The organism is Bradyrhizobium japonicum USDA 6, from assembly GCF_000284375.1.
In the GTDB taxonomy this organism is placed as follows: Bacteria; Pseudomonadota; Alphaproteobacteria; order Rhizobiales; family Xanthobacteraceae; genus Bradyrhizobium; species Bradyrhizobium japonicum.
Genome location: NC_017249.1, coordinates 4,664,784 through 4,887,810 on the forward strand (window position 1 = coordinate 4,664,784; position 223,027 = coordinate 4,887,810).

A 223,027-nucleotide genomic window follows, 5' to 3' on the forward strand; every position below is an offset into this window, starting at 1 on the left:
CGTTCCCCGCTATCCGCCGGCGGATTATCGAGGCGTTTCCGCGCCCAATGCCGACACACTCTATTCGGTTGCTTGGCTTGATCTCACCGAGCCGCAAGTGTTCAGTCACCCGGATATGGGCGACCGTTTCTACCTCTTCGAGATCACTGATCTCTGGATGTCGGATTCCACGGACTCGCCGAGCAAGCGGACAGCCAGCGGAAAGGCCGCCAATTACTTGTTCACTGGCCCGGGCTGGAAGGGCGAGGTGCCGGCGGATATGAAGCACTTCCCAATGGCGACGCGCTACATGGTCATTCTCGGCCGCACCTACGCCGATGGTAGCGAGGCTGACTACAGGGCCGTCAACGCGCTGCAGGCGCAGTACAAGATCACGCCGCTTTCTGCTTGGGGCAAGCCATACGCGCCGGTAGCGCCGCCGGTGAATCCTAGTCCTGGCTTCAGCATGACCGACAAGCCGCAGACGGTCATTCTCGGCATGGGAACGGAGGGATACTTCAACCTGATGGCCCAGCTGATGGCTGCGGCAGCACCAGCGCCAGCGGCGGATGCACCGATGCTCGCGAGCATGGCAAAGATCGGCATCGCGCCCGGCAAGCCGTTCGAGATGAGCAAGCTTGATCCAGCAGTGCAGCAAGCCCTGAAGGACATTCCCCGGACAGCTCTGAAAAAGATCGAGGCTAACAAGGAGAACCTCGGTGGCGTAGTCGACGGCTGGTCGATCACAAAAGGTCTCGGTACTTACGGCCCCTCCGACTACATGAAACGAGCAGTGGTTGCGGCCTTTGGCTGGCCCGCCAACCAGGAGCGCGACGCGGTCTATCCGAATACCGAAAAAGATTCGGCAGGACAGAAGCTGACCGGTGCGAACAAGTACACCTTGACTTTCCAGAAGGGGGCGACACCGCCCGTCAACGGCTTCTGGTCCTTCACAATGTACATGATCGATCAGGGCTGGTGGTTTGTCCCCAATCCACTGAACAGGTTCACCGTCAGTATGCGCGATAATCCGAAGTTCGATGCCGACGGCTCATTGACCCTCTACTTCCAAAACGAGTCTCCGGGCGCAGACAAAGAAGCGAACTGGCTGCCGGCGCCGAAGGGCGACTTCGTCCTGATGCTGCGGATGTACTGGCCGAAGGACACTCCGCCTTCGATCATCGATGGGAGCTGGAAAGTGCCGCAGGTAGTCAAGGTCAACTGAACTAACGCGGCGGAGACTTTTACGGTCGATTCTGGCCCATCGTTGACATCGCGCGACTAGGTGTCAACGTCGTCTGCTATGCGCATAGCGGACGCGACAATGCAGGAGCATACATCTACTGCTGCTCTCGTGCCGTGGACGCAACGCGACGCTTCTGTGACCGGGCGCTGTACGAAGCGCTCGGCTCCGACACCATGGCCTGGCGCATCGGCGTGACGCTGGGCCTGGCCGGCGGCATCATCCAGGTCGCGTTCGCGCTGATCCGGCCGTCGCAGCCGCCGGCGCCGGTGCTGCGGACGGCGCAGGCGAGGTGGCGCTCGCGAACGTCAGCTTTCAACGTTTCGGGGTGCGGCCGCGGATGTGGTCAAAGCCTTGCTTGATTGCGGCGAAGCGCGCTTCGATCATCGGCTCAAATTCGAGGTCGGTGAAGATATAGGGCAAGTCCTTTTCGACGCCTTCGCGGACGAGTTCACCGACATAGTCGGGGTCTATGCCCTGAGAGATGCGCTCCCGGAGCATATTGATCCACTCGGCACGTGGGCCTGAAGTCGGCAAGGCAGGGAGCCCCCCCTCGAAGCGCTTGGGGAGATTGCGTCTCGAGTTCATGATTTGAGTGCGGATGACCCCTGGACACAGCACCGATACGCCAATCCCTCGGGGCGCGAGTTCACGCCGCAGTCCCTCGGACAGCGCGACAACGCCATACTTGGAGACGTTGTATGCATTGCTCTCTCCTGAAATGAGGCCAGCGATCGAGGCTGTGGAGACGATGTGTCCACCCTCGCCATGCTGCTCGATCAACGGCCCGAAAATCTCGATGCCCCAAATGGTCGCCATCAGGTTGACGCCCAAGGTCCAGTTCCACGACGCCTCGGTCCAGGCGCCATAAGGCCCACCGCCGCCGACGCCCGCGTTGTTGACGAGGATATGCACCTTGCCATAGCGGGCAGTCGTGGCTTCGGCGGCCGCCACGAGTTCGGCTTTGAGTGAAACGTCCGCTTTCACGCCGTCGACATCGACGTTGGTGAGCCTCAGTTGCTCGAGCGCTGCGGATAGAGCCGCTTCTTCAATGTCGCAAAGCATGACCTTCGCGCCCGCCTGGGCGAAGGCGGTCGCGATCCCCAGTCCAATGCCTGACGCTGCACCGGTCACGAACACAGTCTTTCCAGCGAGTTCCTTCACGCGCTTTCTCCCCGTGCAAGCGGACACCTTTGCCCAAAGACGCCAAGTGTCTCCGGGCGCCATATGACCGCGTTTTCGAGCGATTGGGAAGCGTGCCGGATGTCCGTTCGTGGCGCATCGTTGGCATGGAGCGACCAGATATCAACGTCATCTTCTGCGCTCGTGCCTTGGACGCAACGCGGCGCTTCCGCGACGAGGCGCTGTACGAAGCGCTCGGCTCCCACACGATGGCCTGGCTCATCGGCGTGCCGCTGGGCTCGGCCGGCGGCGTCATCCAGACGCCACGACGTTCACCTTGGCCGATGCGGCGCAGCCCGCGGGCCAGCGTTGGCCGTTTCGATGCGGGCTGCCTTCGCGCTGCGGCTTTGCGTTACCTGCAAATATGGCGGTTGCCGTCCCACCCGAGATAGGTGCCCGTCGCCGGATCGTAGGACCGATAACGCTCCGCGCAGGAACGTGAAGCAGTGCCATCCGCGCGAGCCATGGCGCTGTCCGCGCCTTGCGCAGGAGCTGCGCCGTCCGGCAACTCGAGGCCCAGCCGACCGGCCGGCGTCAGCGTGCCGTTCAGGTTGCGATTGGGGTTCTCGGCCTCGTACGTATCGGGATGGCTGCTCGCAAAGCCGGATTGCGCGTAGGCGGCGCTTGCGGTCAGGCCCGACAACAAAGCCACGGCAGCGAGAATTTTAAGTCCAGTCATGGTCCATCTCCATCATTGCCCGGTGCAATCGTGCTGCCGGTGCGAGAGGAGTTGGATCGACATCTGCGCCGAACAAGCGCGCTTGATCGCATACCCGCGACCTGGCGCGATCTCGTCGTTCAAATCCAGAAAGGATCGTTTGCTTGTGGAACGCAAAAGAATAGGCCACCGCCGCCGGGCGCACGTCTGCCTTTGCTCTCGTGCCCCGGGCACGGCGCAGCGTCACCTCGACGGTGCGCTTGCGCGCGATCGGCGAGCGACGCTGGGCTGGCTGCGGTCAGCGCTGGCCGACATCGGGTCCAATTTCAACTGAAACAGAAAGCCAGCGGGCGGTATGGACTAGCGACGTCCTGATCGCTTGAGTTCGGCGACCTTAAACCTGTTGCCGGCGGCCAGGCTGCTGCAAAACCAGTGGGCCCTGTTTCGGTGGTCGCCCAGGAAAACCCTGGTTTCAACGCAATCCAGGTAGGATTTATGGGTGATGGTGTCTCGGCACGTCGGCGAGAAAGGTCCATAGTTCAGACCGCCGCCCGACTCGCTGCATCCAACCCAGGGATCTTTGCCGCTTCGGAAGCTTGTTGCACAGCCACCGTTGCAGCTGCTGGCGACTTTCTCCAGGCTGGCAAGCCTCGCCATCGCCGAACCCGGCGCATACGAAGGCGTGCTCGCGGTTGACGTTCGAGCGGTTGACGCAGTCCGACGCGGCGCCGTTGTGTTTGCTCCCCGCTCCGACACGCGCGGCTTTGCCACCTGTTTCGGCGCGTCGACCGTGACAGGGGGAATCGTGGCGGCGGAGCCAGTCGGGATTTGCGACGCTGCCGGGGCGCACAGCAAGGCCGTTGACAAGACAGCGATGGCAGAGGGCACGACAAAGCCTGACGACAATTTCATGAGCATGTCCTTCCCAAATGCGGGACGGAGATGCCGCCCCGGTAAATGCACGGTAACATACATTTCGGATTGGGCAACCGAGGGTTGAGGAGTCGTCTGCTTATAAACTCGCCATCCACACGAAGCGTGGCCCCCTGCGGAACGGCTCTGGATTGCTCCGTCGCGAGAGCTCCTCGCAACGACGGCCTGGACAAGGAGCAGCGCGCCAACTTCGGTCTCGTGCCCCGGACGCAGTGCAGCAGAGTTGCGCACTGCAGCGCGTCCGGGACACAGGAGACTTGCCGCGAGATTCCGCTGCCTGCCGCAGCAATCGGCTCCGTGTTTTTTTCGAAAAGCGCCGGCTTCGTGAAATACGCGATCAATTTGCGATCGTACAACGAGAAGCCGCCGGTTGAGGGTCGGTGAGGTGTTCACGGACGATTGTTGTCGATCATGACCGATAGATGCAGGTCGTGAGCGACGTGAAGGCGTTTCACTTCTCCGAAACTCATCGAAGTTCCAGCGCGGTGGATCGACGAGGAAGAAAAAATCAAACAGGGGACGCCCACAATGATCGGACTGCGACGCAGGGAGTTTCTTGCGGGGACGGCCTTGCTGCTGTTCAGCGCGACGACTGTCAAAGCAGCCACAATTGCAGGGAGGTTGCCCTGGGCTCCAAATGCGGGAAATCCGCCGCCGCCAATCAAGCTTGGGCCGTGGGAGTTCTTCAACGGCGAAGAAGGCAGAGCCATGGAGGCACTCGTTGATTGCATCATCCCGCCGGATCCGGAGACGCCGGGCGGCAAGGATGCCGGCTGCGCCGTGTTCATCGACCGGCAGCTGGCTGGGCCTTACGGCCGGCAGGAGGGATTGTATGTGCGCCCACCGTTTCAGGCCGGCCTGAAGAATCAGGGCCATCAGTCGGCGAACGGTCCGGCACAGGATTATCGGGACGGTCTCGCTGCATTCGATCGTGCGTGCAAGCAGCACAGTGGTGGAAAGCCCTTCGCCGAGCTCTCCGGCGACGACAGGATCGCGCTTCTGAAGGCGGTCGAGAAGGGCGAGCTCAAGCTCGACGGCGTCGACGGCAAGGCGTTCTTCACGCAACTCGTCAAGGACGCGCAGATGGGATTTTTTGCGGACCCGATCTATGGCGGCAACCGCGACATGGTCGCGTGGAAGATGATCGGCTATCCGGGCGCGCGCTACAACTATCTCGATTGGGTGAACCGCCACAACGAGCGCTTTCCGTTGCCGCCGGTTGGCATGACCGGCAACGCGCAATGGACGAGGTCGTAGCATGTCCCGAAGGCTTCCCAGGAAAGACGTCGTCATCGTCGGTTTCGGCTGGACCGGCGCGATCATGGCTAACGAGCTGACCGACGAGGGGCTCGAGGTCATCGCTTTCGAGCGCGGTCCATGGCGCGACGCGCCGACGGATTTTCCGCCGGGCTACATGCAGGACGAACTTCGTTATCGCATCCGGCACGAGCTGTTCCTGCGTCCGGACCAGCTGACGTTCACGTTCCGCAACAAGATGGACCAGACGGCGCTGCCGATCCGGAGCTGGGGCGCGTTCATGCCTCCGAACGGCGTCGGCGGCGGGGGCGTGCACTGGAATGCCGAAATGTGGCGTTTTCTTCCATCGGATTTCGTGCTGAAGACACATCTGACCGAACGCTATGGCGCGGCGTTCCTGCCCCCGGATATGACGATCCAGGATTGGGGGATCACCTATGAAGATCTCGAGCCGCATTACGATCGCTTCGAATATCTGTGCGGCACGTCGGGGACGGCTGGAAATCTGCGCGGCAAGATCATGGACGGCGGCAATCCGTTCGAGGGGCCCCGGTCCAGGCCTTATCCGACCCCGGCGCAGGCCCAGCCGTTCAGCCATACGCTGTTCGGGAAAGCCGCGCGCGAGCTTGGCTATAAGCCGTTCCCGCAGCCTTCGGGCAATCTCTCGCAAGCCTATACGAACCCGCTGGGCATGCGCCTTGGCCCCTGCACCTATTGTGGCTTCTGCGAGTGGTTCGGCTGCGGCAATTATTCCAAGGCTAGCCCGCAAACAACCATCCTGCCGCATCTCATTCGAAAATCGAACTTCAGCCTCCGCGACAATTCAGAGGTTGTCAGGATCAATGTCGATCGTTCGGGCAAGCGCGCCACCGGCGTGACATTCGTCGACTCCAGCGGGGAGGAGTGGGAACAGCAGGCCGACCTCGTGATCCTGTCGGCTTACACGATGTTCAACGTCCAGCTTCTCCTGCATTCGCAAATCGGACAGCCCTACGACCCCGTCACCAACACCGGGGTCGTCGGCCGAAACTACACCCACCAGACGATCTCGTCGGTCAACGGCTTTTTCGACAACAAGAAGTTCAACTTCAACCCGTTCATCGCGTCAGGCTCGATCGGGATGTGTGTCGACGAGTTCAACGGCGACAATTTCGATCACGGGCCGCATGGTTTCGTGGGCGGCGGCTATGTCGGCCAGGTGCAGACAGGTGCTCGTCCGATCGAAAGCACCCTGGTGCCGCCGGGAACTCCGGCATGGGGCGCCGACTGGAAGAAGGCGGTGAAGGACAATTATCTCAGCACGGTCAAGCCCGGCACCGGTGTGCATGGCAGCTTCTACGCCTACCGCGACATCTACCTGGATCTCGACCCCGCCTATAAGGACCGGTTCGGGCGTCCGCTGATGCGGATCACGATGGATTTCAAGGAGAACGAGATCAAGCAGAACAAGTTTCTCACTGACAAGTTCGCCGAGATCATCAAGGCGATGGGCGCTGAAAAGCTCGCCGTGCAGTATCGGACCGCTCCATACGACATAACGACCTACCAGACGACGCATCTCAACGGCGGTGCGGTCATGGGATCCGATCCGAAGACAAGTGTCCTCAATAAATATCTGCAGAGTTGGGATGTCCCGAATCTGTTCGTGATGGGGGCAAGCGCCTTTCCGCAGAACGCCGGCTACAACCCGACGCTCACGGTCGGCGCGCTCGCTTATTGGTCGGCGGCCGCGATCCGGAACCAGTACCTCAAGAACCCTGGAAGGCTTGTCGATGCGTAGGATTCCTCGCGTGCGCACGTTCGCCTTGGCAGCGCTCCTTTCGGCCTCGGCGGTTTGCCGTGCCTACGCCGGCTCCCCCAGCATGCAAGAGTTCACTCAGATCGAACGCGGGCGCTATCTTTCGATCCTGTCGGACTGCGCCGGTTGCCATACCGTTCCCGGTGGCAAACCGTTTTCGGGCGGGCGGCCGATCGAGACGCCCTTCGGCAACATCATATCGCCCAATGTGACGCCCGATCTGGAAACGGGCATTGGAGCCTGGAGCGACGATCAATTCGACGCTGCGGTGAGAAAGGGTATCGGACGAACCGGTGCGCATATCTATCCGGCCATGCCGTACAATGCGTATACCCGGATGTCGCGCGACGATGTGATGGCGATCCGGGCCTATCTGAATTCGCTGGAGCCTGTTCGACAATCACGCAATGCAAACACGCTTCCGTTCCCGTTCAATATTCGTTCGGCGATGAGCGTGTGGAACGCGCTCTACTTCACGGCGGGTGAATTCAAGCCGGATCCGACCAAATCCGCCGAATGGAATCGCGGCAAGTTCATTGTCGAGGGGCCGGCGCATTGTGGAGCCTGCCACACGCCAAAGACGCTGCTCGGAGGCGATCGTGCGGATCAATATTTGCAGGGAGCAAATCTCCAGGGCTGGTCGGCGCCTGATATCACCAACAACCGACGGACCGGGCTGGGGAGTTGGACGGCAGAAGATGTCGCGCTCTACCTCAAGACGGGGCACAATCGCGCCGCCGCGGCGACGGGGCCGATGGCGGAGGCAGTCGAGCTGTCGACGTCCAGGATGAGAGACGAGGACACGAAAGCGATTGCGACTTACCTGAAATCATTGCCGGGCAATACGGATCAGGCCGGACCTGCGGCAGTGGACGCGAACGTGATGGCGGCCGGAGGTGCGATCTTCCGCGACCAATGCTCCGCCTGCCACGGAATCGAAGGCAAGGGCGTTCCACACCTGTTTCCCGCTCTCGCAGAGTCCACGATGGTGCACTCGAATGATCCCACAACGGCAATTCGAATGGTGCTCCGTGGTGCGCGAAGCGTCGGCACGAAGGCCGAGCCGACGGCACCCGGCATGCCGTCCTACGGCTGGCAGCTCGATGATCGCCAGATCGCGGCGGTGCTCAGCTTTGTCAGGAATAGCTGGGGTGGTGCCGCTGCCCCGATCGATGCAGCCGAAGTGACGCGTGTTCGGTCCGACACAGCGTTACGCAACGATTGAGTAGGCCGTCCGAGACGTGAGCGGCAAAATAAAACGGGGCCGTGAGGCCCCGTCAAAAGTCCGTAGCTTATTCCGCGATCTTACTTGATCTTCTTACTTGATCTTGGCTTCGCGGAATTCGACGTGCTTGCGCGCGACCGGATCGTACTTCTTCTTGACCAGCTTGTCGGTCATGGTGCGCGAATTCTTCTTGGCGACGTAGTAGAAGCCGGTGTCGGCCGAGGACACGAGCTTGACCTTGATGGTGACCGCTTTGGCCATGTTCAGAACCTCAGGAATGAAGGGAATCTGGAGCCGGCCAAACGGCCCGCGTTGGCCGGCAACCTAGCCAGAAACCGCCTGATGTCAAGGTTTCGAAGCGTTTTCGAGCGAAGTGGGCACCGGTTCGCGTCAAGAAAACGCGTCAAAAACAACAACCTAGAGCCCCGAACGGGGCTCTAGGGCGGAAAACCACCCAAAACGGTCCCATTACGCCTCGAAGAACCGGTTTTTCGGCCGCGGCAGGCCCAGATTCTCCCTCAAAGTGGCCCCTTCATACTCTTTGCGGAAAATCCCGCGCTTCTGGAGCTCCGGGACGACCTTGTCGACGAAGTCGTCGAGGCCGGCGGGCAGGAACGGGAACATGATGTTGAAGCCGTCGGAGCCGCGCCCGACCAGCCATTCCTCCATCTGGTCGGCGATGGTCTTGGCGGTGCCGACGAAGGACAGCCCGCCATAGCCGCCGACGCGCTGGGCGAGCTGGCGCACGGTGAGCTTGTCGCGCCTTGCGAGGTCGACCATGCGCTGGCGGCCGCTCTTGCTGGCGTTGGTCTCCGGAATCTCCGGCAGTTGCCCGTCCGGATCGAAGCCTGAGGCGTCCGTGCCGAGGATGACCGAGAGCGAGGCGATGGCGCTGTCGTAATGCACGCGGCTGTCGAGCAGCGCGCGCTTCTCCTTGGCCTCATCGACGCTGTCGCCGACCACGACGAAGGCGCCGGGAAGAATCTTGAGATGTTCGGGATCGCGGCCGATCTTCTCCATGCGGCCCTTGATGTCGGCATAGAGCTTCTGGCCGTCGGCGAGAGGCCCGCCGCCGGTGAACACGGCTTCCGCCGTCTCCGCCGCAAGCTGCCTGCCGTCCTCCGATGCGCCGGCCTGCACGATCACCGGCCAGCCCTGCACGGGCCGCGCGATGTTGAGGGGGCCGCGCACCTTCAGATATTTGCCGTTGTGGTCGAGCACGTGCATCTTCGCGGGATCGACGAACACGCCGCTTTCGACGTCGCGGACGAAGGCGTCGTCGGCGAAGGAATCCCACAAGCCCGTGACGACGTCGTAGAACTCGCGGGCGCGCTTGTAGCGCTCGGCATGCTCCATGTGGTCGTCGAGGCCGAAATTCAGCGCCGCGTCCGGATTCGAGGTGGTGACGATGTTCCAGCCCGCGCGCCCGCCGCTGAGATGGTCGAGCGAGGCGAAGCGGCGCGCGACATGATAGGGCTCATCGAAGGTGGTCGAGCCCGTCGCGATCAGGCCGATGCGCTCGGTGACGGCGGACAGCGCCGACAGCAGCGTGAACGGCTCGAACGAGGTCACGGTGTGGCTGCGCTTGAGCGCGTTGACCGGCATGTTCAGCACGGCCAGGTGGTCGGCCATAAAGAAGGCGTCGAACTTGCCGGCCTCGAGCTTCCGGATCAGCGTCTTGATATGGCCGAAGTTGAAATTGGCGTCCGGCCAGGCCCCCGGATAGCGCCAGGCGCCGGTGTGGATGCTGATCGGGCGCATGAACGCGCCAAGCTTGAGTTGCCGTTGTGCCATCGCCCCGTATCCGTTCTGGGTGTCGTTGGGGAAGACATAGGGACGCCTGGGGAGTCCGCCATCGGGGGAGGCGGGAAGATTATTTTGTTTTTCGATCAACTCTCAGCACGTTCGCGTCGAGGGGGCTACTGCCCCCGCGCCCTATGATCGAAAGCGCTCAGCACGGCGAGCGTCATCGCGGTGACGCCGGTCTGAATGGTCGGTTTCGGCACCGGGGCGAATTGCGGCGAGTGGTTGCCGGGAAGCGGCGGACCGCTGCCGTTACGCGCGGCGGCGACGCGGTCGGGCTCATAGACGCCGATGTTGAAGAACATCGAAGGCACGCCGGCGTTGACATATTCTGAATAGTCCTCGCTGGTCGTGTTTGCCGGGCTGACGTTGAACTTGTCGCCGAAGGCCACTTTCAGCACCCGCTCGGCCTGGCCGACGACCGCGGCATCGTTCATCACGGCCTTGGTCCCCTCGTCGAGATGGATTTCGGGCGCCGGCGCATCCGCCATCGCCGCCACCGCCTTCGCCGTCCGCTCGATCCCAGCCAGCATCCTGGCGCGCACCTGCGGCTTGAAGCTGCGGATCGTGCCGATCACCCTGGCCTCGTCGGGAATGATGTTGCCGGCGGTGCCTGCGTGGATCGCGCCGATGGTGACAAGGCCGAATTCGGTGGGGTCCTTTTCGCGGCTGATCACGCTCTGCACGTCGACGACGAAGCGGGATGCCATCATCACGGGATCGATGGTCGCCTGCGGTATCGCGCCATGGCCGCCGCGGCCAACGAATCTGATGAAGAGACCGTCAACATTCGACGATCCGACCCCGACCCTATAGCTCACGGAGCCGTAGGCTCCACTGCCGTCGTGCAGGGCAAAACCCGCGTCGGGCTTCGGAAAGCGGGTGAACAGGCCATCGTCGATCATCGCCTTTGCGCCCGTGACCTCTTCCTCGGCGGGCTGCGCGATGAACATCAACGTACCGTGCCACTGGTCCTTTATGCCGACCAGGGTCTTCGCTGTGCCGACCCAGCTCGCCATGTGGATGTCATGGCCGCAGCTATGGGCGACGAATGTCTCGCGGCCCTGCCAGATCTGCTTGTCGCGGCTGGCATAGGGCAGGCCGGTCTTCTCCTCCATCGGCAGCGCGTCGAGCTCGGTGCGAACCATGATGGTGGGACCGTCGCCGTTCCTGTAGATGGCGACAAGGCCGGTCTTGCCGACGTGCTCGGTGACCTCAAAGCCAATCGCACGCATCTCGGCGGCGAGTTTCGCCGCGGTCTTCACTTCCTGGTAGGCAACCTCGGGATGGGCGTGGATGTCCTTGTAGAGCGCGTCGAGCTTCGGGTATTCGCTCTCGAAGGAGGTCTCGATCGTTTGCTTCAATCTGGCGACGTCGAGCTCCGCATGGGCGGGCGGCGAGAGCAGGCCGCACAACGCCACGGAAGCGAGCAGAGGCCTTACGAACCACGTCATCCGATTCTCCAGTCGTTTAAGCGCCCATTCCCCCACCTAGCACATCTCGTCGCATCTTGCCGCGATAGAAATGGAAGAACGGCAGCGGCGTATCGGGGCGTCTCTTCGAACCAATCCGCCTCTCGCTTCGACCAAGCCATGACCTCGTGAGGAGACCTTCAATGGCAGGCGCAATGACCGTGGACGGCGGCACCGTCCGCATCGACCGGCCCATGCCTTGGGTCGGCCGGCTATTGTCGCTGCCGCTGCTGGCCGCGAGCGGTTATCTCTTGTGGAATGTCGCGCTCGGCCTGCGCCAGGATTTTTCCGGCTTCGGCCGGCTCGCCGATGATCTCGTGCCGGTGCTGGTGTTCACGGGGCTGGGACTGCTCGTCGGCATCCCCGGAATCATCCTGCTGACGTTCCGCACTTTCGTCGTGCTCAACGAGACGCTGCGCCAGATCGTCATCACCAGGCAGTTCGGCCCGCTGAGTATCCGCAGTCAGCGCGATCTCGCGGACTATCACTTCGTCAGCATCACCGACGATTATGACACGGATCTGACGACCTACGACGTCAATCTCTGCGGCAACAGGGGCACCGAGCCGATCACGCTTCAGAGCTTCACCAGGCGCGAGGAGGCGGACAAGCTCGCAAGCGAGATCGGCCGCGTCCTGAAACTGCCGGCGCGCGACTATGTCGGCACCGAGCCTGATGCGGACTGATCGAGGTCCAGCCACGACCTGTTGCGACCCGTTGCGGAAATTGCCATCCTCGCGGCCGAACACCGCGATGGAAGGCCATGACCTCAGCGAATAACTCCATTCCCGCGCTTCTACCGCGCGGCAGGGGCCACCAATTCCTGTTGTATGGCGACTCCTGTTCGGGCGTGCCGGGTGCGTTGCACGAAAAGACCTTCGCCTCGGTCAATGCAGTTGCTCAACGCCTGAGTCCGCAGCCTGAGTTCGTCCTCTTCCCGGGCGACGAAATCATCGGACTGACGCCGGATCCGGACGCGCTGCGCGCGCAGTGGAGCTATTGGCTGGATACGGAAATGGCATGGCTCGACCGTGCGGTCATTCCGATGTGGCACACAACCGGCAACCACACGACCTATGATTTGATGAGCGAGGCGGTGTTTCGCGCCGTGCTCGAGCTGCCGAAGAATGGGCCGCCGGGACAGGCGGGCCTCTCCTACTTCGTGCGGCGCGGCGACCTCCTGATGGTGTTCGTCAACACGCTCTGGAGCGGCCTGGGAGGTGAGGGCCATGTCGAGCTCGGGTGGCTGGAAACAACGCTCAGAGAACATGGTGATGCCCGACACAAGCTCGTCCTTGGCCATCATCCGGTGTTTCCGATCAACGGCTTTACGGGGACGTATCAGCGCGAGATCGGCCACGAATATGCTCGCCCGTTCTGGGACATCCTGGTGAACGCAAACGTGCTTGCCTATCTGTGCAGCCACATCCTCGCCTTCGACGTGCAGGCGCATCGCGGTGTCCTGCAGATCTGCACTGCGGGCGCGGGAACGGCTCACAGGATGCCGGAGGGCGTCGAGTATCTGCATTGCGTTCAAGCCGCGCTTGACGAGGAGGGCCTGCGTTATCAGGTGCTCGATATCGACGGCGTTGTAAGGGAGAGGATGGAATGGCCGCTGTGCGATCCTGATCCCGCCGTGTGGAGAGAGCTGCCGCTCGGTGAAATCGAAGCGCCGTTCAGCGGATGTGTGGAGAGCGGGCGGCGGATCGAGCTGAGGCTTGTGGGGCAAAGCGCTGCGACCGATGTCGCATCAGCCCAGACGATTTTCACGGCCTTCGCGCCTGGTTCGATCGCGCCGTTCTGGCTTGGTCTCAGGGGACCGAAGCAAACTCTGACAGCCATCGTGGGGCGAGAGCCGGGACGCAGTCCATCCTATTGGCTTGGACCTGACCTTCCGGCGGGCGACGGTTTCGATATTCACGTTACGCTCTATCCGGACATGGGCCCCGGCGGTCTCCTCTACCGCGATCACGGCTCCCCGCGTTGGTCGTCCTTCACCTCCGCGACGGCGCGAGGGCTGGAGCAGCTTTCGTGGCCGCAGCACTGGGCGATCGGCCACGGACAAGGTGGCAGCGAAGACCGCGCCTTCAGAGGTGCCGCGCTGAGTTTGCTGATCGCGTGAACAGGCCTGGAGAGATCGGTTCGCTCAGCTCAAGATATCCTTCTGCATCTTGCCGCCGTAGAAATGGAAGAACGGCACCGGCGCGTCGTGGCGGAGCGGGCCGGTGGCAAGGCGGGTGTCGAGCTCGTTGAGCACGTTGCGCGTCATCGGATGCAGATCGGCGAGCGGCTTTGAGCCGAGTTCGACCCAGACCAGCTCGACCAGCTCGGCATCCGCATGGATCACCCCCTCGACGTGGTGGGTGATCGCGGAGGCGTCCGCCGTGAAGAAGCGGGTATCGAACCGCTTGACGCGGCCGGGCGGGGTGATCGCGCGTGCGATCAGGAACAGGCTGGAGGGGTCGGGCAGCAGGCCCGCATCCGCGAACGGCTTCCAGGCACCCTCGAGCTTTGCTTTCCCCTCGGTCTTGCGTCCGAGGCAGAGGCCGGTCTCTTCGCAGGCCTCGCGGATCGCGGCAATCGCCAGCGATTTTGCGCGCGAGGCCGGAGTCTTCGGGCTGCCCTTGGCGAGATTGGCTTCCAGCTCGGCGGTGATGGGGGCGGCGACCGGCACGCGGTAGTCGTCCTTGTCGACGCGGCCGCCGGGGAAGACGAACTTTCCGGGCATGAACACCACCTTGTCGTGGCGCTTGCCGACCAGGACTTTTGGAATGCTGCCGCTGCGATCGACCAGGATCAATGTCGCCGCATCGCGGGGGCGGAAATAGGGATGGTGGTCGGCTTCCTTGCCCTCGTGGATCTTGGCCTTCTCGGCTGCCTGCGACGTATCCGTCATGTCCTCACCCAAACCGCTTTTTGATTGTTTTGCTTAGACCGGCGGAATACCATCCGGAGGGTTGTCGTCAAAGCCATGCATGCGCAGAGCCCATTGCAGGCCGACCACAGCTCCCTTGACCGGCTGGAGCAGCGCGAGCGAGGCGACGAAGGTGAAGGGCAGATAGGCCGCGAAGCTGAGCCAGACCGGCGTGGTGTAGTTGGTCTCGATCCAGAGGATCGTGGGCACCACGATGTGGCCGACGATGACGATCACGAGATAGGCCGGCAGATCGTCGGCGCGATGCGGCGTGAAGTCGAGGCCGCAGACCGCGCAATTGTCCGCGGTTTTGAGGAAGGCCCGGAACAGCTTGCCCTCGCCGCAGCGCGGGCAGCGGCTGCGGAAACCGCGCTTCATGGCCGTCCAGACGTCGCGCTTCTCGACGAGGCCGGTCTCGCGCGTCCAGATCTTTGGGGCCGTGCTCGTCGTCACCATGCCTTGCCCTTCTGACCCCCGCCTTTTCCTTTGTTCTTGCCCTTCTTGGGTTTGCCGGACTTTTGCTTCGGCGGCTTGCGTTTTTTATCCGGACTGCGTCCAGGATGTGCCTTGAACGAGGGGCGACGTTGTGGGCCGGGACTCCTGCGGTCGCGCGGTGCGGTCTCGCTGGAGGACGACAGCAGCTCGAAGCGCAGCGCGCCCGCGATGGGGGCCGCTTCGATCAGGCGGACGTCGACGACGTCGCCGAGTTGATACATGGTGCCGCTGCGCGTGCCGACGAGCGCGTGCCGGCTCTCGTCATAGTTGAAATATTCCGTGCCAAGGGATCGGATCGGGATCAGGCCGTCGGCGCCGGTCTCGGCGAGCTTGACGAACAGGCCGGCGCGGGTGACGCCGGAGACGCGGCCCTGGAAGCTCGCGCCGATGCGGTCGGCGAGGTGATGGGCGATCAGCCGGTCGACGGTCTCGCGCTCCGCCTTCATCGCGCGCCGCTCGGTCACCGAGATGTGGGCTGCGACCTCGCCGAGGCTTTCCGGCGTCTCGCTGTCGGGCAGGGCGCCTTCGCCGAGGCCGAGCGCGCGGACCAGCGCGCGGTGCACGACGAGGTCGGCATAGCGGCGGATCGGCGAGGTGAAATGCGCGTAGCGGCGCAGGTTCAGGCCGAAATGACCGTAATTCTCGGCGGAATATTCGGCCTGGGCCTGGGCGCGCAGCACGACCTCGCTCACCAGCGGGAAGTGGTCGTGGCCTTCGAGCTGCGCCAGCACGCGGTTGAACAAAGCCGGGCGCAGCGCGCCGCCTTTCGCGAACGGAACGTCCAGCGTCTCCAGAAATTCCGCGAGCGCGTGGACCTTCTCCAGCGTCGGCTCGTCATGCACGCGGTAGATCAGCGGGAGCGACTTCTTCTCCAGCATCTCGGCCGCCGCGACGTTGGCGAGGATCATGAACTCCTCGATCAGCTTGTGCGCATCGAGACGTTCAGGCACGACGACGCGATCGACCGTGCCGTCGCTCTTCAACAGGATCTTGCGCTCGGGCAGATCGAGATTGAGCGGATCGCGCTCGTCGCGGGCGCGCTTGGCGCAGGCATAGGCGGCATAGAGCGGCCGCAGGATCGGATCGAGCAGGGGGCCGGTGGTGTCGTCGGGCCGGCCGTCGATCGCGGCCTGCGCCTGCGCATAGTTCAGCTTCGCCGCCGAGCGCATCAGGATGCGGTGGAAGCTGTGCGAGCGCTTGCGACCATCGGGGCCGAGCACCATCCGCACCGCGAGCGCGCCACGCGGCTCGCCCGGCACCAGCGAGCAGAGATTGTTGGAGATGCGCTCGGGCAGCATCGGCACGACGCGGTCCGGGAAATACACCGAGTTGCCGCGATCGAGCGCGTCGCGGTCGAGCGCGGTGCCCGGCCGCACGTAGAAGCTGACATCGGCAATGGCGACATCGACGATGAAGCCGCCTCTGTTGTTCGGATCGGGATCGGGCTGGGCATGCACCGCGTCGTCGTGGTCCTTCGCATCCGGCGGATCGATGGTCACGAGCGGCACGTCGCGCCAGTCTTCACGTCCTTTCAGATTGGCCGGCTCTGCCGCTTCGGCTTCACGCTCTGCTGCGGGCCGGAACTGCAGGGGGATGTCGTGCGCGTAGATCGCGATCAGGCTGATCGCCTTCTCCGACTTGACCGAGCCGAGCTTCTCCTTGACCCGGCCGGAGGCCAGCCCAAACGCGCGCGAGCGGATGATGTCGACGCTGACGAGGTCGCCGTCCTGCGCGCCGTGCGTGTCGGCTGCGGCGATGTTCAGCTCGCGGTCGGCGGACTTCTTGTCGACCGGGACCAGCCGTCCGCCGCCTTCGGGCAGACTGCGGAACACGCCGAGGATGCGGCTCTTCGTCTTGTCGAAGACCTTGATGATGTGGCCGCGATAGGCCGGACCTTCGTTCTCATCCGAGCGCTCGACACGCAGCAGCGCGCGATCGCCGATTCCGGCCGCGGTGCCGGGCTTTGGCCGGCGTGGCATGACGATGAGGATTTTTGGCGGTTCGCCGCTTTCGACCTCGTCCCATTCGGTGGGGGAGGCGATCAGCTCGCCGTCACTGTCACGGCCGGTGATGTCGGCGACCAACGTCGACGGGAGCGCGTCCGGCTCGGAAACCTTGTGGCGTTTCTTCTTGATGGTGCCGTCGTCGGCGAGCTCGCGCAGCATGCGCTTGAGCTCGATGCGATCGGCGTTCTTCAGGCCGAACTCGCGCGCAATTTCGCGGGTCCCGACCTTTCCGGGATTTGCCTTGATGAAGGCGACGATGGCGCTCCGGTCGGGAAAGCCACGGTCATTCTTGCGTTTCACTTAACCTCTAATTCTTGATCTAGGTCTTGCCGGCACTCTTCTTGGCCGGAGCCTTGGGGGCGGCGGCCTTGGTCGGCGACGTTTTTGCGGTCGACGACACGGCGGCGCGCGCCTTGCTGGTGGATTCGGATTTGGGTTTGGCCGCCTTCTTCGCGGCCGGTTTCTTCGGCTTCGGCGCGGCGTCATCGCCGTCCGCGGCCTTCTCCGCAGCCTTCTTGGCCTTGGCCGGCTTCGCGGCTTTCTTCGCCTTGGTCTTGCCGCCGCCCTTGGCCGCGCGCTCGTCGATCAGCGCGATCGCCTGCGGCAGCGTGACGGTGTCCTTTTCGAACTCGGCCGGGATCGTCGCGTTGACGCCGCCTGCCGTGACATAGGCGCCGTAACGGCCGCTCTTCACCGTGACGGTGCCGAGGGTCGGATGATCGCCGATCGCCTTGCCGGGGTCGGCGCCGAAGCGACGGCTCGGGCCCTTGGCGACCTTTTCCGCGATCAGTGTCACCGCGCGGTTGAGGCCGATATCGAAGACCTCGTCGCCGCTCTCCAGGCTGGCGTAGGTCTTCTCGTGCTTCACGAACGGCCCGAAACGGCCGAGTCCTGCCGTGATCGGCTGACCGGTCTCCGGATGCTTGCCGATCTCGCGCGGCAGCGACAACAGCTTCAGCGCAAGCTCGAGCTCGACATCGCCGGGCGAGGTGCCCTTCGGGATGCCCGCGCGCTTCGGCTTCTCGCCTTCCTCGTAATCCTTGGGCTCGCCGAGCTGGATGTAGGGCCCAAAGCGGCCGGCCTTGACCCAGACATCGCGACCGGTGTCGGGATCCTGGCCGAGCGAACGGTCGGCGGTGGTCTCGCTGTCGGCGGCGAGCTGGCGGGTGTAGCGGCATTCCGGATAGTTCGAGCAGCCGACGAAGGCGCCGAACTTGCCGGCCTTGAGATTGAGCCGGCCGTTGCCGCAGCTCGGGCACTGCCTGATATCGCCGCCATCGGCGCGGGGCGGATAGATGTGCTGGCCCAGCATGTCGTCGAGCACGTCGAGCACCTGGGCTACGCGCAGATCCTTGATCTCGTCGACGGCGCCGATGAAGCCGGTCCAGAAGTCCTTCAGCACCTGCTGCCAGGAGATCTCGTTGTTGGAGATGCGGTCGAGCTGCTCCTCCAGATTGGCGGTGAAGTCGTATTCGACGTAGCGGTTGAAGAAGCTTTCGAGGAAGGCGACCACGACGCGGCCCTTGTCCTCGCCGTGAAGGCGCTTCTTCTCCAGCTTGACGTAGCCGCGGTCCTTCAGGACCTGGAGGATCGAGGCATAGGTCGAGGGACGGCCGATGCCGAGCTCTTCCATGCGCTTGACCAGCGAGGCCTCCGAGAAGCGCGGCGGCGGCTCGGTGAAGTGCTGGGTGACGGCGAGTGACTGCCGCTTGAGCGCGTCGTTCGGGCTCATCGCGGGCAGACGGCGCGAATCCTCGTCTTCCTCGTCGTCGCGGCCTTCCTGGTAGAGCGCGAGGAAGCCGTCGAACTTGACGACCTGACCCGTCGCACGCAGCTCCAGCGTTCGGGAGCCTGCCTTCGCGGTGATGTCGACGGTGGTGCGCTCGAGCTCGGCCGATTCCATCTGGCTCGCGATGGTGCGCTTCCAGATCAGCTCATAGAGTCGCGCCTGGTCGGCGTCGAGCTTGCGGCTCATGCTGTCGGGGCGGCGCGACATGTCGGTCGGACGGATCGCTTCGTGCGCTTCCTGGGCATTCTTGGCCTTGGCCTGATACTGGCGCGGGGCCTCCGGCACATAGGCGTTGCCGTAATCCTCGCCGATCACCTTGCGCGCCTGGGTGATCGCGGACGGATCGATCTGCACGCCGTCGGTACGCATATAAGTAATGAGTCCGGTGGTCTCGCCGCCGATGTCGATGCCTTCATAAAGGCGCTGCGCGATGCGCATCGTGTGTGCTGGCGCAAAACCGTATTTGCGGCTGGCTTCCTGCTGCAGCGTCGAGGTGGTGAAAGGGGCCTGCGGATTGCGCCGGGCCGGCTTCGCATCGACCGCGGTCACGGCATAGGCGGCTGCTTCCAGCGCCTTCTTGAAGTCTTCGGCTTCCGCGCCGCTGCCGACGTCGAGGCGCTGGATCTTCTTGCCGTCGGCGCCGACGAGGCGCGCCTCGAAGGCGTCGCCGCGCGGCGTCAGCAGCGTCGCGATCAGCGACCAGTATTCGCGCGGCACGAACTTCTCGATTTCGAGCTCGCGGTCGCAGACCAGCCGCAGTGCCACCGACTGCACGCGGCCGGCCGAGCGGGCGCCCGGCAGCTTGCGCCAGAGCACGGGGGAGAGGGTGAAGCCCACCAGATAGTCCAGCGCCCGGCGCGCCATGTAGGCGTCGACCAGCGCGCCGTCGATCTGGCGCGGATTCTTCATCGCATCCGTGACCGCCTGCTTGGTGATGGCGTTGAACACCACGCGCTCGATCTTCTGATCCTTCAGCGCGCGCTTTTCCTTCAGCACCTCCAGCACGTGCCAGGAGATGGCCTCGCCCTCGCGATCAGGGTCGGTCGCCAGAATCAGGCGGTCGGCGCCCTTCAGGGACTTGGCGATATCGTTGAGCCGGCCGGCCGCCTTGGGGTCGACCTCCCAGATCATCTTGAAATTTGCGTCCGGATCGACGGAACCGTTCTTCGCCGGGAGGTCGCGGACATGGCCGAACGAGGCCAGAACCTCGTAGGACGAGCCCAGATACTTGTTGATCGTCTTGGCTTTCGCCGGCGACTCCACAATGACGATATTCATGTAGTTCCAGTAACTTACGGGGAAATTACGAGCCGCTTTCGATGAGATTCGGATCGGCCGTTTCGACCCGAACATGGGTGGTGAGACCCTCGCTGTCAAATCGAGGGGTGTTGAAAGCACCCCGAATGGGAAAAGTTTCATATCGAGAAAGTTGCAAAATACCACCTTGGAGTTGCGGTCAATGTCGGCGTAGAGTCCTCCCGGGGCATGGATTCGGGTGGGGTCTGGTGACTAAGCCAGGAAAGAAACGGGCGCGCGCCGCATCAGGCGCGCCGGGGGGCTCGCGCGGTGAGGAACCAGGGGAGGGCGGCGTCGATGAGGCCGTCGCCTTCATCGCCGAGCAGGTCGGGGCGTTGCGCAAGCTCGCCGAGCGCCACAAGCTCGATGTGCTGCATTATCTCCTGGGGATGACCAAGCTGGAGGCGGACGAGCACTTGCGGCTGCGGAGCAAGCGCAAGCTGTCGTAGCGGCGCTTACTATCCAATCCGCCATCCTGAGGTGCTCGCGTAGCGAGCCTCGAAGGATGAGCGGCCGAGATGCCGCAGCCGGGCCGGCGCCCTTCGAGGGCCGCTGAAGAAGCGGCCACCTCAGGGTGACGGTGATATATGGAGGCGCGCTGCATCAACCGCGTCATTGCGAGCGCAGCGAAGCAATCCAGAGTCTTGCCGCGGTGGGATTCTGGATTGCTTGCGACGCTCGCAATGACGGATGTGGTTAGCCGTTGCGCTTTGCCAATTTGGCCAAACGCTGGCCGAGATATTCAGCCGTGCAGAGGTCACTCTGCAGCAACGCACCGTCGACCAAATGTGTCGCAAGGCCGAACTGGCTGCCCAAACGATTGCGGCCGCTCGGATCCTCGCCTCCGGGAATGTCGAGTCCGCACCAGAGCATGCCGTGCTGCGCGGCCAGGATCGTAAAGTAGGTCAACGTGTGCAGTTGATCGCCGCCTGCGCAGGCACCCGTCGTGAATCCGGCTGCGATCTTGTCGGCCCATCGCTGCTGGCTCCATCGGTAGCTTGAAGCGTCTGCGAAGGCTTTGAACTGGGCCGCCGGGCCGCCCATGTAGGTCGGGCTGCCGAATGCGACCGCGTCAGCGCGGTCGATCGTTTCGAACAAGCGTTCATTCTGGAAGCGGCTTGACACGATGTCGTCGCCGGTGATGCGACAAAGCGCGACGTCCGCCATGCCATCCGCGCCGCGCGTCACCGCATGCGCCAGCTTCTCAGTGGTGCCGGAGATGGAAAAATAGACGATGGCGAGCAGGGGCATGGTGATGCTGCCGCTTTGGTGGACTTAGCCATCTTTGACGGCGTCTATATTTTGTACAAGTCCCTCCGCTGCGCTCGCAATGACGGTGTGGCGGCAGTTGTGCGTCGTCACGCCGACCGCCTGCGCGGCGGCGGCCGTAGCTTCACCATCGTGTCCGCGGGCGTGAGCAATCGCCCGTCCTCCGCGCGCATTTCGAGCTTCCGGATCGGGCGGCCTTTCTCGCGATCGACGAGAATGGTCGTGATCTCCTCGGGGTGATCGTCGAACTCCTCGCTCCACTGCCGGAGCGCCACCAGGATCGGGAAGGTGCCGCGGCCCTTTGGCGTCAGCACATATTCCTGATAGGCGCTGCCGTCGGAGGCGGGGGCGGTGGCGAGGATGCCGTGGTCCACAAGTGAGCGCAGCCGCACGGCCAGAATGTTCTTGGCCATGCCGAGCTTGCTCTGAAACTCGCCGAAGCGGCGCAGGCCGAACAGCGCCTCGCGGATGATCAGCAGCGACCACCAGTCGCCGATCGCTTCCAGCGACCGCGCGATCGGGCAGGAATCGCCCTCGAAGCTCGTTCGTTTCACCATCGTCCTGGTCCTGTCGCGTTCGCCCGATTTCGGCGGCGATCACGCGTTTGTGTGGTTGCATCATAAAACCATATGCCCTAGATGGCAACATAGTTTTATGATGCAACCACTGGAGACGATCGTGAGACTGAAGAACAAGACGGCATTGATTACGGGCGGCAATAGCGGCATTGGCCTGGCGACGGCAAAGCTGTTCGTGGCCGAGGGCGCGAAGGTGATCATCACCGGGCGCAACAAGGAGACGCTTGAGGCCGCGGCGAAGGAGCTTGGCCCGAACGGGTTCGCGGTCGCAGCCGACGCCACCGACATTGCCGCGACTGAAGCTGCGATCAAGAAGGGCGCCGAAAAATTCGGCAAGCTCGACATCGTGTTCGCCAATGCCGGCATTCCCGGCGGCACGCCGCTCGGTTCGGCGACATTGGAGGTTTTCGAGAAGGTCATCAGCACCAACCTCACCGGCGTGTTCTTCACGGTGCAGTCGGCGCTGCCCTACATCAACGACAATGCCTCGATCATCCTCAACGGCTCGGTGATATCAGTGCTCGGCATTCCCGGCTATTCGGCCTATGGCGCCGCCAAGGCCGGTGTGCGCGCGATGGCGCGGATCATGGCGTCGGAACTGTCGCCACGCGGGATTCGCGTCAACGTCGTCGCGCCGGGCGCGATCCGCACGCCGATCTGGGGCGCTGCGATCGCAACGCCCGAAGCCGAGAAGGCGTTCGAGAAGCGCATCGGGCTGGCGACGCCGCTTGGGCGCATTGGTGAACCAGATCACATCTCGAAGACGGTGCTGTTCCTTGCGTCGGACGATGCCGCGCACATCCAAGGCCAGGAGATCTTCGTCGACGGTGGCGCGGTTGCGTCTCCGGCTGGCGCGCCGATCTATCGCGGCTGATCGACGTTTGCGAAAATTGAATCGGTCTGCGCGACGACATCGGTTGTGCCGACCGGTTCATACACCTTGATGGCTGTATTCCTCTGAACCTTGCGTGAGGCGTTGAACCTTCGCTTGCGCTGCCGAGACACTTTTGCGGGCAGGGGTCATAAGACTCACTTTCAGGGAGCCCGCGATGTCAAAGGCAGCTCGTATTTTTCCGTCGATTTCAGAACCGCCTATTTACACCGAAGATTCCGCCATTCCCGCCAAGCACTCCGAAACGTCCGAGTTCATCGGGGTGGCACTTTTCTCAGGCATCGGGCTGTTCATTTCGCTCGTCGCCGTCATTCTTGGCGTTCAGGGCGCCTGGTTTTAGCGCTGTCGAATTCTCAGCCGCCGCCGGAATCCGGCAGCGGCTGGCGTCGGCGTAAGTCTTACGCCGCCTGCAGGCTGGTGGCAGCCTGAAGCGCTCCGGCCAGCGCTTTCTCGCGATGCTCAGGGCCAACCTGGATGCCGTCGGCGACGATGAATTCGGGGCTCGTGATGCCCATGAACGCGAACACGCCGCGCAAATAGGTTTCGAGGTGCTCGAGCGAGGCGGCCGGCGTGCCCGGGCCGTAATAGCCGCCGCGCGAGATCGCCACGATGACGCGCTTGTTGCCGGCAAGGCCCTGCGGGCCGTTCGCATCGTATTTGAACGTTTTCCCCGCCACGAGGACGCGGTCGATCCAGGCCTTGAGCTGGCTCGGGATCGTAAAATTGTACATGGGCGCGCCGATCACGACGATATCGGCATCGAGGAATTCGTTGAGCACGGCCGCGCTCGCGGCAAGGTCGGGTCCGAGTTCCGCCGGCGCCGGCGCGCCTTGCGCGGCCGCGAGGTGCGAGCCGGAGAGGTGGGCGAGCGGGATCTGCGTCAAATCGCGATAGACGAGGTCGAGCGACGGCGTCGCCTGCCTGAGACGGTCGACGATGGCGGCGGAAACCTGCCGTGAGACGGAGTGGGGACCGAGCACGCTGGAGTCGATATGGAGGAGTTTCATTGGGGTTCACCTATGGTATAGATTTGTAACCCGCACTACATGAGTGACTGTCAAATTCCCCGCAAGAACGCACTTTTTTGAGCCATGGGCACATCTTTGAGACCTACACACACCGATTTTCCTGCGCCCCAGATGCCGGATCGCGACCACGCGGACTGCCGCGGGGTCGCCTCGATCCTTGCGCGTCGGCGACAAATGGAGCGTGTTCGTCATCATGATGCTGAGTGACGGGCCCAAGCGCTTCAATGAACTGAAGCGGATGATCAACGGCATCTCGCAGCGGATGCTGACCTTGACCCTGCGCGGGCTGGAGCGCGACGGCCTGGTCACGCGCACGATTTTCCCGACCATTCCGCCGCGCGTGGACTATGAGTTGACCGATCTTGGCCGCGGGCTCCAGCAGCCCGTGATGGCGCTTGGGCTATGGGCGAAGGAGCACCAGGCGCAGATCGCGGCCGCGCGCACGCGCTTCGACGAGCGCCACGAGGACTGAAGCGGAGAATGAGGAGACGCGATGCGCGCGCCACACGGCCGGTTTCACCCTCCCCTGGAGGGGGAGGGTAAGACTTCGAGCCTCATTTCATCATGCACTAGAGCAGCGCCACCAATCCGCCGCCGTGGCGTTCGAGCCGCCCCGCAAGCTCGAGCTCCAGCAACACGGTTCGCACGATCGCGGGCGAGGCGCCGGACATCCGCACGAGATCGTCGATCGAGATGGGGGCAGGGCCGAGCAGGCCGGTGATCTGGTCGCGGTCGTGTGATTGCGGATCGCTCTCGAACGGTTCGCTGTCAGGCTCGCTCGCCGGATGCATCAGCGGCCGGTCCATGATCGGTGCGACTGCGTTGATGATGTCGGACGCTTCGGTGACGAGCGTTGCGCCCTGCTTGATCAGGTCGTTGGTGCCGGCGGCGCGCGGGTCGAGCGGCGAGCCGGGCACCGCGAACACCTCGCGGCCCTGTTCGGCCGCCATGCGCGCGGTGATCAGCGAGCCCGAGCGATACGCGGCCTCGACCACGACCACGCCGAGCGCGGCGCCGGAGATCAGCCGGTTGCGGCGGGGGAAGTCGCGGGCGCGCGGCTCGTGGCCGAGCGGCATCTCGGAAATCGCAGCACCCGCGTGATCGAGGATCGAGGCGAGCAGGTCGCCATGCTCGGGCGGATAGATGCAGTCATGCCCGCCGGCGAGCACGGCGATGGTGCCGCTGTCGACACTGGCGCGGTGCGCGGCCTGATCGACGCCGCGGGCAAGCCCCGAGATGATGATGAAGCCGGCTTCGCCGAGCTCACGCGCGAGTTGACCGGCGAATTTCAAGCCGGCGCCGGAGGCATTGCGCGAGCCGACGATCGCGATCATCGGACGCATCAGCGTCGTGGTGTCGCCGCGCACGGCGAGCAGCGACGGCGCATCGTCGAGTGTCGCGAGCCGCGCCGGATAGCCGTCCTCGCCGGGCGCGAGCCAGGCGATGCCGAACTTGCGGCTTGCGTCGAGCTCGGCCTTCGCCTCGGCCACGCTACAGATGCGCCCCGATCGCTGAGCACCGCCGCGGCGCGCCAGATCGGGCAGGCGCTCAAGCGCCGCACGCGGGCTGCCGAAATGATCGACCAGCGATTTGAAGGTGCGCGGCCCGACATTGTCGGAGCGGATCAGCCGCAGGCGGTCGATCCGCTCAGGCTCAGTCAGCTCCACGCTCGGATTAATGGCGTCCACGGCGTCTCCTTGTGGGAGCAGCATGGAACAACCTGAGGGCGTGGGCAACAGTTGCGTGCGCTTGATCGGGCTTCAAAGGCGCCGCCGGAAGACCCGGCGTGGTCGACGGGTCTTCCGCAAGGTCGTCGATTCAACGCGCGTGCGCTGCCTGAGCGACAGCGATGCCGCTCCGCGAGACGCGAGCGTCAAGGCTAAGCGCACCGGCACCGAAGGCAAAGATCTGGAGCAGGCCGCCTGCCATCATCACGTTCTTGAGGAAGTGGATCATCTGATTCTGGTCGGCAAAGTTGTTGTGGAACGAGACTGCCGCGGCCAGCGAGAATATGGCGAGCGCCAGCGCGACCGAGCGGGCTTGATAGCCCGCGATCAGCAGGAGACCGCCACCGAGCTCGACGAGAACTGCGATCGCATATGCCAGCGGGGGCACCGGCAATCCCGCAGAGGCGATGTAAGCGGTCGTCGCACCATAAGCGGTGAGCTTGCTGAAGCCACTCATTGCAAACGGGAGGCCGATCAGCAGCCGGCCAACGAGGGAAGCATAACGGGTCGTATCCATGGTCATCGCTCCTGTGCTTGGTTGAGGTCCGACGGCGGTGACGCACCAAGCGTTTGTGGTCCGAGGGGGCGCGCCGCAGGGCCCTGTGTTGCGACCTCAAACTGGCCCGATTGAATTGCGATAAAAATAGAAATAATTGAAATATACTGTTTCCATTTTTGATCGCATCGGCGCTCCTCCCGCGGAGGCGAATGCTCTGGTCGAGCCGCTGGTCCCGCTCGACTGCACGCATGGATCGACCGCGTCCACGTGCGCTTGCGCGACCTCGTCCCGATGCTAAAAGCGATGGCAATAAGAAGGGTGTTGCCATGATCTCACTTGCCGACCTCCAGCGCCGCATCGAAGCGGGCAAGCTTTCGCCCGATGACGCCATCGCCCAGTCGCACACGGCGATCGAGGCCAGGGAGAAGGACGTCCGCGCCTTCGTCCGTCACGACAGATCCGCAAAGGCGCAAGCCTCCGGCCTGCTGCGCGGCATCGCCGTCGGCATCAAGGACATCATCGACACCGCCAACATGCCGACCGAGATGGGCTCGGAGATCTATCGCGGCTGGCAGCCGCGCTCGGACGCACCCATCGTGATGATGCTGAAGCGGGCAGGCGCCACCATCATCGGCAAGACCACCACCACGGCGTTCGCCTCGCGCGATCCGACCCCGACGCTCAATCCGCACAATCTCGGCCATACGCCGGGTGGCTCGTCCTCGGGCTCGGCCGCGGCGGTCGGTGCCGGCATGATCCCGCTGGCGCTCGGCACCCAGACCGGCGGCTCGGTGATCCGGCCCGCCGCCTATTGCGGGGCTGCCGCGATCAAGCCGTCGTTCCGGATGCTGCCGACCATTGGCGTAAAGTGCTACTCATGGGCGCTTGATACCGTCGGCCTGTTCGGATCGCGCGCGGAAGATCTCGCGCGCGGGCTGCTGGCGATCACCGGCCGCACTGAATTCGATGGCATCGCCGCGGCCAAGGCGCCGCGCATCGGCGTGGTGAGGCAGGAGTTTGCCGAGGCCGTGGAGCCGGCGGCGGAAGAGGGCTTGCAGGCTGCGATCAAGGCGGCCGAGAGGGCCGGTGCCAGTGTCAAGACCATCGATCTGCCGGAGTCGCTGCAGGAAGCCTGGCGCATCCACCCGATCATCCAGGATTTCGAGGCGCATCGCGCGCTGGCCTGGGAGTTTTCGGAGCATCACGACGAGATCGCGCCGATGCTGCGTGCCAGCCTCGATGACACCGTCGGCTTGACGCCGAAGCAATATGACGACGCGCGTCGGATCGCCCGCCGTGGCCGCCGCGAGCTCGGCGAGCTGTTCGAGGGTTTTGACGTGCTGCTGACTTATTCGGCGCCGGGCACCGCGCCGGCCAAGGAGCTCGCCTCGACCGGCTCGCCCCGTTACAACCGGCTCTGGACGCTGATGGGCAATCCTTGCGTCAACGTGCCGGTGCTGAAGGTCGGCGGCCTGCCGATCGGCGTGCAGGTGATCGCGCGGTTCGGCAACGATCCGGGCGCGCTTGCGGCGGCATGGTTCCTGGAGGACGCGCTGGCGAAATCAGGCTAGCGCAGGCTCACTGGCGGGCAGCGCGCGCTCGGCCTTGGCGCCTGTCGCGCCTTGTCCGAGCCAACGCTCGGCGGCCTCGCGGCCACTCCGGTGCAGCGTGCGAATGAAGCCGCGGCCGAGATCGGTGGCTGAGCGCTGCGCCAGCCCCTCAACGGAGTCTTCGGCCGCGATCCTGGAGAGCCGCAGCGAAGGGGCAGCCGTGGCTCGCGCCCATTCCAGCGCCGCGATCTCGGCGTTGAGGGCGGCGTTGGCCGCGATCTGGTCGAGCCTGCGGTCGATCGCGGCGAGCGTGATCGGCACGTAGCTGTCGCGCGTAGGCGTGACCTGGATGAGCAGCAGGTCGGAGGCTGTCGATTCCTGCGCCAGGCGCACCAGCGGCGGATTGCCGCCAATGCCGCCGTCCCAATAGGCCTCGCCGTCGATCTCGACGGCGCAGTGAACCAAAGGCGGGCAGGTCGAGGCCAGCGCGACGTCGGCGGTAATGCAATCGTTGCGGAAGATCTGCTGCTGCCCATCGCGGATTCGCGTCGCGGCGATCAGCAGTTTTGGGCAGGCCGCGTCGCGCAAGGCGGCAAAATCGATGTCGCGCGACAGCGCCAGCCGCAGCGGATCGAGATCGAACGGATCGAACTGGCCGGAGCGCAGCGTCGGACCGAACGCGACCGAGCTTCCCGCCGGCGAGAATCCGCCGACCAGCATCAAGGAGCGGAACGAGGCCTCGTGCATCAGGCGGGCCCAGAACCGGTTCAACCGCGAACGGGCGCCTTCGCGTCCGCCTTCGGCAAGGCCGGAGGCAAGCAGGAGCGCATTGATGGCGCCGGCACTGGCGCCGCTCACCGTGTCGAATTCGATCGACGGCTCTTCCAGCAACCGTTCCAGCACGCCCCAGGTGAAGGCCGCAAAAGTGCCGCCGCCCTGAAGGGCTAGCGACACTCTTTGCGGAGGCCATTGGCCGGAGCGGATCTGATCACGCGCGACAGGTGCGGCCGCGGTCATGACCTCGACTGGAGCGACAGCTTTCGCGACGGGGGCAGGCGGCGGTGGTGGAGGAACGGGAGCAGGCTCAGGGACAGGAGGCGGCGAGGGCGCATCGGACCACACATTGGTCATCAAGAGCAGCCGGCTTGCCTCGGTGCTGGAAGCACCTTGCAAACCACCCCCGTCATGCGTGCCGACAATCTTCTCGCTCATTCTGAGCAACCGCGTAACGCCATCTTCTCTGTCAGGATGACAGGCATGGAACCTGTTCGCCACTCTCGCCGAGAGTCAGCTGAGAGTTGCGAACAGGATTTGGCACATAATGCGGTAGCGGTGCGGCGGTATCCGTACTTTTTTCGGCCTTGGATTTTGGTTTGACGCGTTTTCTTGACGCGAACCGGTATCCACTTCGCTCGAAAACGCTCTAGGCCTTCTCGCCGATCCGGCTTTCCTTGCCGGATTGCAGTCGCTTGATGTTCTCGCGATGCGCGTAGAACAAGAGCAGCGTCAGCGCGGCGAACAGCGATGCGAGCGCGAGATGCCCGAACCACCACAGGAAAATCGGGGTGATGAACGCCGCCACCAGCGCGGACAGCGAGGAGTAGCGGGTGGTGAAGGCGGTGGCGAGCCAAAGCAGGCAGAACACGACTGCGCCGGGCCAGAACAGGCCGAGCAGAATGCCGATATAGACGGCGACGCCCTTGCCGCCTTTGAACTTCAGCCAGACCGGGAAGAGATGGCCGAGGAAGGCGCCGAGCCCGGCCACCATGGCGGCATTGGGCCCCGCGATGGTGCCGGCGATCACCACCGCGACCGTGCCCTTGAGCGCGTCGAGCAGCAGTGTGCCCGCGGCAAGGCTCTTGCGTCCCGTGCGGAGCACGTTGGTGGCGCCGATGCTGCCGGAGCCGATCGAGCGAATATCCTGCGTGCCGGCGAGTTTGGTCAGGACCAGCCCGAACGGAATCGAGCCGAGCAGGTAGCCGATGACGAAGGCCACCGGCAGGAAGGCTTCAAGCCCCATGGCCGCATCTCCATGCTGAACCGCGACGCCACGCATGAATTTGCCCGTCAGACATGCTCGTACACCGTCCGTCCGCCGACAATGGTGCGCACCACGCGGCCTGTAAAGCGGGCCTCGTCGAACGGGGTGTTCTTGCAGGGCGATTTGAGGTCGGCGGGATCGACGATCCAGGGCACATCGGGATCGATCACGATGACATCGGCCGGGCTGCCCGTGCGCAGGGTTCCACCCGGCAGACCCAGGATCTCGGCCGGCCGCGTCGACATGGCCCGGATCAGCGTCTTCAGCTCCAGTTCTTCATTGTGCACGAGGCGGAGGCCCGCCGGCAGCATGGTCTCGAGCCCGATGGCGCCGGGAGCGGCTTCTGCGAACGGCAGGCGCTTGACCTCGACGTCCTGCGGATTGTGGTCGGACATGATGACGTCGACGAGGCCGGAGGCGACCGCCGCGACCAGCGCCCGCCGGTCGTCCTCGGTGCGCAGCGGCGGCGACAGCTTCAGGAACGAGCGGTAGGGCCCGATGTCGTTCTCGTTGAGCGCAAGATGATTGATCGAGACCGAGGCGCTGACGGCGAGCCCGGCGTCGCGGGCGCGCTTCAGCACGTCGAGCGAGTCGATGCAGGACAGCGAAGCCGCGTGATAGCGGCCGCCGGTCAGCGCGACGAGGCGCATGTCGCGTTCCAGCATCACGGCTTCCGCCGCGTTGGGAATGCCCATCAGGCCGAGCCGCGAGGCGAACTCGCCTTCGTTCATCACGCCTTCGCCGACCAGATCGGGATCTTCGGTGTGATGCACGATCAGCGCGTCGAAATCGCGCGCATAGGTCAGGGCCCGGCGCATCACCTGGGCGTTGGTGACGCTTCTGTCACCGTCGCTGAAAGCTATGGCGCCTGCGGCCTTCAACAGGCCGAACTCGGTCATCTCCTCGCCGCGCATGCCCTTGGTCAGCGCCGCCATCGGCTGGATGTTGACGATCGCGGTGTCGCGGGCGCGGCGCATCACGAAGTCGACGGTCGCCGAATTATCGATCACCGGAGACGTGTCGGGCTGGCAGATGATGGTGGTGATGCCGCCGGTCGCAGCCGCCTGGCTCGCGGAGGCAAAGGTCTCGCGGTGGCTGAAGCCGGGCTCGCCGACGAAGGCGCGCATGTCGACCAGGCCGGGGGCCACGATCTTGCCGGCGCAGTTGACGACGTCGGTGCCTTCGGGGACGCCGGCCGCTCCGATGCCGCGGCGGGTCTCGCGGATGATGCCGTCGGCAATCAGGACATCGCCGGGGCCGTCGAAATCCCTGCTGGGATCGACGACGCGGGCGTTGGCAAGCAGGATGGGACGGCGGTCAGTCAGCATGAGCATCACGCGTTCGGCAAGTTGCGGGCGAGCGCTTCGAGCACGGCCATCCGTACCGCCACGCCCATCTCGACCTGTTCGCGGATCAGCGATTGCGCGCCATCGGCGACCGCGGTGTCGATCTCGACGCCGCGGTTCATCGGGCCGGGATGCATGACGAGAGCGTCCGGCTTGGCGTAAGCGAGCTTTTTCTGGTCCAGCCCGAAATAGTTGAAATATTCGGAGGTCGACGGCACGAAGGAGCCGTTCATTCGCTCGCGCTGGAGCCGCAGCATCATGACGATATCGGCGCCGTTGAGCCCCTCGCGCATGTCGCGCGCAACCTCGACCCCCATCCGCTCGATGCCGGGCGGCAGCAGCGTGGAAGGGCCGACGACGCGGACGCGGGCGCCCATGGTGTTGAGCAGGATGATGTTGGAACGGGCAACACGCGAATGCAGCACGTCGCCGCAGATCGCGACCACGAGGCCCTCGATCCGGCCCTTGTTGCGGCGAATGGTCAGGGCGTCGAGCAGCGCCTGCGTCGGATGCTCGTGCGCGCCGTCGCCGGCATTGATCACGGAACCGTCGACCTTGCGCGCCAGCAGTTCCACCGCGCCGGACGCGTGATGGCGCACCACCAGGATATCCGGATGCATGGCGTTCAGCGTCATCGCGGTGTCGACCAGCGTCTCGCCCTTCTTGATGGACGAGGAGGAGACCGACATGTTCATGACGTCGGCGCCCAGCCTTTTGCCGGCGAGCTCGAACGAGGACTGGGTTCGGGTGGAGGCCTCGAAGAAGAGGTTCACCTGCGTCCGTCCACGCAGGACGGTGCGCTTCTTGTCAACCTGGCGGTTGAGCTCGACATATTCTTCGGACAGGTCGAGGAGGCCGGTGATGTCGGCCGCGGAAAGGCCCTCGATGCCCAGCAAATGCCGGTGGCCGAGGACGAAGGTCGATTTCGATGTCATTAAAGCGAGAGCTATAGGCGCGGATGGCTGGGGGGGCAAGGGCCAATGCCGGGGCGGGGAGTTATCCCCTGATCTGTCGGTTTCGTCGCTGTGGCGTGGCCTGTCGCCAGTATCTCCGTCATGCCCGGGCTTGTCCCGGGCATCCACGATCTTCTATCGCATTTGAGGCAAAAGGACGTGGATGGCCGGGCATAGGCGAGCGGAAGCGACGCCGTCCTTCAGACGGCTATGCCCGGCCATGACGATGGGGATGGATCACGTGAAGTTAATCCGAATTGTGATTGCGCTGACGATGATAACGGCCGAGGCCCACGCCCAATCGCTCCCCGGCGGCTTCGTCTATTTGCGCGACATCGATCCCGGCATCATCCAGGACATCCGCTACGCCAGCTCGAACAATTTCGTCGGCCGTCCGCTCGCCGGTTATGGTGCCGGCGAATGCGTGGTGAAGCGGGAGGTGGGGCTGCGGTTGAAGGCGGTCCAGCAGGAGCTGGCGGCGCAAAGCCTGTCGCTGAAGATGTTCGACTGCTACCGGCCGGCGCGGGCCTCGCTCGACATGGTGAGGTGGTCGCAGAACGGCCACGAGACGGCGGCCGAGCGGCGCTACAATCCGAAGATCCCGAAGACCGAGCTGTTCCGTCTCGGCTACATCGCGAGCCGCTCGCGGCATTCCACGGGCGCGGCGCTCGATCTCACGCTGGTCGATCTCAAGGCTGACAATTCCGCCAGATACGATCCGGCAAAAGCCTATGCCGATTGCACGGCGCCGGTCGAGGCACGATTGCCGGAGGGCAGCGTCGACATGGGCACGGGCTACGACTGCACGGACGCGAGGGGGCACACTGCGGCACCGTCGATCAATCCGGACCAGCGCGCCTGGCGCAAGCGGCTGGTGGCCGCGATGGCGAAGCAAGGCTTTGTGAACTATGCGAAGGAGTGGTGGCATTTTTCCCTGCCGGGGGCGGGCGGGGCGGCCTATGATTTCCCGATTCCGCCGCGAACGAAGTAGATCGTCGTGCGAACGGCCCCGGAATGACGGTGCCGTCCCAACGAAAGCGCTTGAATGGACTCCCTCAATCCCGATCTCCCGCCGATGACCGTGACGCCGGCCGCACCGCGCGTCTGGAAATTCTGGGGCACGGCGGTGTGGGGCCTGCTCATCTTCGTCGCGATGTTCCTCGGCCAGGTCGGTGCCATCCTCTATCTGGCCTGGGACCGTGGCGACCCCCTCGACCTGATGTCGATCCAGCGTGTCGGTCGCGAGCCCGCGGCGCTCGCGCTGTCGGTGACCATGGGCCTGCCGGCGACGCTGGCCGCGGTGTGGCTCGCCATCCGCATCAAGAAGGCCTCGTTCGTCGACTACCTCGCGCTGCATTGGCCGTCCTGGAAGCAAATGCTGTTCGGCGCCATCGGGCTTGTCCTGATCGTGGTCGCCTGGGAGACGATGTCGCGGAGCCTTGGCCGCGAGGCGACGCCGGGCTTCATGACCGATCTGTTGAAATCCGGCCGCGACAAGGGCGCGGCTGTGATGCTGCTGTTCGCCTTCAGTGTCGCTGCGCCGATGTCGGAAGAGGTGTTGGCGCGCGGCTTCCTGTTTCGCGGCTGGTCGGCGAGCTTCCTGCGCGTGCCCGGCGCGATCATCCTGTCGTCCCTGGTGTGGACCGTCGTGCACCTGCAGTACGACATGTACTTCCTCGCCGAGGTCTTCTCCATCGGCCTGTGGTTCGGCTACATGCGCTATCGCGCCAACTCGCTCTGGCTCACCATCGTGCTGCATGCGCTGAACAATCTGACGGCGGTGGTGCTGACGATGTGGCTGGGGAACTAGCCCGGCGGTTGCCTCACACTCCGTCATTGCGAGCGTAGCGAAGCAATCCAGAATCTTTCCGCAGAGAGATTCTGGATTGCTTCGTCGCAAGGGCTCCTCGCAATGACGATGGTGAGAGAGATGCACTCGCAATCGTTGCTTTTGGCGGCCTGAACTACAGGCAGAATGGCAATTGCCGGGCGAAACTTCATTCCGTATGTTAGGTAGAGGTAGTGATTAACCTCGCCATGAAGTTGTCGCGGAATCCAGTATGTCCGAACTCGAAAATGTCCATCCTCTCGGGGCTGACCCATCCCCGCAACCTCGCGCATTCGATTTCTTCGAGACCTTGTTGGTCGCCCTGATAGTCTATGCGGTCTTCCTATTTGCAGCCCAGCTCACGATCATGTTGAGCTTGCCGGCTTTTATGAACGGGCTATCGCCTGAACAGATCGACGTTTTGTGGAAACAACAGCACCGGCAAGGCGCAGCGGTGCTTCTTGCGACTCCGGCGGCGGTCGCCGTGCTTTGGGTTGCGATCCGACGGACGGGACGGGAATTCACCGAGTACTTGGCTCTGAATTGGCCGAGCAGAGACGGCATCGTATCCGTTATTGGCGTCATGACAATTTTTTTAACTGTCGAAGTCTTCGTCACGATCAAACTTGGACTAACGCGACCTCAAACCAATTCGGATTTCGTAGTTGGAGGTGCAACGGGACTGATACTGTTCGCTGTGGTCATCTGCCTAGCTGCTCCGGTCCTTGAGGAATTCGTATTTCGTGGATTTATGTTTCGAGGGTGGTCTCAGTCATTTCTGGGTCCGATCGGTGCGATCGTGATTACGTCGGCGCTATGGGCAATGCTGCACACCCAGTACGGCTGGTATGAGCGCTCCTGGATCTTTATTATGGGTCTCGTGCTCGGCTACTTTCGCCTTCGTTCCAACTCCACTTGGCTGACGGTCGTGGCCCATTCAGCCATGAACATGGAGATCCTGTTTCTGGGCGGGCCGTACGTATAATGTTCACGCCACCAGCGCGATCGCGATCGGCATCGTGACCGCCGCCAGGATCGTCTGCAGCGTGATGATCTGCGCCAGCAGCGGCGCATCGCCGCCCATCTGGCGGGCCAGCACATAGGCGCTGGGCGAGGTCGGCACCGCCGCGCAGATTGCGACGATCGCCAGGCTGTCGCCCGAGAGACCGAACCAGGCGGCGAGCGCCAGCGCGAGCACGGGCATCAGCGCCAGCTTGAACGCCACGCCGATGGTCGCGCTCATGCTTGGGCGAAGCAGGCCGTTGAGCTGCAGGCCGGCGCCGGTGACGAGCAGGCCGATGGCGAGCGAGGACCGGCCGAGCGCGTCCGCAACCTCGTGCCAGATTTTTGGCAGCGGCAGATGGATGACGTTGATGAAGAGGCCGATCACGCAGGCCCAGATCAGGGGATTGCGGACCACCGTCATGACGATGGCGCGTGCGGACTGCTTCTCGGGCGATGCATAGTGCGCGAGCACGGCGACGCTGAACACGTTGACCAGCGGAATGATCGCGACCATCGCCACCGAGGCCAGCGCCAGTCCGACATCGCCGAACATGTTGGCGGACACCGAGAGCGCGACATAGGTCTGCCAGCGCGTTGCGCCCTGGAAGATCGAGGTGAAGGCGGGACCGTCGATGTCGAACCGTACGAGCGCCGGGCGGAGCGCGAGGCAGAGCAGCGACATCGCGAGCACCGACAGCAGCAGCGCGCCGCCGACGCCGGCGACCGGCACCCTTGAGAGATCGGCCTTCACCAGCGTCTGGATCAGCAGCATCGGGAACAGCACGAAATAGGTCAGCCGCTCCAGCCCGTGCCATTGCGTGTCGAGCTGCATCAGGGTGCGCCTGAGAACCACGCCGAGCACGATGAGGATGAAGACCGGCAGCAGCGCCGCGATCACGACCGCCATGCGGCTATTCCTTTGTCAGCACGAAGTCGCCGCCGGGCGTGCCGAAGCGCGGGCCCTTCGAATTGATGGTGTGCTTCGGGTCCATCCAGTCGCCGGCGATCTCGTTCTCCGCCTTGAAGCGGGCGACGTAGAGTCCATGGAGGACGGCGTTCTCACCCTTCAGATGCGCAGTCTCGGTCCATTTGATCAGCGGCCCGTCGACCATTCCTTTCACCCTCGTCCGGGTGTTGTCGAAGCTCGGCCAGTCCATGGTGCCCGAGAATTCAGTCCCCGAGATTGCGTCGACGGTCAGCTTGACCGGGAAGCTGCCCTCGGTGTCGTGCGAATATTGCTCGAAGGTCCCCGACCACATGCCCTTGAGCTTGGCGAGGGCGGGATCATCAGCGGCAAATGCAGGCGGTATCGCCGGCACAGCATGGAGGAGGGCACCCAGGGCTGCGACAATCAACATGGTTGCTCTCGCCGGCGCTGCCATGTCGCTGCCGTCAGCCTTGCCGCAGATTGGCGAGGCGGTCGAGCGCGCCCTGCAGGATGAAGATCGCGGCGTGCTCGTCGATCACTTCGGCGCGCTTGGCGCGGCTGACGTCCATGCCGATCAGCTCGCGCTCGACCGCGGCGGTCGACAGACGCTCGTCCCATAGGCCGATCGGGAGTGCGGTCAGCCCGGCAAGGTTGCGGGCGAAGGCGCGGGTCGATTGCGCCCGCGGGCCCTCGCTGCCGTCCATGTTGATGGGCAGGCCGAGCACGAAGCCGACCGCCTTGCGCTCGGCCGCGATCGCGAGCAGCCGGGCGGCATCCTGCTTGAACGCCTTGCGCTGGATGGTCTCGACGCCCGTCGCGAGGCGCCGGTCCGGATTGGACACGGCGACACCAATGGTCTTGGTGCCGAGGTCAAGGCCGACCAACCCGCCGCGTTCGGGCCAGTGGGTTGCAGCATCGATCAGGGGCAGGATAAGAGCCGGCATGGGACTAGCGCTTATCACGCGTCGCGCTGCGGAGTGAACCCGGAACATGGATGCACTGACACTATTCGGCCTGTTTGCCGTGACGGCGATGCTGGTCTGCTATGCTCTGGAGGATCGCAGCCATTGGTTCGTGCTGCTGTTCGCGGTGTCCTGCGCGCTCGGCTCGGCTTACGGCTTCCTGCAAGGCGCCTGGCCGTTTGGCCTCGTCGAGGCGATCTGGGCCGTCGTTGCATTGCGACGCTGGCATCTCAGGCCGCGATGACGTCGTTGTCTTTCTTCAGGCAGGATATGAAACCTTGAAGCGCGCTGTATTGATGTCCGCCGCCGCGCTGGATGAAGAGCGTCTCGACGCGCGCAAGCGAGGGGCTGAGTGTGTGGATCGACACGCTGCCGTTCATCGCGCTGCGTTCGACCACGGCGCGCGGCAGCAGCGTCACGCCCATGCCGGCGGCGACACAGCCGATCATGCCGTCGAGCGTGCCGAGCTCGAAGCGAGCCGCCGACGGCCAGCCGAACTCGACAAAGATCTGTTCGAGACGCTGGCGGTAGGTGCAGCCGGTGCGGAACACCAGCGCGGTCGGACCGGACTCCGGCGTGCCGGCGCGCAGTTCGGCGAGCGAGGCCCAGCGCCGCGCGCTGACCAGCACCAGCTCTTCGCGAAACGCGCTCGTCGCAGTGAGGTCAGCATGTGCGATGGGGCCCGCGACGAAGGCGCCGTCGAGCGTGCCTTCGAGCACGCCCGCGACGAGGTCGGCGGTGGTCGCGGTGCGCAGGCTCAGCCGCACGGCAGGGAAGTTGCGGTGGAAATCGGCGAGGAGGGACGGCAAGCGCACGGCTGCCGTCGTCTCCATCGAGCCGATCGCGAGCGGTCCCTTCGGCTCGCCGTCGTCACGCGCGGCGAGCACGGCCTCGCGTGATAGCGCGGCCATCCGCTGTGCGTAGGGCAGGAGGCGTTTGCCGGCGCCGGTCAGCGTCATGCCGCGGCTGTGGCGTTCGAACAGCGGTGTACCGATCTCCGCTTCCAGCGCCTTCACGCGCTGGGTGACGTTGGATTGCACCGTGTTGAGCTCTTCGGCGGCGCGGGTGATGCCGCCGGTACGGGCGACCGCGGCAAAGGTCTGGATATCGCTGAGTTCCATGGCGGCGTCGTTTCGCTTTTGTGATGGCAGCGTTCGCAACAATTCATTTTTCGAGAATGCTAGTCGCGCCTAGTCTCCCTGTCCAGATTGGGGAGGGGCTATGCCCATTGAGACGTCGCTGACCAGGCTGCTGGAGATTGAGCATCCCATCCTGCTGGCGCCGATGGATATCGTCGCCGGCAGCCGGCTAGTGACGGCTGTGAGCCGTGCCGGCGGTTTCGGCATTCTGGGCGGCGGCTATGGCGAGAAGGTGTGGCTGGAGCAGGAGACTGCGAAGCTTGCGGGCTTGTCGGCGCCATTCGGGATCGGCTTCATCACCTGGAGCCTCGCCAAGCGGCCCGAGCTTCTCGATCTAGCGCTCGCCGCAAAACCGTCTGCGATCATGTTGTCGTTTGGCGATCCCGCGCCATTCGCGCCGAAGATCAAGTCCGCCGGCGCACGTCTGATCTGCCAAGTGCAGGATGAAGCCATGGCGCGGCAGGCGCTCGATGCCGGCGCCGACATCCTGATCGCGCAGGGCACAGAGGCGGGCGGTCACGGCGCCTCCCGCACCACCGTCGATCTCGTGCCTGCAATCGTCGATCTTGCCGCGGGTCGCGTGCCTGTCGTCGCGGCCGGCGGCATCGCCGACGGGCGCGGTCTTGCCGCCATGATGATGCTGGGGGCGAGCGGCGTGCTGCTCGGCACGCGCTTCTATGCGAGCCAGGAGGCTGATGGCGCGGAGGAGGCCAAGCGGCGCATCTGCGCAGCGAACAGCGGCACGACCGTGCGCGGCATCATCTTCGATCTCTCGCGCAACAATGTCTGGCCGGCGCCGTTCACGGGAAGATGTCTGGTCAACGACCACGCCAGACGCTGGATCGGCCGCGAGGTCGAGCTGATGCAGAATGTTGCCGCAGTCGCGGCGGACTATGCCGCGGCAAAGGCCGCCGGCAATTTCGACGTTGCGGCCGTGATCGCGGGCGAGGCGGCCGGATTGATTCATGATATTCCACCGGCCGTCGAGATCGTGGAGCGGATTGCGATTGAAGCGGAGCAGCTTCTTGCCGGGCGACGCAACGCGATAGTCGCGGCGTAGATTTCTTCACCCTCCCCTGGAGGGGGAGGGTCGCTACGCATGTAGCGAAGCGAAATGCGTAGCGGGGTGGGGTGATCTCTCCACTCGGGCAGTGTCTCAATGGAGAGACTGTCACCCCACCCCGCTCGCGCTTCGTGCGATCGACCCTCCCCCTCCAGGGGAGGGTAAGAACGAACTAAACGAGAGAGACACACCATGTGGCCTGACCGTCGACTGATCGATCTCTTCAAGACCGAATTCCCCATCGTGCTGGCGCCGATGGCCGGTGTGATGGATGCCGAACTGGTGATCGCCGTGGCAGAGGGCGGCGGGCTCGGCTCGCTGCCGAGCGCGATGCTGTCGCCGGAGAAGGCGCGCGAACAGGTCAACATCATTCGCCAGCGGGTGAAGGCGCCGGTGAACATGAACTTCTTCTGCCACACGCCGGTTGACCTCACGACTGAGGCCGAAGCGCGCTGGAAGCAGCGGCTTACGGGCTATTACACCGAGCACGGCCTCGATCCCGCCGCGCCCATCAACGCCGCGAACCGTGCGCCGTTCGACGCCGCCTTCTGCGAGGTCGTCGAGGAGCTGAGGCCGGAGATCGTCAGCTTTCATTTCGGCCTGCCGGAGCAGGCGCTGCTCAAGCGCGTCAAGGCGGCCGGCTGCCTCGTCATCTCGTCCGCCACGACGGTGAAGGAAGCAGTCTGGCTGGAAGAGCGCGGCGTCGATGCCGTCATTGCGCAAGGCGCCGAGGCGGGTGGGCATCGCGGCATGTTCCTGACCGACAAGATCTCCGAGCAGCCCGGCACCTTTGCGCTGGTGCCGCAGGTCGCCGACGCCGTGAAGGTGCCTGTCATCGCGGCAGGTGGTATCGCCGACGGGCGCGGCATCGCCGCAGCCTTTGCGCTCGGCGCATCCGGCGTGCAGATCGGCAGCGCCTATCTGCGCTGCCCGGAATCCAAGGTCAGCGCAGGCGGGCGCAAGGCGCTGGCTGAAGCGCGGGACGATTCCACCGTCATCACCAATGTCATGACCGGGCGTCCGGCGCGCGGCGTCCAGAACCGCCTGATGCGCGAAGCCGGCCCGATCTCGCCCGAGGCGCCGCCATTTCCCCATGCCGCGACCGCGCTGGGGCCGCTGAAGGCGGCTGCCGAAAAGCAGGGCAGGGTGGATTTCACCAATCTCTGGGCCGGTCAGGCCGTGGCCCTGGGCCGCGAGGTCCCCGCAGTCGAATTGACCCGGGATTTCGCCAAATCGGCGCTGGCGCGCATGAAAGCGCTGGCTGGATAGGGCGCGATGACGTTCGACATCGCGCTTTAGGCTATTGTTTGCGCATGATCTTTTCGGAAAACCGCTGCGCACTTTTCCGGATCATGCGCCCAGCGCCGGTTGCGGCGCAAAACCGGCCTCTGCTATACGGCAGTTAGATTTTGCCGTGAGAGGCCTTATATAATGTCCGTCGACGACGCTACCGTCCGCCGCATCGCGCATCTGGCGCGCATTGCGGTTTCCGAGGGCGAGGTTCCGCATCTGCAGGGCGAGCTCAACGCCATGCTCGCCTTTGTCGAGCAGCTCTCGGAGGTCAACGTCGAGGGCGTGGAGCCGATGACCTCGGTCACCCCGATGCAGATGAAGAAGCGGCAGGACGCGGTCAATGACGGCGAGATCGCCGACGATATCGTTGCCAACGCGCCCGCGACCGAAGGTCACTTCTTCCTTGTGCCCAAGGTGGTCGAGTGACCTAGCGTTTTCGAGCGAAGTGGAAGCCGGTTCGCGTAAAGAAAACGCGTCAAACTAAAGAGCCTCAGGACCAAGTCCGATGTGCATGCTTTGCGACGATGAGAAGGCCTATCAGGCCTACATGAACTATCTCGACAAGATGGAGCGGCAGGGCAAGGCTGCCGATCCCAACGTCGCCGTCAATGCCGTGCTCGACGAGATCGAGGCCGCCGCGAACGCCGCCGCCAAGAAAAAAGACGACCCGGCCAACGACAAAACCCTGTCTCCGTTCTTCTGCAGCCCGATCAATAAATGACCGATTTGACATCGCTGACGCTCGCGGAGGCCCGCAAGGGCCTCGCGGCCAAGACTTTCACGTCCCTCGAGCTGACCGACGCGCATCTGAACGCGATCGAAGCCGCACGCGTGCTCAATGCCTTCGTGATGGAGACGCCCGATCGCGCGCGCGACATGGCGAAGGCCGTGGACGAGAAGATCGCCAAGGGTGAGGGCGGCCCGCTCGCCGGCATCCCGCTCGGCATCAAGGATCTGTTCGCGACCAAGGGCGTGCGGACCACGGCGTGCTCGAAGATCCTCGGCAATTTCGTGCCGACCTATGAGTCCACCGTGACCTCGCAGCTGTGGCGCGATGGTGCGGTGATGCTCGGCAAGCTCAACAATGACGAGTTCGCGATGGGCTCGGCGAACGAGACCTCCTGCTTCGGTCCCGTCGGCAATCCCTGGCGGCGTGAGGGAAGCAACACGACGCTGGTGCCGGGCGGCTCGTCCGGCGGCTCGGCCTCGGCCGTGGCGGCGCTGCTGTGCATGGGCGCGACCGCGACCGACACCGGCGGCTCGATCCGCCAGCCGGCGGCGTTCACCGCGACCGTCGGCATCAAGCCGACCTACGGCCGCTGCTCGCGCTGGGGCATCGTCGCCTTCGCCTCCTCGCTCGACCAGGCCGGTCCGATCGCGCGCAGCGTACGCGATAGCGCGATGCTGCTGCGCTCGATGGCCGGGCACGATCCGAAGGACACGACGTCGGTCGACATTGCCGTGCCGGACTATGAGGCCGCGATCGGCAAGTCGGTGAAGGGGATCAGGATCGGCATCCCCAAGGAATATCGCCTCGACGGCATGCCGGCCGAGATCGAGAGACTCTGGAGCGAGGGCGCTGCCTGGCTGAAGGCTGCCGGCGCCGAGCTCGTCGAGGTGTCGCTGCCGCACACCAAATACGCGCTGCCGGCCTACTACATCGTGGCGCCGGCCGAGGCGTCCTCCAACCTCGCGCGCTATGACGGCGTCCGCTACGGCTTGCGCGAGCAGGGCAAGAACATCATCGAGCTCTACGAGAACACCCGCGCCGAAGGTTTTGGCGCCGAGGTGAAGCGCCGCGTCATGATCGGCACCTATGTGCTCTCGGCCGGCTATTACGACGCCTATTATCTGCGTGCGCAGAAGGTGCGGACGCTGATCAAGAAGGATTTCGAGGACTGCTTCGCCAAGGGCGTCGACGCGATCCTGACGCCGGCGACGCCGTCGGCGGCCTTCGGCATCGGCGAGAAGGGCGGGGCGGATCCCGTCGAGATGTATCTCAACGACATCTTCACGGTGACCGTGAACATGGCGGGTCTGCCGGGCATTGCCGTGCCCGCCGGCAAGGACGCGCAGGGCCTGCCGCTCGGCCTGCAACTGATCGGCCGTCCGTTCGACGAGGAGACGCTGTTCTCGCTCGGCGAGGTGATCGAGCAGGCCGCCGGCCGCTTCACGCCCGCGAGGTGGTGGTGAATGTCGCCGCGTTCATCGCGAGCCTCGACGGCGCGGCGCCTGCGCCGGATCTGAGCGCGCCGCTCGCCGGCCTCTGGTGGGCCGCGAAGGGCGACTGGGATCAGGCGCACAAGATCGTTCAGGACGAGAGCAGCCGCGACGCTGCCTGGGTGCACGCCTATCTGCACCGGGTCGAAGGCGATCTCGGCAATGCCGGCTACTGGTATCGCCAGGCCGGCCAACCCGCGGCAAAGGATTCATTGGAGGCGGAGTGGGAGCGGATCGCTGCCACGCTGCTCGGGAGCAGGACATGAGCACGGCCACGCACAAGCTTCTCAAGGGCGCCACCGGTGACTGGGAGATGGTCATCGGCATGGAGATCCATGCCCAGGTGACCTCGAACTCAAAACTGTTCTCGGGTGCCTCGACCACGTTCGGCGGCGAGCCGAACAGCCACGTGTCGCTGGTCGATGCCGCGATGCCAGGCATGCTGCCCGTCATCAACGAGGAATGCGTCAGACAGGCTGTCCGGACCGGGCTCGGGCTGAACGCGCAGATCAATCTGCGTTCGGTGTTCGACCGCAAGAACTATTTCTATCCGGACTCGCCGCAGGGCTACCAGATCAGCCAGTACAAGTCGCCGATTGTCGGCGAAGGTGAGGTCGTGGTCGAACTGGATGGCGGCAAGACCGCGACCATCGGCATCGAGCGCCTTCATCTTGAGCAGGACGCCGGCAAGTTGCTGCACGATCAGTCGCCGGCCATGTCCTATGTCGATCTCAACCGTTGCGGCGTGGCGCTGATGGAGATCGTCTCCAAGCCCGACATCCGCGACGCCGAGCAGGCCAAGGCCTATGTGACCAAGCTGCGCTCGATCCTGCGCTATCTCGGCACCTGCGACGGCGACATGGAGAAGGGATCCTTGCGCGCCGACGTCAACGTCTCCGTGCGCAAGCCGGGCGCACCGCTCGGCACCCGCTGCGAGATCAAGAACATGAACTCGATCACCTTCATCGGCCAGGCGATCGAGTACGAGGCGCGGCGCCAGATCGAGATCCTCGAGGACGGCGGGGAGATCGACCAGGAAACGCGGCTCTACGACCCCAACAAGGGCGAGACGCGATCGATGCGGTCCAAGGAAGAGGCGCACGACTACCGCTACTTCCCCGATCCCGACCTGCTGCCGCTCGAATTCTCGCAAAGCTTCGTCGACGAGCTGAAGACAGAGCTGCCGGAGCTGCCGGACCAGAAGAAGGCGCGCTTCGTCGCTGATTTCGGCCTGTCGGCTTACGATGCGAGCGTGCTTGTCGCCGAGCGCGAGAGCGCGGTGTTCTACGAGACGGTGCTGGACACGCTCGGCAACCGTGCCCGCGACGGCAAGATGGCGGCGAACTGGGTGATCAACGAGCTGTTCGGCCGTCTCAACAAGGAAGGCCGGGATATTACGGCCTCTCCCGTCAACGCCGAGCAGTTGGCTGCGATCATCGACCTGATCGGCGAGGGCACGATCTCCGGCAAGATCGCCAAGGATCTGTTCGAGATCGTCTGGCAGGAGGGCGGCGATCCGCGCGCGCTGGTCGAAAGCCGCGGCATGAAGCAGGTCACCGATCTCTCGGCGATCGAGAAGGTGGTCGACGACATCATCGCTGCCAATCCCGACAAGGCCGCGCAGGTCAAGGATAAGCCGCAGTCGCTCGGCTGGTTCGTCGGCCAAGTGATGAAGGCGTCCGGCGGCAAGGCCAACCCGCAGAGCGTCAACGACCTCTTGAAGTCGAAGCTCGGCATCTGACGTCACGCGTTCGACCGAGGTGACGGATACGCTTCGTCACCTCGTTTCCGGTTCGCGCTGCGACGCTCGCGCGCACCCTCGGCGGCAAACTCCATCCCGACCGACGGCGATGCGGTGACCGAATCGCCGCCACGCGATTCGCGCAAAACGGCGGCTTCCACACGCGCTGACGAGCGTTTGCGCCGTTAAGCATGAAAATATTTTCGTTGCCAAAACTCGCGACTCAGAGTCCGCGAAGCGCCCTTGCGCGGTGATCGCGGGATCGACGATGCACATCATCGCATCGCGCATGCGCAATGCGCGCGTGCAGAAAAATACTTGCTGTGTAGTGTTTTTCTGCAATCGCATCTCGCGTAGACCTCGACGATGCGGGCACTCCCCGCGATCGCAAGCACGCGTCATGCAGTGTGCCCGCATCGTGCTCGCCAAGCGCAGGCGCGTTGTGCCGTCAACACTTCTTTAAGCGAGAAGCTGTTTTTTTCGTCGTGTTGGTGTATTCGGGATGAGTGTGCATTCGATCCCCGACTGCATGCAGCGATTAAAGCCATCTCACACATCGGAGGGCAACATGGCCAAGAAAGCGAAGAAGGCGAAGAAGGCGAAGAGCGCAGTGAAGAAGACTGCGAAGAAGACCCGCAAGGTCGCGAAGAAGAAGAAGTAACTTCGACTTCTGAAGTTGCCGGCTCCTAGAGAGCCGGCACGTCATCAGCGCCTTCTAACAGGTTCTGGTCGGCGATAGAGGGTGTCGGCGAGACATCAGGCCAACGGTCGGATCGTTTTCTTTCGCGGGTTCGCTCGCCAAAGTACGGTCCGGCAGAAGAAACAAGTTTTCTTCGTTCGGTGCGGTTCTCCTTCTCAAGGGCTCCGCAATTTCACAAGCGGCCTTCGGGCCAACGTGGAATCTGGTCCTGACGTGTTCGCCGACGCCCTCGTTCTCTTGAGGCCGGGGTATTGCCGGCATTCCCTTTTCCCACATTGCTGATCTGACCGTGACGTGGCCGCATTGCCCTGGCTATTCGGCCTTGGGGCAGGTGAGGGCTGCGGCCCGATTGCACGCTGTTTGCGCGACGCTCCTCCATTCGCGGTGTCATCGCCCGGCTCCGACCGGGCGATCCAGTACGCCGAGACGGCAGTGGTTGAATCGATGGGCCGCGGCGTACTGGATTCCCCGCCTGCGCGGGGAATGACGGGGCGGGTGTGCTACGTCACCGCGCGCGATGGTTATCGTTCTCCCAAAATCCCAGGGTAAACCGAATCTGACGAATCGCAGAAGTGCCTGCAAAACGGGGACTTCTTGCATTCGTCGCGTGCGCCCCGTGCGGGTGCGTTTACGTCTGCTTCATCGCGATACTTAAACTGCCATTCAAATTTGCCCGCCATCATCGCCTCCAACAAGCCGGCAAACGGCATGGGGATGAGTTGAACAGTTCTTTGGACGGGAGCCGCGCTCGGGGGAACGAGGCGGCAGAAAAAAAGGGGATGCGTTATGTTTCAGGGTACTTTCGATCTGGAGACGGCGACGCCGATCGACGCGAGCGCGCTGTCGGACGTGCTGTTTGAGCGCGGGATCTATTGGGCGAGCGGCCGCTCCGGCCTCGTCGACCTCGTCGCCGCGCATAAATGGTTCAACCTCGCCGCGCTGAAGGGCCGCAAGGACGCCGTGGCGCTGCGCCAGGAAGTCGCCGGGCAGATGTCGGACGCCGAGATCTCGGCCGCGCAGCGCGAGGCGAGGGCGTGGGTCTCGGCTCACTGAGCCGAGAATCGCATCCACACCCTTGTCTCCACGGGGACGGATTGCGCTCAATCAAGTTCCTTCGTCGTGTCGCCACATGGACCCGCGCGGCATGACCGAGCCGCCGCCCGACGAGTCCGCTCTGGAACCCGGACGGCCGCACAAGACGGGCCTCTTGCCGGGGATATAGAGGTCTTGGGCCTTCCGTCCCGGCGCAGCTCCGGCGTCTGGTTCAATATCTGAGCCGGCGAGGTGGTGCTGAATGCGCCCTCGCACCGGCGGATCCGGCAATCCCGCCGCTGGATGCAGACATATATAGAGAGCGCGAATCGGCTGCGCGTGCCGCGCTGATCCTCGCGTCAGGCTTTTGCAGCCGTCCGGCGGTCGCTTTCAGGTGAAAGAACGCACAGACCTTGATTCTGCCGCTTGCGGCTCGCCGCCGTGTCGGGCATACCCGGCATATTGGAGACGTGGCCGAGTGGCTGAAGGCGGCGGTTTGCTAAACCGTTATAGGCTTGTAAAGGCCTATCGAGGGTTCGAATCCCTCCGTCTCCGCCAGCCGAGCTGTGCGCTCCGGTCTCAATCATCCCCGGCATCGATAAAGAGCCTTCGCAGCGCGCCTCGAGCGTCGCCGTGACCATGTCTGCGCCTGCTGGAGAGTCGCGGGAAAGACCTTTGTGCCTTCTCCTTGAGTCTCCTTCTGATTCCACGATTCGTGCGCGTCAAAGCCTGTTCAGGCCGAGGTTCCGTCCACATGCCTCAGGTGGGGAATTTTGACGGCAAATGGAACCGCCCGAGAAACATAAGTAAAAACAACATGTTGCGATGGCGCTTCGATCACATCTGCGTGTTATTTGTGCAACACCCTTCGGAAAACAAACGTCATGGGCTCGCTACCGAGCGTTCTGTTGTTGTGTGTGCAAGGACGTTCGGTAATTGTGACTGAGCGACGGAGGGGGCATCCCGAGGTCGTCCCGTTTTAGGTGGTTCGCTTAAGTCCCTCGCGTTCAGCGGGTGTGTCCGAAGGCGCGAAGCGACTAAGCGGTGAGTTAAGGGACAAGGGAACCAACCTTAGGGTGTCGTCACCCAGCGGATCCGGAACCTTCCCTATAGAGCAAACTTGGAGGTTTAACATGAAGTTGGTTAAGAGCCTTTTGCTCGGTTCAGCGGCAGGTCTGATTGCCGTTGGCGGAGCGCAGGCAGCCGATCTCCCCGTGAAGGCCAAAGCGGTCGAATACGTGAAGATCTGCTCCCTGTACGGTGCCGGATTCTACTACATCCCGGGCACTGACACCTGCATCAAGCTGGGTGGTTACCTGCGTGCTGAAGTCGCGATCAACGCGACCGATTTCAACGGTAACTTCAGCAGCGTTAACGGTTCTCAGAACCGTCTGACGAACTACTACGTCACTCGCGCCCGTTCAGACCTCAACATCGACACACGCACCGCGACCGAGTACGGCGTGGTTCGTACCTTTGCTGATGTGGTCATGTCCTGGACGACGGACAACTACACGGGCAACGGCACCGGCAACGGCTCCACCGTTTACTCGCAGCTCGGCGCCACGGGCGTTGGCGCACCCAACAATGCCAACTCAGGCGCAATCGCCGGCGGTACGCTTGGCGTGTACTACGCTTTCATCCAGTTCGCTGGCTTCACGATGGGTAAGGCGGTTGCCCAGTTCGACGCCCCCTGGACCAACTATCCGGGCAACAACTTCGACGGTCTGGCTGGTGGCGGCGGCACGGTCACTGGTGTGAACCAGTTCACCTACACCGCTGACTTTGGTCAGGGCATCACCGCTGCGATTTCGGCTGTGGATCCGACCGCTTACTACCAGAGCAACCTGTACAACACCAGCGCCGGCTTCTCGGTCGCGAACTTCGGTACCGGCGGCTACGGCATCAACGCCTTCGGCGGCACGCGGGCTCCTGACATCCAAGGTATGGTCCGCATTGACCAGGCCTGGGGTCTGTTCCAGTTGTCCGCAGCGGCGCATAACAACCACGTCGCTTACTACGCGACCCCTGGTCTTGTCGGGACCGAAGCGGCCGGTCATCCGGGCGACAAGTGGGGCTGGGCTGTGCAAGCGGCTTTGTCCATCAAGAACATTCCGACTGGCGCGGGCGACGTGATCAACGTCCAGGCGGTCTACACTGACGGTGCGACCCGCTACAACTTCCAGAGCTTGGCTTCGCAGAACTATGCGATGTTCGGCGGTACCAACGTGGCTGGCGCCTATCAGAGCATTGGCCTTGCCGGCGCTGCTGATGGTGTGTTCGCCAACGGAACTGGCATCAGCACGGTTACGAGCTGGGGCTTCCGTGGTGCCTACACCCATAACTGGGATGCGTACTGGAACACGGCAATCTACGGTTCGTACGCTCAGCTGAAGTACGGCAACGGTGGTGCGGCTCTCATTTGCGGCCAACTCGCTACGTTGGGTGCCGCCACTGCGGGTATCACCTCTTGCAACCCGGACTTCAACCTCGGCACGATCGGTTTGATCACCCGCTGGACCCCGGTGAAGAACCTGACCTTCTCGGCGGACGTGGCTTACACCATGCTCGACCAGAAGTTCGCGGGCACGATCAGCACGCTCGCCGCTGGCCCTGCGTTTGTTGTGGCCAAGCCGGGTGCCGTGTACCAGCTGAAGGATCAGAGCACGGTCAGCATGCTGATCCGCGCTCAGCGCAACTGGTAAGTTTGGTCTAACGACCTGACAGAGAGCCCCGGCGGGAAACCGCCGGGGCTTTTCTTTTGGCGGCAGGGCTGTTCTAACGCCGCGGAATGCTCTCGGAGGGCTGGCGTTGCTCCCGTGCTCCATCGTCCGTGACGATCTGGACGAGGCTGTTACGGAGGAGGGGACTCTGCGCTGCGGGCATCTCCGCGCAATGTATGCAACGGGCCGACTGCCGTTGAGCCATGGCCTTGCAAGCGCCCCATCGTCCTGACGCTGCAGCCAGCGGCAATCGACGCCTTCATCCTCGATGAGGTGGAACGGCGAGCTTGCCGATCGGACGGCGACCAGGGAGCGCTCGGGGCTCAGTGTCGAGCAAGGCTCGCCTGAAGATCGCGCGCGAGCTTCAGCTCTTCTTCAGCGGCTCACGTCCGGACACGTTACGGCGCTCGCCGCCGATGCTTTCGGCGGTAGACCGGGAGCGCATAGGAGGATGGCTCTATTCCACGCTGCCGGTGCCGCGGCGCAGGTCCGCCTCGATCTGCAACCGTGTGCCGCCGCCGAAGCGGGCGCGGTAGACCTGAAGATTCTCCATGATCCGCTGCACGTAGTTGCGCGTCTCGGAGAACGGAATCAGCTCGACCCAGTCGACAGCGTCGACCTTGGGATCGCGCGGGTCGCCGTAGCGGTCGACCCATTTCTTCACGCTGCCGCGGCCGGCATTGTAGGCGGCAAAGGTCATGATGTAGGACCCGCGGTAGTCCTCGAGCAGTCCGCCGAGCTCGGCCGAGCCGAGCGTGGCGTTGTAGACCGAATCGTTCTTCAGCCGCCCCAGATCGTAGGTCGCGCCGTGCCGCTTGCAGACGTAACGCGCTGCGTCCGGCGTCACCTGCATCAGGCCGTAAGCCTGCGCCGGCGAGACCACGGAGGGGTTGAACGCGCTTTCCTGCCGCGCGATCGCATAGACGATGCTGCGCTCGACCTCGGGGCCGATCGGCGTGAACTGCGGAATGCCGTTGACGGGATAGGCGTAGAAGTCGAAGGGGAGGCCGCGGTTGAGCGCAGCCTTGCCGAGCAGCAGCATGCCGCGCGCGTCGCTGTAGCGCTGGGTGAGCTCGCCGAGGCCCGCGAGCGCTTCCGGATCGCCGTTCTCGCCCATGTCGGCGAGAACAGGTATCGCCATCTCGCGCTCGTCGAGCTCGTAAAGCAGGTGCGCCGCGCGCACGATCTCCAGCCGTTCGGCGCCGCGGCCGCGCGGCTGGCTGTTGAGCTCGATCTGCGGCAGGCCGAGTTTTGCGCGCGCGAGCTGGCCGTAATAGCTAGTGGACTGCTCGGCCGCCCGGGCGTAGGCGTTGCGCGCCTCCTGCTGGCGGCCCGCCGCTTCCGCCGCGCGGCCCTGCCAATAGCCGGCGCGCGCCAGCGTGGTCGGATTAACGCTGCCGACGCCGATGCGGGCGAAATGCTGGGTGGCGGCGGCGGGGTCGTTGAGGAAGCGCAGCGCGATCCAGCCGGCGGTGAACTCCTGCTCGGTCTTGTAGATGTCGCGCGAGGGCAGGGCCGCATCGCGCGCGATCAGATAGGCGCTGCGGAATTCCTCGGTGTCGATCATCTTGCGCGCCAGCAGGCGCCGCTCGATCCACCATTCGTCGAGATTGTAGAGTCGGTTCGGATCCTTCGGCGCCGACAGCATCAGCTGGGCGGCTTCGGCGAATTTCTCCTCGCGGCGCAGGATCTGGATCTTGCTGAAGATGAAGCCGGGATCGTTGTGCAACTCGCGCGGCACCGCGTCGAGCAGCGCGCGCGCATTCGGCGCCTTCTTGACGGAGGCGATGCGGGCCTTGGCCAGCGCGACATAGCCGGCGCCGAGGCGTTTTGCGGCGCGGAGCGCGGCTTCGTTCTCGCTGCCGTAGAGCAGGGTGTCCATCCGCGCCTTCTGGTCGCCCGGCGTTACCAGGGCGCCGAACTGGTCGAGCGCGTTGTTCTCGGTTTCCTCCGACATCGGATCACTGCGCCAGGCCTCGCGCACCAGCCGCTCGGCATTGGCGCGGTCGCCGCGCGCCAGCATCGCCTTGGCGAGCGTGAAACGGCCCTTGGCGGACACAGGCGATTCATTCTCGAACCACGACCACGCGACCGAATCGTCGCGCCTGTCGTCCCACATCGCGGCCTCGAGGCGCCGGCGCAGGAAGGTCTGCGACGGCCAGCTCGGATTGGCGGAGAGGAAGGCGCGGTAGCGTTCCACGGTCGCGCCATTGTCCTCGCTGCGCAGGATGATCCATTCGGCGAGCTTTCGTGCGACGGGATCCGAGATCGAGGCGGCGTAACTGGTCGCGTCGGCCGCCTTGCGCTTGCGCACGAGCTCGATGACGTTCTCGAGCGTGTCCTTGTCGGCCTGCGACGTCGAGGAGGTCGCCGCGACCGCGGCCGGCGTGACTAGCTTGCGCGGCGCGGCGTGCTGGCGGGTCGCCGGCGCAAGCAGAGGAGCCGCGACGGGTTTGGCGACGGGCGCCGGGGCGGCGGGCCTGACGGTAGCCGTCACGGCCGGCGCGGGTGCGGTCTTGGGGGGCGAGCCATTGGCGGCCGGCTGTAATTTTGGCGCGGCGGCTGCGGGCTTGGGCTTGTCCCTGGTGGGTTCCTTGCCGGCGTTCTTGCCAGCATCCTTGGCGGCCTTGCCAGGTTTCTTCGCGGCATCCTTGGCCCGGGGCGCCAGCCGCTCCCTTGCTCGCGCCCTTCGGTGTTTTCCCTTGGGGTGTTTTCCCTTGCCCGGTTTCCCTTCGGGGGTTTCCTTGGCTGATCCCTTCGCGGCGTCCTTGGCCGCCGGCTTCGCGGTGTCCTTGGCCCCTTCCGCGGTCGTCTCATTGGACTTGGCCAGGGCGGCGCAGCCGACCGACAGCCCCGCCATGAGGCACACGGCCAGACCGGTGGATCGCCATGCGGAACGAGGAAAGGAAGTCACGGCGTTTGGTCGCCCCGAATCAGTCAGTTGGCTCAAGACCTAGCTGTATTCGCTTGAATATGCGGACAAAATACCAACAGCTGCTTACCTTTGCCCGGTTTGCACCACCACCGCGGCAAAATCGCGGCCTAAACGGTGCGTCACACGGAAGCGGGTCTTTTACCGGCTGGATAGACCCGATATGAATGCAGCTTGCTCAAGAGATAGCCGCGTACGGAGGAAGTCCATGGCAGCCAAGACGAAATTCCGGGGATCGTTCACCGCCTTGGTAACGCCGTTCAAGAACGGCTCGCTGGACGAGGCGGCGTTCCGCTCGCTGGTCAACTGGCAGATCTCGGAAGGCACAAACGGCCTGGTCCCGGTCGGCACCACCGGCGAGAGCCCGACGCTCAGCCATGACGAGCACAAGAAGGTCGTCGAATGGTGCATCGCTGAAGCCAAGGGGCGCGTGCCCGTGGTCGCGGGTGCCGGCTCCAATTCGACGAAGGAGGCGATCGAGCTCGCGCAGCACGCCGAGAAGGCCGGCGCGGACGCCGTGCTGGTCGTGACGCCCTACTACAACAAGCCGACCCAGGAAGGGATGTACCAGCACTTCAAGGCGATCAACGATGCGATCGGCATCCCGATCATCATCTACAACATTCCGCCGCGCTCGGTGATCGACATGTCGGTCGACACCATGAAGCGGCTGTGGGAGCTGAAGAACATCGCCGGGGTCAAGGACGCCACCGCCAGCATGGTCCGCGTCTCGCAGCAGCGCGCGGCGATGGGCGAGGATTTCAACCAGCTCTCCGGCGAGGACGCGACCATCCTCGGCTACATGGCGCATGGCGGCCATGGCTGCATCTCGGTGACCTCGAACGTCGCGCCGCGGCTGTGCGCGGAGTTCCAGGCCGCCTGGGCGAAGGGCGACACCAAGGCGGCGCTCGCAATCCACGACAAGCTGATGCCGCTGCACAACAACCTCTTCATCGAGAGCAACCCGGCGCCGATCAAGTATGCGATGTCGCTGCTCGGCAAGCTGGACGAGACGCTGCGGCTGCCGATGGTTCCGGTCACCGAGCCGACGCGCGTTGCCGTGCGCAGCGCCATGGTTCATGCTGGGCTGATCAATTGATTTAGCCAACCGGGGAGCCGTTCATGAGCGTGGACGAGAAGGGCAGGAAGATGCTCACGGAGTTCCGTGAGTTCGCCATGAAAGGCAACGTCGTCGACCTCGCCGTCGGCGTCATCATCGGTGCGGCCTTCGGCGCCATCGTCACGTCGCTGGTCGGTGACATCATCATGCCGATCATCGGCGCCGCGACCGGCGGCCTCGACTTCTCGAACTACTTCGCCCCCTTGTCGAAGGCGGTGACCGCAACCAACTTAGCGGATGCGAAAAAGCAAGGTGCAGTACTTGCTTACGGCAGCTTCCTGACGCTGACGATCAACTTCATCATCGTCGCCTTCGTGTTGTTCCTGGTGATCCGCGCCATGAACACGCTGAAGCGCAAGGAGGAGGCGGCGCCTGCGGCCCCGCCAAAACCGTCGGCCGAGGTCGAACTGCTGACCGAGATCCGCGATCTCCTCAAGAAGTGACGCGCGCGCTTCATCCGAACTGTTAGCTTACGCGCGCATCTCGATCAGGTTTGTCTTCCATGGCCGACAAGAACGAACGTCCAATCAAGGTCATGGCGGAAAATCGCAAGGCCCGCTTCAACTATGCGATCGAAGACACGATCGAGGCGGGCATTGCGCTCACCGGCACCGAGGTCAAATCAATCCGCAACGGCAAGAGCACGATTGCGGAGTCCTACGCCGATTCCAAGGACGGCGAGATCTGGCTGATCAACGCCACCATTCCCGAATATCTCCAGGGCAACCGCTTCAATCACGAGCCCAAGCGGCCGCGAAAGCTGCTTCTGCATCGCAAGCAGATCAACAAGCTGATGGGCGCGGTCGACCGCGAAGGCATGACGCTGATCCCGCTCAAACTCTATTTCAACGAGCGCGGGCGGGCCAAGTTGCAGCTGGCGGTTGCAAAGGGCAAGAAGCTGCACGACAAGCGCGAGTCCGAGAAGAAGCGCGACTGGAGCCGGGAGAAGGGCCGGCTGTTGCGGGCGAGGGGATAGCGGCAAGAGGTTGGCGGATGACTCAGAAGAACCTGCTCGAGGTCGATTGGAGCCAGATTCCCGCACCCGCCGACGATGGCGGCGCCGCTCATCTCAAGGGCACGACGCTGCCGGCGATCAGCCTGCTCGCGACCGACGATACGTCGGTGAATCTGTCGGCGCTCTCCGGCCGGACCGTGGTGTTCGCCTATCCGCGCACCGGCGAGCCCGGCAAGATCGGGCTGGTCGACGATTGGGACATGATCCCGGGCGCGCGCGGTTGCACGCCGCAGACTTGCGCGTTTCGTGATCTGTTTGCCGAGCTGAAAGCTGCCGGCGCCGCGCAGGTGTACGGCCTCTCGACGCAGAGCAACGCCTATCAGACCGAGATGGCGTCGCGTCTGCACCTGCCGTTTCCGGTGCTGTCGGACGAGAAGCTGGCGCTGACGCGCGCCCTCAATCTGCCGACCATGGAGGTCGCTGGCCTGACCTTGATCAAGCGGCTTGCGCTGATCATCGACGATGCCGAGGTCACGCATGTGTTCTATCCGGTGTTTCCGCCCGACCGGAACGCCGGCGATGTCCTGGACTGGCTAAAGGCCAATCCAGCCGAACCCTAGTCCAGGTCGGCCCTCACCTTCGCGAACACGCTCCGGAACATGTCCGTCGTCAGCACGCCGGTGTTCGTGTTGTAGCGCGAGCAATGATAGCTGTCGTAGAGCCTGAATGCGCCGGCCTGATGTACGGCGCCGTGGCCGAAGGGAGCTTGCGAGGCCTTCAGCTTCAGCGGCTTGAGCACCGTGTCGTGCGCAATGCGTCCGAGCGCGACGATGGCGCGCAAGTTCGGCATCGTCGCGAGGGTAGCCCCGAGGAACTGGCGGCAGGTGTTGATCTCGATTGGCAGCGGCTTGTTCTGCGGCGGAACGCAATGCACGGCATTGGCGATCCGGCAGTCGACCAGCTTCAGGCCGTCGTCGGGCCGCGCCTGATAGGTGCCCTTGGCGAAGCCGTATTCGAGCAGCGTGGCGTAGAGCAGGTCGCCGGCATAGTCGCCGGTGAAGGGGCGGCCGGTGCGGTTGGCGCCCTGCATGCCTGGTGCAAGGCCAACGATCAGCAGGCGTGCCTTGATGTCGCCGAAGGGGGGGACCGGGGCGTTGTGCCACAACGGCTCGCGCGCGCGGTTCGCCTCGCGAAAGGCGACCAGGCGCGGACAAAGCGGACAGTCACGGTCGGGGACGAGGGTGAGAGGCTGGCGGCTTGACCGGGCCGCCTCACTCCTCGAAGTCGTCATCGCCCCTCGGCGCCATCGTGGTCGCGCGCTGGAGGAACTGCGGGGCGTGATGGCGTCCCTCGCCACGCTCGCCGCGGTCGCGCGGGGCAGGGCGTTCGGACGGGTCGCGGCCGAGCTTGGATTGCAGCTCGACGAGGTCGGTGAAGACGTCGGCCTGGCGGCGCAGCTCGTCGGCGATCATCGGCGGCTGGCTCGCGATGGTGGAGATCACGGTGACCCGGACGCCGCGGCGCTGGACGGCTTCGACCAGGGAGCGGAAGTCGCCGTCACCCGAGAACAGCACCATCTGGTCGATGTGCTCGGCGAGCTCCATGGCGTCCACGGCGAGCTCGATGTCCATGTTGCCCTTGACCTTGCGGCGGCCGGAGGCGTCGATGAACTCCTTGGTCGCCTTGGTCACGACCGTGTAGCCGTTGTAGTCGAGCCAGTCGATCAGCGGGCGGATCGAGGAGTATTCCTGATCCTCGATGATCGCGGTGTAGTAGAACGCCCGCAACAGCGTCCCGCGGCTCTGAAACTCCTTCAGCAGGCGCTTGTAGTCGATGTCGAAGCCCAGAGTTTTCGCCGTCGCGTAGAGATTGGCCCCATCGATGAAGAGCGCGATCTTGTTAGTGGCAGAAGGTGACATTCAGTTTGCTCGCGTAGCGTTCGTGATTGATCGTTTATTGTTGGCGCGGCGACAGCAAGCCGCGCAGTCTTATGGTGCCGCCGAAACCCGTCGAAACCGCAAATCCGGAGAAGTCGTGGCAATCAAGGTATAGTTATGGCGGACCTGCATACGCCCGGTGCCACCCTCAATGGCAGCCCGGCAAACCACCCATCCCAGCCCCAATGTGGGGGTAGCAGAGCCGTTTGGCGAGGCCAAATCACAAATTGGCCTTGCGAAATCGCCCTGTCCCCTATAACTAGCCCCAATCATCCACATATTTCGTCCCACCCACAACGGAGCGACAGTCCATGGCTCGCGTCACCGTAGAAGATTGTATCGACAAGGTCGACAACCGGTTTGACCTGGTCCTGCTGGCCGCCCACCGGGCCCGCATGATTTCGTCCGGTTCACAACTAACGGTTGACCGCGATAACGACAAGAACCCCGTTGTGTCTTTGCGCGAAATTGCGGACGAAACCATCTCGCCGGAGGACCTCCGCGAGGAGCTGGTCCACTCGCTCCAGAAATTCGTCGAGGTCGATGAGCCCGAGCCCGATACGGTCCCGCTGATCGGTTCCGCCGGTGCCAGCGTCGACGCCGACGATACCGAAGTTGCCGTTGAGCGCATGACCGAAGAGGAGCTCCTGAAGGGCCTCGAGGGCCTCGCGCCGCCGGAAGAACAGCCCGAGGAGGACGAGTAATCGTCCCGTCGCAGTCGTCGACTTCTTGTGATCTTATCAAAGGCCCGAACCCGTGTTCGGGCCTTTGCTTTTGTTCGCGTTTTCGTGGTTACCATAGCGTTGCCGCATCGCGTTGCTTGCCTGTCACCGAATTGATCGGACGCACGCGCGATCGGGGCTAAGATGTATGCAACGGGCGGCTCATGGTCCGTTTGAAGGCAGGGTGGCATGGTGTATCGGCGCCGGAGACAAACGCAGATGCTGGCCGCAACCGAATCGGTTGCCGTGGCCCCGACTGCGCCGGTGGGGCGCCCGGCCAAGCCTCGCACGCGCATGATGCGTCAATATGACCTCGTCGAGCGCGTCAGGTCCTACAATCCCAATACCAACGAAGACCTGCTGAACCGCGCCTATGTCTACGCCATGAAGGCGCACGGCTCGCAGACCCGTGCCTCGGGCGATCCGTACTTCTCGCACCCGCTGGAAGTGGCGGCGATTCTCACCGATCTGAAGCTCGACGACGCCACCATCGTGGCTGCCCTGCTGCACGACACGATCGAGGACACCGAGGCGACGCGTGCCGAGATCGACCAGATCTTCGGACCCGAGATCGGCGCGCTGGTCGAGGGCCTGACCAAGCTGAAGCGGCTGGAGCTGGTGTCGCGCGAGGCCAAGCAGGCCGAGAACCTGCGCAAATTGTTGCTGGCCATTGCCGACGATGTCCGCGTTCTGCTGGTCAAGCTCGCCGACCGCCTGCACAACATGCGTACGCTGGACTTCGTGCCGCCGGAGTCGCGACGGCGCATTGCCGAGGAGACGCTCGACATCTATGCGCCGCTGGCCGGCCGCATGGGCATGCAGGAAATGCGCGAGGAGCTGGAGGATTTGTCCTTCCGCACCCTCGATCCGGAAGCCTATTCGGTGGTGATGCAGCGGCTCGACGCGCTCGCCGAGCGCAACCGCAACCTGATCGGCGAAATCGAGGACCAGCTCTCCAACAATCTGCGCCACCGGGGGCTGGGCGCGCGGGTCTATGGCCGCCGCAAGAAGCCGTTCTCGATCTGGACCAAGATGGAACGCAAGTCGGTCGGCTTCGAGCAATTGTCCGACATCTTCGGCTTCCGCCTCGTCGTCAACGACATCGAGGCCTGCTATCGCGCGCTCGGCATCGTCCACACCAACTGGCCGGTCGTGCCCGGGCGGTTCAAGGACTACATCTCGACGCCGAAGCAGAACGACTACCGCTCGATCCACACCACGGTGATCGGCCCCGGCAACCAGCGCGTCGAGCTCCAGATCCGTACCGAGGCGATGGACCAGATCGCCGAGCGCGGCATCGCTGCACACGTGTTCTACAAGGAAGACGTGGGCTCGCCGACCGAGTTTCTCAAGCGCGAGTCCAATGCGTTCGCCTGGTTGCGCCACACCATCGGAATCCTCTCGGAGAGCGCCAACCCCGAGGAATTCCTCGAGCACACCAAGCTCGAGCTGTTCCACGACCAGGTGTTCTGCTTCACCCCGAAGGGCAAGCTGATCGCGCTGCCGCGCCATGCCAACGTGATCGACTTCGCCTATGCCGTGCATACCGACGTCGGCAACAGCGCCGTCGGCTGCAAGATCAACGGCCAGTTCGCGCCGCTGTCCTCGGAACTCCAGAACGGCGACGAGGTCGAGGTGCTGACCTCGGAGGCGCAAGCGGCGCCGCCCTCGGCCTGGGAAACGCTCGCGGTCACGGGCAAGGCGCGCGCCGCGATCCGCCGCGCCACCAGGACCGCGGTGCGCGACCAATATGTCGGTCTCGGCCGGCGCATCGTCGAACGCCTGTTCGAGCGCGCCAAGATCGAATACGCCGACGACAAGCTCAAGGGCGCGCTGCCGAGGCTGGCGCGTACCTCGATCGAGGACGTCATGGCGGCGGTCGGCCGCGGCGAGATCAAGGCCTCCCACGTCGCGCGTGCGATGTATCCCGACTACAAGGAGGAGCGCATCGCGCGCTACGGCGTCAAGAAGGGGCTCGCCGCCAAGCTCAGGGAGAAGTCGTCGGAGCCGCCGCGCAGCCCGGTCGCGATCCCGATCCGCGGCATCAATTCCGACCTGCCGGTGAAGTTCGCGCCGAACGGCGGCGCCGTGCCCGGGGACCGCATCGTCGGCATCGTCACGCCGGGCGAGGGGATCACGATCTACCCGATCCAGGCGCCGGCCCTGAAGGATTTCGAGGAGGAGCCGGAGCGCTGGCTCGACGTGCGCTGGGACATCGAGGATTCCGCCCCGCAGCGCTTCCCGGCCCGCATCAAGGTCGAGAACGTCAACGAGCCCGGCGCGCTGGCGCAGATCGCGACCGTGATCGCCGAGCACGACGGCAACATCGACAACATCAGCATGCAGCGCCGCTCGCCCGACTTCACCGAGACGACGATCGATCTCGAAGTCTACGATCTGAAGCATTTGAGCGCGATCCTCGCCCAGTTGCGCGCGAAGGCGGTCGTCGCCCGCGTCGAACGTGTTAATGGATAGACGCCTTTCGTAGGCGTTCGTCCCCCCGATTTCGTGAGTCCTGAAATGCGCGCACTTCCGCTCCGCCTCGGTGTCAATGTCGACCATGTCGCGACCCTTCGTAACGCGCGCGGCGGCCGCAATCCCGATCCGGTGCGCGCCGCGCTGCTTGCGATCGAGGCCGGCGCCGACGGCATCACCGCGCATCTGCGCGAGGATCGCCGCCACATCCGCGACGAGGACATGGCGCGGCTGAAGGCCGAGATCTCCAGGCCGCTCAATTTCGAAATGGCGGCGACCGACGACATGATGCGCATCTCGCTCGCGACCAAGCCGCACGCGGTATGCCTCGTGCCGGAGCGCCGCCAGGAGGTGACGACCGAAGGCGGCCTCGACGTCGTCGGCCAGCACAACGCGCTCGCGCCCTACATCGCCCGGCTGAACGATGCGGGCATCCGGGTCTCGCTGTTCATCGCCGCCGATCCCGCGCAGATCGAGATGGCGGCGCGGCTGCATGCGCCCGTGATCGAGATCCACACGGGCGCCTGGTGCGACGCCGTCGTCGATGGCCACACCGCGAAGGCCGAGGCGGAATGGCAGCGGATCGTGGCAGGGGTGAAGCTGGCCAAGGAAGCGGGGCTCGAGGTTCATGCGGGCCATGGGCTCGACTATGCGACGGCGGAGACGATCGCGGCCCTGCCGGAGATCATGGAACTCAACATCGGCTACTACATGATCGGCGAGGCGCTGTTCGTCGGGCTCGCCGAGACGGTGCGCAGCATGCGCGCGGCGATGGACCGCGGCCGGAGCCGGGCATGATCATCGGCATCGGCTCCGACCTGATCGACATCACCCGCGTCGGCAAGGTGATCGAGCGCCATGGCGAGCGTTTCCTCGACCGCATCTTCACCGCGGCGGAGCGGGCCAAGGCGGAGCGGCGCGCCAAGAGCGAGAAGATGGTGGTCGCGACCTACGCCAAGCGCTTCGCCGCCAAGGAGGCCTGCTCGAAGGCGCTCGGCACCGGCATCCGGAACGGTGTCTGGTGGCGCGACATGGGGGTGGTCAACCTGCCGGGAGGGCGGCCGACCATGCAGTTGACGGGCGGGGCGCTGGCGCGGCTCCAGGCCCTGACGCCCGAGGGGTTCGAGGCGAAAATCGACCTGTCGATCACCGACGACTGGCCGCTGGCGCAGGCCTTCGTGATCATTTCCGCCGTGCCGCTGGCCAAGCCTTGACCGTCAACGGCTTGTTTTTATAATTCGCATTAAGAATCAATGCTTTATGCAGTTTTGATGCGATCCTTGATTGCGTGGCCCCCGACAACCGTCTAAAAGTCCGCGGACGCAAATCAGGCTGGGCGAATTCGGCTTTACGCCGGAATTGGCCCTCATTATCAGAATCAGGACAATCTCCTTGGGCCGCGAAGCGATGGGCTGTTCGCGGAAGGAGGGCGCTCTGTGACCGCCGGCCGGAATTGAGAGAGCAATGAGCGTGACTTCGGGAACGAAAACTGAAAGCGGCGTCGGCGAAACGATCCGCGTCGTGATCCACGCTCTCCTGATCGCGCTCGTGATTCGCACGTTCCTGTTCCAGCCGTTCAACATTCCGTCCGGCTCGATGAAGGCGACGCTGCTGGTCGGCGACTATCTGTTCGTCTCGAAATACTCCTACGGCTATAGCCACTACTCGATCCCGTTCTCGCCGCCGCTGTTCTCGGGGCGAATCTGGGGCTCGGACCCGAACCGCGGCGACATCGTCGTGTTCCGCCTGCCGAAGGACGACTCCACCGATTACATCAAGCGCGTCATCGGCCTTCCCGGTGACCGCATCCAGATGAAGGATGGGCTGCTCTACATCAATGACACTCCGGTCGAGCGGCAGCGCATGAGCGAATTTGTCGGCGAGGATCCCTGCGGCTCCGAAGGCGGGGGCATCTCGCGGGTGAAGCGCTGGAAGGAAACGCTGCCGAACGGCGTGTCCTATGAGACGCTGGACTGCGCCGATAACGGCTACATGGACAACACCAACGTCTACAACGTGCCGCCGGGCCATTTCTTCATGATGGGCGACAACCGCGACAACTCCACCGACAGCCGCTTCCTCGGCCAGGTCGGCTATGTGCCGCAGGAGAATCTGATCGGCCGCGCCCAGATGATCTTCTTTTCCATCGCCGAAGGTGAGCATGCCTGGATGTTCTGGCGCTGGCCTTGGGCGGTGCGCTGGAACCGTTTCTTCAAAATCGTCCGATGAAAGACGAAGCCAAGGACATCCCGATCCAATCGACCGAGCCCGCGGCGGGCGCCGACGGCGACGGCGAAGCGGCGACCAAGACGCTTGCGACCAAGACGCCTGAAACCAAGACTTCCGAAATCAAGACTCCTGAAACCAAGACGCCTGCAAAGAAGAAGCGGGTGCGCAGCAGCAAGGCCAAGGGCTCGGATGCGAACGCGGCGCTCGAGGCGCGCATCGGCCACAGCTTTGCCGATCCAAATCTGCTGATGCAGGCGATCACGCATGTCTCGGCGCTGAAGTCCGGGCGCAAGCGCGGCGACAGCTATCAGCGGCTGGAATTCCTGGGCGACCATGTGCTGGGGCTCGTCGTCTCCGACATGCTCTATCACGCCTTCCCGAATGCCGACGAGGGCGAGCTATCCAAGCGACTGGCCGAACTGGTGCGCAAGGAGAGCTGCGCCGACGTTGCCAAGTCGCTCGGTCTGCTCGACGACGTCAAGCTTGGTTCGGTCGGGCCGAGCGCCGATGCCCGCCTGCGCAAGAGCGTGCTCGGCGACATCTGCGAGGCCGTGATCGGCGCCGTCTTCCTCGACGGTGGCTACGCGGCGGCGGCGGAATTCGTCAGGCGCAACTGGACCGAACGCATGCACAAGCCGCGGCGTCCCTTGCGCGATCCCAAGACCGTGCTGCAGGAATGGGCGCAGGGGAAGGGGCTGCCGACGCCGGTTTATCGCGAGGTCGAGCGCACCGGCCCGCATCACGATCCGCAGTTCCGCGTCGCGGTGGATCTGCCGGGATTGGCGCCGGCCGAAGGCATCGGTGGCAGCAAGCGTGCAGCGGAGAAGGTGGCGGCTTCAGTGATGATCGAACGTGAAGGTGTTGGCGGCGGCAATGACGGCTGAAGCAAGCGGCGAGGCGCCCTCCGCAACGCGCTGCGGCTTCGTTGCGCTGATCGGCGCGCCGAATGTCGGAAAATCCACGCTGGTCAATGCGCTGGTCGGGGCCAAGGTCACGATCGTCTCGCGCAAGGTGCAGACCACGCGCGCGCTGATCCGCGGCATCGTCATCGAGAACAACGCACAGATCATCCTGGTCGACACGCCCGGCATCTTCCTGCCCAAGCGCAGGCTCGACCGCGCCATGGTCTCGACGGCCTGGAGCGGGGCGCATGATGCCGATCTCGTCTGCGTGCTGCTCGACGCCAAGACCGGGATTGATGAAGAGGCCGAGGCGATCCTCACCAAGGCCGCGAGCGTCAATCACGACAAGATTTTGGTCATCAACAAGGTCGATCTGGTCCAGCGCGAGAAGCTGCTGGCGCTGGCGCAAGCCGCCAACGAGCGCATGGCCTTTGCGAAGACCTTCATGATCGCGGCGATCTCGGGCGACGGCGTCGACGACCTCAGGCATACGCTGGCTGAAATCGTACCGCCGGGCCCGTTCCTCTATCCCGAAGACCAGATGTCGGACGCGCCGATGCGGCAGCTTGCGGCCGAGATCACGCGCGAGAAGATCTATCGCAAGCTGCACCAGGAATTGCCCTACCAATCCACGGTCGAGACCGACAAGTGGGAGGAGCGCAAGGACAAGTCGGTGCGCATCGAGCAGACGATCTTCGTCGAGCGCGAGAGCCAGCGCAAGATCGTGCTCGGCGCAGGCGGCGCCACCATCAAGTCGATCGGCGCGGACTCGCGCAAGGAGATCGGCGAGATCCTGGGCGTGCCGGTGCACCTGTTCCTGTTCGTCAAGGTACGCGAAAACTGGGGTGACGATCCCGATCGCTATCGCGAGATGGGCCTGGAATTTCCCAAAGAATAACCAAGAAAAGATCGGTCACCGATGAGCGTACCCAGCAACGTCCAGCGCTTCGAAGCGCTGCTCTATGCATCATTGATGCTGGATGCCCTGTCGGTCGCGGTGCAGGACCGCACGCCCAATGCCGAGATGACCGATCAGATGATCATGATGGCGACCCTGCTCGCCGGCGGCATGATCCTGCTGCTGGTCTATTTCGTCTGGTTGGCTGCGCGTTGGCGCAAGAACTGGCCGCGCTGGGTGCTGGCGGCGGCCCTCGTGCTGTCCGTGATCTCGCTCGGCCAGATCATCGGCGAGAAGGGCCTGGAGCTCGACAGCGTCATCGAGATCGTCTCCTGCGTGCTGACCGCGATGGGGCTGTATTTCTCCTTCACCGGCGACGCGCAGGGCTGGTTCAACGCCTAACGTCCTGCGCGATGCCGTAGGGTGGGCAAAGGCGCGCCCTTGCGCGCCGTACCCACCATAATCGTGCCGTAAATCAAATTGGTGGGCACGCTTCGCTTTGCCCGCCCTACGATCGCTCGAACTGCGCTACACTTCCTCCATGGAATGGACCGACGAAGGCATCGTGCTGGGCGTGCGGCGGCATGGCGAGAGCAGCGCCATCGTCGAGCTGCTGACGCGTGCGCACGGCCGGCATCTCGGCCTCGTGCGCGGTGGTGCCGGTTCGCGGATGCGGCCGCTCTTGCAGCCCGGCAACAGCGTCAGCGTGGTGTGGCGGGCGCGGCTCGACGAGCATCTCGGCACCTATGCGGTTGAGGGCCTCAAGCTGCGCGCGGCGACGCTGCTGGGATCCTCCCACGGGGTCTATGGCGTCACCCATCTCGCCTCGATTGCGCGGCTGCTGCCGGAGCGCGATCCGCACGAAGACATCTTTGCGATGCTCGAACATTCGCTCGATGATTTCGAGGATATCGGCAGTGCCGCCGTGCACCTCATCCATTTCGAGCTGGCGATGCTCGCCGAGCTCGGCTTCGGGCTCGCGCTGGAGAACTGCGCGGTGACCGGCGAGACCACGGACCTGATCTATGTCTCGCCGAAATCCGGCGGCGCGGTGTCGCGCGGGGCCGGCGAACCGTGGCGCGACCGGCTGTTGCGCCTGCCGCCGTTCCTGCGTCGTGGCGAGGCCGCGAGCGACCTCACCGACCAGGATCTCCAGGACGGCTTCCGGCTCACTGGCCTGTTCCTGCTGCGCCATGTGCTGGAGCCGCGCGGCCAGGGCCATTCCGACGCGCGCGCCGGCTTCATCAATGCGCTGACGCGGCAGCAGGCGAAGGCGGCCATTCCAGCACCATGACCTGGGGGCGCCTCTGTCTTGCCTGAGGGCATGATATTCCCGGGAACCAAATCCGCCTGGTTGAATTGGCCTCGCTGGGTTCCACAACGGGGACAGCCTAAATGTTGATCAAGGGATTCGCCTTGTCGGCGGCGCTGCTTGCGTTCGCGCCTGACGCGGTGGCTGGCGAGCCGCAACCGGGTATCTTTCGCCGGGCATCCTGCACCGTGGTCCGGTATTACGTGGCGAAATATTCCGCTGCGGCCGCAGAGGCATGGGCGCGGTCCAAGGGGGCAACGGAGGCCGAAATCGAGGTCGCCCGGCGTTGCCTGACCAATGCGCCGGTCACCGCGCAAGCCAAGACCCAGCAGCCAGTGACCGCCGGTTGGGCAGGGCAATAGCTGCCCACAGGAAACCAATCGATCCTTGCCCGATTCGCTTCCACGGTTTAACCGGGCGGCATGGGAAAACGATTGATTCCGCCGGAGGAACCGGCCGAAATTCACGAGGTGCCGCTGCGTGAGGCTCTGGAAGAGCGCTATCTCGCCTATGCGCTCTCCACCATCATGCACCGTGCGCTGCCGGATGCGCGCGACGGCCTGAAGCCGGTGCACCGGCGCATCCTCTACGGCATGCGCCTGCTCAGGCTCGACCCCGGCACGGCCTTCAAGAAATCCGCAAAGATCGTCGGCGACGTGATGGGCTCGTTCCATCCGCATGGCGACCAGGCGATCTACGACGCCATGGTGCGCCTCGCGCAGGATTTCTCCTCACGCTATCCGCTGGTCGACGGCCAGGGCAATTTCGGCAATATCGACGGCGATAACCCGGCCGCCTACCGCTACACCGAAGCGCGCATGACCGACGTCGCGCGGCTTCTGCTCGAGGGCATCGACGAGGACGGCGTCGAATTCCGCGCCAATTACGACGGCCAGTCGAAAGAGCCGGTCGTGCTGCCCGGCGGCTTTCCGAATCTGCTTGCCAACGGCGCACAGGGCATCGCGGTCGGCATGGCGACCTCGATCCCGCCGCACAACGCGGCCGAGCTCTGCGACGCCGCGCTGCACCTGATCGAGAAGCCCGACGCGAAATCCAAGGCGCTGTTGAAGTGGGTGAGGGGCCCGGATTTCCCGACCGGCGGCATCTGCGTCGATTCCAAGCAGGCGATCGCTGAAGCCTATACGACCGGTCGCGGCTCGTTCCGTGTTCGCGCTCGCTGGGAGCAGGAAGAGGGTACGCGCGGTACCTGGGTCGTCGTCGTCACCGAGATCCCCTTCCTGGTGCAGAAGTCGCGCCTGATCGAGAAGGTCGCCGAGCTGCTGGACCAGAAGAAGCTGCCGCTGGTCGGCGACATCAGGGACGAGTCGGCCGAAGACGTCCGCATCGTGATCGAACCGAAGTCGAAGAACGTCGATCCCGCCCTGATGATGGAATCGTTGTTCCGGCTGACCGAGCTCGAAAACAAGATTCCGCTGAACCTCAACGTCCTGATCAAGGGCCGCATCCCCAAGGTCGTGGGGCTCGCGGAGTGCTTGCGCGAATGGCTCGACCATCTGCGCGACGTCCTGATCCGCCGCAGCAATTACCGCAAGGCGCAGATCGAGCATCGGCTGGAGGTCCTCGGCGGCTTCCTGATCGCCTATCTGAACATCGACAAGGTCATCAAGATCATCCGCACCGAGGATGAGCCGAAGCCGGCTTTGATGAAGGAGTTCAAGCTTACCGAGGTGCAGGCCGAGGCCATCCTCAACATGCGCCTGCGCAGCTTGCGCAAGCTCGAGGAAATGGAGATCCGCACCGAGGACAAGAACCTCCGCGCCGAGCTCAAGGGCATCAACGCGGTGCTCGCCTCGGAGCCGGAGCAGTGGAAGAAGGTCGGCGAGCAGGTCGGCAAGGTCCGCGACATGTTTGGACCGAAGACGCCGCTCGGCAAGCGCCGCACCACCTTTGCGGATGCACCCGAGCACGACCTCGCCGCAATGGAAGAAGCTCTCGTCGAGCGCGAGCCGGTGACGGTCGTGGTCTCCGACAAGGGCTGGATCCGCACCATGAAGGGCCATGTCGAGGATCTCTCGGGGCTGGCCTTCAAGCAGGACGACAAGCTCGGTTTTGCCTTCTTCGCGGAAACGACCTCGAAGCTGCTGCTGTTCGCCACCAATGGCAAATTCTACTCGCTCGATGTCGCAAAGCTTCCGGGCGGTCGCGGCCATGGCGAGCCGATCCGACTGTTCATCGACCTCGAGCAGGAGGCAGCCCCCGTTGCGCTGTTCGTCAACAAGGGCGGGCGCAAATTCCTGGTCGCGAGCCACGAGGGCCAGGGCTTCGTCGTCAACGAGGACGATTGCGTCGGCACGACCAAGAAGGGCAAGCAGGTCCTCAACGTCGACATGCCGAACGAGGCGCGCACGGTCACCGAGGTGATCGGCGACACCGTCGCGGTCATCGGCGAGAACCGCAAGATGCTGATCTTCCCGCTCGACCAGGTGCCGGAGATGGCCCGCGGTCGCGGCGTGCGCCTGCAGAAGTACAAGGACGGCGGCCTGTCCGACGTCGCCGTGTTCGAGGCCAAGGCGGGCCTGACCTGGAAGGACTCCGCCGGCCGCGAATTCTCCGCGACCATGAAGGAACTCGCCGAGTGGCAAGGCACCCGTGCGGACGCCGGACGCCTGCCGCCGAAGGGTTTCCCGAAGTCGAACAAGTTCGGCAAGGTGATCGGGTAAGGCGGGTAGGTCGCGACTGTCGCCAAAACACCGGTGTCATGCCCCGCGAAGGCGGGGCATCCAGTACGCCTCGGCTTCTCGGCTCGATTACCGACGTCACGGAGTACTCAAGCCGGGCGATGACAGCGAGGGGGGGGGCGCGCAACTGCCTCCCCACCGTCATTGCGAGCGGAGCGAAGCAATCCAGACTGCCGCCGCGGAAAGACTCTGGATTGCTTCGCTGCGCTCGCAATGACGAGATGCGATCGCGCGGCTCTTCAACTCAAAAGTGCGCATCCGGCAAACGCGTGGCAGATAGCCACGAGAGCATACGTGCGGGCACGAACATTGCTTTTTCCTGGTGACTGCGAACGTTTCAGTCAAAAGGCAAAAACACACCAATGTTCAAACCGAAGGCTTTCATCCCCGCGCTGTTCGGCCTCGCGCTGGTCGCGGCGCCCGCGCATGCGGCGGGCAATCTCGTTGCGGTGCTCGAGGCGGAGATCGTCACGCTCGATCCGCATTTTTCGACGGCCTACATTTCGCGCACGTTTGGCTACATGGTGTTCGACACGCTCTTTGCGAAAGACTCCAAGGGCGACATCAAGCCGCAGATGGTGCAGGACTGGAAAGTCTCTTCCGACGGATTGACCTATACGTTTACGCTGCGCGACGGCCTGAAATGGCATGACGGCCAGCCGGTCACGGCGGCCGATTGCGTGGCGTCGCTGCGCCGCTGGGGCACCCGCAGCGCGCTCGGTCGTCGCATCTTCGCGATCACGGCCTCGCTCGAGCCGACGGATGCGAAAACTTTCGTGCTGACGCTGAAGGAGCCGTCCGGCCTCGTGATCGATGCGCTCGGCAATCCCGTCAGCCCGGTCGCTTTCATGATGCCCGAGCGCATCGCGAAAACACCCGGCGACCAGCGCATCACGGAGATCATCGGCTCCGGCCCGTTCGTCTACAGCAAGGCCGATCACCGCACCGGCGATCGCATGATCCTGAAGAAATTCGCCGACTATGTGCCGCGCCCCGAGCCCGCCGATTTCCTCGCCGGCGGCAAGCGCGTCGGCATCGACACGCTCGAGGTCCGCGTCATCCCTGATGGCGCGACCGCCGCGTCCGCGCTGCAGGCCGGCGAGGTCGACTTCATGCAATATGCGCCGTTCGATCTGTTGCCGCAGCTGGAAAAGAACTCCCGCGTCAAGCTGGTCAATTTCACCGGTGGCAACATGTTCGCCGGCGCCTATCGTCTCAACGCCGCATCGAAGCCGTTCGACGATCCCGAGATTCGCCGCGTGCTGTGGAAGCTGGTCGACCAGCGCGAGGTGCTGGATGCGCTCGGGCTGGATGCCAAATACGCCGCTCCATGCGCGACGTTCTTCACCTGCGGCACCACCTATGAGAGCAAGGCAGGCACGGAAGCGGCCGCAAAGACGTCGATTGAAGCGGCGAAAGCCGCGTTGAAGGCGACCAAATATGCCGGCGAGCCCGTCGTCGTCATGGAAGCCAACGACCTCGAAGCTCCGCGCGTTTCGGCGCAGGTGCTGGCCGAGCGGTTGAAGCAGGCCGGGTTCAACGTCGATCTCCAGGTGATGGACTGGGCGAGCGTGCTGGCGCGCCGCGCGAAGAAGGAGGGCTGGAGCGTCTATGGCGTCCACGCCGGCGGTTTTGATCTCGGCTCGCCGCTGACCAACGTCATGGTCGCCTTCAACTGCGCAGACTTCACCGGCTGGCAATGCGATGCGCGCATCACGCCGCTGATGGAAGCCTTCGCCAAGGCGCCTGCCGAGGAGGACCGCAAGAAGATCGCCGGCGAGATTCAGAGCGTCATGTACGATCAGGCGCCCGCGATCCCGTGGGGCCAGTTCGCGCAGCCGGCGGCCTATCGCGCCACCCTGCATGGTCTGATACCGTCCGCCATCCCGGTGTTCTGGAACGTTGAGAAGTAGCGCGATGTACGATGTCATTGTTGTCGGCGGCGGCTCCGCCGGCGCCGCTGTTGCGGCACGGCTTTCCGAGGATCCCGCACGGCGTGTCCTGCTGCTCGAGGCGGGGCTGGACTGGCGCGCCGACGAGGCGCCCTGGGAGGTGATGACGCCAAATCCGATCCCGATCATCCACAAGCGTGAGTACCAGGAGAAATGGCAATGGCCTGATCTGCTGACGCGCCGGGTGGCCGGGCAGGAGCCGCGCTTCTACTGGCGCGGCAAGGGGCTTGGCGGCTCATCGATGATGAACGGCCAGATTGCCATCCGCGGCGTCGCCGACGCGTTCGACGAATGGGCGGCCAATGGCTGCACCGGCTGGTCGGCCAAGGACGTGATGCCGCTGTTCTCGGTGATCGAGGATGATCTGGAATTTGGTGACGCCGCGGGCCATGGAAGCGGCGGACCGCTGCCGGTCTATCGCGCGCCGCCCGAGAAGTGGGGCCCGATCGATCGCGGCCTGCGCGATGCCGCGCTGGCGAGCGGCTATCCCTGGTGCGCCGACCTCAACGGTCCTGATGGCGAGGGCGTCGCCTGCTATCCCATCAACAGCCACGACAGCCGCCGCATCACGACCAACGAGGGCTATCTGGAGCCCGCGCGTGACCGTGCCAATCTCGAGATTCGCGGGCACGCGCTGGTCGATCGCGTGCTGATCAGCGACGGCCGGGCGACCGGCCTTCGTGTTCACATCGACGGGCAGGGCATCCACGAGATCAGCGCGCGCCAGATCGTGCTCTGCGCCGGCGCCATCCACAGTCCGGCGATCCTGCTGCGTTCGGGCATCGGACCGGCGGATGAGCTGAAGGCGATGGGGATTGCGGTCGAGCGCGATCTGCCGGTCGGCCGCCACTTCTTCGACCACCCGCTGTTTCGCGCCACGATCCAGCTCCACGAAAACCTGCGGCCGACCGATCCGGACACCCGCCACACCAATTGCTGCGTGACCTATTCCTCCGGCCTCGCCGATGGCGGCAAGCGCGACATGATCCTGATCGCCTTCAACCACCGCGGCATCGGCGTGCCCGGGGCGATCGGCGCCGGCCTGTTCAACGCCTATTCGCGCGGCACGCTCAAGCTGGCTTCGACCGATCCGGCGATCGATCCCATCGTCGAGGAGAACATGCTCGCCGATCCCCGCGACATGCTGCGGATGAAGGACGCGGTGAAACGGCTCGCCGTGATCACCTCGCAGCCGGCGCTGGCCGGGATCGCGGACTGGATACGGCTGACCGACACCGATCTGACGCTTCCGCAAGCAGCTAGCCTGCCGGATCACGAGCTCGATGCGCTGTTGCGGCGAGAGACCGGAGACATCCAGCATGCCGCCGGCAGTTGCCGCATGAGCGGCGTCAACGACGCTGACGGCGTGGTCAACCCCGATGGCACGGTGAAAGGCATAAGCGGCCTGCGCGTCGCCGACGCCTCGATCATGCCGTCCGACTGCCGCGCCAACACCCATTTCACGACGGTGGTGATTGGCGAGGCGATTGCGCGGATGATGATGCGGTAGGCGAAAGCCAGATAGGAGGGCCGCCTGCCGCTACAACACGGCTGTCATGCCCCGGCTTGACCGGGGCATCCAGTACGCCGCAGCTAATCGATTCAACCACAACCCTCTCGGCGTACTGGATCGCCCGGTCAAGCCGGGCGATGGCAGCGAGGATGCAACCCGTACCTCAGATCACCCCCACCAGCCGCAACGCCACACCCGCCGCGCAACTGCCCGCCAGCACCGTGAGCATGCCGAGCTTGAATCGGAAGATCGCGGTTGCCGCCGCGATCGACAGCACGAGCGCGGGGACATCGACGCTGCTCAGCACCGGCCTGTCGAAGGACAGCGGGAAAGCGTGCACCGGAACAGTCTCGCGGAACAACGTGTGCAGCGCGAACCAAATCGAGAGGTTGAGGATCACGCCGACGACGGCGGCGGTGATCGCACCGAGTGCGCCGGCGAGGCCCGGGTTGCCGCGCAGGCGCTCGATGTAGGGGGCGCCGACGAAGATCCAGAGGAAGCAGGGGGTGAACGTGACCCAGGTCGCAAGCAATCCGCCGAGCGTCGCCGCAAGCATCGGCGACAGGCCGCCTGGATCGCGATAGGCAGCCATGAAGCCGACGAACTGAAGCACCATGATCAGCGGGCCCGGCGTGGTCTCGGCCATGCCGAGACCGTCGAGCATCTCGTGCGGCTTCAGCCAGTGATAATGCTCGACCGCCTGCTGCGCCACATACGCCAGCACGGCATAAGCACCGCCGAACGTGACCAGCGCCATCTTCGAGAAGAACAGCGCGATCTGGCTGAAGACGCTGGCTTGACCAAGAATCCAAAGCAGCGCGACCACCGGCACCAGCCAGAGCGCGAGCCAGAGCGCACCGACGCGGATCGCGCGCGCGGTGTTGGGGCGCACATGCTCGGGAACGGCTTCGCCGAGCATGCTGTCGATCACGGCGGTGCCGCCGCCATGGCCGTGGCCGGCCGGGGCGAATTCCGGACGGCCGGCCCGCGCGCCGACATATCCGATCACGCCGGCGGCGATGATGATGATCGGGAAGGGGACCGCGAAGAAGAAGATCGCGACGAAGGCGATTGCGGCGAGCGCAATCATGATGCGGTTCTTCAGCGCGCGCTTGCCGATGCGCACCACGGCCTCGATGACGATGGCGAGCACGGCGGCCTTCAGTCCGAAGAACAGCGCCTCGACGAAGCTGACATTGCCGAAAGCCGCGTAGATGTAGCTGAGGCCCATGATCGCGATGATGCCGGGCAGGATGAAGAGCCCGCCCGCCATCAGCCCGCCGGCGGTGCGATGCATCAGCCAGCCGACATAGGTGGCCAGCTGCTGCGCCTCCGGTCCGGGCAAGAGCATGCAGTAGTTCAGCGCATGCAGGAATCGGCCTTCGGAGATCCAGTTCTTCTCCTCGACCAGGATGCGGTGCATCACCGCGATCTGGCCCGCGGGGCCGCCAAAGCTCAGGCAGGCGACGCGGAGCCAGACGCGGAAGGCCTCGGCGAAGCTGATGCCGTGACCGGCATCAGCTCCTGCTTGAAGGTTACGGGCGTCCATCACGTCTTCACCTTGTTGGTCGGCCAGTTGTGGGTCTCGGCCGTAGCGTCGCGGCACCAGCGGTAGAAGGCGTCGTAGAGCAGCATGCCGGCCTCTAACTGTTCGAGGTCGTCGTCATACATCCGCGACAGCCCGAGCGAGGCCGCGAGCAGGCCGGGGGCTTCCGGCGCGAGGTCGGGCCGCGCGGTGTCGGCGCCACGGACCAGCGTCGCGAGCCGGAGCAAAGGCGGCGTTGCGATCCCGAATTCCTCGATCATCACGTCGAAGGTGCAGAGCTCGCCGCGGTGACTCCAGAACACGTTCTCGATGTCGAATGGCGCCGCGTTGAAACGCTCGCCCACGGCGACGACCTCGGACGGCGCGACAAACAAGAACACCGCGTTGGGATCGACGAAACGGCGGATCAGCCAGGGGCAGGCGATGCGGTCGACCTTCGGCCGGGCCCGCGTCACCCAGACCGTGCGCCCCTTGGCGTCGCGCGGCGGCAGCTTGCGCGTGTCGAGCAGCGGCAGCTTGGCTGCTTTCCAGCCTTCGAAACCTTCTTCCAGGGTCTCCGCGTCAGCACCGAGCTGCCTCAGCCAGGCGGCCGTGCCCTGTGCGAGCTTGGCGCCGCGCAGGCAGGAGACGATGGCGGAACGGCCGGCAAACTCACTGCCCCATTCCGCAACGGTTTCGTGGCTGAGCTTGATGGAGCCGGGGATCAGTCGCCGGTCGGCGGCAAAATCCTCTTCCGTCCGCACGTCGATCAGGACAGGCGCGTTCGCCGTGCCGATCAGCCTTGCCAATTTGTCAGATGATATGGTCGTGAACGTAGACATGATGCGTCCTCGCATAAACCGAACGGGACGCGATACTTGGGCATGTCGCCTCGTGGGGAGATCGCTCAAATCCCCATAGGCCAATTACAGCGAAACTAAACGGAACTGTCAATCCACGGAGCGATTGCGCCTTAGAAAACAGGTCGCCGCCAGTCTATAGTGCGCGCCGACAGACCTGAATCTTCTGGAGAATTTGATGCATTCCCACTCCATTGAACAATGGACCCATGACCACGCCTTCCTCGGCGAGAGGCACGACGAGAACGAGCGGCGCACCTGGCTCGTGGTCGTCCTGACCCTGGTGATGATGGTCGGCGAGATCGTGGCCGGCTCGCTGTTCGGCTCGATGGCACTTTTGGCCGACGGCTGGCACATGGGCACGCATGCGGCGGCGCTCGGGATTGCCGCCTTTGCCTACCGCTTCGCGCGCCGGCATCTGGGGAACTCGCATTTCACTTTCGGCACCGGCAAGTTCGGCGATCTCGCCGCCTTCTCCAGCGCGATCATCCTGGGCCTGATCGCGGTCGAGATCGCCTATGAGAGCGTGCTGCGGCTGTTCACGCCGGTGCCGATCGTCTATGGCGAGGCGATTGCGGTCGCCGCCCTCGGCCTCTGCGTCAACCTCGCCAGCGCGTGGCTGCTGCGCGACAGCCATGATCACCATCATCACGGACATGACCACGGCCATGGGCATGCGCATGATGATCACGACGATCATGACCACGATCACGGTCATCACGGTCATCACCACGACAACAATCTTCGTGCGGCCTATGTCCACGTCATGGCCGATGCGGCGACCTCGGTGCTGGCGATCGCAGCGCTGGTGGTCGCGATGTATTCGGGATGGGTCTGGGCCGATCCGGCCGTCGGCCTGATCGGCAGCGCCGTGATCGCGAGCTGGGCGTTCGGCCTGGTCAAGACGTCAGGCGCGGTGCTGCTCGACGTCCGCGCAGACGAGAAGCTCGAACGCACTATCCGCGCCCGCATGGAGGTCGGAGAGGACCGCGTCACCGACCTGCATCTCTGGCAGGTCGGGCCCGGCCATTGCGCCGTGCTGGTCTCGGTGGTGTCGGACAAGCCGGAGCAGCCGGCCGTCTACAAGAAGCGGCTCGCTGGGCTGAAGGGCCTGAGCCACGTCACGGTCGAGGTCGAGACCTGCCCGCATTGATGTGATCCGCCGAAACGGAATTCGGCGGCGCGGCCGGGGTTGATCCTCGGTCGCAGCCGTACAGGGCTCAGCAAGAGGGACCACGGATGATTTCAGGGATGAAGTTTGCTCTCGCCGTCGCCGCGCTGGCTCTGTCCGGCCACGCGGCCGTTGCGCAATCCGAGAAATCGGGCGTCGAAAAGCTCTACGTCCTCAATTGCGGGGAGGGCACCGCCGGGGACATCTCGCGCTGGACGCCCGGCCTGAACGAGGGCAAGTCGATGGACTTCGTCGACAGCTGCTATCTCATCAAGCACAGCAGCAAGGGCTGGTTCCTGTGGGACACCGGCATCGCCGATGCCGTCGCCGCCATGCCGAATGGCCTTGTCCCCGCCGATTCCAAGGCGGTCACCTGGCGCCGGCCGAAGACGTTGGCCGCCCAGCTCGAACAGCTCGGCCTCAAGCCGGATGACATCAAGGCGATGGCGGTGTCGCATACGCACCCCGACCACACCGGCAATGTCGAGCTGTTTCCGCAGGCCACGCTCTACGTGCAGAAGGCCGAATATGACTGGCCCGGCGCCAACAACGAACCGCGCTTCAAGCCCTCGCATCCGGTCGAGTTGCTCGCGGGTGACAAGGACGTGTTCGGCAACGGCAGCCTGACCATCCTGTCGACGCCCGGCCACACGCCGGGACACCAGTCGCTGCTGGTGAAACTGCCGAAGACCGGCGCCGTGGTGCTGTCGGGCGACGCCGTCCACTTCAAGGACAATTGGGACAATCGCCGCGTCCCGAGCATGAACGCCAACAAGGACCAGAGCGCGGCTTCGATGCAGAAGATCGCGGACACGCTGACCAAGGAGAAGGCGCAGCTCTGGATCAACCACGACAAGGCCCAGCGCGACAGCCAGAAGATGGCGCCTGAGTTTTACGACTAACGTTTGCGCCGGGGCTGCTGCCATGACGCTGGCAGCAGCAGCGTGCTACGGCCCGGGAAAGCTCCGCGACAGGAGATGATCGTGGGAGAGTGGGCCGGGGTTGCGATCGCGCTGGCGTCGAGCAGCCTCGGCGGCACCGCCGCGGCGATCACCCGCTATCTCGTCGGCGGCGCCGATCCCGTTCTGCTGGCGATCCTGCGCTGGGGGATCGGCTTTCTCTGTCTGTTGCCTTGCGCGCTGCTGCTTGGCGTGCGCTGGCCGCAGCGGCCCGACTGGCCGGCGGTGGCGCTGCTCGGCATCTGCTTCTTCGGCCTGTTCTTCATCCTCTACAATATCGCGGTGTCCTACACGACCGCCGCGCGCGCCAGCCTCGCGCTGGCGACGCTGCCGCTCCACACCATGGTGGTCGGTGCGATCCTCGGCGTCGAGCGGTTGACGGTTCGCAAGATCATTGGCGTCGGCATCGCCGTGCTCGGTGTGACAGCCGCGCTGGCCGCGGGGCTCGCCCAGAGCCCGCCCGGCGCCTGGCGCGGCGAACTGATCATGACTGGTGCCGTGTTCTGCATGGCGTTCTACAACGTGCTGTCGCGCCCGCTGATGCAGCGCTCCAGCGCGCTTGGCTTCCTTACCGTCGGCATGGGCGCGGGCGCTGTCGTGCTGGTGCTGGCGGGACTCGTGAAGGGCAGCTTTGCGGCGCTCGATCACTTCACGCCGGGGCAATGGATCGCCGGCATCTATCTCGGCGCCGGCGGCGGCGCGCTCGCCTTCATCCTCTGGGTGATGGCGCTGGCGCGGGCGACGCCGACCCGCGTTGCCAACACCATGACGGTCAATCCGATTGCCGCGACCTTGCTGGCGGCGCTGCTCATCGGCGAGCCGATCACGGCAAACCTTCTGATCGGGCTGATTGCCGTGTTCGCCGGCATCTTTATCGCGACCAGCCAGGCGAAGCCGGCCTAGCTGCGCGGTGCCGTGACCGGGGGCGGGCTGGCGTCCGGTGTCTTCTTCGGCTTGAGCGTGCCGGCGTAGAACGAGAGCAGCCAGACCAGGATGATGGCGAGGAGATAGACGCCCCAGGCCTGTGGCGGCGTGGTTGCCCAGCGCAGCAGGCCTTTGAAGGTGCGGGGCGGGCTGTTGTCTTCGCTCATGGCCCGCTTGTGCGCGAATGCGGCTGCGCGGTCAATCCGGCCGCCGTTCGGCGCGGATCAGGAACAGCGCCGCCAGCGCCGAGAGGCTGAGCGCGGAGGAGACCATCAGCACCTTGGCGCCCATGACATCGATGAGCAGGCCGAAGGCCAGCGGCGCCACGGCCTGCGCCATCCGTGCCGGCGCGCCGATGATGCCGAGGCGGTAGCCGAAATCTTTCGGGCCGAAGATCGACAGCGGCAGCGTGCCGCGCGCGATCGTGAGAATGCCGTTGCCCGAGCCGTGGAGCAGCGCAAACGCGCTCGCAGCAGGCGCGCCGAAGATGGCGACGACGGCGGCGCCGAGCGGGTGGGTGACGCAGGCAAGGCGCGTCGACCACAGCGGATGGAAGCGGCTCAGAAAGCCCGCTTCGAGAATACGCGCGGCCACCTGTGCCGGGCCGATCAGCGCGCCGGCCGCGATGGCCTCGACATGCGTCGCGCCTGTGGCCTCCAGCAGGCGCGGGAAATGGACGGCCATCGCGCCGGTGACGGTCCAGACCGCCGCGAAGACGAAGGCGAGCAGCACCATGGTGCGGTCGAGCGGCAAATGCGGCTTCTCGGCCGCCGCCGCCTGCCTGGCGCCCTTGATCGCCGGCAGCATGAAGAAGTTCAGGGGCAGGCCGATCAGGATGTTGGCGGCCGCCCAGGCAAAACAGGTCTCGCGCCAGCCGATATGGGACAGGCCCCAGGCGGTGAGGGGCCAGCCGACGGTGGAGGCGAAGCCTGCCATCAGCGTGATGCCGGTGATAGGCCTGCGCGCCTCGGTGCCGTAGATGCGGCTGAGCGCGGCGAAGGCGGCATCGTACAGCCCCATCGCCATGCCGATGCCGAGCACGAGCCAGGCGAACGCCATCACCGCCAATGAGTGCGAGAGGCCGAGCAGGACGAGACCGGCGGCCATCGTGAGGTTCGAGACCGACAGCACCTGCCGGCCCCCGAACAGATCGATCTGCCGCCCGATGCGCGGGCCGAGCATCGCGGAGATCACCAGCGAGGCCGAGAACGCGCCAAAGATCCAGTTGGAGGAGACGCCGAGGTCGCGCGCCATGGGATCGGCGAGCAGCGCCGGCAGGTAGTAACTGGAAGCCCAGGCCAGGGTCTGCGTGGTGCCGAGCGCCAGGATGATCGGAAGCTGGCGCTGGCTCATCTTGGTGCGATTCTGGTCGCGGTGTGCGGCGGTGTCATCGGTTGCATTTGCGGCCCGCGGCGAGAGCGCGTCAACAGCGCCTGCGGCATATTCGACCTGCTGCGGGCGGGAGCCTTGGTTGCGCAGCGTTCGCGCGCGGCCTTTCGCTCGTCACGAATGCACGCCATAATGGCGTATGCAATTGACCTCGCGCCTCGCGCTGATGAACTGGCTGACCGGCCAGGGGCTCACGGGCCTGCCCGAAAACGAACTGCTCCGCGGGTTCTGCGAGCGCTGCCGCGCCGAGGGCCTGGAACTCTCGCGCGCGCTGGTCGTGATCGACACGCTGCATCCGATCTATGAGGGGCGCGGCTTCCGCTGGAGCGACCGAGCCAGCAACGAGAGCGAAATGTTCGAATACGGCTCGACCGCCGAGGGCGATGCCGCCAAGAGCTGGCGCCGCTCGGTGTTCTTCCACATGCTCGAGCACGGCCACGACGAGATGGTGATTGATCTCGCCGATGCGCCGTCGATGGACTTCTCGCAGATCGGCGAACTCGCCGAAAAGGGCCACAAGCACTATCTCGCCTTCGTGCATCGTTTTGGCGAGAACGGTGCGCTCGGCCTGATGGATTGCCTCTACTCCTGCTGGACCACGCGCCGCGACAGCGGCTTCTCCGAACCCGAGCTCGAATCTCTGCGCGATCTCGTGCCGGTGCTGGGGCTCGCGATCAAGTCGGCGCAGCAGGTCGACATCGCGCGAACGCTCGGCCGCGTCTATCTCGGCCGCGATGCCTCCGCGCAGGTGCTGGGCGGGCGCATCACGCGCGGCGTCACCGAGCGCATCAACGCCGTGCTGTGGTATTCGGATCTGCGCGGCTCGACCGGGATCAGCGAGAGCATCGGCCCCGACGAGATCATCCCGTTCCTCAACGACTATGCGCAGGCCGTGATCGACGCGATCCACGATGCCGGCGGCGACGTGCTGAAGCTGATCGGCGATGGCGTGCTCGCGATGTTCTGGGGGGAGGACATGTCGGACGCGCGGCGCGCTGCGCTGCGCGCCGAGCACCTGTTCCGCAAGAACGTCGCTGCGCTGAACAAGCGGCGGGAGGCCGATGGCCGCCCCACAACGTCGGCCTATATCGGCCTGCATGTCGGCGAAGTCTTTTACGGCAATATCGGCAGCGCGGACCGGCTCGACTTCACCGTCGTCGGCCCCACCGTCAACGAGGTCAGCCGCATCGCCTCGATGAGCCGCTCGGTCGACCGCGAGCTGCTGGCCTCGGCCGAGTTCTACAAGGGTCTGGACGCCACCGGCCGCCGCTACCTCGTCTCCACCGGACGCTATGCGCTGCGCGGCATCGGCCGCGCGCAGGACCTCTACACGCTCGATCCCGAGGTCGATACGAGCGAGCCGGTGACCGGGAGCTACGAGCGGTATCTGGCGAATTAGGCTGACTGCTGCATCAGACGCGGCGGCACTAACACCGCGCCGCCACCGCCTCGTCGCCCACCATGGCCGGCTGCCGATCCAGCGCCACGGCGGGAGAGAGCCAGATCACCAGCGCCTGCGCGCCGAACACGGCGGCTGCGAGATACAGACAGGCTTCCGCGCTCCAGAGGCCGCCGACGATCGCGCCCAGCGCCGAGCCGAGCGGGCGGGCGCCGTAGCTCATGATGTTGATGGCGGAGACGCGACCGAGCAGGCGCGGCGGCGTCACGGATTGGCGCAGGGTCGTGGTCGAAATCACCCAGAGGATCGGCCCGACGCCGAGCAGGAAGAAGCTCAAGGCCGCGAGCCAGGGCGAGGGGACCAGCACCGTCAGCGCCATCACTACGGCGGCGACGAAACCCGTGACCGGGCCAAGGCCGACGACCGTGCCGAAGGCGATGCGCTTCATCACGCGCGTGGCGAACAGCGCGCCGATCACCATGCCGACGCCGTACATCGTCAGCACGGTGCCGACGCCTGCGGCCGTCAGGCCGAGATGGCGCACCGCATAGGGCACGAACACGGCGATCTGGAGGAACCAGCCGGTGTTGAAGATGAACTGGGTGATGAACACCGGCCGCAGCAGCGGATGGTGGAACACGAAGGCCGCGCCCTCGCGGATGTCCTGGAACGGATGGCGCCGCGGCGAGGGCGTCCGGGTGGGCTCGTAGATGCCGGAGAGCAGCACGACGGCGATGGCCGAAAGCGCCGCGGCGAAGCCGAAGGCCGGGCTCGCGCCCCACCAGCCGACCAGCGCGCCGCCGAGCGCAGGCCCGCTTGCAAAGGCGATGGTGCGGGCGAGCTCGATGCGGGCATTTGCCGACGGCAACAGCTCCGCGCTCACCAGCGAGGGCACCAGGGCCGGCGCCGCCACGCTGTAGACGACCGTGCCGCATACGGCGGCAAAGCCGAGCAGAGCCAGCAGCGGCAAATTGAGCGCGCCAAGTGTGAGCAGCAGCACGATGGCCGCCAGCGCGACCGCGCGCAAAGCTTCGGCACCGGCCATCACCGAGCGGCGGGAGATGCGGTCGGCGAGCAGGCCCGCCGGAATGGCGAACAGGACGAAGGGCAGGGTGAGGGCGGTCTGGAGCAGGCCGGTCTGGCCTTCGGCAACACCCAGCGTGAGCACGGCGACGATGGGGGCCGCCGCCAGCGCGATCTGCTCGGCCGATTGCGCCGCCAGGTTGGACCAGGCGAGGCGGTTGAAGGTGTCGGGGAGGCGAAGCGGGTTTGACATGGCGCATTTCCTGCAAAGTCGTGTTGGCGCCAGTATCCGCCCCCGAGGACGGCCAAACCCACCCGCTTCCCGACAGGGCGGCGAATACCGCCCGGCCGGGAACTCATGCGGCCAGATGCAGTTGCAAATGAGTTGCAATAAGCTTCGACTTCGGTATTCTGCCGCTATGGATGCCCGCTCCCCCGATTTGACCCAAGATGCCGCCGGTTGGCGCACTGATGCGCCTGCTACCAAGAGCCTCGCCGAGGTGAACGCCACGATCGCCATCCCCACGGCGGGGGTGTGGTGGCGGCGGTTGCTTGCCTTTGTCGGCCCCGGCTACCTGGTCTCGGTCGGCTACATGGACCCCGGCAATTGGGCGACCGACCTCGCCGGCGGTTCCAGATTCGGCTACACGCTGCTCTCGGTCATCCTCCTTTCAAACCTGATGGCGATCCTGCTCCAGTCGCTGGCGGCGCGGCTCGGCATCGTCACCGACCGCGACCTCGCGCAGGCCTGCCGCGCGACCTATTCGCCGGCGGTGAACTTCCTGCTCTGGCTCGCCTGCGAGGCGGCGATCATCGCCTGCGATCTCGCCGAGGTCATCGGCACGGCGATCGCGCTCAAACTCCTGTTCGGCATTCCCCTGATCGGCGGCGCGCTGCTTGCCGCGCTCGACGCCTTCCTGCTGCTGCTCCTGATGAACCGTGGTTTCCGTTTCCTGGAAGCCTTCGTCATCGCGCTGCTCGGCGTCATCGCGGTCTGCTTCGCGGTACAGGTCGTGGCCGCGGCGCCGCCGGTGGCGGAAGTCCTGCGCGGCTTCATGCCGAAGACCGAGATCTTCACCAATCCGGAAATGCTCTACATCGCGATCGGCATCATCGGCGCGACCGTGATGCCGCATAATCTTTATCTGCACTCCTCGATCGTGCAGACGCGCGCCTATGAGCGTAACGACACCGGCCGGCGCGAAGCGATCAAATGGGCGACCACGGACTCGACCATCGCCCTGATGCTGGCACTGTTCATCAATGCGGCGATCCTCGTCGTGGCAGCCGCCACCTTCCACAAGAGCGGCCATTCCGACGTCGCCGAAATCGGCCAGGCCTTCGAGCTGTTGTCGCCGCTGCTCGGCCTCGGTATCGCCTCGACGCTGTTTGCGATTGCGCTGCTCGCCTCGGGCCTGAACTCGACGGTGACGGCGACGCTTGCCGGCCAGATCGTGATGGAGGGGTTTCTCGACCTGCGCCTGCCGAGCTGGGCGCGCCGCCTCCTGACGCGCGGCATCGCCATCGTTCCCGTGATCGTCGTCACCGCGATCTATGGCGAACGCGGCACGGCGGATCTGCTGGTGTTCAGCCAAGTCGTGCTGTCGATGCAGCTGCCCTTCGCCGTCATCCCGCTGGTGCGCTTCGTCTCGGATCGGCGCAAGATGGGGAAGTTCGCGATACCCACGTCAGTCGCCGCGATCGCGTGGATCGTCGCGGGAATCATCGTGATTTTGAACGTGAAGCTGCTGGCGGATACGCTGTTCGGGTGATGTCACCACAACCTTGCTGCCCGGCTTGACCGGGCGATCCAGTATTCCAGAGACAGTTGGAATTGAGTCGAAAGGCCGCGGCGTACTGGATGCCCCGCCTGCCGCCTACGCTAAAGCTTCGGCGCCCCTAGACCTCAGCCCCGGCGAAGCCTTGGCGTAGCCGGGTCGCGGGGCATGACTGAGAGTGCGGGTCGGCTAATCCTGCGGCTCTGATGTCGCATCGCCTTGCGCGTCGATGCGCAGCCAGCCTGAGGGCGCGAGGCGCTGCTGCGGCAGGAAGCGGGCCTTGTAATCCATCTTCTTGGAGCCCTCGATCCAGTAGCCGAGATAGACGTAAGGCAGGCCCTGGCGGCGGGCGCGGGCGATGTGGTCGAGGATCATGAAGGTGCCCATCGACCGGCTGACCTGGCTCGGCTCGAAGAACGAATAGACCATCGACAGGCCGTCGCTGAGCACGTCGGTCAGCGCCACCGCGATCAGCTCCTCGCCGCGGCCGGTGATGCCGCTGTCGGGGCCGCGCTTGCGGTATTCGATGATGCGGGTCTCGACATGGCTGTCCTCGACCATCATGGCGTAGTCGAGCACGGTCATGTCGGCCATGCCGCCATGGCGGTGGCGGGAGTCGAGATAGGCTCGGAACACCGAATATTGCTCGGAGGTCGGCACCGCACTGCGCTGCTCGCCGATGATGTCGGCGTTGCGCGCGATCACTTTCCGGAAGTTGCGGGAGGGGCGGAACTCGTTGGCGACCACCCTGACCGAGACGCAGGCGCGGCACTGGTCACAGGCCGGCCGATAGGCGATCGACTGGCTGCGGCGGAACCCGCCATGAGTCAGGAGGTCGTTGAGGTCGCCTGCGCGCTCCCCCACGAGGTGCGTAAACACCTTGCGCTCATGCCGGCCCGGCAGATACGGGCAGGGAGAGGGCGCCGTGAGGTAAAATTGGGGGGTGTCGCGCGAGTGTTGGGTCAAGGGACGTCGTGGGCCTCCAAAGTGGGCATCAGCATCGCGCTACGAAGCCCCCCGGTCAATCGGTCTACTCGGCAGGTCAGATCAGTCAGTTTAGTCGGTCCTGGTTGATAGGTTCTTGATCACCAGGCTCTCAGTAGGTCCTTGCGGCCCGCGGAACGGGCGCGCGGACGGAATTGTTGATCACGACCGTTCCCAGCACGACATCATGCAGCAGGCGCCGCCGGCCGTTGAACAGCCCAACCAGCACCACGAAAGGTGTCAGGAACGAGACCGTCACCCAGAACAGCACGGCATGGGTGGCGCCGAGCACGAAATAACCGGGCGCGCCGTACCAGGTGCGCAACTCCAGATCCATCAGGCGCATGCCGATCGTCGCGGACGACGGACCGCCGATGCAGGCGCCGTAATAGACGATGGCCCAAACGACGGAGGCCGGCCAGGCCAGCCAGAACAGCGCCCAGCCGATGCCGAGCGTGACGATGCCAAACAGCGCGATGAAGATGTAGCCGAGGATCACGGGAACGGAGATCACGACCATGTCGATCAGGAACGCGAACGCCCGCCGCGTCGCCACGCCGCGGAACAATTCGGGGTGCAGATAGGGATCGTAGGCGTGCGGTTGCACAGCGCCGTCATTGCGCCAGGCATTGCCCGAGTCCGAATACGACATGGTCCGCTCTCCCAAGGGGAAACTCCCGTGGCAGGACATGGGAATAAGTCATCCCCGTGCCAAGGGCGCGCGGGCGTCAACAAGCCGAAATATTCCGGCGATTCGGGGGCGATGCTGTTACCGCTGTCGCTCAGGGATGGTGTCGTAGGGTGGGCAAAGGCGCGTTAGCGCCGTGCCCACCATCGTTCCGCGATCGCTAGCTGGCATGGTGGGCACGCTTCGCTTTGCCCACCCTACGATTACTGCGATGCCTTACGTTTGGCTCCGCAGCTTCTCGGCCACCTTCGGCGCAAAATAGCTGAGCACGCCGTCGGCGCCGGCGCGCTTGAACGCCAGCAGGCTTTCCATCATCGCGCGCTCGCCGTCGAGCCAGCCGTTGTTGGCGGCGGCTGCGATCATCGCGTATTCGCCGGAGACCTGGTAGGCGAAGGTCGGCATCGCAAAGGTGTCCTTCACGCGCCGGACCACGTCGAGATAGGGCATGCCGGGTTTCACCATCACCATGTCGGCGCCCTCGGAGATGTCGAGATCGACCTCGCGCAGCGCCTCGTCGGTGTTGGCGCTGTCCATCTGGTAAGTGCGCTTGTCGCCGGTCAGCGTCTTGGCCGAACCGATGGCGTCGCGGAACGGGCCGTAGAAGGCGGAGGCGTACTTTGCCGCATAGGCCATGATCTGCACGTCGAGCAGGCTGGAGCGATCCAGCCCCTCGCGGATCGCGGCGACGCGGCCGTCCATCATGTCGGACGGCGCGATGATGTCGCAGCCGGCTTCGGCCTGGACCAGCGCCTGACGCACCAGCACCGCGACCGTCTCGTCATTCAGGATCTTGCCGTCAGAGATCAGGCCGTCATGGCCGTGGCTGGTGAAGGGATCGAGGGCGACGTCGCAGAGGATGCCGATGTCGGGAAACTCTTTCTTGATCGCGCGCACCGCCTGGCAGACCAGGTTGTTCGGATTGGTCGCCTCGGAGCCTTCCTCATCGCGCAGGGACGGGTCGGTATAGGGAAACAGCGCGAGGCAGGGGATGGTGAGCTTCATGGCGCGCTCGGCCTCGCGCACAGCCTGGTCGACGCTGAGGCGGTCGACGCCCGGCATCGAGGCGATCTGCTCGCGCTTGTTGTTGCCGTCGATCAGGAACAGCGGCCAGATCAAATCGTCGGTGGTGAGCACGTTCTCGCGCACCATGCGCCGGGCCCATTCGGCCTTGCGGTTACGGCGCGGGCGGACGGTCAGATCGAGGGCAGGGGAGGCGGCAGCGCCATCCCGGCGCGAAACCTCGCGCAATTCGATCGGACGTCCGTATTTGATCGCCATCATTCTTCCTCCGGCTGGAATTATTCTTATACCAGCTCGCATGGTTCCCGCCACCGCGGCTTGACCTGCCGCAAGGCAAAATTGAGGTCGCTCGGTCAGCCGATTGATTTTGCGGGGCGAAGCAGCCAGAAGGGGACCATGTCCGAAACCTCCACCCGCGATGCGGCCCGCGACGGCGCCAGTGCCCGAGACAACGCCAGAGACAACGCGATGTCGGTGGCGGCGATCTCGTCGGAGCGTCCCGAGTCCGACGACAATGTCTGGACGCGCCGGCTCGTGCTATTCCTGCGCGTGATGGCGCTGCTGTCGATTCTGAAGGGCCTCTATCACTGGGCCCAGGTCACGGGCTTCGTCGGCGGCGAGGACGAGGCGTTCGAGAACCAGTCGATGGCCTGGCAGGCCGCCACCGTCTATTTCGCCGTGATCGAACTCGTTGCCGCGGTCGGCCTCTGGCTTGCGACGCCCTGGGGCGCTGTGGTGTGGCTGACGACCGTGGTGTCGATGGCGGTGATCGAACTGATGTTCCCGGGCATCTACGGCGGCAGCCTGATCGTCGTCGGTGTCGAGGCCTTCATGCTCGCCGCCTATCTCGCGCTCGCCTGGATGGCCGCGCGCGAGCGGCCGCCGTAGCGCGCTTACGATTTCAACGCACACTCTCTCGTGCCCCGGACGCAGCGCAGCACCATAAGCGCGTTTACGCGCGTCTTCCACGCGCTATGGTGATCCGCTGCTGAGCCGGGGCCCAGCTCTCCACGATCTCGGTTGCGGCTTCTGGGTCCCGGCTCTGCGCTCCGCTTCGCCGCGCTTGTCCGGGACACGAGAGCGGCATTTCCGAAGTCGTGGCTTGGTTGACCGTTGGTTGCCTAAAATTCGAGGTAACTTTTCATTGACTCCGTGCATTCCGCCACAGCTCTTACGCGCCCGTTTCGAAACGGGGCGGCCCTGTACTGGAATGCGACAGAGGTGGCGGACGGAGGGTGAACAGGACCTTGCGAGGGTCAACAGACGGTTGCGAAAAGCCCTTGTGACACAGGCTTAATCCGCAATTCACTGTCTTAAATTCATGATCTCTTTATTCTCTTATTTAAGCCGATCTTCAAACGCCCCCTTAAGTTGCACCTATCAGACGGAGCACAAGTTTCGTCGAATGAGTGTCGATAAAAACGACAACAGGGGAAGTGTCATGATGAAAGCCGTCGCAACTGCGGCAGATACCGCAGAGCGCGTCTCCGGCCAGCAGGGTTCGGTGCAGTCGCTCTATCTGGAAGCTTTGACTCTGGTGGAGCGGCTGCATCGCCGGCTCCTCGACGTCATCAAGGATGAATTCGATCGCCGCGGCCGTGCGGACATCAACTCGGTCCAGGCGCTCCTGCTCTACAACATCGGCGACAAGGAGCTGACCGCGGGCGAGCTGCGCACGCGCGGTTACTATCTCGGCTCCAACGTCTCCTACAATCTGAAGAAGCTCGTCGAGCTCGGCTTCCTCGATCATCAACGCTCGCGCGTCGATCGCCGTTCGGTGCGCATCCGCCTGACCCCGCAGGGCCAGGAAGTCCGCCGCATCGTCGACTCCCTCTACCAGAAGCACGTCAAGACGGTGGAGCAGGTCGGCGGTATCTCGGGCGAGGAATTCTCGACCCTCAACAAGTCGCTGCACCGCCTCGAGCGGTTCTGGACCGACCAGATCCTGTATCGTCTCTGAGTTCTTTACGACGGGACTTGGCCAAGCCGGCCCACAACAAGACCGGCAAGCCTCCCGAACGTGCCTGACCTCCCCAAGCGCGCCGGCCCGGCTCTGCCCGGACCGGTGCGTTTTGTCGTTTCGCGACTGCGAAATAATTGCCCGGCCGGGTGGAACCAGTCCCCCGCACCGCAGTTGTTACTGCGGATCGGAGGATGCGATGCTGGTCGAGCGCGGGCTTCAGGCAATGAACGTCGAACTCGTGAGCGACGCCTATGCCATCGCAGCGAATTACCTCCGCCGCTCCGGCGCGATTCCCGACACGCTGGTCACCAACGAACGCCTGCTCGAGATCATCATCAAGCTGCTCCAGCACGGCGAATTGAACAAGATCAAGCTCGCCAACAAGGCCATTGGCCGGTTCGAGGCCCAGTCCGGGGCCCGCGCGGTTGCCTGATCAAAACTCCCGAAATTCGACAGAACCAGAGGGTGACATGGAAGCTGCCATCGACCGGATCATGCAGACCTATGACCTGCTCGCCAATCGCACGGCGGCGGCCAGCGAGGAGGCGCGGGCCAAGGTCACGAACTATCTTAATACGTTGATGGAAGCCGGCGAGAAGGACCCCCACAGGTTGACGGTCTGCGGACTGACCTATCTGCGCCAGCTCGATGGCAGCGTGGACCCGGTGAAGGCGGGGTATACCGGGCTGTAGGGGGGCGGTCCGGCCGGCACGGATTTTAAGGTCCAAATCGGACCCTTCAGGACTGATCGGGGCGGACGGTTCAAGGAGCCGCCCGCTCGCCCGGGTCCTTCAATCCCCACCATATCTTGCATAAATATCAGGCCCGACCCGCAAATACTTGGCCGGGGCGGGTGATGTGGTAGATCGCGCTCGCCGCTTCCGATCGCCACACCAGACCGCCCGTAGCCCGCCAAAAGGCTGCGGCGGTGGAGATATTCGCAAGATGACCTCAGCCAGAACCGCCTCCGCGCCCGACTCGTTTTTCACCGCCTCGCTCGACCAGGCCGACCCGGAAATCGCCGCCGCCATCAAGGGCGAGCTCGGCCGGCAGCGCCATGAGGTCGAGCTGATCGCCTCCGAGAACATCGTCAGCCGTGCCGTGCTGGAAGCGCAGGGTTCGGTGATGACCAACAAGTACGCAGAGGGTTATCCGGGCGCGCGCTACTATGGCGGTTGTGAGTGGGTCGACGTCGCCGAGAACCTCGCGATCGATCGCGCCAAGAAGCTGTTCGGCGCCAACTTCGCCAATGTGCAGCCGAACTCCGGCAGCCAGATGAACCAGGCGGTGTTCCTGGCGCTGCTGCAGCCCGGCGACACCTTCATGGGCCTCGACCTCGCGGCCGGCGGCCATCTCACCCACGGCTCGCCCGTCAACATGAGCGGTAAGTGGTTCAAGGCCGCGCACTACACCGTGCGCCGCGAGGACCAGATCATCGACATGGACGCGGTCGCCAAGCAGGCCGAAGAGGTCAAGCCCAAGCTGATCGTCGCCGGCGGCTCGGCCTATTCGCGCGCCTGGGACTTCAAGCGTTTCCGCGAGATCGCGGACAGCGTCGGCGCGTACCTCCTGGTCGACATGGCGCACTTCGCCGGTCTCGTCGCCGGCGGCGTGCATGCCTCGCCAGTGCCGTATGCCCACGTCACCACCACCACCACCCACAAGTCGCTGCGCGGTCCGCGCGGCGGCCTGATCCTCTCGAACGACGAGGTGCTCGCCAAGAAGCTCAACTCGGCGATCTTCCCGGGCCTGCAGGGTGGGCCCCTGATGCATGTGATCGCGGCGAAGGCGGTCGCCTTCGGCGAGGCGCTGCGTCCGGACTTCAAGATCTATGCGAAGAACGTCGTCGAGAACGCCAAGGCACTGGCCGAAGCGATGAAGAGCCACGGGTTCGATATTGTCTCCGGCGGCACCGATAACCATCTGATGCTGGTCGACCTCAGGCCGAAGGGCCTGAAGGGCAACGTCTCGGAGAAGGCGCTGGTCCGCGCCGCCATCACTTGCAACAAGAACGGCATTCCGTTCGACCCCGAAAAGCCCTTCGTCACCTCGGGCCTGCGTCTTGGCACCCCGGCGGCGACGACCCGCGGTTTCGGCGTCGCCGAATTCCAGCAGGTCGGCGGCATGATCGCCGAGGTCCTCAACGCGATCGCGCAGTCCGACGACGGCAAGGCGCCGCTGGTCGAGGCCGCGATCAAGGAGCGGGTCAAGGCACTCACCGATCGGTTCCCGATCTATCAGTAAGGCCTAGGGTAAACGGATGCGCTGCCCGAACTGCAACAGTCTCGATACGCAGGTAAAGGACTCGCGTCCGACCGAGGACTCTTCCGTGATCCGCAGGCGGCGCGTGTGCGTCGCCTGCAATTTCCGTTTCACCACTTTCGAGCGCGTGCAGTTGCGCGAGCTGACGGTGATCAAGCGCAACGGCCGCCGCGTGCCGTTCGACCGCGACAAGCTGATGCGCTCGGTGTCGATCTCCTTGCGCAAGCGGCAAGTCGAGCCGGAGCGGGTCGAGAAGATGGTCTCCACCATCGTCCGCGAGCTCGAGACCGGCGGCGAGGCCGAGATCTCCTCCGAGGTGATCGGCGAGACCGTGATGGAGCATCTGCGCACGCTCGACGACGTCGCCTATGTGCGCTTTGCCTCGGTCTATCGCAATTTCCGCGAGGCCAAGGATTTCGCCGACGTGCTCGGCGAGCTCTCCGGTGAGGAGGAAGCGCGGCTCGCCGCGATCCGCAAATGATCTTCCGGATCCTGGAGGATCAGTTCGCGCAGAAGGCCCGTGAGTCCAAGGACGCCGATCGCCGCTTCATGCAGCTGGCGCTGGCGCTGGGCAAGCGCGGGCAGGGGCGCACCTGGCCCAATCCCGCCGTGGGCGCTGTCATCGTCAAAGACGGGGTCATCATCGGCCGCGGCTGGACGCAGCCAGGCGGGCGACCGCATGGCGAGCCCGAAGCGCTGCGCCGGGCCGGCGAGGCCGCGCGCGGCGCCACGCTCTATGTCACGCTGGAGCCGTGCTCGCATTTCGGCAAGTCGCCGCCTTGCGCAGACGCGGTGATCGCCGCCGGCATCACGCGGGTGGTCGCGGCGATCGAGGACCCCAATCCGGAAGTCGCGGGCCGGGGTCATGCGCGCTTGCGCGCCGCCGGCATCGCGGTGGATGTAGGTCTGTGCGCGGCGGAGGCCGCATTCGACCATGCCGGGCATTTCCGCCGCATCCGTGACAAGCGCCCGCACGTGATCCTGAAGCTCGCGGTCTCGCCCGACGGCAAGATCGGTGCCGCTGGCGGCAAGCCGCTTGCGATCACGGGCGAGGCCGTGCGCAATCGCGTGCATCTGCTCCGCGCACAGAGCGACGCCATCCTGGTCGGCATCGGCACGGTGCTGGCGGATGATCCGCAGCTCAACTGTCGCCTGCCGGGCATGGAAGCACGTTCTCCGATACGCGTCGTGCTCGACCAGAATCTGCGCATTCCGGCCGCGAGCCAGCTTGGTCGTTCCGCGCGGGAGACGCCGCTCTGGGTGATCGGCTCCGAGCTTGCGGAAGCCGCCGCTGCCACGCGGCTCGGAGCGGCAGGCGCTCAGATCATCCGCGTACCGCCGGGAAACGCTTCCGGGCTTGATCTTTCGGCGGTGCTGCATGCGCTGGCGGAGAAAGGCATCACGCGGCTGATGGTCGAGGGCGGCAGCCGTGTCGCGGCGTCCTTCGTCGCGGCCGGCCTGGCCGACGAGATCTGGCTGTTCCGCGGAGCGGAAGAGGTCGGCCCGGGCGGCGTCGATGCGCTCGATGCATTGCCCCTGTCGAAAATCACGCAGTCGCGGGCCTATAAGGTTCATGCTAGCGAGACATTCGGCAAGGATACTCTCACCATCTACGAGCGCGCGTAATGTTCACTGGCATTGTCACCGATATCGGCGAGATCGTCGGCTTCACGCCAACGGCGCAGGGCCAGTTGCACAGGCTGCGCATCGCTTGCCGCTACGATCAGACGACCATCGCCGACGGTGCCTCGATCGCCTGCAACGGCGTCTGCCTGACGGTGGTTGCTTCCGGCGTCGAAGGCGGCAGAACCTGGTTCGACGTCGATGCCGCCGCGGAGACGCTGGCGCTGACGACTGCAAAGCACTGGAAGGTCGGCACGAGGCTCAATCTCGAGCGCGCGCTCAAGATCGGCGACGAGCTCGGCGGCCATATCGTCGCCGGCCATGCCGACGGTGTCGCCACCCTCGTCAGGCGCGAGGACCTGCCTGATATGGCGCGGTTCGAGCTCTCGACCACACGGGAGCTCGCGCGCTTCATCGCCACCAAGGGCTCGATCACGCTCGACGGCGTGTCGCTGACGGTCAATACGGTGAGAGACGTGACCTTTTCGGTGCTGATCATCCCGCATACGCTGACGGTCACGACGATCGGCGGCTGGAAAGCGGGCGCCGAGGTGAATATCGAGGTCGACCTGATGGCCCGCTATGCGGCGCGGCTGACGGAAATGACGGTTTAAAACTTGGCTTACCCGCTCGCGGCGACTACATAACGCGCCGACCCAAGAGACTAACCAAGAGACGACTTAACTAAACGGATTGAGACGATGGCAGACGCGCGGCGCGCACCCCTGAAGGACCAGACCGACATTTCCGGCGCACGCGCGCTGATTGTCGAGGCGCGGTTCTATGACGATCTCCAGGATGCGCTTCTGGACGGCGCGGTGACCGAGCTGAAGGCGGCGGGGCTGACGCATGACGTCATCACGGTTCCCGGCGCGCTGGAAATCCCGGCGGCGGTCGCCATCGCGATCGATGCCGCCGCGGCGAACGGCAAGCCCTATGACGCGGTGATCGCGCTCGGCTGCGTGATCCGCGGCGACACCATCCATTTCGAGATCGTCTCGCAGGAATCCTCGCGCGCGCTGATGGATATTGCGGTTTCGCGAAAGCTGCCGCTCGGCAACGGCATCCTCACCGTCAACACCGAGGCGCAGGCCTGGGCGCGGGCGCGCGCCAGCGAGCTCAACAAGGGCGGCGATGCCGCGCGCGCCGCGCTCGCGATGCTACGCATAAAACGCCGCGTGGCGCAGGCCTGAGCCATGGCTGACAACACCAAGAAACCGGCGGGGCTCACGGAGAAGAAAGCAAACCGGCGCGGTGCCGCGCGGCTCGCGGCCGTGCAGGCGCTGTACCAGATGGACATCGCCGGAGCCGGGATCAACGACATCTTTGCGGAGTTCGAGAGCCACTGGCTCGGCAACGAGGTCGAGGGCGATACCTATCTGCCGGCGGAAGCCGCGTTCTTTCGCGACGTCGTCTCCGGCGTCGTGCGCGACCAGAAGAAGCTCGACCCCCTCATCGACGAGGCGCTGTCGAAAGGTTGGCCGCTCAAGCGGATCGAGGCCATCCTGCGCGCGGTGCTGCGGGCAGGGGCCTATGAGCTCCAGCATCGCAAGGACGTGCCGGGCCGAGTCGTCGTGTCAGAATATGTCGACGTCGCGAATGCCTTCGTCGACCGCGAGGAGACCGGCATGGTCAACGCCGTGCTCGACCAGATCGGCCGCCAGTTCCGCGGCGACGAGTTCGGGCGGGGGTAATTATCCACGAGGGCGGTGAAGAGATGCGATGCGGCTGCCCCATACTCCGCTGTGATCACCCGCGAAGGCGGGTGATCCAGTACGCCGCGGCGGTCGTAATTCATCACTGCCGTCTCGGCGTACTGGATCGCCCGGTCAAGCCGGGTGATGACAGCATTGGGTGTGGCTAAGGCCGATGGCAGACCCTCAAAACCCCTCAGCCGAAGACTCCCTCATCGCGCGCTATTTCAAGCCGCTGGCGACTGACCCCGGCGCGTTCGGGCTGGTCGATGATGCCGCGGTCCTGTCCTCGTCCGGCGACGACATTGTGGTCACCACCGACGCCGTCGTCGAGGGCGTGCATTATCTGGCCACCGATCCGCCCGACACCATCGCGCGCAAGGCGCTGCGGGTGAACCTGTCCGATCTCGCCGCCAAGGGCGCGGCGCCCGCCGGCTTCGTGCTGACGCTGGCGCTGCGCAGCAAGGAGGATAGCTGGCTCAGGCCGTTCGCCGATGCGCTCGGCGAGGACAGCAGGACCTTCGCGTGCCCGCTGCTTGGCGGCGACACGGTGTCGACGCCGGGGCCGCAGATGATCTCGATCACCGCCTTCGGCCGCGTGCCGAAGGGACGGATGGTCGGCCGTACCGGCGCGCGGCCGGGCGACCGCATCCTGGTGACGGGAACAATCGGCGACGCCGCGCTCGGCCTCGACGTGCTCACAGGCGGCGCCGCGGCCGGGGCGCTCGCGTCCGAACCGCAAGCGAAGGAGATGCTGGTCTCCCGCTATCGCGTGCCGCTGCCGCGCAATGTGCTGGCGCAGGCCGTGCGTGACCACGCGACGGCCGCGATGGATGTCTCCGACGGGCTCGCCGGCGATCTGACGAAACTCTGTGCGGCGTCCGGCGTCTCGGCCAGGGTTGACGTCGCGAACCTGCCGCTCTCGGCTGCTGCGGCCGGCCTGGTCGCGGGCAACGTCGTTTGCGTTGAGACGCTGCTCGCCGGGGGCGACGATTACGAGGTGCTGTGCACGGTGCCGCCGGCGCAAAGCGATGCGCTGATTGCCGCGGGGCAGGCGGCGGGTGTGGCCGTCACGGCGATCGGTACGATCGTCACGGGCCGCGAGCGGCCGCGCTTCCTGGACGGCCAGGGTCACGAACTGACCTTGAAGCGTCTGTCCTACAGCCACTTCTAGGAATTGCGCCAGGGCGGCGGCCAAGCGCTCGGGATTAGGTCTAAATACTTGCCGAGATCGGCTTTTTCGGCCTCATCCGGCGTTGCACCCTCAATTTGATTTTGGCAAGCTTGTGGCCGACCAGGGCCACACCTTCGTGCAAGGGGCGGCCCTGTTCAAATAAGGGCGCCCACCGCATGACGGAAAAACAAAAGGCGCCGGGGGTACGTACATCAAGGATCTGAGGCAAAAATCACATGACAGCATTATGGTTGATAGTGCTCTGCGGAGTGCTTTCCGTCGTCTACGCGATTTGGGCGACGTCTTCGGTGTTGAGTGCGGATGCGGGGTCGCCGCGCATGCAGGAGATCGCGGGAGCGGTGCGTGAGGGCGCACAGGCGTATCTCCGGCGCCAGTACACCACGATCGGCATCGTCGGCATCGTCATCTTCGTGCTGCTTGTCTATTTCCTCGGGCTTTATGTCGCAATCGGCTTTGCCATCGGCGCCATCCTGTCGGGAGCGGCCGGCTTCATCGGCATGAACGTCTCGGTTCGCGCCAACGTGCGCACCGCCCAGGCAGCGACCACGTCGCTTGCCGGCGGCCTCGAGCTCGCGTTCAAGGCTGGCGCCATCACGGGCATGCTGGTGGCGGGTCTCGCGCTGCTCGGCGTGACCCTCTATTTCGGCTTCCTGGTGCACTCGCTGAAACTCGCGCCTGACAGCCGCGTCGTCGTCGACGCCATGGTGGCGCTCGGCTTCGGCGCCTCGCTGATCTCGATCTTCGCCCGTCTCGGCGGCGGCATCTTCACCAAGGGGGCGGACGTCGGCGGCGACCTCGTCGGCAAGGTCGAGGCCGGCATTCCCGAGGACGATCCGCGCAATCCGGCCACCATCGCCGACAATGTCGGCGACAACGTCGGCGACTGCGCCGGCATGGCCGCCGACCTGTTCGAGACCTATGCGGTGACTGCGGTCGCCACCATGGTGCTCGCGGCGATCTTCTTCGCCAAGACGCCGATCCTCGCCAACATGATGACGCTGCCGCTCGCCATCGGCGGCATCTGCCTCATCACCTCGATCATCGGCACCTTCTTCGTGAAGCTCGGGCCGAGCCAGTCGATCATGGGCGCGCTCTACAAGGGCCTGATCGCAACCGGCATCCTGTCGCTGATCGGCATCGCCGGCGTGATCTACTATCTGATCGGCTTCGGCAAGCTCGACGGCGTCGACTATACCGGCATGGCGCTGTTCGAATGCGGCGTGGTCGGCCTGATCGTCACCGCGCTGATCATCTGGATCACCGAATACTACACCGGCACCGATTATCGCCCGGTGAAGTCGATCGCCCAGGCCTCGGTGACCGGTCACGGCACCAACGTGATCCAGGGTCTCGCCGTCTCGATGGAAGCGACCGCGCTGCCCGCGATCGTCATCATCGCCGGCATCCTGGTCACCTACAGCCTGGCCGGCCTGTTCGGCATCGCGATCGCGACGGCCACCATGCTGGCGCTGGCCGGCATGGTCGTCGCGCTCGACGCCTTCGGCCCGGTCACGGACAACGCCGGCGGCATCGCCGAGATGGCGGGTCTGCCGAAGGAGGTACGCAAATCGACCGACGCGCTCGACGCGGTCGGCAACACCACCAAGGCGGTGACGAAGGGCTACGCGATCGGCTCCGCCGGTCTCGGCGCCCTCGTGCTGTTCGCGGCCTACAACCAGGACCTCAAGTTCTTTGTCGCGGGGTCCGCTCAGCATCCGTACTTCGCCGGCGTCAATCCGGACTTCTCGCTCAACAATCCCTACGTGGTTGTTGGCCTGCTGTTCGGCGGCCTGCTGCCGTACCTGTTCGGTGCGATGGGCATGACGGCGGTGGGCCGTGCGGCCGGCGCGATCGTCGAGGAGGTGCGTCGTCAGTTCCGCGAGAAGCCGGGCATCATGCAGGGCACCGACAAGCCTGATTACGGCAAGGCGGTCGACCTGCTGACCCGCGCGGCGATCAAGGAGATGATCATCCCCTCGCTGCTGCCGGTGCTGTCGCCGATCGTCGTCTACTTCCTGATCTACGTCATCGCGGGCGGCGGCGCGGCCGGCAAGTCGGCGGCGTTCTCGGCCGTCGGTGCGATGCTGCTCGGTGTGATCGTGACGGGCCTGTTCGTCGCGATCTCGATGACCTCGGGCGGCGGCGCCTGGGACAACGCCAAGAAGTACATCGAGGACGGCCATTTCGGCGGCAAGGGCAGCGATGCCCACAAGTCGGCCGTGACCGGCGACACCGTCGGCGATCCCTACAAGGATACGGCGGGACCGGCCGTGAACCCGATGATCAAGATCACGAACATCGTGGCCTTGCTGCTGCTGGCGATCCTCGCGCACTGAACGGCGCAAGCGACACACGAAAAAACCCCGCGGCGCGAGCCGCGGGGTTTTTGTTGGTAGACTTCGCTCGATCCGCGTTCTCGGCGGCGCAGCGTTGCACGCTGCACAGCGTCCGGGACACGAGACCTACTGCACGTCCATCTGCAGGCCTTCCTTCTGGATGATGCCGGCGAACTTCTTCGTCTCGGCGTCCACGAAGTCGGCGAACTGCTGCGGGGTGCCGTAGTCGGCGCGGGCGCCCATGGCGGCGATGTTCTTCTTGATGTCGTCGCGCTCCAGCATCGCCTTGACCTGAAGATTGAGCGCTTCCAGCACGGCGGGCTGCACACCCTTCGGCAGGAACACCGAGAACCACGACGACACGTCGAAATTGGCCAGCTCCGGCGCGCTCTCGCGCATGGTCGGCAGGTTCGGCGCGAGGTCGCTACGGTCGGTCGTGGTGACGCAGAGGCCGGTGAGTGTGCCGTTCTGCACCTGCGGCAGGCTCGGATAGAGATTGTCGAACAGGATCTGGATGTCGCCGGCCAGCGCGGCCTGGAGCGCGGGGCCCGCGCCGCGGAACGGGATGTGCGTCATCTTCAGTCCGGTGAGCTGGAGGAACCAGGCGCCGGTGAGGTGAGGGCTCTGGCCGACGCCGGACGAGGCGTAGCTGAGCTTGTCCGGGTTGGTCTTCAGATACGCGATCAGCTCGGCGATCGACTTGATGCCGGTCTTCGGATGCGCCGAAACGATGTTCGGGATCCGGATCATGTTGGAGACCGGTTGGAGCTGCTCCGGCTTGTAGGTGAGGTTCTTGAAGATGCTGTAGGCGATCGCGTTCGGCCCGGGGTTGCCGATCAGGATGGTGTGGCCGTCAGGCTTGGCGCGGACGGCCTCGGCCGTGCCGATCGTACCGCCGCCGCCGGAGCGGTTCTCAACGACGGCCGACTGGCCCCAGGCGGCCTGCAGATGCGCGGCCAGGAGCCGGCCCATGACATCGGTCGAGCCGCCGGCCGCAGCCGGCACGATGATGCGGACGTTTTCGGTGGGCTTCCAGTCCGCCAGGCTCGATCGCGGCAGGATCGCTGCTGCCGAGAGGCCGGCAGCACCGGCGAGCACGCGACGGCGGGACAACAAAGTCTTGGGCACGAATCCACTCCCTGCTTCTTGTTTTGCAGGGAGCGTATGGAACCGGGCGGGCAACGGCAAGCCGCACGCGACGGCAAGTGCCGCGCGGAGGGCGGCACGACGCCGCAGGCTGAAGACTCAGTTAAAGCTGAGCAGCTTGAACAGCGGCGCGAGGTAGCTCATCTCCTGACCCGACGTCGCCGTGGTCCGGCTGATGAAGTCGAAGATCTTGCCGTCCTGAAGGCCGTAATTCGCCAGCCGGCGCACGCGCCGATTCTTGTCGAAATAGACCGCGATGACGCGCTGGTCGACCACCTTCTGGTTCATGAAGGCGACCATCCGCTCCGAGCGCTGCGAGATGTAGTAAAACACCTCACCGTCGAGGGTTGCGACCGTGGACGGCGTGCCCATCACGATCAGCACCTGGTCCTGGCTCGCGCCGATCGGAATCTGCTCCAGCGCGCCGGGCGGCAGGATGTAACCCTTCTGGAACTGCTCGCCGGTGCAGCCGGCAAGGGCGGCGCCGACCAGAGCGACGGCCGCGAGCATGCGCAAACCGCGCCAGCGTGCATGAAGGCCGCGCGGCTTGTTGGCGCGCAGGCTGGTCTGGTTCGTTATCGTCATAGTGGAACTGATTCCGTCCCCTTGCGTCGCGCGAGGCGCTGAAGTACCGGGCGGAGACTGCAATTGCAACACGCGCACGCCCGCTTGCGGAACCCACAATGGTTTGGCCGTTCAATCACTTCAGGAAACCCCGGCAAGCCCCGCGCGGCACCATTGAAGCCATCTATGGCATGATCGTGACGCAGGCGCGAGAACCCATATTTTACCGCGACTTCGGCGTGCCCGATACGGTTAACGGGCGTTTCGACCTGTTGCTGCTGCATCTCTGGCTGCTTCTGCGACGCCTGCGCACGGTCCAGAGCGTCAACCAAGCCGTCAACCAAGGCGCCACGGAGCTGTCGCAGGCGCTGTTCGACCGCTTCTGCGAGGACATGGACGACAATCTGCGCGAGATGGGGATCGGCGACCAGACCGTGCCGAAGCGGATGCGGGCCTTCGGCGAGGCGTTCTACGGTCGCGTCCAGGCCTATGATCAGGCCATCGAAGCTGGCAGCGAGGCGCTGGCAGCCGCCATCTGCAAGAATATCCTGAATGGGACCGGCATGGACCAGGCGCGGCGGCTCGCAGCCTACGCCCGGGCCACCGAGGCCGATCTTGGCCGGACCGACGAGGCCACGCTGCTGCGCGCGTCTTTCAAGTATCCTCCAGCGCTCACTGAGGACATCACGCGATGAGCCGACCGAACGCCGAATCCAGACCCGATCCCTGGCGGTCTCCCGTCATTGTCGCGCAGATTCCCGACACCGGCCTGCATCGCAAGCTCGAGGCCTCCGCCATCGAGCGGCAGTCCATGGCCGAGGTTGCGGGCTTGCGCGAGGTCCTTTCCGCCCAGGCCGACCTCGAAATCGTGCCGAAAAGCGGCGGCCGCTTCCAGGTCACGGGCAGCGTCCGGGCCCGGATCGGCCAGATCTGCGTGGTCACCCTCGATCCGATCGAGAACGAGATCGAGGAGGAGGTGGACCTGGTGTTTGCCCCCGAAGCCGAGGTTCGGAAGATGGCCGACCTGATCGAGGAGGGGCAGGACGACGCGGAGCCGCCGGAGGTGATCGATCCGCCGGAGGCGATCGTCAATGGAATCATCGACCTCGGCCGGATCGCGACCGACGCGGTGTTTCTCGCGGTCGATCCCTATCCTCGCAAGGAGGGAGCCGTATTCGAGGCCGAAGTCACCGCCCTCGATCCGGAGGACCATCCCTTCGCGGCGCTGAAGGCCCTTCAGGACAGGAAGAAAGGCAAATAGCTGGGCATTCCCCGTAAGACCCGCTTTGCTACGGGGCGCGAGGCGCTTGCGGGACTCGGTTGAAAGGTCGGCTTATCTATCTGATTTCGATATGTTTCTTTTGAAATCGCGCTGTCGCCCGCAGATCGCCCGAATGCAAAAGGCTGGGGGCAAGAGGTTGTTTCGGGATAACAAAACGCTATTGTCGCGCCCCGGTCCGGGCGCGGCGTGGCGCTAGGCCGGTCGCCATGTCCATGGCGAATCCATTTGCGGCCCCGCTCGTTCAAGACCGCACCAGACCAGGTTTCCAGGACTTTTATGCTAAGCAAGGTTCGCATCGCGCTTGACGCCATGGGGGGCGACGTCGGCGCCGCCGTGGTCATTCCAGGCGCCGCCATCTCGCTTCAGAGGCATCGCGAGATCGAATTCCTGCTGGTCGGGGACCGCGCCAAGATCGAGCCCGAGTTCGAGAAGCATCCCGCGCTGAAAGCCGCTTCGAAGATCATTCATACCGACGTCGCCGTCAGCATGGAGGACAAGCCGAGCCAGGCGCTGCGGCGCGGGCGCAGGACCTCCTCGATGTGGCTCGCCATCGATGCGGTCAAGAAGGGCGAGGCGGACGTCGCGGTCTCCGCTGGCAATACCGGCGCGCTGATGGCGATGTCGCGCTTCCACCTGCGCACGCTGCCGGGGATCGACCGCCCGGCGATCACCGGAATATGGCCGACCAAACGTGGCCAGTCTGTCGTGCTTGACCTCGGTGCGACCATCGGCGGCGATGCACACCATCTGGTCTCGCTCGCGCTCATGGGCGCGGCCATGGCAAGCGTGCTGTTCGACAAGAAGCGGCCCACGGTCGGTCTGCTCAATATCGGGACCGAGGAGATCAAGGGGCACGAGGAGATCCGCGAGGCCGGAGAAATCCTGCGTGCCAGAAACCTGCCGGAGCTCGACTATATCGGCTTCGTCGAGGGCGACGGCATCGGCAAGGGGCTCGCCGACGTCATCATCACCGAAGGTTTCAGCGGTAATATTGCCCTGAAGGCCGCCGAGGGAACCGCCCGGCAGATGGCGGAATTACTTCGCAACGAGATGCAGCGGAGCTGGCTGTCCAAGCTCGGCTATCTCTTTGCACGCAGCGCCTTCCAGGCCTTGCGCGACAAGATGGACCCGAACAAGTCCAATGGCGGCGTGTTCCTGGGTTTGAATGGACTGGTGGTCAAGAGCCACGGTGGAATCAGCGCCGAAGGCTTTGCCTATGCGATCGATGTTGGCTATGAGATGGCTCACTACGATCTCCTGAACAAGATCAATCAGATGCTCAACCGCGAGGGTGGTGCACTTAGTTCCGTGCAGACCGCGCCGGAGGATGTTTCGTGACTCAAATTCGTTCGGTCGTGCTGGGCTGCGGCTCTTATCTGCCGGAGCAGGTGGTGACCAACGCCCAGCTGGCGGCGCGCATCGACACGTCCGACGAATGGATCGTGCAGCGCACTGGCATTCGCGAGCGGCATATCGCGGCCGAGGGCGAGTTCACCTCGCATCTGGCGATCAAGGCGGCGCAGGCTGCGCTCAGCGACGCCGGCGTGGACGCGCAGTCGATCGAGCTGATCGTGCTGGCGACCTCGACGCCTGACAACACCTTCCCCGCAACCGCGGTCGCAGTGCAGCATGCGCTCGGCATCAATCATGGCGCGGCGTTCGATCTCCAGGCGGTGTGCTCGGGCTTCGTGTTCGCGCTCGCCACCGCCGACAATTTCCTGCGCACCGGCGCCTTCAAGCGCGCGCTGGTGATCGGCGCCGAGACCTTCTCGCGCATCCTCGACTGGAACGATCGCGGCACCTGCGTGCTGTTCGGCGACGGTGCCGGCGCGGTGGTGCTGGAGGCACAGGAGCAGCCGGGCAATGCTGCGACCGACCGCGGAATCGTGACCACGCACCTGCGCTCCGACGGCCGCCACAAGGCAAAGCTGTTCGTCGACGGCGGTCCGTCCTCGACCCAGACCGTCGGCCATCTGCGCATGGAGGGCCGCGAGGTCTTCAAGCACGCGGTCGGCATGATCACCGACGTGATCGTCGACGCCTTCCAGACCACCGGGCTCAACGCCGACAGCATCGACTGGTTCGTGCCGCACCAGGCCAACAAGCGAATCATCGACGCCTCCGCCCACAAGCTCCACATCGCGCCGGAGAAGGTGGTGCTGACGGTGGACCGCCACGGCAACACCTCGGCGGCCTCGATCCCGCTGGCGCTGTCGGTGGCGCGCAAGGACGGCCGCATCAAGCGCGGCGACATGGTTCTGCTGGAGGCGATGGGCGGCGGGTTCACCTGGGGCTCCGCGCTGGTGCGCTGGTAGAGCCACAATCGCTGGTAGAGCCACAATCGATAAAATTTTGCCGGAATCAGCCGCGATTATCGATGCGTCTGCATTGATGAGCGCTGTTGACCGCCGTATCGTAACCTCATAATTTCAGACAACAATTGTTCGCCGTGATGTGGGGCAGGGCGATGACCGACCAAAGCAAAACCGTAACGCGTGTTGATCTCTGCGAGGCCGTCTACCAGAAGGTGGGCTTGTCGCGCACGGAATCGTCTGCGTTCGTGGAACTCGTCCTGAAGGAAATCACCGACTGCCTCGAGAAGGGCGAGACGGTGAAATTGTCCTCTTTCGGCTCCTTCATGGTCCGCAAGAAGGGTCAGCGTATCGGTCGCAATCCGAAGACCGGCACCGAGGTTCCGATCTCGCCGCGCCGCGTCATGGTGTTCAAGCCGTCGGCGATCCTGAAGCAGCGGATCAACACCCAGCATCGCGGCAATGGCGACGCCAGCAAGGCTCAACCCGAGGCGTAACCGCCTGCGCGAAGGATTTGGCATTTGGACAAGGCGCCGGATGCGTTCCGAACCATCAGCGAAGTAGCGCAGGAACTCGACATTCCGCAGCACGTGCTGCGGTTCTGGGAGACCCGATTCTCCCAGATCAAGCCGATGAAGCGCAGCGGCGGCCGCCGCTACTACCGCCCCGACGACGTCGACCTGCTCAAGGGCATCCGCCGCCTGCTCTACGGGGAGGGCTACACCATCCGCGGGGTGCAGCGGATCCTCAAGGAGCACGGCGTCAAGTCGGTGCAGGGCCTCGCCGACGGCGCGGCCGCGGTCTCGTTCGGGGCCATCGAGGACGCCATCGGCCAGAGCCTGATGGAGCCGGACGACGACGAGGCGCTCATCAAGGGCGTCACGGATGCCGATGAAGACGACTACCAGGGCGACGAGGAGGAAGGCATCGACTTCCGCTTCACGGAGGTCGACGACGAGGACATCCTCACCACCTTCCGCAAGGGCGGCACTCCCGCCGCACCTGCCGGGCCCAGCGCCATCGACCGGGAGCGGCTCGGACGGGTGCTCGCCGACCTCGTGGCGTGCCGGGAGATGCTGGATCAGGCGCTGAAGGACGGCTAGGGGCGCTTTCGCGAGCTTGGCCGGCAGTTCCGGGGCTGTGGGCACGGACGCCAAAATGCTGCGACCTCGCCTTGCGCAAAGCGGCGATCCTAGCTAATGGAACGACGTTCGGAGCGTGGCGCAGCCCGGTTAGCGCACTAGTCTGGGAGACTAGGGGTCGGAGGTTCAAATCCTCTCGCTCCGACCATTTTTTCCAACTCATCGGTGGATTGACCGTCGGCGTGGAGCCTGCTCCCGCGGTGTGTCGCATGCGCGACGACCGGTAGCGGGCGGATGCTTCTGGGGCGGAAAATTAAAATGTCGAAAACAACCCCATGCACAGTAGCGAAGTCATTGGCGAATTATGTTTTTCCGAATCGATTTGACGCGTCGGGCAAAACAGGAGCATGATGTCACCATGCCAGCCTGTGAGACGGGGGAATATTCACGACAGCTGCTTCAATGCATTGCGTCGCAGGGATCTGGGAGGCGCGACGTCCTGAGCGGAGCTGTCTTCTCCCCGCGCTATGATGTGTAACCTGTCCTGACGGCAAGCAAGCAGCGTCCGCGCCGCGCGAGTTTCACGGTAGCCGACCTCCCGGTTGCGAAGGTGCTCGGCCTGGTGCTTCCAACTTTTGTCCTGAGCGTCGGGGGACGCCAAAAGAAACCATTGAACTAGATCAGACAGCGCGACTTACCGAATGTCCTGGTGTTGGGCCGTTGGTTCCTGAAGTTCAACGACGACTAGCGCTGGCGTGAATTCCCTTTGGGACACGATGCCCCGATGGACACAATCTGCTCTCGGAGTCGTTGCGCGCGTCGCATGGTCGGTGGGTGCGCCTAATGACCGTCAATGGCTTCGCAGGCATGATCCAACCGGACGACCACCTGTGGACGCGAGATCGGGGTTGCTAGGGTGGTGGTAGTCCGCCGCCCTTGGCGAGGTCGCGGACAGGTTTAAACGGTTTGGTAAGAATGGAGTATTGATATTGGGACGGGCCTGGGGACTCACGGGGTCCCTTAGATGGAGCGTTCAGCGCGATCCAAACGAAAAGTGAGTCGAAAGCGCTGGGTTGTTTGTTACGGTAATTTCTCTATTGAATGTCGAGACGAAGATGGCGCGAAGAATTTGGCAGCCAAGCTGCATAAGCGCCGATACCGTGTCACAGCCCGGACAGCCGATGGCGTCTCACCTTCGTGGCGAGTAGAGCCAGACGAAATCGACGAGTGGATATCTTCACCCACGCGCCCTAGTCGCTCGCCGCGGGTTCGGCCTACGAAGAATCGATGATTTGCGAAACACTCGACTTGGATAGCGGCTTCAGCACGTTGGTTTCGCCCGGGTCTAGTTCAACTTCGGACACACTCTAGCCCCGATTTGGCTGCTGGAATGCTGGCTCTCGCGACTCATCTGGAGTTGCAGCCAACTTGGGTCGAGATTGGTTCCGCAGGAGGAACGAGCGCTCCTGCAGTTATCCAGCGATCGGTCTTGCGTGTGATCCATCGCAAGGCCTGTCAAGGCCCCAGTCTTCCCCATTGGCTGGGGCCTTCCTTTTGCGCCAGATCACAAAAATATTGGCATCGCGGTGTCTGAGGAACGACTCTCCAAGGGAGAGATTGAAAAATCGGTCTGTGGCGAATCTGGACCTCCTCAAGGTCTCGCCATCCACCCGGAACGGCCCCACCGTCCGACGCGCGTTTGGCGATGGGCCGGTTTTCGTAGGTATTCACTCAACTCCCGCCGGCTCACAAAGTCGGCGGGGTTTTTGAGCTAGCCGTCTTGGCATCGGACTCCGAAGTCGTCGCAGGTGCGAGCGAAGGCATCTGTAGCATTTGCGTCTTCAAAGCAAAAAAGTGTGCCGACGTCGGCACGATCGATCCACCAGTCGACCTTGTTCGCCTTCGCAATGCGGGAGGCCTCTCCGCGCAGTAGGTCGAGCTGTCTTCCGGCGGCATGGACTATCAGGCAATTTTTCTTGGGCATATGTTTTGTCCTCAATTGGAAAGCTGAATTCATCGCCATCAAAAATGGAAAACTCATGGCCATGGGCTCGGCTCCATGCAGCCCGCAGATCAATCAACTGCTTGGCAGGATGCCCGCTCTCCCGCGTCGAGCGCACATGAGGCGACGTTTTCGCAAACTACCTCAAATATCCCGCCACCATCCGCGTCGTCTCGTCCACCAGCGTCCGCACCATCTTCTCCGACAGCATCTCGGCCGGGTTCAGCACCGTGTTGTGCGCGACTGCCTCGATCGCGCTGACGCACATGAAGGCTGCCAGTCCTGGATCGATCTTGCGCATCTCCTTGCGGTGGTTTTCGAGATAGGTGCGGACGAGGCCGTGGACCTCGTGATTGAAGGCTTCGACCTCGGCGAGCCGGCCGGAGCGTGGAATCTGCTCGGCGAGGACGCGGTGCAGGTCCGGGTCGATGTGATGGGCCTCGATCGCGACGGTGACGAGGCGGCGCACGGCCCTTTCGATCGGCATGTCAGCGACCTCGACGAACGCGGCGCGAACGATTTTCATGATCTCGTCGTTGTGGCGATCGATGACAGCGACAACCAGCGCCTCCTTGCTGGGAAAATACTGGTAGAGCGAGCCGACGCTGACGCCGGCGATTTCGGCGATGCGGTTGGTGCTGGTCTTCTCAAAACCTTCGCGGACCAGAATGCGAGCGGTTGCCTCGACCAACGCGTCGACGGTGGCGCGGGATCGCTCCTGCGAGGCATTTTTCCGGGGTTTTGTCGGCGGTTTGCGGGCCACGGCCTTGTGATCTGAATGCGAGTAGGAAAAGCGAGTGAATGCTCGCATTATATCCGCAAGTGGCGGCGGGTCGGCAAGCCTCTTTGTCGCCGTGTCGAAAGAGCCAGATGGGGATGTGGCCATGAGCGTTGCCAGAATCGTGTCGGCCTTGCAGTTCTGTCCGGGTGGTTGCGTCTTCGGCGCCCCGGCCCGGCGCGATCCCGCGCCAAGCCTGCAAAGCCGTGCCCTCAACCTGCTCCTGCGGCAGCTTCCGTACAAGCAACAGCTCGCGTCCGCCGAGGCCGTGCAGGAGCATGTCCAGAAGCTCGCCTTGCAACCGGTCTCGTTCGAGCCGCCGAATCTGGGCCGCGGCGTCGAGGTGACATTGACCAAGATGGGCGGATGGCCGGTCTATTACACGGCGCCGTCGTCGGGCCATGAGGGCTGCAACCACGTCATGTTCCTGCACGGCGGTGGCTTCATCAACGAGATCGTGCCGGCGCATTGGCGCTTTGTCGCCCAGATGACGCGCAAGGCGCGCATCGTGTGCGTCGTGCCGATCTATCCGCTTGCGCCGCGCGCGACAGCGAAGGATGTCGTGCCGGCGACGGCCGAGCTGTTGCGGATGCTGCTGGAGGATGCCGGGCCCTCAAAGGTGACGGTGGTCGGCAATTCCGCCGGAGCTAGCCTGGCGCTCGCCGCCTGCCAGTGGCTGCGCGACCGCGGGCATCGGCAGCCGGGCCGGATGATGCTGATCTCGCCGGCGGCCGATGCATCGGTCAGCCGCCCGGAGCAGGTCGAGATCGCGGCGCGCGATCCGATCCAGGACATTCCGGGGATCATCGAGGCGGGGCGGCTCTATGCCGGCGAGCTCGATGTCGGTCATCCCTTCGTCAGCCCGCTCAACGGCGCCTTCCGCGCGCTGGCGCCGATGACGATCTTCTCGGGCACGCGCGACCTTCTCTATCCCGATAGCGTCGATCTCGCGGAGCGGGCGAGGGCGGCGGGCGTGGCGGTCGAGTTGCATCTGCTCCGTGACCAGCCGCACAATTTCGCGCTGATGCCGACGCCGGAAGGGCGACGGGCGCGTGCGATCATTCTGCGTGCAGTGGCTTAAAGGAAGGGCGTGATCGTTGTCACAGAGGCGCGCCGCCGCAATGGGGTCTGGCGCTAGCGGTTCCCGCGCGGAGAGACCAGGCGGCCTCCGGGGCGTTTCCTCATCCGTAGTCTTGCGGGGCCTTAGGCGTGGCCCTTGATCTCGTAGTGGCCCGGCACGCATTTGTAGCGCTCGAGGCGCCAATTGGCGTGATAGATCGGATGCTCGCCCATCCATTTGGCAAGCGGGGCCTGTGCGCCGATCGCGCACTGCATCATCGATATCTCGGGCGTCATGTTGCTGTCGGTCACGATTTCCTCGATGCAACTGCCTGAGCTGGCTGCGCTCAGCCGGCAGAGCACGGCAACCACGGTCACGAACATTCCAGTCACCTCATCGGTAGTTTCAGACCACGAAGAGGATGCAAGCGGAGTGCCAGAGCCTGTGACACAAACAACACGCTGGCCTGGCCGACCCGACCCAGCGTCCATCCCCATTTGGTGATTCGGATTGTAAAAAATTGCCCATAAACCGAAGCCGGGCAAATACGGGGAATCCCCAAGGAAAAGGGCGCGGGAGGATCGCAGGAATGAGCGATTGTGGGGGCAGCGCCGCGCGAACCGCCCCTTCACAAGGCCTGCGCAGGCGATAGGCTCGGAAGCGGGCGGATACTCGTCAAAAGAGCGGGACCGCCACAGAACCAAAGGAAACGCGAGGGCAGACCATGAAGGCACGACCGACCGGCGTGATCCCGCCGATGACGACGCCGTTCCGGAAGGACGGCGAGATCGACTTGGGGCTGGTGGCGCCCCAGGTCGACTGGATGATCGGCGCGGGCGCGCATGGCGTTGCGGCCGGCGGGTCGACCGGCGAAGGCCACACGCTCGATCACGAGGAATATCGCGACCTGATGGCCGCGACGGTCGAGGCGGTGAAGGGACGCATTCCCGTGATCGCCGGCATCATCGTGGACTCCACGCGCGATGCGATCCGCCGCGGCAAGCTCGTGCGCGACATGAATGTTGCGGCACTCCAGGTCACGCCGGTGCACTATCTGTTCAAGCCCGATGACGAGGCGATGGTCGCGCACTTCCGCGCCATGGCGGACGAGACCGGCATGCCCATCATCATCTACAACGTGGTGCCGTGGTCCTATCTGTCGCCGACGCTGCTGGTGCGGATCATGACCGAGGTGCCGCTGGTGGTCGGCGTCAAGCAGAGCGCGGGCGATCTCAAGCTGTTCGCGGATCTCATGATGATGGCGCCGGACAAGCTGATCTACAGCGCGGTCGATGCCCTCATGTATCCGTCCTACACGCTCGGCGCCCATGGCTCGATCGCCGCGATCCTGACCGCGGCGCCGCATGCCTCCGTCGCGCTGTGGGATGCGGTGAAGGCGGGCGACCATCCGCGCGCGCTCGACCTGCACAAGAAGCTGCTGACGCTGTGGAACGCCGTTATCGCCGACAATCTGCCGGCCTGCACGCGTTACGCCCAGACGCTCCAGGGCTTGCCGAAGACTTATCCGCGCGCGCCGATGCCGGAGGCCTCGCCGGCGCAGCAGGCCGCCACCCGCAAGGCGCTGGAGGCACTCGGCGCGTTGGACGGGGTGCGCGTCGAAGCGGCCGAATAGTCCGCGGGCCGAAATAACTGATGTGAAGATGGCAGCGCCGATCCGCTTTTACCTGCGGATGCGGCGCTGCTACATTTTGCGCGCGCCGCGATGCGCGGCGCCAGCTGTGAAGAAACATACCGACAAGGGGAGGGACCGAAGTCCCATGAAGGATTTTGCAGGAAAGATCGCCGTCATCACCGGCGGCGGCACGGGGATGGGACGCGAGCTCGCACGGCAGCTCGTCGCGGAGGGCTGCAATGTCGCGATGTGCGACGTCTCGGAGGCCGCGATGGCCGAGACCAAGCGATTGTGCGAGGTCGAAAAGCTGCCGCAGGGCCTGCGGGTCACGACCCATGTCGCCGACGTTTCGATCGAGGATCATCTCAAGCGGTTTCGCGATGAGCTCGCCGAGCAGCAGAAGACCGATCGGATCCATCTCCTGTTCAACAATGCCGGCATCGGTGGCGGCGGCAGCCTGTTCACCAACACGCGCGAGCAGTGGGAGCGTACCTTCAACATCTGCTGGGGCGGCGTCTATCTCGGCGTGCGCACCTTCCTGCCGATGCTGGTGGCGGCGGATGAGGCCCACATCGTCAACACCGCGAGCGTCAACGGCTTCTGGGCCTCGATCGGGATGAACCAGGCGCACACCGCCTACAGCTCGGCCAAGTTCGCGGTGAAAGGATTTACCGAAGCGCTGATCAACGACCTTCGCCTGCACGCACCGCATGTCAAATGCTCGGTGGTGATGCCCGGCCATATCGGCACCTCGATCGTCTCCAATTCGCGCAAGGTGCAGAGCGCCGACGGGTCGGAGCGGCTCAATGCCGACGAGGTCGCGCTGACCCGCAAGCGCATGGTCGCGGCCGGCGTGCCGGATGCTGACAAGATGTCGGACGAGGACATCCAGGCTGCGTTCGCCGAACGCGCCCGCAGCTTCCTCGAGGACGCGCCGACGACGGCTGCGCAGGCCGCGAAGATCATCCTCGACGGGGTCAAGGCGGAGCGGTGGCGCATTCTTGTGGGCGAAGACGCAAAGCGCCTTGACGGACGCGTGCGCGCAACGCCGGAGCAGGCCTATGACCGTGCCTTCTATGAAAGCTTTACGCAGGAAGTTGGCTGGCGGCTCGGTTGAGTCGGTTTGACTGAGACTGTCAACGAGCGTCCGCCTATGTAGGTATGACGACCATCATGGCAAGAGGTGCGGACGTATTATTACGCAGGTAATTTACATGTTACGCAGGTAACTTTACGTGCCACCTCTTGCCAATTTCCGACGCCTTATGACGATTTGGAATGTCACGCATGCGACAGGCCCGATCGTTCAAGCAATGTTCAAGCGATGGTGATGTGAAACGGGTCTCATTCGGCGCACGGCAGCTTGGTTGGTGAACCAAAATAGTTTAGTCAATCAGGGGTAACGCCATCATAAAGCGTAGCTCCGATGATACCCGCATGCCTCTCCGACGACTGGATCCTCTGCCCGGAGAGAGAGGATATTTCCGCTGAATTCACGCGGCTCCTCACCGCGGCGCAGGAGGGCGGCGCCACCATCGCAGAATGCCTGATGATCGCGCGGCAGCTCAAGCAGGGCGGCGAGCAGTCCTGGCACCGCGAGTGGAAGCGGCTGGCGCAAGCCAACCGGCAGCGTGCCGAGGCGGCGTTCGCGGAGGGCCACATGGCGACCGCGCAGCGCAACTGGCTGCGGGCGATGAACTACTACGGCGCGGCCGCGATGCCGCTGGACCAGGCCGACGAGCGCCGCTGGGTCGCGGTGCTCGCCATGCAGGAATGTGCGCGCCGTTTCCTCACTGCGCGCGGTCCGGCTGGCGAGGTCGTCACGATTCCCTGGGCCGACGACGGACACGTTTTGCAAGGCTATTTCCTGCCTGCGTCCCCGGGCAGCAAGCGGGCTCCGACCGTGATCTGCATCGGCGAGCCCGGACACCGCAAGGAGGAATTCCTGTTCAAGCTCGCGCCGCATGCGCGTGAGCGCGGATTGTCGATGCTCGCGCTGGATCTGCTCGGCGACCAGCGTGACGACTATACCGACACGCTCCTGCAGCGCCGCGACCTCGAGAGCTCGATTGCCAGCGTCATGGATTATCTGGAGACGCGTGGCGACGTCGATTTCGATCGCGTTGCCATCGTGGCCGACGGGTGGGGCTCTTCCTTTGTCGCGCGCGCGGTGTTGCAGGAGCCGAGGCTCGCCGCTGCCGTCTGCGACGGCGGTCTGTGGGACCTGCACGAACGATCCTTCTTCGCCAGCCGCTTTGCGATGAGCGATCTCAGCATCGTCCCGGTGCCGTCGGCGCCGTTGATGGCCTCGAGTGCCGACTGTCCGGTGCTGATCACACTCGGCGAGGACGGCTGGCTCAAGGCCGACCGGGCGCGCCAGATCGTGCAGAAGTCACGACTCGGCAGCTCCGACATCGTGCTGAAGGTGTTCACCGCGCAGGAGACCGGCGCGGCGCAGGCCCACGCGGACAATCCCAGCCTTGCCAACGAATACATCTTCGACTGGCTGGAATCGCAACTGGGCGCCACGGGGCGGCGGATCTGAACGCCGCCTGCTGTCTTAAAGCGCGATGAGATTGAGATGAATCGTCATCGCGCTTCAGGTTGTTGTTTGGGCATGATCTTTTCGGAAAACCGCTTCGCACTTTTCCGGATCATGCTCTAGTAGTCGAGGGAGATCCTGACGCAGGCCTTTTCGAGCCTGGTCTTCAGCGTCGCGAGCTTGCCGGTGAATTCGGTCAGTTCGGTCTCGTCGAATTCCTGGAAGACGAATTCGCGGATCGTCTTGTACTGCTCGTTGAGGCTTGCGATGTGCTTCTGCGTCTTCTCGACCAGGGACAGCCGCACCACGCGGGCGTCGGTCGGCGAGGGCCGCCGGCGCAGCAGGCCCTTCTTCTCCAGCAGCTTGGACTGGGTTGTGACGAAGGACGGATCGACGTGGAGCAGCTTGGAGACCACGTTGACGGGCACGCCGTCGTCCTTGTCGAGGTCGGAGATCGCCATCAGGATCAGCCATTGCGGACCGCTGATGCCCAGCGTTCTCGCCCAGAACTGACGCAACTCCTCCAGGTACATGTTGATCGACGATATCTCCCAGGTGAAACGCCTGATGATATCGAGATTGCCGATGGAGCGGAGGCGCGCTCCTTCCTTCCTCGTCGCTGACACAGCGTCACTCCCGTGATCTGATTCTTTTCCGGCCGGTGTCTTGCACGGCCATAGTCCACGCAAGTCTGCCCTGACGCAAGTGCAGAGCAGGGTAATTTTGTCACTAAAATTACAAAGATGATCAGCTCAGCATATTCCCCCGCCCGCAGTGTTGCGCGCGGGGCACAGGTTTAGTGAAACAACAAAGGTGAGCTAATAAACTATTTTGATTAGTGGAACGGCGCAGGCATATTGACGCGTGACGGTGGGGGTACTCGATCGTCCCGTTGCAGGTGGTTCGCTCACGTCCCTCGCGTCGATGCGGGTGTGTCCAAAAGCGCGAAGCGGCCGAGCGGATTTGAAAAGACGGGGATCTGGGGGGCCTCACGGTCCGGTCTCCGTAAAATGAGCAACTTGGAGGTTTTATATGAAAGTGGTGAAGAGCCTTTTGCTCGGCACTGCGGCGGGTCTGATCGCCGTCGGTGGAGCCCAGGCGGCCGATCTTCCGGTCAAGGCCAAGGCGGTCGAGTACGTGAAGATCTGCACGCTCTACGGCGCGGGTTTCTACTACATCCCGGGCAGCGATACCTGCATCAAGCTCGGCGGCTATCTGCGTGCTGAAGTCGCGCTCAATGCCGGCGGCAACTACAGCGGCTCCTACAACAGTGTTTCCGCCTCGAATAACCGCCTGACCAACTACTACTCGGCGCGCGCCCGCGAAGACCTCAACATCGATACCCGTACCGCGACCGAGTACGGCGTGGTTCGTACTTATTTTGACGCCGTGTTCACCTGGACGACCGATTTCACGACGGGAAGCGGCACGACGCCGGGTGCGACCGTTTACTCACAACTCGGAAGCACCGGGGTGTCTGCGCCGAACAACGCAAACGCGGGCAATATCTCGGGCGGTACGCTCGGCGTCTACTACGCCTTCATCCAGTTCGCGGGCTTCACGATGGGTAAGGCCGTGTCGCAGTTCGACGCGCCCTGGATCAACTATCCCGGCAACAACTTCGACCAGCTCGTCGGCGGCAGCGGCACCACCAACGGCGTTGCCCAGTTCACCTACACCGCTGATTTCGGCCAGGGCGTGACGGCTGCGTTCTCGGCGCAGGATCAGACCCAGGCCTTCCAGACCAACATCTGGAACACCGCGGGCATAACCACCTCCGGCGTTCTCGGCGGCGCTTACGGTTCGAGCGACTTTGGCGGCACCCGGTCTCCCGACCTGGTCGCCATGGTCCGTGTCGACCAGGCCTGGGGCCTGTTCCAGGCGTCGGTGGCCGCGCACGACAACCACGTCGCCTACTACGGCGCGACGGAAGTCACCGGTCATCCGGAAGACAAGTGGGGTTGGGCCGTGCAGCTCGCTCTGCAGATCAAGAACATCCCGACCGGCGCCGGCGACGTGATCAACATCTCGGGCGTCTACACCGAAGGTGCGAGCCGCTACAACTTCCAGGAGCTGGCTGCGACCAGCTACTCGATGTTCGGCGGTTCGGGCAGCGCGTATCAGAGCATCGGCTTTGCCGGCGTGTCTGACGCGGTGTTCGGTCCCAACGGCCAGCTCGAGCTGACCAAGACCTACGGCTTCCGTGGTGCCTACACCCACAACTGGAGCCCGTACTGGAACACGGCGCTCTACGGCGCGTGGGCTGCGGTCAACTACAGCGGCACGGCCAAGTCCATGATCTGCGGCAGCGCCGCGTTCGCGACCCTGACCGGCACCTGCAACCCGGACTTCAACATCGGCCAGATCGGTGTCATCACCCGCTGGACGCCGGTGAAGAACCTGACCTTCTCGGCTGACTTCACCTACAGCCACCTCGACCAGAAGTACTCGGGCGTGATCACCAGCCCGACGCTCACGTCGGTTGCCAAGCCTGCGGCAACCTACGAGCTGAAGGACCAGGACACCTACAGCCTGCTGCTGCGCGCCCAGCGCAACTGGTAAGCTCAAGTCCGTTCCGATCTGAGAGAGCCCCGGCGGGAAACCGCCGGGGCTTTTTCATGAAAGCTGACTTCGGAAATCCGGTAACACGTTGCAAACGACGAAGACGAGCTATGCGATTCGATCGCCCTCAAATTTATTTACTTACCTGAGTTGATCAGCTATCTTGTTTTCAGCCGATTACGAAAGTCGCGGCTCTTAGCTTCATGCTAAGCCTCCAGAAACCTCCGGCGATGCCCCGCCGGAGGTTCTTCATTTTGGGATTTTCCTTCAGCCGCGCATCACACGGGCGCGCGAGTTCGGCCGGTAGGCGAGGCGGCTGTGGCCGACGCAGTAGGGTTGGCCGTCGGGCGCGGTATTGCCGCAGAAGCAGAAGTCGTCCGCACCCGGCGTCGAGATCGGCCAGCGGCAGCGGTTCTCCGAGAGCTCCAGCAGCGAGCAGCGGTTGGCATCGTCGATTGGACCCGCGACCACAGGTGTGTCGGTGTCCCCGTAGATCGTGGCGAGCATCTCATATTGCAGCCGCGGTACGGCTCGCGTCCCGCGCCGCGGCGCGAGGCTCCGCTCGAGCTTGCGCTCGTCGCTCGTCCTGCCGCGCGTGAGATTGAGCCGGGACAGCTTGCCGATCACCGCGTTGCGGCTGACGCCGATGTCGGCAGCGATCTCGCTGCAGGTGAGGCCGGCCTCGAAGTGCTGCTTCAGAAGTTCAATTCGTTCGTTGGTCCAAGTCGGTGAAGAAGCAGTCGGTGAAGAAGCAGTCGGCGAAGAAGTTGGTGAGAGAACAGGCATTGTAACGGTCCCAGGTTGCAGATGTCGGCCATCCGCCTCTCGAGATCCGTCCGCCTCACGTCCGGCGCGTGCTCACGTTCTGCCGTTGTCGCGAATCGACAGAAGCCCGTCCTTGATGGCGAGACGGATGCCTTCCTCGATCAGTGTGCGTGCGACGCCGGGAACGCTGGTGCCGTGGGTGCCCTGTCTCACCAGTTTCTCCAGATAGGTGATGGTCGAGAGCGCCAAGGTTACGGGAATGCGGTCAGTCTCGGCTTTTTCGGTGGCCATGGCCCGAACGCTAGCCTCTTACTCGGGTACATAAAAGTAACTATTAAGACTCTATTTAGGTTCAGGGGTCGGAGTCAAATCCGGGCAAGACCGGTGTTTCAGCTCATTGGAATCGCTGGGGAAATCGGGCGCAGCTCCGCGCGCCGCGCGGGATGCCGAGCGGCGGCGGAGTGGAGACGGGGTCGGGCAGGCGGGTGCGGCTAGCCGTGCACGATCGCCTTTTCGATCATGCAATGGATGCCCTTGCAGCCGTTGACGGTCTGCGTCACCCGCAGGTCGGCGGCCAGGCTGCACAGCGTGTAGGCGTCCTCGCGCGACAGGTTTCGCGTCTCGCCGAGCAGCACGATCATGTCGCGCAGCGCGCGCACTGCGCACTGGTCGAGGTCGGGGTCCATCGCCATGGTCATGTAATGCGTCGCCGTTTCGGCGCGGGGATAGTCGAACCTGAGATCCTTGCGCAGCGTCAGGCGGAAGCGGCCCTGGAGCGCGGTCTCGATCGCGGTGACGCAGACTTCGCCGTCGCCTTGCACGCCATGGCCGTCGCCGCAGGAGAACATCGCGCCCGGGACGAATACCGGCAAATACAGCGTCGCACCGGCCCCGAGCTCCTTGTTGTCGAGATTGCCGCCCATCGCGCGCGGCACGAGCGAGGAGATGCGGCCCCAGGCCGGCGGCGGCGAGACGCCCATCACGCCGAAGAACGGCTTGAGCGGCAGATCGAGGCCCCAGGGCATGCGGCCGACCATCCGCGACCGGTCGAGCGGGATGTTCAGGATTCGCGTCTCGTGGAAATCGTCGGGCAGGGTGCCGGACAGCGGCTTGATCATGTTCCAGCCCCAATCCTGCCGGAGCTGGACGTCGAGGATCTCGACTGCGAGCACGTCGCCGGGCTCGGCGCCCTCGACTGCGATCGGGCCGGTGAGGATGTGGCCGGGCAGCATGCGCTCGTTCCTGGCGTGAACCTCGAACATCTCCGGCGGAATGTGAAATTTGTTGCGGTCGGGCAGCATGTCGGGCCCGCCGCTGATGGTGTCGACCGTCACCTCATCGCCGCTTTTGACGGTGAGGGCGGGCTTGAGCGCGGCTTCGAAGAAGCCCCAATGGCAGGTCTCGGGGCTTGAATGCAGGTGGTGATGGGTCATTGGCCGCGTCCAATCGGTTTCATCAGAACTCGTCATGAGAACCTGTTATGCCCGGGCTTGACCGGGCGATCGATCCTCTTTCAAGAAGATTTCTGAAGATGGACGGGCCGGTCAAGCCCGGCACGATCATTCCAGCGAGGCTCCCCTGTATTTCGTTCTTTCCAAGACCCTCGGCACCGCTCTGCTGCCGATCAATCTCCTGATCGAGCTCGGAATCCTGTCGCTGCTGCTGATGGCGACGCGGTTTGCTGCGGTCGGCCGCAAGCTTGCCGTGACCACGCTGGTGCTGCTGGCGCTGGTCGCGTTCTCGCCGATCGGCAATCTTCTGCTCTATCCGCTGGAGTCGCGTTTCCCTGCGTGGGACCCGTCGCGGGGCGCCCCCGACGGCATCATCGTGCTTGGCGGCTCGATCGACACCGATCTGTCGGCGGCGCATCGCACGCCCGTGGTTGCGCACGCGGCCGATCGCATGCTGGCGCCGGCCGAGCTCGCGCGGCGCTATCCGAACGCGCGTATCGTCTTCACCGGCGGCTCGCCGAACCTGGTCTCGACGGGGGCGAGGGAGGCCGACTACACCGCGCCGATCCTGGAAAGCCTGGGCATACCGAAGGAGCGCCTGATCCTCGAGCGCGACTCCCGCAACACCTGGGAGAACGCGATCTTCACAAAGCAGCTGGTGACGCCCAAGCCGGGCGAACGCTGGCTTCTGGTCACGTCGGCCTTCCACATGCCGCGCGCGATGGGGATGTTTCGCAAGGCCGGATTCGATGTCGAAGCTTATCCGGTGGATTGGCGGATGGGCGGGCGCGACGGGCTGTTTGCCTTCACCCGCAACGGGGCCGATGGTCTCGGCAAGACCGACGTCGCCGTGCGCGAATGGATCGGCCTTTTGGCGTCTCGCATCATGGGGCGGACCGGCGAGTTGCTTCCGGGACCGGGCAAGGACTAAAACGAGAGTCGCAAAACAAGAACAGAGTACCGGCGCGCGATCGCCGGTCGGGAGGATGCCATGCAGCAGCAGAGCGCAGACAGGATCGATCTTGCCGGCCTCGTCGCCGACCTCAACGGCCTGCTGCGGCTGAAGACGACTGTGATCGGCATGAAGCTGTTCGCGCGCACCGCCGACATGGAGGCGATCCCGAAAATCCGGCGGCCAAGCGCGGTCCACACCACCGACCAGATCGTCAGCATGGCTGCACGTCTGGGCTGGACGGTCGGCATCACGGCCGACGATCTTGTCGGTGCGCAGTGTCGCGCCGTGATCGGGCTTGCGCCGCAGGACGAAAAATGGCTCGCCGGCGAAAACTATGTCGGGGTCTGGCACGGCACCGCTGAGGACGCGCGCAAGCGCCAGGAGGCGCTGGACGTGGTTCCGTTCGGGCAGTATCAGGCGCTTGCGGTCAGTCCGCTCGCGAGCGGTCGGCTCGATCCGCCCGACATCTGCCTGGTCTATGCAACGCCGGGGCAGATGATCATCCTGATCAACGGGCTGCAATATACCGGCTACAAGAAGTTCGAATGGGGCGTCGTCGGTGAGACCGCCTGCGCGGATTCCTGGGGGCGGGCGCTGAAAACCGGCGAGCCCAGCCTGTCCTTGCCATGCTATGCCGAACGGCGCTATGGCGGCGTGCCGGACGAGGAGATGCTGATGGCCTTGAAGCCCTCGCATCTCGCCAAGGCGATCGAGGGCATGAAGGCGCTGGCCAAGAACGGCCTGCGCTATCCGATTCCGCCCTATGGGATTCAAAGCGACGTCCGCGCCGGCATGGGCGTGAGCTACGCGAAGAAGTAAAGGTCGATCATGAGCTCAGCGAAATTCGACATCGTCGTCTACGGCGCGACCGGTTTCACCGGCCAGCTCGTCGCCGAATATCTGACTCAGCACTACAAGAGCGACCACACGCTCAAATGGGCGATGGCGGGCCGCAGCCTCGGCAAGCTCAAGTCGGTACGCGATGCGATCGGCGCGCCCGGGAATACGCCGCTGATTGTCGCGGACGCGTCGGACGCGGCCTCGCTGAAGGCGATGGCGGAGCAGACGATGTCGGTGATCACCACCGTCGGCCCGTATCAGCTCTATGGCGAGGAACTGCTCGCGGCCTGCGTCGCCACCGGCACCGATTATTTCGATCTCTGCGGCGAACCGATCTGGATGCGGCAGATGATCGACAAATACGAGGCGGCCGCCAAAGAGAGCGGCGCGCGTATCGTGTTCTCATGCGGATTCGATTCCGTGCCGTTCGAGCTCGGTGCGTTCTTCGTGCAGGAAGAGGCCAAGCGCGTGTTCGGCGCTCCGGCCTCGCGTGTGAAAGGCCGCGTGCGCGACATGCGCGGCACGCTCTCGGGCGGCACCGCGGCGAGCGCCAAGGCGACCTTCGATGCGGTCGCAAAGGACATCAGCCTGATCGCGATCCTGAACGATCCGTTCGCGTTGACGCCGGGCTTCACCGGCCCGAAGCAGCCGAAGGGCAACAGGTCGCTGCTCGAGGAGGACCTGCAGTCCTGGGCCGCGCCGTTCATGATGGCGCTGATCAACACGCGCAACGTCCATCGCTCCAACATGCTGATGGGCTTTCCCTATGGTCAGGACTTCGTCTACGACGAGATGGTTCTGACGGGGCCCGGCGAGAAGGGCGAAGCCAACGCGCAGCGCGTGGTGGCCGCCAACGCCGAGAAGACCGGTCCGAACGCGCCGAAGCCGGGCGAGGGGCCGTCGAAGGAAGAGCGGGAGAACGGCCGCTTCGACCTGCTCTATGTCGCGATCGCGCCCGACGGCCGCATGGTTCGCGCCGGCGTCACCGGCGACCGCGATCCCGGCTACGGCTCGACCTCGAAGATGATCTCCGAATGCGCGATGTGCCTGTTGCGCGATGTGACAGACGTCCCGGCGGGATTCTGGACGCCGGGCGCGGCGATGCAGCACAAGCTGATCAAGCGCCTGCGGGACAATGCTGGGCTGACGTTCGGAGTGGAAGCGTAAGGTCCGTGTCCGCGAAGTTCGACATCGTCGTTTACGGCGCGACCGGATACACTGGCCAGCTCGTCGCCGAATATCTCGCTGCAAGCTACGCCGGTGACGGCGCGCCGACATGGGCGATGGCCGGGCGGACCAGGGACAAGCTCGCCTCCGTTCGCGATGCGATCGGCGCCCCCGCGGACACGCCGCTGATCGTGGCGGACGCAGCCGACCCTGCGTCGTTGCGCGCGATGGTCGATCAGGCGAAGCTGGTCATAACCACTGTCGGTCCCTACCAGCTCTACGGTTCCGATCTGCTTGCCGCCTGCGTCGCGTCGGGCACCGACTACATGGATCTCTGCGGCGAGCCGATCTGGCTGAAGCAGATGATCGACAAGCATGAGGCGGCAGCCAGGGCGAGCGGCGCGCGCTTCATGTTCTCCTGCGGCTTCGATTCCATCCCGTTCGAGCTCGGTGCGTTCTTCGTGCAGGAGGAAGCCCGGCGCGTATTCGGAGCGCCAGTGCCGCGCGTCAAGGGGCGCGTCCGCGACCTCAGCTGGAAGTTCTCCGGCGGCACCTCGGCGAGCGCGAGGGTCACCTTCGAAGCTGTCGCGCAGGATCTCAGCCTGGTGTCGATCCTCAAGGACCCCTTCGCATTCACGCCCGGCTTCGAGGGGCCGAAACAGCCGCGCGGCAACAAGCCTATTTTCGAGCAAGACCTGCAATCCTGGTCCGCCCCGTTTGCTATGGCGACGCTGAACACGCGCAACGTCCATCGCTCCAACATGCTGATGGGATTCCCGTATGGCCGGGATTTCGTCTACGACGAGATGGTGCTGACGGGGACGGGGGACGAAGGGCAGGCCAACGCGAAGCTCGTCATGGCCGCCAACAGCGAAAAGACCGGCCCCAAAGCGCTCAAGCCCGGCGAGGGGCCGTCGAAGAAAGAGCGCGATGACGGTCATTACGACCTGCTCTATGTCGCGATCGCGCCCGACGGCCGTCAGGTGCGCGCGGCGGTGAAGGGCGATCTCGATCCGGGCTATGCCTCAACGGCGAAGATGGTCTCCGAATGCGCGATCTGCCTGCTGCGCGACACGCCTGATGTCCCGGCCGGTCTCTGGACGCCGGGCGCAGCGATGCAGCACAAGCTGATCAAGCGGCTGGTCGATCACGCCGGGCTGAGGTTTGAGATCGAAACCCAGGCGTAGCTTCCGTAGGGTGGGCAAAGCGAAGCGTGCCCACGCCTTTTTTGCTATCACGGAGAGATGGTGGGCACGGCGCTTTGCGCCTTTGCCCACCCTACGGCAGCGGAGGCCTATGCCGCCCGCGCATCATACGCGTACATGAACTCCATGCTCCTCGATCCCAGCGGCAACAGCCATTTCATCATCTGATTGCGGACCCATGCGCCGGTGGCGCTGAACTCGCGCTTGCTGTTGCCGTTGCGGCGGGCCATCGCGACGATCCTTTCCGTGCGCGGCCGCCGCTCGGCCTCGAAGGCCTGGAAGGTTGCGCCGAGCTCCTGGCCCTCCTGCATCAGCCGCGCGAGCCGCATCGCATCCTCGAGCGCGAGCGAAGCGCCCTGGCCGGCGTGGGGGCTGGTCGCATGCGCGGCGTCGCCGATCAGCAGCGAGCGCTTGCGCGACCAGGTCGGCAAGGTTGCGACGTCGAGCGTGTCGGTGACGACGATGTTCTCGGCCGCGTCGATGATGTCGGGGATCGGATCGTGCCAGCCGTGATGGAAGCCGCGCAGATGCTGCTTGAGCGTCGCGTGGTCGAGCGCGCGGAACATCGCCGCGTCCATGCCGTGCGCGGGCTGCGTGCTCCACCACATCACGCCGTCGTTCGGATCCGGGCTGCAATAGCCATAGCCGAAGAACCCGCTCTTGCCGAACGTGGTCTCGACGTGCCGGCCGATCGGCCTGCCATCGAGGACGGCGTGCGGCACGAAGCCGCCGAACCCGATCAGTCCTGTGTCGAACGGTTGCGGACCGTCCGGTACGACCTGGCGGCGCACGACCGAGTGCACGCCGTCGGCGCCGATCAGGAAGTCACCTTCGGCCGTGGTGCCGTCGGAGAAGTAGGCGATGATCGGCTGGTCGCCGCGGTCCTCGATCTTGATCAGGCGCTTCTCGAAATAAAGCGAGACGCAAGCGCACCAGGCCTTGTCGATCAGGATTTCGTTCAGCGTGGCGCGGCAGACGTTCACGGCCGGCTGGCCGAAGCGCCGCGCCATGTCGCGGTTGATCGAGCCGAGCCGTTCGCCGCTCTGCGAATAGAAGTCGAAGGATTCGGCGATCGAGCCGCGGCTGATCAGCTCGTTCGCGAGCCCGATCTCGTCCAGCACATGCATGCCGTTCGGTGCGATCTGGAGGCCGCCGCCGATGCCTTTCGAATAGGGCCAGGCCTCGTAGATCGCGGATTCGATGCCGGCGCGGCGCAACAGGATTGCGGCGACAGGGCCGGCGATACCGGCGCCGATGATCAGGGCTTTGCGGGGACGGTTGGACATGGCTTGCTCCCGACGTTTCCGTGGTGCTAGGAGAAATTACGGTTGCTAAATCTCTTAGTAGCTAAGATATATATCGACTAAGATATGAGGTCGGCCTTGTCAAGGACGAAGGCGCGCGCGGCGCTGTTGCAGGAGCTCGAGGAGGCGATGCGGCGATCGTCCGCACAGGGCGTGCTCTATGGCCAAACGGTTGCGAACGTTGCCGGAATTGCCAACTCCGACCTCGAATGCATGGACATCCTGTACCTGGAGGGCCGCGTCACCGCGGGCCGGCTTGCCGAGGTCACGGGGCTGACGACGGGCGCCATCACCGGCGTGGTGGACCGACTCGAGAAGGCCGGGCTGGTGCGCCGCGAACGGGACGAGAAGGACCGCCGCAAGGTCTTCATTTCCGTCGTGCCCGAGACGGCGATGAAGATCGGCCGGCTCTACGTGCCGATGCAGCAGGCGATGGAGAAGGTGTTTGGTGCCTATTCCGACGAAGAGCTGCGCCTGCTGCTGCGCTTCGCGACCGAGGGCTACAAGGGTGTGCTCGCCGCAACCGAGGCGCTGAAGGGCCTGCTCGATACGCCGCCGGAAAAGCGGCCGGATCTCAAGCTCAAGAAGCTTCGTCGCTAGAGCGTTTTCGAGCGAAGTGGATACCGGTTCGGGTCAAGAAAACGCGTCAAAACAGAACGCCAGACATTACCGTTCCGATTCCATCGGAACGGTATTGTCCTTGACCTTGTAAGCCTGCGCGGCCGCGATCATGCCCCACATCGCGCCCAGCATCATCCAGAAGTGCCGCCAGTGGTCGGTGTCGATCACAAAACTCTCGCCGACGGTGCCGACGAAGGCGGAGAAGATCACGAGATAAGCGCGCTGCCAGGGTACACGAACGAAAATGTGCCGGAAGCCCATAATCACCGTGGTGAAGACCAGCGCGGGATAGCACACGCCGGAGAGCCAGCCGCCGGACATGAAGGCGTTGAGGTAGGAGTTGTGGGTGTCCTCGGGGAAGTAGCGGTGGAATTGCAGGGGGCCGATGCCGAATGGCAGGTCGAGCGCCATCTCCGCGCCGAGGATGTGCCGGCCGAACCGGCCGAAGCGGCCTTCGTCATAGCTCTGGTCGAAGCTCGCGCGCTGCTTGAACATCTCGGCAGTGGAATCGAACGACAGCAGCACCGCGATCAGCGCGAGGCCCAGCACCGCGGCGACGATCGCCATGACGACGATGCGCGAGCGCTGCGCGTTGGTGCGGCTGGTCAGCACCATCAGCGCCAGCATGAAGGCGGAGGTCAGCACCAATCCGCCCCAGGCGGCGCGGGAGAACGCGAGCAGGATCGCCAGCGACATGATGCCGAAGGCGATGACGTTGCGGAACGCCTTGGCCAACTTGTCGGAGACCACGCTCTGGAGCGCGAACAGCGCCGGCAGGATCAGGAAGGCGCCGAGCACGTTCGGGTCCTTGAACGTGCCGCGCGCGCGCCCGTAGAGTGTGAGGAGATCGTCTCCGCCGGGAACCAGATGGAAGTAGCCGGCGACCGCAGACAGCGAGGCGACCATCGCGCCGACCACGAGGCCGCGGCGAAGCATGTCGAGCCGGGCCGCGGTATCTTCCGAGGTGACCATCGCGAAGAACACGACGGTAACCGCCATGTACCAGGAGGTCGCAATCCAGCTCGCCACCTCGAACTGTTCGAACAGAGGGACCGCGCTGATCGTGTAGCCGACGTTGAGCAGGACCAGCATCAGGATCAGCGGCATCAGCACGAGCCGCAGGCGCAGGCCGGTCGCGAAGAAGGTGACGGCGGCGAGCAGCGTCACGATCTCGTAGGGACTCGGCTCGATGAAGACGATGGCGCCGGAAGCGCCGACCAGCCACACCAGCGCGCGCTGGATGGCCAGCACGCCGGGCGCAGCCGGCGCGGCTAATTTCACTCCACCGGCTGTCGCCGCATACGCCATCAAATGCTCATACGCTTACGCAACTTGTACGCCACAAACACGGCGGTCATCGCCCGGCTTGACCGGGCGATCCAGTACTCCGCGGCGCCTATTGCGGAAAGCGGCTGACGCCGCGGAGTACTGGATGCCCCGCCTTCGCGGGGCATGACGGAAGGACTCAACTCAATACGCGTTCTCGTTTTTGGTCAGCAGCGAGACCGGCGTCTTCAGGAGAATGACGAGGTCGAACAGCACCGACCAGTTTTCGATGTAGTAGAGGTCGAATTCGACGCGCTTCTGGATCTTCTCTTCATTGTCGATCTCGCCGCGCCAGCCGTTGATCTGGGCCCAGCCGGTGATGCCGGGCTTGACGCGGTGACGAGCGAAATAGCCGTCGACGGCTTCGTCGAACAGGCGGCTCTGGAGCTTGCCCTGCACCGCGTGCGGACGCGGGCCGACCAGGGACAAATTGCCTGAGAACACCACGTTGAAGAGCTGCGGCAACTCGTCGAGGCTGGTCTTGCGGATGAAGCGGCCGACGCGGGTGACGCGCGGATCGTTCTTGGTCACGACCTTGGAGGCGGTCGGGTCGGCCTGATGGTGGTACATCGAGCGGAACTTGTAGACGTCGATACGCTCGTTGTTGAAGCCGAAGCGCTTCTGACGGAACAGCGCCGGGCCGGGGCTGTCGAGCTTCACAGCCAGCGCCACCAGTCCCATCACCGGCAGGGCTGCGAGCAGCGCGAGGCCGCCGACGATACGGTCGAACAGCCACTTCATCACCAGGTCCCAGTCGGTGATCGGCGCCTCGAACACGTCGAGCGTCGGCACCTCGCCGAGATAGGAATAGGAGCGGGGACGGAAACGCAGCTTGTTGGTGTGCGCGGAGAGGCGGATGTCGACCGGCAGCACCCAGAGCTTCTTCAGCATCTCCAGGATGCGCGTCTCCGCCGAGATCGGCAGCGCGAACAGCACGAGGTCGACGCGGGTGCGGCGGGCGAATTCGACGATGTCGTCGACTTTGCCGAGCTTGCGCGCGCCGGCGCAGGTGTCGAGCGCGCGACTGTCGTTGCGGTCGTCGAACACGCCGAGCACGTGGATGTCGGAATCCTCCTGGGCATTCAGCGCCTCGACCAGTTGCTCGCCGTTGCTATCGGAGCCGACGACGATGGTGCGGCGGTCGAGCCGGCCCTGGCGTGCCCAGGCGCGCACCAGCGAGCGCAGCACCAGACGTTGGGAGATGAGCGCGGCGAGCCCGAGGAAGTAGAAGGCGGCAAGCCACAGCCGCGACATTTCGCTGCCGAACTTGGCGAAGAAGGATACGCCGATGAACAGCAGGAAGACGAACGACCAGGAGGAGATCATCCGCGTCATCTGCCGGAGCTGGCCGCGGAACAGCTGCACCTGATAGATGTCGGCGGCCTGGAAGCAGACCACGGCGGCGACCGCGACGGCGATGATCTCTGCGGGATAAACCCAGCTGAAGGAGCCGGCGAGCGGCATGACATAGCCGACATAGAGCGCGATGCCGACGAGGCTCAGCAGCGCGAAATCGGCCAGGCGGACGAATCCGGTGATCACGATCGGCGAATAGGCGCGGGCGACCTTCTGGTTGACGACGTCGAGCGCGGCGGGCGAGAGCCGGCGACGGCGTTCCACAAAGGGTTGATCAGCCGGCTTCGTCGCGGCGCCTGTCGCGGCGTCGAGCATCGAGCGTGCGTTGAGCGGTTCCACGGGCGTCCACGTCCATTCCAAAAAACCCGCGGGTCGCAGCGTTGCGCCCCGGGCGAGCATCCCCTGGCAGGTCGATTATCGGACAAATCGGAAGATTCTCTAAAGCGGCCTTAAGGATGGTTAATGATTGGCAAATGCGTCGCGATAACCCGCGAGCACGCCGTCAACCATCGCCTGCTGGGAGAAGTGCGCGGAGATGCGCTCGCGCAGGGCGGATGCGCGCTGCGCGGTCGCCTGCGGATCGTCGAGTGCGGCCGCGATCGCTTCCGCCATGGCCTCGGCGTTGCTCGCCGCAAACAGCGCCGGGCTGTCAGGCCCGAAGATCTCGGGGATGCCGCCGACGCGGGCCGCGATCATGGGAATGCCGGCCGCACCGGCCTCGATCACGACATAGGGCATGGAATCGCCGCGCGAGGGCACGACCAGCAGCCGCCCCTTGGAGAAGCCGTAACGCGCCTTGACGTGACCGATGAAGCGGATGGCGCTGGAGAGACCGAGCTTCTCGACCTGCGCCTTCAGCGCCGCCGTCTCCTCGCCGTCGCCGCCGAGCGTGAGCGTGACCTTCTTGCCGCCTTCGTGCAGGCGTGCCACCGCATCGACCAGCAAATCCGCGCCCTTGATGTGCCTGAACTCGCCGACATAGGCGAGATCGGTGGCATCGTCGGCGATGCCAACAGGCTCGAACTCTTCCGGCGTCACGCCATTGAAGACGCAATGCACCACGCCCTTGGGCGTGCCGACGATGCGCTGATAGGTGTCGCGCGCAAACGCGCTCTCGAACAGGAACAGGTCCGTCGCGTCCATCAGCGTGCGTTCGAGCCGCGCGTAAAACTCGCCCTTGAAGGTGTTGAGGGGATAGTGCAGCGAGCCGCCATGCGGGGTGTAGATGCGGATGGTGTCGTCGGATCGCCGCCGCATGCGGACGAAGGCGCCAGCCTTGGCTCCGTGGCCGTGCATGACGTCGGGCTTGAGCGCGGCGATCAGGCGCCGCATCCGCAGCCACACCAGAAAATCGTCAGGCGACGGTTCGCGGCGGATCGCCAGCCGGTGCACGCCGAGCTTCAGTCGCGGCGCGAGTTCGGCCAGCGCCTTGTCCGCGCGCTCGCCGCCGGTGAGGCTGTCGGCGAGAATCCCGACGTGATGACCGCGATCGACCTGACCGTTGGCGAGATCGAGGATGTGGCGGAAGATGCCGCCCACGGGAGCGCGCACGGCGTGCAGGATGCGGAGCGGCCGGTCGGGAGAGGGGGGCATGATCAGAACCAGCGCTCGACGGCGAATGCTCGAACAATTCTCGAAATATCGAGATGGATTAAGAGCCCTCGTGGTTAACAAACGGTGTCGGCGCCGTTCGTGCCGGCCGCGGCAGGGCGCGATTAACCCAGCAGCAACCTTAATGGAGTGTAATCGCCCCGGTTGAGGTAGAGTCGCAGCGTTGCCCTGCGGGAGTGTTCGATGCGTTTAGGGTTCTGGCGTGCCGGCAAGGACAAGGCGGTGGTCGAGCGGGCTATTTCGAAGCCCACAGCCGAAGCCATGGTCGTCGAAGCCGCGCCCAAGGTCGAAGCCAAGCCTGCATCCGTTGCTCCGAAGCAGGCACCAGTCGAATCCGGCGACATCGATCTCCATGCGCTCGGCGCCGCACTGGCCCGCAAGCGCGGCTGGATCATCGTGCCGACGGTGCTGGCCCTGGTCGCCTCCGTCGCTGCCGTCAACCTGGTGACGCCGCGTTACAAGTCGGAATCCCGCATCCTGATCGACGGCCGCGAGAACGTGTTCCTGCGGCCGAGCAGCGACCGCAGCACCGAAGAGCGGCAGTCGCTCGATCCCGAGGCGGTGACCAGCCAGGTGCAGCTCGTGCTGTCGCGCGATCTCGCGCGCGAGATCATCAAAAAGAACAAGCTCGCGGAACGCCCCGAATTCGATCCGGTGCTGCAAGGCATTTCGCCGCTGAAGTCGCTCGCGGCGCTGATCGGCATCGGCCGCGATCCGTTCTCGATGACGCCGGAAGAGCGGGTGCTGGATGCCTATTACGAGCGGCTCCAGGCCTACGCCGTCGACAAGTCGCGCGTGATCGTGGTCGAATTCCAGTCCGCCGATCCCGACCTTGCCGCGCGCGTCGCTAATTCGATCGCCGACGGCTATCTCGTGCTCCAGCAGAATGCGCGCCAGGACCAGGCCCGCAGCGCCAGCCAGTGGCTTTCCGGCGAAATCGAAAATCTGCGCAAGAAGGTTTCCGACGCCGAAGCCAAGGTCGAGGACTTCCGCTCCAAGTCGTCGCTGTTCGTCGGCACCAACAACACCACGCTCTCGAACCAGCAGATGGGCGAGGTCAATACCCAGCTCAACAACGCACGCTCGATGAAGGCGGATGCTGAATCCAGGGCGCGGCTGATCAAGGAGATGCTTCAGAGCGGTAAGCCGATCGAAGCGTCCGAGGTGGTGAACTCCGAACTGATGCGGCGGCTGTCCGAGCAGCGGGTGACGTTGCGGGCGCAGCTCGCCGAACAATCATCGACGCTGCTCGGCAATCACCCGCGGATCAAGGAGCTGAAGGCGCAGCTTGGTGACCTCGACAATCAAATTCGCGACGAAGCGGCCAAGATCTCGCGCTCGCTCGAAAGCGATGCGCGGATCGCCAGTGGCCGGGTGGACGGCCTGACGGCGAGCCTCGAGCAGCTCAAGAAGCAGGCGACCTCGACCAACGGTCAGGACGTCCAGCTCCGCGCGCTCGAGCGCGAAGCCAAGGCCCAGCGCGACCTGCTCGAGACGTATCTTGGGAAGTATCGCGAGGCCAGCACCCGCGAGAGCATCGATACGGCGCCGGCGGAGGGCCGCATCATCTCGCGCGCCATCGTCTCGAATACGCCGGCCTATCCGAAGAAGCTGCCGATCGTGCTGATCGCGACGATCGCGACGCTGCTGCTCTCGTCCGGCGTCGTCGTCACCGGTGAGCTGCTGCGCCAGACCGCGCCGCGCGCGGTGGCCGTGTTCACGCAGGCGCCGGTGCGCCAAGAGCCGGTGGTCGAGCCGGTCGTCCAGCCGATGGCCGAACCGATGCCCGACCCGGTTGTGGAGGACCTCGCGCCGCTTCAGCCCGAGATGACGGCCGATGCCGACGTCACCGAATTCGCCGAGATCGAGCATCTCGCCGACAGCCTGCGAACTGCGGGACCGGCGGCGAAGAAGGTCACGGTGCTCGGCACCGCGGCCGGCGAAGCCATCACGCTGTCGACGCTGACGCTGGCCCGGCACCTGGCGCGCGATGCGCGCGTCGTTGTGGTCGATCTCGCCGCATCCTCGCCGACCATCGCCGCGGTGTCCGTCGATGCTTCGGCTCCCGGTCTCGCCGAGCTGATGCAGGGCGAGGCCTCGTTCGCGCAAATCATCACCCGGGACAAGCTCTCGCGGCTGCACCTGGTCATGGCCGGCCGTCCCGGCTTCGACCGCAGCCTGCTGCAATCGCCGCGGGTGACGCTCGCGATCGATGCGCTGCTCCGCGCCTACGACCACGTGCTGGTGGATGCCGGGAGCGCCTCGGACCTTCCGGCCGAACTCCTGACGGCGCATGCCCGCGCCGTCGTGGTGCCCGATGCCTCGATGGCCGCCGATGCGCGCACGCTGATGTGCGAGCAGCTGAAGGCGGTCGGCTTCAGCGAGGTGACGATGCTGAGCAGGCCGGTGCAGCCGTCTAATGCGGTGGAGACGCCGCGGGTCGTGGCGGCGTAGGCGAGGGCGCGGGCTCAGCCTATCGTTCAGTTGGACGCGACATCGGTGCTGCCTCTTACCCTACTGTCGATTGTGGAGGGACCGTCACCCCACCCCGTCGCGCATTGCGCTGCGCTCCATGCAGAACGACCCACGAGCGAGCTACGCTCGTCTCGGACCCCTCCAGGGGAGGGTAAGGGACAGCTCCGCGAGTGGTTCGATATTCGGAGAAGGGTTCGCCTACCCGAACGCCTGTCGCAGCCGCCGCGCTAGATCGAACAGCATCTGGTTCTGCTTCACCAGCCGTTTGCCGTGGCTCAGCGAGGACATCGCCATCGCCGCGAGTTTTCCGCGCGCGGTCAGGGGCACGAAACTATCGAAAATGTCGTCGTCGTCCTTGCAGAACATGCGCTTGTAATCGTCCGAGCCGATGCCGAGATCGAGCGAGCGGTAGCCGCGTTCGGCGTAGCGGTCGATGATGTAGCGCATCAGGATCAGCCCGGGGCTGTAACGGGCGTGCTCGGACATCGTGTAGGTGTTGAACATCATCGAGAAGCGCTGGCCGTCGGCGACGCCGGCGAAGATCGCGATCACCTCGTCGTCGCATTCGAGCGCATGGATGTCGATGACGCGGCCTTCGCCGCGCGGCGACAGGCATGCGCTGCGGATGAACGCTTCGACGCCGGGCTCGGCAAAGACGTTGGGCAGTTTCTGTTCGGCCATCCGCGCCGGCTTGACCCGGAAGAACCAGTCGAGCAGGCGGGTGACGTCCGCATCCGTGGTGGCGAGGTGATAGCGATAGCCGGCAAGCGCCTGGAGCTTCTTTTCCTTGCTCTTGAGCCGGCGGCGAAAGGAGTTGCTGATCCGTGATGCGGGCGGCCCGCCCGGCTCCATCGCCAGGAGGGGGCAGCCGTTGATCGCACTCTGCCGCGGCAGTTGCGCGAACGGGTTGTGCTGGTCGTGCCAGCGCAGCGGCTGCTGCGTCAGCGCGAGCACGTCGGCATGCTCGCGTACCGTCTCAAGCAGCGCGTCGAGATCGGCGATGGCGACCTCTGCTGCGAACTCGGCGTTCCACAAGCCCATGTTGAAGGTGGTGTGCTTGCCGCCCATGAAGCAGGCCGTGCGCACGCCGTGGCCTTGCCGCAGTGACAGTGGCAGCAGCAGGAGCGGCTGGCGCTCGGCGTCGCGGGCAATGACGATGAAGGGGCTGGCGCCTTCGTGGCTGCCAACCAGCCGCTGCCATGGGCTGAGCAGGTCGAAGCGCTGGTAGGGTGTGAAGAGGTGGCCGCTCTCTTCGAACGCGCGCCAGACCGTCTCGGCCTCGGCCAGATCGGTGACGATATCGACATGCGCGATACGGCTCGCTTTCGACCGCGCTGGCGATTCTGCCGTCCGGCTTTGCATCGCCGCAGCCATGGTCATTCACGAAACCTGTCGAGAAACGAAAAATTTGCGTATTTCGGCCTGTGGCCGACCTTTGCAAAGAAATGTCAACAAAGGGTAATGACAATCAGGCGAACGCGAAGGTGGGATATTGGCATCCGACGACAGATGGCTGGAGCGGTTGAGGCTCGAGCTGGCCTGGTTCACCGGTCAGGCTGTGCTGCGCAGCCGCGGCGCCGGCGCGATCCTGCGGTTTCGGCACGTGCGGCCGCGGCGGCGCGGCGCGTTTCAGCCGCTGCGTGAAAGCGAGATCAGTCCGCAATTTCTCGATCGCGCCATTGGTGCGCTGAAGCAGTGGGGATATGACTTCCTCGGCATGGACGACGTCTGCCGCCGCGCGGTGACGCTGCCGGAGAAGCGGCGCTTCGTGGCGCTCACCTTCGACGGCGCCAACAAGGACCTGATCAGCTTCGCCTATCCGGTGCTGGCGCGCCACGCCGTGCCGTTCACGATCTATGTGCCCACCGCGTTTCCCGATGGAGTCGGAGAGGCCTGGTGGCTCGGGCTCGAGCGGATAATCGCGCGCGAGAGCCGCATCAACCTGATGATGGGCGAGAAAGAGCAGCGCTTCACCGTCACAGGCAACGCCGAGAAGCAGGCGGTGTTTTCGTTCGTCGAAAGCTGGCTGCGTTCGTTGCCGCCGGTGGATGTGTCGGCTGCGATCGCCGATCTCTGCGCGCGCTACCGGATCGACCTCGCTGCGCTCTCGCGCGAAGCGTCGATGGATTGGGATGATCTGGCAAGGCTTGCGGCGGATCCGCTGGTCACCGTCGGCAGCGCGACCGTGAACTATCCCGTTCTCGCCAACATGAAGGACGTCGCCGCGTTACGCGAGATGACGATGGGCAAAGCGGTCGCGGAAGCGGCCTTCGACCGCGAGATCAGGCATCTGGCCTTTCCGTTCGGCGATCGCTCGTCTTTCCGGCGCAGCCACGTCGTCATGGCGGAGGAGGCCGGCTTTGCCAGCGCCGTCTCGACCATCCCGGGCATCGTGGATGCGGAGGGGCGCACCAATCTGCGCGCACTGCCGCGGATTTCCTGGGACGGCCGGATGAGATCACTGCGCATGCTGCGCGTGCTGATGTCCGGTGTTGCCTTCGCGCCGGTGAAACCGACCGGCAGCGTTACGAATTAAGATTTGACCCGATCCGGCCGCTGCATCCAGCTCACGATCGGCATCGCTGGCAGCACCCAGCCCATGCCGACCACCACGTAGTAGATCGCCTGCCGCCAGCCGGATTCGGCGATCCACGGCATCTGCGCCAGCGCCATGCCGAGCAGGGCCCAGACGGTGGCCAGCACCAGGAGCAGGATGGCGCCGAGGAACTTGCGGGTGCGGATCGTCATGGCGGAATGCTGCGGCCTTCGCGTAACTTGCGCTGCGGGAGCGGGGGACTATAAGGGGCACGCAGTCCGGTTCAAGTCTCTTTGCAACAAGGCTTGGTTTTGCCCCTGAAATGACGACGATTTTCGCTCCGACGAACCCGCATCGCGCCGTGCGCTGGTGGTTGATTTCCGTGGCCGCCCTGATCGCGCTGATGGTGCTGGTCGGCGGCGCGACGCGGCTGACGGAATCCGGCCTCTCGATCGTCGAATGGAAGCCGGTCACGGGCAGCGTGCCGCCGCTGTCGGAGGCGCAGTGGACCGACGCCTTCGAGGCCTACAAGAAGATTCCGCAATACCGCGAGCTCAATGCGGGCATGAGCCTGTCCGAGTTCAAGGAGATTTTCTGGTGGGAATGGAGCCACCGCTTTCTCGGTCGCTTCATCGGCGTGGCCTATCTCTTGCCGTTCCTGTTCTTCCTGTGGCGCGGCGGCCTGTCGGGTGAGTTGAAACGGCGGTTGTGGCTGCTGTTCGCGCTCGGCGGACTCCAAGGCGCCGTCGGCTGGTGGATGGTGGCCTCGGGTCTCACCGAACGGGTCGAGGTTTCGCAATATCGGCTGGCGACGCATCTGATGCTGGCGCTGCTGATCTTCGCCGGCATCGTCTGGACGGTCCGGCGGCTCAAGGAGCGGCCGCAAACTGCAGCGCCTGCACGGCTGAGATTCACGAGCGTGCTGCTGCTCATCGTGACCTTCGTCCAGATCTATTTCGGCGCGCTGGTCGCGGGTCTGCGCGCCGGGCGTGCCTACAACACCTGGCCGCAGATCGACGGCGCGTTCATTCCCGCAGGCGACCGGCTCTGGTTCGAGACGCCGTGGTGGCGCAACATGTTCGACAACGTGCTGACGGTGCAGTTCGAGCACCGCATGACGGCCTATGCGCTGTTCGTGCTGGCGGCGCTGCATGCGCTCGATGCGGTGCGCTCGCGCACGGCGGCCGGCGGTGCGCTCTGGTTGTTCGCCGCGGTCAGCCTGCAGGCTGTGCTCGGGATCCTCACGCTGCTCAACCAGGTGCCGATCGATCTCGCGCTTTCGCACCAGGCGGTTGCGATCGTGGTGCTCACGCTTGCAGTGATGCAGGTGGAGCGGCTGGCCTCGCGACAATCTGCACAGGCGCAGCCGCGCGCCGTTCCGGTCGGTCAGGCCGGCTGATCAGGTCAGCAATAGCCGTAGACGCCGCAGGCGTAGGGCAGGCGCCAGAAATAGCCGACCTGCGGTCCGCCGTAGTATGGGCCTTGATAATCGTAATCCCAGGGGCGTCCGTAATAGCCCGGCAACGTGTTGGAGCCGGGCAGCAGCGGCGTGCCCGGCAGGTTGCGGATGTAGCTTCCGATGCCGTAGGCCGGCGAGATCAGCGCATCCGGATCCGTCTCGACATAGACCCTCGGCGGCTCCTGCGGCGGCACGGCAGCGCGCCGTCTCGCTGTGGCCGGCAGATCGGCGGCAGCGGCAGCTGAGACCGTCAGCATGGCGGCGAGGGCAGGTACCATCCAGCGCAGCATCGTCGGCTCCGAATCAAAGGGGCGATCCAAGGACGATTTATGCGGCAGATATGGTTAATGACTGTTAATTGACTGCGGCCAAAACGGTCGCCGTCGTTCCGGGGCGGTCCGACAGGACCGAACCCGGAATCTCGAGATTCCCCGGTGCGCAATTGCGCACCTGAGGTCTGGTCCTTCGGACCAGACCCGGAATGACGATGGCAGTTACGCCCCCAGCGCCTGCTCCAGATCTGCGATCAGATCTTCCTTGTCCTCGATGCCGATCGAGAGCCGCACCACGTCGGGGCCGGCGCCGGACTTCACCTTGGCGGCGTCGTCGAGCTGGCTGTGCGTCGTCGAGGCCGGGTGGATGACCAGCGAGCGGGTGTCGCCGACATTGGCCAGGTGCGAGAACAGCTGCAGTTTCGACACCAGGCTGACGCCGGCGTCATACCCGCCCTTCAGGCTGAAGGTGAACACGGCGCCCGCGCCCTTCGGCGCGTATTTGCGCGCAAGCTGGTTGTATTTGTCGCTGGCAAGCCCGGCATAGCTCACCGAGGCCACCGCCGGATGGCCCACGAGGAATTCTGCAACGGCCTTGGCGTTGTCGCAGTGCTTCTGCATGCGGAGCGGCAGCGTCTCGATGCCGGTCAGGATCATGAAGGCGTTGAACGGCGACAGCGCCGGTCCGAGGTCGCGCAGGCCCAGCACGCGGCAGGCGATCGCGAATGCGAAATTGCCAAAGGTCTCCTGGAGGCGGATGCCGTGATATTCGGGCCGCGGCTCCGACAGCATCGGATATTTGCCGCCGGTGGACCAGTCGAACGTGCCGGCATCGACGATGATGCCGCCGAGCGAATTGCCGTGGCCGCCGAGGAATTTCGTCAGCGAGTGCACGACGATGTCGGCGCCATGGTCGATCGGGCGGATCAGGTAGGGCGAGGCCAGCGTGTTGTCGACGATCAGCGGCACGCCCGCCTTGCGCGCCACCGTCGAGATCGCCTCGATGTCGGTGATGCTGCCGCCGGGATTGGCGATCGACTCGATGAAGATGGCCTTCGTGCGCGGCGTCACCGCGCGCTCGAAGCTCGCGATGTCATCGGAATCGGCCCACACCACGTTCCAGCCGAAGCTCTTGAACGCATGCGTGAACTGGTTGATCGAGCCGCCATAAAGCTTGCGCGCGGCGATGAACTCGTCGCCGGGCTGGAGCAATTGCTGCAGCACCACGACCTGTGCGGCGTGGCCCGAGGCGACAGCAAGCGCGGCGGTGCCGCCTTCGAGTGCGGCAACACGCTCTTCCAGCACCGCGTTGGTGGGGTTGCCGATGCGGGTGTAGATGTTGCCGAATGCCTGCAGACCGAACAGCGAGGCGGCGTGGTCGGCGTCGTTGAAGACGAAAGAGGTGGTTTGATAAATCGGGGTCGCGCGCGCACCGGTGGTGGGATCGGGCTGTGCTCCGGCATGCACGGCGAGGGTTGAAAATCCCGGAAGGCGATCGCTCATTGAGGGCGTCCTGTTCTTGTGATCTGAAATCGCGCGGCATGCTGATCGGCGACGCGCCCGCGGTCAAGGCGCCGCGTCACATCGGAACGATCGTGCTACGCGTTGTCGCGTGAGCGAAATGAATCCTTCGCGATTGCGTCAGCTTTGTTCGCTCTTGTTTTTGGCGGCGCGATCCGATGCCGCGGTGTCGCCGCCGCCGACACTCATCCGATTGATGGATAGCCGCATGCCTTGCGTCGGCGCCGGCGGCCGTTTGGAGCTCAGGGTGCGTGAATTGACGCCCATCCAGGAGATCTCCGACGACAAGCGGCCATATTCGATCTTGGGGCAGCGGTTCATCACGACCTTGATACCGACCGATTCCGCTTTCGCCGCTGCCGCGTCGTCGCGCGCGCCGAGCTGCATCCAGATCACCTTCGGCAGCGGATCGAGCGTGAGCGCTTCTTCGACCACCGGCATGATGTGGCTGGAGTTGCGAAAGATGTCGATCATGTCGACAGGGCGCCCGATGTCGGAGAGCGAGGCGACAAACGGCTTTCCGAGCAGATCCTTGCCGACATGGCCGGGATTGACCGGGATCATGTCATAGCCGCGCTGCGCCAGATATTTGAACGCAAAATAGCTCGGCCGCACATTGACCGGCGAGGCGCCGACCATCGCGATCGACTTCACGCTGTTGAGGATGCCGCGGATGTAATTGTCGGGATAGGCGTCGTGGTTCATCTTTTTCTTTCGTTCGTCATTCCGGGGCGATGCGCAGCATCGAACCCGGAATCTCGAGATTCCGGGTTCGGCTCTACGAGCCGCCCCGGAATGACGGTGTAACAAATTCAGTCATTCATCCCGCCATGTCGGCGTGCGCTTCTCGATGAAGGCGCCGATGCCTTCCTCGGCGTCGCGCGCCATCATGTTCTCGGTCATCACCTCTGCCGCATAGCGATAGGCGTCCGCAAGGCTCATCTCGGCCTGGCGGTAGAACGCTTCCTTGCCGAGCTTGACGGTGTAGGCCGACTTCAGCGCGACCTGTTCGGCGAGGGCAATCGCGGCCTCGCGCTCGGTGCCGGCTGCAACCACGCGGTTGATGAGCCCGATCTCGCGGGCGCGCGTGGCCGGGACCGGCTCGCCGGTCAGCAGCATTTCCATCGCCTGCTTGCGCGGCACGTTCCGCGACAGCGCCACCATCGGCGTGGAGCAGAACAGCCCGATATCGACGCCCGGCGTGGCGAAGCTCGCCGCTTCCGAGGCGATCGCGAGGTCGCAGCTTGCCACGAGCTGGCAGCCGGCCGCGGTCGCGATGCCCTGGACGGCGGCGACCACGGGCTTCGGCAAGTGCACGACCGCCTGCATCATCGCGCTGCAGGCGTTCATCATCTCCGCAAAGAAGGCGCGGCCGCGATCCGGGTCAGTGCGGCGCGCGGTCAGTTCCTTCATGTCGTGGCCGGCGGAGAAGGCGCGGCCGTTGGCTGCGATCACCACGCCGCGGACCGCCTTGTCGTCGCGGATCTCATTGAGCTCGGCATGCAGGCTTGCGATCATCGCCTGCGACAGGCTGTTGCGCGCGGCCGGGCGGTTCAGCGTCAGGACCGCGATGGGGCCTATGGTCTCGCGCAGGAGGATCGGCGGTTGCGGGGAAGGGGCGCGGGCGGCCTGGGCGGACATCGGAGCGTTTCCGGTTGGATTCTTGCAATTGGATGACGCAGATAACTTAATGTAACAGGGGATGTGAAGCGAGGGTGAGGCGAAGCATGGCGTTAGCGAAAATGAGCGTGGCGGAGGTCGAGCAGTTTCTTCGTGACGAGTTTCCCCAGGCCTTCAGCGGCGATGACATCACGATCGAGAGCGCCGACGGCCAGACCTGCCTTTTGCGCCAGCGCTACAGCGAAAGGATGCTGCGGCCGGGTGGAACCGTGTCCGGCCCGACGCTGATGGCACTGGCCGATTTCGCGATGTACGTGGTGTTGCTGTCCGCGATCGGGCCGATCGGGCTCGCGGTCACCACCAATCTCAACATCAACTTCCTGCGCAAGGGCCAGCCCGGCCAGGATGTGCTGGCGGAGGCACGGCTGCTCAAGCTCGGCAAGCGCCTGGCGGTCGGTGAGGTGAAGCTGCTGTCCGGCACCTCGCCCGATCCGATCGCCCATGTCACCTCGACCTATTCCATTCCAAATATTTGAGCTTTTTGCAGGTAATATAGCACCTTAATTTTAAGATATTGATTTTGCTATTGTAATTAACCCCCTGGGGCATTGACCGTTGCGCGTCTCTTCTCTAGAAAACCGCCAGTCCGACGCGGTGTTCGCGTCGATGTCTCCCCGTCCACGGAAACTCCGATATGAAAACCTTTTCGGCAAAGCCGGCTGAGGTGACGAAGAAGTGGGTACTGATCGACGCCAAGGGTCTGGTCGTCGGCCGTCTCGCCACCATCGTCGCCATGCGCCTGCGCGGCAAGCACCTCCCGACCTACACCCCGCACGTTGATTGCGGCGACAACGTCATCATCATCAACGCACAGCATGCGGTCCTCACCGGTCGCAAGCGCGAGCAGAAGACCTACTACAAGCACACCGGTTACGTCGGCCACGTCAAGGAGCGCACCGCGCGCCAGATCCTCGAGGGCAAGCATCCCGAGCGCGTGCTCGAGAAGGCCGTCGAGCGCATGATCCCGCGTGGTCCGCTCGGTCGCGTCCAGATGGGCAACCTCCGCGTCTATGGCGGCGCCGATCATCCGCACGAGGCCCAGACGCCCGAGAAGATCGACATCGCCAAGTTGAACCGCAAGAACACGAGGGCCGCATAACATGGCCGAATCCATCCAGTCGCTCGACCAGCTCTCGCAGCTCAAGACGGCGGCGGCGCCCGACGCGCCCAAGCACGAGAAGAAGGTCGACAAGTTCAACCGCGCCTACGCCACCGGCAAGCGCAAGGACGCGGTCGCCCGTGTCTGGATCAAGCCGGGCGCCGGCAAGGTCACGGTTAACTCGCGCGAGGTCGAGGTCTATTTCGCCCGTCCCGTGCTGCGCATGATGATCGAGCAGCCGTTCTCCGTGGCCGCGCGTTCCGGCCAGTACGACGTGATCTGCACGGTCGCCGGCGGCGGTCTGTCCGGCCAGGCCGGTGCCGTCCGTCACGGCATCTCCAAGGCGCTCACCTATTTCGAGCCGGAGCTGCGCACCGTGCTCAAGAAGGGCGGCTTCCTCACCCGCGACTCCCGCGTGGTGGAGCGCAAGAAGTACGGCAAGGCCAAGGCCCGCCGGTCCTTCCAGTTCTCGAAGCGTTAATCGCTTCGGTCACATTCGCCGCGAAAGCGGCTTCAATGAGATGCAAAAGGGCGCTGATTTCAGCGCCCTTTTTGTTGTTCGTTTGTATGCAAATTGATGGCGTGTTTCAGGAAAACTTGGCCTCGCGTGAAAACCTGAATGGAACTCGCGGGACATAGCGTCGCATCTGGAAGGGCGCGCAAGTCGGCTGGGCCGATCGCGTAACTGCTATGTCTAGAAGGGGGCCGACATGATGTCGCTCGATAGCATCACGCTCTATTTGGTCGCCACCATGGTTGCCGCACTGCTCGGCGCCATGATGGTGTTTTTCGGCAGGCAGGAAAACAGTCCTGCGCTGAAATGGTGGGGCACCGCGTATCTCCTGGGCGCGGCCTCGGTCGCGCTATGGACCGCGGCCGGCGACAAGCTTGGGTCGCACCTCTATCTCGCGTTAAACGCGGTCGGCTTCGTTGCCTGCGGCATGGTGTGGAATGCGGCGCGCGTTTTCCACGGCCGCAAGCCGAATTGGCCGGGCCTGCTCGTCGGCGCGCTCGCCTGGGTCGCCGCCGTCTCGCTGCTCGATCCTTCGGCCTCGATGCTGCGCATGATCGTCGGCGCCGGAATTGTTTCGGTCTATGCGGCACTGACCGCGAGCGAGCTCTGGGTCGAGCGGCGCAAGAGCCTGCAACGGCGCTGGCCGGCCTTCGTGGTGCCGGTGATGCACGGCTGCGTGCTGATGCTGCCGATCGTGCTCGGCAGCTTCCTGCGTCCGAACGATGCCGGCTTCTCCGGCAGCATCTGGGTCACGGTGTTTGCGGTCGAGCTCATCCTCTACGCCGTCGGCACCGTGTTCGTGATCTTCATGCTGGTGTCGGAACGCACGGTGACGGCGCACCGGACCGCCGCGTCCACCGATCCCCTGACCGGCATGCTCAACCGCCGCGGCTTCTCGGAAGCCTGCGGGCGCGTGATCGAGCGCGAAGCCAAGGCCGGCCGTCCCGTGACCGTGATGATCTTCGACATCGACCATTTCAAGTCGATCAATGACCGCTTCGGCCATCCCGCCGGCGACGAGATGCTCAAACTGTTCTCGACCGTCGTCGTCAGCAACCTGCGCATGACCGACATGTCGGGCCGCATCGGCGGCGAGGAGTTCGCCGCGCTGCTGCCGTGTTCGCTGGAGGAGGGTGTGCTGGTTGCCGAGCGCGTGCGCGAGGCGTTCGAGACCTCCGGCGTCGTGGTCGACGAAGGCCCGGTCGACACCACCGTCAGCATCGGCGTCGCCGGCGGTCCGGCCGGCACCGAGCTCGAGGTGCTGCTGGCCTCGGCCGATACCGCACTCTACCAGGCCAAGCGCGGTGGCCGTAACCGGGTCGAGGCGGCGGAGGAACTGCCGCTGTCGCTGGAGAACTGGCGCCGCCAGAGCGCGGCGCGGGTCGGTGCGCCGCAGGCGCGTCCGGCCACCGTCTGAGCCGGAGCAAGCCTTGCGGTAATCCGCTGTTTACCATTCGATCCCTACCATTGCGGTCATGGAATCGATCCGTCGACAGAACCCGCAGGCTGCCCTGATGTCGCTCGAAGCCGCTGCGGCCTCGGCACGCGGCGGCTTCGCATGCGTGTTCTCCACCGCGGATGAATACGAGCGCGCGCTGATCACCGAGCGCCGCGCCCAGGGGCGCTACACGCAAAGCCGTAGCTACTGGCCGCTCGCGCTGTTCATCGGTTGCGCGCTCATCGTGGCAGGCACCGCTCTGCTGTTCGCCTGAGAGCACGCATTTTTGACCGGTCAGGGCGCCGATTCGGTGCCTTTTTCTTCGCTGCGGTCTACGGTAGACACACCCATCAAACAAACAGGGTGGAAATCGATGATCACCGAGATTGCGCAAATCGACGTCAAGCCGGGCAGCGAGAAGGACTTTGAGGCGGCCGTCGCCAAGGCCAAGGCCGCCTTCGGCAGCTCCAAGGGCTTTCACGGCTTCGAGCTGCACAAGTCGATCGAGAAGCCGCAGCGCTACCGGCTGATGGTGAAGTGGGCGACGCTGGAGAACCACACCGTCGATTTCCGCGGCTCGGAGAACTTCACCGAATGGCGCGGCCTCGTCGGCCAGTATTTTGCTTCGCCCCCGGAGGTCGAGCACACCGAGACCGTGCTGACGACCTGAGCGGCTTCACGACGGCGTACGCCGCCTCGGCGCCTGAGCACGATCTTTTCGGAAAGCCGCTGCGCACTTTGCGCTAACGCGGCCCTTCGGGCCCGGATCATGCTGCCAGAGGCGGCGCCTCATACGTCTTGAAATGGTCGATCATGACCTTGGCGATGGCGACCAGTGGCAGCGCCAGCGCCAGGCCCCAGATGCCGAACACGACGCCGAGCAGGATCTGGAACGCGAACAGCGTGGCCGGCGGGATGTCCAATGCCTGCCGCTGCAGGATCGGCGTCAGCACATAGCTCTCCATCGCGTGCACGCCCATGAACAGGAGGAAGGCCGACAGCGCCGGAATCCAGCCCGAGGCGAGGCTCGCGAGCACCACGACGACGCCGGCAATGATGGCGCCGACGGTCGGAATGAAGGCGAGCAGGCCCGCCTGGATCCCCAGGATGAACGAGCCCGGGATGCCGATGATGGCGAGCCCGATCCAGGTCACGATGCCGACCGCAATCATCACGACGATCTGCGCGATCAGCCAGCGTTCCAGCGTCTCGCTGATGCGGTCGATGATCAGGGTGACGCGGGTGCGATGCCGCGCCGGCGCCAGGAACAACAGGCCGTCGTGATAGACCCTGGGCTGGGCGGCGAAGGACAGCCCCAGGAACAGCACGATGAAGATGTTTCCGACGCCGTGAATGGTGCCGAGCAGCAGCTTGAAGGTCTGGCTCACGATCGCGCCACCGCTGGAGGCCAGCGCGCCGGCGCCGGGCAAGGAACCGCGCGGAGGCACTGCTGGTGGGGGCGGCGAGTCCGATGGCGTATTGACCGAAGTGTCAGACGCAGCGTTGCCGAGATCGAAGAAGCTGGTGTCGATCCCGTGGTTGTCCAGGAAGGTCTTCACGTTGCCGATCTGCGACTTGATGGTCTTGCTCAGCACCGAAGCCTGCTCGGCAATGGTGGCGCCGCCGAGATAGGCGACGCCCGCGAGCAGCACCGCAAGCACGACGCAGACGATCCCGAGCCGGACCGGATGCCGCAGGTGCACGCGGCGGCCGAGCGCGTTGGTCAGCGCGTTGAGGCCGACGCCGAGCAGCATGCCGGTGAAGATCAGCAGCAGCGTGGTCGCAAAATACCAGGTGAAGACCAGCATCGCCGTGAACAGCACGACACCGATGCCGCCGACCGAAATTGCCCAAGCCAGATCGGTGCGGGTCGTAGGGCGTTGGTCTGCGCGGATGGTCACATCATGTCCTCTTCGGCGGCTGCGGGCGGGGCACTGTTTCGACAAACGTGCCTTCGATCAAGACCGCGTCAACGCGCTGGTTTGACGCTGTCGCGCGAACGGTGCAGAGCGATGAGGAGAAAACAGGTGGGGGCGCTTGAGTTTCATCAGCAAGTGGGCCGGTCTGCTGGGGCTACTGGCCGTGATCGTGATCGGCGACCAGATCCGGATCAACCGGCCCGGCCACAAATACCGCCTCACGGTCGAGGTGACGACGCCTGACGGGATCAAGACGGGGTCCGGCGTTCTCGCCGTCGTGCCCGACCGCAACTATAACCGTGGCGGCCGCACCACGATGCGCGGGGAGGCCGTGTTCGTTGATCTCGGCCAAGACGGCGGCAAAGGCAAGAACCTGGTGGCATTGCTGGCGCATCAGCAGGGCGGCAAGCTCGACCTCGACGACATCAACTATGTCGCGCTCCGTGCCTATGGCGCCGCGCGCGGCAATCGCGTCTCGTTCAACGATATCAACCGGCAGGCCGGCATTGTCCCGGTGCAGGGGGAGCTGATCCCCGTGCTCGTGAGCTTTGGCGATCCCAAGGACCCCAAGACCGCGCGCCTTGTCGCCGGCGACCACGCGGACACGGTCCTGGGCGACGGTTACGCCATCCGTGCCCTCACCGCCGAGGTGGTGCCCAATGGGGTTTGGCCGATCGATTTCGGCGGTGTTCTCGGGGAGCCCGTGACGCGCGGAATTGAGGCGAAACTGCCCTGGCTGGCCACGCCGGGCGACGTGGCGACAACCGCGCTGAAGGCCGCCGGCCTGCCCGTCGTGGGGACAACCGAGGCCCAGGAGGCATTTGCGCGAAAATAGCATTGCCGTCCCGCGATCCCTTCTGTTGAATTTGTTCCATCCCAAGGGCATGTTTGGAGAATCTTCTTGCGCGGGAGGTCGGAACGGAAGATGAGAAAGCCGGTCGTCGGCGTGATCGGGAACGCCCATCGCGTCGAAAATCGATTTCAGGTCCAGATGGTCGGCGAGCGCAATTTGCGCGCCGTGGCCGAGGTCTCGGGCGGCTTGCCGATGATGTTTGCGGGTGCGCCCGACATCACTGATATCGGCGCGCTGCTCGACGTGGTCGACGGGATCGTGCTCACCGGCGCCCGCGCCAACGTCCATCCGACCCGCTTCAATGTCGACCCGTGCGAGCGGCACGAGCCCTACGACATCCACCGCGACGAGGTGGCGCTGGCGCTCTCAATCGCTTGCGTGTCCCGCGGCATTCCGCTGTTCGGCATCTGCCGGGGCCTGCAGGAGATGAACGTCGCCTTCGGCGGCTCGCTGCATCCGGAGATCCGCGAAATCCCCGGCCGCATGAACCACCGCATGCCCCGGCTCGAGAACGGCGAGATTCATCCCGATCCGACCGTGGTGTTCGCCGACCGTCATGACGTCGACCTCACGCCCGGAGGCGCCTTCGCGCAGCTGCTCGGCTGCGAGAAGATCAGGGTCAATTCGCTGCACGGCCAGGGCATTCTCGACCCCGGCAAACGGGTGCTGATCGAGGGCATCGCCGAGGACGGCACCATCGAGGCGATCCGCATCGCGGAAGCCCCGACCTTCGCGCTCGGCGTGCAATGGCACGCCGAATACGACCCGCAGCGCAATCCGATCAACCGCAAGCTGTTCGAGGCCTTTGGCGAGGCGATGGTCGGACGCCAGCGCGCGACGGTGTAACAAGGGGCTCGCTCGCAGCCCTCCACTGAACGGCGCCTTGGTTTCGCGGCTTACGCCGTCTGCACCATCCGTCTTGCGCGATAGGCCTGCGGCGACATCAGGGTCAGCTTGCGGAAGGCCTTGCGAAAGCTGCTCTCGTCCTCGTAGCCGGCCGTGCGCGCGATGGTCTTGATCGGCTGCGCCGTCGTCTCCAGCAGCGTGCGCGCGTGCTCGACGCGGCGGCGCATGATGAAGGCTTGCGGCGGCTCGCGCGTCAGCTCCTGGAACTTCCGGTTCAGCGTGCGCTCGCTGAGGCCGAGCGCATCGGCGAGGCGCTTGACCGTCATCGGGCTCTTGCCGGTGCGGCGAACCAGGAGGTCGGCCCGGGTCAGCAGCGGGTCCTGCGACAGCAAATAGCCGACGGGCATGAATATCGACTGGGTGCGCTGCGCGGTGTCGATGACGACGTAGTCCGCGCATAGTTTTGCGATTTCCTTGCCGTCGACCATCTCGATTAGCCTGAGCAGGAGGTCGACCCACGACATCGGTCCGGCCGCGCAGACGATGCGGTCCGCGACGGTGATGACGGCGTCGGCGGCGAGGTCGATGGTAGGGTGGCGCTGCCGCAGCTCGCCTTGCAGCCACCAGGTGATGGTGGCCCGGCGGTGGTCGAGCAGGCCGCTGCCGGCAAGCAGGAACACGCCGCTGCAGAATGCGCCGATCAGCCGGCCGCTCGCATGCTGCTGCCGAAGCCACGCGCCGGCGCGGGCATATTGCGGTTGCAGGCGTTCCGCGGTGACATGATCGACGAGGTTGCCGGGGACGAGGATCGCGTCGAAGCGACCGCGCTTGCCGACCGCGCCATCGACGGCGACCATCTGGCCGCCGCCGGCACGCACCGGCTTGCCGTCGAGCGAAAGCACCTCCCAGGCGAAGCGCGTTTTCGCACCGCTCTGCTGCGTCACGTGATTGGCGAGCGACAGGATGTCGGCGACCCCGGCGATCGCCGAATGCATGCAGCCTTCCAGCGCCAGAATTGCGAGCTTCATGAGACCTCCAGGACAGGCGCGGCGATCCTAGCCGATCGGCGCGGGGCTACGTGGCGGAAATTGCCCGATCTCTGTCTCATCCGCCACTGCCTTGCCGACGCTGTCGGGTCCAGTCTCGTGCCGTCGTCACACGACATGATTGGAGAGAGACATGCCTTACGTCACCATTTCCACCGTCCGCGGCATCCTGGATGCCGGGCAAAAGAAGACCCTGCTCGAGCGCGTCACCGATCTCCTGGTCGAGGTCGAAGGGCAGGGCAACCCGGATTTCCGCCGCAACGTCTGGGTCAGGATCGAGGAGCAGGAGCCGGCGCACTGGTCGCTCGGCGGCATGCAGCCGACGCCTGAGATCATCGCCGGCATGTTCGGCACGATCGGCGCGGATGGCGTGCGGGTCCCGCGGCCGTAGCAGCGCGGCGTGCGCGGGCGGACCAGCCCAAGGCATGGTTCGCCACCGCCCTATGCTCAATCGATCTGCCGGACGTTTTCCATTGCATCGCACAATCACGACCATGGCCTGCACGCGGCCGCATTGAGGTTCGCAAGACGCGCACCATATGCTCTGCAAGGGAGCCCTGCCGTGCAGACCATGAAGGCGGCCCTCGTTGCGGCGATTGGCGTCGTGGCTTTGATCTGCTGCCTCCTTCCCAGCTCAGCGGAGGAGAACGGCCGTCTTGCATTGGTCGTTTCGATCGACGGAGCCATCGGCCCTGCGTCGGCCAGCTACGTCAAGGAGGCTTTGGCCAAGGCAAGCGAACGGCGCGCCGAGGTCGTGCTTCTGAGACTGAACACGCCCGGCGGTCTCAATTCCAGCATGCGCGAGATCATCGCGGATGTGCTGGCCTCGCCGATCCCTGTCGTCGGTTACGTCGCGCCCTCCGGCGCCCACGCGGCGAGCGCGGGGACCTATATCCTTTATGCGACCCATATCGCGGTGATGGCGCCGGGCACCAATATTGGCGCCGCGACGCCGGTGCAGATTGGCGGGCCGCTGCCCGGACTTCCGAGCGGACCAGCGGACAAGGGCGGCAAGGACAAGAAGGACGGTGGCCAGCAGAGTGAGTCCAAGGATCAGCCCAAGGACGCCATGACGGCCAAGGCGACCAATGATGCGGTTGCCTTCATCCGCAGCCTTGCGGAGCTGCGCAACCGCAATGCGGACTGGGGAGAGAAGGCGGTCCGTGAGGCTGCCACGCTCTCTGCCAACGCCGCGCTGGAGGCTCATGCCATCGATCTCGTTGCGCGCGATCAGGCTGAATTGCTGAGGCAGCTCGATGGCCGCGTGGTCGAGGTTGCAGGCGGCAAGACGCAACGCCTGGTGACGAAGGATGCCGTCGTTGAAGCCATCGATCCCGGATCGATATCCCGCTTCCTGGCCGTCATCACCGATCCGAACGTGGCGTTCATTCTCCTGATGGTCGGCATCTACGGCTTGATCTTCGAGTTCATGTCTCCCGGTGCCGTCGCGCCCGGAGTCGTCGGCGCGATCTGCCTGCTGATCGGCCTCTATGCGCTCAATCTGCTGCCGATCAATTATGCCGGCCTCGCCCTGATGCTGGTTGGACTCGTGCTGCTCACCATCGAAGCCTTCAACCCGACCGTGGTGATCGGGCTCGGAGGGATCATCGCTTTCGTGCTGGGAGCGCTGATGCTTTTCAGGGGCGAGGCGCCTGGCTACCACCTGTCGTGGTGGGTGATCGGCATCACTGCGGCAGTGTTCGCCGGCTTTGCGCTCGTCGTGCTTGGTTCGCTTCGGCGCGTCGGCAGGGCGCCTGCACTGGTCGGCGCGCAGGCCATGCGAGGCTTGCCCGCCGAGGTCCTCGACTGGAATGGGAACGAAGGTCATGTCTTCGCCCATGGTGAGCGCTGGCAGGCGCGCGGCGCCGAAACGTTCAAGCCCGGAGAGACGGCCGAAGTCGCCAATGTCGTCGACCTGACGCTGCTGATACGGCGCGCACCAACAGGCGAGGGAGGTACATCATGATGCTGGAATATCTGACCTATGCGGCGCTCGCGTTGCTCGTCATCATGTTCTTGTCCCAGGCTATTCGGATCTTGCGCGAATACGAGCGCGGCGTCATTTTTACGCTCGGCCGCTTTACCGGCGTGAAGGGCCCGGGCCTTATCATCCTCATTCCGATCGTGCAGCAACTCGTGAAGGTGGACCTGCGGGTGATGGTGCAGGTGGTGCCGCCGCAGGACGTGATTTCGCGGGACAACGTCTCCGTCAAGGTCAACGCCGTTCTGTACTTCCGCATCGTCGACCCCGAACGGGCCATCATCAAGGTCGGTGACTACATGGCCGCCACCAGCCAGCTCGCCCAGACCACGTTGCGCTCGGTGCTCGGCAAGCACGAGCTCGACGAGATGCTCGCCGAGCGCGACAGATTGAACGCGGACATCCAGGAGATCCTCGACAAGCAGACCGACGTCTGGGGCATCAAGGTGACCGGCATCGAGATCAAGGACGTCGATCTCAATGAAACCATGGTGCGCGCGATTGCCAAACAGGCCGAGGCGGAGCGGTTGCGGCGGGCCAAGGTGATCAATGCGATGGGCGAGCAGCAGGCCGCCGAAAAGCTCGTCGAAGCCGGCCGGATTCTCGCGCAGGAGCCTCAGGCGATGCAGCTACGTTATTTCGCGGCCCTGCACGACATCGCGGGCGAACGGTCCTCGACCGTCGTCTTTCCGCTGCCGATGGGCCTGTTCGACCATCTTTTGCCGCGGCGCGACAACCCGTAGCCATCAGCGGCAGGATGACCCATCTTCGGCCCAAATGGAGGTGTCGAATATTGCTCCCAACTTAAACGGGAGGAGAATTCGATGACGAAGCACGCCGCCAGACCAGCAAGCCGCCGCCGAAATCGGACATTGATGCTCACCGTCCCGCTGGTCGCCCTCGCACTTTGGTCGTGGGGGATCGATGCGGCGCAGGCCGCAGAGCCGGGCAAGGACGCGACGGCGGCCGGCCTGCCGCGCATTCTCGTGCTTGCGACGGGAGGCACCATCGCAGGCCAGGCCGACGCGCGCGCGACCGGCGCGTACAAATCCGGCCAGATCACAGGCGAACAGTTGATGCAGTCGGTGCCGGGCCTGGACAAGCTCGCGAAGCTGAATGCCGAGCAGATTTCGTCGATCGGATCCCAGGACATGAACGACAAGGTCTGGTTTGCCCTGGCCCGCCGCATCCAGGATGCCTTCGACAAGAATGAAGCCGACGGAATCCTCATCACCCACGGCACGGATACGCTGGAGGAGACCGCGTTCTTTCTCGACAATGTCGTACGCGGCGACAAGCCGGTGGTGATCGTCGGGTCGATGCGCCCGGCCACGGCGGTGAGTGCGGACGGCCCCGGCAATCTGTACGAAGCGGTGCAGGTGGCGGCCGATCCGCGCTCTCGCGGCCGCGGCGTGATGGCCGTGCTGAACGACAAGATCCAGAGCGCCCGCTCGATCACCAAGACCAACACCACGAGCATCGAGACGTTCAGCTCCCCCAATGACGGCCCGATCGGCTATGTCGACACCGCCGGCGGCATCCGTTTCATGGCCCAGGCCGCCGGCTTCAAGCGCACCACCTATCCGCTCCCGGCAGGCGAGCAATTGCCGCGCGTCGAGATTGTCTACTCGCATGCCAACATGGACGCCGTTCCGATCGAGGACGCCATTTCCCACGGCGCCAAGGGCATCGTGCTGGCCGGCGTCGGCGACGGCAACACGTCGAAGCAGGCCCTCGATGCGCTCGAAGCGGCGGCGAAGAAGGGCATCATCGTCGTCCGCTCGACGCGGGTTCGATCCGGCTTCGTCACCAGGAATGTCGAGGTTGACGACGACAAGAACGGGTTCGTCGTGTCCGAGGACCTCAATCCGCAGAAGGCCCGTGTTCTCACTCAGTTGCTGATCGCGGGCGGCATGACGGCTCCGGCCGAGCTCCAGCGCGCCTTCACGGCAACGTGGTGATTGGGCAGTCGTATCCTGCAGGGTGGGGTAGCCGTAACCCGGCCTGCGCTCCCAAAACGAAAAGGCGCTCCTCGCGGAGCGCCCTTTGCTTGTCGCAGAGAGTTCGAGCGGCTTAGCCCGAATAGTACATGTCGAACTCGACCGGGTGCGGGGTCATTTCGAAGCGCTCGACTTCGGTCATCTTCAGCTCGATATAGGCGTCGATGAAGTCGTCGTCGAACACGCCGCCGTTCTTGAGGAAGCCGCGGTCCTTGTCGAGGTTTTCGAGCGCCTCGCGGAGCGAGCCGCACACCGTCGGGATCTGCTTCAGCTCTTCCTTCGGCAGGTCGTAGAGGTCCTTGTCCATCGCCGGACCCGGATCGATCTTGTTCTTGATGCCGTCGAGGCCGGCCATCAGCATCGCGGCGAAGCCGAGATAGGGATTGGCGAGCGGATCGGGGAAGCGCACCTCGACGCGCTTGGCCTTCGGCGAAGCGGTGTAGGGGATGCGGCAGGAGGCCGAGCGGTTGCGCGCGGAGTAGGCGAGCAGCACCGGGGCCTCATAGCCCGGGACCAGACGCTTGTAGGAATTGGTCGACGGGTTGGTGAAGGCGTTGATCGCCTTGGCGTGCTTGATGATGCCGCCGATGTAGTGGAGGCAGGTCTCCGACAGGTCGGCATATTTGTTGCCGGCGAACACCGGCTTGCCGTCCTTCCAGATCGACTGGTGCACGTGCATGCCCGAGCCGTTATCGCCATAGACCGGCTTCGGCATGAAGGTGGCGGTCTTGCCGTAGATGTGGGCGACCTGGTGGATGCAGTATTTGTAGATCTGCAGATGGTCGGCCATCAGCGTCAGCGTGTCGAACTTCATGCCGAGCTCGTGCTGGGCGGAAGCGACCTCGTGGTGATGCTTCTCGACCTTGACGCCCATCTTGGCCATGGCGCCCAGCATCTCCGAGCGCATGTCCTGAACCGAGTCCTGCGGCGGGACGGGGAAGTAGCCCGCCTTGGTGCGGATCCGGTGGCCGAGATTGCCGCCCTCATATTCCGTGTCGGTGTTGGTCGGCAGCTCCGAGGAGTCGAGCCGGAAACCGGTGTTGTAGGGGCTGGACGAGAAGCGCACGTCGTCGAACACGAAGAACTCGGCCTCGGGGCCGACGAACACGCTGTCGCCCACGCCCATCGACTTCACCATGGCCTCGGCCTTCTTGGCGATGCCGCGGGGGTCGCGGTTGTAGGGCTCGCCGGTGGTCGGCTCGAGCACGTCGCAGGTGATGACCATGGTGGTTTCGGCGAAGAACGGGTCGATCGTCGCGGTCACCGGATCCGGCATCAGGCACATGTCGGACTCGTTGATCGCCTTCCAGCCGGCGATCGAGGAGCCGTCGAACATCGTCCCTTCGGCGAAAATGTCCTCATCGATCATGCTGACGTCGAACGTCACGTGCTGCCACTTGCCGCGCGGATCGGTGAAGCGCAGGTCGACGTATTTGACGTCGTTGTCCTTGATCGATTTCAGGACGTCTTTGGCGGTCTTCATGCATACCCCTTTTGGCTCTGCGGGTCGGTTTCCAGGTGAGCAGGATTGTTCTCGCTTTTGGCGAGTTCGCGCGCGACCGCACAAACGAAATCAGGCCGCCGAAGCAGCCTTTTTCTTGTCGGAGTGTCGCAAAATGCGGGATAGCACCCGGCTCAGATAGCGTCCAGCCCGGATTCGCCGGTCCGGATGCGGATCGCCTCTTCGATGTTGGAGACGAAAATCTTGCCGTCGCCGATGCGCCCGGTCTGCGCGGCGCGGCGGATCGCGTCGATGGCGCGCTCGACCAGATCGTCGCCGATCACGATCTCGATCTTCACCTTGGGCAGGAAGTCGACGATGTATTCTGCGCCGCGGTAAAGCTCGGCGTGACCCTTCTGCCGGCCAAAGCCCTTGGCCTCAGTCACGGTGATGCCTTGAAGGCCGACTTCCTGAAGCGCTTCCTTCACCTCGTCGAGCTTGAATGGCTTGATGATGGCTTCGATTTTCTTCACTGCGCGCCTCCCGGCCTTTCGATCAAATAGCAACGTCTTCGTCAGGATGCGCTTTTCTTAACGCACGATCTTGTCTTCGCTATGCCGGGATACCTGACCAGCCCGGCAACAACGGCCGGCCACACCCTGATAGAATGCCAGTGAGCACGACGAACCGAAGCGGCTTCCTCGAAAGCAGGGTCTATGCCAAGTTGCAAATGCCCTGATTATTGGAGCGTTATCAGCCTTTTAACGCGCATCTCTGATAGGTGGAGCCGACTGGCTCAAAATACCCCAGACTACGAAATAGGCAATCGGTTCAATATCTGTGCAAATCGTTGTTCTGCCGGGTGGGTCGGTACGGAACGTGCCTGTTGAAGAGGCGTTTGGACTAGGGAAGTGGCATGGAAGTTCTGACCAACGCTGAAATGCAGCGTGCCGACCAGCTCAGTATTGCGGCAGGCACGCCCGGCTTCAAGCTGATGCTCAGCGCGGGACAGGCGGTCGCGGAGGCCGCCAATGCGCTGGTGGAGGAGGGGCCGATCCTGATCGTGGCTGGTCCCGGCAACAATGGCGGCGACGGTTTTGTCGCAGCCGCCGAGCTCGCCGCGCAAGGGCGCGACGTCTCGGTGATCCTGATGTGCGAGCGAGACCAGCTCCAGGGTGACGCGGCCTCCGCGGCGCGCGGCTGGAAGCACCCGGTGCTGCCGTTCAATCCGCAGGCGATCGGAAAGCCCGCGCTGATCATCGATGCGCTGTTCGGCGCGGGCCTCAGTCGCCCGGTCGACGGCGAGGCGCACGCGATGATCGAAGCGATCAACGCCAACGGCGCCCCGGTGCTCGCGGTCGACCTGCCGAGCGGCATCAACGGCACCAGCGCAGCCGTGATGGGCGCGGCGGTGAATGCCACCGAGACCGTCACCTTCTTCCGCAAGAAGCCGGCGCATCTGCTGCTGCCCGGCCGGATGCATTGCGGCCATGTGCGCGTCGCCGACATCGGCATCGACGCGCAGGTGCTGGACGAGATCGCGCCGCGGACCTTCGAGAATGATCCTGATTTCTGGGGCACCGCCTTTCCGGTGCCACGCATCGACGGCCATAAATACGCGCGGGGCCACGTTCTGGCGGTCTCGGGCGATGCCGCCGCGACCGGCGCGGCGCGGCTCGCGGCCCGTGGCGCTTTGCGGGCCGGAGCGGGCCTCGTGACGCTGGCGACCCCGCGCGATGCGCTTGCGATCAATGCCAGCGCGCTGACTGCGGTGATGGTGCGGCCCGTCGACACCGCGATCGAGTTCGGCGCGTTGCTCGGCGACAAGCGCTACAACACCTGCCTGATCGGCCCCGGCGCCGGCGTCGGCGATCGCACCTGCGATCTGGTCCACACCGCGCTTCACGCGCAGCGGCATCTGGTGCTGGACGCGGATGCGCTGACGAGTTTTGCCGCAAACCCCGAACGGCTGTTTGAATCGATCAAATCCTCGCAGGACAATGCGGTGGTGCTGACGCCGCACGAGGGTGAGTTTCCGCGCCTGTTCTCCGACCTCAGCAACAAATATCCGGGCCGCTCGAAGCTGGAGCGCGTGCGCGCCGCCGCCGAGCGCTGTGGTGCGGTCGTGCTGCTGAAGGGGCCGGACACGACGATCGCCGCCCCCGACGGCCGCGCCACCATCGCCGCCAACGCGCCGCCCTGGCTCGCCACGGCCGGCGCGGGCGACGTGCTCGCCGGCATCATCGCAGGACTCCTGGCGCAAGGCGTGCCGGCCTTCGAGGCCGCCAGCATCGGCGTCTGGATGCATGGCGAGGCGGGAAGCGAAGCGGGGCCGGGGCTGATCGCGGAGGACCTGACCGAGACGCTGCCGGCCGTGCACCGGCGGATCTATAATGCGCTCGGGGTGGAGTACTAGTGCTCAGGCAGCTCGCGCTCACCGAGATGGGCGCGGCTGCGCAGGTCCATCGGATTGCGTTCGACCAGGCGATGCCGTGGCTGCTCGGACTGCACACGCCGGCGGAGGACCGTTGGTTCTACCGGGAGCGCGTCTTTCCGACATGCCGGGTCTGGGGTCGCTTCAACGATGACGAACTGACCGGGATCATCGCTTTCCAAGACGGCTGGATCGAGCAGCTCTACGTGCTTCCCGCGGCCCAGGGTCGCGGCATCGGCACCGAACTGCTCGACGTCGCCAAAGCTGCCTGCGATCGGCTGGAGCTCTGGACCTTCCAGCGCAACACGCCGGCACGACGCTTCTACGAAGCACGCGGGTTCACGCTGGTCGAGCAGACCGACGGCGCGCGGAACGAGGAGAGGGAGCCGGACGCTCGCTACGTCTGGACGCGCTGACGCCGACGGGCCGGGTAGGATGGGGACCCATCCTACAAAGTCTCACTCCACCGCGTACCAGCGCACCAGCCGCGGCGCGGCCCAGTCGGTCACGACGGATTCGATCAGCCAGGGTCCGGGTGAAGTCGCCGCGAACGCGATGCGCTGGGTTTGGCCGGGCTCGATTGCGAGCGTGTCGAGCCAGTAGGGCTTCCAGCCGTCGTCGAGCTTGTCGAGCAGGCGGAAATGATGGCCGTGCAGGTGAAACGCGGTCGTGGCCTGTCCGGGGTTCTTGAGGGCCAGCACGACGGTGCGGCCGGTCCTGACGCGGAAGACGGGATTGGAGGAGACGGAGAAGCTTGCAGGCCGTGACCAGCCGGCCTCGGGCGCGCCGAGCGCGACATCGAACCGCAGGGCGCCTTTGAGGTCGAGCTTCTCGGGGAGGTCGTTCAGGGGGAGCGGCTGTGGCGGCAACAGCGGCGCGCGCCGCTCGAGTTTGCCTGATATCGTGAGGCTCCCGACCTGGCGCGCCTCCTTGCCGTCATGCAACAGGAATGGGGCCGATGTGGCCGCATCCACGAAGGCGTCGGCGCGTGCGCCGGGGGCGAGCACCAGGGCGCCGTTGCGCGCCGGGAATGGCTCGGCCGGCTGTCCATCCAGGGCCATCACTTGGACCTCGTGGCCTTCCAATTTGATTGCCAGAACAGAACGTTGCGAGCCGTTGATAAAGCGCAGCCGCAGCCGCTCGCCGGCCGCGGCTGAGAGTTCGAATGAAGTCCGGCCATTGAGCGTAAAGAGCGGTGTCGTGTCTCCGGGGGCGCGGCCGGGCGGAAGCGCGGTCCCATCCGGCCGCAGCCGCCATTCCTCGATCAACAGGACCTCGTCGCGGTCGACGGCGACGCGATTGGTCTCGCCGGCGATGATCGGAAGCGGGCGCGCGGGCAGCTTCAGACCGTCTTCGAAGAGGCGGAAGTCGGCTGCCAGAGTTCCTGCATTTGGTATTGAAACAATTGAGGTTTCAGTCACATCCGGCGCGGTCGGCCTGCGCCCTCGCAACGGGTCGGCCGCGGCCGGGCTATTCAGGCCGTACCAGACTGGCGCAAGCGGGACAGGCAGGTCGTTCCGGAAGACCACCTCGCAGCGGTCACCTCGCTTGAGACGGACGTTCCCGATATGGCTTGCGGCGGCCAGCTCCCAGATCGGTGTCGCCGGCTGCCCCGGCCTGAGCGCCAGGGTTGCCGGCCTTGCCTGCAGGGCGAGCTGGGCCGTGACAGCGGGCGCCGCGCCGCCGGCGATCAACCCGGCCGCGGAGGCTCCAAGTCCGGCTCGAAGTCCAGCTCCAAGTCCAGCTCCAAGTCCGGCCAAAACCTCGCGCCGAGTCGGGTCAGAGATCCGCGTTTTCATGGCTCGATGCGGACCATGAAGCGCTGGATAAGTCCAGCCGTCGCGCCTACTTAAAGCCTGCCGCTATCGGGCCATTTTTTGCTGCGAACAGTCAGGCACATGCTATAAGCCCGGCCGCCCGCGGCATCGCGGCCGGTCTTGATGCAAATTACGCGGGCGTGGCGGAACTGGTAGACGCGCTGGATTTAGGTTCCAGTGACGAAAGTTGTGGGGGTTCGAGTCCCTCCGCCCGCACCAAGCGCTTTCAGCGTTTGCACGGATTACCGAAGGGCTGCTTCCTCACGGAGTTTTTCCGGCGGAAGTGGTCCGATGAACCACCGGCGTTGAGGCGTCTTGCCTCGCGCCGGTTCGATTAATGACAGCGTCCCGACGCATGCGTGCCGGGGCCGAGCGAGAAGAAGATTGGACGCCATGCAGGTCACAGAAACCCTCTCGGAAGGTTTGAAGCACGAGTTCAAGATCAGCGTTCCCGCGTCTGATCTCGACGCCAAGGCTGGTGCCAAACTCGTCGATCTCAAGGACAAGGTCCGCATCAACGGCTTCCGCCCCGGCAAGGTGCCGGTCGCTCACCTGAAGAAGGTCTATGGCCGCTCGGTGATGGCCGAGACCATCGACCAGACCATCCGCGACACCAACACGCAGCTGTTCTCCGACCGCGGTTTCCGCCTTGCGACCGAGCCGAAGATCACGATGCCGACCGAGCAGGCCGAGGTCGAGGAGCTGCTCAACGGCAAAACCGATCTGACCTACACCGTCGCGATCGAAGTGGTGCCCGCGATTGCGCTCGCCGATTTCAAGAGCTTCCAGGTCGAGAAGCCCGTCGCTGACGTGTCCGACACCGATGTCGACGAAGCGATCAAGCGCATCGCCGACACCAACCGTGGCTACGCAGCCAAGGCCGAGGGCGCCAAGGCCGAGTCGGGCGACCGCGTCACCATCAACTTCAAGGGCACCATCAACGGCGAAGTCTTCGAGGGCGGCACCGGCGAGGGCATCCAGGTCGCGATCGGTTCCAATACCTTCATCCCCGGCTTCGAGGAGCAGCTGACCGGCATCGGCGCCGGCGAGACGCGCACGCTGAAAGTGTCGTTCCCCAAGAACTACATGAACGACAAGCTCGCCGGCCAGCCGGCCGAGTTCGAGACCACCGCGACCGCGATCGAGGCGCCGCAGGACGTCGCGATCGACGACGAGTTCGCCAAGACGCTTGGCCTCGAATCGCTGGACAAGCTGAAGGAAGCCGCGCGCGAGCGTCTGGCTGCCGAGTTCGCCGGTGCGACGCGCCAGCGCGTCAAGCGTGCGCTGCTCGACCGCCTCGACGAGGCGCATCGCTTCGAAGCGCCGCCGTCGCTCGTCGACGAGGAGTTCAATCTGATGTGGAACTCGGTCAAGGCCGAGATGGACTCCGCCGGCAAGACCTTTGCCGATGAGGACACCACTGAAGACGCCGCCAAGGAAGAGTACCGCAAGATCGCCGACCGCCGCGTGCGGCTCGGCCTCGTGCTCTCCGAGATCGGCGAGAAGAACAAGATCACCGTGACCGACGACGAGGTCGGCCGCGCCGTGATCGAGCGGGCGCGCCAGATGCCAGGCCGCGAAAAGGAAGTCTGGGACTATTACCGCAGCAACGCCCAGGCGCTGGCCCAGCTTCGTGCACCGATCTACGAGGACAAGGTCGTCGATTTCATCCTCGAGCTCGCCAACGTGACCGAGAAGAAGGTCTCGCGCGAGGACCTGTACAAGGACGAGGACGCGGAAAAGACCGCAGCCTGAAGGCTTTGAGAAAGCCTTCCATTAAGGATGATCATCAAAGGGGCCCGGCTAGCCATCTGGCTGGCTGGGCCTATTTGCGAGAATCAGCTTCAAGTGCCCCGTGGATTAAGCCTTAATTCGCTCCGCACTTGTCTGGCGCGAATTGGGCTATATCTGTCGGTACGCCCTGTACCCAAGTCTTATACCAAGCGTTCTACCTCTACCCACTTCCTGCATCACTGGCGTCCATCGGCCGTCCGGCAAATCCAGCCAAACTGGCAGCCAAGACTGGCAATGTCCGCCTCCTAAAACCTTAGGTGACTCATGCGCGATCCGGTTGAAACCTATATGAACCTCGTGCCCATGGTGGTCGAGCAGACCAACCGTGGCGAGCGCGCCTACGACATCTTTTCGCGCCTGTTGAAGGAGCGCATCATTTTCCTGACCGGGCCGGTCGAGGACGGCATGTCGACGCTGGTGGTCGCACAGCTCCTGTTCCTTGAAGCGGAAAATCCGAAGAAGGAAATCTCGATGTACATCAACTCGCCGGGTGGCGTGGTGACGTCGGGCCTCGCGATCTACGACACCATGCAGTTCATCCGCCCGCCGGTCTCGACGCTGTGCACGGGCCAGGCCGCCTCGATGGGCTCGCTGCTGCTCGCCGCCGGCGAGAAGGACATGCGCTTCTCGCTGCCGAACGCGCGCATCATGGTGCATCAGCCCTCCGGCGGCTTCCAGGGCCAGGCCACCGACATCATGCTGCACGCGCAGGAAATCCTGAACCTGAAGAAGCGGCTCAACGAGATCTACGTGAAGCACACCGGTCAGACCTACAAGACGATCGAGGACGCGCTGGAACGCGACAAGTTCCTGACCGCGAACGACGCCAAGGAGTTCGGCCTGGTCGACAAGGTCATCGACAAGCGCGCCGAGGAGCCGGCGGCGAAACCGCAGTAGCTCGGACGGGGCTGCAACATCGATCCCTGGAATACCTCTGAGGATTTCCCGGGATCGTCAGGGCGACGTTCACGTTAACGGCGCACTACGCGGGGACGCAAAAAGCAGTCTTGCGCCCCGCGACAGGCAGAAAGTTCCGCTTTCGTGCTTGTTTTTCGTGGCAATCCAGCAACTCCGGGTCGATTTCGATCACTTCGTCCGTGCCAAGACGTGAAATCACGGTATTGTCACGGGTAGCCAGCGCCCCCTCGATTAGCGAATTCTTGATAGTCGGGTGACAGCATGGTTGGCTACGATTGATCGGCTATGATCGCGGAGAATCGAGTGACCGTGATTCGCACGGGATGTAACGCGTAGGGTCTTTTTGGTACGGAATTTGCTCTATTTGAACTTCATACGGCCTGCGTGCCGGCATGGAGCGATCGAGCGGAGCGGGATCGAACCGCGGACGGAGACATGAATGAGTAAGGTCGGCACGAGCGACTCCAAGAACACGCTGTATTGCTCGTTCTGCGGCAAGAGCCAGCACGAAGTCCGCAAACTGATCGCGGGTCCCACGGTCTTCATCTGCGACGAGTGCGTTGAGCTCTGCATGGACATCATCCGCGAGGAGAACAAATCCTCGCTCGTGAAGTCGCGCGACGGCATTCCGACGCCGAAGGAAATCTGCAAGGTCCTGGACGATTACGTCATCGGCCAGAGCCATGCGAAGAAGGTCCTGTCGGTCGCGGTGCACAATCACTACAAGCGCCTCAACCACCAGACCAAGCACAACGACGTCGAGCTCGCGAAGTCGAACATCCTGCTGATCGGTCCGACCGGTTCGGGCAAGACGCTGCTCGCGCAGACGCTCGCCCGCATCCTGGACGTGCCGTTCACGATGGCCGATGCAACGACGCTGACCGAAGCCGGCTATGTCGGCGAGGACGTCGAGAACATCATCCTGAAGCTGCTCCAGGCCGCCGACTACAATGTCGAGCGCGCCCAGCGCGGCATCGTCTACATCGACGAAATCGACAAGATCAGCCGCAAGTCCGACAATCCCTCGATCACGCGCGACGTGTCGGGTGAGGGCGTGCAGCAGGCGTTGCTGAAGATCATGGAAGGCACGGTGGCTTCGGTCCCGCCGCAGGGCGGCCGCAAGCATCCGCAGCAGGAGTTCCTGCAGGTGGATACCACCAACATCCTGTTCATCTGCGGCGGTGCGTTCGCCGGCCTCGAGAAGATCATCTCGGCGCGCGGGCGGTCGACCTCGATCGGCTTCGCCGCCCAGGTGCTGGCGCCGGAGGATCGCCGTACCGGCGAGATATTCCGTCACGTCGAGCCTGAGGACCTCCTGAAGTACGGCCTCATCCCCGAATTCGTCGGCCGTCTGCCGGTCGTGGCGACCCTCGAGGATCTGGACGAGACCTCGCTGAAGAAGATCCTCACCGAGCCGAAGAACGCGCTGGTGAAACAGTACCAGCGGCTGTTCGAGATGGAGAACATCGAGCTGACCTTCGCCGACGAGGCGCTTGGCGCGGTCGCCCGCAAAGCGATCGAGCGCAAGACCGGCGCGCGTGGTCTGCGTTCGATCCTCGAGGCGATCCTGCTCGAGACCATGTTCGACCTGCCGGGCCTGGAAGGTGTGGAAGAAGTCGTGATTTCGCGCGAAGTCGTGGAAGGCACGGCCCGTCCGCTCTACATCTACGCCGATCGGTCCGATCGCGCAGTCGAGAACGCCAGCGCCTGATTTACGGCGCTGGAACGCTCCAATCGTCTTTGATAGTAGCGGCTGCGGAATGGTTCTCCGCAGCCGATGTTGCGTCGCTTATACGCGTGCGTAAGCGCCTGATGGCGCGCGTCTTTCAATGACTTGACACCCCCCGGTCGATAGCCACCTAATGTCGACGGCGAGCGAGAATTCTCTTCAAGATTCGCCTCAGTTCCGATCCGGCAAGCCCGGTCCAACCTTCGAATGGTAGGCCGGTTTTGTGGATCACCTCGGCACCTTGTGGCGGTTGCGCATGAGCATGGCGGGCTGCGTGCAAGGGGGCAAAGCAAAAGGAAAAGGCCATGACTAATCCAAAACCCCGGCCAACCATCGTCCATGGCGAAACGCACGCCTATCCCGTGCTGCCGCTGCGCGACATCGTCGTCTTCCCGCACATGATCGTTCCGCTCTTCGTCGGTCGCGAGAAGTCGATCCGCGCGCTCGAAGAGGTGATGAAGAACGACGCGCTGATCATGCTCGCGACGCAGAAGAACGCGTCCGACGATGATCCGGCGCCCGATGCCATTTACGAGACCGGTACGCTCGCCAGCGTGCTTCAGCTCTTGAAGCTTCCCGACGGCACCGTGAAGGTGCTGGTCGAAGGGCTCGAGCGTGCGCGCGTGCAGAAATACACCGATCGCAGCGAGTACTACGAAGCGACCGCGATTGCGCTCGCCGACACCGATGCGAAATCGGTCGAGGCGGAGGCACTGTCGCGCTCGGTCGTGTCCGATTTCGAGAGCTATGTGAAGCTCAACAAGAAGATCTCGGCCGAGGTCGTCGGCGTCGTGCAGGCGATCACCGATTTCGCCAAGCTCGCCGACACCGTTGCCTCGCATCTCGCCGTCAAGATCGCGGATCGCCAGGGTATCCTGGAGACGCTGTCCGTCACCACGCGCCTCGAGAAGGTGCTGGGCCTGATGGAGAGCGAGATCTCGGTGCTGCAGGTCGAGAAGCGCATCCGCTCGCGCGTCAAGCGCCAGATGGAGAAGACCCAGCGCGAGTATTATCTCAACGAGCAGATGAAGGCGATCCAGAAGGAGCTCGGCGACGACGACGGTCGCGACGAGCTCGCCGATCTCGAAGAGAAGATCTCCAAGACCAAGCTCTCCAAGGAAGCGCGCGAGAAGGCGCAGCATGAATTGAAGAAGCTGCGCCAGATGTCGCCGATGTCCGCGGAAGCGACCGTCGTGCGCAACTATCTGGATTGGCTGCTGTCGATCCCGTGGAACAAGAAGTCCAAGGTGAAGAAGGATCTGGAATCGGCGCAGGCCATCCTGGACTCCGATCACTACGGGCTCGAGAAGGTCAAGGAACGCATCGTCGAGTATCTCGCGGTGCAGTCGCGCGCCAACAAGCTGACGGGCCCGATCCTGTGCCTCGTCGGACCTCCCGGCGTCGGCAAGACCTCGCTCGGCAAGTCGATCGCGAAGGCGACGGGGCGCGAATTCGTGCGCGTCTCGCTCGGCGGCGTGCGCGACGAGGCCGAGATCCGCGGCCACCGCCGCACCTATATCGGCTCGATGCCCGGCAAGATCATCCAGTCGATGCGGAAGGCGAAGTCGTCCAATCCGCTGTTCCTGCTGGACGAGATCGACAAGATGGGCGCCGATTTCCGCGGCGATCCGTCTTCGGCGCTGCTCGAGGTTCTCGACCCCGAGCAGAACGGGACCTTCAACGACCACTACCTCGAGGTCGACTACGATCTGTCCAACGTGATGTTCATCACGACCGCGAATACGCTCAATATTCCGGGACCGCTGATGGACCGCATGGAGATCATCCGGATCGCGGGCTACACCGAGAACGAGAAGGTCGAGATCGCGCGCAAGCATCTGATCCCGAACGCGGTGTCCAAGCACGGCCTGGACTCCAAGGAGTTCGCGATCGACGACGACGCGCTGCTGCTGTTGATCCGCCGCTACACCCGCGAAGCGGGCGTGCGTAACCTGGAGCGTGAGCTCTCCACACTCGCCCGCAAGGCGGTGAAGGAGCTGATGATCTCCAAGAAGAAGTCGGTCAAGGTCACCGAGAAGACTCTGGAAGAGCTGCTCGGCGTGCCGAAGTACCGCTTCGGCGAGATCGAGAGCGAGCCGCAGGTCGGTATCGTCACGGGTCTTGCCTGGACCGATGTCGGCGGCGAGCTGCTGACCATCGAAGGCGTCATGATGCCCGGCAAGGGCAAGATGACGGTCACGGGCAATCTGCGCGACGTGATGAAGGAATCGATCTCGGCAGCGGCGTCCTACGTGCGCTCGCGTGCGATCGTCTACGGCATCGAGCCGCCGCTGTTTGACCGGCGCGATATCCACGTGCACGTGCCGGAAGGCGCGACGCCGAAGGACGGTCCGTCGGCAGGCGTGGCGATGGCCACCGCGATCATCTCGGTCATGACCGGCATTCCGGTCCGCCACGATGTCGCGATGACCGGCGAGATCACGCTGCGCGGCCGTGTGCTGCCGATCGGCGGCCTGAAGGAGAAGCTGCTGGCGGCTGCCCGCGGCGGCATCAAGACGGTGCTGATCCCCGAGGACAACGCCAAGGATCTCACGGAGATTTCCGATGCGATCAAGGGCGGCATGGAGATCATCCCGGTGTCGCGTCTGGACGACGTCGTCGCCAAGGCGCTGGTGAAGAAGCCGGTGCCGATCGTCTGGGAAGAAGACACCAAGGTGACGGTGAAGCCGGACGGGGACGAGGCCGCCGGCGGACTGACCGCTCACTGAGGTTCAGCGAAAGATGATAAAACGGCGCCTTCGGGCGCCGTTTTTGTTTTGGGGGCAGGGATCAGGGCGATGCAGATCGACGGGCAGTGCCATTGCGGGCAGATCACCTTTGAGGCCGAGATCGACCTCGAGGCGGTGTCGGTCTGCCATTGCCGCGACTGCCAGACCCTGACGGGATCGCCGTTCCGGGTGACCGTGATCTGCTCCAAGGCCGACGTACGCGTGACCAGCGGCACGCCGAAAGTCTACGGCAAGCGCGGCGACAACGGCCGGATGCGCTTCCAGCACTTCTGCGCCGACTGCGGTTCCCCGCTGTTCACCAGCGGCGAGGGCGACCAGGCCGACGATTGGGGCATCCGCTGGGGCAGCATCCGCCAGCGCGACAAATTGCGGCCCGCGAGGCAGATATGGTGCCAATCGGCGGCAGTGTGGATCGATGCGGTGCCGCTGCTGCCGGGCCGGCCGCAGGACTAGGCTGGCTTGCCAAGCCGAAGCTCGCTGCAAAAAGCCCGCCTTCGCCCGTTGGGGATTCGGCGTGGCAGCCTGCGTCGCTGCGCGAGCGCAGGCTGGTGGGCGGTCACGGATTCGAACCGCGGACCCTCTCGGTGTAAACGAGATGCTCTAACCAGCTGAGCTAACCGCCCCAAGGCGCCTCTTTAGCCCTCCCGCGGGTGTTCGAGCAAGGCCCGAACGCATCGCAAATAGGGCTCGAGCAATGCCGCCTTGGCCGCTGGCGGCTGTCCTGCCTCGTTGCGCCTGGCATCGGACGCCCACGAACCGCCCTCCAAGGGTCCAAAATTGCCCTTTTTCGGTCATCTTTTTGATCGCCATCCGAACCACCGTTACGGCTCCCTGTGGCAGCGTGGAGTATCGCCGTGATGAGTGATCTTCGCATCAAGCTGGAAAGGTACGAGTCGAAAGCCGCCCACTGCATGAAAGCGGCTCAAGAAGCTCCTGATGAGGCCGGTCGGGCCTTCTACGAGGAGCTTGCCAACTATTACGACGAGCTGGCAGCCGACTTTCGCCGCGTCCTCGCCAAGCGAACCGGAGTTTCGCTCGCGGCCGAATGATCCGGCGTAGCGCAGGTCCGCAGTTGAAGATCTCAGCGTCCGTCAACCTCTGACGCCGTGGCGTGCGGCGTGAACGCAAGAACGTCTCGCTGACAGGTGGACCGAACAGGCCGCCTCAGTTGACGGCGTCCTTGCTTTTCGGCATCGGGGTCTTTCGACCAAGCTGCCGGAGGGGATCCATGGAACAGCCGAGCGGACACGCAGAGAATGCGGATCAGATCGCCTATTGGAACGGTCCGAGCGGGCAGCGCTGGGCCGATCGGCACGCGGCCCAGGAGAGCCTGCTCGGCCCCATCGCCGACGTGCTGATCGATCGCGCCAGGCCGAAGCCGGGCGAGCGGGTGCTCGATGTCGGCTGCGGCTCCGGCGCGACGACGTTCGCGTTCGCGAAAGCGGTCGCGCCCGATGGCTTCGCGCTCGGCCTCGACGTTTCCGACCCGATGCTGTCGCAGGCACGCGCGTTTGCGCCAAAAGGCCTGCCGCTCGATTTCGTGCTGGCGGATGCGACGGTCCATCCGTTCGAGCCGGTGAGCTTTGACCTGTTGGCGTCGCGCTTCGGCGTGATGTTCTTCGCCGATCCCGTTGCGTCCTTCACCAACCTCCGCCGCGCGCTGAAGCCCTCGGGGCGGCTCGCCTTCGCCTGCTGGCGCGAGCCGAAGGAAAATCCGTGGATGATGGCGCCGCTGATGGCGGTCTACAAACATGTCCCGAAGATGCCGCCGGTCGGGCCGGAAGAGCCGGGCCCGTTCGCCTTCGCCTCGGAAGAGCGCGTGACGCGCATCCTGAAGGGCGCCGGCTTCGTGGACGTGGCGATGGTGCCGCACAATCTCGCGATGGATGTCGCGATCGGCGGCGGGCTCGATGCGGCGGTCGAGGGCGCGCTCCAGATCGGCCCCGCCAGCCGCGCGCTGCAGGGCCATCCGCCGGAGACATATGCGGCCGCAAAAGCCTCGATCCGTGAGATGCTCACGCCGTTCCTCAAAGGACAGAGCGTTGCGCTCCAGGGCGCAATCTGGATCGTGACGGCGAAGGCGGCGTAGGCGCCGCTCCATCCACCGTCATTGCGAGCGTAGCGAAGCAATCCAGACTGCCTTCGCGGAGACAGTCTGGATTGCTTCGTCGCTTCGCTCCTCGCAATGACGACGTGGACGGGCCTATGAGTCCTACACCACATCATCCGGCGCCAGCGCGCACCCGTTATCCGGATGCGTCTCGATCTGGAGCGTGGTGTGGCCGATGCGGAAGGACGCCCTCAGCATCTGCGCCGTCTCCATCAGGAATGCATCGCCGGCCCCGGCGGGCATCACGAGATGGCAGGTCAGCGCCGTCTCGGTGGTCGAGATCGGCCAGACGTGGAGATCGTGGATTCCCGAGACGCCGGGCCGCTCCAGCAGAAAGACCTTGATCGCGGCGATGTCGGTGCCCTTCGGCGCAGCCGCCATCGACATGTCGATGGAGCCGCGCAGCAGGCTGGTGGTGCTCCACAGGATGGTGGCGCAGATGACGAGGCTGGTGACGGGATCGAGCCAGAGCCAGCCGGTCCAGATGATCAGCGCCGCCGAGATCACGACGCCGAGCGAGACCGCGGCGTCGGCCGCCATGTGCAGATAGGCGCCCTCGATGTTGATGTCGTCCTTGCGTCCGCGCGCGAACAGCATGGCGGTAAAACCGTTGATGAGGATGCCGATGCCGGCGACCACCATCACGGTGACGCCCGCAACCGGCTCCGGCTCGCGCAGCCGCAAGATCGCTTCCCAGCCGATCGCGCCGGTCGCGACCAGCAGGAACACCGCGTTCGCCAGCGCCGCCAGGATGGTGGAGGCGCGAAAGCCATAGGTGAAGCGGCCACTCGGCGCGCGCCTTGCCGCGATCGATGCGCACCACGCCACGACCAGGCCGAGCACGTCGCTGAGATTATGGCCGGCATCGGCGAGGAGCGCGGTGGAGTTGCCGATATAGCCGTAGATCGCCTCGGCCACGACCAGCGCGGTGTTGAGCGAAATGCCGATCGCGAATGCCGTGCCGAAATTCGCGGGCGCATGGACATGCGCGTGGCCAGGACCGTGGTTATGCCCGTGATCATGCCCGTGGCCGGCATGATCATGGTGGTGATGTCCGTGATGGTCGTGGCTGCCCAAATCTAGCGCTCCCCGGACGCCGCCAAATCAGGTGCCATTGTAGGCGTTTCGGCAGCTCCGTCACGCCGGAACAGCGCATAGAGCGCCGGCAGCACCAGCAGCGTTAGCACAGTGGAGGAGATGATGCCGCCGATCACCACGGTCGCCAGCGGACGCTGCACCTCGGCGCCGGCGCCGGTGGCGAGCGCCATCGGCACGAAGCCCAGGGAGGCGACCAGGGCGGTCATCAGCACCGGGCGCAGCCGCGTCAGCGCACCCTCGCGCACCGCGTCGGCCACGGGGAGCCCCTCGCTGCGCAGCCGCTCGATGAAGGCGATGATGACAAGGCCGTTGAGAACGGCCACGCCAGACAATGCGATGAAGCCGACACCGGCGCTGATCGACAGAGGAATGTCGCGCAGCAGAAGCGCGGCAACGCCGCCCGTCAACGCCAGCGGCACGCCGGAGAACACCAGAGCCGCATCCGCCGCCGATCCCATGCCCATGAACAGCAGCAGGAACACCAGCAGGAGCGCCACCGGCACCACGATCGTCAGCCGCTTGGTCGCCGAGACCAGCTGCTCGAACTGGCCGCCCCAGCCGATCCAATAGCCCGGCGGCAGCTTGACCTTCTCGGCGACGGCCGCTTCCGCCTCGCTCACAAAGGAGCCGAGGTCGCGCGCGCGGACATTGGCGGTCACGACGATGCGCCGCTTGCCGTTCTCGCGGCTGATCTGGTTGGGACCGGGCGTCGCATCGACGGTTGCGACCGACGACAGCGGGACATAGCGCATCTGGGCAAGGGGAGAGGCGGTCAGCGCTGTTCGCACGGCGGTGCCGCCTGCTGCTTCTTCGCTCGGCGGCAGCGGGATCGGGATGGCCCGGATCGCCTCGAGATTGCCGCGCAGGTGCTCGGGCAGGCGCACGACGATGTCGAAACGGCGGTCGCCCTCGAACAGCTTGCCTGCCGACTTGCCGCCGACCGCGATTTCGACGATGCCCTGCACCTCACCGATGCTGAGCCCGTAGCGGGCGAGCGCCTGGCGGTCGAGCCGGACGGTGAGGATCGGCAGGCCCGAGACCTGCTCGATCTTGACGTCGCTGGCGCCGCGGATGCCGCGGATTGCGGCCTCGACCTGCTTTGCGGCGCCCTGGAGGATGTCGAGGTCGTCACCGAAGACCTTGATGCCGACGTCGCTGCGCACGCCGGAGATCAGCTCGTTGACGCGGAACTGGATCGGCTGGGAGATTTCATAGGCGCTGCCGGGAATTTCGTCGGCGGCGTGGTCGATGGCCTCGATCACCTCCGATTTCGGCTTGCCCGGGTCGGGCCATTCCGCGCGCGGCTTCAGCATAATGTAGCCGTCTGTCTGCGCCGGCGACATCGGGTCGGTCGCGATCTCGGCGGTGCCGATGCGGGTGAAGAATTCCTTCACCTCGGGAATCTCCTTGATGCGCTTTTCCAGCGCCTTTTGCAGATCCAGCGACTGCGTGAGGCTGGTCCCGGGAATCCGGATCGAGGCCAGCGCGACGTCGCCTTCGTCCAGGCTCGGGATGAACTCGCCGCCCATGCGCGCGGCGGCCACGCCGCTTGCGATCACGATGATGGCGGCCATGACGGTGACCGCGACCCGATTGTCGATCGCGCGGCGGAGCAGGGGGAGATAGATGCGCTTCGCCACCCGCATGAACAGGTTTTCGTGTTCGGACACCTTGCCGGTGACGAAGATGGCAACCGCCGCCGGCACAAAGGTGATGGAGAACAGCACCGCGGCGCCCAGCGCCATCAGCACGGTCAACGCCATCGGCGTGAACATCTTGCCCTCGACGCCGGTCAGCGTCAGCACGGGCAGGTAGACAACCGCGATGATCAGCGTTCCGAACAGGCTCGGCTTGATGACCTCGCACGACCCGCGCAGGATCGCGCGCAGCCGTTCGGGGGTGGAGAGCAGGCCGCCTTTCTGGCGCTGCGCCTCGGCCAGCATGCGCAGGCAGTTCTCGACGATGATCACGGCGCCGTCGACGATGATGCCGAAATCGATCGCACCCAGGCTCATAAGGTTCGCGCTGACTTTTGTTTCGACCATGCCGGTGATCGTCATGGCCATGGAGAGCGGAATGACACAGGCCACCACGAGCGCGGCGCGGATGTTTCCGAGGATCAGGAACAGCACGGCCACGACCAGGGCCGCACCTTCCAGGAGGTTGTTTTCGACCGTGCGGATGGTGGCCTCGACCAGATGGGTGCGGTCGTAGACGGTCCGGGTCACGACGCCGTCGGGCAGCGATTTGGCGATCTCGTCGAGACGGGCTGCGACGCGGCGCGCCACGCTGCGGCTGTTCTCGCCGATCAGCAGCATGGCCGTGCCGAGCACGGTTTCCTCGCCGTCGCGCGTCGCCGCGCCCGTGCGGAGGTCGCGGCCTTCCGCGACTGAGGCGACATCCCTGATCCTGACGGGATTGCCGCCGCGCGAGCCGATCACGATGTCCTGGATCTCGCTGATGCTGCCGACCTGGCCCGGGGAGCGCACCAGATATTGCTCGCCGTTGCGTTCGATATAGCCGGCGCCGACATTGGCGTTGTTGGCGGCCAGCGCCGTCATGACGTCGCGAAAGCCGAGCCGGTAGGCCATCAGCTTGCCGGGGTCCGGCAGCACGTGGAACTGCCGCTCGAAGCCGCCGATGGTGTTGACCTCGATCACCCCGGGCACGTTGCGAAGCTGCGGCCGGATGATCCAGTCCTGCACGGTGCGGAGGTCAGTCAGCGAATAGTCGTGACCGCCCTGCGTCTTCGCCCCCGCCTTTGCCTCGACGGTGTACATGAAGATTTCGCCCAGGCCGGTCGAGACCGGGCCCATGGCGACCTCGACGCCCGCCGGAAGCTGGTCCTTCACCTGCTGGATGCGCTCGCCCACGAGCTGGCGGGCAAAATAGATGTCGGTGCCGTCCTTGAACACGACCGTCACCTGGCTCAGGCCGTAGCGCGATAGCGAGCGGGTGTAGTCGAGCTTCGGCAGGCCGCCCATGGCGGTCTCGACGGGGAAGGTGATGCGCTGCTCGGTCTCGAGCGGCGAGTAGCCGGGCGCGCGGGTGTTGATCTGGACCTGGACGTTGGTGATATCGGGGACGGCGTCGATCGGCAGGCGCTGGAAATTCCACCCTCCGAAAGCGACGGCGCCGAGCGCGAGCAGGAGGACGAGCCAGCGCTGCTGAAGCGAGACGGCGATGAGACGCTCAATCATGTTCGGCCTCGCCCTTGCCCATCTCCGCCTTAACGACAAAGCTGTTCTCCGCGACGTAATGCTCGCCGGCCGAAAGACCGGCCTTGATCTCGACATGGCGCGGATCGGAATCCCCGAGCTCCACGGGACGCGCCTCGATCTTGTCGCCGTCCTCGCGGACGAACACGATGGTCCTGTTCTCCAGCGTCTGGATCGCACTTCGGCGTACGGCGACAGCGACGTTGCGCGCGGCGAGGATCAGCCGCGCCGTGACGAACAGGCCGGGACGCAGGCGCCCGTCCGGATTTGGCAGCACCACGCGGGCGAGCGCGGTCTGGGTCTCGCTGCTGCCGATCGGCGCCATGTAGGAGATCGTGCCCTTGATCTCGCCGCGGCCGTCGTCGGGATCGATCAGCACCTCGTCGTTGAGACGAACGCGCCGGAGGTCCTGCCGGTAGATCGACAGGTCGACCCAGATCGTCGAGAGGTCGGCGACCACGAAGGCCGGCTTCTGCTCGGAAGCGTATTCGCCGAGCGAGATCTGCCGCTCGATGATCGTGCCCGCGATCGGCGCCTTCAGCTCGTAGACGGTGAGGCTCTGGTTGCTCTCGATCGCGGCGAGCAGATCGTCCTTGCCGACCCTGTCGCCGATGCGCTTCTGGATCGATTTGGCGACTCCCGGAAAGCGCGGCGTCACCTGCACGACGGCTTCCTGGTTGGCGCGCAAGATGCCGTTGAAGGACAGTGTATCGGTCAGCGTCGCGCTTGCAGCTTCCGCCAGCACCACGCCGGCGGCGGCCAGCTTGACGTCTGAGATGCGGATGCGGTCGGCGCCGTGCTCGTCCTGCTCGACATGGTCGTTCGGCTTCTTCTGTTCGGAATGCTCGGCATGCTCGGTGTGCGTGACCCCGGCAGGCGCGAGCAGGGAATAGCCGTAGGCGCCGAGTGTTGCGGCCACGATGGCGACCAGGATGGTGGAGGATGTCTTCATCGCGCGCTCTCCCGGGCCAGCGCAAAGGGATTGCCGACGAGGCCTTCGATGGTCGCAACGCCGGCATGGAAGTTCTGCAGCGCCTCCTGCTCGCGCAGCCGCGCCTGGGTGACGCTCGCCTGGGCGTCGAGCACCTCGAGCAGGGTGAAGCGGCCCTGGCCATAGCCTTGCGAGATCGCCTCGGACGCTTCGACGGCCTTGGGGATGGCGGTCTCGCGCAGCACCGCGAGCTCGCGCAGCGAGCCCTGCAGCGAGTCGTAGGCGCGGCCGGCGACCACGATCAGCGTGTTGCGGTTGGCTTCGCGCTCGGCCCTTGTCTTGGCGAGGCTTTCCTGCGCCGAGAGGATGTTGCCCTGGTTCTGGTCGAACACGGGGATCGGCACCGAGACGGTGAGGCGCACCGCGTCGTCGTTGCTCTCGTTGAAATGGCGCCATCCCGCCGCGATCCGCACGTCGGGATAGGGCCTTAAGCGCGCCATCAACAGCTCGGCGTTGCGCTGGGCATAGACCGCGGTCCAGCGCACCAGCTGCGGATTGGCATCGATGGCGGCGACGACCGACTGGAACGTCGGCGTCTTTCCCGTGGTGTCGAGCCGGCCGGAGACCTCGCCGAATTTTGCCGCGGGATCCCCCATCAGCACTGCAAGCTCGCGCCTGGCACTCGCCAGCGTTGCCTTGAAGCGCTCGCGGTCGGCCTTCACCAGGGCGGACGCGACCTCGGCGCGCCCGGTCTCGGCCGGCGAGGAGGCGCCGGCCTCGACGCGGCGGCGCAGCAGCGGCGTCAGGCGGTCGATCGCGGCGATCTGCTCGTCGAGGATCTGGATGCGCCGCTGCGCGCCGAGCACGCTGAGGAAGGCGATCGCAGTCTCTGACAGCACCTCCAGCCTGACGGCCTTGCGCTGGATCGCGGCCACCTCGATGCCGGCGGCGCCTGCGGCGATCCGCGCATCACGCTTGCCGAACAGCTCGAAGGCCTGGCTGATCTGGAGCGTGGTCTCGGCCGATCTTGTGCCGCGATAGATGCCCGATCCGAACGAATTGTCCTGTTCATAGGACAGTTCCGGATTGAGCAGCGCGCCGGCCTGGATGCGCTGCCCCGTGGCGATGCCGACGTCGCGCTCTGCTGCGGTGAGCCGCGGGCTCGCGGCCAGCGCACGCGATAGCGCGCTCCGCATCGTCAGCGTCTGGGCGTGTGTGTGCTGCGTCAGCCAGGGGCCAACGAAAATTGCCATCGCGCACGCCAGGCGCGCAGCAGTCCGTCTGCAAGACATGAAGGTGACCTGTGAACAATCGTATCGTGGGCGCACGGGCGCCCGGCTGATCAGTTCAGGTCAGGTGTTTGGGGGCGGAGAGTCGGTGTCGGGCGCAATGCCGAGCAGCGCAGGCTCGCGCTGCGGAGTTGGTGCGGCAACGATGTCACCGGCAGCTCCAGCCGGCAGCGGCTGCGCGACGGCGACCGAGAAGCAGCCGTGGCAGTGATGGCCGCCGAGCGCCTTGTGATCGCCATGACCCGCGGCAGACCCGTCTTCGACAATCGAGGCGATCTCCGAGCCGCCGGAGGGGCTGGTGACATCGATGTCGTGCGCGCCATGGAGCGCGCCGGACAGCAGATACATGACCGCAACGAGCACAGCCACGAGCCCGCGCCAGTTGCGCAGGCGGCTGGATCGATGGGCTCGGCGGATCGCGGTCACGGTATCACTCAGGTTCCCCGGTTCGCTCCGGTAGCATGGCGGCCGCAACGATGTCGACCCGCTACATTGTTACGTGTGGGGAACTTGTTGTCGCGGCCGTCGCGGGCGCGATTGTTCGGTCTGTAAACTAAGTCTGCGAACAGCAATCACCCGCCTGGATTGGCGGACAGGGGGCCGAGCCGAAGGAGCAAAACACGCAACAGTCGCCTTCCTTCGGCTTCAGCCGTTTGCCGCACCCCGCGCAATCATAGAAGAACTGACACGCGTCCGCCGGCATGGCCTCGACCGTTTGATGGCCGCACTCTGGACAGGTGAGGGTCGATTCAAGCTGGATCATTGCGACTCGGAGCGCTCAATCGTCATTGCGGCCGTAGTCGCTTTTGAGAAGCCGATACTGGCCGCCTCCTGAGAAAATCGAGGCTATCACAATCCCCGGCCGGCGTCTTGTTTGAGGCAAGGCTCTCGCAAAGTTGCGTGATCTTTCGCTGTGTTGCGGGAGAGGCCGGCTCCGCAAGGATGCGAAACTGCGTTTGGAACGCTGCGGTCTGAATAGTGAGAAGGGCCCGCAATAATGTTACGTGTGGCGAACTGAAGGTCGCACCCGCATGTGTCCTTGTGAATGCAAGCGGCGCCGACCATCGCCATCGCTACCCGTCGCGTGGTAAGATGGGAACGCCGCGAGGGAGCCTGGAATGCCCGAAGAGTCTTGCTGCTCGCACGATGCGTGCTGCGGGGAAGCCGCCAAACCCCGTATGGAGGAAGTCGCCGCGTCAGGCTGCGCCGACTGCTGCTCGGCGGGCGTTCCGGTCTTCGACGGGCTCGATCCGCGATACAAGCGTGTGCTGTGGACCGTCATCGCCATCAACGCGACGATGTTCGTCAGTGAAATGACGGCGGGCCATTTGGCCGGCTCGCAGGCTCTCAAAGCCGACGCACTCGACTTCCTGGCCGACACCGTCACCTACGGCCTGAGTCTTTCGGTGATCGGCGCGAGCATCAAGACGCGTGCCACCGCCGCGTTGTTCAAGGGGTTGTCGCTCAGTGCCATGGCCGCCTGGGTGTTCGGGTCAACGCTCTATCAGACCCTGGTCCTGGGGCTCCCGCGTGCGGAGCTGATGGGAGCGATGAGCCTCGCCGCGCTAGCGGCGAACCTGACCTCGGTTCTCCTGCTCGCGCGCTACAAGGACGGTGACGCCAACGTGCGCTCGGTTTGGCTCTGCTCGCGCAATGACGCGATCGGCAACGTCATCGTGATGGTCGCTGCCATCGGTGTATTTGGAACCGCGACGGCATGGCCCGATCTGGCTGTCGCCGCCGTAATGGCTGGAATCTTCCTGACCTCTTCGCTGCAAATCTTGCGGCAAGCATGGGCAGAGCATCGCGGCGGGCAAGCTGCCGTGACTGCCTGAGGTGGCCTTTGCGCGCGATACCAAACGCGGAAAGGCCCCAGCCCGGGGCTGACCGGCTGAGGCCTCATGTGCTCACATTCTCATCCTTGGGACTTGCAGCGCTAACGTGCCCCGCACTGGATCGTTCCGCAGGGCTCGGAATTATTTTGCCCTGCTGCCGGGAGGTGCGGCGTTCCTAAGCCTTCTCCTCCCAGATCATCGCGAGATGCACGATCGTCTGCACCGCCTTTTCCATGTCCTGCCGGCTGACCCATTCGAGCCGCGAATGAAACGCGTGCTCGCCGGCGAAGATGTTGGGGCAGGGCAGGCCCATGAAGGACAGGCGCGAGCCGTCGGTGCCGCCGCGGATCGCGGTGCGCATCGGGCGCAGGCCGGCACGGCGGATCGCCTCGATGGCATATTCGAGGATCTGCGGGTGACGGTCGATCACCTGCTTCATGTTGCGGTACTGCTCCCTGACCTCGAACTTGTAGGTCGAGCGCGGATAGTCCTTCATCACGTCCTTGACGATGTTCTCGAGCAGGACTTCCTTCTCCTTCAGCCCTTCCTCGGTGAAGTCGCGCACGATGAAGGAGAGCGTCGCCTGCTCCAGCGCGCCGTCGATGCCGATCGGATGCAGAAAGCCCTGCTTGCCTGACGTCGTCTCGGGCGAGCAGCCTTCCTTCGGCAGCCGCTCGACGATTGCCGCGGCGATCTTGATCGCGTGCTCCATCTTGCCCTTGGCGTAGCCTGGATGTGCGCTGACGCCGTTGATGGTGATGGTGGCGCCGTCGGCCGAGAAGGTCTCGTCCTCGACGCTGCCGGCGCTCTCGCCGTCCATGGTATAGCCGAAATCGGCGCCGAGCTTCTTCAGGTCGACATTGTCGACGCCACGGCCGATCTCCTCGTCCGGCGTGAACAGGATCTTGATGGTGCCGTGCTTCACATCGGGGTTGTTGATGAAGAAGTGCGCGGCATCCATGATCTCGGCAACGCCGGCCTTGTTGTCGGCGCCGAGCAGCGTGGTGCCGTCGGTGGTGATGATGTCGTTGCCGATCTGGTTCTTCAGCGCGGGATGTTCAGTGAAGCGGATCACCTGGCTGGTATCGCCCGGCAGGGTGATATCGCCGCCGCGATAGTCCTTCACCAGCTGCGGCTTGACGTCCTTGCCGGTCACGTCGGGCGAGGTGTCCATGTGCGAGCAGAAACAGATCACCGGCACCTTCTTGGTCGTATTGGCCGGAATCGTTCCGTAGACGTAGCCGAAGTCGTCGAGATGCGCGTCGGCGACGCCCATGGCCTTCAGCTCGGCGGCGAGCACGCGGCCGAGATCTTTCTGCTTCTCGGTCGAGGGCGAGGCCGGGGATTCCGGATCGGACTGGGTGTCGATGGTGACGTAGCGCAGGAAGCGTTCGGTCACGGTGTGCGAAAAGGAGAGGGAGGACATTTCTGGTCAAACCGCCGGGTCTTGGGGAAGGCTTGGGGGAAGCAGGCGGTATATCAGAAAAGCGGGCCGTGATGCGGCCGGAACGAAGCGGATCAGGCTTAACGAAACGTAGCTGCTAGATCGCTTCCTTGAGCTCCTTGACCGGGCGGAAGGCGACCTTCTTGCTGGCCTTGATGTGGATCGCCTCGCCGGTGGCGGGGTTGCGGCCGGTGCGGGCGGCGCGCTTGCGGACCTGGAGGATGCCGAGACCGACGATGCGGACGCGGTCGCCCTTCTTGAGGTGCTTGGCGATCAGATCGACCATGTCGGTCAGGACGGCCTCGGCGTGCTTCTTCGAGAGGTCCTGGCTCTCCGCAATGTCAGCGGCGAGGTGCTTGAGCGTGATGGTGGCAGGAGCGGCTGCCTTCTTCGCCGAATCCTTCTTGGCCGAATCCTTCTTAGCCATGTCTGGCCTCCTCAATGACAGGGAAGCCCCGGAAAAGCCGGTAAAGCGTGGGGATCCCTCAAAGTTCTCGAAGGCGTAGACGATTCGGGCGCGGGCTGACTATGCCACGAGTTCCCGACCACCAGTTCCCGCCGGATGCCGGCAATCGCCGACCGTGCCGAGAAAGGCATCGAGAAGTTCGGGCTAAGACTATGAAGGGATTGCCAAAATGGCGCGAGAGACGGGGCTCGAACCCGCGACCTCCGGCGTGACAGGCCGGCGCTCTAACCAACTGAGCTACTCCCGCGTGGTTCGCTGAAAGCGCGCGGAACGAGGGGGGACTTAAAGGGGCGACATGTTGAAGTCAAGGACGTTGCGCTTTGTCAGGACGTATCGGCTAAGCATTGCTCTGGAAAACGAAAAAGGCCGCCAGGCGGCGGCCTCTGTCAGCCCGAAACAAGGCGTGTCAACGAATCTCGGACGTGCCCGCGTTGGTCACCACCACCGGCTTGCCGGCCTTGATCACGTGGGTCGACTGGGCGGTCTGGCTGTAATCGACGTTGGTGCGGGCTGCGATCCCGAAGCCGGCGACCAGAATACCAGCAACCAGCGCCACCACCACGATCTTCAGGTGGGTACCGCGATCAGCCGAGTGAAATGAGTGGTTCATCTGAGCCTCCCGACGGGCTTCGCCGTCGTCTATGGGCTCACGTCTTAAGGACCATCTGTTTCCGGATGGTTTCGCGGGTTCCGCAAAATGGTTTCATTATTACGCCGGCTGGGTTTCGCCGGGCTTGCGGCCGAGCCGGCTTCAGGCGGTCCGGCCGATATCGCCCCGGATCGTGCGGGCCGCCCAGACGAACAGCAGGGCTCCCAGCGTGGTCGTGACCGCCGCCGAGAGCAGGGAATAGCGCACGGCGTCCGCGCCATAAGTGCCCTTCAGGGCGTCGTTGACCATGCCGACGGCCAGCGGGCCGACGCCCTGGCCGAAGCAGGTGGCGGTCAGCGCGATCAGGGCGGAGGCGAGCGCCCGCATGCTCGGCTTCGCCACCGTCTGCGCGATCGCGAAGATCGGTCCGAGATGGAAGCCGACCAGGAACGAGGTCAGCGCCAGCATGGCGACCATCAACGAAAAATCCTGCGTCAGCATGCACAGCGCGAACACCGGGCCGGCCAGCCCTGAGGTGATCGCCGGCGCCCACAGCTTCCAGCGGTCGTCGCGGCGGCTGATCTGCGCCACCACGAAGCCGCCGAGCAGGGTGCCGGCCATGCCGGCGAGCCCCTTGAAGGTGCCGGCATAGGTGCCGATCTCGGCGCTCGACAGATGGTGCACGCGTGCCAGGAACGGCGGGATCCACGCCGCCGTTGCGTAGTTCGTGTAGGTGGTGAGGCAGAAGCCGACCAGCACGATGATGAAGCTCTGCTGCGAGGCCAGGAAGCGCAGTGTCGGCCCGAGCGGCTCGGGCACGAAACTCTCCTGCATCGCGCCGCGCTTCGGCTCGGAGATCGTCAGCCACAGGATCAATGCGAGCAGGATGCCGGGCAGGCCGGCGACGTAGAACGCCATCCGCCAGCCATAGTGCTGGTTGACGTAGCCGCCGATGAAATAGCCGAGGAAGACGCCGAGATAGGTGCCGATGGCGTAGATGCCGAGCGCGCGCGGCCGCTCGTTCTTGGTGAAGAGATCGGCGACGATCGACTGCGAGGCGGGCGAGCCCGCGGATTCGCCGATGCCGACGCCGATGCGCGCCAGCGCCAGCGAGGTCACGCTCGAGGCCGCGCCGCACAGCGCGGTCATCGCACTCCAGAACGCAAAGGCCACCGCGACGATGTTGCGCCGGTTGAGCCGGTCGGCGACGCGCGCGATGGGAATGCCGAGCAGGGAATAGAACAGTGCGAAGCCGAAGCCCGCAAGCAGGCCCATCATGGTGTCGCTGAGCTGAAACTCCTTCTTGATCGGCTCGATCAGGACGTTGAAGATCGTGCGGTCGAGGAAGTTCAGCGCATAGATGATGGTGAGCAGGCCCAGCACGTAATAGCGGCGCGGTGAGGGGGGCGCCGCCGCGGCCGTTTGCACCGAGACTTGTGACGTCACATCGACCATCGCATCCCCCAATTTGTCTTTGTTATCGTTGCCGGTCCAGCCCTTCGTGAGGCTGGTCGAGAGCGTTTTCGAGCGAAGTGGATACCGGTTCGCGTGAAGAAAACGCGCCAAACAAAAACTCAGCCTTCGCGGATGTAATTCCCCGCTTCGAATTCGACCGGCGCAGCACCTGCGTCGAACGACACGCCGATCGGATCGCGGTCTGCCTCCATCGCCTCCAGTTGCTCGCTCAGCAAGCGCCGGATCATCAGGATGCCGCGATCGCTCTGGCCGAAATGCTCCTCGGAGTGAACGGTCACGGGGCCTTGGCCGACTTGGGCCTCGTAATCGCCGGGGAATTGCTGGTGCTCGGCTTCCGTCATGTCCCACCAGAATTTTCCGTTGAACTTCGAGCGCATGCGGCCGATGTCGCCGGAAGTCTTGACGCGGCCGGCGACGTAGATGCGGAACGAGGTGTCGTCGATCGGCAGCGTCCAGCCGATCGACTCGACGCGGGCGAATTGCGCCACGCGCGGATTGGGAACGACGCGCAAGGTGGGGAGGGCGGCTTCGGTGACGCGGTAAAACACCTTGCCGTCGTCCTGCTTGCGGATCGAGCGCACGGCGATGCCGCGCGGCGTCTTGTCGAACTTCACCTCCGGCATCGAGGCCATCATGTTGGTGAATTGGGGTCCCGAGAACGAGCCGTGCAGCACCGGCACGTGATAGGGATCGACCACGTTCTCGAAATGCTGGAGCCAGTTGCAGGGGATGATCGCGGGGCCGCCGCCGCCGATCGAGGAATCGTCGGCCTCGACGAACTCGCCTTCGTCCATGTTTTCCAGGCATTCGTAGGCCGGCAGCACCGGGCGTTTCTCGGCCGGGCCCATATAGGCGAAGATCAGCCCGTAGCGCTCCTCGACCGGGTACCAGGGCTGGCGCACCTTGTCCTTGAACTGGCCACCGTCGGGCTCGCAGGGCTGCTCGAGACAGTGGCCTTCGGCGTCGAACTTCCAGCCGTGATAGCAGCAGCGGATGCCGTCTTCCTCGACCTTGCCATAGTAGAGCGTGGTGCCGCGATGGCAGCAGCGCGCGTGCAACAGGCCGGCGCGGCCATGCTTGTCGCGGAACAGCACCAGATCCTCGCCGAGCGCACGCACCTTCTTCGGCGTGTCGGCGGCGTCGCTGACCAGCCCGACCGGATGCCAGTAGCGGCGCAGCAATTCTCCCATCGGCGTGCCGCGCACGACCGAGGTGAGCTCGGTACGCGTATGCGCCGGCTTCGTCGCATAGGCGGTGCCGAGATCGCGATCCCGCTGGGTCATCGTCATGCTGTTCCTCCCGCCGCTGGCCTTGGTGGCCGGGTCGTTTTGGTGCGGTGACACAGTGAAAGATAAGTCGATGACAATGTCAACGATCTTCCGGAATGCCTCTTAATCGCATTTCGATGTGGCTGGGGAGGTTGCGCTACCAGCGCTTGGCACGCCCCGGCTTTCTTGGCAGAGGTGGATCATGAGCCAGACATCGAGCAGGGACGGGCACGCATCGCCCGATCCGGACGAAAGCCACTCGCCGGCGCCGATCACCGTGATGCTGTCGTCACGGCTGATGGTGCTCGCCAATTTGCTCAAGCGCGGCGCGATCCTGCGCTACAAGCGCCTCGCCGGACTGTCCTCGGTCGAATTCGGTCTCGTTGCTTCGCTCGGTCGCCGTCCGCCGATGAGCGTGGCGCGGCTCGCCGAAGCCGTCGGCCAGGACAAGGGCCAGATCAGCCGCGCGCTCGCGGAACTCGTCTCGCGCAAGCTGATCGCGAAGTCGGCGAACCCGAAGGACAGCCGCGAGGTGCTGGTTGCGCTGACCGCGGCAGGGCTCGCCGCGCATGACGCGATCGTCGAAGGCGCGCAGGAGCGCAATCGGCAATTGCTGCAACAGTTGAGCAAGGACGAGTTCGAGACGCTGCTGGCGCAGATCGATCGTCTCACGGCGACAGCCGAGAAGATGCTCGAGGCCGAGAAAGTTTCACGCTGATCTCTCGGAAATCTCCGGGAACATTGGATCATTTCTAAGAACCCTTCTAAGAGGCTTTCAATTAGGGAATTCGCGCGCGCTCACCTAAGCGTCACTGCAAGCGCCTGCCGTTGGGGGAACGACGGCATGACGCAAGCAAACAGACATGTTGGGGTGCGCGTTGAACAGTCTTCGTATGCTGCGGTCGGCCGTCTTGGCGACCGCGTCTGCTTTCGCAGTGGTACCGCAGGCATCGCTTGCGCAGTCCTCGGCGCAAGGCGGTGCGCAAAACCTGCCGTCGGTCACCGTCGACGCGCCGGAAACGCGCCGCCGCGCGCCAGCTGCCGCCGTGCGCCGCGCGACGCGGCCGTCGCCGCAGACCGCCGCCAGCCGCAGACCGCTTCAGCAACGCAATGTCGGCTTCGTCGAAACGCCGCGCGGACCGGTGAACGGCTACGTTGCCAACCGCAGCTCGTCCGGCACCAAGACCAACACTCCGATCATGCAGACGCCGCAGTCGGTCTCTGTGATCGGCGCCGAGCAGATCCGCGACCAGAAGCCTAACAAGCTCGACGAGGTCCTGCGCTACACCGCGGGCGTGCGCGCCGGGACCTTTGGCGCCGACACCCGCAACGACTGGTGGCTGATCCGTGGCTTCAAGTCCGACGACATCGGACTGTTCCTCGACGGCATGCAGCTGTTCTACACTGCGTATGCGAGCTGGAGGCTTCCGCCGTTCAACATGGAGCGCGTGGAGGTGCTGCGCGGTCCGTCGGCAGTGCTTTACGGCGGATCGAGCCCGAGCGGCATCGTCAACGTCATCAGCAAGATGCCGCCGACGGAGCCGATCCGCTACGTCGAGACCGGGGTCAACAATTTCGGCAACGCCTATGTCGGCTTCGATGTCGGCGGCCCGGTCGCGACGCAGCCCGAAAACGGCAAGCTGTTCTACCGCGTCGTCGGCCAGGTGCAGAACGGCCCGACCCAGGTCAACTTCACGCCCGACAACAACTACTTCATCGCGCCGTCCTTCACCTGGAGGCCGGATGCCGACACCACCTTCACGGTGCTTGCTTCGGCGTCGAAGACCGACACCCGCGGCATCAACTTCCTGCCTTACCAGGGCACGGTGACGAACGCGCCGTTCGGCAAGATCCCGACCAGCTTCTTCGCCGGCGATCCCAGCGTCGATAAGTTCACGCGCGAGCAGGAGATGCTCGGCTATCAGTTCGAACGCAATCTCACCGACGATCTAACTTTCCGGCAGAATGCGCGATTTGCGCATATCGACCTGACCTATCGCGGCTATATCGGCAACGGCTGGGACAATATCAATGCGGCCTCTCTTGGTCGCTACAATTGGTATGCTAAGGACACCGCCAACCAGGCCGATCTCGACAACCAGCTGGAATATCGCTTCAACACCGGTCCTGTCAGGCACACGATGCTGTTCGGTGTCGATCTGAAAGGGTATCAGATCGACGACTATCAGGCCTTCAACTTCGGCACCGTTCCTCCGATCAATGTGCTCAATCCGGTCTACGGCATTAACATCCCGCTCACAGGCCCGCCGTTCCGTAACTTCCTGATCACGCAGAAGCAGGCCGGCACCTACGTCCAGGACCAGATGAAGCTCGGTAACTTCACGCTGGTGCTGAGCGGCCGCAACGATTGGGTCGAGACGACGCAGGCCGCCCGTGACACTGGGGCGACGCTCGCCAGCAACAATGACAGCCAGTTCAGCGGTCGCGCAGGCTTGATCTACAATTTCGACAACGGCATAGCGCCCTACATCTCCTACGCGACGAGTTTCAACCCGATTATCGGGCTCAACGCGCAAAATCAGCTGTTCCAGCCGGAGACCGGCCAGCAGGCCGAAATCGGTGTCAAGGTCGCCCCCAAGGGATTTGATGGCTACTTCACTGCCTCCGTGTTCAACCTGAAGCGCCAGAATGTACCCACTACCGATCCGATCATCACCACGCTGCAGAACCAAACCGGCGAGGTGACCTCGCGCGGCATCGAGCTCGAAGCGGTCGCAAATGCGACGAAGGAGTTGAAATTCATCGGCGCCTTCACGGCCTATCATCTCTTCACCAGCAGGGATCTCGATCCGGCGCTGGTCGGCAAGACGCCGACCAACACGCCTGAATTGCTCGTCTCGGGCTGGGCGGACTACACCTTCAAGGACGGGCCGCTCGAAGGGTTTGGTTTCGGCGGGGGCGTGCGCTATGTCGGCTCCTCCTGGGCCGACACCGCCAACACGCTCGAGGTTCCCGCGGTGGTGCTCGGCGATCTCGCGGTCCATTACGAATGGCAGAACTGGCGCACGGCAATCAACGTGATCAACCTGACCGACAAGATCTACGTCGCAAGCTGCGCGGCCGCCTCGTCATGCTTCTACGGCGACCGCCGGCGCGTCACCGCCAGCGTCTCCTACAAGTGGTAGGCACCGGCGAGGGGAGGGCCTCGTGAAGGCGCGCACGGTCAGGCTCTGGTCCATGGTCCACACCTGGACCAGCCTGATCTCGACCGTCTTCCTGCTGCTGCTCTGCCTGACCGGCCTGCCGCTGATCTTCCATCACGAGATCGATGAGCTCCTGGGCTATGCCCCCAGCCCGAAGCTCATGCGGGCGCGGCGCGTGCGACGACGCAAGCCGTCGCCGACGCCGCGCTCGCCGCCGATCCCGGCCGGGTGCTGCAATATATCGCCTGGGACAAGGACGAGCCCGGGATCGTGACGGCGTTCACCAACAGCGCCGTCGACGGGCTGCCTGACAACACGACCGTGCGCGCATTCGATGCGGTGTCGACCAAGCTGCTCGGACCGGTCGGCATCGGGCCGATGCTGATCATGCTCAAGCTGCATACCGACATGTTTGCCGGCCAGCCCGGAAAACTGTTCCTCGGCGGGATGGGCCTGCTGTTCGCCATCGCCATCATCTCCGGCGTGGTGCTGTACTGGCCGTTCACCCGCCGGCTGCGCTTTGCCACCATTCGCGGTCACGCCTCGCGCCGCGTGCGCTGGCTCGACTGGCACAATCTGATCGGCGTCGTGACGGTGGCCTGGGCGCTGGTGGTTGGCCTCACCGGCGTCGTCAACACCTGGGCCGAGCTGATGCTCAACCAGTGGAAGGCCACCGAGCTTGCCAGCATGGTCGCGCCCTATGCCGGCAAGCCGCCGCCGTCGCATCTGGCTTCGCTCGACGACGTCGTGGCGCGCGCGAGGCAGACGGCGCCCGGGATGGAGGTTGCCTTCATCGCGTTTCCGGGAACGCCGTTCACCTCCTCGCACCACTTCGCCGCCTTCATGCGCGGCGACACGGCGCTGACGGCGCGGCTCCTCAAGCCGGTCCTGCTCGACGGCGAAACGGGGGAGGTCGCCGACAGCCGGGCGCTGCCGGTCTATCTCCAGGCGCTCCTGATCTCGCAGCCGCTGCATTTCGGCGATTATGGCGGGATGCCGCTCAAGGTGATCTGGGCCGTGCTCGACATTCTTACGATCGTTGTGATCGGCAGCGGCCTCTATCTCTGGCTGGCACGGCGGCGCAAGCGCGCGCCCGCCCGGAGCGACGCATTCGCCAGACGAAGCCCGGTCCCGTCGTGATGCATGGCTCCTCTGATCGCTCGGGCCTGTGGATACGTGTCTTTGCTGCACCCATCCTGCTCGCGGCTGCGACCATCACCGGCCTGCTGGCTGCGCTGCTCTGGGGACCGGTCGGCCAGTATGTCGCCTGGGTGACGGTGGGAGCCCCGGTGCTGGTCATTGTCTGGGTCTGGGTGCGCTGCCGCACCCAGAAAACGGGGCAATTATCGCGGACGACACGCGGCAAATAGCGGCCTCAGTCCGTGTGCCGCAATCTTCGAACGGCTGCCTTGCAAAACTGTGGCCGCCCTTGCTGGGATTGGCGATCTGCTCCATACCAGCCGCGGGGCGATTCCGGGATTTCTATCGTTCTGGGGGCGGCAAAGGGCCTAAAAAGAGCGTGTCTTGCGCCCATTGGTGCACTGCGCTAAGGCTCAGAACAATTCCAAACTGGACGAATCCGTGGCTGTCCCGAGGCTGCGGGAAAAAGGGCTCGTCAATGAGCGGCATTCTGCAGAACTATCTTCCACTCGTCGTCTTTATAGGGGTAGCGGGCCTCATCGGCCTCGTGCTGCTGATCGCGCCCTTCATCGTGGCGTTCCAGCAGCCGGACCCGGAAAAGCTGTCGGCGTATGAGTGCGGTTTCAACGCCTTCGACGACGCTCGCATGAAGTTCGACGTCCGTTTCTATCTGGTCGCCATCCTCTTCATCATCTTCGACCTCGAGGTGGCGTTCCTGTTTCCCTGGGCGGTTGCGTTCGGCAAGCTTGGCGCGACCGGCTTCTGGTCCATGGTGGTGTTCCTCGGCGTGCTGACGGTCGGGTTCGCCTATGAATGGAAGAAGGGAGCACTGGAATGGGATTGAACCCTGCAACGTCCTCGGGCCCGGTCGTAGCGCCGGCCCCCAAGGGCATCCTTGATCCGTCGACCGGCAGGCCGGTTGGCGCCAACGATCCGTTTTTCCTCGAGGTCAACTCCGAGCTGTCCGACAAGGGCTTCTTCGTGGCCGCGACCGACGACCTCATCACCTGGGCCCGTACCGGCTCGCTGATGTGGATGACCTTCGGTCTCGCCTGCTGCGCGGTCGAGATGATGCAGGTCTCGATGCCGCGCTACGACGTCGAGCGCTTCGGCTTCGCCCCGCGCGCCTCGCCGCGCCAGTCCGACGTGATGATCGTCGCCGGCACCCTGACCAACAAGATGGCGCCTGCGCTGCGCAAGGTCTACGACCAGATGCCCGAGCCGCGCTACGTCATCTCGATGGGCTCCTGCGCCAATGGCGGCGGCTACTACCACTATTCCTATTCGGTCGTGCGCGGCTGCGACCGGATCGTGCCGATCGACATCTACGTGCCGGGCTGCCCGCCCACGGCGGAAGCGCTGCTCTACGGCGTGCTGCTGCTGCAGAAGAAGATCCGCCGCACCGGCACCATCGAACGCTAAGGTTTTACGTCATGGACGACGCCAAGCTCGACGCCCTGGGGCAGACGATCGTTAGCGCGCTTCCGGGCGCCGCCATCGGTCATTCGGTTGCCTTCAACCAGCTCACGGTGGATGTCGAGGCCAGCAAGATCGTCGAGGTGGTCAAGTACCTCCGCGACGATCCGAAATGCCGGTTCATCAACTTCACCGACATCACGGCCGCGGACTATCCGTCGCGCGAAAAACGTTTCGACGTGATCTATCACTTCCTGTCCCCGACCCTGAACACGCGGATCCGGCTCAAGGCCCAGGCCGACGAGACCACGCAGGTGCCGTCGCTGATCGACGTGTTCCCGGGCGCCGACTGGTTCGAGCGCGAGGCCTACGACCTCTATGGTGTGTTCTTCGTCGGTCACCCCGACATGCGCCGCCTGCTGACCGATTATGGTTTCGAGGGCCATCCGCTGCGCAAGGATTTCCCGACAACCGGTTTCGTCGAGGTTCGCTACGACGACCAGGAGAAGCGGGTGGTATACGAGCCCGTCCGGCTCAACCAGGAATTCCGCAAGTTCGATTTCCTCTCGCCTTGGGAAGGGGCGGACTATCCGCTTCCCGGTGACGAGAAGGCGGGACCGAAGGTCTGATCATGAACGAGCAACCCGAACAGCTTCGCAATTTCACCATCAACTTCGGGCCCCAGCATCCGGCTGCGCACGGCGTGCTGCGTCTGGTGCTGGAGCTTGACGGCGAAGTCGTCGCCCGCGTCGATCCCCATATCGGCCTGCTTCACCGCGGCACCGAAAAGCTGATCGAGCAGAAGACCTATCTCCAGGCGATCCCTTACTTCGACCGGCTCGACTACGTCGCGCCGATGAACCAGGAGCACGCCTTCTGTCTCGCCGCTGAAAAGCTGCTCGGCATCGAGGTGCCGCGCCGTGGCCAGTTGATCCGCGTGCTGTATTGCGAGATCGGCCGCATCCTCTCGCACCTCCTCAACGTCACCACGCAGGCGATGGACGTCGGCGCGCTGACCCCGCCGCTGTGGGGCTTCGAAGAGCGCGAGAAGCTGATGGTGTTCTACGAGCGCGCCTCCGGCAGCCGTATGCACGCAGCTTTCTTCCGCGTCGGCGGCGTGCATCAGGACCTGCCGCAGAAGCTGGTCGACGACATCGAGGCCTGGTGCGATCCGTTCCTGAAGGTCGTGGACGACCTCGATCGCCTCCTCACCGCCAACCGCATCTTCAAGCAGCGCAACGTCGACATCGGCGTGGTGCCGTTGAAGGAAGCCTGGGAGTGGGGCTTCTCGGGCGTCATGGTGCGCGGCTCGGGCGCGGCCTGGGACTTGCGCAAGTCGCAGCCCTATGAATGCTACGCCGAGATGGATTTCGACATCCCGATCGGCAAGAACGGCGACTGCTACGATCGCTACCTGATCCGCATGGAAGAGATGCGCCAGTCCGTGCGCATCATGAAGCAGTGCATCCAGAAGCTGAACGCAGCCGACGGGAAGGGGCCTGTCGTCGTCGAGGACAACAAGGTCGCGCCGCCGCGCCGGGGCGAGATGAAGCGCTCGATGGAAGCGCTGATCCACCACTTCAAGCTCTACACCGAAGGCGTCCACGTGCCGGCCGGCGAAGTCTACGCCGCGGTCGAGGCGCCGAAGGGCGAGTTCGGCGTCTATCTGATCTCCGACGGCACCAACAAGCCGTACAAGTGCAAGATCCGCGCGCCGGGCTTTGCGCATCTGCAGGCGATGGACCACATCTGCCGCGGCCATCTGCTAGCTGACGTCTCGGCGATCCTCGGCTCGCTCGACATCGTGTTCGGAGAGGTCGATCGGTGATGGCGCAGGCGCCAATCCAGTTTGACCGTGCCTCGGGGGCCCTTGAAGGGGCCAACCTGTGGGAGCGGACGGCTGCCTTGGCGCTGGTGACGGGATCGAAGATCTCCTCGCACTTCTCGCACATGGGCTACATCGCCTGCGCGAACCTGCTGCGGAAGACGCTGCCCGAGCGCAATATCGCGATCAGGCTCAATCCCGACGCCGTGTTCGAATTCCCCTACGGCGACGGCTACTGGAGCAAGCTGCTCAACCGCTCCTACAATTACGAGGACGAGCTGGAGGTCCTGTTCACCGACTCCATCGACGTCGACTACACGCTGCTCGATTGCGGCGCCAATTACGGCTACTGGTCGGTGCTGGTCTCGAGCAAGCCGTTCGGATCGCACAAGGCGATCGCGATCGAGCCGTCGGGGCAGAACTATCCGAAGCTTGCCAACAACGCTCGCGTCAACGGCAACCGCTTCGAGACGCTGAAATGCGCGATCGGTGCGGCGCGCGGCACCGCGCGGCTAACAGGCACCAAGCATGAGGCCTTCAGCATCGCCGGTGCACCGTCGACGGGCGGCGAGGACGTGCCCGTTCTCGCGCTCGACAATCTCATCGACGACGGCAAGGTGGCGGCCCACGGCAAGTACCTGATCAAGCTCGACGTCGAGGGCGTCGAGATCGAGGCGATCAAGGGCGGCGCACGGCTGCTTGAGACCGACAGCGTCATCATGTGCGAGGAGCACGGCAGCGACCGTTCTCATGCGGTGTCGCGCTTTATCCTCGAACAGACGCCGCTGAAGCTGATCGTGTTCGATCCGCGCAGCAACCGGATGGAGACCGTGACCGAGCTGTCGATCCTCGACCGCATCAAGGTCTCGACCCATGTCGGCTACAACGTTTTCGGCACCGCAAGCGCATTCTGGCAGGACAGGATCGATGCCCTGAATGCGAAAACCGCGCGCCGTATGCAGTGAGAGATAAGAGATGTCCGTTCGCCGATTAGCACCGAAGGAAGTCCAGCCCGCGAGCTTTGCGTTCACGGAGGAGAACCTCGCATTCGCCAGGCAGCAGATCGCGAAATATCCGGCCGGACGCCAGGCCTCCGCGGTGATCGCCATCCTCTGGCGCGTCCAGGAACAGCACGACGGCTGGGTGTCGGAAGCCGCGATCCGCGCTGTCGCCGACTTGCTCGACATGCCCTATATCCGCGTGCTCGAAGTCGCGACCTTCTACACGATGTTCCAGCTCGCTCCCGTCGGCAAGAAGGCCCACGTCCAGGTCTGCGGCACCACGCCGTGCCGCCTGCGCGGCGCCGAGGATCTCATCCACGTCTGCGAGCACCGCATCCACCACGAGCCGTTCCATCTGTCCAAGGACGGCAATTTCAGCTGGGAAGAGGTGGAGTGCCTCGGTGCCTGCGTGAATGCGCCGATGGTGCTGATCGGCAAGGACACCTACGAGGATTTGACCAAGGAAACTTTCGGCAAGGTGCTCGACGGCTTCGCCTCGGGCAATCCGCCGAAGCCCGGTCCGCAGAACGGCCGCCAGTTCTCGGCGCCGACGGGTGGGCCGACCACGCTGAAGGAGATCACCTGATGGGCGATCTCCCCGCAATTGGAGGGAACGAGGCCGTGAACAAATGGGGCTTCGTCGCCATGCACGCCGCGGTCGCGGCCGCCTTCATGTTCCTGCTGCAGCGCTTCGTGATGAACGCGACGCAGGAGAGCAGCCTACTCTGGGCGCTGACCTTCGCAGTCTGCGCCGCCGGACTTGCCTACAAGCAGTCCAATCGTTGATCGGAAAGCACTGAAATGCTCGAGGACAAGGACCGCATCTTCAAGAACCTCTACGGCCTCCACGACTGGGGGCTCGAGGGCGCGCGGCGCCGCGGCGCCTGGGATGGTACGAAGAATATCATCGACAAGGGCCGCGACTGGATCATCAACGAGATGAAGGCGTCGGGTCTGCGCGGGCGCGGCGGCGCCGGCTTCCCAACCGGTCTGAAATGGTCGTTCATGCCGAAGGAATCGACCGACGGCCGGCCGAGCTATCTCGTCGTCAACGCCGACGAATCCGAGCCCGGCACCTGCAAGGATCGCGAGATCATGCGGCACGATCCGCATCTCCTGATCGAAGGCTGCCTGATCGCGAGCTGCGCAATGAACGCGCATGCCTGCTACATCTATGTCCGCGGCGAGTTCATCCGCGAGCGCGAGCATCTCCAGGCCGCGATCGACCAGGCCTATGAGGCGAAGCTCGTCGGCAAGGACAATGTCAACGGCTGGCCGTTCGATATCTACGTCGCGCACGGCGCCGGCGCCTATATCTGCGGCGAGGAGACCGCGCTGCTCGAAAGCCTTGAAGGCAAGAAGGGCCAGCCGCGCCTGAAGCCGCCGTTCCCGGCCAATGTCGGCCTGTTCGGCTGCCCGACCACCGTCAACAACGTCGAGTCGATCGCGGTTGCGCCCGACATCCTGCGGCGCGGTGCGGCCTGGTTCGCCGGCATCGGCCGTCCGAACAATGTCGGCACCAAGCTGTTCTGCATCTCCGGCCATGTCGAGCGGCCCTGCAACGTCGAAGAGGCCATGGGCATTCCGTTCCGTGAGCTGATCGAGAAGCATTGCGGCGGCATCCGCGGCGGCTGGGACAACCTCAAGGCCGTGATCCCCGGCGGCTCCTCGGTGCGCATGGTGCCGGCCGAGCAGATCATCGACACGCCGATGGATTTCGACAGCCTGAGCAAGCTGCGCTCGGGTCTCGGCACCGCGGCCGTGATCGTGATGGACAAGTCGACTGATTTGATCCGCTCCATCGCCCGCATCTCCTATTTCTACAAGCATGAGAGCTGCGGCCAGTGCACGCCGTGCCGCGAGGGCACCGGCTGGATGTGGCGCGTCTTGACCCGCATGGCCGACGGTCGCGCCCACAAGCGCGAGATCGACATGCTGCTCGAAGTCACAAAGCAGGTCGAAGGCCACACCATCTGCGCGCTCGGCGACGCAGCCGCCTGGCCGATCCAGGGCCTGATCGCGCATTTCCGTCACGAGATCGAAGCGCGCATCGACCAGTATTCGCACAAGGCTGACATCGACGATATCGGCGTCCGCGATCCCGTGAACATGGTCGCGGCGGAGTAGAGAGAATGACCAAGCTCATCATCGACGGCAAAGAGATCGATGTCCCCGCCGAGTACACGCTGCTCCAGGCGTGCGAAGCTGCGGGCGCCGAGATTCCGCGCTTCTGCTATCACGAGCGGCTGTCGATCGCCGGCAATTGCCGGATGTGCCTCGTCGAAGTGAAGGGCGGCCCGAAGCCGGTCGCAAGCTGCGCCTGGGGCGTGCGCGATTGCCGTCCGGGCCCCAAGGGCGAGCCGCCGGAAATCTCCACACGTTCGCCGATGGTGAAGAAGGCGCGCGAAGGCGTGATGGAATTCCTTCTCATCAACCATCCGCTGGACTGCCCGATCTGCGACCAGGGTGGCGAGTGCGACCTGCAGGACCAGGCGATGGGCTATGGTGTCGACACCAGCCGCTTCGCCGAGAACAAGCGCGCGGTCGAGGACAAGTACCTCGGCGCGCTGGTCAAGACCTCGATGAACCGCTGCATCCAGTGCACGCGCTGCGTCCGCTTCTCGGCGGAAGTCGCCGGCGCGCCCGAGATGGGCGCCACCGGCCGCGGCGAGGACATGGAGATCACGACCTATCTCGAGCACGCGCTGACGTCCGAATTGCAGGGCAATCTCGTCGACATCTGCCCGGTCGGCGCGCTGACCTCGAAGCCCTATGCTTTCGCGGCGCGCCCGTGGGAGCTCGGCAAGACCCAGTCGATCGACGTGATGGACGGCATCGGCTCGGCGATCCGCGTCGACACCCGCGGCCGTGAGGTGATGCGCGTGCTGCCGCGCATCAACGAGGCCGTGAACGAGGAGTGGATCTCCGACAAGACCCGTCACGTCGTCGACGGCCTGCGCACCCAGCGCCTCGACCGGCCCTATATCCGCGAGGCCGGCAAGCTGCGGGCGGCGAGCTGGCCGGAAGCCTTCGCCGCGATCGCTGCGAAAGCGGCGCGCACCGACGGCAAGCGCATCGGCGCGATCGCCGGCGACCTCGCCGGCGTCGAGGAGATGTTCGCGCTGAAGGACCTGCTCGCCAAGTACGGTTCGGGCAATCTGGCGGTGCAGGGCGGCGACGCCTTCGATCCCGCGCTCGGCCGCGGCTCCTACATCTTCAATCCGACGCTGGTCGGCGTCGAGCAGGCCGACGCGCTGCTCATCATCGGCGCCAATCCGCGCAAGGAAGCGGCCGTGTTCAACGCGCGCATCCGCAAGCGCTGGCGCGCCGGCGGCTTCAAGGTCGGCGTGATCGGCGCCAAGGTCGACCTGACCTACGACTATGATCATCTGGGTGCGGGCACCGAGACGCTCGGCGAGCTCGCGGCCGGCAAGCACTCCTTCATGGACGTGCTGAAGAACGCCAAGAACCCGATCATCCTGGTCGGCGCGGGCGCGGCCTCGCGTCACGACGGCGCCGCCATTCTCGCCGCCGCCGCCAAGCTCGCGCTCGATGTCGGCGCGGTGAAGGACGGCTGGAACGGCTTTGGCGTGCTGCACGAGACCGCCTCGCGCGTCGGTGCGCTCGATATCGGCTTCTTCGCGACGGCAGGCGGCCTGAACGCCGCGCAAATGACAACCTTCGGCACGCTGGACCTGCTGTTCCTGCTCGGCGCCGACGAGATCAAGCCGTCGGACGGCACCTTCGTCGTCTATATCGGCACCCATGGCGACCGCGGCGCGCATCGCGCCGACGTCATCCTCCCGGCGGCCGCCTACACCGAGAAGTCCGCGATCTACGTCAACACCGAAGGTCGCGTGCAGATGACCGGCCGTGCCGCGTTCCCGCCGGGCGAAGCCCGCGAGGACTGGGCGATCGTGCGCGCCCTGTCGGAGGCGCTCGGCAAGAAGCTGGGCTACGACTCGCTGTCGGCGCTCCGCCAGGCGATCTTCAAGGCCGTGCCGCACCTGATCCGCCTCGACCAGATCGAGGCCGGCGCCGCTGACCAGATCAAGAAGCTGGCGGGGAAGGGCGGCTCGCCGGAGAAGGCACCGTTCAAGCCGGCGATCGAGGACTTCTATTTGACCAACCCAATCGCGCGTGCGTCCGCCGTGATGGCGGAATGCTCGCGGCTTGCCTCCGGGCAGATGCTGACCGCAGCGGAGTGAGCCGATGGAATTCTTCGAAAGCGCGTTCTGGACCGGTTTCCTCTGGCCGCTGATCATCATGGTCGCGGAGAGCGTCCTGGTGCTCGTCGTCCTGCTGGTCGCGATCGCCTACATCCTGCTCGCCGACCGCAAGATCTGGGCGGCGGTGCAGATCCGCCGTGGCCCGAACGTGGTCGGCCCCTGGGGCCTGCTGCAGTCCTTCGCCGACCTCCTGAAGTTCGTGCTGAAGGAGCCGATCATCCCGTCCGGGGCCAACAAGGGCGTGTTTCTCCTTGCTCCCTTGGTCTCATGCGTGCTCGCGCTCGCGGCCTGGGCGGTGATCCCGACCAATCTCGGCTGGGTGATCTCCGACATCAATGTCGGCATCCTCTTCATCTTCGCGATCTCGTCGCTGTCGATCTACGGCATCATCATGGCCGGCTGGTCGTCGAACTCGAAATACCCGTTCCTGGCGGCGCTGCGCTCGGCGGCGCAGATGGTGTCCTACGAGGTCTCGATCGGCTTCGTCATCATCACCGTGCTGCTCTGCGCCGGCACGCTGAACCTGTCGGCGGTCGTCGAGGCCCAGCATGCGCGTGGCCTCGCCAGCCTGATCGGGTTGCCGCAGCTCACCATCCTGAACTGGTATGTGTGGCCGCTGTTCCCGATGTTCGTGATCTTCTACGTCTCGGCGCTGGCGGAAACCAACCGTCCGCCGTTCGATCTCGTCGAAGCTGAATCCGAGCTCGTCGCCGGCTTCATGGTCGAATACGGCTCGACGCCGTATCTCTTGTTCATGCTCGGCGAATACGTCGCGATCGTCACGATGTGCGCGATGGCCACGATCCTGTTCCTCGGAGGCTGGCTGCCGCCGGTGGACCTGCCGCCCTTCAACTGGGTGCCGGGGATCATCTGGTTCTCGCTCAAAGTGTTCTTCATGTTCTTCCTGTTCGCGATGGCAAAGGCGATCGTGCCGCGCTACCGCTACGACCAACTGATGCGCCTCGGCTGGAAGGTTTTCCTGCCGCTGTCGCTGGCGATGGTGGTCGTGGTGGCTGGCGTGCTGCATTTCGCCGGCATCGCGCCGAAGTGAGGCCGTCATGGGTATCAATGTCAACGCCACTGCACGCTCGCTCCTGCTGTCGGAATTCGTCTCGGCGTTCTTCCTCGCCATGCGCTATTTCTTCCAGCCGAAGCCGACGCTGAACTATCCCTTCGAGAAGGGCCCGATCTCGCCGCGCTTCCGCGGCGAGCATGCGCTGCGCCGCTATCCGAACGGCGAAGAGCGCTGCATCGCCTGCAAGCTGTGCGAAGCCATTTGCCCGGCGCAGGCCATCACCATCGAGGCCGGCCCGCGCCGCAACGACGGCACCCGCCGCACCGTGCGCTACGACATCGACATGGTGAAGTGCATCTATTGCGGCCTCTGCCAGGAGGCCTGTCCGGTCGACGCCATCGTCGAAGGTCCGAACTTCGAGTTCGCGACCGAGACCCGCGAGGAACTTTTCTATGACAAGGCCAAGCTGCTCGCCAATGGCGACCGCTGGGAACGCGAGATCGCGAAAGCGATCGAGCTCGACGCGCCGTACCGGTGAGATGAGAGCATGATCCTTCCCGCGCTGTTCTTCTATCTCTTCGCCGGCGTCTGCGTCGCCTCGGCGGTGATGGTGATTGTCTCGCGCAATCCCGTGCACTCCGTGCTGTACCTGATCCTGGCCTTCGTCAACGCCTCCGGCCTGTTCGTGCTGATGGGCGCCGAATTCCTCGCGATGATCCTGATCGTCGTCTATGTCGGCGCGGTCGCGGTGCTGTTCCTGTTCGTGATCATGATGCTCGACGTCGACTTCACCGAGCTGCGCGAGGGCTTCATCGAGTACCTGCCGGTCGGTCTCGTGATCGGCGGCATCTTCCTGTTCGAGCTGCTGCTCACCGTCGGCTTCTGGGTCATCAACCCCGGCGTCTCCAAGACGATCACGGCGGCGATTCCGACCAATGTCAGCAACACCGAGGCGCTCGGGCTCGTGCTCTATACGAAGTACATCCACTACTTCCAGCTTTCGGGCATGGTGCTGCTGGTCGCCATGATCGGCGCCATCGTGCTGACGCTGCGCCACAAGGCGAGCGTGAAGCGGCAGGACATCAACGTTCAGAACGCGCGCACGCCCGAGATGGCGATGGCGATGCGCAAGGTGGCGCCGGGGCAGGGGCTCTCGGATGCCGACGCGGCGGAGTGGGTGAAATGACGATCGGGCTCGGACATTATCTGGCGGTCGGCGCGATCCTGTTCACGCTCGGGATCCTCGGCATCTTCCTGAACCGGAAGAACATCATCGTCATCCTGATGTCGATCGAGCTGATCCTGCTCTCGGTCAACGTCAACCTCGTCGCGTTCTCGACCTTCCTCGGCGACATCGTCGGCCAGGTCTTCGCATTGCTGGTGCTGACCGTTGCGGCTGCGGAAGCCGCGATCGGTCTCGCCATCCTGGTGGTCTATTTCCGCAACCGCGGCTCGATCGCGGTTGAGGACGTCAATCTGATGAAGGGCTGAGCTCAGTCATGGTTCAGGCGATTGTCTTTCTGCCTCTGCTGGGCGCCATCCTTGCTGGCCTGATCGCGCTGTTCGGCGCGCATGCCCGCAACCCCTCGGGCGATGAGGTCGAGCATCACGGCGATCATGGCCACGGCGACGCGCACGCGTCGGCGGCCCATGACGACCATGGCCACGACGATCACGGTCATGATGACCACGACCATGGTCCGGTCGAGCCGCCGGCCGCGGGCTCGCGCGGCGCCGAGCTGATCACGACCGCCCTGCTGTTCGTCTCGGCGGCGCTGTCCTGGATGACGCTGGTCGATGTCGGCTTCATGCACCACGACATGCGCATTCCGCTGTTGCCCTGGATCCTCTCGGGCGACCTCCAGGTCTACTGGACGCTGCGGGTCGACACGCTCACCGCCGTGATGCTCGTGGTGGTGACGACCGTGTCCTCGCTCGTGCACCTCTATTCCATCGGCTACATGGACGAGGATCCGTATCGGCCGCGCTTCTTCGGCTATCTCTCGCTGTTCACCTTCGCCATGCTGATGCTGGTGACGGCCGACAACCTCGTGCAGCTGTTCTTCGGCTGGGAAGGCGTGGGTCTCGCCAGCTATCTCCTGATCGGCTTCTGGTACCAGAAGCCGTCGGCGAACGCGGCGGCGATCAAGGCCTTCGTGGTCAACCGCGTCGGCGATTTCGGCTTCGCGCTCGGCATTTTCGCGATCTTCATGCTGACGAGCTCGACCGATTTCGAGACCATCTTCCATGCGGCGCCGAGCCTGACGGGCAAGACCATCGACTTCCTCGGCTGGCACGCCGACGCGCTGACCCTGACCTGCCTCCTGCTGTTCATGGGCGCGATGGGCAAGTCGGCGCAGTTCCTGCTGCACACCTGGTTGCCGGACGCGATGGAAGGCCCGACCCCGGTCTCCGCGCTGATCCACGCCGCGACCATGGTCACCGCCGGCGTGTTCATGGTGGCGCGCCTGTCGCCGCTGTTCGAGCTCGCCCCGAACGCGCAGGCCGTCGTGATGTTCTTCGGCGCCACCACGGCGTTCTTCGCCGCGACGATCGGCCTCGTCCAGAACGACATCAAGCGCATCGTCGCCTACTCGACCTGTTCGCAGCTCGGCTACATGTTCGTGGCGATGGGAGCAGGGGCCTATTCGGTCGGCATGTTCCACCTGTTCACGCACGCCTTCTTCAAGGCGCTGCTGTTCTTGGGCTCCGGCTCGGTGATCTATGCGATGCACCACGAGCAGGACATCCGCAATATGGGCGGCCTCTGGCGCAAGATCCCCTACACTTATGCGGTGATGGTGATCGGCACGCTGGCGCTCACGGGCTTCCCGCTGACGGCGGGCTATTTCTCCAAGGATGCCATCATCGAGTCTGCCTACGCCTCGCATAATCCGTTCGCGATGTACGGCTTCCTGATGACGGTCGTCGCTGCCGGCCTGACCTCGTTCTACTCCTGGCGCCTGATCTTCAAGACCTTCCACGGCGAGCCCCATGACGAGCATCACTACGAGGCCGCGCACGAGGCTCCGCTCTGGATACTGATCCCGATCGGCGTTCTCGCGGTCGGCTCGATCGTCGCGGGCTTCCCGTTCAAGGAGCTGTTCGCCGGTCACGGCGTCGAGGAGTTCTTCCGCGAGTCCGTGAAGATGAACCCGCACATCATCGAGGAGATGCACCACATCCCCGAGACCATTGCCTTCCTGCCGACGGTGATGATGGTGTTGGGCTTCCTGGTGTCGTACCTGTTCTACATCCGCCGGCCGTATCTGCCGGTCGAGCTCGCGAACACCCAGCCGATGCTGTACCAGTTCCTGCTCAACAAATGGTATTTCGACGAGCTCTACGATCTCATCTTCGTCCGTCCGGCGAAGTGGATCGGCTATCAGCTCTGGAAGAAGGGTGATGGCTTCATCATCGACGGCTTCGGCCCCGACGGTATCTCGGCCCGCGTGCTGGACGTCACCCGCAACGTGGTGAAGATCCAGACCGGCTATCTCTATCACTACGCGTTCGCCATGCTGATCGGCGCCGCCGGCCTGATCACCTGGTTCATGTTCGGCTTTGGAGGCCAGTAAATGACAACCTGGCCAATCCTTTCGGTCACGACGTTCCTGCCGCTGGTTGGCGCGCTGATCGTCTATCTCAGCCGCGGCGATGACGAGGCGGCCCGGCGCAATGCGCGCTGGATCGCGCTGTGGACCACGCTGATCACCTTCGCGGTGTCGGTGATCCTGGTGATGCGCTTCGATCCGTCGAGCGCCGACTTCCAGTTCGTCGAGAAGGCGAACTGGCTCGCCACCGGCATCACCTACCACATGGGTGTCGACGGCATTTCGCTGCCCTTCGTGATCCTGACCACCGCCCTGATGCCGCTCTGCATCATGGCGAGCTGGAAGTCGGTCACGAGTCGGGTCCGCGAATACATGATTGCGTTCCTGATCCTGGAAACGTTTTTGGTCGGCACCTTCGCCGCGCTCGATCTCGTGCTGTTCTACCTGTTCTTCGAAGGCGGCCTGATCCCGATGTTCCTGATCATCGGCATCTGGGGCGGCCCGCGCCGGGTCTACGCGTCGTTCAAGTTCTTCCTCTACACGCTGCTTGGCTCGGTCCTGATGCTGCTCGCCATCATGGCGCTGTACTGGAACGGAAGCACCACCGACATCCCGACTTTGATGCACACCGCCGTACCGCGGTCGCTGCAGACCTGGGCGTGGCTTGCGTTCTTTGCGTCCTTCGCGGTGAAGATGCCGATGTGGCCGGTGCACACCTGGCTCCCCGACGCCCACGTCGAGGCGCCGACCGCTGGCTCGGTGGTCCTGGCCGCGATCCTCTTGAAGTTGGGCGGCTACGGCTTCCTGCGCTTCTCGCTGCCGATGTTCCCCCTGGCCTCGCACGACTTCGCCCCGCTGATCTTCACGCTCTCGGCCATCGCCATCATCTACACCTCGCTGGTCGCGCTGATGCAGGAGGACATGAAGAAGCTGATCGCGTACTCGTCAGTGGCGCATATGGGCTTCGTCACCATGGGCATCTTCGCCGGCACCATGCAGGGCGTCGCCGGCGGCGTGTTCCAGATGATCTCGCACGGCATCGTCTCCGGCGCGCTGTTCCTCTGCGTCGGCGTCGTCTACGACCGCCTGCACACCCGCGAGATCGCGGCCTATGGCGGCCTCGTCAACCGGATGCCGCTCTACGCGCTGACCTTCATGGTCTTCACCATGGCCAATGTCGGTCTGCCCGGTACCTCCGGCTTCGTCGGCGAGTTCATGACGCTGCTCGGCACCTTCAAGGTCTCGATCCCGACGGCGTTCTTCGCCACGACAGGCGTGATCCTGTCGGCGGGCTATGCGCTGTGGCTCTACCGCAAGGTCGTGTTCGGGGCGCTGGTCAAGCCGTCGCTGGCGAGCATGAAGGATCTCACTTTCCGCGAGTGCGTGACGCTGTTCCCGCTGATCGCGCTGACAATCCTGTTCGGCGTCTATCCGAAGCCGGTGCTCGACATGTCGGCCGTCTCGGTCCAGCAACTCGTCAACAATTACAACACCGCTGTGACGGCCGTGAAGGCCGCCGCACTGCTCCAGTGATCGGGCAGGTCAGGATATCGCCATGAGCTTTGAGACTGCAGGTTATCAACTGGCGCCGGTGCTGCCCGAGATTGTGCTCGCGGTCGGCGCGATGGCACTCTTGATGCTGGGGGCCTATCGCGGGCAGGGGACCACCAGGACCGTCACGACGCTTGCGGTCCTGCTGCTGGTCGTGGTCGGCGTGCTCGTCTACGCGCAGCCCGCTGGCAAGCACGTCACCTTCGGCGGCAGCTTCATCGTCGACGATTTTGCCCGCTTCATGAAGATCCTGGCCTTGATCGGCTCGGCGGTGACGCTGGTGCTGTCGACCGAGTTCCTGTCCGACCCGTCGCGCCGGATCTTCGAATACGCGATCCTGGTGCTGCTCTCGACGCTCGGCATGATGGTGCTGATCTCGGCCGGCGATTTGATCTCGCTCTATCTCGGCCTCGAGCTGATGTCGCTCGCGCTCTATGTCGTGGCAGCCTCGAACCGCGACAACGCCAAGTCGACCGAAGCGGGCCTGAAGTACTTCGTGCTCGGCGCGCTGTCGTCGGGCATGCTGCTGTACGGCTCCTCGCTGGTCTACGGCTTCACCGGCACGGTCAGCTTCACCGGCATCGCGGCAGCCGCGACGGTCTCGAATATCGGCCTGGTGTTCGGCCTCGTCTTCCTGCTCGCCGGCCTCTGCTTCAAGGTCTCGGCCGTGCCGTTCCACATGTGGACGCCCGACGTCTACGAGGGCGCTCCGACCCCGGTCACCGCCTTCTTCGCCTCGGCGCCGAAGGTGGCCGCGCTCGCCGTCTTCACCCGCGTCACGCTGACCGCGTTCCCCGGCATCGTCTCGCAGTGGCAGCAGATCCTGGTGTTCGTGGCGATCGCCTCGATGGCGCTCGGCTCTTTCGCCGCGATCGGCCAGACCAACATCAAGCGCCTGATGGCCTATTCTTCGATCGGCCACATGGGCTTCGCCCTGGTCGGCCTCGCCTCCGGCACGGTCGAAGGCGCGCAGGGCGTCCTGATGTACATCGTGATCTATGTGGCGATGACGCTCGGCTCGTTCTCGATCATCCTCGCGATGAAGCGCAACGGCCAGGCGGTGGAGCAGATCAGCGATTTCGCCGGCCTGTCGCGGACCAATCCGCTGCTCGCCTTCATGTTCGCGATGCTGCTGTTCTCGCTCGCGGGCATCCCGCCGCTCGCCGGCTTCTTTGCCAAATGGTACGTCTTCGTCGCCGCCATCAAGGCGAACCTGTTCACGCTCGCCGTCATCGGCGTGCTGACCAGCGTGGTGGGTGCCTACTACTATCTCAGCATCGTCAAGACGATGTATTTCGACGAGCCGGCCGGCCAGGTCGATCCGGTGCGCGTCGAGGTGAAGACGGTGCTGGCGGTCGCGGGCCTGTTCAACATCCTGTTCGCGCTGTTCGCGGGCCCGGTGGTGAGCGTCGCCTCCGCCGCTGCAAAGTCGCTGTTTTAGGATGGGGTTCGCGCTCGGTCCTCGCGCACTCTCGGCGGGCTACAAGCTCGCAGCGTTCGAACGGACCGGCTCGACCAACACCGACGCGATCGAGCGCGCACGGGCCGGCGAACCCGGCCCGATGTGGTTCGTCACCTCCGACCAGACCGCCGGCCGTGGTCGGCGCCAGCGGGCCTGGATCGCGCCAAAGGGCAATCTCGCCGCCAGCGTCCTCGAGGTGCTGGATATTGCGCCTGCGGTTGCCGCCACCATCGGGTTTGCGGCGGGGCTTGCGGAAGAGGCTGCCCTGGAGAAGGTCAGCCTCGAGGTCGCGTTGCGGCTTGGTCCTGACCGACCCAGATACGCCCTGAAATGGCCGAATGACGTCCTCGCTGGCGGCAAGAAGCTGGTTGGCATTGGCCTCGAAGCCGAGGCCGTCGGCGATCGTCTCGCCGTCGTCGTCGGCATCGGCACCAACGTCGTGGCGGCGCCGGAGGGCACGCCGACGCCGGCCGTTTCGCTGGCCGCGCTCGGCGTCCAGATCAGCGCGGAAGAGCTGTTCTCGGCGCTCTCCGACGCCTGGGTCGAGTTCCTCGGCATCTGGGACAATGGCCGCGGCTTTGCGGAGATCCGCAAGCTGTGGCTGGAGCGCGCCTGCGGCCTCGGCGAACGGGTCGCGATCAATATGGGAACCATGACGCTGGAAGGCATTTTCGACACGATCGACGACACCGGCTGCCTGATCGTCCGCACCGCTGACGGCCGACGCCTCCCGGTGGCGGCCGGCGAGGTGTTCTTCGGCTCGGCCGCCTCCGTGGGAGCTGCGTGATGGCGAAGCCTGACGAACTGGTATTTGCGCCGCTCGGCGGGGTCGGCGAGATCGGCATGAATTTGTCGATCTACGGCCTCGGCAACCGCCAGCAGCGCGCCTGGCTGGCGGTCGATCTCGGCGTCTCCTTCGGCGACGAGGAGCATCTGCCGGGCATCGACCTGATCATGCCCGACATCAGCTTCCTGGAGAAGGAACGCAAGAACCTGATGGGCCTGGTGCTCACCCACGCCCACGAGGACCATTTCGGCGCCATCATCGACCTCTGGCCGAAGCTGAAATGCCCGATCTATGCCACCCAGTTCAGCGCGGCGCTGTTCGAGGCCAAATGCGCCGCCGAGCGCAACGCGCCAAAGATCCCGGTGACGGTGGTGCCGTCGGGCGGCCGCGTCGATATCGGCCCGTTCAACGTCGAGTTCATTCCCGTCGCGCATTCGATTCCCGAGGCGCACGCGCTGGCGATCCATACTGATGCCGGCACGGTGCTGCACACCGGCGACTGGAAGATCGACCCGACCCCGACGCTCGGGAGCCCGACCGACGAGAAGCGGCTGCGCGAACTGGGCGAGGAGGGCGTGCTCGCCCTGATCGGCGATTCCACCAACGCTGTGCGTGACGGCCGCTCGCCCTCGGAAGCCGAGGTCGCGCGAACCATCATCGATCTGGTCAAGGCCGCCAAGGGCCGCGTCGCGGTGACGACCTTCGCCTCCAACGTCGCGCGCATCAAGGCCGTCGCCGCCGCGGCCAGGGCCGCCGATCGCGAGGTCGTCGTGGTCGGCCGCGCCATGGAGCGCGTGGTGCAGGTCGCGCGCGAGACCGGCTATCTCGACGGCGTGCAGAACTTCCGCTCGCCCGAGGTCTACGGCCATCTTCCGCAGGACAAGGTGCTGGCGCTGTGCACCGGCAGCCAGGGCGAGCCGCGCGCGGCACTGGCCCGCATCGCCAATGACGACCATCCCGAGATCACGCTCAACCGCGGCGACAGCGTGATCTTCTCCTCGCGCACCATCCCGGGCAACGAGAAGGCCGTCGGCTCGATCATCAACAATCTGGTGCTGCAGGGCGTCGAGGTCCTCACCGACCGCGACCATCTGGTCCACGTCTCCGGCCACCCCCGCCGCGACGAATTGCGCGACATGATCGCCTGGACCAAGCCGCAGCTCCTGATCCCCGTCCATGGCGAGGCGCTGCACCTGAACGAGCATGCCAAGCTCGCGCGCGCCGCCGGCGTGCCGCGCGTGCTGGTCGTTCGCAACGGCGACCTGATCAAGCTCGGCCCGGGCGATCCCGGCATCATCGGCGAGGTGCCCTCCGGCCGTCTCTACAAGGACGGCACGATCTTGGAGGACTCCAAGTCCCGCGCCGTGGTCGAGCGCCGCCGCATGGCTTTCTCCGGCTGCGCCTTCGTCGCGGTCGCGATGACGGAGCAGGGCGAGCTTGCCGACGATCCCGAGGTCGATCTCGTCGGCATTCCCGACAAGAACCGGGACGGCGAGCCCTTCGACGACATCGTCTTCGACGCCGTGGTCTCCACCATCGAGGGCTTGCCGAAGGCCCGCCGCCGCGATGCGGATGCCCTGGCTGAGTCGGTGCGACGCGCTGTCCGGGCCGTCATCAACGAACATTGGGGCAAAAAGCCCCCCTGTCTGGTACACGTCCTGACGGTGTAGTTGAGCATGGTCTTCGGATCATGCGCTGAGGGAGAAGAAACATGCTGGGTCGCCTCAACCACGTCGCGATCGCGACCAAGGACGCCATCAAGGCTGCGAAGATCTACGGCGCGGCGTTCGGGGCGCAGATCTCGGAGGCGGTCGCGCTGCCCGAGCATGGCGTCACCACCGTGTTCGCGACGCTGCCCAATACCAAGATCGAGTTCATCGAGCCGCTCGGCGAGGGCTCGCCGATCGCGAAGTTCCTCGAGCGCAACGCCGACGGCGGCATCCATCACATCTGCTACGAGGTCGTCGACATCATCGCCTCGCGCGATACGCTGGTGAAGGAGGGCGCGCGGGTGCTCGGCGACGGCGTGCCGAAGATCGGCGCGCACGGCAAGCCGGTGCTGTTCCTGCACCCGAAGGATTTTTCCGGGGCGCTGGTCGAAATCGAGCAGGCGTAGGGCGCCGGATCATGGCCATCCAGATATCGACCGCGCTTGCGATCTATTTCGTCATCTGGTGGATCGCGCTGTTTCTGACGCTGCCGTTCGGCGTGCGCAGCCAGCACGAGGACGGCGTCGGTGCGCCCGGCACCGACCCCGGCGCACCGATCCTGACGCGGATGGGAGGCAAGCTGATCTGGACCACGATCATCTCGGCGATCATCTACGGGATCGGCATCGCGGCCTATCATGCCGGCTATCTTTCGATCGAGCGCTTGTCGAAATTGATGGGCATGCCGTTTTAGGTTTCTTGCTGGGATTTCCTGGTTAAATCGTTGTTGGGGGAACGAATGACTTTTCAGCGGATCGTCATCGCGCTTCTGGTGCTGATCGTCGCCGGCCTTGGCGCCATCGGCTATTTCGAGTGGAAGATGGCCGTGCAGGTCCGAACGCTGAAGGCGTTCGTCGAGGGCTCTGTCTTCAACGAAGCCGTGATGGCCTGCGAGCAGGCCAAGAGCTCGACGCCGTTCAAGTGGAACGGGGGCAAGAGCACCTCGGTGATCGGCCTGAACTCGGTCAAGCTGGACAAATACACCGTCAGCGCCAGCTACACGCTGGTGGCGGACAGCGTCTATTGTGATTACGATCCCATCAAAAGAAAGGCCGAGATCGGCTCGAGCTTCCTGGAGCGGGAGTAACGATCCGGCCATGCCAAGAGCATGATCCGGAAAAGTGCGAAGCGGTTTTCCGATAAGATCATGCTCAAATACGATGGGGTGGGATCGTCATGGCCGAAGTGGGGGACTACCGGATTCTGCATGAGGCGGCCTTGCGGGACCATTTCGCGGGAATTCCCGACCTGAAGGCACTCATCGGCGGCGAGCCGGCCGCCTGGGGGATCACAGAGGTCGGCGACGGCAATCTCAATCTCGTCTTCATCGTCAAGGGCACACGCGGCGGCGTCGCGGTGAAGCAGGCGCTGCCCTATGTCCGCCTCGTCGGCGAGAGCTGGCCGCTGCCGCTGTCCCGGGCCCATTACGAATATCTCGCCTTGTCGAAGCAGGCCCAGCTCGCGCCCGGCCTCGTGCCGGCCCTGCTGCACCACAACGAGACGCTGGCGCTGACGGTGATGGAGCTGCTCGAGCCCCACATCATCATGCGCAAGGGGATGGTCGCCGCAACGCAATATCCCGGCTTCGTGGACGACATCACCACCTTCATGGCGCGCACCCTGTTCTTCACCTCCGACCTCGCCCTGTCGGCGGCCGAGAAGAAGCAGGGCATCGCCGCCTTTGCCGGCAACCACGCGCTCTGCAAGATCACCGAGGACCTGATCTTCACCGATCCCTACCGCATTGCCGAGCAGAACCGGTGGACCGCGCCTTATCTCGACGGCCTGGCCGCAGAGCTGCGCGATGACATGGAGCTGCATGTCGCGATCTCCCGGCTGAAGCTGAAGTTCATGGCAAGCCCCGAGGCGCTGCTCCACGGCGATCTCCACACCGGCTCGATCATGGTGACGGAGAGCCAGACGCGCGTGATCGATCCCGAATTCGCGTTCTACGGCCCGATGGGATTCGACGTCGGCGCCGTGCTCGCGAACCTCCTGATGGCCTATTTTGCCTCGGCCGGTCACGAGCGTATGCCGGGCGAGCGGCAGGCGTTCGAAAGCTGGGTGCTGGAGACGGTCGAGAAAGTCTGGAGCGAGTTCGCCCGCAAGTTCCTTGATCTCTGGCGCGCTGGCGCCACCGGTGATGCCTATCCGGTCACGCTCTTTGCCGGCGAGAGGGGCGCCGCGCGGCTGGAGGCCGAGCGGCAGGCCTACATGCAGCGGCTATTCGCCGACACCGTCGGCTTCGCCGCCGCCAAAACCATCCGCCGCATCTTCGGCCTCGCCCACAACATCGACTTCGAGCTGATCGAGGACCCGAAGAAGCGCGCGATCAGCGAGGCCCGCGCCGTGCGGCTCGCGCGGGCGATGATGGTGGAGACCGGGGAATTTGGGACGATCGCCGACATCACGGGCGCTGCGCAAAAGCTGCGGGACTGGATGCCGGAGTTTGCGAACGGCTAGAGGCCGATGCGCTTCAATAAAGCCGCATCGGCAGCAGGACGCCGTCCGTGCCGGCCAGCAGGCCCCAGGTCTCGTTGGCCGCGACCTCGAATTCCCGGCTCTCTGCCGCACTGCCGTCGGCCTTGAGCGTGACCTTGTACCTGCCGGGCGGCAGATCGAGCTTTTGGCTATCAGGCAGCTCGCCTGCCGCGTCGTCGGAGTTCGCCAGCTTCTCGCCGGCGTGCGCGGCCAGCTTGACGGTCTGGTCGTCGACGGTGATGACTGCATCGTCGTCCGTCTTGTTGCCGAGCATCAGCTTCGCTTGCCCCGGCTTCGACCTGAGGCCGGCCGTCGCGACCGCCCGCTTGCGTTGCGACAGTTCGGAGATTGTCTTGCCGTCCTGGCGTGACAGCCTGAGCAGGGCGGGTCCATGGGCCGTCGTGAACGCGATCACGGCCCGGTCCGGCGCCACGACCGCGTCGTCGTTCTCCGTCCAGCCGCGCGCGCCGAGCTCGGTGCGATAGAAGCCGAGCACGGCTGCGAGATCGCGCGGCGTCTCGGCGTAGACCGACCTGATCAGCGGCGAATTCTTCGCCGTCGCGAGCGCCCAGCCCTCTGGCAGCGGCAGGCCGGTGTTTTCGGAAAGTTTCGTCTCGAAACTCGCGCCCGTACCCCGTGCCAGGATGGCGACAGGGATCGAAAGCAGTCGCTCGGCGAAATTGTCCGGGGTGCCGTGGCCTCGGATCCCCCACCACGTCTGGTCGACATAGTTGTTGGGGCCGGACGTGCGGCTCCAGCCGAACTGGATGGTGTCGTTCTGCCGGCCGAGGCTTGCGGCGACTGGCCCCGCCAGCAGGGCTGTCGCGGCGACCAGACTGCCCGCGAGCAGGATACCTAACATTCGGCGCATCATTTTTTCCGCGATCCCTGGGGCTCGGATAACGATCCTGAGCTTGGTCGCGTCGATTGCGAAAAATGTTCACCGCGCCAGGCCGGTCGATGATGCACCGCGTCAATCGGTGGCTTGCAGCACCCGGTCGGATGCAACCTCACCCGTTGAAAGTCTGCCTGAGGAACCGGCATCGGCTGCCATCAAAACGAAGCTTGCGTTCGATGGGCTACGAATGATCAAATCCCTGATCGGAATGCCTGCGTTGTTGGGGGACACATGATGTTCAGGATGATCGCGATCGTCGCTGGTTTGGGGCTGGCGCTCGCCACCTCGGCGGAGGCCCAGACACCGCGCAAGGGCGGAACCATCCGCATGACGGCGCCCTACGGTTCGAGTTTCACGAGCCTCGACATTCACACCACGCAGCGCGCCCAGGACGAGATCTACGCCAAGGCCCTGCACCGGTCGCTCTACATCTGGAATTCCGCGGAGGGCAAACCGGTTCTGGAGCTTGCCAAGGAGGACGTGGTCTCGGGCGGCGGTCTTGTTCACACCTTCAAGCTGCGCGACGACGCCTATTTCCATAACGGCCGCAAGATGACGGCCGACGACGTCATCTGGTCCTACAACCGCATCATGGACGGCACCAAGGCCTATCCCGGCGCGCGTTTTGTCCGTGTCATCGAGGGCGCGGCCGCGGTCGAGAAGGGCCAGGCCAAGGAGATCTCCGGCCTGAAGAAGATCGACGACTTCACCCTCGAAATGAAGCTGACCGAGAAAGTCGATCCGGGATTCTACTTCTTCACCGCGCTGACCTCGATCTATCCCGCCGACGAGGCCGCCAAGGAGAGCTTCATCCAGAAGCCGATCGGTCTCGGTCCCTTCAAATTCGTCGAGCACGTGCCGGGATCGCGCATCGTTCTGGAGCGGTGGGACCGGTTCTACAAGCCGGGCAAGCCCTACGCCGACAAGGTCATCGTGTCGATCATGGGCGAGGCCGCGGCGCGCGACGTCGCCTTCCGCAACAAGGAGATCGACACCTCGGTGCTGGGACCTGCGCAATACGTCGCCTATCAGTCCGACGCCGACCTCAAGGGCACCATCGTCGAGGTCGCCGAGGTCTTCACGCGCTATATGGGCATGAATCCCGCGTTCAAGCCGTTCACCGACAAGCGCGTCCGGCAGGCGATCAATTACGCGATCGATACCGACCTGATCATCAACAAGCTGGTCAAGGGCAAGGCCTATCGCGCCACCAGCTGGCTGCCGTTGACATCGCCAGCCTACGACAAGGCGATGAAGCCTTACCCCTACGATCCCGCCAAGGCCAAGCAGCTGCTCGCGGAGGCCGGTTATCCCTCCGGCTTCGAATTCGAATGGACCACCAGCCAGAATGAGAGCTGGGGCCTGCCGATCGTCTCGGCCGTGATCCCGATGCTGGACAAGGTCGGCATCAAGGCGAAGGTCAAGCAGGTCGAAACCGCGGTGCTGGCCGAGGTGGTGCGCAGCGGCGACTATCAGGCCTTCATCTATTCCCAGGCGACCGGCCCGGATCCGCAGGCCGCGCTCAAATGCTTCCACTCCTCGACGCCGCAGCCGGCCTGCAACTACATGAACTACAAGAATGCCGACTTCGACAAGCTGATCGATGCGGCAGGGCAGGCCGACGATCCTGCAAAGCGCACCGAGCTGCTGCAAAAGGCCAATGCGCTGCTCTATGAGGAAGCGCCGGTCTGGTTCTTCAACTACAACAAGGCGGTCATGGCGGTGCAGCCGTGGCTCAAGGGCGTTCAGCTCAATGCGACGGAGCTGACCCATCAGAACGTCGAGGACCTCTGGGTCGACGAGACCTCGCCCGCGAAGTGACATGCGCTCTCGCGCTCCCTCCATCGCGACCAGCGGTGGGGGGAGAGAGGAAAAGCCTGGATGCTCTCGTTCCTGCTCCGCCGTCTCCTGCAAACCATTCCGACCGTGCTCGCCGTCGTGCTGCTGGTGTTCGTGCTGTTCAGCGTCGTTCCCGGCAGCATCGTCTCAAGCATGAGCGACGACAGCGATCCCCAGGTCGAGCTGCGCATGAAGAAGCAGCTCGGCCTCGACGACCCGGTCTATTGGCGTTTCGGCGCCTACATCGCCAAGCTCGCGACAGGTGATTTCGGCACCTCGTTCCGGACGCGCGAGCCGGTCACCACCATGATCGCCAAACGGGCCTGGCCGACGCTGCAGCTCATCTTCGCAGCGATGGCGTTAGCGATTCTGATCGGGGTTCCCCTTGGTTTCATTGCAGCGCTGAAGCCCGGGGGCATCGTCGATACGCTCGCCATGGTCGTGGCAGTATCGGGCCTTTCCATTGCCAAATTCTGGCTCGGGCTGGTGCTGATGTATCTGTTTGCGTTGAAGCTCGGCTGGCTGCCGAGCTTCGGCTATGGCGATGGAGGGCTGAAATATCTGCTGCTGCCGGCCGTGACGCTCGGCGTCTCGCCGATGGCGCTGTTTGCCCGCACGACGCGCGCCGCGGTCCTCGAGATCATGACCGCCGACTTCGTCCGTACCGCGCGCTCGAAGGGCATGAGCGAGACGCGTGTGGTGAAGTGGCATGTGATGCGCAACGCGCTCGTCATCATTCTCACCACCGTCGGCCTTCAGTTCGGCGGGTTGATGGGGCAGGCGGTCGTGGTCGAGAAACTGTTCTCCTGGCCGGGCATCGGTTCGCTGCTCGTCGACAGTGTGCTCCAGCGCGACATTCCCGCCGTCCAGGGCTCCATTCTCGTGGTGGTGCTGGCCTTTCTCGCGATCAATCTGCTGATCGACGTGCTCTACGGCGTGATTGATCCCAGGATCAGATACGCATGAAGCTCCGCGCCAATCTCGTCATCGGTGGCGTGCTGTTCGCGCTCGCGATCCTGGTCGGCCTGCTCGCGCCCTGGCTGGCGCACACCGATCCCGTCCTGGACGCCAACCTCATGAACGCGGAGGAGCCTCCGAGCTGGACCTGGTGGTTCGGCACCGACGACCAGGGCCGCGACATCTATTCCCGCGTCGTCTACGGCGCCCGCGTCTCGCTGACCGTCGGCATCGTCTCGCAGCTCATCAACAGCGTCATCGGCGTCGCGCTCGGCTTGAGCGCGGGCTATTGGGGCGGCTGGTGGGATGATTTCGTCAACGGCCTGACAAATCTGATGCTCGCGATCCCCTCGCTGATCTTCGCGCTCGCCATCATGGCGGTGCTTGGCCCCGGCCTCACGAGCCTGCTGATCGCGCTCGGCCTGACCAATTGGTCCTTTACCTGCCGGATCGCACGGGCCTCGGCGCTGTCGTTGAGGAGCCAGGGCTATGTGCAGGCGGCGACCGTGCTCGGCTACGGCGATCTGCGGATCATGGTCACGCAGCTCTTGCCGAACATGTTAGGGCCGATCGTCGTCATCGGGACGCTCGGCATGGGCAGCGCGGTGCTGTCCGAAGCTGCCTTGTCGTTCCTCGGCCTCGGCGTCCGCCCGCCCTTTCCGAGCTGGGGCAGCATGTTGTCGGATGCGCGCGAGCAGATCACGACGGCGCCGTGGCTCTCGGTCTTTCCGGGCCTTGCCATCTTCCTGACGGTGCTCGGCCTCAATCTGCTCGGCGACGGCCTGCGCGACATTCTCGATCCCCAGTCGCGGAGCCGGCGGACATGACCGGCGCGCCGCTGATCGAAGTCGAGGATTTGCGCATCGATCTCGACGACGGAGCGAGGCGCGTCGCGGCGGCCGAGGGCATCTCGTTCCGCATCGATCGAGGCGAGACATTCGGGCTGGTCGGCGAATCCGGCTGCGGCAAGAGCATCACGGCGCTCGCATTGATCGGCCTGTTGCGGCAGCCGCTGTCGATCGGCGGCGGCGTCATCCGGTTTGAGGGGCGGGAGATCCAGCACCTTTCCGCGGCCAGGCAGCGGGAGCTTCGCGGCAATCGCATCGCCATGATTTTCCAGGAGCCGATGACGGCGCTGAACCCGGTCTCGCCGGTGGGCCGGCAGATCGCCGAGATGTTCGTGCTGCACAAGGGCAAGAGCTGGCGGGAAGCCAACCAGCTCGCGGTCGAGGCGCTGGCGAGCGTCCGCGTCCCCGCACCGGAGCGGCGCGTCAACGATTACCCGCACCAGCTGTCCGGCGGCATGCGCCAGCGCGTCATGATCGCCATCGCCCTCGCATGCGGTCCGGACCTCCTGATCGCCGACGAGCCGACCACCGCGCTCGACGTGACCGTGCAGGCCGAAATCATCGAGCTGATGCGCAATCTGTGCGCCGAGAGGGGGACGGCGATCCTGATGATCAGCCACGATCTCGGCCTCGTCGCCAATGTCTGCCGCCGTGTCGCCGTCATGTATGCCGGCCGCATCGTCGAGGAGCGTGGCTCGGCCGATATCTTCCGGGCGCCCTCGCATCCCTATACGCAGGGCCTGGTCGCCTCGCTGCCCCGGCTGGGCAGCCGGGCCGCGCTCGGCCGCACCAGGCTCAAGGAGATCGCGGGCGTGGTTCCGGCCATCACGAATTTCCCGGATGGCTGCCGGTTCAATCCGCGCTGTGCGCAGGCCACCGAGATTTGCCGCACGGTTGCGCCGCAGACGGATTTGCTGGAGACCGGCGGTTTCGTCCGGTGTTACCACCATGCATGAGCCGCAAGACATGCGGGGTGAAGCGAGGTCGGACGACGATCTCATTCTCAGCATCGAGGATCTCGCGGTTCATTTTCCGATGGGGGGCGGCCTGCTGGGCCGCAGCCGGCGGGTGCTCCGTGCCGTCGACGGTGTCGATCTCAGCCTGAGACGAGGCGAATGCCTCGGCCTCGTCGGCGAGTCCGGCTCAGGCAAGTCGACCGTCGCGTTGTCGATCCTGGGGCTCCTGACGCCGACGCGCGGCCGCATCGTGCTGGACGGGCAGGTGGTGACGAACAGGCAGTCCGGCGACCGAAAGTCGCTGGCCCGCACCGTGCAGATCGTCTTTCAGGATCCTTACGCCTCGCTCAACCCACGCCAGACCGTCCGCCGCACGCTGGAAGATCCCCTGCGTGTGCATGGCGTGACCGCGAAAAGCGAGATCGAGGACCGTGTTGCGACGATGCTGCGGCATGTCGGCCTGCGGCCGGAACAGGCCGACCGCTATCCGCACGAATTCTCCGGCGGCCAGCGCCAGCGCATCGGGATTGCGCGCGCCCTGATCCTCAATCCCAGGATCGTCATCTGCGACGAGCCGGTATCGGCGCTCGACGTCTCGATCCGCGCCCAGATCATCAATTTGCTGCTGGAATTGAAGGACACGCTCGGTCTCTCCTACATCATGATCAGCCACGACCTCGGCGTCGTCGAGCACATGAGCGACCGCGTCGCCGTCATGTATCTCGGCCGCATTGTCGAGAACGGCCACTGGCGCGAAATCTTCGAACGGCCGGCGCACCCCTATACGCAAGCCCTGATCGCGGCCATCCCCGATCCGCTGCGTCATGCGCCGTTGGCGACGACAGGCGGCGACCTTCCCAACCCGCTCAATCCGCCGAACGGATGCGCCTTCAGCCCGCGTTGCCGGTACGCGGAGGCCGTGTGTCGTCACGAGCCCGGTCCGGTGCTGGAAACGCGCGCCGATGGACATGAGGTGAGGTGCTGGCGGGCGGACGAGATTGCGGGGCAGACGCAATTGGCTTCGACCGAGGGCGGGCATCCCTAGGGATGGAAGGCGCGTCCGTCGCGGTCAAAAGCGTCGCTCTAGCGGCCCGCTAGTCACGTCCGGTCTGCCCTGACAGGCGGACGGTTTTTGGGGCCCGCCCGTGAGCCATCGCGTGGGGTTGATCCTTGGGGCGGTCCAATCGCGTACCGCCCTGTTTTCATGTGTGCTACATGGTCGGGTAGAAAAATGTAGCGGGAAAGGCAGATCATGACTGACGATCAGGTCAATCTCGTCGTTCGGCACCTTTGCGAGCAATTGCACTTGGCGCTCCGCTTGAAGGGCAGCGAGGCTCATCCACCAAACGCCAAGGATATTGGATTCGATCCGGTCTCTGTAAGAACCGTATTGCTGACCGGCTTGCGTTCGGCGGGTGTCACGACCCACCAGGAGGCGGTCGGGAAGAGCGAAGAGCCGCCGTGGTCCTAAACACAAAACGCGGGACAGAAGCCTCGCGCCAATGTCTTGGGTCCGCAGCAGACAAATCCACGACAGCGTCCATAGGTCCGCTAAGGGCCAACAACCGACGTTCGATATTTCGTCCGTTCGCATCTCGGAACCGCGTCGCGGGCGCCGTAGTTAACTGCTCGATTGTATTCGCTTGACAAACGGCGGTCTCCACTGACCATCGAGGATGTTGCTCCCGCCCAGTAGACGCGGATGTAAAGCGAGAACTGGCCACTCGCAGGCAGCCAGTTGCTCTCTTTGTCTACTTGTCTACGCTCGGTGATTTTGGCACCAACGCGCAGCGTCAACGAACCGTCCCGACATTGAACGTTCGCGTCGCAGGGAACGTTGGCGGCATCTTGCCGCCCGCCTCAGCGCCAGATTGCCGGTTCGCAGGGAGGCTTATTGAACGGACCTCCGGCATAACTGCCGACGTCTGGAGCCCGGACACAGTGAACGACGTTGGAGGGGGGGACGACTGCACCGGTTTTGTCGTGCCACGCCGCCCTGCGCCAGGTTGCCGGTTCGCAGGGAGGCCTATTGAACGGAGCCCCGGCAAAACTGCCAACGTCTGGCGCCCGGATGCAGTGAACGACGCGGGACGGATGGACGGCTGCGCCGTTTTGGTCGTACCACGCGGCCATGGCCGGATTAGCGAACATGGCCGCGGCGATCAGTCCTACCGAAGCAAGCTTCCTCATTTGCGCGTCTCCTTATGTGTCAATGATTGAACGACTGACTATCCTTTGCGGCTCATTCCTACCGAAGAGACTGCAAGCAACATTCTGCGGTATCGACTATGCACATCATCAAGGTCGATCTATATCAACTTCGCCCGAATACGGTGGCTGATGACCGCTCCGGGTCAAACTGCGAAAAACTCAACCTGAGCAAATTCAGTCGGCTATGTCCTGCTGATCGGGCCTCAATGAGGCGTGCCGCCACTTCGCTCATGGGGCCAATTGCAGAGAAACTTTATTGAAGAGCCTTCGAGAAGCTCATCAAAAATCAACGCCGAGGTCATGCGCTACGGCAGCTACCGACCGCCTCGCCAAGCAGTTGGGCGCCGGATGCAACGCGGCACATTGATGCAGAACGCTTCGTATCCGAATGGCCTTTTTAGCGTCGGCTCTTCGTAGCCCACGACAAAAAGGTGGAAGAAGAGCCAGACGATGCGCCGGAGGCGAACAGCCGCCAATCGCCGAACAGGAGCGCCTGGCCGAAAATGACGGCGGCGACCGCCACGTAGATTGGATTGCGCACATAGCGATAGAGGCCGGTAACGACGAGATGTTGGGTCGGGGCGATCGGCGCTGGCGTGCCGAGCCGCTGCAGCGCGAAACGCGCGAATGAATCCACGAGCCCGGCTACGCCGGCAAGAATTAGGCCGTGTACCTATAAATCCGGCGGCGGGATGTGACTGATGACTAGGTCCGCTCTACTCCTATAGCGAACAAATTGGTTCGGCGGCGCAATATGTCGCGATGGGCCACAAGGCGACATATGCACCGCAGCAAGAAGGCAAGGGGTCGCTGTAACTCTCGTTGAACTGCGGCTACCCGGGTTTATGCTACTTTGAAGCGGCAGCAGAGTGCCGCTATTCGATCGCCTCATGGGATCGGGAGCTAGTCGGGCAACCCCGCTTTCCGAAGACCCTCAATAAACAGCTTTGCGTTTGATAGTCCGGCCCGGGCGATAAGCGCCGATATTGTAAAGGCGGGATCGATCTCAAGCACACGCGCCGCCGCGTCGTGCGCCTCAGCGTCACGTCCGAGATGGGCGAAGGCGGACGCGAGCCATTGGTAAGTTGCCAAATAAAGGTTCTGACGAAGGGCTTTCTTCAATACGACGATGGCCTCGTCAAAGCGGCGAAGCTCGATAAGGGCCTGCCCAATGCCAGTAAGCGTCATGTATAGTTGCGGGTCTACTGGGCTCACGCGAACGGCACGTTCAAAGCTCCAGATCGCTTCCTCCGGCAGCCCCGCAATTCTATAGACATGGCCTCTGCAGCTCCATGTGAGGCATGAATTTGGGTTGAGCCCGACCGCCCGATCAGCCATTTCGATCTCGGCTTCACGATCGCCGACCATGAACGCCGAGATTACGGCAGCCCTTGCTAACGTGTCCGGATCGCGATCGTCGATGCTCAATGCCAAACGAGCAAGCCGAACCGCTTCCTTGCGGTCGAACTGAAGATCGTTGGCATAGCCCAAAAGGACGTTGAGCATGTGGCAGACGCCTGCCAGAGCCGCGACAGCACCGAACCGAGGGTCGAGCTCCAAGGCGCGGTGGAACAGTCGGATTGCCTCGGCCAACCCTTCGCGGCTCCTCAGGTAGAACTGCGGCATGGCACGGAGATAAAAATCATACGCGGTGAGGTTCTCTGGCCGCCGCCGCGTTGCCAATTCAATTTCTGTTTGAAGCATCTTTGGCTCAATGGCCGAGACAACGGCGAGCGTTACTTCGTCTTGAAGAGCAAAAACGTCGGTCAGGTCACGCTCAAACCTGTCCACCCAGATGTGCGCGCCTGTAACCGCATCGATCAACTGCCCCGTGATGCGAACTTTCCCCGACGCCTTCCGCACTGACCCCTCGAGGACATAGCGCACGCCGAGCCTTCGCCCGACTTCCTTGATATCAACCGCTCGACCCTTGAAGGTGAAGCTCGAATTGCGCGCGATCACGAACAGCGACTTGAAGCGCGACAGCGCGGTGATGATCTCCTCGACCATTCCGTCCGCAAAGTATTCCTGTTCGGGATCGCCGCTCAGGTTCTCGAACGGCAGTACAGCGATGGAAGGCTTGTCCGGGTGTGGCGGGGCCGCACTCAGCCCCTCTGTCAGCGCCCCTGGCGCTCCGGCGCGGACAGCGTAGGCGCGGACCGGCTTGGAGATGTTCTTGAGCTGCTGCTCGCCACGATCCTCGAAGCCAGCGTCTAGCTTGCCCTCGACTTCGTTGTAGACCTTGTCGGAAATCAGGATACCGCCCGGATCGGCGATCCCCTCCAGCCGAACAGCAATGTTGATCCCGTCGCCGTAGAGGTCGCCGTCCTGTCCAACGATCACGTCACCAAGGTTGAGGCCGATGCGTAGCTTGAATGGACCGCTACCCTCGGCGAGATGATCCTGTATCTCAACCGCGCATCTCATGGCGGCCAGGGGACTGGCGAACTCGGCGAGTGCGCCATCACCCGTTGTCTTGATTAGACGGCCTTCGTGGCGGGAGAGGCTCGGCTCGATCAGTTGTCGCTTGAGCCGCTCGAACTCGGCATAGGTAGCTTCCTCAGCGCGTTGCATCAACGCAGAGTAACCGACCACGTCGGCAGCCAAAATCGCCGCTAATCGCCTTTGAACCCGCCGCTCCGTCACAGCGCTCTCCGAACGGCCAGCCAAAAATTCGTCGGCTGTGGCCAGGAGGAGCCTAGCACTTTGTTGCGGACCTGTGAGCGGTAATCGCGGGAGGGCCCTGTTGCCCCCAGGCGGCATTTGCTGTTGCACCGCGACAGTAAGCGTGCGGCAACTCGGGAGGTCCCAGTTGGGTCACACCCAGAAGAACTCGGGCTGAGCATATCAAGTCTGCTTCACCCCCAAGGAGCGGACATCTAGCGGACATGCCGGGTCGACCGCTTGGGGCTATATCCGGACCAATACCCGTGCCGTTTCGAAGGATGAAAATTCACTGGCTTTCGGCTATTTTGCGTTGAGCCGCAGTTCTGTGGCGGCGATCTCGAATCGAGGTTCGCCATGACCTCCAGGTCCTCGATCAGGCGGCTCGTCGCGCCGCTCTTCGCTTTTTTCTGACCATCTGGCCGTTGGTTTCGCCGGTACATGCTGTTGAGGACGCCGGAAAGGTTGGCGTGGTGTCCTTTGGCCTGTTCGGCGATCAAGGCGTGTTTAGATCCGAGGCGACCGGCGCAGCTCAGGTCGTAGCCGGCCGTTTCGAGACTGGCCCGATCAACGTGGAGTACAATTCCAAGAAAGGCGGAAATGCAACGATCGAAGCTCTGACCAGGTCGTTGCAGGCGGCAGCCAACCGCTTGGATACCGAGAAGGATGTTCTCTTTTTGATTCTCACCTCGCATGGCTCTCCTGACGGCCTTGCAATCAAGGCGGGGCGGCTCACAGAAACGCTCACGCCATCTCGTCTCGGCGACATGCTCGCGAGAACGGGTGTGCGGCACAAGGTGGTGGTCATCTCGGCTTGTTATTCGGGGGTTTTTATCCCGCGTCTGGCGAATCCCGACGTGCTGGTCATCACCGCGGCCGATGCCAACCATCCGTCGTTCGGCTGTCAGGACAAGGCCAAGTGGACCTATTTCGGCGACGCTTTTTTCAATGTCGCGCTCCGGAAAGCGGTCAGCCTGAAGGATGCGTTTCTCGATGCGCGCTCACTCGTCCGGAAGCGAGAATTGCGGGAGCATTTCGAGCCGTCGAATCCCCTCATGGCAGGCGGCGCAGACGTGCTGCCATTGCTTGTCGCACGCCCTTGAACAACCGGCCGCGAACGCAGAGGCTATTGCTCGCGGGCGCATCGCCGTTTCCGGTCTACCCGATAAGCAGACTGTTTGGCGGCCCGCTTAGACTTCGCATTCGGGCCAGGGCCTGACATGCAGGTCCATGCTGCTGCATGTGCGCAGATGGCTCAACCAAAAGTGGTTATGTCTCGATCTCGCTCATGAAGATGAATGGAGCTCGATGAGATGTTTCGCATTTTATGGCAAAGGTAACCCTTGCGCGCCGGTTTCGCCGAGCGCACTCTTGCGGAGCGTTTTCACAAGAACTGCGGAGGGGGCGACCATGCCACGGGTCAAGCAAGCTTCGAAGCAGAAACGCACAGCCAAAGCCACCACCGTGAAGGCGCTAGGTGCCGCCGGACTGGGTCTTTCGCTGGCGGGTAGTGCATCCGCATCCACGATGCCCGCTGCCGGTATCCCGCAATCCAATACCTCGCCAAATCAGCGCTTCTTTCTTGGCGAAGAGGAAATGGCCGACGTCAGTCTGGCCACGTTCCATCTTTTCGATAGAGAAAACTTTGGCAGCGGCGTGCAGCTAGCGCGCGGGTGCGGTGGTTGCGGGTGCGGCCATGGTGGCGGCGGGTGCGGCGGCGGCCGAGGTTGCGGTGGTGGTGGGTTTGTTGGCGGCCGAGGTTGCGGTGGCGGCGGGTTTGTTGGAGGCCGAGGTTGCGGTGGTGGCGGGTTTGTTGGCGTCCGTGGTTGCGGTGGTGGTGGGTTTGTTGGCGTTCGTGGTTGCGGTGGCTTCCGTGGTTGCCGTGGCTTCCGTGGTTGCGGTTGCGGCGGCTGCGGGTTCAGCATCGGGTTCTATGACGACATCGGGTTCGATGACTGGGGGTATGGTGGCTGGGGGTTCGGTGGTTGCGCGGGTTGCTGCGGATCCTGGGGAGCGTGCCGCTTGTGCTAAGTCCCACCAAGGACTCTGCTAAGCTGCGATCAGCCTCTCGCTGGTTGCGAGTTTAAGGTCGCCTTCGGGTCACACGCGGAAGAACTCAGGTTGAGTATGTCGAGTCCGCTTCACCCCCAGAGAACAGACGTCTAGCGGACATGCGGTGTCGGCCGCTTGGGGCCAATTCCGGACATAAGAGGGTGGGGCAGGCCGAAGGCTTCCGCCGCGACGCCGACCTTGCAATTCCCGCGATGATTGTTGAGATTTGGCGATTGCCAAGGGGGGAACGAAAATGTGCGAAAGCCCTACCATCAAAGGCCGCACTGGTTGGCGCGGCTGGTCGGAACTCCCAACAAGGGCAATTCAAAAAACCGATGAGAAATGGGTCGATCTCACCTACCCATTTTCAATTTCAGTACCACGTTCCGCAGCGTTTCCTCCGCCGAAGTTTTCATATTTTGCGCAGATGCCGGAACGGCCGCTGAATGTCACCCAGATGGAGACAATCGTACACATGGGCACTCACGTTGATGCCCCAAAGCATTTTTATGTTGGTGGTCCAGGAATGGACGAAATACCACTCGAGCGCATGACAGGCGAAGGGGTCGTCATTCGCCTCGAAAAAGCAGTCAACGAAGAGATCGGCGTCGACGATCTTGCTGCTGCGAAACCGAGAATAGAACCGGGTGATATCGTCGCCATAGACACAGGCTGGAGTGGAAACTGGGGAACGCCTGAGTGGAACCGGCATCCATATCATTCACTTGAAGCCGCCCAATGGCTGGTCGATCAGAAGGTCAAGCTGGTTGCCGTAGACACCGCCACGCCGGATCTTCCTTATGACCTGCGTCCTAAGGATTTTCAGTTTCCGGTACACTGTATGCTCCTCAAAGATGGAGTCCTAATCTCGGAGCAAATAGCTAACCTTCACAAATTAGGGGGCGACGAGCTGAATTTCTATTTTGCCCACTATCGATTGAAGGTTGCGATGGAGCACCTGCCCGCGTCTTAGCTCGGGCGTTCTCGTAGGCTCATGAGGTGATCGTCGGAGCCATTGCACCACTCCCGCCGACGTACTGGAGGGCGCCATGAAAGTGCATGAACTAGTAGCGAGGTTCGCGAAGGCAGGTGAAAGTGCCAAGCCGATGGATGCCTCGCGCGAAATTCTCGAATCCCTGCGCGGACAAGTGGAAGCCATCGAAAACTTGCTGGGCTATATCTCCGGCACAGGCGGCAACGCGGGGCAGGTGTTCTACCGTTCGCCGCAAGTTACGCTACTCAAAGTGTGTTTTCCTGTTGGGCGTCGTACGCCACCGCACAACCACGGAACATGGGCCACGATTCTGCAATTGTCGGGCGAAGAAAAAAATACGCTCTACCAGCGAGAAAATGGCAAGCTGCGAAAAGCGAGAGAGATGTCACTGACCCGCGGCGCGATACTGTCCATGCCTGCAGAAACCGTCCACGTGGTTCAATGCCGTAGCAATGTACCAGCAATCGGCCTGCACGTTTATGGTGGCGACATTTTCGCTCTAGCGCGCCGCATTTGGAATCCGGAAACGTTAGAAGAGCACGCGCTGGACTGGGCTCTATACGAAAAGTTCGCGCAGACTGCTTCAAAGGCTGCGAAGGCGCCGCTCGAAAGCTGACATTGAACGGTGCGCAAAGCGATGTCCGCAATGGGTCATTTTCGACGATTTTAGCGGAGATTGCCGACTGGCTGAAGTCCGCTTCTACCCCGTACGCGTCCAACTGGGGCCCACCCGGAAGCGTTGCCTCTGGCCAGACTCCTATGATTCAAGCTTTCAAACTGGGGGCTCGAATCATGCGCTACGAATTCGCCGACCATGAATGGATCGCCATCAAGCCCATGCTGCCGAACAAACCGCGTGGCGTTCCTCGGGTGAACGACCGCCGTGTCCTCAATGGCATCTTCTGGGTCCTAGGCTCCGGAGCGCCTTGGCGCGATCTGCCCGAGGCGTTTGGTCCGTACACCACCTGCTACAACCGCTTCGTCCGTTGGCGGCGGGCTGGTGTCTGGGGCCGTATCATAGACGCACTTGCCGCGGCCCATGATGCCGCTGTCCATAACACACCGCACCGGGAGCGCGTCAGGTCCGCCTTGGGTCATGAACGACAAAGCTTGAACTGAGCACAATAGGTCTGCTTTCGGGCAAATTGCCACCAATCCGCGCTCGTTGTCGTGACAATGAGTGCAGCTAGCGCGGTGGAGCGAAGAAGTTCGCGCTTTATCAACATGATGCAGCTGCGAGCATGGAGGCCAACTGGAGCAAGCCGCGCTACGGCGCGGTCGACCCGGCGCGGACAACACCGGTGTTTCTGCTATAGTGCGACCTTCGAACTTGCGGGGTGGCTGCTTCAAGGGTTGAAATCATGCACAGAGCATCTGCATCATTACTACTTGCCTGCGCTTTTATTCTATTTGCTCCGCAAGTGCGGGCGCAGCAAATTCCGGCCGAAACAGTTCAGGGAATGCTTGCGGCCCAGATTCGCACGCAAGGCTTCACCTGCGAAAAACCACTCGGCGCAAAGAAGAACACGAAGGCGTCTCGACCTGATCGCGACGTTTGGGTTCTTAAATGCAGCAACGCCATGTACAAGATCACGCGCGTTCCCGATATGGCGGCGAAGGTCGAACCGCTGCCGTGAGCTCGGTGGTCTCTACGGGACCAGCGACACGATGGACTTGTGCCGGTGTTTTGCCTGACGTCTCAAACGTCCTGGCGGCGAGGGCTCAAGCCATGTTCTCACGGTCGCCTTAACTTCCGCTGATGCCGACCAGACGAGGGCGGCGGTTTGCGAGAGGGTTTTCGGCCGGCAGGGCGCGCAGCCACGCGCGAAAACTGACGATCTCGGGGCAATCCGCGGTGCCTTCAGGCACGATCAGCCAATCACCGGGGCCTGATCCCTCATTGACCCGGTCGCAGCGATAGCCCGGATGGTGACCGAGACCGCGGGCGATCAAGAGGTCGACCTTGCCCTCGACCAATTCGTGCAGGCCGGCCGGCTGCAGCACCCGCAAGCCGATCTCCGCATGCGCGCTGCGAAACTCCGCCAATTCGAGCCGGCGCAGGTCGAAGCTGCCATGGACCCCCAACTGCAGCAGCACCGCGCCCGCCGGCTTCAATTGCGAGGTCGCCTCCGCAATGTGACGAAAACCTTCGGAGACCCCGGGCAGATAGGCCTGACCGTCCGCGGTGAGAATGAGCTGCTTATGCAGCCGCTCGAACAGCTGCACGCCGAGACGTGCCTCCAGCGCCTTCACCTGCTGTCCCACGGCGGCAGGTGTCACGTGCAGCTCATGCGCGGCCAGCTTGAAGCTGAGATGCCGGGCGGCGGCCTCAAAAGCGCGGAGCGCGTTGAGCGGGGGAAGGGCGTAGGTCATCGCACCGCAGTTTGACACCGATGAGCCCAGGCCTTGCAATAGATTTTCTTGCGCTGAACCGCAGCAACAATGCTTTGATCGGCGCCGTCATCGCCGGATACGGTCGGCCCTCAATTCGGAGACCCCCAATGCCCCGTCGTCTAGATCATCTCGTCATTTGCGTCCGCGATCTGGAGCAGGCCGCGCTGGATTGGCAGACGCTGGGCTTCAACCTCACGCCGACTGGCGTGCACCCGTTCGGAACGAGCAACCGCCTTGCGCAGTTCGCCGACAATTTTCTTGAGTTGCTGGCCGTCACCGACGACGCGTTGGTGCCGCCAGCCACGCCGGGCCATTTCAGCTTCGCGGCCCACAACCGCGATTTTCTTGCGACCGCCGAGGGAATGTCGATGCTGGTCTTGCACAGCACCGACGCCCATGCCGATGCCGCGCGTTTCAGGGCCGACCGCATCGGCGATTATGCCCCGTTCGATTTCGGCCGTGACGCGGTGCTCCCGGGCGGGGGCACGGCGCGCGTCGCGTTTTCGCTGGCCTTTGCCACCGATCCCGCCATGCCCGGGATCGCGTTCTTCACCTGCCAGCAGCGCCACCCGCCGGATCTGTTCTGGAAGGCGCAGTATCAGCGTCATCCCAACGGCGCCCTCCGCGTGGTCGAGGTGGTGATGTCGGCGGCGGAGCCGGCTGCGCATCGCGATTTTCTCGAGCGCCTCACGGAAGGCACGGCCGAGCTTGCGCCCGGGCGGCTGACGATTGGTGAGCGCGGCAATCATATCACCTTGCTTGACCCGTCCGAGCTGGCGCGCCGGTTGCCGGGCCTCGCGAACAGCGCTTCGCCGCGCTTTTGCGCGGCGCGCCTGGCGGTCGCTGATCTGGATGCGACAAGGCGAACGCTGGAACACAACGGCGTCGGCTTTGCGATGACCGGTGCCGTGCTGTTGGTGCCACCCGCCACCGCGCATGGCCTGGCGCTCGAATTCGTCGAACAGGAGGCAAACTGACATGGCTCACGTCGTCAATCACAATCCCGCAACGGTCCATCCTCCCGCCGGCGGTTACAGCATGGGACTTGAATTGACGCAGCATCGCCGCCTGTTGTTCATCAGTGGTCAGGTGCCCGAGAAAACCGACGGCACCGTGCCCGAAGGTTTCGAGGCGCAATGCGAGCAGGCCTGGCGCAACGTGATCGCGGTGCTCGCCGCCGCGGGCCTTGGCGTCGGGCATCTGGTCAAGGTCACCACGTTCCTGACTGACCGGACTCAAGTCGTGACCAACCGCACCATTCGCCGCGCTGTGCTCGGGGACCACCAGCCGGCGCTAACGGTCGTGGTCGTCGAGACCGTCGATAGCAAATGGCTGCTGGAGATCGAGGCGATCGCCGCGGAATGAAGCCGGCTTCGCCAACCTTGCAACGAGCCGTCAGGTGTCCAATGGCCGAGAACATCCATCCCTTCTACGAGACGCATCGGAACGCAATGGAGGCCGCCATGCGCCAGCGGCTCGACCTCGCCGAAGCGATGCTGCGCGAGCGCACGCATCTCTCCGACATCGACGGGATCAGGCGGGAGGTGATGGACGAATTCGAGATTGTCCTCACCCAAATGCCTTATGTCGGCGGCGCGGCAAGCCGCATGAGCGATTTCTTCATGCGCCTGACGGGGTTCATGGCCATCGGCCGGGTGCTGCGGCGACACGGCGTGCCGGTGCCTGTGATCGGCGAGATCGAGCGAGAAACCTACGAGGCGCAATTGCTGACCGTATCAGAAGCGGAGCGTCTCGCCTCGGGGTGGCAATTCATGTCGCCGGACAACCAGGCCTTGCTGCGCGAGCAGGCGGCAAGGAGCGCTACAAGAGCGCATCAGGAAGAGTTTCCGGAAGACTTCGTCTACGATTTCGTCGAGCCGGGTCCGCAAGACAGCTTCGAATTCGGCATCAACTACAAGGCCTGCGGCTTCTGCAAGCTCGCAGCGCGCCACGGGGACAAGGACATCCTGCCGAACATCTGCGGGCTCGATTTCGTCGCCTACGCAGCGCGCGGCATCCGCCTGGAGCGCACACAAACATTGGCGGGCGGCGCGAGCCACTGCAATTTCCGCTTCTCGCGGCTCCCGCCGGATGAGGCCGTGAACCCATAAATCGGCCGCGCTGACGGCTCGCGAAAGTCCGCTATGCCCCGGTGGCGATCAAATGGCGCATCGCATGCTTTGAGCCAAATCAAGGTAGAACTTCAAGCCGGCCATATCCTCAATGCTTGCCGACGTGGCGATGCAAAGTAGTTGCGGAACTGTACCCGTCCTTGCGCTGGATCACGACATTGCGAGGAGATCGCCGATGATGGAGCCGCGCAATCGAGTTGTTCAAGTCAGCCTCTTCGGTGATCCCGAGAGGCTGGAGGTGGTCGACGCTCCCTTGCCGACCGCCAGCCGGGGCGAGCTGCGGGTCCGTGTACTTGCGTCGAGCCTCAACTACACCGAGGTATTGATCAGGCGCCATCTATACCCGCAAACGATGGGCCTCCGGCCGCCGTTCGTAATGGGCTACGACGTGGTCGGGGCAATCGATCAGATCGGTGAAGGCGTGCACGACTTTCAGATTGGCGACCGCGTGGCCGACATGACGGTGGTCGGGTCAAACGCCGACTATCGCACGCTTCGGGCGAACGACGTGGCCCGCGTGCCGGAGGGCGTAGACGCGGCGGAGGCGGCCACACTGATCTTGAGCTGGACGACCGCGTACCAGCTTCTGCACCGCGCGGCCCGGGTCCAGCGAGGCCAGCGCGTGCTCGTGCACGGCGCCGCCGGCGCCGTCGGCCAGGCGCTGCTCGTGCTCGGGAGACTGGCCGGCATCGAGCTGTGGGGCACCGCACGCGGCGAGCACATGGCGCTCGTCCGAGAGATAGGGGCAACGCCGATCGACTACAAGCATGAGGACTTCACGCGGGTCCTGCCGGGCGGGTTCGACGTTATCGTCGACGGCGTTGGCGAAGACGGCTATCGCCGCTCATACGCGGCGCTCAAGCCAGGTGGCCTGCTCTGTGCCATCGGTTTCTCGGCGAGCTTGCAAGCGCAGCGTCGCATGCTCCCTATCGTGATGGAGATCGCACGCCTTTACCTGTGGAGATTGTTGCCCGGCGGCAAGCGGGCCCGGTTTTACTCGGTAAATGCGATGCGGGCGCGACATCCCACCTGGTTCAAGGAGGACTTGGAGCGGCTGTTCGGGCTTTTGGCAACTGGTGCCATCCGGCCGCGCATCGCCGCGCGGATCTCCTTCGACGAGGTCGCCGATGCTCACCGTCGCCTCGAGACTGGTGGCCTCGAGGGCAAGCTCGTGCTGTGCCCGGATCTCTCGTCGCGACACAACCAGCGCGCCGCCTGAGACGGCGCTCCAGATATGTATCCGCGGATAGATTCCTGGATTGCTTCGCTGCGCTCGCAATGACGGAGTTCGGGGCGCGGCCCGAGGCCCATCGGCGCCCGTCGCCATGATGACATCGTGCTCCTGTTTTGCCCGACGTGTCAAACGCCCGGGGAGCGCGGGCTCAAGCCACCTTGCGCCAAATTCTTCAATGATTTGTACTGTGCATGGGGTTGTTTTCGCGTTTTTTGTTTTGAGGGCCGTCTACTCCGCAGCTTTTTCCCTGAGCCGCTGCGCGTAGACGTTGATGACCAGCGCCGCCAGCAGGATCAGGCCGCGGATCAGGATCTTCAGGAAGCTGTCGATGTTGACGTGGTCGAGGCCGTTATTCAGGACACCGAGAACGAAGAGCCCGACGATGGTGTTGCCGATGCCGCCGCGGCCGCCGAACAGGCTGGTGCCGCCGACGACGACGGCGGCGATGGAGTCGAGCAGATAGGTGTCGAACTCGTTCTGCTGGGCGCTGCCGAAATGGGCTACTCCCAGCATGCCGCCGATGCCGGAGCAGACCGCCGAGATCACCATCACGGCGCCGAGGATGAGCTTGACGTTGAGACCGGAATATTCGGCCGCCTCGCGGTTGCCGCCGACCATGTAGACGTAGCGGCCGAAGCGCGTGTAGGTCAGCACCAGATGGCCGCCGAGCAGCATGATGGCCGCGACGATGACGATCCAGGGGATGCCGCCGATCGAGCCCGAGCCGAGCGTGGTGATCAGGCCGGGCACCTTGTAGGCGATCTGGCCGCGCACCAGCAGCGCCGAGACGCCGGCCGCGATCTGCATCATCGCCAGCGTCATGATGAAGGAGGGGATGCCGATCACGGTCAGGCCGAGCGCGTTGACGAGGCCGAGCAGCGCGCAGAGCAGGATCGACAGGATGATCGCGACCGCGCCGGGCAGGGGGATGTTGGCGATGTTGACGTAGGATTCCTGCAGCGTGAAGTAGGCGATGGCGATGCCGGTGACGTTGGCGATGCTGGCGATCGAGAGGTCGATCTCCGCGCAGAGGATCACGAAGGTGAGGCCGACGGCGATGATGCCGGTGACCGACACCTGCGTCAGGATGTTGCCGAGGTTGTCCAGGGTCGCGAAGGAGGGGCTGGCAAAGGCGAAGAAGGCGGAGAGGAAGATCAGGGTCAGGAACGGCGCGATGTTGCGCATCTGCGAGCGCAGGAAGGGCGCAACGCCGCGCGGCCGCCGACCCGCCGCCAAAGCCGTCTCACTGCTCGCCATGGTGCTTCTCCGTCACGCCGCTTCCAGCAGGCGGTCCTTGCTGACCGGCTCGTTCTTGAATTCCCGCACCAATACCCCGCGCTTGAGCACGAGGATGCGGTCGGCCAGCGACAGCACCGTTTCCGGCTCGGTCGACAGCACGATGACCGCGAGCCCCTTGGCGCGGAGATCGCGGACGATGTTGATGACGTCGTTCTTGGCGCCGACATCCATGCCGCGGGTCGGCTCGCACAGCACCAGCAGCTTCGGCGGATAGGTCAGCCATTTTGCCAGCGCGACCTTCTGCTGGTTGCCGCCGGAGAGCATGCCGAGATCGAGGCCGACCACAGGCGGCCTGATCTGCAGCTGCTCGACCTGGCGCTTGGCGATGTCGCGCTCCTGCGCCGGCTTGAGCAGCAGCGACGAGATGCGGTCGAGAATGCTGATCGAGATGTTCTTGTAGACCGGCTCCTGGTGAAACAGCATGGCGCGCCGGCTCTCCGGCACCAGCGCCACGCCGGCGCGCCGCGCCGCCGCCGTGCTGGCGAAGGTTTTTGGCTTGCCGTCGACGGCGAGCGTGCCGCCATCCGGCTTCAGCTTGCCGAACAGGATGCGCGACAGCTCCTGCTGGCCGCAGCCCATGAATCCGTAGATGCCGAGCACCTCGCCGGCGCGCGCCTCGAAGGAGATGTCCTTCAGGCTGCGGGCCAGCGACAATTGGTCGACCTTCAGGACCACGGAGCTGTCGCTTGTCCGTGGCAGCATGAGGTCATCGGTGTAGCTGTGCTCGAGCGCTTCGCCGCCGCGGCCGATCATGGCCTCGATCAGCGCGCCCTTGCTGGTCGCAGCCGAGGCAGTCTCGGCGACCTTCCGCCCGTTGCGGAACACGGTCACCGTGTCGGACACAAGCAGGATGTCCTCGATGAAATGCGAGATGAAGACGATAGCGGTGCCTTCCTCGCGCAGCCGCCGCAGCGTCGCGAACAGCCGCTCGACCTCAGGCGGGGAGAGGGCGGAGGTCGGCTCGTCCAGGATGACGATGCGGGCGCCGGAGAACAGCACCCGGGCGATCTCGATCAGCTGCTGGAGCCCGATCGGGAGGTCGCCGAGCCTGGACATCGGATCGACGTCGATGCCGAAGCGGGCGAGCTGCTCGCCGGCCTCGCGCGCCATGCGCCGCCATTGCACGAGGCCGAACCGATTGGTCGGCTGGTTGCCCAGGAACACGTTCTCGGCGACCGTGAGATCGGGCGCGACGCTCAGCTCCTGATGCACCATGGCGATACCGGCCGCGTGCGCATCGCGGGCGGAGCGGAAATGCGTGTCCTTCCCGTCGATCAGGAAGCGGCCTGAGAATTCGCTGTGCACGCCGGCGATGATCTTCATCAGCGTGCTTTTGCCGGCGCCGTTCTCGCCGACGAGACCGTGGATCTCGCCGGGTGAGAGTGCGAAGTCGACACCACGAAGCGCCTCGACGCCGCCGAAGCTCTTCGTGATGCCTTGCAGTTCCAGGATGGGCGCACGAACCTCAGGCATGGAGGCTCAGATCAGGAAGTGATCCTGCATCCACTGCATCCCGGCGGCGTTGGCCTTGGTCACGACCGGGCCGTCGGTGACGACGTTCTTGGGAATGCCCTGTCCGCTCTTCTCGCCGCCGACCACGGCGGAAACGCCCGCGATGATGGCGCCGCCATGGATGCGGCAGGACGGATTGCGCACGGTCGCGAACATGCGGCCTTCGCTCACCGCCTGGATCGCCGGTGGCATCGCATCGACGCCGCCGATCAGGATGTTGGAGCGATTGCGCGCCTTCATGATGTTGGCGGCGGCGAGCGCCATGTCGTCATTGTGGAAGAACGCCGCGTCGATCTGCGGATATTTGGTCAGGTAGGTTTCCCAGAGGCGCGCAGTTTTCGACACGTCCCAGTCAGCGGGCTGGGTGTCGAGCACCTCGATGTTCGGGAACTGCTTGACGACGGTGTTGAAGCCTTTGGCCCGGCCTTGCGCCCCGGTATGGCCGAGCGCGCCCTGCGTCATAATGATCTTGCCCTTGCCGCCCATGGCGTTGCACAGCGCCTGCGTCACCGAGGCGCCCATGAACTCGTTGTCGGGGGCGAGGAAAGAGTGGACGTTGATCTGGTCGAGCGGGGCAATCAGCGTGTCCATGTCGATCACCGGCGTGCCGGCATCGATCATCTTCTGCACGGGCTGGGTGAGGGTGCCGATGCCGAAGGCCTGGATCGCGACGAAGTCCCATTTCTGCGAGGCCATGTTGTCGATCGCCGCGCGCTGCTTCACCGCATCGAGCTGGCCGTCGAACCACGTCACCTCGACATTGAACAGCTTGCCCCAGAATTCCGCCGCCTGCTTGCCTTGCGCGCACCAGGTGGCCTGGAGGCCCGCATTGGAGAAGGCCGCCTTCAGCGGCTTCTCGGATCGTCCGACCTCGGCTGCAAGGGCGG

The 223,027-nt window shown here is 64.4% G+C and carries 216 protein-coding genes, 5 tRNA genes and 3 pseudogenes (2 of these 224 only partly in view); 145 read left to right on the forward strand and 79 right to left on the reverse strand.

The window, feature by feature from the left end; translation table 11 throughout:
- On the forward strand, nt 1-1,204 hold the 3' portion of the coding sequence (locus tag BJ6T_RS22055) for a DUF1254 domain-containing protein (protein ID WP_240537907.1). 266 nt of this gene lie to the left of the window's left edge; the window shows 1,204 of its 1,470 coding nt (coding positions 267-1,470); its start codon lies beyond the left edge, outside the window; the stop codon is at nt 1,202-1,204.
- Nucleotides 1,205-1,371: 167 nt separating this feature from the next.
- A pseudogene (locus BJ6T_RS49415) lies at nt 1,372-1,506 on the forward strand (MFS transporter); the annotation flags it as partial.
- Nucleotides 1,507-1,537: 31 nt separating this feature from the next.
- On the opposite strand, the gene BJ6T_RS22065 reads toward BJ6T_RS49415, so the two are convergent.
- From BJ6T_RS22065 to BJ6T_RS48515, 3 genes are all read right to left on the reverse strand, one after another.
- Nucleotides 1,538-2,386, reverse strand: a complete 849-nt coding sequence (locus BJ6T_RS22065) for an SDR family NAD(P)-dependent oxidoreductase (protein WP_014494687.1) — start codon at nt 2,384-2,386, stop codon at nt 1,538-1,540.
- A 370-nt stretch (nt 2,387-2,756) separates the two neighbouring features.
- Complete coding sequence (locus BJ6T_RS22070; RefSeq protein ID WP_014494689.1) at nt 2,757-3,083, reverse strand: BA14K family protein; 327 nt, start codon at nt 3,081-3,083, stop codon at nt 2,757-2,759.
- 1,301 nt (nt 3,084-4,384) lie between these two features.
- Nucleotides 4,385-4,705, reverse strand: a complete 321-nt coding sequence (locus tag BJ6T_RS48515) for a hypothetical protein (RefSeq protein WP_240537908.1) — start codon at nt 4,703-4,705, stop codon at nt 4,385-4,387.
- Here BJ6T_RS48515 and BJ6T_RS22080 point away from each other — a divergent pair.
- The 3 genes from BJ6T_RS22080 to BJ6T_RS22090 are packed head-to-tail and all read left to right on the forward strand — an operon-like array spanning nt 4,704 to nt 8,275.
- A complete protein-coding gene (locus BJ6T_RS22080) occupies nt 4,704-5,252 on the forward strand; it encodes a gluconate 2-dehydrogenase subunit 3 family protein (RefSeq protein WP_014494692.1) in 549 nt (182 codons plus the stop codon). The genes BJ6T_RS48515 and BJ6T_RS22080 overlap by 2 nt on opposite strands.
- A gap of 1 nt (nt 5,253) precedes the next feature.
- Nucleotides 5,254-7,032 carry a GMC family oxidoreductase gene (locus tag BJ6T_RS22085; protein WP_014494693.1) on the forward strand — a complete coding sequence of 593 codons (1,779 nt, stop codon included), beginning with the start codon at nt 5,254-5,256 and terminating at the stop codon, nt 7,030-7,032.
- A 10-nt stretch (nt 7,033-7,042) separates the two neighbouring features.
- On the forward strand, nt 7,043-8,275 hold the full coding sequence (locus BJ6T_RS22090) for a c-type cytochrome (RefSeq protein ID WP_014494694.1): 1,233 nt from the start codon (nt 7,043-7,045) through the stop codon (nt 8,273-8,275).
- Between the two features lie 93 nt (nt 8,276-8,368).
- Here the strand turns inward: BJ6T_RS22090 and rpmG are convergent, their stop codons facing one another.
- From rpmG to BJ6T_RS22105, 3 genes are all read right to left on the reverse strand, one after another.
- Nucleotides 8,369-8,536, reverse strand: coding sequence for a 50S ribosomal protein L33 (gene rpmG, locus BJ6T_RS22095; protein ID WP_007603295.1), 168 nt, complete (start codon nt 8,534-8,536; stop codon nt 8,369-8,371).
- Nucleotides 8,537-8,743: 207 nt separating this feature from the next.
- Complete coding sequence (locus tag BJ6T_RS22100; protein ID WP_028169885.1) at nt 8,744-10,069, reverse strand: LLM class flavin-dependent oxidoreductase; 1,326 nt, start codon at nt 10,067-10,069, stop codon at nt 8,744-8,746.
- Between the two features lie 125 nt (nt 10,070-10,194).
- Complete coding sequence (locus tag BJ6T_RS22105; RefSeq protein WP_014494696.1) at nt 10,195-11,532, reverse strand: amidohydrolase; 1,338 nt, start codon at nt 11,530-11,532, stop codon at nt 10,195-10,197.
- A 161-nt stretch (nt 11,533-11,693) separates the two neighbouring features.
- Here BJ6T_RS22105 and BJ6T_RS22110 point away from each other — a divergent pair, with 161 nt between their 5' ends.
- Nucleotides 11,694-12,236: a hypothetical protein gene (locus BJ6T_RS22110; RefSeq protein WP_014494697.1), complete on the forward strand. Its 543-nt coding sequence runs from the start codon at nt 11,694-11,696 to the stop codon at nt 12,234-12,236.
- Between the two features lie 77 nt (nt 12,237-12,313).
- Nucleotides 12,314-13,672: a metallophosphoesterase family protein gene (locus BJ6T_RS22115; RefSeq protein WP_014494698.1), complete on the forward strand. Its 1,359-nt coding sequence runs from the start codon at nt 12,314-12,316 to the stop codon at nt 13,670-13,672.
- Nucleotides 13,673-13,696: 24 nt separating this feature from the next.
- Here BJ6T_RS22115 and BJ6T_RS22120 read toward each other — a convergent pair whose 3' ends face one another.
- The 4 genes from BJ6T_RS22120 to topA are packed head-to-tail and all read right to left on the reverse strand — an operon-like array spanning nt 13,697 to nt 20,032.
- On the reverse strand, nt 13,697-14,446 hold the full coding sequence (locus BJ6T_RS22120) for an NUDIX hydrolase (protein ID WP_028169884.1): 750 nt from the start codon (nt 14,444-14,446) through the stop codon (nt 13,697-13,699).
- A gap of 33 nt (nt 14,447-14,479) precedes the next feature.
- Entirely contained in the window at nt 14,480-14,920 is a 441-nt protein-coding gene (locus BJ6T_RS22125; protein ID WP_014494700.1) for a DUF983 domain-containing protein, read from the reverse strand.
- Nucleotides 14,914-17,265 carry a ribonuclease R gene (rnr, locus tag BJ6T_RS22130; RefSeq protein WP_014494701.1) on the reverse strand — a complete coding sequence of 784 codons (2,352 nt, stop codon included), beginning with the start codon at nt 17,263-17,265 and terminating at the stop codon, nt 14,914-14,916. The genes BJ6T_RS22125 and rnr overlap by 7 nt, the downstream gene beginning before the upstream one ends.
- A gap of 19 nt (nt 17,266-17,284) precedes the next feature.
- Nucleotides 17,285-20,032, reverse strand: coding sequence for a type I DNA topoisomerase (gene topA, locus BJ6T_RS22135; protein ID WP_014494702.1), 2,748 nt, complete (start codon nt 20,030-20,032; stop codon nt 17,285-17,287).
- Nucleotides 20,033-20,259: 227 nt separating this feature from the next.
- Between topA and BJ6T_RS22140 the strand changes: the two genes are divergently transcribed.
- Nucleotides 20,260-20,499, forward strand: a complete 240-nt coding sequence (locus tag BJ6T_RS22140; protein ID WP_014494703.1) for a hypothetical protein — start codon at nt 20,260-20,262, stop codon at nt 20,497-20,499.
- A 247-nt stretch (nt 20,500-20,746) separates the two neighbouring features.
- On the opposite strand, the gene BJ6T_RS22145 is transcribed toward BJ6T_RS22140, so the two are convergent.
- Together BJ6T_RS22145 and BJ6T_RS22150 are read right to left on the reverse strand one after the other, a co-directional pair.
- Nucleotides 20,747-21,301 (reverse strand): flavodoxin family protein, encoded by a 555-nt coding sequence (locus BJ6T_RS22145; RefSeq protein ID WP_014494704.1) that lies wholly within the window; start codon nt 21,299-21,301, stop codon nt 20,747-20,749.
- 107 nt (nt 21,302-21,408) lie between these two features.
- The gene (locus BJ6T_RS22150) at nt 21,409-21,876 is read right to left on the reverse strand and encodes a winged helix-turn-helix transcriptional regulator (protein WP_014494705.1); all 468 of its coding nucleotides are present in this window, start codon (nt 21,874-21,876) and stop codon (nt 21,409-21,411) included.
- A gap of 121 nt (nt 21,877-21,997) precedes the next feature.
- Here BJ6T_RS22150 and BJ6T_RS22155 point away from each other — a divergent pair, with 121 nt between their 5' ends.
- On the forward strand, nt 21,998-22,771 hold the full coding sequence (locus BJ6T_RS22155; protein WP_014494706.1) for an SDR family NAD(P)-dependent oxidoreductase: 774 nt from the start codon (nt 21,998-22,000) through the stop codon (nt 22,769-22,771).
- A 175-nt stretch (nt 22,772-22,946) separates the two neighbouring features.
- Nucleotides 22,947-23,129 (forward strand): hypothetical protein, encoded by a 183-nt coding sequence (locus BJ6T_RS22160; protein ID WP_014494707.1) that lies wholly within the window; start codon nt 22,947-22,949, stop codon nt 23,127-23,129.
- Nucleotides 23,130-23,187: 58 nt separating this feature from the next.
- Here the strand turns inward: BJ6T_RS22160 and BJ6T_RS22165 are convergent, their stop codons facing one another.
- A complete protein-coding gene (locus tag BJ6T_RS22165) occupies nt 23,188-23,796 on the reverse strand; it encodes an FMN-dependent NADH-azoreductase (protein WP_014494708.1) in 609 nt (202 codons plus the stop codon).
- A gap of 84 nt (nt 23,797-23,880) precedes the next feature.
- On the opposite strand from BJ6T_RS22165, the pseudogene BJ6T_RS22170 reads away from it, so the two are divergent.
- Nucleotides 23,881-24,289: pseudogene (locus tag BJ6T_RS22170) on the forward strand (winged helix-turn-helix transcriptional regulator).
- 97 nt (nt 24,290-24,386) lie between these two features.
- Here the strand turns inward: BJ6T_RS22170 and dprA are convergent.
- On the reverse strand, nt 24,387-25,529 hold the full coding sequence (gene dprA / locus BJ6T_RS22175) for a DNA-processing protein DprA (protein ID WP_039227969.1): 1,143 nt from the start codon (nt 25,527-25,529) through the stop codon (nt 24,387-24,389).
- Nucleotides 25,530-25,635: 106 nt separating this feature from the next.
- Nucleotides 25,636-26,061 carry a DoxX family protein gene (locus tag BJ6T_RS22180; RefSeq protein WP_028155053.1) on the reverse strand — a complete coding sequence of 142 codons (426 nt, stop codon included), beginning with the start codon at nt 26,059-26,061 and terminating at the stop codon, nt 25,636-25,638.
- A gap of 308 nt (nt 26,062-26,369) precedes the next feature.
- On the opposite strand from BJ6T_RS22180, the gene BJ6T_RS22185 reads away from it, so the two are divergent.
- Nucleotides 26,370-27,614: an amidase gene (locus tag BJ6T_RS22185; RefSeq protein WP_014494712.1), complete on the forward strand. Its 1,245-nt coding sequence runs from the start codon at nt 26,370-26,372 to the stop codon at nt 27,612-27,614.
- On the opposite strand, the gene BJ6T_RS22190 is transcribed toward BJ6T_RS22185, so the two are convergent.
- The 4 genes from BJ6T_RS22190 to BJ6T_RS22205 form a co-directional block, all read right to left on the reverse strand.
- Nucleotides 27,606-28,805, reverse strand: a complete 1,200-nt coding sequence (locus BJ6T_RS22190; protein WP_028169883.1) for a patatin-like phospholipase family protein — start codon at nt 28,803-28,805, stop codon at nt 27,606-27,608. The genes BJ6T_RS22185 and BJ6T_RS22190 overlap by 9 nt on opposite strands.
- Before the next feature lie 211 nt (nt 28,806-29,016).
- Complete coding sequence (plsY, locus tag BJ6T_RS22195) at nt 29,017-29,613, reverse strand: glycerol-3-phosphate 1-O-acyltransferase PlsY (protein WP_014494714.1); 597 nt, start codon at nt 29,611-29,613, stop codon at nt 29,017-29,019.
- A 47-nt stretch (nt 29,614-29,660) separates the two neighbouring features.
- Complete coding sequence (locus BJ6T_RS22200) at nt 29,661-30,962, reverse strand: dihydroorotase (protein WP_028169882.1); 1,302 nt, start codon at nt 30,960-30,962, stop codon at nt 29,661-29,663.
- A 5-nt stretch (nt 30,963-30,967) separates the two neighbouring features.
- Nucleotides 30,968-31,915, reverse strand: a complete 948-nt coding sequence (locus tag BJ6T_RS22205) for an aspartate carbamoyltransferase catalytic subunit (RefSeq protein ID WP_014494716.1) — start codon at nt 31,913-31,915, stop codon at nt 30,968-30,970.
- A gap of 250 nt (nt 31,916-32,165) precedes the next feature.
- Here BJ6T_RS22205 and BJ6T_RS22210 point away from each other — a divergent pair, with 250 nt between their 5' ends.
- From BJ6T_RS22210 to BJ6T_RS22220, 3 genes are all read left to right on the forward strand, one after another.
- Complete coding sequence (locus BJ6T_RS22210) at nt 32,166-32,924, forward strand: M15 family metallopeptidase (protein ID WP_014494717.1); 759 nt, start codon at nt 32,166-32,168, stop codon at nt 32,922-32,924.
- A 54-nt stretch (nt 32,925-32,978) separates the two neighbouring features.
- Nucleotides 32,979-33,743, forward strand: coding sequence for a CPBP family intramembrane glutamic endopeptidase (locus BJ6T_RS22215; protein ID WP_014494718.1), 765 nt, complete (start codon nt 32,979-32,981; stop codon nt 33,741-33,743).
- Nucleotides 33,744-33,993: 250 nt separating this feature from the next.
- Entirely contained in the window at nt 33,994-34,746 is a 753-nt protein-coding gene (locus BJ6T_RS22220; protein ID WP_014494719.1) for a CPBP family intramembrane glutamic endopeptidase, read from the forward strand.
- A gap of 3 nt (nt 34,747-34,749) precedes the next feature.
- Here BJ6T_RS22220 and BJ6T_RS22225 read toward each other — a convergent pair whose 3' ends face one another.
- Genes BJ6T_RS22225 through ruvX form a run of 3 tightly spaced genes read right to left on the reverse strand, consistent with a single transcriptional unit; the run spans nt 34,750 to nt 36,638 of the window.
- Nucleotides 34,750-35,673 (reverse strand): AEC family transporter, encoded by a 924-nt coding sequence (locus BJ6T_RS22225; RefSeq protein ID WP_014494720.1) that lies wholly within the window; start codon nt 35,671-35,673, stop codon nt 34,750-34,752.
- A 4-nt stretch (nt 35,674-35,677) separates the two neighbouring features.
- A complete protein-coding gene (locus BJ6T_RS22230) occupies nt 35,678-36,124 on the reverse strand; it encodes a hypothetical protein (protein WP_028169880.1) in 447 nt (148 codons plus the stop codon).
- Nucleotides 36,125-36,158: 34 nt separating this feature from the next.
- Nucleotides 36,159-36,638 (reverse strand): Holliday junction resolvase RuvX, encoded by a 480-nt coding sequence (ruvX, locus tag BJ6T_RS22235; RefSeq protein ID WP_014494722.1) that lies wholly within the window; start codon nt 36,636-36,638, stop codon nt 36,159-36,161.
- 46 nt (nt 36,639-36,684) lie between these two features.
- Between ruvX and BJ6T_RS22240 the strand changes: the two genes are divergently transcribed.
- Nucleotides 36,685-36,900: a hypothetical protein gene (locus tag BJ6T_RS22240; RefSeq protein WP_014494723.1), complete on the forward strand. Its 216-nt coding sequence runs from the start codon at nt 36,685-36,687 to the stop codon at nt 36,898-36,900.
- Here the strand turns inward: BJ6T_RS22240 and BJ6T_RS22245 are convergent.
- On the reverse strand, nt 36,887-37,777 hold the full coding sequence (locus tag BJ6T_RS22245; protein WP_014494724.1) for a LysR family transcriptional regulator: 891 nt from the start codon (nt 37,775-37,777) through the stop codon (nt 36,887-36,889). The genes BJ6T_RS22240 and BJ6T_RS22245 overlap by 14 nt on opposite strands.
- Nucleotides 37,778-37,877: 100 nt before the next feature.
- On the opposite strand from BJ6T_RS22245, the gene BJ6T_RS22250 reads away from it, so the two are divergent.
- The 10 genes from BJ6T_RS22250 to BJ6T_RS22295 all read left to right on the forward strand — a co-directional run bounded on the left by BJ6T_RS22250 (nt 37,878) and on the right by BJ6T_RS22295 (nt 48,549).
- Nucleotides 37,878-38,855, forward strand: coding sequence for an NAD(P)H-dependent flavin oxidoreductase (locus tag BJ6T_RS22250; protein ID WP_014494725.1), 978 nt, complete (start codon nt 37,878-37,880; stop codon nt 38,853-38,855).
- 195 nt (nt 38,856-39,050) lie between these two features.
- The gene (locus BJ6T_RS22255; protein WP_014494726.1) at nt 39,051-40,127 is read left to right on the forward strand and encodes an NAD(P)H-dependent flavin oxidoreductase; all 1,077 of its coding nucleotides are present in this window, start codon (nt 39,051-39,053) and stop codon (nt 40,125-40,127) included.
- A 162-nt stretch (nt 40,128-40,289) separates the two neighbouring features.
- The gene (gene gatC / locus BJ6T_RS22260; RefSeq protein ID WP_014494727.1) at nt 40,290-40,577 is read left to right on the forward strand and encodes an Asp-tRNA(Asn)/Glu-tRNA(Gln) amidotransferase subunit GatC; all 288 of its coding nucleotides are present in this window, start codon (nt 40,290-40,292) and stop codon (nt 40,575-40,577) included.
- Nucleotides 40,578-40,656: 79 nt separating this feature from the next.
- On the forward strand, nt 40,657-40,872 hold the full coding sequence (locus BJ6T_RS22265) for a hypothetical protein (protein ID WP_014494728.1): 216 nt from the start codon (nt 40,657-40,659) through the stop codon (nt 40,870-40,872).
- Nucleotides 40,869-42,344 (forward strand): Asp-tRNA(Asn)/Glu-tRNA(Gln) amidotransferase subunit GatA, encoded by a 1,476-nt coding sequence (gene gatA, locus BJ6T_RS22270; RefSeq protein ID WP_014494729.1) that lies wholly within the window; start codon nt 40,869-40,871, stop codon nt 42,342-42,344. The genes BJ6T_RS22265 and gatA overlap by 4 nt, the downstream gene beginning before the upstream one ends.
- Nucleotides 42,335-42,637, forward strand: coding sequence for a hypothetical protein (locus BJ6T_RS22275; RefSeq protein ID WP_028155069.1), 303 nt, complete (start codon nt 42,335-42,337; stop codon nt 42,635-42,637). The genes gatA and BJ6T_RS22275 overlap by 10 nt, the downstream gene beginning before the upstream one ends.
- Nucleotides 42,634-44,112: an Asp-tRNA(Asn)/Glu-tRNA(Gln) amidotransferase subunit GatB gene (gatB, locus tag BJ6T_RS22280; protein ID WP_014494731.1), complete on the forward strand. Its 1,479-nt coding sequence runs from the start codon at nt 42,634-42,636 to the stop codon at nt 44,110-44,112. Before BJ6T_RS22275 ends, gatB begins: the two co-directional genes overlap by 4 nt.
- A 1,486-nt stretch (nt 44,113-45,598) precedes the next feature.
- Nucleotides 45,599-45,865 carry a hypothetical protein gene (locus BJ6T_RS22285; RefSeq protein WP_014494734.1) on the forward strand — a complete coding sequence of 89 codons (267 nt, stop codon included), beginning with the start codon at nt 45,599-45,601 and terminating at the stop codon, nt 45,863-45,865.
- A 443-nt stretch (nt 45,866-46,308) separates the two neighbouring features.
- A tRNA-Ser gene (locus BJ6T_RS22290) sits at nt 46,309-46,402 on the forward strand.
- A gap of 575 nt (nt 46,403-46,977) precedes the next feature.
- The gene (locus BJ6T_RS22295; protein WP_014494735.1) at nt 46,978-48,549 is read left to right on the forward strand and encodes a porin; all 1,572 of its coding nucleotides are present in this window, start codon (nt 46,978-46,980) and stop codon (nt 48,547-48,549) included.
- A 475-nt stretch (nt 48,550-49,024) separates the two neighbouring features.
- Here BJ6T_RS22295 and BJ6T_RS22300 read toward each other — a convergent pair whose 3' ends face one another.
- Nucleotides 49,025-51,427 (reverse strand): lytic transglycosylase domain-containing protein, encoded by a 2,403-nt coding sequence (locus BJ6T_RS22300; RefSeq protein ID WP_014494736.1) that lies wholly within the window; start codon nt 51,425-51,427, stop codon nt 49,025-49,027.
- 280 nt (nt 51,428-51,707) lie between these two features.
- On the opposite strand from BJ6T_RS22300, the gene dapA reads away from it, so the two are divergent.
- Genes dapA through BJ6T_RS22320 form a run of 4 tightly spaced genes read left to right on the forward strand, consistent with a single transcriptional unit; the run spans nt 51,708 to nt 54,194 of the window.
- Entirely contained in the window at nt 51,708-52,598 is an 891-nt protein-coding gene (gene dapA, locus BJ6T_RS22305) for a 4-hydroxy-tetrahydrodipicolinate synthase (RefSeq protein WP_014494737.1), read from the forward strand.
- 50 nt (nt 52,599-52,648) lie between these two features.
- The gene (gene mscL / locus BJ6T_RS22310; RefSeq protein ID WP_028169878.1) at nt 52,649-53,062 is read left to right on the forward strand and encodes a large conductance mechanosensitive channel protein MscL; all 414 of its coding nucleotides are present in this window, start codon (nt 52,649-52,651) and stop codon (nt 53,060-53,062) included.
- A gap of 59 nt (nt 53,063-53,121) precedes the next feature.
- Nucleotides 53,122-53,595 (forward strand): SsrA-binding protein SmpB, encoded by a 474-nt coding sequence (smpB, locus tag BJ6T_RS22315; RefSeq protein ID WP_008133025.1) that lies wholly within the window; start codon nt 53,122-53,124, stop codon nt 53,593-53,595.
- Nucleotides 53,596-53,612: 17 nt separating this feature from the next.
- Nucleotides 53,613-54,194 carry a peroxiredoxin gene (locus BJ6T_RS22320; RefSeq protein ID WP_014494739.1) on the forward strand — a complete coding sequence of 194 codons (582 nt, stop codon included), beginning with the start codon at nt 53,613-53,615 and terminating at the stop codon, nt 54,192-54,194.
- On the opposite strand, the gene BJ6T_RS22325 is transcribed toward BJ6T_RS22320, so the two are convergent.
- Both BJ6T_RS22325 and BJ6T_RS22330 read right to left on the reverse strand, forming a co-directional pair.
- Complete coding sequence (locus BJ6T_RS22325; RefSeq protein ID WP_014494740.1) at nt 54,191-54,865, reverse strand: uracil-DNA glycosylase; 675 nt, start codon at nt 54,863-54,865, stop codon at nt 54,191-54,193. The two genes, BJ6T_RS22320 and BJ6T_RS22325, sit on opposite strands and share 4 nt — an antisense overlap.
- Entirely contained in the window at nt 54,846-55,493 is a 648-nt protein-coding gene (locus tag BJ6T_RS22330) for a LabA-like NYN domain-containing protein (protein ID WP_014494741.1), read from the reverse strand. Before BJ6T_RS22330 ends, BJ6T_RS22325 begins: the two co-directional genes overlap by 20 nt.
- 329 nt (nt 55,494-55,822) lie before the next feature.
- Between BJ6T_RS22330 and rpoZ the strand changes: the two genes are divergently transcribed.
- The 13 genes from rpoZ to BJ6T_RS22395 all read left to right on the forward strand — a co-directional run bounded on the left by rpoZ (nt 55,823) and on the right by BJ6T_RS22395 (nt 70,210).
- A complete protein-coding gene (rpoZ, locus tag BJ6T_RS22335) occupies nt 55,823-56,215 on the forward strand; it encodes a DNA-directed RNA polymerase subunit omega (protein ID WP_014494742.1) in 393 nt (130 codons plus the stop codon).
- Between the two features lie 207 nt (nt 56,216-56,422).
- Complete coding sequence (locus BJ6T_RS22340; RefSeq protein WP_028170219.1) at nt 56,423-58,708, forward strand: RelA/SpoT family protein; 2,286 nt, start codon at nt 56,423-56,425, stop codon at nt 58,706-58,708.
- A gap of 45 nt (nt 58,709-58,753) precedes the next feature.
- Complete coding sequence (locus tag BJ6T_RS22345; RefSeq protein ID WP_014494744.1) at nt 58,754-59,506, forward strand: pyridoxine 5'-phosphate synthase; 753 nt, start codon at nt 58,754-58,756, stop codon at nt 59,504-59,506.
- Entirely contained in the window at nt 59,503-59,922 is a 420-nt protein-coding gene (gene acpS, locus BJ6T_RS22350; protein WP_014494745.1) for a holo-ACP synthase, read from the forward strand. The genes BJ6T_RS22345 and acpS overlap by 4 nt, the downstream gene beginning before the upstream one ends.
- 250 nt (nt 59,923-60,172) lie before the next feature.
- Nucleotides 60,173-60,937 carry a signal peptidase I gene (lepB, locus tag BJ6T_RS22355; RefSeq protein ID WP_014494746.1) on the forward strand — a complete coding sequence of 255 codons (765 nt, stop codon included), beginning with the start codon at nt 60,173-60,175 and terminating at the stop codon, nt 60,935-60,937.
- Nucleotides 60,934-61,821, forward strand: a complete 888-nt coding sequence (rnc, locus tag BJ6T_RS22360) for a ribonuclease III (RefSeq protein WP_014494747.1) — start codon at nt 60,934-60,936, stop codon at nt 61,819-61,821. The genes lepB and rnc overlap by 4 nt, the downstream gene beginning before the upstream one ends.
- Nucleotides 61,811-62,737: a GTPase Era gene (gene era / locus BJ6T_RS22365; protein WP_014494748.1), complete on the forward strand. Its 927-nt coding sequence runs from the start codon at nt 61,811-61,813 to the stop codon at nt 62,735-62,737. Before rnc ends, era begins: the two co-directional genes overlap by 11 nt.
- Before the next feature lie 21 nt (nt 62,738-62,758).
- The gene (locus tag BJ6T_RS22370; RefSeq protein WP_014494749.1) at nt 62,759-63,139 is read left to right on the forward strand and encodes a hypothetical protein; all 381 of its coding nucleotides are present in this window, start codon (nt 62,759-62,761) and stop codon (nt 63,137-63,139) included.
- Nucleotides 63,140-63,278: 139 nt separating this feature from the next.
- Nucleotides 63,279-64,031 carry a DNA repair protein RecO gene (gene recO / locus BJ6T_RS22375; protein ID WP_028155081.1) on the forward strand — a complete coding sequence of 251 codons (753 nt, stop codon included), beginning with the start codon at nt 63,279-63,281 and terminating at the stop codon, nt 64,029-64,031.
- A gap of 101 nt (nt 64,032-64,132) precedes the next feature.
- Complete coding sequence (locus BJ6T_RS22380) at nt 64,133-64,411, forward strand: hypothetical protein (protein ID WP_014494751.1); 279 nt, start codon at nt 64,133-64,135, stop codon at nt 64,409-64,411.
- A gap of 60 nt (nt 64,412-64,471) precedes the next feature.
- On the forward strand, nt 64,472-66,730 hold the full coding sequence (parC, locus tag BJ6T_RS22385; protein WP_014494752.1) for a DNA topoisomerase IV subunit A: 2,259 nt from the start codon (nt 64,472-64,474) through the stop codon (nt 66,728-66,730).
- A 380-nt stretch (nt 66,731-67,110) separates the two neighbouring features.
- Nucleotides 67,111-68,661, forward strand: coding sequence for an ABC transporter substrate-binding protein (locus tag BJ6T_RS22390; protein WP_014494753.1), 1,551 nt, complete (start codon nt 67,111-67,113; stop codon nt 68,659-68,661).
- 4 nt (nt 68,662-68,665) lie between these two features.
- Nucleotides 68,666-70,210, forward strand: coding sequence for a GMC family oxidoreductase (locus BJ6T_RS22395; RefSeq protein ID WP_014494754.1), 1,545 nt, complete (start codon nt 68,666-68,668; stop codon nt 70,208-70,210).
- A 166-nt stretch (nt 70,211-70,376) separates the two neighbouring features.
- Here BJ6T_RS22395 and chrA read toward each other — a convergent pair whose 3' ends face one another.
- Nucleotides 70,377-71,762 (reverse strand): chromate efflux transporter, encoded by a 1,386-nt coding sequence (chrA, locus tag BJ6T_RS22400; protein WP_014494755.1) that lies wholly within the window; start codon nt 71,760-71,762, stop codon nt 70,377-70,379.
- Nucleotides 71,762-72,580 carry a chromate resistance protein ChrB domain-containing protein gene (locus BJ6T_RS22405; RefSeq protein WP_014494756.1) on the reverse strand — a complete coding sequence of 273 codons (819 nt, stop codon included), beginning with the start codon at nt 72,578-72,580 and terminating at the stop codon, nt 71,762-71,764. Before BJ6T_RS22405 ends, chrA begins: the two co-directional genes overlap by 1 nt.
- 196 nt (nt 72,581-72,776) lie before the next feature.
- On the opposite strand from BJ6T_RS22405, the gene dmeF reads away from it, so the two are divergent.
- The 3 genes from dmeF (at nt 72,777) to BJ6T_RS22420 (ending at nt 75,631) form a co-directional block, all read left to right on the forward strand.
- Complete coding sequence (gene dmeF, locus BJ6T_RS22410; RefSeq protein WP_014494757.1) at nt 72,777-73,751, forward strand: CDF family Co(II)/Ni(II) efflux transporter DmeF; 975 nt, start codon at nt 72,777-72,779, stop codon at nt 73,749-73,751.
- Nucleotides 73,752-73,837: 86 nt separating this feature from the next.
- Nucleotides 73,838-74,671: an N-acyl homoserine lactonase family protein gene (locus BJ6T_RS22415; protein WP_014494758.1), complete on the forward strand. Its 834-nt coding sequence runs from the start codon at nt 73,838-73,840 to the stop codon at nt 74,669-74,671.
- Nucleotides 74,672-74,752: 81 nt separating this feature from the next.
- Nucleotides 74,753-75,631, forward strand: coding sequence for a DMT family transporter (locus BJ6T_RS22420; RefSeq protein WP_014494759.1), 879 nt, complete (start codon nt 74,753-74,755; stop codon nt 75,629-75,631).
- Here BJ6T_RS22420 and BJ6T_RS22425 read toward each other — a convergent pair.
- Nucleotides 75,628-75,819 (reverse strand): hypothetical protein, encoded by a 192-nt coding sequence (locus tag BJ6T_RS22425; protein ID WP_014494760.1) that lies wholly within the window; start codon nt 75,817-75,819, stop codon nt 75,628-75,630. The two genes, BJ6T_RS22420 and BJ6T_RS22425, sit on opposite strands and share 4 nt — an antisense overlap.
- Before the next feature lie 31 nt (nt 75,820-75,850).
- On the reverse strand, nt 75,851-77,005 hold the full coding sequence (locus tag BJ6T_RS22430; protein WP_014494761.1) for an MFS transporter: 1,155 nt from the start codon (nt 77,003-77,005) through the stop codon (nt 75,851-75,853).
- Nucleotides 77,006-77,180: 175 nt separating this feature from the next.
- Between BJ6T_RS22430 and BJ6T_RS22435 the strand changes: the two genes are divergently transcribed.
- The gene (locus tag BJ6T_RS22435; protein WP_014494762.1) at nt 77,181-78,440 is read left to right on the forward strand and encodes an adenylate/guanylate cyclase domain-containing protein; all 1,260 of its coding nucleotides are present in this window, start codon (nt 77,181-77,183) and stop codon (nt 78,438-78,440) included.
- Between the two features lie 28 nt (nt 78,441-78,468).
- On the opposite strand, the gene BJ6T_RS22440 is transcribed toward BJ6T_RS22435, so the two are convergent.
- Nucleotides 78,469-79,716, reverse strand: a complete 1,248-nt coding sequence (locus BJ6T_RS22440) for an MFS transporter (RefSeq protein ID WP_014494763.1) — start codon at nt 79,714-79,716, stop codon at nt 78,469-78,471.
- A gap of 166 nt (nt 79,717-79,882) precedes the next feature.
- Between BJ6T_RS22440 and BJ6T_RS22445 the strand changes: the two genes are divergently transcribed.
- Nucleotides 79,883-81,235, forward strand: a complete 1,353-nt coding sequence (locus BJ6T_RS22445; RefSeq protein ID WP_014494764.1) for an Nramp family divalent metal transporter — start codon at nt 79,883-79,885, stop codon at nt 81,233-81,235.
- A 195-nt stretch (nt 81,236-81,430) separates the two neighbouring features.
- On the opposite strand, the gene BJ6T_RS22450 is transcribed toward BJ6T_RS22445, so the two are convergent.
- The 3 genes from BJ6T_RS22450 to hemB all read right to left on the reverse strand — a co-directional run bounded on the left by BJ6T_RS22450 (nt 81,431) and on the right by hemB (nt 84,191).
- A complete protein-coding gene (locus tag BJ6T_RS22450; RefSeq protein WP_014494765.1) occupies nt 81,431-82,207 on the reverse strand; it encodes an arginyltransferase in 777 nt (258 codons plus the stop codon).
- A 130-nt stretch (nt 82,208-82,337) separates the two neighbouring features.
- The gene (locus BJ6T_RS22455) at nt 82,338-82,877 is read right to left on the reverse strand and encodes an RDD family protein (protein ID WP_014494766.1); all 540 of its coding nucleotides are present in this window, start codon (nt 82,875-82,877) and stop codon (nt 82,338-82,340) included.
- Between the two features lie 252 nt (nt 82,878-83,129).
- Nucleotides 83,130-84,191: a porphobilinogen synthase gene (hemB, locus tag BJ6T_RS22460; RefSeq protein ID WP_014494767.1), complete on the reverse strand. Its 1,062-nt coding sequence runs from the start codon at nt 84,189-84,191 to the stop codon at nt 83,130-83,132.
- Nucleotides 84,192-84,329: 138 nt separating this feature from the next.
- Here hemB and BJ6T_RS22465 point away from each other — a divergent pair, with 138 nt between their 5' ends.
- The 12 genes from BJ6T_RS22465 to BJ6T_RS22520 all read left to right on the forward strand — a co-directional run bounded on the left by BJ6T_RS22465 (nt 84,330) and on the right by BJ6T_RS22520 (nt 95,006).
- Nucleotides 84,330-84,821: a DUF6163 family protein gene (locus tag BJ6T_RS22465; RefSeq protein WP_014494768.1), complete on the forward strand. Its 492-nt coding sequence runs from the start codon at nt 84,330-84,332 to the stop codon at nt 84,819-84,821.
- 553 nt (nt 84,822-85,374) lie between these two features.
- Nucleotides 85,375-85,893, forward strand: coding sequence for a transcriptional regulator LdtR (gene ldtR / locus BJ6T_RS22470; protein WP_011087797.1), 519 nt, complete (start codon nt 85,375-85,377; stop codon nt 85,891-85,893).
- 199 nt (nt 85,894-86,092) lie between these two features.
- Complete coding sequence (locus BJ6T_RS22475; RefSeq protein WP_014494770.1) at nt 86,093-86,329, forward strand: hypothetical protein; 237 nt, start codon at nt 86,093-86,095, stop codon at nt 86,327-86,329.
- A 37-nt stretch (nt 86,330-86,366) separates the two neighbouring features.
- On the forward strand, nt 86,367-86,588 hold the full coding sequence (locus BJ6T_RS22480; protein WP_014494771.1) for a hypothetical protein: 222 nt from the start codon (nt 86,367-86,369) through the stop codon (nt 86,586-86,588).
- 253 nt (nt 86,589-86,841) lie between these two features.
- A complete protein-coding gene (gene glyA, locus BJ6T_RS22485; protein ID WP_014494772.1) occupies nt 86,842-88,140 on the forward strand; it encodes a serine hydroxymethyltransferase in 1,299 nt (432 codons plus the stop codon).
- A 16-nt stretch (nt 88,141-88,156) separates the two neighbouring features.
- Entirely contained in the window at nt 88,157-88,639 is a 483-nt protein-coding gene (nrdR, locus tag BJ6T_RS22490; RefSeq protein ID WP_007603426.1) for a transcriptional regulator NrdR, read from the forward strand.
- On the forward strand, nt 88,636-89,784 hold the full coding sequence (ribD, locus tag BJ6T_RS22495; protein WP_014494773.1) for a bifunctional diaminohydroxyphosphoribosylaminopyrimidine deaminase/5-amino-6-(5-phosphoribosylamino)uracil reductase RibD: 1,149 nt from the start codon (nt 88,636-88,638) through the stop codon (nt 89,782-89,784). The genes nrdR and ribD overlap by 4 nt, the downstream gene beginning before the upstream one ends.
- Nucleotides 89,784-90,395, forward strand: coding sequence for a riboflavin synthase (locus BJ6T_RS22500; protein WP_014494774.1), 612 nt, complete (start codon nt 89,784-89,786; stop codon nt 90,393-90,395). Before ribD ends, BJ6T_RS22500 begins: the two co-directional genes overlap by 1 nt.
- An 87-nt stretch (nt 90,396-90,482) precedes the next feature.
- Nucleotides 90,483-90,974 carry a 6,7-dimethyl-8-ribityllumazine synthase gene (gene ribH, locus BJ6T_RS22505; RefSeq protein WP_014494775.1) on the forward strand — a complete coding sequence of 164 codons (492 nt, stop codon included), beginning with the start codon at nt 90,483-90,485 and terminating at the stop codon, nt 90,972-90,974.
- Nucleotides 90,975-90,977: 3 nt separating this feature from the next.
- Nucleotides 90,978-91,475: a transcription antitermination factor NusB gene (gene nusB, locus BJ6T_RS22510; protein WP_014494776.1), complete on the forward strand. Its 498-nt coding sequence runs from the start codon at nt 90,978-90,980 to the stop codon at nt 91,473-91,475.
- Nucleotides 91,476-91,650: 175 nt separating this feature from the next.
- Nucleotides 91,651-92,649, forward strand: a complete 999-nt coding sequence (gene thiL, locus BJ6T_RS22515) for a thiamine-phosphate kinase (RefSeq protein ID WP_014494777.1) — start codon at nt 91,651-91,653, stop codon at nt 92,647-92,649.
- A gap of 236 nt (nt 92,650-92,885) precedes the next feature.
- Entirely contained in the window at nt 92,886-95,006 is a 2,121-nt protein-coding gene (locus tag BJ6T_RS22520) for a sodium-translocating pyrophosphatase (protein WP_028170220.1), read from the forward strand.
- Between the two features lie 126 nt (nt 95,007-95,132).
- Here the strand turns inward: BJ6T_RS22520 and BJ6T_RS22525 are convergent, their stop codons facing one another.
- Entirely contained in the window at nt 95,133-96,134 is a 1,002-nt protein-coding gene (locus BJ6T_RS22525) for a Bug family tripartite tricarboxylate transporter substrate binding protein (protein WP_014494779.1), read from the reverse strand.
- A 117-nt stretch (nt 96,135-96,251) separates the two neighbouring features.
- A complete protein-coding gene (locus tag BJ6T_RS22530) occupies nt 96,252-96,737 on the reverse strand; it encodes an outer membrane protein assembly factor BamE (RefSeq protein WP_014494780.1) in 486 nt (161 codons plus the stop codon).
- 98 nt (nt 96,738-96,835) lie between these two features.
- Between BJ6T_RS22530 and BJ6T_RS22535 the strand changes: the two genes are divergently transcribed.
- From BJ6T_RS22535 to BJ6T_RS22565, 7 genes are all read left to right on the forward strand, one after another.
- Nucleotides 96,836-97,411, forward strand: a complete 576-nt coding sequence (locus BJ6T_RS22535) for a ubiquinol-cytochrome C chaperone family protein (RefSeq protein WP_014494781.1) — start codon at nt 96,836-96,838, stop codon at nt 97,409-97,411.
- On the forward strand, nt 97,408-97,977 hold the full coding sequence (locus BJ6T_RS22540; RefSeq protein WP_014494782.1) for a YceD family protein: 570 nt from the start codon (nt 97,408-97,410) through the stop codon (nt 97,975-97,977). The genes BJ6T_RS22535 and BJ6T_RS22540 overlap by 4 nt, the downstream gene beginning before the upstream one ends.
- A gap of 297 nt (nt 97,978-98,274) precedes the next feature.
- A complete protein-coding gene (gene plsX, locus BJ6T_RS22545) occupies nt 98,275-99,336 on the forward strand; it encodes a phosphate acyltransferase PlsX (protein ID WP_014494783.1) in 1,062 nt (353 codons plus the stop codon).
- Entirely contained in the window at nt 99,333-100,313 is a 981-nt protein-coding gene (locus BJ6T_RS22550; protein WP_014494784.1) for a beta-ketoacyl-ACP synthase III, read from the forward strand. The genes plsX and BJ6T_RS22550 overlap by 4 nt, the downstream gene beginning before the upstream one ends.
- Before the next feature lie 152 nt (nt 100,314-100,465).
- Nucleotides 100,466-100,807 carry an integration host factor subunit alpha gene (locus BJ6T_RS22555; protein WP_028152484.1) on the forward strand — a complete coding sequence of 114 codons (342 nt, stop codon included), beginning with the start codon at nt 100,466-100,468 and terminating at the stop codon, nt 100,805-100,807.
- A gap of 24 nt (nt 100,808-100,831) precedes the next feature.
- Nucleotides 100,832-101,413, forward strand: a complete 582-nt coding sequence (locus BJ6T_RS22560) for a MerR family transcriptional regulator (protein ID WP_014494786.1) — start codon at nt 100,832-100,834, stop codon at nt 101,411-101,413.
- A 109-nt stretch (nt 101,414-101,522) separates the two neighbouring features.
- Nucleotides 101,523-101,600 (forward strand) — tRNA-Pro (locus BJ6T_RS22565).
- A gap of 1,563 nt (nt 101,601-103,163) precedes the next feature.
- Here the strand turns inward: BJ6T_RS22565 and BJ6T_RS22570 are convergent.
- Both BJ6T_RS22570 and BJ6T_RS22575 read right to left on the reverse strand, forming a co-directional pair.
- A complete protein-coding gene (locus tag BJ6T_RS22570) occupies nt 103,164-103,439 on the reverse strand; it encodes a hypothetical protein (RefSeq protein WP_225894897.1) in 276 nt (91 codons plus the stop codon).
- A 94-nt stretch (nt 103,440-103,533) separates the two neighbouring features.
- Complete coding sequence (locus BJ6T_RS22575; RefSeq protein ID WP_028170221.1) at nt 103,534-104,157, reverse strand: TetR/AcrR family transcriptional regulator; 624 nt, start codon at nt 104,155-104,157, stop codon at nt 103,534-103,536.
- A 121-nt stretch (nt 104,158-104,278) separates the two neighbouring features.
- On the opposite strand from BJ6T_RS22575, the gene BJ6T_RS22580 reads away from it, so the two are divergent.
- Nucleotides 104,279-105,253, forward strand: a complete 975-nt coding sequence (locus BJ6T_RS22580) for an alpha/beta fold hydrolase (RefSeq protein ID WP_014494789.1) — start codon at nt 104,279-104,281, stop codon at nt 105,251-105,253.
- 122 nt (nt 105,254-105,375) lie between these two features.
- Here BJ6T_RS22580 and BJ6T_RS22585 read toward each other — a convergent pair whose 3' ends face one another.
- A complete protein-coding gene (locus tag BJ6T_RS22585) occupies nt 105,376-105,615 on the reverse strand; it encodes a hypothetical protein (protein ID WP_014494790.1) in 240 nt (79 codons plus the stop codon).
- 341 nt (nt 105,616-105,956) lie between these two features.
- Here BJ6T_RS22585 and BJ6T_RS22590 point away from each other — a divergent pair, with 341 nt between their 5' ends.
- The 3 genes from BJ6T_RS22590 to BJ6T_RS22600 all read left to right on the forward strand — a co-directional run bounded on the left by BJ6T_RS22590 (nt 105,957) and on the right by BJ6T_RS22600 (nt 109,410).
- A complete protein-coding gene (locus tag BJ6T_RS22590; protein WP_014494791.1) occupies nt 105,957-106,865 on the forward strand; it encodes a dihydrodipicolinate synthase family protein in 909 nt (302 codons plus the stop codon).
- A gap of 145 nt (nt 106,866-107,010) precedes the next feature.
- A complete protein-coding gene (locus BJ6T_RS22595) occupies nt 107,011-107,982 on the forward strand; it encodes an SDR family NAD(P)-dependent oxidoreductase (protein ID WP_014494792.1) in 972 nt (323 codons plus the stop codon).
- Nucleotides 107,983-108,291: 309 nt separating this feature from the next.
- Nucleotides 108,292-109,410 carry an alpha/beta hydrolase family protein gene (locus BJ6T_RS22600; RefSeq protein WP_014494793.1) on the forward strand — a complete coding sequence of 373 codons (1,119 nt, stop codon included), beginning with the start codon at nt 108,292-108,294 and terminating at the stop codon, nt 109,408-109,410.
- A gap of 116 nt (nt 109,411-109,526) precedes the next feature.
- Here BJ6T_RS22600 and BJ6T_RS22605 read toward each other — a convergent pair whose 3' ends face one another.
- Nucleotides 109,527-110,033 (reverse strand): MarR family winged helix-turn-helix transcriptional regulator, encoded by a 507-nt coding sequence (locus tag BJ6T_RS22605; protein WP_014494794.1) that lies wholly within the window; start codon nt 110,031-110,033, stop codon nt 109,527-109,529.
- Between the two features lie 406 nt (nt 110,034-110,439).
- Between BJ6T_RS22605 and BJ6T_RS22610 the strand changes: the two genes are divergently transcribed.
- A complete protein-coding gene (locus BJ6T_RS22610) occupies nt 110,440-111,969 on the forward strand; it encodes a porin (protein WP_014494795.1) in 1,530 nt (509 codons plus the stop codon).
- Nucleotides 111,970-112,236: 267 nt separating this feature from the next.
- Here BJ6T_RS22610 and BJ6T_RS22615 read toward each other — a convergent pair whose 3' ends face one another.
- The 3 genes from BJ6T_RS22615 to BJ6T_RS22625 form a co-directional block, all read right to left on the reverse strand.
- Nucleotides 112,237-112,755, reverse strand: a complete 519-nt coding sequence (locus BJ6T_RS22615; RefSeq protein WP_014494796.1) for a GcrA family cell cycle regulator — start codon at nt 112,753-112,755, stop codon at nt 112,237-112,239.
- 72 nt (nt 112,756-112,827) lie between these two features.
- Nucleotides 112,828-113,025, reverse strand: a complete 198-nt coding sequence (locus BJ6T_RS22620) for a hypothetical protein (RefSeq protein ID WP_007603456.1) — start codon at nt 113,023-113,025, stop codon at nt 112,828-112,830.
- Between the two features lie 200 nt (nt 113,026-113,225).
- Nucleotides 113,226-114,167, reverse strand: a complete 942-nt coding sequence (locus BJ6T_RS22625) for an acetamidase/formamidase family protein (protein ID WP_014494797.1) — start codon at nt 114,165-114,167, stop codon at nt 113,226-113,228.
- A 232-nt stretch (nt 114,168-114,399) separates the two neighbouring features.
- On the opposite strand from BJ6T_RS22625, the gene BJ6T_RS22630 reads away from it, so the two are divergent.
- The 4 genes from BJ6T_RS22630 to BJ6T_RS22645 are packed head-to-tail and all read left to right on the forward strand — an operon-like array spanning nt 114,400 to nt 118,334.
- A complete protein-coding gene (locus BJ6T_RS22630) occupies nt 114,400-115,116 on the forward strand; it encodes a YdcF family protein (RefSeq protein ID WP_014494798.1) in 717 nt (238 codons plus the stop codon).
- Between the two features lie 60 nt (nt 115,117-115,176).
- Nucleotides 115,177-115,959, forward strand: coding sequence for a DUF169 domain-containing protein (locus BJ6T_RS22635; RefSeq protein ID WP_014494799.1), 783 nt, complete (start codon nt 115,177-115,179; stop codon nt 115,957-115,959).
- Nucleotides 115,960-115,968: 9 nt separating this feature from the next.
- Nucleotides 115,969-117,147 (forward strand): saccharopine dehydrogenase family protein, encoded by a 1,179-nt coding sequence (locus BJ6T_RS22640; protein WP_014494800.1) that lies wholly within the window; start codon nt 115,969-115,971, stop codon nt 117,145-117,147.
- 5 nt (nt 117,148-117,152) lie between these two features.
- A complete protein-coding gene (locus BJ6T_RS22645) occupies nt 117,153-118,334 on the forward strand; it encodes a saccharopine dehydrogenase family protein (protein ID WP_014494801.1) in 1,182 nt (393 codons plus the stop codon).
- 107 nt (nt 118,335-118,441) lie between these two features.
- On the opposite strand, the gene BJ6T_RS22650 is transcribed toward BJ6T_RS22645, so the two are convergent.
- On the reverse strand, nt 118,442-119,638 hold the full coding sequence (locus BJ6T_RS22650; RefSeq protein ID WP_014494802.1) for an FAD-dependent monooxygenase: 1,197 nt from the start codon (nt 119,636-119,638) through the stop codon (nt 118,442-118,444).
- Nucleotides 119,639-119,785: 147 nt separating this feature from the next.
- On the opposite strand from BJ6T_RS22650, the gene BJ6T_RS22655 reads away from it, so the two are divergent.
- Entirely contained in the window at nt 119,786-120,256 is a 471-nt protein-coding gene (locus tag BJ6T_RS22655; RefSeq protein ID WP_014494803.1) for a MarR family transcriptional regulator, read from the forward strand.
- A 66-nt stretch (nt 120,257-120,322) separates the two neighbouring features.
- On the opposite strand, the gene BJ6T_RS22660 is transcribed toward BJ6T_RS22655, so the two are convergent.
- The 3 genes from BJ6T_RS22660 to BJ6T_RS22670 all read right to left on the reverse strand — a co-directional run bounded on the left by BJ6T_RS22660 (nt 120,323) and on the right by BJ6T_RS22670 (nt 124,552).
- Nucleotides 120,323-121,585, reverse strand: a complete 1,263-nt coding sequence (locus BJ6T_RS22660) for an O-antigen ligase family protein (protein WP_014494804.1) — start codon at nt 121,583-121,585, stop codon at nt 120,323-120,325.
- A 162-nt stretch (nt 121,586-121,747) separates the two neighbouring features.
- Nucleotides 121,748-123,298 (reverse strand): undecaprenyl-phosphate glucose phosphotransferase, encoded by a 1,551-nt coding sequence (locus BJ6T_RS22665; RefSeq protein ID WP_028170224.1) that lies wholly within the window; start codon nt 123,296-123,298, stop codon nt 121,748-121,750.
- A gap of 120 nt (nt 123,299-123,418) precedes the next feature.
- Nucleotides 123,419-124,552 (reverse strand): glycosyltransferase family 4 protein, encoded by a 1,134-nt coding sequence (locus BJ6T_RS22670; protein WP_014494806.1) that lies wholly within the window; start codon nt 124,550-124,552, stop codon nt 123,419-123,421.
- Between the two features lie 201 nt (nt 124,553-124,753).
- Between BJ6T_RS22670 and BJ6T_RS22675 the strand changes: the two genes are divergently transcribed.
- On the forward strand, nt 124,754-127,024 hold the full coding sequence (locus tag BJ6T_RS22675; protein ID WP_014494807.1) for a GumC family protein: 2,271 nt from the start codon (nt 124,754-124,756) through the stop codon (nt 127,022-127,024).
- Between the two features lie 219 nt (nt 127,025-127,243).
- Here the strand turns inward: BJ6T_RS22675 and BJ6T_RS22680 are convergent, their stop codons facing one another.
- On the reverse strand, nt 127,244-128,425 hold the full coding sequence (locus BJ6T_RS22680) for a GNAT family N-acetyltransferase (protein WP_014494808.1): 1,182 nt from the start codon (nt 128,423-128,425) through the stop codon (nt 127,244-127,246).
- Between the two features lie 112 nt (nt 128,426-128,537).
- On the opposite strand from BJ6T_RS22680, the gene BJ6T_RS22685 reads away from it, so the two are divergent.
- Nucleotides 128,538-129,581 carry a polysaccharide deacetylase family protein gene (locus BJ6T_RS22685; RefSeq protein WP_014494809.1) on the forward strand — a complete coding sequence of 348 codons (1,044 nt, stop codon included), beginning with the start codon at nt 128,538-128,540 and terminating at the stop codon, nt 129,579-129,581.
- Here the strand turns inward: BJ6T_RS22685 and BJ6T_RS22690 are convergent.
- Complete coding sequence (locus BJ6T_RS22690; protein WP_014494810.1) at nt 129,578-129,793, reverse strand: DUF2842 domain-containing protein; 216 nt, start codon at nt 129,791-129,793, stop codon at nt 129,578-129,580. The genes BJ6T_RS22685 and BJ6T_RS22690 overlap by 4 nt on opposite strands.
- 110 nt (nt 129,794-129,903) lie before the next feature.
- Between BJ6T_RS22690 and BJ6T_RS22695 the strand changes: the two genes are divergently transcribed.
- The gene (locus BJ6T_RS22695; RefSeq protein WP_014494811.1) at nt 129,904-130,980 is read left to right on the forward strand and encodes a COX15/CtaA family protein; all 1,077 of its coding nucleotides are present in this window, start codon (nt 129,904-129,906) and stop codon (nt 130,978-130,980) included.
- A 5-nt stretch (nt 130,981-130,985) separates the two neighbouring features.
- Here the strand turns inward: BJ6T_RS22695 and BJ6T_RS22700 are convergent, their stop codons facing one another.
- From BJ6T_RS22700 to BJ6T_RS22715, 4 genes are all read right to left on the reverse strand, one after another.
- Nucleotides 130,986-131,330, reverse strand: a complete 345-nt coding sequence (locus BJ6T_RS22700; RefSeq protein WP_014494812.1) for a hypothetical protein — start codon at nt 131,328-131,330, stop codon at nt 130,986-130,988.
- A gap of 204 nt (nt 131,331-131,534) precedes the next feature.
- A complete protein-coding gene (locus tag BJ6T_RS22705) occupies nt 131,535-132,815 on the reverse strand; it encodes an O-acetylhomoserine aminocarboxypropyltransferase (RefSeq protein WP_014494813.1) in 1,281 nt (426 codons plus the stop codon).
- Between the two features lie 138 nt (nt 132,816-132,953).
- Nucleotides 132,954-133,538, reverse strand: coding sequence for a CoA-binding protein (locus BJ6T_RS22710; RefSeq protein WP_014494814.1), 585 nt, complete (start codon nt 133,536-133,538; stop codon nt 132,954-132,956).
- Nucleotides 133,539-133,649: 111 nt separating this feature from the next.
- Nucleotides 133,650-134,474, reverse strand: a complete 825-nt coding sequence (locus BJ6T_RS22715) for an enoyl-CoA hydratase (RefSeq protein WP_014494815.1) — start codon at nt 134,472-134,474, stop codon at nt 133,650-133,652.
- Between the two features lie 86 nt (nt 134,475-134,560).
- Here BJ6T_RS22715 and BJ6T_RS22720 point away from each other — a divergent pair, with 86 nt between their 5' ends.
- From BJ6T_RS22720 to BJ6T_RS22745, 6 genes are all read left to right on the forward strand, one after another.
- Complete coding sequence (locus BJ6T_RS22720) at nt 134,561-134,989, forward strand: PaaI family thioesterase (protein ID WP_014494816.1); 429 nt, start codon at nt 134,561-134,563, stop codon at nt 134,987-134,989.
- Between the two features lie 158 nt (nt 134,990-135,147).
- Nucleotides 135,148-135,612: a 50S ribosomal protein L13 gene (gene rplM / locus BJ6T_RS22725; RefSeq protein WP_008137961.1), complete on the forward strand. Its 465-nt coding sequence runs from the start codon at nt 135,148-135,150 to the stop codon at nt 135,610-135,612.
- 1 nt (nt 135,613) lies between these two features.
- The gene (gene rpsI, locus BJ6T_RS22730; protein ID WP_007611021.1) at nt 135,614-136,093 is read left to right on the forward strand and encodes a 30S ribosomal protein S9; all 480 of its coding nucleotides are present in this window, start codon (nt 135,614-135,616) and stop codon (nt 136,091-136,093) included.
- Nucleotides 136,094-136,322: 229 nt separating this feature from the next.
- Nucleotides 136,323-137,543, forward strand: coding sequence for a GGDEF domain-containing protein (locus BJ6T_RS22735; RefSeq protein WP_014494817.1), 1,221 nt, complete (start codon nt 136,323-136,325; stop codon nt 137,541-137,543).
- Nucleotides 137,544-137,601: 58 nt separating this feature from the next.
- Nucleotides 137,602-137,838 carry a hypothetical protein gene (locus BJ6T_RS22740; RefSeq protein WP_014494818.1) on the forward strand — a complete coding sequence of 79 codons (237 nt, stop codon included), beginning with the start codon at nt 137,602-137,604 and terminating at the stop codon, nt 137,836-137,838.
- Between the two features lie 99 nt (nt 137,839-137,937).
- Complete coding sequence (locus tag BJ6T_RS22745; protein ID WP_014494819.1) at nt 137,938-138,234, forward strand: antibiotic biosynthesis monooxygenase family protein; 297 nt, start codon at nt 137,938-137,940, stop codon at nt 138,232-138,234.
- 97 nt (nt 138,235-138,331) lie between these two features.
- Here the strand turns inward: BJ6T_RS22745 and BJ6T_RS22750 are convergent, their stop codons facing one another.
- On the reverse strand, nt 138,332-139,465 hold the full coding sequence (locus tag BJ6T_RS22750) for an AI-2E family transporter (RefSeq protein ID WP_014494820.1): 1,134 nt from the start codon (nt 139,463-139,465) through the stop codon (nt 138,332-138,334).
- Nucleotides 139,466-139,601: 136 nt separating this feature from the next.
- Between BJ6T_RS22750 and BJ6T_RS22755 the strand changes: the two genes are divergently transcribed.
- Together BJ6T_RS22755 and BJ6T_RS22760 are read left to right on the forward strand one after the other, a co-directional pair.
- Nucleotides 139,602-140,318, forward strand: coding sequence for a hypothetical protein (locus BJ6T_RS22755; RefSeq protein WP_014494821.1), 717 nt, complete (start codon nt 139,602-139,604; stop codon nt 140,316-140,318).
- Nucleotides 140,319-140,408: 90 nt separating this feature from the next.
- Nucleotides 140,409-141,182: a gamma-glutamyl-gamma-aminobutyrate hydrolase family protein gene (locus BJ6T_RS22760; protein ID WP_028170225.1), complete on the forward strand. Its 774-nt coding sequence runs from the start codon at nt 140,409-140,411 to the stop codon at nt 141,180-141,182.
- Nucleotides 141,183-141,232: 50 nt separating this feature from the next.
- On the opposite strand, the gene BJ6T_RS22765 is transcribed toward BJ6T_RS22760, so the two are convergent.
- Nucleotides 141,233-142,210 (reverse strand): GlxA family transcriptional regulator, encoded by a 978-nt coding sequence (locus tag BJ6T_RS22765; RefSeq protein ID WP_014494823.1) that lies wholly within the window; start codon nt 142,208-142,210, stop codon nt 141,233-141,235.
- A gap of 151 nt (nt 142,211-142,361) precedes the next feature.
- On the opposite strand from BJ6T_RS22765, the gene BJ6T_RS22770 reads away from it, so the two are divergent.
- From BJ6T_RS22770 to BJ6T_RS22785, 4 genes are all read left to right on the forward strand, one after another.
- A complete protein-coding gene (locus tag BJ6T_RS22770) occupies nt 142,362-142,619 on the forward strand; it encodes a tautomerase family protein (RefSeq protein ID WP_014494824.1) in 258 nt (85 codons plus the stop codon).
- Nucleotides 142,620-142,790: 171 nt separating this feature from the next.
- The gene (locus BJ6T_RS22775; protein WP_014494825.1) at nt 142,791-144,194 is read left to right on the forward strand and encodes an NfeD family protein; all 1,404 of its coding nucleotides are present in this window, start codon (nt 142,791-142,793) and stop codon (nt 144,192-144,194) included.
- Nucleotides 144,191-144,952: a slipin family protein gene (locus BJ6T_RS22780; RefSeq protein ID WP_014494826.1), complete on the forward strand. Its 762-nt coding sequence runs from the start codon at nt 144,191-144,193 to the stop codon at nt 144,950-144,952. Before BJ6T_RS22775 ends, BJ6T_RS22780 begins: the two co-directional genes overlap by 4 nt.
- A gap of 81 nt (nt 144,953-145,033) precedes the next feature.
- Nucleotides 145,034-146,170: an asparaginase gene (locus BJ6T_RS22785; protein WP_028170226.1), complete on the forward strand. Its 1,137-nt coding sequence runs from the start codon at nt 145,034-145,036 to the stop codon at nt 146,168-146,170.
- A gap of 112 nt (nt 146,171-146,282) precedes the next feature.
- Here the strand turns inward: BJ6T_RS22785 and glnA are convergent, their stop codons facing one another.
- Both glnA and BJ6T_RS22795 read right to left on the reverse strand, forming a co-directional pair.
- Nucleotides 146,283-147,692 carry a type I glutamate--ammonia ligase gene (gene glnA, locus BJ6T_RS22790; RefSeq protein WP_014494828.1) on the reverse strand — a complete coding sequence of 470 codons (1,410 nt, stop codon included), beginning with the start codon at nt 147,690-147,692 and terminating at the stop codon, nt 146,283-146,285.
- Nucleotides 147,693-147,844: 152 nt separating this feature from the next.
- Complete coding sequence (locus tag BJ6T_RS22795; protein ID WP_007603495.1) at nt 147,845-148,183, reverse strand: P-II family nitrogen regulator; 339 nt, start codon at nt 148,181-148,183, stop codon at nt 147,845-147,847.
- A gap of 383 nt (nt 148,184-148,566) precedes the next feature.
- Here BJ6T_RS22795 and BJ6T_RS22800 point away from each other — a divergent pair, with 383 nt between their 5' ends.
- Together BJ6T_RS22800 and BJ6T_RS22805 are read left to right on the forward strand one after the other, a co-directional pair.
- A complete protein-coding gene (locus BJ6T_RS22800; RefSeq protein WP_014494829.1) occupies nt 148,567-150,066 on the forward strand; it encodes an NAD(P)H-hydrate dehydratase in 1,500 nt (499 codons plus the stop codon).
- Nucleotides 150,066-150,500, forward strand: coding sequence for a GNAT family N-acetyltransferase (locus tag BJ6T_RS22805; protein WP_014494830.1), 435 nt, complete (start codon nt 150,066-150,068; stop codon nt 150,498-150,500). The genes BJ6T_RS22800 and BJ6T_RS22805 overlap by 1 nt, the downstream gene beginning before the upstream one ends.
- A 42-nt stretch (nt 150,501-150,542) precedes the next feature.
- Here BJ6T_RS22805 and BJ6T_RS22810 read toward each other — a convergent pair whose 3' ends face one another.
- Nucleotides 150,543-151,883 carry a multicopper oxidase family protein gene (locus BJ6T_RS22810; RefSeq protein ID WP_028170227.1) on the reverse strand — a complete coding sequence of 447 codons (1,341 nt, stop codon included), beginning with the start codon at nt 151,881-151,883 and terminating at the stop codon, nt 150,543-150,545.
- 152 nt (nt 151,884-152,035) lie between these two features.
- Between BJ6T_RS22810 and BJ6T_RS22815 the strand changes: the two genes are divergently transcribed.
- The 6 genes from BJ6T_RS22815 to BJ6T_RS22840 all read left to right on the forward strand — a co-directional run bounded on the left by BJ6T_RS22815 (nt 152,036) and on the right by BJ6T_RS22840 (nt 159,545).
- Nucleotides 152,036-152,120: transfer RNA gene (locus tag BJ6T_RS22815), tRNA-Leu, on the forward strand.
- Between the two features lie 174 nt (nt 152,121-152,294).
- Nucleotides 152,295-153,656 carry a trigger factor gene (tig, locus tag BJ6T_RS22820; protein WP_014494832.1) on the forward strand — a complete coding sequence of 454 codons (1,362 nt, stop codon included), beginning with the start codon at nt 152,295-152,297 and terminating at the stop codon, nt 153,654-153,656.
- Between the two features lie 303 nt (nt 153,657-153,959).
- Nucleotides 153,960-154,592: an ATP-dependent Clp protease proteolytic subunit gene (locus BJ6T_RS22825; protein WP_014494833.1), complete on the forward strand. Its 633-nt coding sequence runs from the start codon at nt 153,960-153,962 to the stop codon at nt 154,590-154,592.
- Nucleotides 154,593-155,052: 460 nt separating this feature from the next.
- Nucleotides 155,053-156,324 carry an ATP-dependent Clp protease ATP-binding subunit ClpX gene (gene clpX, locus BJ6T_RS22830; protein WP_014494834.1) on the forward strand — a complete coding sequence of 424 codons (1,272 nt, stop codon included), beginning with the start codon at nt 155,053-155,055 and terminating at the stop codon, nt 156,322-156,324.
- 323 nt (nt 156,325-156,647) lie between these two features.
- Nucleotides 156,648-159,071: an endopeptidase La gene (gene lon, locus BJ6T_RS22835; RefSeq protein WP_014494835.1), complete on the forward strand. Its 2,424-nt coding sequence runs from the start codon at nt 156,648-156,650 to the stop codon at nt 159,069-159,071.
- Nucleotides 159,072-159,140: 69 nt separating this feature from the next.
- The gene (locus BJ6T_RS22840) at nt 159,141-159,545 is read left to right on the forward strand and encodes a GFA family protein (protein ID WP_014494836.1); all 405 of its coding nucleotides are present in this window, start codon (nt 159,141-159,143) and stop codon (nt 159,543-159,545) included.
- Nucleotides 159,546-159,638: 93 nt separating this feature from the next.
- On the opposite strand, the gene BJ6T_RS22845 is transcribed toward BJ6T_RS22840, so the two are convergent.
- Nucleotides 159,639-159,715, reverse strand: a tRNA-Val gene (locus BJ6T_RS22845).
- A 234-nt stretch (nt 159,716-159,949) separates the two neighbouring features.
- On the opposite strand from BJ6T_RS22845, the gene BJ6T_RS22850 reads away from it, so the two are divergent.
- Both BJ6T_RS22850 and BJ6T_RS22855 read left to right on the forward strand, forming a co-directional pair.
- The gene (locus BJ6T_RS22850; protein WP_014494837.1) at nt 159,950-160,141 is read left to right on the forward strand and encodes a hypothetical protein; all 192 of its coding nucleotides are present in this window, start codon (nt 159,950-159,952) and stop codon (nt 160,139-160,141) included.
- A gap of 179 nt (nt 160,142-160,320) precedes the next feature.
- Nucleotides 160,321-161,181, forward strand: coding sequence for a class I SAM-dependent methyltransferase (locus BJ6T_RS22855; protein WP_014494838.1), 861 nt, complete (start codon nt 160,321-160,323; stop codon nt 161,179-161,181).
- Between the two features lie 123 nt (nt 161,182-161,304).
- Here the strand turns inward: BJ6T_RS22855 and BJ6T_RS22860 are convergent, their stop codons facing one another.
- From BJ6T_RS22860 to BJ6T_RS48520, 6 genes are all read right to left on the reverse strand, one after another.
- A complete protein-coding gene (locus tag BJ6T_RS22860) occupies nt 161,305-162,279 on the reverse strand; it encodes a cation diffusion facilitator family transporter (RefSeq protein WP_028170228.1) in 975 nt (324 codons plus the stop codon).
- Nucleotides 162,280-162,281: 2 nt separating this feature from the next.
- Nucleotides 162,282-165,500, reverse strand: coding sequence for an efflux RND transporter permease subunit (locus tag BJ6T_RS22865; RefSeq protein ID WP_014494840.1), 3,219 nt, complete (start codon nt 165,498-165,500; stop codon nt 162,282-162,284).
- The gene (gene ihpB / locus BJ6T_RS22870) at nt 165,493-166,470 is read right to left on the reverse strand and encodes a divalent metal ion exporter adaptor subunit IhpB (RefSeq protein WP_014494841.1); all 978 of its coding nucleotides are present in this window, start codon (nt 166,468-166,470) and stop codon (nt 165,493-165,495) included. Before ihpB ends, BJ6T_RS22865 begins: the two co-directional genes overlap by 8 nt.
- A complete protein-coding gene (gene ihpA / locus BJ6T_RS22875) occupies nt 166,467-167,741 on the reverse strand; it encodes a divalent metal ion exporter subunit IhpA (RefSeq protein ID WP_028170229.1) in 1,275 nt (424 codons plus the stop codon). Before ihpA ends, ihpB begins: the two co-directional genes overlap by 4 nt.
- A 60-nt stretch (nt 167,742-167,801) precedes the next feature.
- Nucleotides 167,802-168,164 carry a hypothetical protein gene (locus BJ6T_RS22880; RefSeq protein WP_043900240.1) on the reverse strand — a complete coding sequence of 121 codons (363 nt, stop codon included), beginning with the start codon at nt 168,162-168,164 and terminating at the stop codon, nt 167,802-167,804.
- Nucleotides 168,165-168,291: 127 nt separating this feature from the next.
- Nucleotides 168,292-168,498 (reverse strand): GDCCVxC domain-containing (seleno)protein, encoded by a 207-nt coding sequence (locus BJ6T_RS48520; protein ID WP_240537998.1) that lies wholly within the window; start codon nt 168,496-168,498, stop codon nt 168,292-168,294.
- 418 nt (nt 168,499-168,916) lie between these two features.
- Between BJ6T_RS48520 and BJ6T_RS22885 the strand changes: the two genes are divergently transcribed.
- Nucleotides 168,917-169,573, forward strand: coding sequence for a cation efflux transmembrane domain-containing protein (locus tag BJ6T_RS22885; RefSeq protein ID WP_225894896.1), 657 nt, complete (start codon nt 168,917-168,919; stop codon nt 169,571-169,573).
- Between the two features lie 175 nt (nt 169,574-169,748).
- Here BJ6T_RS22885 and pepT read toward each other — a convergent pair whose 3' ends face one another.
- From pepT to BJ6T_RS22915, 6 genes are all read right to left on the reverse strand, one after another.
- On the reverse strand, nt 169,749-170,999 hold the full coding sequence (pepT, locus tag BJ6T_RS22890) for a peptidase T (protein ID WP_014494845.1): 1,251 nt from the start codon (nt 170,997-170,999) through the stop codon (nt 169,749-169,751).
- A gap of 115 nt (nt 171,000-171,114) precedes the next feature.
- Nucleotides 171,115-171,444 carry an HU family DNA-binding protein gene (locus BJ6T_RS22895; RefSeq protein WP_014494846.1) on the reverse strand — a complete coding sequence of 110 codons (330 nt, stop codon included), beginning with the start codon at nt 171,442-171,444 and terminating at the stop codon, nt 171,115-171,117.
- Between the two features lie 209 nt (nt 171,445-171,653).
- Nucleotides 171,654-171,730 (reverse strand) — tRNA-Asp (locus BJ6T_RS22900).
- A 159-nt stretch (nt 171,731-171,889) separates the two neighbouring features.
- Nucleotides 171,890-172,093, reverse strand: coding sequence for a hypothetical protein (locus tag BJ6T_RS22905; protein ID WP_014494847.1), 204 nt, complete (start codon nt 172,091-172,093; stop codon nt 171,890-171,892).
- Between the two features lie 141 nt (nt 172,094-172,234).
- Nucleotides 172,235-173,527, reverse strand: a complete 1,293-nt coding sequence (locus BJ6T_RS22910; protein ID WP_014494848.1) for a spinster family MFS transporter — start codon at nt 173,525-173,527, stop codon at nt 172,235-172,237.
- 119 nt (nt 173,528-173,646) lie between these two features.
- Nucleotides 173,647-174,837: an aromatic ring-hydroxylating dioxygenase subunit alpha gene (locus tag BJ6T_RS22915; protein ID WP_014494849.1), complete on the reverse strand. Its 1,191-nt coding sequence runs from the start codon at nt 174,835-174,837 to the stop codon at nt 173,647-173,649.
- Between the two features lie 181 nt (nt 174,838-175,018).
- Between BJ6T_RS22915 and BJ6T_RS22920 the strand changes: the two genes are divergently transcribed.
- The 27 genes from BJ6T_RS22920 to mtnK all read left to right on the forward strand — a co-directional run bounded on the left by BJ6T_RS22920 (nt 175,019) and on the right by mtnK (nt 200,132).
- Complete coding sequence (locus BJ6T_RS22920) at nt 175,019-175,534, forward strand: MarR family winged helix-turn-helix transcriptional regulator (protein WP_014494850.1); 516 nt, start codon at nt 175,019-175,021, stop codon at nt 175,532-175,534.
- 175 nt (nt 175,535-175,709) lie between these two features.
- On the forward strand, nt 175,710-177,962 hold the full coding sequence (locus BJ6T_RS22925; protein WP_014494851.1) for a TonB-dependent siderophore receptor: 2,253 nt from the start codon (nt 175,710-175,712) through the stop codon (nt 177,960-177,962).
- Between the two features lie 22 nt (nt 177,963-177,984).
- Nucleotides 177,985-178,254: a PepSY domain-containing protein gene (locus tag BJ6T_RS49175; protein ID WP_014494852.1), complete on the forward strand. Its 270-nt coding sequence runs from the start codon at nt 177,985-177,987 to the stop codon at nt 178,252-178,254.
- Complete coding sequence (locus BJ6T_RS22930; RefSeq protein ID WP_014494853.1) at nt 178,209-179,120, forward strand: PepSY-associated TM helix domain-containing protein; 912 nt, start codon at nt 178,209-178,211, stop codon at nt 179,118-179,120. The genes BJ6T_RS49175 and BJ6T_RS22930 overlap by 46 nt, the downstream gene beginning before the upstream one ends.
- Nucleotides 179,120-179,350: a hypothetical protein gene (locus tag BJ6T_RS22935; RefSeq protein WP_038958772.1), complete on the forward strand. Its 231-nt coding sequence runs from the start codon at nt 179,120-179,122 to the stop codon at nt 179,348-179,350. Before BJ6T_RS22930 ends, BJ6T_RS22935 begins: the two co-directional genes overlap by 1 nt.
- Nucleotides 179,351-179,598: 248 nt before the next feature.
- Nucleotides 179,599-179,964 carry an NADH-quinone oxidoreductase subunit A gene (locus BJ6T_RS22940; protein WP_007603535.1) on the forward strand — a complete coding sequence of 122 codons (366 nt, stop codon included), beginning with the start codon at nt 179,599-179,601 and terminating at the stop codon, nt 179,962-179,964.
- Entirely contained in the window at nt 179,955-180,542 is a 588-nt protein-coding gene (locus BJ6T_RS22945) for a NuoB/complex I 20 kDa subunit family protein (protein WP_014494855.1), read from the forward strand. The genes BJ6T_RS22940 and BJ6T_RS22945 overlap by 10 nt, the downstream gene beginning before the upstream one ends.
- A gap of 11 nt (nt 180,543-180,553) precedes the next feature.
- Nucleotides 180,554-181,165, forward strand: a complete 612-nt coding sequence (locus BJ6T_RS22950; RefSeq protein WP_014494856.1) for an NADH-quinone oxidoreductase subunit C — start codon at nt 180,554-180,556, stop codon at nt 181,163-181,165.
- Between the two features lie 2 nt (nt 181,166-181,167).
- Entirely contained in the window at nt 181,168-182,364 is a 1,197-nt protein-coding gene (locus BJ6T_RS22955; RefSeq protein WP_014494857.1) for an NADH-quinone oxidoreductase subunit D, read from the forward strand.
- Nucleotides 182,364-183,326: an FkbM family methyltransferase gene (locus BJ6T_RS22960; protein ID WP_014494858.1), complete on the forward strand. Its 963-nt coding sequence runs from the start codon at nt 182,364-182,366 to the stop codon at nt 183,324-183,326. Before BJ6T_RS22955 ends, BJ6T_RS22960 begins: the two co-directional genes overlap by 1 nt.
- A gap of 10 nt (nt 183,327-183,336) precedes the next feature.
- Nucleotides 183,337-183,948, forward strand: a complete 612-nt coding sequence (gene nuoE, locus BJ6T_RS22965; RefSeq protein ID WP_014494859.1) for an NADH-quinone oxidoreductase subunit NuoE — start codon at nt 183,337-183,339, stop codon at nt 183,946-183,948.
- Nucleotides 183,948-184,148 carry a hypothetical protein gene (locus BJ6T_RS22970; protein WP_014494860.1) on the forward strand — a complete coding sequence of 67 codons (201 nt, stop codon included), beginning with the start codon at nt 183,948-183,950 and terminating at the stop codon, nt 184,146-184,148. The genes nuoE and BJ6T_RS22970 overlap by 1 nt, the downstream gene beginning before the upstream one ends.
- Nucleotides 184,149-184,163: 15 nt before the next feature.
- The gene (gene nuoF, locus BJ6T_RS22975; protein ID WP_014494861.1) at nt 184,164-185,489 is read left to right on the forward strand and encodes an NADH-quinone oxidoreductase subunit NuoF; all 1,326 of its coding nucleotides are present in this window, start codon (nt 184,164-184,166) and stop codon (nt 185,487-185,489) included.
- Between the two features lie 5 nt (nt 185,490-185,494).
- Nucleotides 185,495-187,570 carry an NADH-quinone oxidoreductase subunit NuoG gene (gene nuoG, locus BJ6T_RS22980; protein ID WP_014494862.1) on the forward strand — a complete coding sequence of 692 codons (2,076 nt, stop codon included), beginning with the start codon at nt 185,495-185,497 and terminating at the stop codon, nt 187,568-187,570.
- A gap of 4 nt (nt 187,571-187,574) precedes the next feature.
- The gene (nuoH, locus tag BJ6T_RS22985) at nt 187,575-188,642 is read left to right on the forward strand and encodes an NADH-quinone oxidoreductase subunit NuoH (RefSeq protein WP_014494863.1); all 1,068 of its coding nucleotides are present in this window, start codon (nt 187,575-187,577) and stop codon (nt 188,640-188,642) included.
- Between the two features lie 7 nt (nt 188,643-188,649).
- Nucleotides 188,650-189,144 carry an NADH-quinone oxidoreductase subunit NuoI gene (gene nuoI, locus BJ6T_RS22990; protein ID WP_014494864.1) on the forward strand — a complete coding sequence of 165 codons (495 nt, stop codon included), beginning with the start codon at nt 188,650-188,652 and terminating at the stop codon, nt 189,142-189,144.
- 9 nt (nt 189,145-189,153) lie between these two features.
- On the forward strand, nt 189,154-189,792 hold the full coding sequence (locus BJ6T_RS22995; RefSeq protein ID WP_014494865.1) for an NADH-quinone oxidoreductase subunit J: 639 nt from the start codon (nt 189,154-189,156) through the stop codon (nt 189,790-189,792).
- Complete coding sequence (nuoK, locus tag BJ6T_RS23000; RefSeq protein WP_008136131.1) at nt 189,789-190,097, forward strand: NADH-quinone oxidoreductase subunit NuoK; 309 nt, start codon at nt 189,789-189,791, stop codon at nt 190,095-190,097. Before BJ6T_RS22995 ends, nuoK begins: the two co-directional genes overlap by 4 nt.
- A gap of 8 nt (nt 190,098-190,105) precedes the next feature.
- The gene (gene nuoL / locus BJ6T_RS23005) at nt 190,106-192,184 is read left to right on the forward strand and encodes an NADH-quinone oxidoreductase subunit L (RefSeq protein WP_014494866.1); all 2,079 of its coding nucleotides are present in this window, start codon (nt 190,106-190,108) and stop codon (nt 192,182-192,184) included.
- The gene (locus BJ6T_RS23010) at nt 192,185-193,693 is read left to right on the forward strand and encodes an NADH-quinone oxidoreductase subunit M (RefSeq protein WP_014494867.1); all 1,509 of its coding nucleotides are present in this window, start codon (nt 192,185-192,187) and stop codon (nt 193,691-193,693) included.
- Nucleotides 193,694-193,715: 22 nt separating this feature from the next.
- The gene (nuoN, locus tag BJ6T_RS23015; protein WP_014494868.1) at nt 193,716-195,152 is read left to right on the forward strand and encodes an NADH-quinone oxidoreductase subunit NuoN; all 1,437 of its coding nucleotides are present in this window, start codon (nt 193,716-193,718) and stop codon (nt 195,150-195,152) included.
- 1 nt (nt 195,153) lies between these two features.
- Entirely contained in the window at nt 195,154-195,960 is an 807-nt protein-coding gene (locus BJ6T_RS23020) for a biotin--[acetyl-CoA-carboxylase] ligase (RefSeq protein WP_014494869.1), read from the forward strand.
- Entirely contained in the window at nt 195,960-197,630 is a 1,671-nt protein-coding gene (locus BJ6T_RS23025; protein WP_014494870.1) for a ribonuclease J, read from the forward strand. The genes BJ6T_RS23020 and BJ6T_RS23025 overlap by 1 nt, the downstream gene beginning before the upstream one ends.
- 41 nt (nt 197,631-197,671) lie before the next feature.
- Nucleotides 197,672-198,076, forward strand: coding sequence for a methylmalonyl-CoA epimerase (mce, locus tag BJ6T_RS23030; RefSeq protein WP_014494871.1), 405 nt, complete (start codon nt 197,672-197,674; stop codon nt 198,074-198,076).
- 11 nt (nt 198,077-198,087) lie between these two features.
- A complete protein-coding gene (locus BJ6T_RS23035) occupies nt 198,088-198,363 on the forward strand; it encodes a DUF1467 family protein (RefSeq protein ID WP_014494872.1) in 276 nt (91 codons plus the stop codon).
- Nucleotides 198,364-198,408: 45 nt separating this feature from the next.
- Nucleotides 198,409-198,756, forward strand: coding sequence for a hypothetical protein (locus BJ6T_RS23040; RefSeq protein ID WP_014494873.1), 348 nt, complete (start codon nt 198,409-198,411; stop codon nt 198,754-198,756).
- An 89-nt stretch (nt 198,757-198,845) separates the two neighbouring features.
- A complete protein-coding gene (gene mtnK, locus BJ6T_RS23045; protein ID WP_014494874.1) occupies nt 198,846-200,132 on the forward strand; it encodes an S-methyl-5-thioribose kinase in 1,287 nt (428 codons plus the stop codon).
- 13 nt (nt 200,133-200,145) lie between these two features.
- Here mtnK and BJ6T_RS23050 read toward each other — a convergent pair whose 3' ends face one another.
- Entirely contained in the window at nt 200,146-201,021 is an 876-nt protein-coding gene (locus BJ6T_RS23050; protein WP_225894895.1) for a hypothetical protein, read from the reverse strand.
- Between the two features lie 258 nt (nt 201,022-201,279).
- Between BJ6T_RS23050 and BJ6T_RS23055 the strand changes: the two genes are divergently transcribed.
- From BJ6T_RS23055 to BJ6T_RS23080, 6 genes are all read left to right on the forward strand, one after another.
- On the forward strand, nt 201,280-202,869 hold the full coding sequence (locus tag BJ6T_RS23055) for an ABC transporter substrate-binding protein (RefSeq protein WP_028170233.1): 1,590 nt from the start codon (nt 201,280-201,282) through the stop codon (nt 202,867-202,869).
- A gap of 60 nt (nt 202,870-202,929) precedes the next feature.
- On the forward strand, nt 202,930-203,853 hold the full coding sequence (locus BJ6T_RS23060; RefSeq protein ID WP_014494877.1) for an ABC transporter permease: 924 nt from the start codon (nt 202,930-202,932) through the stop codon (nt 203,851-203,853).
- The gene (locus tag BJ6T_RS23065; RefSeq protein WP_014494878.1) at nt 203,850-204,671 is read left to right on the forward strand and encodes an ABC transporter permease; all 822 of its coding nucleotides are present in this window, start codon (nt 203,850-203,852) and stop codon (nt 204,669-204,671) included. The genes BJ6T_RS23060 and BJ6T_RS23065 overlap by 4 nt, the downstream gene beginning before the upstream one ends.
- Nucleotides 204,668-205,648 (forward strand): ABC transporter ATP-binding protein, encoded by a 981-nt coding sequence (locus BJ6T_RS23070; protein WP_014494879.1) that lies wholly within the window; start codon nt 204,668-204,670, stop codon nt 205,646-205,648. The genes BJ6T_RS23065 and BJ6T_RS23070 overlap by 4 nt, the downstream gene beginning before the upstream one ends.
- Nucleotides 205,641-206,693 carry an ABC transporter ATP-binding protein gene (locus BJ6T_RS23075; RefSeq protein WP_014494880.1) on the forward strand — a complete coding sequence of 351 codons (1,053 nt, stop codon included), beginning with the start codon at nt 205,641-205,643 and terminating at the stop codon, nt 206,691-206,693. The genes BJ6T_RS23070 and BJ6T_RS23075 overlap by 8 nt, the downstream gene beginning before the upstream one ends.
- A 207-nt stretch (nt 206,694-206,900) precedes the next feature.
- A complete protein-coding gene (locus BJ6T_RS23080; RefSeq protein WP_014494881.1) occupies nt 206,901-207,119 on the forward strand; it encodes a hypothetical protein in 219 nt (72 codons plus the stop codon).
- Nucleotides 207,120-207,199: 80 nt separating this feature from the next.
- On the opposite strand, the gene BJ6T_RS45840 is transcribed toward BJ6T_RS23080, so the two are convergent.
- The 3 genes from BJ6T_RS45840 to BJ6T_RS23090 form a co-directional block, all read right to left on the reverse strand.
- Nucleotides 207,200-207,445: a DUF1214 domain-containing protein gene (locus tag BJ6T_RS45840; protein WP_225894894.1), complete on the reverse strand. Its 246-nt coding sequence runs from the start codon at nt 207,443-207,445 to the stop codon at nt 207,200-207,202.
- A gap of 811 nt (nt 207,446-208,256) precedes the next feature.
- Nucleotides 208,257-208,496, reverse strand: a complete 240-nt coding sequence (locus BJ6T_RS23085) for a methyltransferase family protein (RefSeq protein WP_014494883.1) — start codon at nt 208,494-208,496, stop codon at nt 208,257-208,259.
- A 266-nt stretch (nt 208,497-208,762) separates the two neighbouring features.
- On the reverse strand, nt 208,763-210,505 hold the full coding sequence (locus tag BJ6T_RS23090; protein ID WP_028170234.1) for an adenylate/guanylate cyclase domain-containing protein: 1,743 nt from the start codon (nt 210,503-210,505) through the stop codon (nt 208,763-208,765).
- A 488-nt stretch (nt 210,506-210,993) separates the two neighbouring features.
- On the opposite strand from BJ6T_RS23090, the gene BJ6T_RS23095 reads away from it, so the two are divergent.
- The 5 genes and pseudogenes from BJ6T_RS23095 to BJ6T_RS23115 all read left to right on the forward strand — a co-directional run bounded on the left by BJ6T_RS23095 (nt 210,994) and on the right by BJ6T_RS23115 (nt 215,206).
- Nucleotides 210,994-211,626 carry a C13 family peptidase gene (locus BJ6T_RS23095; RefSeq protein WP_014494885.1) on the forward strand — a complete coding sequence of 211 codons (633 nt, stop codon included), beginning with the start codon at nt 210,994-210,996 and terminating at the stop codon, nt 211,624-211,626.
- A gap of 1,175 nt (nt 211,627-212,801) precedes the next feature.
- On the forward strand, nt 212,802-213,548 hold the full coding sequence (locus BJ6T_RS43810; RefSeq protein WP_144038008.1) for a cyclase family protein: 747 nt from the start codon (nt 212,802-212,804) through the stop codon (nt 213,546-213,548).
- Nucleotides 213,549-213,624: 76 nt separating this feature from the next.
- The gene (locus BJ6T_RS42650; RefSeq protein WP_014494888.1) at nt 213,625-214,185 is read left to right on the forward strand and encodes a cysteine dioxygenase; all 561 of its coding nucleotides are present in this window, start codon (nt 213,625-213,627) and stop codon (nt 214,183-214,185) included.
- 176 nt (nt 214,186-214,361) lie between these two features.
- A pseudogene (locus tag BJ6T_RS43815) lies at nt 214,362-214,622 on the forward strand (transposase); the annotation flags it as partial.
- A gap of 308 nt (nt 214,623-214,930) precedes the next feature.
- On the forward strand, nt 214,931-215,206 hold the full coding sequence (locus BJ6T_RS23115; RefSeq protein WP_028169452.1) for a hypothetical protein: 276 nt from the start codon (nt 214,931-214,933) through the stop codon (nt 215,204-215,206).
- Nucleotides 215,207-215,315: 109 nt separating this feature from the next.
- Here the strand turns inward: BJ6T_RS23115 and BJ6T_RS23120 are convergent, their stop codons facing one another.
- Nucleotides 215,316-215,942, reverse strand: a complete 627-nt coding sequence (locus BJ6T_RS23120) for a LysR family transcriptional regulator (protein ID WP_014494891.1) — start codon at nt 215,940-215,942, stop codon at nt 215,316-215,318.
- A 20-nt stretch (nt 215,943-215,962) separates the two neighbouring features.
- Between BJ6T_RS23120 and BJ6T_RS23125 the strand changes: the two genes are divergently transcribed.
- The 4 genes from BJ6T_RS23125 (at nt 215,963) to BJ6T_RS23140 (ending at nt 219,314) form a co-directional block, all read left to right on the forward strand.
- The gene (locus BJ6T_RS23125; protein WP_225894911.1) at nt 215,963-216,940 is read left to right on the forward strand and encodes a VOC family protein; all 978 of its coding nucleotides are present in this window, start codon (nt 215,963-215,965) and stop codon (nt 216,938-216,940) included.
- 1 nt (nt 216,941) lies between these two features.
- Nucleotides 216,942-217,328, forward strand: a complete 387-nt coding sequence (locus BJ6T_RS23130) for a RidA family protein (RefSeq protein ID WP_014494893.1) — start codon at nt 216,942-216,944, stop codon at nt 217,326-217,328.
- 41 nt (nt 217,329-217,369) lie between these two features.
- Nucleotides 217,370-218,074 (forward strand): L-2-amino-thiazoline-4-carboxylic acid hydrolase, encoded by a 705-nt coding sequence (locus BJ6T_RS23135; protein WP_014494894.1) that lies wholly within the window; start codon nt 217,370-217,372, stop codon nt 218,072-218,074.
- Nucleotides 218,075-218,270: 196 nt separating this feature from the next.
- Nucleotides 218,271-219,314, forward strand: a complete 1,044-nt coding sequence (locus tag BJ6T_RS23140) for a medium chain dehydrogenase/reductase family protein (protein ID WP_014494895.1) — start codon at nt 218,271-218,273, stop codon at nt 219,312-219,314.
- A gap of 243 nt (nt 219,315-219,557) precedes the next feature.
- Here BJ6T_RS23140 and BJ6T_RS23145 read toward each other — a convergent pair whose 3' ends face one another.
- The 3 genes in view from BJ6T_RS23145 to BJ6T_RS23155 are tightly spaced (at most 12 nt apart) and all read right to left on the reverse strand, a layout consistent with a single transcriptional unit that may run on beyond the window.
- Entirely contained in the window at nt 219,558-220,586 is a 1,029-nt protein-coding gene (locus BJ6T_RS23145; RefSeq protein WP_014494896.1) for an ABC transporter permease, read from the reverse strand.
- A 12-nt stretch (nt 220,587-220,598) separates the two neighbouring features.
- Nucleotides 220,599-222,101, reverse strand: coding sequence for a sugar ABC transporter ATP-binding protein (locus BJ6T_RS23150; RefSeq protein WP_014494897.1), 1,503 nt, complete (start codon nt 222,099-222,101; stop codon nt 220,599-220,601).
- A 6-nt stretch (nt 222,102-222,107) separates the two neighbouring features.
- Nucleotides 222,108-223,027, reverse strand: the 3' portion of a protein-coding gene (locus BJ6T_RS23155) for a sugar ABC transporter substrate-binding protein (protein ID WP_014494898.1). 103 nt of this gene lie beyond the right edge of the window; only the last 920 of its 1,023 coding nucleotides appear in the window; its start codon lies beyond the right edge, outside the window; the stop codon is at nt 222,108-222,110.

Excerpts from the sequence above, each read along its gene's own strand:
- BJ6T_RS22070 (WP_014494689.1), bottom strand. The coding sequence starts at position 3,083 with ATGACTGGACTTAAAATTCTCGCTGCCGTGGCTTTGTTGTCGGGCCTG.
- BJ6T_RS22650 (WP_014494802.1), bottom strand. The coding sequence starts at position 119,638 with ATGTCCAACCGTCCCCGCAAAGCCCTGATCATCGGCGCCGGTATCGCC.
- BJ6T_RS22600 (WP_014494793.1), top strand. The coding sequence starts at position 108,292 with ATGATACCCGCATGCCTCTCCGACGACTGGATCCTCTGCCCGGAGAGA.
- rpmG (WP_007603295.1), bottom strand. The coding sequence starts at position 8,536 with ATGGCCAAAGCGGTCACCATCAAGGTCAAGCTCGTGTCCTCGGCCGAC.
- BJ6T_RS22285 (WP_014494734.1), top strand. The coding sequence starts at position 45,599 with ATGTTTCAGGGTACTTTCGATCTGGAGACGGCGACGCCGATCGACGCG.
- rpsI (WP_007611021.1), top strand. The coding sequence starts at position 135,614 with ATGGCCGAATCCATCCAGTCGCTCGACCAGCTCTCGCAGCTCAAGACG.
- BJ6T_RS22625 (WP_014494797.1), bottom strand. The coding sequence starts at position 114,167 with ATGACCCATCACCACCTGCATTCAAGCCCCGAGACCTGCCATTGGGGC.
- BJ6T_RS22325 (WP_014494740.1), bottom strand. The coding sequence starts at position 54,865 with ATGACGACTTCGAGGAGTGAGGCGGCCCGGTCAAGCCGCCAGCCTCTC.
- BJ6T_RS22970 (WP_014494860.1), top strand. The coding sequence starts at position 183,948 with ATGGGCGATCTCCCCGCAATTGGAGGGAACGAGGCCGTGAACAAATGG.
- BJ6T_RS22680 (WP_014494808.1), bottom strand. The coding sequence starts at position 128,425 with ATGACCATGGCTGCGGCGATGCAAAGCCGGACGGCAGAATCGCCAGCG.
- BJ6T_RS22885 (WP_225894896.1), top strand. The coding sequence starts at position 168,917 with ATGGAGGAAGTCGCCGCGTCAGGCTGCGCCGACTGCTGCTCGGCGGGC.
- BJ6T_RS23060 (WP_014494877.1), top strand. The coding sequence starts at position 202,930 with ATGCTCTCGTTCCTGCTCCGCCGTCTCCTGCAAACCATTCCGACCGTG.
- glnA (WP_014494828.1), bottom strand. The coding sequence starts at position 147,692 with ATGAAGACCGCCAAAGACGTCCTGAAATCGATCAAGGACAACGACGTC.
- BJ6T_RS22635 (WP_014494799.1), top strand. The coding sequence starts at position 115,177 with ATGCAGCAGCAGAGCGCAGACAGGATCGATCTTGCCGGCCTCGTCGCC.
- BJ6T_RS22185 (WP_014494712.1), top strand. The coding sequence starts at position 26,370 with ATGATCTCACTTGCCGACCTCCAGCGCCGCATCGAAGCGGGCAAGCTT.
- BJ6T_RS22215 (WP_014494718.1), top strand. The coding sequence starts at position 32,979 with ATGGACTCCCTCAATCCCGATCTCCCGCCGATGACCGTGACGCCGGCC.
- BJ6T_RS22905 (WP_014494847.1), bottom strand. The coding sequence starts at position 172,093 with ATGAACCACTCATTTCACTCGGCTGATCGCGGTACCCACCTGAAGATC.
- dmeF (WP_014494757.1), top strand. The coding sequence starts at position 72,777 with ATGCATTCCCACTCCATTGAACAATGGACCCATGACCACGCCTTCCTC.
- BJ6T_RS22475 (WP_014494770.1), top strand. The coding sequence starts at position 86,093 with ATGCTGGTCGAGCGCGGGCTTCAGGCAATGAACGTCGAACTCGTGAGC.
- nrdR (WP_007603426.1), top strand. The coding sequence starts at position 88,157 with ATGCGCTGCCCGAACTGCAACAGTCTCGATACGCAGGTAAAGGACTCG.
- mtnK (WP_014494874.1), top strand. The coding sequence starts at position 198,846 with ATGGCCGAAGTGGGGGACTACCGGATTCTGCATGAGGCGGCCTTGCGG.
- BJ6T_RS22935 (WP_038958772.1), top strand. The coding sequence starts at position 179,120 with ATGCATGGCTCCTCTGATCGCTCGGGCCTGTGGATACGTGTCTTTGCT.
- BJ6T_RS22200 (WP_028169882.1), bottom strand. The coding sequence starts at position 30,962 with ATGCTGACTGACCGCCGTCCCATCCTGCTTGCCAACGCCCGCGTCGTC.
- BJ6T_RS22740 (WP_014494818.1), top strand. The coding sequence starts at position 137,602 with ATGGAATCGATCCGTCGACAGAACCCGCAGGCTGCCCTGATGTCGCTC.
- rpoZ (WP_014494742.1), top strand. The coding sequence starts at position 55,823 with ATGGCTCGCGTCACCGTAGAAGATTGTATCGACAAGGTCGACAACCGG.
- plsY (WP_014494714.1), bottom strand. The coding sequence starts at position 29,613 with ATGGGGCTTGAAGCCTTCCTGCCGGTGGCCTTCGTCATCGGCTACCTG.
- hemB (WP_014494767.1), bottom strand. The coding sequence starts at position 84,191 with ATGGCGATCAAATACGGACGTCCGATCGAATTGCGCGAGGTTTCGCGC.
- BJ6T_RS22785 (WP_028170226.1), top strand. The coding sequence starts at position 145,034 with ATGACGAAGCACGCCGCCAGACCAGCAAGCCGCCGCCGAAATCGGACA.
- nuoI (WP_014494864.1), top strand. The coding sequence starts at position 188,650 with ATGGGTATCAATGTCAACGCCACTGCACGCTCGCTCCTGCTGTCGGAA.
- thiL (WP_014494777.1), top strand. The coding sequence starts at position 91,651 with ATGGCAGACCCTCAAAACCCCTCAGCCGAAGACTCCCTCATCGCGCGC.
- BJ6T_RS22105 (WP_014494696.1), bottom strand. The coding sequence starts at position 11,532 with ATGACGTGGTTCGTAAGGCCTCTGCTCGCTTCCGTGGCGTTGTGCGGC.
- ihpB (WP_014494841.1), bottom strand. The coding sequence starts at position 166,470 with ATGAAGACATCCTCCACCATCCTGGTCGCCATCGTGGCCGCAACACTC.
- BJ6T_RS22590 (WP_014494791.1), top strand. The coding sequence starts at position 105,957 with ATGAAGGCACGACCGACCGGCGTGATCCCGCCGATGACGACGCCGTTC.
- BJ6T_RS22300 (WP_014494736.1), bottom strand. The coding sequence starts at position 51,427 with ATGGCGGGGCTGTCGGTCGGCTGCGCCGCCCTGGCCAAGTCCAATGAG.
- BJ6T_RS22585 (WP_014494790.1), bottom strand. The coding sequence starts at position 105,615 with ATGTTCGTGACCGTGGTTGCCGTGCTCTGCCGGCTGAGCGCAGCCAGC.
- BJ6T_RS22480 (WP_014494771.1), top strand. The coding sequence starts at position 86,367 with ATGGAAGCTGCCATCGACCGGATCATGCAGACCTATGACCTGCTCGCC.
- BJ6T_RS22745 (WP_014494819.1), top strand. The coding sequence starts at position 137,938 with ATGATCACCGAGATTGCGCAAATCGACGTCAAGCCGGGCAGCGAGAAG.
- parC (WP_014494752.1), top strand. The coding sequence starts at position 64,472 with ATGGGAAAACGATTGATTCCGCCGGAGGAACCGGCCGAAATTCACGAG.
- pepT (WP_014494845.1), bottom strand. The coding sequence starts at position 170,999 with ATGTCCTCCCTCTCCTTTTCGCACACCGTGACCGAACGCTTCCTGCGC.
- nuoH (WP_014494863.1), top strand. The coding sequence starts at position 187,575 with ATGGAATTCTTCGAAAGCGCGTTCTGGACCGGTTTCCTCTGGCCGCTG.
- BJ6T_RS22340 (WP_028170219.1), top strand. The coding sequence starts at position 56,423 with ATGGTGTATCGGCGCCGGAGACAAACGCAGATGCTGGCCGCAACCGAA.
- BJ6T_RS22840 (WP_014494836.1), top strand. The coding sequence starts at position 159,141 with ATGCAGATCGACGGGCAGTGCCATTGCGGGCAGATCACCTTTGAGGCC.
- BJ6T_RS22220 (WP_014494719.1), top strand. The coding sequence starts at position 33,994 with ATGTCCGAACTCGAAAATGTCCATCCTCTCGGGGCTGACCCATCCCCG.
- nuoL (WP_014494866.1), top strand. The coding sequence starts at position 190,106 with ATGGTTCAGGCGATTGTCTTTCTGCCTCTGCTGGGCGCCATCCTTGCT.
- BJ6T_RS22500 (WP_014494774.1), top strand. The coding sequence starts at position 89,784 with ATGTTCACTGGCATTGTCACCGATATCGGCGAGATCGTCGGCTTCACG.
- BJ6T_RS22735 (WP_014494817.1), top strand. The coding sequence starts at position 136,323 with ATGATGTCGCTCGATAGCATCACGCTCTATTTGGTCGCCACCATGGTT.
- BJ6T_RS22190 (WP_028169883.1), bottom strand. The coding sequence starts at position 28,805 with ATGAGCGAGAAGATTGTCGGCACGCATGACGGGGGTGGTTTGCAAGGT.
- BJ6T_RS22465 (WP_014494768.1), top strand. The coding sequence starts at position 84,330 with ATGTCCGAAACCTCCACCCGCGATGCGGCCCGCGACGGCGCCAGTGCC.
- BJ6T_RS22415 (WP_014494758.1), top strand. The coding sequence starts at position 73,838 with ATGATTTCAGGGATGAAGTTTGCTCTCGCCGTCGCCGCGCTGGCTCTG.
- BJ6T_RS22765 (WP_014494823.1), bottom strand. The coding sequence starts at position 142,210 with ATGAAGCTCGCAATTCTGGCGCTGGAAGGCTGCATGCATTCGGCGATC.
- BJ6T_RS22295 (WP_014494735.1), top strand. The coding sequence starts at position 46,978 with ATGAAGTTGGTTAAGAGCCTTTTGCTCGGTTCAGCGGCAGGTCTGATT.
- BJ6T_RS22540 (WP_014494782.1), top strand. The coding sequence starts at position 97,408 with ATGAGCCGACCGAACGCCGAATCCAGACCCGATCCCTGGCGGTCTCCC.
- BJ6T_RS22825 (WP_014494833.1), top strand. The coding sequence starts at position 153,960 with ATGCGCGATCCGGTTGAAACCTATATGAACCTCGTGCCCATGGTGGTC.
- BJ6T_RS23130 (WP_014494893.1), top strand. The coding sequence starts at position 216,942 with ATGGCTCACGTCGTCAATCACAATCCCGCAACGGTCCATCCTCCCGCC.
- BJ6T_RS22920 (WP_014494850.1), top strand. The coding sequence starts at position 175,019 with ATGAGCCAGACATCGAGCAGGGACGGGCACGCATCGCCCGATCCGGAC.
- ldtR (WP_011087797.1), top strand. The coding sequence starts at position 85,375 with ATGATGAAAGCCGTCGCAACTGCGGCAGATACCGCAGAGCGCGTCTCC.
- BJ6T_RS23125 (WP_225894911.1), top strand. The coding sequence starts at position 215,963 with ATGAGCCCAGGCCTTGCAATAGATTTTCTTGCGCTGAACCGCAGCAAC.
- BJ6T_RS23080 (WP_014494881.1), top strand. The coding sequence starts at position 206,901 with ATGACTGACGATCAGGTCAATCTCGTCGTTCGGCACCTTTGCGAGCAA.
- lepB (WP_014494746.1), top strand. The coding sequence starts at position 60,173 with ATGAGCGTGACTTCGGGAACGAAAACTGAAAGCGGCGTCGGCGAAACG.
- BJ6T_RS22395 (WP_014494754.1), top strand. The coding sequence starts at position 68,666 with ATGTACGATGTCATTGTTGTCGGCGGCGGCTCCGCCGGCGCCGCTGTT.
- BJ6T_RS22165 (WP_014494708.1), bottom strand. The coding sequence starts at position 23,796 with ATGAAACTCCTCCATATCGACTCCAGCGTGCTCGGTCCCCACTCCGTC.
- BJ6T_RS23115 (WP_028169452.1), top strand. The coding sequence starts at position 214,931 with ATGCACAGAGCATCTGCATCATTACTACTTGCCTGCGCTTTTATTCTA.
- BJ6T_RS22320 (WP_014494739.1), top strand. The coding sequence starts at position 53,613 with ATGACTCAGAAGAACCTGCTCGAGGTCGATTGGAGCCAGATTCCCGCA.
- BJ6T_RS22695 (WP_014494811.1), top strand. The coding sequence starts at position 129,904 with ATGACGACGATTTTCGCTCCGACGAACCCGCATCGCGCCGTGCGCTGG.
- BJ6T_RS23020 (WP_014494869.1), top strand. The coding sequence starts at position 195,154 with ATGGGGTTCGCGCTCGGTCCTCGCGCACTCTCGGCGGGCTACAAGCTC.
- dprA (WP_039227969.1), bottom strand. The coding sequence starts at position 25,529 with ATGCTGCTCCCACAAGGAGACGCCGTGGACGCCATTAATCCGAGCGTG.
- BJ6T_RS22710 (WP_014494814.1), bottom strand. The coding sequence starts at position 133,538 with ATGAACCACGACGCCTATCCCGACAATTACATCCGCGGCATCCTCAAC.
- clpX (WP_014494834.1), top strand. The coding sequence starts at position 155,053 with ATGAGTAAGGTCGGCACGAGCGACTCCAAGAACACGCTGTATTGCTCG.
- BJ6T_RS23135 (WP_014494894.1), top strand. The coding sequence starts at position 217,370 with ATGGCCGAGAACATCCATCCCTTCTACGAGACGCATCGGAACGCAATG.
- BJ6T_RS22690 (WP_014494810.1), bottom strand. The coding sequence starts at position 129,793 with ATGACGATCCGCACCCGCAAGTTCCTCGGCGCCATCCTGCTCCTGGTG.
- BJ6T_RS22255 (WP_014494726.1), top strand. The coding sequence starts at position 39,051 with ATGTGGCCTGACCGTCGACTGATCGATCTCTTCAAGACCGAATTCCCC.
- BJ6T_RS22850 (WP_014494837.1), top strand. The coding sequence starts at position 159,950 with ATGAGTGATCTTCGCATCAAGCTGGAAAGGTACGAGTCGAAAGCCGCC.
- BJ6T_RS22960 (WP_014494858.1), top strand. The coding sequence starts at position 182,364 with ATGGCGCAGGCGCCAATCCAGTTTGACCGTGCCTCGGGGGCCCTTGAA.
- BJ6T_RS22370 (WP_014494749.1), top strand. The coding sequence starts at position 62,759 with ATGAGCGTACCCAGCAACGTCCAGCGCTTCGAAGCGCTGCTCTATGCA.
- acpS (WP_014494745.1), top strand. The coding sequence starts at position 59,503 with ATGATCATCGGCATCGGCTCCGACCTGATCGACATCACCCGCGTCGGC.
- era (WP_014494748.1), top strand. The coding sequence starts at position 61,811 with ATGACGGCTGAAGCAAGCGGCGAGGCGCCCTCCGCAACGCGCTGCGGC.
- nuoE (WP_014494859.1), top strand. The coding sequence starts at position 183,337 with ATGTCCGTTCGCCGATTAGCACCGAAGGAAGTCCAGCCCGCGAGCTTT.
- BJ6T_RS22530 (WP_014494780.1), bottom strand. The coding sequence starts at position 96,737 with ATGACGATAACGAACCAGACCAGCCTGCGCGCCAACAAGCCGCGCGGC.
- BJ6T_RS22925 (WP_014494851.1), top strand. The coding sequence starts at position 175,710 with ATGCTGCGGTCGGCCGTCTTGGCGACCGCGTCTGCTTTCGCAGTGGTA.
- BJ6T_RS22225 (WP_014494720.1), bottom strand. The coding sequence starts at position 35,673 with ATGGCGGTCGTGATCGCGGCGCTGCTGCCGGTCTTCATCCTCATCGTG.
- plsX (WP_014494783.1), top strand. The coding sequence starts at position 98,275 with ATGCTAAGCAAGGTTCGCATCGCGCTTGACGCCATGGGGGGCGACGTC.
- BJ6T_RS22610 (WP_014494795.1), top strand. The coding sequence starts at position 110,440 with ATGAAAGTGGTGAAGAGCCTTTTGCTCGGCACTGCGGCGGGTCTGATC.
- BJ6T_RS22145 (WP_014494704.1), bottom strand. The coding sequence starts at position 21,301 with ATGCCCCTGCTCGCCATCGTCTATTTTTCCATCTCCGGCACCACTGAG.
- BJ6T_RS22615 (WP_014494796.1), bottom strand. The coding sequence starts at position 112,755 with ATGCCTGTTCTCTCACCAACTTCTTCGCCGACTGCTTCTTCACCGACT.
- BJ6T_RS22800 (WP_014494829.1), top strand. The coding sequence starts at position 148,567 with ATGGAAGTTCTGACCAACGCTGAAATGCAGCGTGCCGACCAGCTCAGT.
- BJ6T_RS22620 (WP_007603456.1), bottom strand. The coding sequence starts at position 113,025 with ATGGCCACCGAAAAAGCCGAGACTGACCGCATTCCCGTAACCTTGGCG.
- BJ6T_RS23145 (WP_014494896.1), bottom strand. The coding sequence starts at position 220,586 with ATGGCGAGCAGTGAGACGGCTTTGGCGGCGGGTCGGCGGCCGCGCGGC.
- BJ6T_RS23055 (WP_028170233.1), top strand. The coding sequence starts at position 201,280 with ATGATGTTCAGGATGATCGCGATCGTCGCTGGTTTGGGGCTGGCGCTC.
- ribD (WP_014494773.1), top strand. The coding sequence starts at position 88,636 with ATGATCTTCCGGATCCTGGAGGATCAGTTCGCGCAGAAGGCCCGTGAG.
- BJ6T_RS22205 (WP_014494716.1), bottom strand. The coding sequence starts at position 31,915 with ATGACATCGAAATCGACCTTCGTCCTCGGCCACCGGCATTTGCTGGGC.
- nuoK (WP_008136131.1), top strand. The coding sequence starts at position 189,789 with ATGACGATCGGGCTCGGACATTATCTGGCGGTCGGCGCGATCCTGTTC.
- BJ6T_RS22555 (WP_028152484.1), top strand. The coding sequence starts at position 100,466 with ATGACCGACCAAAGCAAAACCGTAACGCGTGTTGATCTCTGCGAGGCC.
- BJ6T_RS22720 (WP_014494816.1), top strand. The coding sequence starts at position 134,561 with ATGGCGTTAGCGAAAATGAGCGTGGCGGAGGTCGAGCAGTTTCTTCGT.
- BJ6T_RS22425 (WP_014494760.1), bottom strand. The coding sequence starts at position 75,819 with ATGAGCGAAGACAACAGCCCGCCCCGCACCTTCAAAGGCCTGCTGCGC.
- BJ6T_RS22595 (WP_014494792.1), top strand. The coding sequence starts at position 107,011 with ATGAAGGATTTTGCAGGAAAGATCGCCGTCATCACCGGCGGCGGCACG.
- smpB (WP_008133025.1), top strand. The coding sequence starts at position 53,122 with ATGGCCGACAAGAACGAACGTCCAATCAAGGTCATGGCGGAAAATCGC.
- nuoF (WP_014494861.1), top strand. The coding sequence starts at position 184,164 with ATGCTCGAGGACAAGGACCGCATCTTCAAGAACCTCTACGGCCTCCAC.
- BJ6T_RS22345 (WP_014494744.1), top strand. The coding sequence starts at position 58,754 with ATGCGCGCACTTCCGCTCCGCCTCGGTGTCAATGTCGACCATGTCGCG.
- BJ6T_RS22245 (WP_014494724.1), bottom strand. The coding sequence starts at position 37,777 with ATGGAACTCAGCGATATCCAGACCTTTGCCGCGGTCGCCCGTACCGGC.
- nusB (WP_014494776.1), top strand. The coding sequence starts at position 90,978 with ATGGCTGACAACACCAAGAAACCGGCGGGGCTCACGGAGAAGAAAGCA.
- BJ6T_RS22390 (WP_014494753.1), top strand. The coding sequence starts at position 67,111 with ATGTTCAAACCGAAGGCTTTCATCCCCGCGCTGTTCGGCCTCGCGCTG.
- BJ6T_RS22430 (WP_014494761.1), bottom strand. The coding sequence starts at position 77,005 with ATGAGCCAGCGCCAGCTTCCGATCATCCTGGCGCTCGGCACCACGCAG.
- gatC (WP_014494727.1), top strand. The coding sequence starts at position 40,290 with ATGTCCGTCGACGACGCTACCGTCCGCCGCATCGCGCATCTGGCGCGC.
- BJ6T_RS22405 (WP_014494756.1), bottom strand. The coding sequence starts at position 72,580 with ATGTCTACGTTCACGACCATATCATCTGACAAATTGGCAAGGCTGATC.
- rplM (WP_008137961.1), top strand. The coding sequence starts at position 135,148 with ATGAAAACCTTTTCGGCAAAGCCGGCTGAGGTGACGAAGAAGTGGGTA.
- rnc (WP_014494747.1), top strand. The coding sequence starts at position 60,934 with ATGAAAGACGAAGCCAAGGACATCCCGATCCAATCGACCGAGCCCGCG.
- ruvX (WP_014494722.1), bottom strand. The coding sequence starts at position 36,638 with ATGCCGGCTCTTATCCTGCCCCTGATCGATGCTGCAACCCACTGGCCC.
- BJ6T_RS22915 (WP_014494849.1), bottom strand. The coding sequence starts at position 174,837 with ATGACGATGACCCAGCGGGATCGCGATCTCGGCACCGCCTATGCGACG.
- BJ6T_RS23040 (WP_014494873.1), top strand. The coding sequence starts at position 198,409 with ATGACTTTTCAGCGGATCGTCATCGCGCTTCTGGTGCTGATCGTCGCC.
- recO (WP_028155081.1), top strand. The coding sequence starts at position 63,279 with ATGGAATGGACCGACGAAGGCATCGTGCTGGGCGTGCGGCGGCATGGC.
- BJ6T_RS42650 (WP_014494888.1), top strand. The coding sequence starts at position 213,625 with ATGAAAGTGCATGAACTAGTAGCGAGGTTCGCGAAGGCAGGTGAAAGT.
- BJ6T_RS23010 (WP_014494867.1), top strand. The coding sequence starts at position 192,185 with ATGACAACCTGGCCAATCCTTTCGGTCACGACGTTCCTGCCGCTGGTT.
- topA (WP_014494702.1), bottom strand. The coding sequence starts at position 20,032 with ATGAATATCGTCATTGTGGAGTCGCCGGCGAAAGCCAAGACGATCAAC.
- ribH (WP_014494775.1), top strand. The coding sequence starts at position 90,483 with ATGGCAGACGCGCGGCGCGCACCCCTGAAGGACCAGACCGACATTTCC.
- BJ6T_RS23050 (WP_225894895.1), bottom strand. The coding sequence starts at position 201,021 with ATGCGCCGAATGTTAGGTATCCTGCTCGCGGGCAGTCTGGTCGCCGCG.
- BJ6T_RS22150 (WP_014494705.1), bottom strand. The coding sequence starts at position 21,876 with ATGGTGAAACGAACGAGCTTCGAGGGCGATTCCTGCCCGATCGCGCGG.
- BJ6T_RS22995 (WP_014494865.1), top strand. The coding sequence starts at position 189,154 with ATGATCCTTCCCGCGCTGTTCTTCTATCTCTTCGCCGGCGTCTGCGTC.
- nuoG (WP_014494862.1), top strand. The coding sequence starts at position 185,495 with ATGACCAAGCTCATCATCGACGGCAAAGAGATCGATGTCCCCGCCGAG.
- BJ6T_RS22810 (WP_028170227.1), bottom strand. The coding sequence starts at position 151,883 with ATGAAAACGCGGATCTCTGACCCGACTCGGCGCGAGGTTTTGGCCGGA.
- BJ6T_RS22180 (WP_028155053.1), bottom strand. The coding sequence starts at position 26,061 with ATGGATACGACCCGTTATGCTTCCCTCGTTGGCCGGCTGCTGATCGGC.
- BJ6T_RS22760 (WP_028170225.1), top strand. The coding sequence starts at position 140,409 with ATGAGAAAGCCGGTCGTCGGCGTGATCGGGAACGCCCATCGCGTCGAA.
- BJ6T_RS22770 (WP_014494824.1), top strand. The coding sequence starts at position 142,362 with ATGCCTTACGTCACCATTTCCACCGTCCGCGGCATCCTGGATGCCGGG.
- BJ6T_RS22855 (WP_014494838.1), top strand. The coding sequence starts at position 160,321 with ATGGAACAGCCGAGCGGACACGCAGAGAATGCGGATCAGATCGCCTAT.
- BJ6T_RS22160 (WP_014494707.1), top strand. The coding sequence starts at position 22,947 with ATGTCAAAGGCAGCTCGTATTTTTCCGTCGATTTCAGAACCGCCTATT.
- BJ6T_RS22950 (WP_014494856.1), top strand. The coding sequence starts at position 180,554 with ATGGACGACGCCAAGCTCGACGCCCTGGGGCAGACGATCGTTAGCGCG.
- BJ6T_RS23065 (WP_014494878.1), top strand. The coding sequence starts at position 203,850 with ATGAAGCTCCGCGCCAATCTCGTCATCGGTGGCGTGCTGTTCGCGCTC.
- BJ6T_RS22895 (WP_014494846.1), bottom strand. The coding sequence starts at position 171,444 with ATGGCTAAGAAGGATTCGGCCAAGAAGGATTCGGCGAAGAAGGCAGCC.
- gatB (WP_014494731.1), top strand. The coding sequence starts at position 42,634 with ATGAGCACGGCCACGCACAAGCTTCTCAAGGGCGCCACCGGTGACTGG.
- BJ6T_RS22535 (WP_014494781.1), top strand. The coding sequence starts at position 96,836 with ATGGTTTGGCCGTTCAATCACTTCAGGAAACCCCGGCAAGCCCCGCGC.
- BJ6T_RS22675 (WP_014494807.1), top strand. The coding sequence starts at position 124,754 with ATGCGTTTAGGGTTCTGGCGTGCCGGCAAGGACAAGGCGGTGGTCGAG.
- BJ6T_RS22100 (WP_028169885.1), bottom strand. The coding sequence starts at position 10,069 with ATGGCACAACGGCAACTCAAGCTTGGCGCGTTCATGCGCCCGATCAGC.
- nuoN (WP_014494868.1), top strand. The coding sequence starts at position 193,716 with ATGAGCTTTGAGACTGCAGGTTATCAACTGGCGCCGGTGCTGCCCGAG.
- BJ6T_RS22705 (WP_014494813.1), bottom strand. The coding sequence starts at position 132,815 with ATGAGCGATCGCCTTCCGGGATTTTCAACCCTCGCCGTGCATGCCGGA.
- BJ6T_RS23120 (WP_014494891.1), bottom strand. The coding sequence starts at position 215,942 with ATGACCTACGCCCTTCCCCCGCTCAACGCGCTCCGCGCTTTTGAGGCC.
- BJ6T_RS23150 (WP_014494897.1), bottom strand. The coding sequence starts at position 222,101 with ATGCCTGAGGTTCGTGCGCCCATCCTGGAACTGCAAGGCATCACGAAG.
- BJ6T_RS22580 (WP_014494789.1), top strand. The coding sequence starts at position 104,279 with ATGAGCGTTGCCAGAATCGTGTCGGCCTTGCAGTTCTGTCCGGGTGGT.
- chrA (WP_014494755.1), bottom strand. The coding sequence starts at position 71,762 with ATGGACGCCCGTAACCTTCAAGCAGGAGCTGATGCCGGTCACGGCATC.
- BJ6T_RS23035 (WP_014494872.1), top strand. The coding sequence starts at position 198,088 with ATGGCCATCCAGATATCGACCGCGCTTGCGATCTATTTCGTCATCTGG.
- BJ6T_RS22435 (WP_014494762.1), top strand. The coding sequence starts at position 77,181 with ATGCAATTGACCTCGCGCCTCGCGCTGATGAACTGGCTGACCGGCCAG.
- BJ6T_RS22910 (WP_014494848.1), bottom strand. The coding sequence starts at position 173,527 with ATGGTCGATGTGACGTCACAAGTCTCGGTGCAAACGGCCGCGGCGGCG.
- BJ6T_RS22670 (WP_014494806.1), bottom strand. The coding sequence starts at position 124,552 with ATGCCCCCCTCTCCCGACCGGCCGCTCCGCATCCTGCACGCCGTGCGC.
- BJ6T_RS22120 (WP_028169884.1), bottom strand. The coding sequence starts at position 14,446 with ATGACGGATACGTCGCAGGCAGCCGAGAAGGCCAAGATCCACGAGGGC.
- BJ6T_RS22445 (WP_014494764.1), top strand. The coding sequence starts at position 79,883 with ATGGATGCCCGCTCCCCCGATTTGACCCAAGATGCCGCCGGTTGGCGC.
- mscL (WP_028169878.1), top strand. The coding sequence starts at position 52,649 with ATGCTCACGGAGTTCCGTGAGTTCGCCATGAAAGGCAACGTCGTCGAC.
- BJ6T_RS22660 (WP_014494804.1), bottom strand. The coding sequence starts at position 121,585 with ATGGCGTATGCGGCGACAGCCGGTGGAGTGAAATTAGCCGCGCCGGCT.
- mce (WP_014494871.1), top strand. The coding sequence starts at position 197,672 with ATGCTGGGTCGCCTCAACCACGTCGCGATCGCGACCAAGGACGCCATC.
- BJ6T_RS22865 (WP_014494840.1), bottom strand. The coding sequence starts at position 165,500 with ATGATTGAGCGTCTCATCGCCGTCTCGCTTCAGCAGCGCTGGCTCGTC.
- BJ6T_RS22080 (WP_014494692.1), top strand. The coding sequence starts at position 4,704 with ATGGAGGCACTCGTTGATTGCATCATCCCGCCGGATCCGGAGACGCCG.
- BJ6T_RS22945 (WP_014494855.1), top strand. The coding sequence starts at position 179,955 with ATGGGATTGAACCCTGCAACGTCCTCGGGCCCGGTCGTAGCGCCGGCC.
- ihpA (WP_028170229.1), bottom strand. The coding sequence starts at position 167,741 with ATGTCTTGCAGACGGACTGCTGCGCGCCTGGCGTGCGCGATGGCAATT.
- dapA (WP_014494737.1), top strand. The coding sequence starts at position 51,708 with ATGGCAGCCAAGACGAAATTCCGGGGATCGTTCACCGCCTTGGTAACG.
- BJ6T_RS22265 (WP_014494728.1), top strand. The coding sequence starts at position 40,657 with ATGTGCATGCTTTGCGACGATGAGAAGGCCTATCAGGCCTACATGAAC.
- glyA (WP_014494772.1), top strand. The coding sequence starts at position 86,842 with ATGACCTCAGCCAGAACCGCCTCCGCGCCCGACTCGTTTTTCACCGCC.
- BJ6T_RS22630 (WP_014494798.1), top strand. The coding sequence starts at position 114,400 with ATGGCGACGCGGTTTGCTGCGGTCGGCCGCAAGCTTGCCGTGACCACG.
- BJ6T_RS22955 (WP_014494857.1), top strand. The coding sequence starts at position 181,168 with ATGAACGAGCAACCCGAACAGCTTCGCAATTTCACCATCAACTTCGGG.
- BJ6T_RS22520 (WP_028170220.1), top strand. The coding sequence starts at position 92,886 with ATGACAGCATTATGGTTGATAGTGCTCTGCGGAGTGCTTTCCGTCGTC.
- BJ6T_RS22210 (WP_014494717.1), top strand. The coding sequence starts at position 32,166 with ATGGATCACGTGAAGTTAATCCGAATTGTGATTGCGCTGACGATGATA.
- BJ6T_RS23025 (WP_014494870.1), top strand. The coding sequence starts at position 195,960 with ATGGCGAAGCCTGACGAACTGGTATTTGCGCCGCTCGGCGGGGTCGGC.
- gatA (WP_014494729.1), top strand. The coding sequence starts at position 40,869 with ATGACCGATTTGACATCGCTGACGCTCGCGGAGGCCCGCAAGGGCCTC.
- BJ6T_RS22230 (WP_028169880.1), bottom strand. The coding sequence starts at position 36,124 with ATGTTGATTGTCGCAGCCCTGGGTGCCCTCCTCCATGCTGTGCCGGCG.
- BJ6T_RS22700 (WP_014494812.1), bottom strand. The coding sequence starts at position 131,330 with ATGCTGCGCTGGATGGTACCTGCCCTCGCCGCCATGCTGACGGTCTCA.
- lon (WP_014494835.1), top strand. The coding sequence starts at position 156,648 with ATGACTAATCCAAAACCCCGGCCAACCATCGTCCATGGCGAAACGCAC.
- BJ6T_RS22125 (WP_014494700.1), bottom strand. The coding sequence starts at position 14,920 with ATGGTGACGACGAGCACGGCCCCAAAGATCTGGACGCGCGAGACCGGC.
- BJ6T_RS22440 (WP_014494763.1), bottom strand. The coding sequence starts at position 79,716 with ATGTCAAACCCGCTTCGCCTCCCCGACACCTTCAACCGCCTCGCCTGG.
- BJ6T_RS22455 (WP_014494766.1), bottom strand. The coding sequence starts at position 82,877 with ATGTCGTATTCGGACTCGGGCAATGCCTGGCGCAATGACGGCGCTGTG.
- BJ6T_RS22715 (WP_014494815.1), bottom strand. The coding sequence starts at position 134,474 with ATGTCCGCCCAGGCCGCCCGCGCCCCTTCCCCGCAACCGCCGATCCTC.
- BJ6T_RS22780 (WP_014494826.1), top strand. The coding sequence starts at position 144,191 with ATGATGCTGGAATATCTGACCTATGCGGCGCTCGCGTTGCTCGTCATC.
- BJ6T_RS22330 (WP_014494741.1), bottom strand. The coding sequence starts at position 55,493 with ATGTCACCTTCTGCCACTAACAAGATCGCGCTCTTCATCGATGGGGCC.
- BJ6T_RS23070 (WP_014494879.1), top strand. The coding sequence starts at position 204,668 with ATGACCGGCGCGCCGCTGATCGAAGTCGAGGATTTGCGCATCGATCTC.
- BJ6T_RS22570 (WP_225894897.1), bottom strand. The coding sequence starts at position 103,439 with ATGGCCATGAGTTTTCCATTTTTGATGGCGATGAATTCAGCTTTCCAA.
- BJ6T_RS48515 (WP_240537908.1), bottom strand. The coding sequence starts at position 4,705 with ATGGCTCTGCCTTCTTCGCCGTTGAAGAACTCCCACGGCCCAAGCTTG.
- BJ6T_RS23140 (WP_014494895.1), top strand. The coding sequence starts at position 218,271 with ATGATGGAGCCGCGCAATCGAGTTGTTCAAGTCAGCCTCTTCGGTGAT.
- BJ6T_RS22940 (WP_007603535.1), top strand. The coding sequence starts at position 179,599 with ATGAGCGGCATTCTGCAGAACTATCTTCCACTCGTCGTCTTTATAGGG.
- BJ6T_RS22250 (WP_014494725.1), top strand. The coding sequence starts at position 37,878 with ATGCCCATTGAGACGTCGCTGACCAGGCTGCTGGAGATTGAGCATCCC.
- BJ6T_RS22240 (WP_014494723.1), top strand. The coding sequence starts at position 36,685 with ATGGATGCACTGACACTATTCGGCCTGTTTGCCGTGACGGCGATGCTG.
- tig (WP_014494832.1), top strand. The coding sequence starts at position 152,295 with ATGCAGGTCACAGAAACCCTCTCGGAAGGTTTGAAGCACGAGTTCAAG.
- BJ6T_RS23075 (WP_014494880.1), top strand. The coding sequence starts at position 205,641 with ATGCATGAGCCGCAAGACATGCGGGGTGAAGCGAGGTCGGACGACGAT.
- BJ6T_RS22380 (WP_014494751.1), top strand. The coding sequence starts at position 64,133 with ATGTTGATCAAGGGATTCGCCTTGTCGGCGGCGCTGCTTGCGTTCGCG.
- BJ6T_RS22640 (WP_014494800.1), top strand. The coding sequence starts at position 115,969 with ATGAGCTCAGCGAAATTCGACATCGTCGTCTACGGCGCGACCGGTTTC.
- BJ6T_RS22655 (WP_014494803.1), top strand. The coding sequence starts at position 119,786 with ATGCGGCGATCGTCCGCACAGGGCGTGCTCTATGGCCAAACGGTTGCG.
- BJ6T_RS22110 (WP_014494697.1), top strand. The coding sequence starts at position 11,694 with ATGGCAGGCGCAATGACCGTGGACGGCGGCACCGTCCGCATCGACCGG.
- BJ6T_RS22085 (WP_014494693.1), top strand. The coding sequence starts at position 5,254 with ATGTCCCGAAGGCTTCCCAGGAAAGACGTCGTCATCGTCGGTTTCGGC.
- BJ6T_RS22115 (WP_014494698.1), top strand. The coding sequence starts at position 12,314 with ATGACCTCAGCGAATAACTCCATTCCCGCGCTTCTACCGCGCGGCAGG.